We start from the raw sequence: 184,753 nt of genomic DNA, 5'->3' as shown, positions 1-184,753 counted from the left end.
GGGCACCAGCAGCGCGGCCAGGCCGACCACGGCGAACACCAGGACGCGGCGGCGGACGTGGACGCGGGAGGCGGTGGTCGTCCGCACGGACACGGCGGTGGTCATCGGGCCGCCTTCCGGGCCAGCAGCGCCAGCAGCGGCGCGCCGAGGAACGCGGTCACGATGCCGACCTCCAGTTCCGAGGGGCGCACTACGAGTCGGCCGAGCACGTCGGCCGTGAGCAGCAGCAGGGGACCGGCGAGCAGGCAGCCGGGCACCAGCAGCCGGTGGTCACCGCCCAGGAGGGGACGTACGAGATGGGGCGCGGCCAGTCCGATGAAGGCGACCGGCCCGGCGACGGCGACCGCCGACCCGGCGAGCAGCACGACCGCGATCCCGCCGGCCAACCGGATCCGGCCGACCGGCACGCCCAGTGCCTGGGCCGAATCATCGCCCAGGGCAAGGGCGTTGAGGGATGGTGCCACGGCCAGCGCGACCACCAGCCCGAGCACCAGGGTCGGCAGCACGGGCCACAGGACGTCGAGGGGGCGGTCGGCGAGCGATCCGGCGAGCCAGAAGCGCGCCTCGTCGAGGGTGCGCTGGTTCAGCAGCATCACCGCCGACGTCCAGGACAGCAGTACGAGTTGGAGCACGGTGCCGCCCAGCGCGAGCCGGACGGGGTCGATGTCCCCGGCGCGGCGGGCCAGGGCCTGGGCGAACAGGGCGGCGCCCGCCGCTCCGGCGAAGGCGAACCACACGTATTCGGCGGGGCTGGTGAGCCCCAGCGCGTAGATCGCGACGACCAGGGCGAAGCCGGCGCCCGCGTTGATGCCGAGGGTGGTGGGCGACGCGAGCGGGTTGCGGGTGATGCCCTGGGCCACGGCCCCGGCCGCACCCAGGGCGGCACCCACCGCGAGACCGATGACCGTACGCGGCAGACGCAAACCCGTCACCACGAGCGCCTCCCGCCCGTGGGCGTGCCCGAACAGCGCCTGAGCCACGGTGGACAGGGGCACGGAGCGCGCACCGAGGGCGAGGCTCAGTGCCGTGCACAGCACCAGGGCTGCCAGGCCGGCCAGGAACAGAGGTATGTGCCGGTGGGCGCGGAAGGGCACACGTGGGGGTGCGCCCTGTGGAGTCACAGTCACGAGCCGTGAGCTTAGGTTAGGCTTGGTTTAGTTTTCAACCGGCTGTGCGGTGGCCATGAGGTGCGAGTCTCATGATCACGGATGAGTGCCCCGCTGGTCACCTTGTTCCTCGACCGGCGTCTAAGGTAAGCCTTACCTATTCGACGCCCGTCGAATCCTCGCCCGTTGAATCCTTCGTGTTCGGGAGTGCCGATGTCCCTGGCCTTGCAGACTCCGCCGACCGGTGCCGTGGCGCGGGTGCTGGGCGCTGCGTACCGGCGACTGGCCGAGACCTGCGAGCCGCTCGCCGTACGCGTGGACGATCCGGACGCCGGAATGGGACAACTGGGCGTCACGGCAAGGGACATGACCTCCGATCAGAACGTCCTCGATGCCTTCGTGGCGGCCGAGGCGCGCCGGATCCAGGACCGCTACGGGGTCGCCCCGCGCCGCCACGTGGCCGCGTCGCGTGCCCTGCACGACTACACCTGGTCCATCGGGCTGCTGATGAGCGGAGCCTGGTACCTCGAACGGAGGGTGCCCCGGATCAGGCCCGAGGACGTGCGCCTCGACCTCGACGCCGGCGCCTACGGCATCGCACCCGGCGACGACGTGCGGTGCCTGCCCGGCGACCCGCTCGCAGCGTCCCCGGGAACCGTGACGGTCCCTCACGAGGAGGCGCTGCGAGCCGAGTTGCGCACCGCGGTCGCGGATCACATGCGGCCGGTCCTGGACGCCGTCGGCCCGGCCGTGCGCCGTGGACCGCGCGCCCTGTGGGGCATGGTTGCCGACGACCTCGTCTCCGGCATCTGGTACCTGGGCAGGACCCTCGGCCGGGAGGAACACGCCGTCCAGGCCGCCACCGAACTGCTCCCGGCGCCGGTGCCTCCCTACCCCGCTGGTGCCGCCTTCCGGTACCTGACCGACGCCGGCGGCGGGCGATGCCCGACGCGCACACGGGCCGGCTGCTGTCTCTACTACACGATCCGTCCCGACGAGGCTTGTCTGACCTGCCCTCGCACGAGCGATGCCGAGCGTGTGCGGCGGTCGGGGCCTGAGTAGCGTTCCCGAGGCCGCTCGGGCATGACGGCGTGCCGGTCCCGCATGCGGATCAGCTGGGCACCCGTCAGGCGAGGCACGTCAGCGGGCGACCGCCGTTGTAGGTGACCATGTCGCTGAGGGCGGCCGCGGCGTCGATGCCCCGGCCGAGCGGGCCGTCCTCGAGTTCCGCGTAGGCGCGGTGGAGATTGCCGACGATGCGCTCGCAGTCCAGCAGGTCGGCGTAGGCGCCCAGGTCCGTTTCACGGGCGGTCTCCAGAGGCGTGAGCCCGGCGGCGCGGCCCGCTCGGGCGGTGGCCTGGACGAACCGCAGGTAGCCGAGCACGTCGTCGATGAGTTCGGGACCGGCGACGGCGCCGTGCCCCGGGACGATGGTCGTCGCCCCCAGAGGCTTGATCACTTCCTCCAGGACCTGGACGGCACCGGCTACGGATCCCTGGAGGAGGAAGGGGGTACCACCGTTGAACAGCAGGTCGCCGCTGAAGAGGACCTTGCGTTCGGGCAGCCAGACGACGGAGTCGTTGGTCGTGTGGGCGGGTGCGCCGACGTGGCGTACGTCGGCACGCAGGTCGTCGGCCCACACGGTGACCCCGTCGGCGTAGGTGAGGAAGGGCGGTTCGACCACGACGTCGCCCCACTCGACCTCGGTCCAGAACCCCGCCGCGGCACCCGGCCCGCCCCACTGGATGATGCTCGACCGGGTGGCCTCGTGCCCGACGATGGTGGCGCCGCCGAAGAGGTGGTTGCCGAAGGTGTGGTCACCGTGGTGGTGCGTGTTGATCAGCGTCCGCACCGGCTGCGGCGTGACGGCCGCGATCGCGTCCAGATACGCCTGCGTCCGCCGCACCGTCGAGCATGCGTCCACGCTGATCACGCCCCGCCGTCCGACGAGGAAGCCGGTGTTGTTGATCCACCAGCTGCCGTCGGGCTGTATGTAGGCGAAGACGTCCTCGCTGACCTCCTCCACCCTGGGCGGAGGAAGGAGGCCGACGTCGTGGTGGACACTGCTCACTGCGAACTCCTGTCGTGATGAACGGGATCTCTCGGAGGGTCGCGGCGCTGCCACGCCTCGGCGGGTTCGTCGAACGCCGCAGGGATCATCGCATCGGTGATGTGCCGGCCGGTAGCAGCCCGGACCCGTTGCTCAGTCGGCCGTGCGCAGCAGCAGCTTGCCCGTCGACGTGCGCCCGCCCATCAGCCGGTGGGCCTCGGCCGCGTCCGACAGCGGGAACTCGGCGGTGACCGGAAGGCTTACGGTGCCGTCGGTGACCGTGCGGAACGCACGCTCGGCGAGCGAGCGCAGCGCCTCGGGCGCCGACTGCGCGAGAGACAGGATGGAAAGGCCCGCGACGCTTCGGCCCTGCGCGTAGAGCTCGGGCTGCCCGACGTGCCACGGCTCTGCCCCGCCGGCGTTGCCGAAGGACACCAGGCGTCCGAAGACGGCCAGCGTGTCGAGGCCGCGGCGAAGGGTGTCGCCGCCCACCGGGTCGAGCACCAGGTCGACGCCCCTGCCGTTGGTGGCGCGGCGGACGTCGTCGGAGAAGGTGTCGGCGGTGAACACCTCGTCGTAGCCGTGCTTGAGCGCGTGCTCGGCCTTGTCGAGGGAGGAGACCACGCCGTACACGGCGCCGGCGCCCGCCGCCCGGGCCAGCTGTCCGGCCGCCGTGCCGACGCCTCCCGCCGCGCCGTGCACCAGGACGCTCTCACCGGCGCGCAGCCGCCCCACCTCGTGGATCAGGGCGTGCGCCGTCGGCAGTACGGTGGGCAGCGCGGCCGCGGTCCGCAGGTCCAGGCCCTCGGGGAGCGGGAAGACGGTGTTGGTCTCGGCGACCACCACCTCCGCGTAGGCCCCGCTGTCGACGAACGCGACGACGTCCTGCCCCGGACGCAGCCCCTCGACGCCGTGGCCGACGGCCCGGATCCGTCCGGAGACCTCCAGGCCCGGGCGGAAGGGCAGCGACTCCACCCGGTACCCCTCGGCACGCGCCTTGAGGTCCGCGAAGTTCACGCCCGTGTAGGCGGCGTCGATGGTGACCTGGCCCGGCCCGGGCTCGGGGGTTTCGGCCTGCACGAGCTTCAGTACCTCGGGGCCGCCGTACTCCTGGAACTCGACTGCACGCATCAGTGGAACGCACCCTTCGAGAAAGTGTTCAATGGAAAGCGAACACTCGCAATGTACGATGCTCATCGAACACTAAGCAAGCGAGTGCGACACTTTGCGAGATGTCCCGGCGGGGACGCGCAGGGCGAGGAGAGGGGCATGCCGAAGCAGGCCGCGGGCTGCAGTCACCGTGCGGCGCCGGTGCACACGGATCCGGGCGAGGTCTCCGTCCTGACCGCGCTGTCCGCGGTCGCCGACCCCGTGCGCATCCAGCTGATCCGCGAGCTGGCGGGCTCCGCCGACTGGACGCGCAGCTGCGGCAGCTTCGACGTCCCGGTCGGCAAAGCCGCACTCAGCCACCACTTCTCGGTCCTGCGCGGCGCCGGTCTGGTCGAACAGCGCGACGAGGGGCCGAGGCGGGTCAACCGGTTGCGCCGGGAGGAGTTCGACGCGCGCTTTCCCGGGTTGCTCGACCTGCTCCTGCGGACAGATGACACCGACTCCGAGTAGCCGGCCCAGGTGCCCACTTCGCCGAGACGCGCGCCGGTGCCCGGGCCGGGGGGTCACCAGGCCACGGGCAGGGGCCGTACGCCGTGGATCGAGGACGTCGACACGCCCAGGTCCTCCGGTCGTGCCGTGAGGCGCAGGTGCGGGAGGCGGGCGAAGAGGGCGGGCAGGCCGATCTGGAGTTCGGCGCGGGCGAGGGACTGACCCACGCACTGGTGCAGCCCGTGCCCGAAGGCCAGGTGACCGGCGGCGTCCCGCCCGATGTCCAGGGTGTCGGGGTCGGTGAAGACGGACGGGTCCCGGTTGGCGGCCTGGAGTGCGACCACCACCCCCTCCCCGGCCCGGATCCGCACACCGCCCACCTCGACGTCCTCGGTCGCGATGCGACGCATGCCCGCGTGCGCCACCGAGAGGTACCGCAGCAGTACCTCGACCGCCTCCGGCCACCGCTCGGGCCGTTCCCGTAGGGCGGCCAACTGCTCGGGACGGCGCAGCAGGGCGAGCACCGCCGGCGAGAACATGTGGGCGGTCGTCTCGTGGCCGGCGACGAGCAGCAGGGCCGCGACGCCCACCGCCTCCGCGGCGGTGGCCTCGCCAGCCGGAGCTGCGGGTGATCCCCGGCGACCACACCGAGCGGTCCGGCATCGACGCCGGCCGCCTGCTGGTGGCGGAGCGCGAGAGCGGGCAGCCCCTGCCGACGGCCGTCCTCGCGGGCAACGACCGGTGCGCGATGGGCCTGTTGATGTCCCTGGTGCGGGCGGGCGTCGAGGTCCCCCGGGACATGTCCGTCGTCGGCTAGGACGACAGCCGCCTCTCCCCTCTGATGCCGATCGGCTTGACGACCGTCCGCCAGGACGCGCCGCTCATGGCGGAGTACGCGGTGCGCTTCGCCGTGGAACGGCTGGAGGACCCGGAGCGGGAGCCGAGGGAGGCGGTGCTGGACCCCAAGCTGTGGTGCGAGGGACCAGGGGGTCGCCGCCCCGGGAACTGGTCTGACAGTTCGCTGCGGCGGGGACGGTAATCAGGCCGCCCGGGAGCCGGTCGTCACAGCTCAGGACCGGGGCGGTGCCGCCGCCGCTGACGTTGGACATGTACTGCCACAGGGAGTCGACGGCGAGGTAGCCCTGCAGTTACGGCTGCTGCGAGCCACGGTCATCCGGGGAGAGCTCGCCTTGCCTGCCGAGGCCTCGGCGCCGCGGTCCTCGGACTTCTTGCCCCCGGAGCTGCAGCCGCGCACCACGCCCGGTGAGGACCGTCGTTATCCGGCTGTCCCCGCACAGGGCGGTGCGTCCGGCAGGTGCTTCTTCGCCCACTCGCCGAGCTCCCTGAGTGAGGGCTCCAGCGCGGCTCCCGACCCGGTCAGTCGGTACGAGACCCGCAGTGGCGGTCCTTCGTCGACCTCGCGCACCACGAGTCCCGCGGCACCGAGCTCGGCGAGCCGGTCGGAGAGCATGCGCTCGCTGATGCCGGGGATGGCCCGGCGCAGGTCGGCGAAGTGTGTCGGCTGGCCCATCAGGACGGCCAGGATCGGGCCGTTCCAGCGCTTTCCGAGTACGTGGAAGACGCGCGTGATGCCGTCGTCCACGCGCCTGCACTCTGCCGTGCCATGGGTCTGCTCCGCCGCCATGGGATCAGGGTACTACCCCGCCGTATGGGGGTGAAAAAAAGTAAGCCCCTATGATAGATATAGCTAAATACGAAACCGCAGCCCGGCGTCTCGCTCCGGGCTCGTTCTTCTGGAGACACTCATGGCCACCCTGCTCCACATCGACTCATCCCTCTCCCCGGCCGAGGCGTCCGCCTCCCGTGCCGTCACGGACGCCTTTCGCAAGGCCTGGCAGGAGCAGCACCCCAGCGGCACGGTGATCTACCGCGACCTGGCGGCGGACCCCGTGCCGCACATCACCGCGGCCGCCCACACGGCCGGCTTCGCCGACCCCGCCACGCACACGCCCGAGCAGGCGGCCGACTTCGCCGGCCGGGTGAAGCTGATCGAGGAACTGGAGCAGGCGGACGCGGTCCTCATCGGCGCGCCGATGTACAACTACGCGATCCCCTCGACCCTCAAGGCGTGGCTGGACAACGTGATCCTGATCGGCCGTACGGCGGGCGAGACCCCTTCCGCCAAGGGCACTCCGGTCACCGTCGTGGCCAGCCGCGGCGGCTCCTACGCGCCGGGCACCCCGCGCGAGTCCTACGAGTACGTGCAGAACTACCTGACCGCGGTCCTCGCCGATGCCCTCGCCCTCGACCTCGACTTCATCGTGCCGGAGCTGACCATGGCCCCGCACAACCCGGCCATGGCCGAGTTGGTGCCGCTGTTCGAGGCCTCCCGTGACCGTGCCCTCCAGGAGGCGGCCACCAAGGCGAAGGCCCTGGCGGAACGCCTCGCTGCGTAAGAACGGCGGGACGGGGAAGCCGCCGGGTCACGTGAGGTTCCCTGCCCTGCCCTGCATGACCGCGAGGCAGGGCAAGGATCGCTTCTCGAAGCCGAGTCGCCTGGTGTCAGGGGCGGACGAGGACCTTGAGGGCTTCGCGTCGGTCCATCGCGCGGTAGCCGTCGGGGACCTCGTCGAGGCCGATGGTGCGAGTGAAGACGCGGCCGGGGTCGACCGTTCCGTCCAGGACGCCGGGGAGGAGTTCCTCGATGTGGGCGCGGACCGGTGCGGGGCCGCCGGTGAGGGTGATGTTCGGGCCGAACAGGCTGGTGAAGCCGACCGGCGCCTCCTCGTACTGCGGTACGCCGACCCGGCTGATGACCCCGCCGGGACGCACCACGCCGACCGCCATCTCATAGGCGCTCATGTAGCCGACGCACTCCAGGACGGTGTGGGTGCCGTCCCCGCCGGTCAGTTCGCGGACGCGCTCGATGCCTTCTGCGCCGCGCTCGGGAACGACATCGGTGGCCCCGAACTCACGGCCGAGGTCGGTGCGGTCCTGGTGCCGGCCCATGAGGATGATCCGCTCGGCGCCGAGCTGCCTGGCGGACAGCACCGCCAGCAGGCCGACCGAGCCGTCACCGATGACGGTGACCGTGGTGCGCGGGTTCACGCGCGCCTGCCCGGCGGCGTGGTAGCCGGTGCCGTACACGTCGGACAGGGTCAGCAGCGAGGGCAGCAGTTCGGAGTCCTCGGCCACCGGCAGCTTGACCAGGGTGCCCTGGGCCTGCGGGACGCGGACCGCCTCCGCCTGGCCGTCGCCGACGCCGCCCGCGGACCAGAACCCGCCGTTGCGGCAGGACGTGTGCAGGCCCTCCCGGCAGAACGCACAGGTGTTGTCGGAATACGCGAAGGGGGCCACGACCAGGTCGCCGCGCTTCAGCCCGGAGACCTCGGAGCCGAGTTCCTCGACCACGCCGATGAACTCGTAGCCCATCGGGGTGCGTTGGCCGGAGGCCGGCAGGGTGTGGTACGGGTGCAGGTCGCTGCCGCAGATGCAGGACCGGACGATGCGTACGACCGCGTCGGTGGGCTGCTGGAGGACCGGGTCGGGCGCGTTCTCCACGCGCACGTCGCCGGCGCCGTACAGGAAAGTTGCCCGCATGGGTGATACCTCAGGTGTCCGGATCGGGGGCGGTGTCAGGAGCGGGTGCGCGGGCGGGCGTCCTGCTCGTCGGTGACGTGCTCGGCCCGGACCGTCTCGGGAGTGCCGTCGCCCGTGCCCTCCCACATCGCCAGGTGCTCCATGAAGTGGTCGGGGGTGGCGCCGTGCCAGTGCTCCTCGTCGGGCGGGCACGAGACGGTCTCGCCGGGACGGGCCTCGAAGACCGTGCCGTCGCGGGTGCCGATCAGGGCGATGCCGGAGACGACGCGCAAGGTCTGCCCCAGGGTGTGGCGGTGCCAGGCGGTGCGGGCCTCGGGTGCGAAGCGGACCAGGTCCACCCGCATGCGAGCCCTCCCGCGGCGAACTCACCCTCGACCGGGACACCCTCACCGCCGGCACCGACCCCGACCGGCAACTGGTCGTCCGGACCGCCGAGGCCGGCACACCCTCCCACGACGGACTGCGCCTGCTCGCCTCCTGGGCGGCCGAGCAGCGGCAGTCCGCCGTTCCCGGGGCGCGTGATCATCCCCTGCCGCACGGGGATGCTCCTAGGGTCTCGGCCGGTGCTCCGGTGCCGGTGATGTGGGCTTGGCTCTCCGGGATGTGGCGCTCATCCGTTCGGAGTCGAGTATGTGGTCGCCGTACAGATCTTGCAGCCAGTTGGTCTGGTAGATGGTGTCGAGGTAGCGCTCGCCGAGATCGGGCGCGATGGCCACCGCGGTGATGCCCCGTGTGTCGTGCCGGGCCAGCCAGTCCGTCGCGCCGCTGACCACCGTCCCCGTGGAGCCGCCGAACAGGAAGCCGCATCTGGCCATGCGGTGACAGGTGCGGATGGTGTCCGCCTCCTCCACCCGGATCACCTCGTCCACGAAGGACTCGTCGAGCAGCGGGGGCACCATGCTCATGCCCAGGCCGGGGATCATCCGGCGGCCCGGCTTGCCGCCGAAGGCCACCGAGCCCACGCTGTCCACGGCGACGACCCGCACCGGCCGGTGCCATTGCCGGAAGTAGCGCGCGCAGCCCATCAGGGTCCCGGCGGTGCCCGCCCCGACGAACAGCACGTCCAGGCGCGGGAAGTGGTGGGCGATCTCCGGCCCCGTCGTGCGGTAGTGCGCACGCCAGTTGCCCGCGTTGGTGTACTGACTGAGCCACACATAGCGGTTGTCGGACGCACACAGCGCACGGACGTATTCGATCCGTGTGCCCAGGAAGCCGCCGTTCGCGTCCAGGTCGGCCACGATGTGCACCTGGCTGCCGAGCGCCTCCATCAGCAGTCTGGTGGACAGGTTGCAACGGGAGTCCGTCACACACAGAAACCGGTAGCCCTTGCTCGCGGCGATCATGCTGAGCGCCACGCCCAGGTTCCCGGAAGAGGACTCGACCAGGATGGAGTCCGGCGTCAGGACTCCGTCCCGCTCGGCGCTCTCCACCATCTCGTTCGCGGCCTTCAGCTTGATGGAGCCGGCGAAATTGAAACCCTCGCACTTCAGGTAGAGGGGGCATTCGAAGATCGACTCCAGGTCGACGAAGAGACCGCCTTCGTTGAAGTCATGGGGAGCGGATATGACGGGCACGGTGGGCCTCCTGATACCAGGGCTGAGGACGTGGGCCTCAGCCGTACCGGCGCAGGTCGTGGAAGAAGTCTTCGATGAGGCGGAGATTGCCCGCCCCGGCTGCTTCGTCGTAGACGTACTTGCCGACGGCGAGATCGAGGACGCCGAGTCCGAAGGGCGAGAAGATCACCGGACGGTCGTGCGGCGGGGCGGCCCTTCCGAGCATCACGTCGTTGAGGGTGCCGTTCAGGAAGTCGCGGTTGCCGGTGCGCTGCTCGACCAGATGCGGGGACGTGTCGGCCTTCAGGCAGTGCTCGACGTCGTCGACGAAGTTGGCCGAGGCCAGCAGGATCTCGGGCGCGAGGTCGCGCAGCGAGATGTGCAGGACCAGGGGGTTGTGGGTGAACCAGGCCGGGTCGGTGACGTGGGGTTGGCCGGCGACGGTGGCGAAGACCACGAGGTCGCTGGAGCGGATGAGGTCCTCGGCGCTGTCATGGACGGTGACCTGCGCGGAGGTGCCGGCCTGGTGCAGGTAGCCGCAGAAGCCCGCGGTGCTGTCGGCGGACACGTCGTACACGCCGATCGTGTCGAACGACCAGCCGGTGCCGGCCAGGAAGGTGTGGATGTAGCGGGCGATCAGACCCGTACCGAAGAATCCGACCCGGGTGGGGCGGGGCCGGGGGCGGCTGAGCCAGTCGGCGGCCAGCGCGGCGGAGGCCGCGGTTCTGGTCGCGCTGATGATGGAGCTCTCCAGGCAGGCGAACGGGTACCCCGTGCCGGGGTCGTTGAGGATGAGGACCGCGGAGGCGCGGGGCAGCCCGGCACTCACGTTGTCCGGGAAGCTGGAGATCCACTTGAGGCCGTCCACGGCGACCGGGCCGCCGACGGAGGCCGGCAGCGCGATGATCCGCGCGGTGGGGCGGTCGGGGAAGCGCAGGAAGTAGGACGGTGGGTTGACCGAGTCCCCGGCGCCGTGCAGCCGGTAGGTGGCCTCGATCAGCTCCACGATCTGTTTCTCGCGTCCGCTGAGTGCTTGTTGCACCTGTGTACCGGTGATCACCGCGAACGTCGGCGCCGACGGTCGGTCCGGCGCGGCCGGCTGGGTGGCGGTGGACAACATACGGGTCATCGCTGGCTCGCCTCCGGGGTCGGGCAGCAGTCGGCCAGGCGGCGGGGCTCGGCCATGCCGACCAGTACCTGCCGCTCTCCGGTGAAGGCCTCTCTGCTGTGTGCGGTACGGATGTTGTCGACGAGCATCAGGTCACCGGCCTGCCAGGGCTCGCGTCGGGTGTGCTCCTCGTAGGTGGTGTTGAGCAGCTGGACGACGTCCTCGCCGATCGGGGTGCCGTCCCCGTAGCGGGTGTTGAACGGCAGTCCGTCCTCGCCGTAGACGTCCACCAGGTACTCGCGCACCTCCTCGGCCAGCGTCCACTCGTTGAGGAACGCGATCTGGTTGAACCAGCAGCGCCTGCCCGTGAGCGGATGCCGCACCACGGCGCTGCGCCGCTGCTCGGTGCGCAGCGAGCCGTCGGGCTGCCAGGTGAAGCCGATGGCGTGGGCCCGGCAGTAGCGCTCGATCTCGATGCGGTCGTCGGTGCCGAACGACTCCTTCAGGGACGCTCCGATCTCGTCGTTGTAGGTGCGGGTCAGCAGCCAGCCCTCGCGCTCGAAGCGTTCCGTCAGCCCGGTGGGCAGCGCCTCCAGGACCTGTTCCGCGTCGGCCACCGCGGTCGCCCCGCCCGCGCCCGGCGCGGTCAGGCACGCGAACAGCATCAGGCCGGGAACCTCCAGCAGGTAGCTCAGTTCGTGGTGCATGCACATCGGCTGGTTGGCCGGCCAGGCCGTGGAGGAGTACAGCCCGGGGCCGTACGCCTCACGCGGGGCGAAGGCCTCTCGCTCCGGCATGAGCCGGCCGGCGAGCCCCGTGAAGACGGCACCGGCCCGGGACGCCTCGCGCAGGTCCAGGCCACGGACGACCAGCGCTCCGTGCTCGGTGACCTGCGCCCGCAGCGACTCGCGGTGCTGGGCCGCCCAACTCGGTGCGTCACCTGGGGAGTCGACGTGCAGGATCGCGGGTCTGTCCGGCCGTAGCTCCACATCGAGAGGTGCTGCCAGGGGTGAGGACGACATCTCGGTTTCCCTTCGGTTGCCCGTCTGGAGGCTCTACGGGGTTCAGGAGGAGGCCAGTGGTGCTACGACGCCCAGGACGGCCTGTGCCGCCTGGGCCGGACGGGTGCGCGGGAAGTAGTGGCCGCCGTCGGCCAGCTCGTGCAGATCCACGTGCTCGGCCAGGAGCAGCCAGTCCCGGTGGCGCTGGGCATGGCCTGCGGTGTGCGGATCGTCGGCGGCGACGACCACCGAGACCGGCGCGGCCAGCTTCGCGAGTGCCGGGGATTCCAGGGCTGCGCAGAAATAGCGGTGCGCGGACACGCAGTCGTGCCGGTAGGCGGCACCGATGTGCTCGGCGTGCTGCGCGTTCAGTTCCGCGAGTTCGCTGTAGCCGCTGTCCGCGGTCAGCCGCGCGGCGATCTCCGCGTTGCTCCGGCTCGTCAGTTCGCCGATGGCGGCGCGCCGGTCGGCGGCGGTGCCGAGCAGCTGCGCACCGAGGAACACCCGCGGCACGTCCACACCGTGCGCCTGAAGCCTCCGGGCGGTCTCGACGGCCGGCGCGGCGCCCGACGAGTGGCCCCACAGCAGGACCCGGGTCAGGCCGCGCGCGGTGATCTCGGCGGTGACCCGCTCCGCCACCTGCGTGATCGAGGCGAACGGCTCCGGGTGGGAAGCCAGGTCGTGACCGGGCAGGTCCACCGCGAGGACCGCGATGCCGGTGCCCGCCAACGCGCTCGCCATCGGCTGGTAGTTGACCGCGTTGCCGCCCGCGTAGGGGAAGCACACCAGTGCGCACTGCGGCGCGCTGCCCGCTTCCGACAGCGGCTGGAGCAGCTCTGTGCGCTGGCGCGCCGTGCCGTCGAGGAGGGCGGCCAGGTCGGCGAGTACCGGGTGCCGGGTGATGTCCTTGAGGGACACAGCCCGGTCGAGCGCGATGGTGAGTCTGACCGCCGTCAGCGAGGTGGCCCCGGAGTCGAAGAAGTGGTCCTTCCGGCCGATGTGGTGCTCGGGGACGCCCAGCAGACCGGCCCAGGCGGCCGCCAGCTTCCGCTCGGTCGGGGTGAGCGGGACGCGCTCGTCCTTGCTGTGAACGGCTGGTTCCGTCGCTCCCGTCGCTCCCGTCGCTCCCGTCGCTCCCGTCGCTCCCGTCGCTTCCGCGAGAGCGGTGAGCACCTTCCTGTCGATCTTGCCGTTGGCGGTCAGGGGCAGACCGGGCTGCCAGTGGAAGGCCGAGGGGACCATGTAGCCGGGCAGGACGGCACCCAGCGCCTCGCGCAGCCCGTGCGTCTGCAGGTGCCGGCCCGTGTAGAAGGCGATCAGGTGCTTGTTCTGCCCGGCCCGGTCGGCGACCACCACCGCACCGTCCCGCACCCCGGCCACCCGCAGCAGGGCGTTCTCGATCTCGCCGATCTCGATGCGGAAGCCGCGGATCTTGACCTGGTTGTCCCGGCGGCCGAGGAACTCCAGCTTGCCGCCGGGGTGCCAGCGCCCCCAGTCACCTCCGAGGTAGAGCCGCTGACCCGGCCGGTACGGGTCCTGCCGGTAGGCCTCTCGGGTCCGCTCGGGGTCGTTGACGTACCCACGGCCCACGCAGACACCCGAGAACGCGATCAGTCCCGGAGCGCCAAGCGGCACCAACGACAGCTGCTCGTCCACGACGTAGACGTGCACGTTGTTGACCGCACGCCCCAGCAGAACGCGCTCGGGCACCGCGTCCATCACCTCGTGGTTGGTGTCGTCCGACGTCTCGGTCAGTCCGTAGGCGTTGACCAGCTTGATCTCCGGCTGGATCGCGAACCAGCGCTGGACCAGCTCCCGTTTCAGCGCCTCACCGGTCACCGACACGCACCGCAGGTCCGGCACGGCGCGGGGGTGCTGCTCCAGATACGAGACCACGACCTCCAGATAGGAGGGCACGACCTGCGCCACCGCCACCCGGCCGCGGACGAGCGTGTCGACGAACCGCTCCACGTCCACGATCACGTCCTGCCCGACCAGCAGCGTCCGCCCGCCCACCAGCAGCGAGGACACCAGCTGCCACAGCGAGATGTCGAAGCACTGCGGGGCGGTCTGCGCCACCACGCATCCCTCGCCGATCCCCAGGTCGTCGATCTTGGCGAAGAGATGGTTGAGCAGACCCGCGTGCTCGCACATCGCGCCCTTCGGCTCGCCGGTGGAGCCGGACGTGAAGTAGATGTAGGCCAGCTGATCGGCGTCGACCCGCACCCCGAGATCCCCGTCGGTGTGCGGCTCCGTGTACGCCGTCTCGATCAGCAGCCTCTCGGTTCCCGGCTCGGCGGCGAGCGCCCGGTCGAGGGTCCGGGTGCTGCCGGACTCGGTCAGGACCAGTCGGCACCCCGCGCGTGACAACGTTGCCGCGATGCGGTCGGCCGGGAAGTGCGGCTCGATGGGGAGGTAGGCGCCGCCCGCCTTGAACACCGCCAGCGTGGCGGCCAGCCAGTCGAGACTGCGTTCGGTGACCACGGCGACCACGTCTTCCCGGCCCAGCCCGCGTGCCAGCAGCGCCCGCGCCAACCGGTTCGCCCGCGCGTTCAGCTCTGCGTACGTCCACTCCTGCTCGCCGTGCACCGCCGCCACCGCGTCCGGATGCGCCCGTACCCGCTGCTCGAACAGTTCGTGCGCCCGCGCGTCCGGCAGCGAACGGCGGGGCCCGGCCAGCCCTTCCAACTGCTCGCGCACCTCGTCGGCCGACAGCAGACTCTGCCGGGCGTGCTCGGCGTCCACGTCGGCCGTCATCAGCCGAAGCGCCGTCACGTGGTAGCCGCCGATCCGGGCCGCGCCCGCGGCGTCCAGCACGTCCGTGCGGTAGCGCAGCCGCAGCCACAGCCGTCCGTCCCGGTCGGACCACCGCACGTGCAGAACGCCGTCATCAGCGAGGGTGTCCTCGCCCGCCCGGGGACCGAACACGACTTCGTACGACGGCTCCGCCGCGCCCAGCTCCCGCCGCAGTTCGTCCACCGGGAACTCCCGGTGCGCCAGCACCTGTGCCTCGGCGTGCTGAGCGGTCGACACCAGTGCGCGCCAGGAGCCCGGGGGAACGGCCAGGCGGCACGGCAGCGGCTCGCCTCGCACACCGGCGGCGTAACCCGTCACGACCTCGTGCTCACCGGACAACGCGGCCAACACCCTGGCATGCGCCGCCAGCAGGAACGCGCTGACCGGTACTCCCCACTCCCGTACCAGCCCACGTACCGCCTCGGCCACGTCGTCCGGCACCGCTGCCTCGTGCTCGGCCGCTCCGGGAACCGGCTGCCGGACCCAGCGTGGCACCGCGGTGGTACCACCTTCGGCCAGCACACGGCTCCAGAACTCCCGGTCCGCTTCCACACACGCTCCCATCGAATGGCCTTCCTCAACTCAGGGTCGCCGCAGTGGCGTTGGCCGATGACGGTGACATTGCCCGGCCGCCTGCGCAGGACTGGTCGGCGGCATCCGGCATGTCCACGGCGGGGTTGCCGCCCCACCGTGCGTACGGGGGGACCTCCTCGCCCTTCATGAGGAAGGAATCGGGCGCCAGCACCGCGCCGTCGCCCATCGTCACGCCGTAATGCACATGGGCGGCGATGCCCAGCGTGCAGCCGGCACCGAGCGTGGTGCCGTCGGACTTGAAGGTGCCGTCCTCCTGCGAGTGGCACTGGATCTTGCTCCCGGCGTTGAGGGTGCACTCGTCGCCGATGGTGGCGAGTGACCGCTCCGTCAGATAGCAGCCGTCGTCGAAGACCCTGCCGCCGATGCGCACGCCCAGCAGTCGCCAGACCAGGGTCTTGAAGGGCGTTCCGTTGAAGATGTCGAGGTAATGGTCCGGCACCTTCCACAGGCGCTCGTGCCACCAGAAGTAGGGGTCGTAGATGGAGCACAGCCGGGGCCGCAGCGCACGGAACGACGTGATGCACCGCTCCACCAGGACGAAGTAGAGGGTGCTGAACGCGAGAGTGATGGCCAGGTATCCGGCGATCACCAGGTGTCCGGCCGCTCCGTACAGATCCACGGACGCGAGTCCGAACAGCGTGAGCGCAAAGGCGTGCAGCCACCGCACGAGCAGCATGAGGACCATCGAGCGCAGGTTGTAGCGGTTCTTCGCGGCGAGACGACGGTGGAGTACGTCGCCGGTCCTGAGGCCGTCGAACCGTGAGTCACGCTCCACCGACCGGGGAATCTCGAAGCACGGCGAACCGAGGAGCCCTACGTTTTCCCGGACCTCACCGTCGAGGGGAACCATCACCTTCGTGGCGAGCAGGCAGTTGGCACCTGTTCTGGCGCCTGCGGGATAGGCGATGTTGTTGCCGAGGAAGTTGTGCGGCCCGATCGACGCACGGGACAGCCGGAAGGACGTACTGGAAAAGTCCGCGTTGATGATGGACAGTCCGTCGGCCACCATCGTTCCGCTGCCGACAGAGACCAGAAACGGGGTCTCGTGCTGCACTTCGGTACCGAAGTTCGACCCGGTCTGCTCGACCCGTGACAAGTCGTATCCGAGTCCTTGGAGATAGTGCACGATGTAGGAGCTGTCACCGAACAGCCAGGCGAAGAACTTGATGTTCGTCATGCGAGCCGTCGCCCGGTGTACCGCGTAGTGGAATCCGTAGAGCGGATAGACCCGGTCCGGCTTGACGGCCAGCCTCAGCAGCCGCGGAACGGTGCACAGGGCGACGAGGCCCACGACGACGAAGCCGAAGAACAGGACGAGCGAGAGTTCCAGCGCGTCGGGGATCAATTCCGACCGCTTCACTGCGGCCATCTGCGGGTCGAGGCGCTTTCCGATCGCCGGTACCTCGGTGAACAGCATGTACACCCCGCCGACGGCCAGCGGAAGGTACAGGAAGAACAGCTGAAGCAGCGTGACGAGTCCGAACCAGGCCCGGCGCCCGGTGCCGCACCTGGCCGGCGCGACCCGCACGTAGTCGATCTCGGTGGCCTGTGCCGGGGTTCCGTGCCAGTGCTCGCCGTCCGGGACCGCCTGGCCGCGGTGCAGGGCGGACGAGTGACCGAGCTGGGCGCCGTCGCCCATCGTCGTGTCGATGTCCAGGACGGTCTTCTCGCCGATGAACACATCGCGGCCGAGAGTGATCCGGCCGGTCTGGATACGCCCCGAGTGGGCCCGGTAGCCGAGGAAGAACGAGTCCTTGCGGATGACCGTGCCGGCGCCGATCGTGAGCAGGTCGGTGCAGACCGGGACGGACGGGGAGAGGATCGTGACTCCCTTGCCGATCCGTGCGCCGAGCGCTCGGAGATACAGCACGTACAGCGGATTGCCGACGAAGAGGATCATCGGATTCGCGTGGAGCAGTACCTTGACGAGCCAGAAGCGCAGATATGTCAGACCCCAGACGGGGAACTCTCCCGGTTTCCAGCGGCCTATGAGAATCCATTTGGCGACGACCGGGAACGTGCACAGAGCGATGAACCCGATGCCTCCGACCAGCAGCGACCGCAGATAGATGTCGGCCAGTCCTGAGCCGGTGGCGATCCAGCCGTATCCGCCGTCGGCGGCAAAACCGGCGACCAGGGAGTACCCGAGGAATACCAGTAACTGGAATGTTCCACAGAGCACATGGTTCAACTTGCCCGTGCCTGTCACCGGAGCCGGCGGGTTCATGGGCGCCGCCGGTGAGGCGGGGACCGATGAACCGACGGGAGGGGGAGCGGCCTCGGCGAAAGCCGCCGCCAGACTTCGGATCGTGGGGTGCCGGTAGATGTCCTTCATGGACGGGGACGGCAGGTCTGCTCTCTTCCTCACCCGCGCGCAGAACTGGGCCATGACCAGGGAGTTGGCGCCGAGGTCGGTAAAGAAGTGCCTGTCGACCGGAACGCGCTCGGCGCATACGACGTCAGCCAGCGCTTTCGCGAGTTCCCGCTCGGTATCCGTCGCAGGGCCGGCGCCGCTCAGCCTGGTGACGGCGCCTTCGTCCGGCCCGGACAGAGGGACCTCGGAGGACTGCTCCACCATTCGATCTCCTGGAAGACGTCTGGATCGCCGTCGGCCGCCGGTGGCGGGGTCGGGTCCCTCGGGCATTGAAGAAAGGCCCGCCGAACCATCGGAAGCTCAAGGCGCGTGCTCTTTCCTGATCACGAACCGTCGGCTTCAGTTTCGGTCCGCCACCGGCAGGCTGCCACTTCGAATCGACCACTGTGCGAGCGAGGAATGCCCGAAGGGCCCGTGTTCCTTGGATCCCCGCAGAACCTGGGCGCGTTGCCGATCACCCGAATGGCCGCCCCTTCGGCAGGCTCGCTGTGACTTCCCCCACCTGCTCTTGCCCTGGCGGGTAAGGCGTACCTACGTTCGATCCCATGTCCTCCCATGGCCCCACCCTTCCTGACGAACCGGACGAATCCGCCGCTGCGAGCGGGCCCGCACCGGTCGACTTCGCCTTCGACCTGAGCTCCCACGAAATGCTCCGGCGGACGCACACCCTGGCCGCGCTGGGGCCCGACTGGGACCCCGTCGCCGCACTGCGCGGTGAGGAGGAGGCGTATGACCTGCTGTACTCCGGCCTCAGCGCGGAGCAGCAGCGCGTGTACGAGGAACTGGTCGCGGCCGGTGTGCTCCCGGCCCGCGGGGGCGGCGATGCTGCCGCTTGACCCGCAGGCCGACATCGGCCGCCGCGCCTGGGTGGCCTGTCCGAACTGCGACGACCACCGCACCTGCGTCACCTGCCGGCAGGGGCGTACGTGCCACGGACACTGGCGCTACCTGCTCTCCAACACCGGCAGCCTGCTCCACCTGCAGTGCCCGTCCTGCACCCACGTCTGGACCCACGAGACCCATTTCGGCGCCACCCGCTCAGGCCCGTCGTCGTGAAGCAGCCGTGAGCCGGCTCAGGGCGCGGTGAACAGGGCCGGGAAGCGCGGTGCCAGCCACGGTTTGGGGCCCCAGGCGAGGACCTGCCCCTGGGCGATGGCACGCCAGGGGTTGCGCCGGCCCAGTGCGATGAGCAGGAAGGTGACGGGCTCGATGAGGATGGTGCAGTCCGCACGGCCGGGCGGCGGCCCCGGCGTCACCTGCACGGCGCCGTCGGCCAGGGACACGCCGAACGCCTCGCCGCCGCGGAGCCGGACCCGGTAGCGGGCCGTGAGACCGGCCGTGGCCCCGGTGTCGGCGACACGTGGCATGACCGAGAGCATGAACGGCATGCAGAGGCTCACCCGCGCGCGGTCGACCATGTGCGGACGCCTCAGGGCGCGAGCGAGGTCGTATCCGTGGCCCAGCATGTGCGTGAGCAGGTATGACGCGAGGACGGACGGGTGCATGGGGCCCAGGGGCGTGGCCGGTGCCGGGCCGTCGGCGGCCCCGCCGGCCGCGGTCCGTGTCATGGCGTCCAGGAACGCCTCGGCCTGGTCCGTGATCATCGTCGCCAGTGGTTCCGCACGGCGCTCCCCGAAGGCGGCGAGGGACCGGGCGTTGGCCGCGGCCAGGCTCTGGGGTGTGCCGTCTCCGTAGGGGCGCTCACGCCCGGACGCCAGATCGGCCATCAGCTCATTGGCCAGGGCCAGATGGGCGGCCGCCTCGCCGAGGGTCCATTCCGATCCCGGCACGGGAAGTGCCGTGCCGGGCGCGCTCCGCAGCAGTGCGGCTATCTCCTCTGCGGTCCCTCGTATCGCTTGCCCCAGCCCTTCGGGCAACGTCCCTGAGCCGTCCTGTCGTACCGTCGAGTGCACGCCGTCCGCTCCCCTCCCGCCCGGCACGGCCCGCGCACCTGTGGCGCCGGTACCCAACCAGACTCGGGGGCGCGCGGCAAGTCTCCGCGCGCCCCGGTCTTGGTCCACGTACTCAGCGGCTGCCCGTCCAGTTGTGGGCCACGTCGACGACCAGCCGGTCGGACAGCTGGATCACCCGGAACGGCAGCCGGGCGCGGACGCCGAGACCGATCTGTGTCTCCCCCTCGAAGCTGCCGGCGTACCGGGTGTCCTTGAAGGTGCGGTACCCGCTGAGGTTCACGCCGGGAAGGGGCCGTCCCACCTTGCCCGGGTACGTCACCGCGCCGGTCACCGGGTCGTAGCTCGGCGCGCCGACGTGGACGTCGAGCACGGCCCCGCCGCCGACCGGGATGTACCGGCCGCTCGCGGACTGGTGGAGCCGGTTGACGTATCTGACGGAATACCCGATGTGGCTGCCGCCTCCGGGTACGGCGAACACCATGCGGTCGAAGCAGTCATGCCGACCGGTCTTGATGTCCTTCAGCGGCACGGATCCGACGGCTGTGCCGCCCTTGGCGCCGCTGCCCCAGCCCGTCGGGCAGGCCGTGGCCCGTGCGGTCGCCGCCGGTGCGGCGTCCGCGGCGGTGGTCGCCGCTCCCCAGCCGGCCCCCGCGAGAAGAAGTGCCGCCACCGCGGCTCCGATTCGTCGCATGATGTCCCCCTTGGTCGAGTCATCCTTTTATGGGGTGAGACATCCGGGTGCGGTGAATGGTTGCATGCCGGGACGCGTGAGTTCTGCCGGACCTCCGCAGGGGACCTCAGGTTAGCCGAGGCTCGTCGGGAGCGGCGGCAGCGCGAGGTGTGCGAGATCATCCGGCGGCGGTGTGGTCACCGGCCACAGCGGGGCGGCGGTCCCGTCGGCGAGCGCGGCCGGAGCGTCGGTGAGGTTCATGCGCTCCCGCAGTCGGCCGTAGAAGTCCATGGGGCCCAGCCGGACCGCCTTGAGCCGGCGGGGAGCGGCGTACACGCCGATCCAGTCCCCGGGATTGAGCACACCTCGCAGCTGGCCGTCGATACTGACGGCGGCCTGGCCCGAGCGTTCGAGCACGCGTAGTGCGACGGGCTCGTCGGGGGCGGCCACGACCGAGCGGTTGAACGCCATGTGCGGGGCGACCGGTGTGAAGACGAGGCCCTCCGCGCGCGGCGAGACGACCGGACCGCCGGCGGCGAAGCTGTACGCGGTGGAGCCCGTGGGCGTGGCCACCAGCAGCGCGTCGGCCGAGTAGGACGCGAGGAGCCGGCCGGCCAGATAGACGCCGACCGACACCTGCCGGTCCCGGGCCAGCTTCTCCACGACGATGTCGTTCAGTGCGGTGACGTTCAGGGCGACACCCCAGTCGTCACCGATCTCGCACTCCGAGCGCACCCGGGGCGGGGGCAGCAGCGGCCCACGGCCGTATTGCATCAGCGCCTCCATGTGCTGCGGCACCTCCAGCCGGCACGACGCCCGCATGGTCAGGAGCATCCGGCTCTCGACGGTGATCCGCTCCTCCCGTACGGCATCCAGCGCCGTGCGCACCGCCGTGGCGGGGACTTCCGTCAGGAACCCCACCCGTCCGAGGTCGACGCCGAGGACCATGACGTCGCCCTCGGCCGCCAGCCGGGCACCCCGCAGGAAGGTCCCGTCGCCGCCCAGGGTGACGATGAGGTCCGGATCGCCCGCGGCATCGAGCTCTTCCCGGGCGCTGTGCCGCTCGCCGTCCTGCCACACGTCGATGTCGGCACACCCCACGGCATGCTCGGCGCACCACCCGCGCACGGCCCTCGCCGCGGCCACGGCCTCCGCCCGTCCGCCGTGAACGACCAGGCCGATCCGGTTCACCGTCATACCCGCCTCCCAGCCGGCTCGCCCAGGAAGCCATCCTCGCCGCGAACCGAGCCGGCGCCTCATCCGCCACGCCGCCGGGCCCGGACCCCGGCCCCCGCCGGGCGTCCGTGCCGATCCAGCCCGGTTTCCGTCACCGCCGTGTCACAGGTGATCCACAGGGGAACCCCTGGTCCGGCGGCTCTGTCTCCGACGGTGTGCACCGGCCCGGAGGCCGGTCGACCTGTGTACTTCGGAAATCGGGGGGACCCCATGCAGTACCGAAACACCGTCCGCGTCACCGCGTCGGCGACGGCCGTGATCGCGGCTGCACTGTCGTTGTCGGCGTGCCAGTCGGGTGGCGGCGATCCGGCTGCCGAGAAGACCTCCCAGGCCCCCACCACCGCGTCGTCTTCCTCCACGGCCTCCTCCCCGACGAGCCCGGGTACCGCGACCTCGCGGCCCGCCGGCGGCGCCACGCCGACCGCTTCGGGTGCCCCTGCCTCTCCCGCGTCCGCCACGTCGGCCGCCTCGGTGCCGGCGTGTGGGGCGGCGGCCGTGGAGGCGAGTGCGTACCAGGCCGCGGTCCGTCCGGATGGCACGGGCACCGGAGCGGCGGTCGTGCAGTTCACCAACGTCTCCGGGCGGCCCTGCGTCCTGAGCGGCTACCCGACGGTGGCCGGGGCGGGCAACGGCTCGCCCGAGCACAACAGCCCGCTGTCGGTGACCCGTACGGGCGCCGCGTCGGCGATACGGGTCGCGCCGGGCGGCAAGGCATGGGTGAAGCTGACCTTCGTGCAGGTACAGGGAGAGGCTGACGGCTACTGCGTGTCCGGCGCCAAGCCCGTCGTGTACCCGACGCTGGTGGTCGGCCTGCCCGGGGCGGGGGCTCATCAAGTCGCCCTGTCCGACGGTGAGTTCGCCGAGTGCGACAACAAGGTCACGGTGACCGCGGTCTCGGCGGCGAAGCCTTCCTGAAGGCGCCCTGAGCGCTGAGCACGCCGCCCCCGGCCGAACGCCGGGGGCGGCGTGCCGTCAGTGGGCGGTCGTCGTGGAGACGGCGGTACGGGCCGCCCGTTCCACCAGGGCGATGCCGTCCTTCATCGACGTGTTGCCGTCCGAGAGCACCGCGACGAGGTAGTGGTGCCCGCCGGCCGTGATCCGGCCGACGCTGTTGACGTCCCACAGTCCGGTCGTGTTGCGCTGCAGCCAGCCGTTCTTCAGGGCCCACCCGGACCCGGCGGCCGCCGAGACACCCCAGGCCTGATCGGCGGCGACACCGCTCATCAGCGTGCGGATGTAGGCGCGGGACGCGTCGTCGAGCGCCGGCCCGGTCCCGGCCTTCATGGCCGCGCCGGTGTCGAAGACCCCGCGCAGCAGGCGTATCTGGTCGCTCGCCGTGGTCCGGGTCAGCCCCCACTTGACGCCGGGGCCGCCTGCGGTGGAGGTCAGCCCCAGCCGCTTGTTCGCCGCCTTGAGGCCCGGAGCGAGTCCGACCCGCCGCCAGAGGGCGTCCGCCGCCGTGTTGTCGCTGTGCTCAATCATCTTCTCCGCCTGGGCGCGCTCCTGCGTGGTCAGGCCGTGCCCGGAGTCCTGCGCCTGGAGCAGCCTCGCCGCGAGGATGTCGACCTTGATGATGCTCGCCGTGTCGTAGGGGGTGTCGGCGCCGTACAGCGCGGGTTCCCGGCCTGTGCCGTCCAGGTCGAGCACCGCCGCCGTCACACGGGCCTTCCCCTGTGCCTGCACCGAGGCGGGAAAGCCGGCCGCGGTGGAGCCGGACGGCGCCGACGCCGCGGCCGCCGGTGCCGGGGCGAGCGCACCGGCCGCGAGCAGCGCCGCCGGCACGGCCGCGAGTACGCCGGAGATCGCTGTGCGCCTTCCCGGGATCCGCGGGCGCGACAGGGGACGGGAGCGGTACGGCATGGTGAGCGGCCTCGGCAGGTCGGAGGGAAGGAACACAGCACAGCGAACGTAAACAAAACGCCCGCTCGGCGAAGTGACCGCTGCCACGGCGAGGGCCCTTTGCCTGCCTTTTGTGAGGAGGGCAACACGGTGACCGGACCTCGCACGGCGTGACGGGCCGGGTTCCGATGCCACCGGACGACGCCGCCCCGGTGTCCGCCGCATTCCAGCGGGGGAACAATGTGACCGGAGGGGCGGACCGGCCTCGGGAGGCGGCATGAGCACATCAGCGGAGCCGAGGGTGTCCGGCCTCGAGGTCCGGTCGATCGACTACGTCCCCCTTGACGAGCGGCACGGCAAGCTCTGGCATCTGGGCCCCTTGTGGTTCATGTCCAACGCCCAGATCGCGACCCTGGCGGTGGGGCTGATCAGCATCACCGAGGGCGGCAACCTCATCTGGTCGCTGCTGGCCATCGTCGCCGGTACCGTCATCGGCACCTTCTTCATGGCCTTCCACTCGGCCCAGGGCCCCCAGCTGGGGCTGCCGCAGATGATCCAGTCGCGGCCCCAGTTCGGCTACGTCGGCGCCCTCCTGGTGTGGCTCTTCGCCTATGTGCAGTACGCGGGATTCAACGTCTTCAACAGCATCCTCGCCGCCGACGCCCTCCACACCACGGTGCACGGCGGCGTCAAGCTGTGGGTGGTCGTGGTCACCGCGGTCGCGCTGGTCATCGCGCTGGTGGGCTACGACATCATCCACAAGGCCGAGCGGTTCCTGACGTACACCTTCCTCGTCGTCTTCGGGATCTTCACCGTCGGCGTCCTGGTCACCCTGCACTACCCGGCGGGCTCCTTCGACCTCGGCGCCTTCAAGGCGACGCCGTTCCTCGCCCAGTTCGGCGTGGTCGCCGGCTACCAGATCAGCTGGGCCATCTACGTCTCGGACTACTCGCGCTACCTCCCGCCGGACGTGACGGTCAGGAAGACCTTCTACTGGACGTACTTCGGCTCCGCGCTCGGCGGCATCTGGCTGATGGCGCTCGGGGCGATGCTGGCCGCGTGGGCCGGCAAGGACTTCGAGACGATCGCGTCGATCAACGCCGCGGGCGACAAGGTGTTCGACGGCTTCGGTGCGATCGTGCTGCTCTTCGCCACCCTGGGCCTGGTCTCCGTCACCGCACTGAACATGTACGGCGGTTCACTGACCCTCATCAGCGCCATCGACTCGTTCAAGCGGGTCCGGCCGACGCTGGGCGTGCGTCTGCTGACCCTCGGGCTGACCGCGGCGCTCTCCCTGGTCGGCGCGCTGGCCGCGACCTCCAACTTCCTTGAGAACTTCAACAACTTCCTGCTGCTGGTGCTGTACCTGTTCATCCCGTGGACCGCGGTGAACCTGATGGACTACTACGTCGTGCGCCGCGGGCACTACGCCGTCGCCGAGATCTTCAACCCGCACGGCATCTACGGGCGTTGGGGCTGGCACGGCATCATCTCGTACCTGGTCGGCTTCGCCCTCATGGTCCCGTTCTTCTCCGTCGGGACCCTGTACGTCGGCCCCGTCGCCAAGGCGCTCGGCGGAGCCGACATCTCCCTGTTCATCGGGCTGCCGGTCTCCGCTGCGCTGTACTGGTGGCTGACGCGCTCGATCGACGTGACGGCCGAGACCCGGGTGGCCGAGGCGGAGGCGGCGGCGCTGGAGCAGGCGGCGCACGAACACCGCGAGCCCTGACCGGGGTACGCGACGGGGCGAGCCGGCGGTTCAACGCCCTCGGGCGACTGCTTGCCGTAGGTGTAGTCCCCGGCGATCACCACACGCACGGCAGCCGCACCTCCATCACGGTCGGGCCTCCGGCGGGGCTGGACACCTGCATGCTGCCGTCGAGCGCGGCGACCCGGCGGCGGATGCCAAGCAGGCCGGTACCGCCGTTCTCGTCGGCCCCGCCCGTGCCGTCGTCCCGGACGACGGCACGCAGCCCGGTGCGCAGCCGTTCCAGCCGGACGGCCGCCCGCCCGCCGCTGCTGTGCCTGGCGGCGTTGGTCAGCGCCTCGGCGACCGCGAAGTACGCGGCGGCCTCGACGGCGGCCGGCGGCCGCGGACCCTCGTCGAGACCGCCCTCCACCTCCACGGTCACCGCCAGACCACTGCTCGCGCCCAGTGCCCGTACGGCACCGACGAGGCCGCGGTCGGTGAGGATCGGCGGATGGATGCCGCGCACCACCTGCCGCAGTTCGGTGAGCGCCTCCTCGGCCTGGTCCTGAGCCTCGGCCAGCAGCCTGCGCGCCGTCTCCGGATCACGGTCGTAGGCGCGCTGCGCCAGCCCGATCCGCATGGACAGCGCCACCAGACGGGCCTGGGCGCCGTCGTGCAGATCGCGTTCGATACGGCGCAGTTCGGCCTCGTGCGCGGCGATCGCGTCGGCGCGGGTCGCGGCCAGCTGTTCGACCCGGGCGGCCAGCAGCGCCTTGGGCGAGGGCCTGAGCAGAGCCGTCGACCAGCGGGCTTCCAGATCGGCGATCCGGGTGATCAGCGGCAGTACGACCGGTGCCCGGCGCAGCAGTGCGCACCACACCCCGTCGACGACCAGCCCCAGCGGCCCCAGCGGCAGCGGCAGGAAGACCAGAGCGCCGTACACGTACGAGGCCGTCATCCAGCGCAGGTCGATGAGGGTTCCGGAGTCGCGGACCGCGGTGCGCAGGCGTACGCGCAGCGGTCCGGTCAGGGACTGGTACGCCTCCGGGATCTCCCGGCCCGTCCATGCGGCGGTCATGCGCCGCTTGGCACCGGCGATCCGCCGGATCAGCAGCACGGTCTCGGGCAGCATCCACGCCCCGATCACCGCGATCGTTCCCACGGCCGTGATCAGCAGCACGGTGATGAAGAGGTACAACCCGAAGGCCATGACCGCGGCCAGAGCCAGGTGAACCGTGGCACGCCCGGCCTGCCGCAACGCTTTGCCCATACGGCCACGCTAGGCGATCAGGCGCGGACGGCCGGTGGAGCGGGCTGCACCATCGCGGTGCAGCCCGCTCCACCATCGCTCCGGGACACCTTCCGGGGAGTGATCCACCTCGCAGCAAATTGTCTGCGCGACGCAGGGGAGGTGGGATATTCTCCTTCGTGACGCAGCCAATGCGCGGTGCAGATGCATCGGCATCGCTCGTCACGCCCCATCCCGAACTCTCCCTTCAGGAGCCCCCATGCTCACCATCGCCGTCACCGGCGCGACCGGCGCCCAGGGCGGTGCCACGGCCCGTGCCCTGCTGGCCGCCGGCCACCGGGTCCGCGCCCTCACCCGCACCCCCGCCGCACCGGCGGCCGAGGCTCTGCGCCGGCTCGGCGCGGACGTCCGCCACGCCGACTTCGACGACCGTTCCTCCCTCGACGCAGCCCTCGCGGGCGCCGATTCCCTCTTCGCCGTGACGACCCCGTTCGGCACGGACACCGCGACCGAGGTCCGCCAGGGCAAGACCCTGCTGGATGCGGCGGCGGCCGCCCGGACCGGCCACATCGTGTTCACCTCGGCCGCGCACGCCGACCGCGGCACGGGCATTCCGCACTACGACAGCAAGGACGAGATCGAGCGCCACCTGCGGGCGACGGGCGTCCCCTGGACCGTCATCGCCCCGGCGGCCTTCATGGACAACTTCGCCTCCGGCTGGACCCTGGAGGGCCTGCGCGAGAACAGCTTCGCCTGGCCCATGCCGGCCGACCGCCCCCTGACCCTCATCCCCGCCGACGACATCGGCGCCTTCGCGGCCCTGGTCCTGCAGCGCCGGGCCGCCTTCACCGGCCGCCGCATCGACATCGCCTCCGACGAACTCACCGCCACCCAGATCGCCGCGGTCCTCGCGGCCGCCACCGGCCGCCCCGTCACCCACCGCGAGGTGCCGCTGTCCTACGTCCGCACCCACTCGCACGACCTCGCCGCGATGTTCGCCTACTTCACCGCCACCGGCCTCGACGTCGACGTCACCGGCCTGCGCCGCGCCCACCCCGAGGTGCGCTGGCACACCTTCGCCGACTGGGTCGCCGCCCAGGACTGGCCCGCTCTTCTCGCCCCGAACCCGAAGGAACCCGCTCTGTCATGAAGCCCATCGGCTACTGGCTCAACCGCACCGACCAGGCCCTCACCCGGCAGATGGACGCCATGTTGGCGGAGTACGGCCTCACCCGGCTGACCTGGCAGGTCCTCAACGTCGTACGCTCCGCGCCCGCAGCCACCGACACCGAGGTCCGCGCCGCCCTGGCCGCCAACGCCGACGCCACCGCCCTGACCGGCGCCCTCGAGGCCGTCGTCGCCGACGGATGGGCGCGGCGCCCCGCCCCGGGACTCCTCGCCCTCACCCCGGACGGCGACGCCCGCCTGGGCGCCGTCACCGAACGGGTCGCCATCTTCCGGGAGACGGTCATCGCCGGCATTTCGCTGGAGGAGTACGGCACCGCCGTACGCGTCCTGGAACGCATGACACACAACCTCGAAGCGACGTCGGGCACGGCCGCCATCGGCTGAGGGGACGCTCACTCCTCGTGGGACGGCATCCAGTGGTGTTCACAGAACCAACGCCCGAACAGCGCGCCCCCGTACACCACGAACCCGACGCCGATCAGCCACGACTCCACCACCAGCACGGTCCCGACCGCGCCGTAGCTCAGCGCGTTGGTGACGATGAGCGGGGTGAAGACGAGGGAGGAGAAGGCCCTCAGGCCGGCCAGGCCGCCGACGGTGGCGAGCGCGCCCGGCAGTAGGGCACGCCAGTGGACCTGGCCCCCCAGCAGGAAGCGCTGGCCCCACCAGAAGAACAGCACCGCGCTCAGCACGGACAGCGTGACCCGCTGCATCCCGTGCAGCGCCGTCCGTGTCTGGACCTCCTGGTAGAGGTACGCGGTCAGCGCCACCAGCCAGGTCACCTGCCGCCAGACCCGGTGCCAGGGACCGGACGCGAGGCCCCAGACCCGCTCGTAGCCGTTCTGCACGCTGCCCGCGAAGGACACGCCGAACACCGCGAGCAGGACCAGGCTCAGCACACTGGTGGTGCCGATGACCTTGCGCGGCGGACTGATGATGCCGGTGAGCGCGTCGGCGGACCGCCCGGACAGCCCCATGCCGTCGGTGAGCCACGACGCGAAGCCGCCCCGTACCAGCGGGTCGGCCGCGGCGACCACGATCAGCAGCGGAGCAAGCGTCACCAGGGCCAGCGTGGCGAACCCCATGGCCCGGTGCATCAGCTCCAGCTCGCGGCCCTGTCGGAGCAGGGCCTGCAGACGGAGCCACTCCCAAGCGCGGTGGAGGCCGCGCCGCCACTGCCTCACGGGTCCCTCCCGTGCTCGCCACGCCGTGCTCGTCGCCGACCGTCGCGCGCCGCCGACATCGCGCGGGCGGCCCTCGACGAGTCTCTGCTGACATGATCGGACGAAAGACGCCGGCTCGCCCGGCCGGACCTGCCGGAGAACAGGGCGAAGCCGCGCATCGCCGGACTCAGGGACCCGACTTGATCGTCTGGGCCAGCCTGTCCGGCGCGCTGATCCACGGCGGCTCGGGAAGACGTACAGCACTGGATGTCGACGCCCGGTGAGACAGCCGGTCAGGGCACGACCGACCGGCGTCATCACCGGGTCGTTTCGTCACCCGCTGGTGCGGGAGTGCGACCGTCAGACCGTCCCGCTCGCGGCGATCGTGACCTTGGCGCTGGTCGCACCGTTCCGGCTGCCGACGCCCTCGATGCGCTTGACCAGCTCCTGGCCCTCGACGACCTCGCCGAAGACGACGTGCTTGCCGTCGAGCCAGTCCGTGACGATCGTGGTGATGAAGAACTGCGAGCCGTTCGTGTGCGGACCCGCGTTCGCCATGCTCAGCAGGTACGGGCGGTCGTGCTTGAGGGTGAAGTTCTCGTCGGCGAACTTCTCGCCGTAGATGCTCTTGCCGCCGGTGCCGTTGCCCGCGGTGAAGTCGCCACCCTGCAGCATGAACTGCGGGATGACACGGTGGAAGGAGGAACCGGCGTAACCGAAGCCGTGCTCGCCGGTGGCCAGCTCGCGGAAGTTCTTGGTGGTCTTGGGAACCACGTCGTCGAAGAGCTTGAAGACGATCCGGCCGGCCGGCTCGTCGTTGATGGTGATGTCGAAGTACACGTTGTCACTCATGGCGATCAACTTACCGTTGACCAGTACCGCGACGTGCAGAAGGGTCGCCTTGGGCGTCTGGTGTCGTGTCGCGGGCTCGCCGAGGCCGGCGCGCCAAGGCCGCCGACGGGACGGCGGCTGGAAAGACGCGGTGGATGCGGATCCGTGCCGAGGACGGGGCGCGGAGTGCTGCCGCACGGGACACCCGGCGCCGACGACGCCCTGCCCGCCCTGCTCGCCCAACACTCCGTTCCGGACGGGGCGTTCTCGGCCGACGACCTCATGGCCGAGAGCCGCTCCACGGCGGCCGCGAACCGCTCGGTCCCTCTGTCAGCTGGTCTTGCGGGCCACGCCTCCGTAGAAGCCGATCTCGCGGGACCTCGGCGGGGGCGTGGTGTCCGGGCGCCAGAACGGGACCTGGGCCAGGCCGGGCTCGACCAGTTCGAAGCCGGCGAAGAACCGCTCGACCTCGGTGCGGGAGCGCAGGTTCAGGGTGGCGGTCGCGTTGTTGTAGACGGCCTGGGCCGCGCTGCGGTCGGCGAAGTCGCCCGTGGCGTGCGAGAGCACCAGGAAGCTGCCGGCCGGCAGTGCGTCGCGCAGCGCGGCGACGGCCTGCTCCGGCTGCTCCGCGTCGGTCAGGAAGTGCAGGACGGCGACGAGGAGCAGGGCGACCGGCTCGTCGAAGTCGATGGTGCGACGGACGTCGGGGTGGTCCACGACGGCCTGCGGGTCACGCAGGTCGCCGAGCACGACGCTGGTCGCCCCGGAACTGCTGAGCAGCGCGTTGGCGTGGGCGGCCACGATCGGGTCGTTGTCGACGTACGCGACCCGCACGTCCGGCGCCGCTTCCTGGGCGATCTCGTGCACGTTGGGCGAGGTGGGCAGCCCGGTACCGATGTCGAGGATCTGGCGTACACCGCTGCCGACGACGTACCGGACGGCACGCTGCAGGAAGGCGCGGTTGGCCTGCAGACCGATGCGTACCTCGGGCGCGGCGGCGGCGAGTTCGTCACCGGCCCGCTGGTCCACCTCGTAGTTGTCCTTGCCGCCCAGCAGGTAGTCGTAGATCCGCGCAGGGTGCGGCCTGGTGGTGTCGATCTCCGCGACCCGAAAGCCGTCCTGTCCCACGCTGTGCTCCTCTCGACGGCCGCTGCGGCCCCGCCCGCGACCGGCGGACGACAGCTTCTCACATCAACTCCGATGCTTTGGCCAGAAGTTGACCGATGCCGGGCCGTGCCTCCCCGAGGTGCCGGGCGGCAGTGGTGCTCCAGTCCGTGACCGTCCATGCGCCGGCCGTCGTCACTGATGCGGAACGGGCCCACCGGCGCTCCGCGACCCTGCCTTGGCAATGATCCACGCCGGGCATATTGTCCCGGTATGACCGCATCTGAGTCGCTCGGTCGATTCACCGGCGACGGAGGGTCACTGGACGACGCCCTAGGGGCAGCCCTGACAGACGTCGTGGGCGACACCGGGGCGTCGATCGGCGGTCTGTACCTGATCGAGGAACCGGGGCCGGTGCTGCGCCTGGTGGCCCTGTGCGGTCTGCCCGTCGAATTCACCGCGCCGTGGCAACGGCTGCCGCTCGCCGCTCCCGTTCCGGTCGCCGACGCGATCCGGGAGCACCGCCTGGTGTGGATCGGAAGCCATGACGAGATGGCGCGCCGCTACCCGCGCACCGCGGCCGTCCTGCCCTACCGGTTCGCTCTCGCCGCGATCGCGGTGACCGGCGTGAGCCGGTGCTGGGGCGGCATCGTGCTGATGTGGCCCGCCGACCACCCGCAGGAGGCATCCGCGCGCGAAAGCGGGCACCTCACCACTGGCGCCCGTCGGCTGGCGCGGCTGCTGGACGAGGCGCCAGGGCCGCCCGGCCTGCCCGAGCAGCCCCGCATCTTCCGCGTCGGCACCGTACGTCACCCCGTCCCAACCGGTGTGGCCGCCGTCGACTACCTCGAACGCCTGCCCGAAGGTGCGGTCGCTCTTGATCTGGAGGGCCGCGTCACCTTCGTCAGCAGCGCCGCCGCCCGGCTGCTCGGGCGCGAGCCGGAGCGGCTGATCGGCACGCGGCCCTGGCAGGCGCTGCCGTGGCTGGACGACCCCGTGTACGAGGACCAGTACCGCACGGTGGTCGTCAGCCGGGCACCCGCTTCCTTCGACGCCCTCCGCCCGCCGGATCGGTGGCTGACCTTCCGGCTCTACCCGGACAGCAGCGGCATCAGCGTCCGCATCACCCCACGGGGAGAGCAGCCCGCCCACTCGGCGGCGCCCGCCGCACACCGAGCCTCGCCGGCCCCGACGGGGCGCCTCTACCAGTTGGTCCACCTGGCGGCCGCGCTCACGGAAACGGTGACCGTGCGTGACCTCGTCGCGCTCATCGCCGACCACGTTCTGCCCGCCTTCGGCGCCCAGGGCCTGGTCCTCTCGGCCGTCGAGGCCGGCCGGCTGAAGATCACCGGACACCACGGCTATCCCGCCGACGTCATGGAGGGCCTGGACGCGCTGCCGTTCGACACCTCCCTCACCCCGGCCGGCGACGTCCTGGCCCGTGGTACCCCCGCCTTCTTCGCCAGCCCGGCCGAACTCGCCGACAGCTATCCCCAAGCGCCGCGGATGAGCGGCAAACAGGCCTGGGCCTTCCTGCCGTTGGTCATTTCGGGCCGTCCGGTCGGCTGTTGTGTCCTGTCGTACGAGAGCCCGCACGCCTTCACTGCCGACGAGCGTGCCATCCTCACCTCGCTGGCGGGCCTCGTGGCCCAGGCGCTGGACCGCGCCCGCCTGTACGACACCCAGCATCGCCTCGTCCACGAACTCCAACAGGCGCTCCTGCCACGCACCCTGCCCACCCTGCCGGGCCTGGAAGTCACCGCGCGCTGCCTGCCGGCCGGGCACGGTGTCGACGTGGGCGGAGACTTCTACGACCTGCTGCGCCTGGACGACAGCACCGCGGCCGCCGTCATCGGCGACGTGGAGGGCCACAGCGTCGCCTCGGCCGCACTCATGGGACAGGTCCGCACCGCCATCCACGCCCACACGAACGCCGGGGCGACACCGGATCTGGTCCTGGCCCGCACCAATCAGCTCCTGGTGGACCTGGACACCGAACTGCTCGTCGCCTGCCTCTACGTACAAGTCGACCTGATCGGGCACCGGGTGACCCTCGCCAGTGCCGGTCACGTACCGCCGTTGCTGCGGGTGGCTCCCCACCACGCGCACATTCTGGACGTCGAACCGGGTCCGCTGCTGGGCATCGGGGCAGCCGTTCGCTACCCCGTCACCGCCACCACGCTCCCGGACCAGGCCATCCTCGCCCTCCACACCGACGGGCTGGTGGAACTGCCCGGAACCGACGTGGCCCGTGCCACGTCCGCACTGGTCAAGCACCTCGCAGACGCGGACGACCACGACCTCGGGCAGCTCGCGGACAGCCTCGTCCAGCACGCCTGGCCCACCGGCCAGCGCACCGACGACGTCACCGTCCTGCTGCTGCGCGCCTTGCGACGGCGGACGTAGCAACCCCCAAGCCCCTGCCGCGCCTTCAAGGCAGTGTGCGGCACAGCAGTGCATCGGGCCCCGGACGGCTGCCCACCCGGGTGGTGAAGGCGATCCCGGTGGCGTACTCGTTCGCCGCGCACTGGCCCTTGTAGGCGCCGTAGGCGAAGTCGCCGCCTGCCGCGTCGACGGGACGGTTGTCGGACCGGTCGAACCACACGGTGCGCCCGACGCCCGACAGCGGGATGCGACCGGGAACGCACAAGGCCGCCGACAGACGCTCTCCGCGCACGCTGTAGCCGATCAGGAAACCACCAGGAGGGCACTGGAGTTTGGTGTATCCGGACGCCCAGTCGCCCCCTGCCGGGACATAGTGCTCGTCGACGACGACCGTCTGACCCGCGCCGGAGGCCCGCAGGTCCGGCGCGCCGCCGTCGGTGCACAGGCCGCGACCGGTGGTGTGGCTCAGCCCGGTCAGGCGCAACCCGTCGGGGCACGCGGCCTTGTAGGCCCCGGGATCCCAGTCTCCGGTGTCCCGCACGCGCAGCGACTCCACCGCGTCACCGTGGTCGGTGGTCAGCATGCGCCAGGTGGGAACGGCCGTCACCGGACCGGCGTCGCTCGGCGCGGTCATGAGGTGCTGCCATGCCGCACCGCGCCAGTCCCCGGAGTCGAGGATGCCGGTGCGATGCCCTGCGCCGTCGTAGCGCAGCAGCGCCCAGTCGTCGTGGCCGTCGAAGCCGACGAGCGGCCAGTAGGCGAAGTCGGCGTCATGGTCGGCGAAGTAGTCGGTGATGCTGCCGAACCAGGCCCGGGCTGCCGCGTTCGTCTCACTGCTCCCGATGCCGAACTCGCTGACCCAGACGGGTGCGGTGTAGTGCCGGCCGGTCTTCTCGACGAAGAACGCCTCGTCCTCCAGAGCCGCGGCCAGCTGCTCACGCGTCAGATCCTGGTAGCGGGGATCGTGCGTCTCGCCGACGCCGGTGGCGCCGCTGTGGTGCGGACCGGTGTAGCCGTAGAAGTGGGCGGAGTACACCAGCTTGTGGGCATCGACGAGGGTGTGCGAGAGCGTGCGGGCGGGGGTGAGCATCGGCCGGCCGTGCGGGAGCCCGTCGACGGGCACACCGGTCCAGTTGATGCCTTCGACGACGATGAGCAGACGGGGGTTGGCCTCGGTGAGGATCCGGTCGGCGGCGAACTGGGCAGCCGCGTACCAGTCGTGGTTGTCGCCCAGGCCCCAGTTGGGGTCGTCCAGGACGTCGCGACGCACCTCGTTGTACAGGTCGGCCCCGATCACACGAGGGACAGCGGCATAGCGGCGGGCCATGAAGACCCAGTCGTCGGCCCACTGCTGTGTGGACTGCCCGCTGTTCCACCGCTCGTTGCCGTCGACGCCACAGCACCAACGCGACGTACGGGTGTGGTTGTTGAGGATGACGGCGAACCTGCTCCGGCTGAGCGCGTCGACCACGGCGTCGAAGATCTGGAGGGGCGTCCGGCCCCGCAGCTGGGGGTTGGCCCCCACCGCGATGTCGGGGACAGGGGTCGTACTGTGGATCATCGCGTTGGAGAACGGCAGCCGGATGGTGTTGATCCCCAGTTGACGGAAGTCGGCGAGCAGCCCGTCCAGCGGTACGCGGTCCAGGCCGAGAGGTATGCCGTAGGAGTTCTGGCCGGCGTGATGACTGGCGGGGTCGGTGACACTGCCGCTGCCCGTCCACGATCCCTGTGCTCCGTCCCAGTTGGCCGCCTTCAACCGGAAGCGGTTGCCCTGGCCGTCGACTATGAAGCGACCTCGCGTGGACAAAGGCGGATACCAGGTGGCCGGGCCCGGGGCCGGGGCCTGAGCTGTGGCTTGGGCGGCGGGTGACGGGGGTGGCGGGGCGGCGGACGCTGTTGTGGTCTGCGCGGCCAGGAGCAGGAGGCCCAGGGCCGTTCCGGTCAGACGCAGGACAGCTGGTGCAAGTGGCATGTGGGCAGCCCTTGGTCGGTGGGGGAGTTCAGGTGACGAGGGAGAGGAGCCGCCACGGGCGGGCGGTGTCTCTCCGGGCTTGTACCGTGCACGGTGGGGCTCAGAAGGTCCAGGTCGCCGACGAGACCCGGTCTTCACTGCTGCACCCACCCACCCTCCGATCCAAGGGAGTTGCCTCGTCCACGTCCTCCGCACGCCCCTCGCGTCGTCATCTGCTCACCCAAAGCGCCGGTCTGGCACTGGCGGCATCTGCCGGGGCATGGGTTTCCGCGCCCGGCAGCCGCTGCCGAACCGGCGACCACCCAGCTCTACTTCAGCTCAAGCCGCCCCGCTTGCTGGAGGCCGAGACGCTGGTGGAGTACCTGCGGCTGCGTGCCGACCAGTGGGACCACAACCGGTACAACGTCGAACAGGCCGGCGGGGAGAACCTCGGCAGAACCCAGGCGACCTGGGGACGACCGGGTCACCCGGAGGAGTTCGAGAACCTCTCCCAGTGCGCTTCCTTCATGACGACGCTGCTGGAGCGCTCCTACGGCGCCGACACTGCTTACGGCTGGGCCACCTCGGCGTACTTCAACCAGTACTTCCCGCCGAAGGACGGCTCGACCCGCACCACCTCCTACCCCCAACGCCGAGGATCTGCAGGCCGGGTTCCTCAACGCCTCGAACGTGCCGCACTTCGATCCGGTGACCAAGCCGGTGAACCTGCGCCCCGGCGACATCGTCGCCTGGGACTATGACCCCGCCGTCAAGAGCACCCCCTATACGGGGCACACGGTGATGATCCGCGCCTACCTGGGCACGCTGGCCTCCACCGTCGACAGCAAGCTGGGCATCTCCGGGGTGGTCCCGCACCTCTTCCAGATCGTCGACTGTACCAACAGCCCCCATGGAGGCCCCGACCTGAGCAGCCCGTCCAGCATCGACCGCTACCGCGCCCACCCCGACACGAGGGCGGAGATCGCTGACGACAACAGCACCTACACCGAGCACAGCGGTGTGGGCTACGGCCACGTCATCTTCTACGCCGACCCCGACACGTCGCTCTTCGTCGGATACCGCTGGAGCGTCAACTCCTCCTCGCCGCAGGCCGCGGTCGCACAGCCCGTCACGGGCAAGAAGCAGATCGCCGCGGGCCGGGTCAACGCCTTCCTGGTGTAGCCGGCCGGCCCGCCTGTGGTTCTGGCTTCCTGCCGGGCCGGAGTTCTGCGCCTTGCGGAGTCCCGCAGTCTGGTCTCTGCCTGAGAACGCGTCAGCGTGCGCCCCTCAGGGGACGACTCAGGCCTGGGTGGGGGATGATCCCGATAGCGCGGGCGGGATCATGGCTTGCAGCATGGGGGCATGACGAAGGCACAGCCGAGCGAGAGCCGAGCCCGGCGGAAGCGCGGCCTGCGGGCCGTGGCCGTCTGTGCGGCCCTGCTCACGAACTTACTGATCACCGTTCTTCCCGCACAGGCCGCGCCATCCCGTGTGCCGGCCGCGCATCCGGCCCGGATGCGGCTGCCGGTCCCGACGGGCAGGTTCCACGTCGGCGAGGTGACGCTGCACCTTGCCGACACCTCCCGCCGCGATCCTTGGCATCCGGGCAAGGACGACCGCGAGTTGATGGTCAGCGTGTACTACCCCACGACACGCACGGCCGACCGGCCGGCCGCGCCCTACATGCTGCCCAGAGCTGCAGCTCACTTCGACTCGGTGACCGCCAACGACTACCTCGGGATGGACCTGCCGACCGGGCGGGCCGACTGGGCGGCCACCGTCACCCACGCCGCACAGGGTGCCCCGGTCGCCCACGGTGACCGCAAGCGGCCGGTGCTGCTCTACTCCCCGGGGCTGGGCGAACCGCGGACCTGGGGCACCACGTCGGCAGCGGACCTCGCAAGCCGCGGTTACGTCGTGGTCACCATCGACAACACCTACGAATCCCCCGAAGTGCAGTTCCCCGACGGTTCGTTGGCCACCATGGTCACTCCGGACGATCCCGATGCGTTCATCAGGAAGGCCCTCACCGTCCGGGACGCCGACACCAGCTTCGTGCTGGACCAATTGGGCTGGGTGAACTCCGGGCGGAATCCGGACGTGGACGGCCGGTCACTGCCCCACGGTCTCGCCGGAGCGCTCGATCTGTCCAGGGTCGGCATGTTCGGCCACTCGCTGGGCGGCACAGCCACGGCCACGGCCATGGACGCTGACCCACGGATCAGAGCCGGTATCAACATGGACGGCAACCTGACCCACTACGACGGCACGCTGATGCCCGTCGCCGAGCGCGGGCTCGCCCGGCCGCTCCTGCTGATGGGCAAGGACGGAGCCACGGACACAGGCCCCGGCTGGGCCGCATTCCGGGCCCATACGCCCGGCTGGACTCGCCAGCTCAGACTGCGCGGTGCCGAGCACGCGTCCTTCACGGATGCGGAGGCCCTGCTCCCGCAGTTGGACCTGCCACCAGGCACCCTGACACGCGACATCGGAACGATCGCTCCGGCCACTGCTGTGCGCACCAACGAGGCTTATGTGTCCGCGTTCTTCGACCATTGGTTGCGCGGGACCCACGACCACCTGCTGGACGGCCCCTCACCTAGGTACCCGGCCATGGAGTTCGTCGAGTGATCCGGGTGGCTCACCTGGACGCACCTCACTTGAAATAGACGAGGATGCGCCCGGTGTTGCCGGAGTCGACCTCCCGGCGGACGTACAGCTTCTGGATGTGCTTCTGGTCGAGGAACGCGAGGACGCGAGCCTTGAGACGCCCTGACCCCTTGCCCGGAATGATCTCCGCCACCGGCTCGCCCGAGTTGTTGGCCCGGAAGAGGAACTGGCGGAGTGTCAGCTCGATGTCGCGGTTGTTGCGGAAGATCGGATGGAGATCGAGCGACATCATGCGGCGCCTCCTCGTGGTGCGCTCCGCGCCTGCTTCTGGCGGGCGCGGTACGCGGCCGCCTTGATCTTGTTCCCGCAGGATTCCATGCCGCACCACTGTCGGCGCATACCGCGGGAGCGGTCGATGTAGATGCGCGTGCATTCGGGGTTGCCGCACTCCTTGAGCAGCGGCGCGTCCGGTCCGCTCAGCAGCTCCACGGCGTGCCGGACGACGCTCGACAGGGCGGCCTGAGGGGTCGCGACGGTCCATCGTCCGGTCGGGGTGAGCTGGGGCGTCGCGGCGGGCCTGCGGGCCGCACCGTTGAGCGTGGCCAGGGCTTCGTCGTCGTACGCCTCGCCGAGGCGGCGGGCGGTGATCAGACGGTACAGGGCCTCGCGTACGGCGATGGCCTGTTCGACGTCGCTGTCCTGGCTGGGGGAGATGGCGTCGACGATGCCGGACTCCACGTACCAGGCGTCCAGGCGCTCGGGTGACACGAACATCTCGAAGCCCACGGTGCGACGCGCACGGAGGGTCGCGGCGAAGTCCAGGGCCGGGTTCCCGCAGACGAAGACATGCTCCAGGTTCACATCACCATCCTGACAGGTGACGACCAGGTCTCGCAAGATCCGTCAGGGGTGGTCCGCGTCGACGACGGCCTGGGTGAAGGTCACAGGTGCCTCCTGCGGCACGTTGTGGCCGATGCCCGCCAGGGCGGCCGTGGGGCAAGCCGCTCCTCGATACCGTCGAAGCGTGGCTCGCCGTCGGCGAGGCGTACTCGGCCCTGGGTGCCAGCGGGTGTGTCTCTCGGTGCCGACCTGCGTGCAGCAGGACATGGCGGCCGTCCGACCGTTCGCGGTCTACCGCGGTGTGCGTGCCTGATGACTGTCCCAGCACGATGCGTCACCGGTCAAGCAGGCGACGCATCTGTCTTTGGTGTTCGGCGCCGGTCGAGTCCCTCCCGGAGCGGTCCCGGGAGCGTCGTACCGTAGGCCCGTGTCCACTGGATCCCTCCGCCCACAGTCCCTGGTGCTCACCTTCCTCGGCGAGCACGTCCTGGACCAGGACGTCTGTGTCTACTCCGGCAGCCTGATCGACGTATTCGGACGCGTCGGGGTCGGGGAGCAGGCCACCCGGTCCACGCTCAGCCGCATGGTGAACCGCGGGCTGCTGCGCAGGCAGCGCGAGGGGCGGTGCACCTACTTCGGGCTCACCGACCGTTCGGAGGCGATCCTGCGGGACGGGCAGCGACGGATCTGGCAGACGGGTGCGGTCAACAGCGAGTGGGACGGCACTTGGACCCTGCTCGGCTTCTCGCTGCCGGACTCCTGGCAGCGCCAGCGCCACGATCTGCGCTCGCAGTTGACCTGGAGCGGTTTCGGCCCGCTGTTCAGCGGGCTGTGGATCGCGCCGGGCGAGATCGACGTGTCCGGGATCGTCGCCGAACTCGGCCTGGCCGCACACGTGAAGGTGTTCCGGGCGCGCGCCGAGACCGGGACGGACATCGCCGAGATGATCCACGAGACCTGGGACCTGGACGAACTGGCCGCCCGCTACCGGGAATTCGACGCCGACTGGTGCCCGCTCGCACAGGACGCGGGCGACCGGCCGGCGCAGGACGCCCTGGCGTTGCGGCTGCGGATGGCGTGCGAGTGGCTGCAGGTGATCCGGCGCGACCCGCGTCTGCCCGTCCGCCACCTGCCCGACGACTGGCCGGCGACCGGCGCCGAGAAGACCTTCCGCGCCGTCCACGCCCTCCTGGAGCCGGCGGCGCGCGACGCCGTCCGGCGGACCATCGACATGATTCCAGCCGCTTCGTAGCGCGCGGGGGTGCGAGGGCGGGGCCCTTCGCGCCTCCGATGTTGTGCATTCCATTGACGGCCGCAAGAAAACAGCCCTACATTCCCTGGCGTTCCCCTTACGTTCAGTGCACTGAGCATCGGTTACGACACGCCCTCGCCCCCGACCAGGAGCCACCGCCATGCGTACCCGTCTCCGCCTCTCCCTCGTCGCCCTGGCCACGGCCGCGGTGACCGCGCTCACCGCCGGCCCCGTCCCGGCCGCGCAGGCCCGTACGGCAGGCACCGGTCACCTGACCGGCACCCTCACCGACGGAGCCACCTGGATCGCTGACGTCCCCGCCGACTGGAACGGCACCCTGCTGCTGTTCAGCCACGGCTTCGGCCCGCTCGTCGCCCGCGACGCGCCATCCGACGCCGTACGCGACGAACTGCTGGGCAAGGGGTACGCGCTGGCCGGTTCGTCCTACGACCCGAACGGCTCGATGTGGGCCCTGGACAGCGCGGAGCGGGACCAGTTCGCCACGCTCGGCACCGTCATCGCGCGCATCGGCGTCCCGCGCCGCACCCTCTCCGTCGGAAGCTCCATGGGCGGGCTGGTCAACGCCCGGATCGCCCGCGACGGCGCCGGCCGTATCGACGGTGCGCTGGGCCTGTGCGGACTCGTGGCAGGCGGCACCGACCTGGACAACTACCAGCTCGACGCCGAATACACCCTCGCCCGGCTCCTCCTGCCGGAACAGGAGGTCAAGCTGGTCCGCTTCGCCTCGGCCGACGAGGCCGCCGACACCGCACACAAACTCACCGCGGCCGTCACCGCGGCCCAGTCCACCCCGCAGGGCCGCGCCCGCATCGCACTGGCCGCCGCCTTCCTCAACCTGCCCGCGTGGGCTCCGGGCCGCACCGCTCCCGCGCCGACCGACTGGGCCGGACAGCAGGAGCAGCAGTACACCTGGTTCGCAAACGGCATCCTCTCCTTCGTCGAAGGCGGCCGCTACGCCGTCGAGCAGTCCGTCGGCGGCAACAACTCCTGGAACCGGGGCGTCGACTACGCCCGCCTGCTCGCCGGATCGGCCCACGCCCCGCAGGTCCGCGCCCTGTACCGGGCTGCCGGGCTCGACCTGACCGCCGACCTCGACGCCCTCACCGCGGGCGCGTCCCTCACCGCCGACCCGGCCGCCGTACGCACCGCCGCACGCACCTCATCGGCCGACCCCGGGCCTGCCGTGCCGCTGCTGGACGTGCACACCACCGCCGACAACCTCGTACCGGTCGAGCAGGAACGCCGGTTCGCCGACCGGGTCCACGCCGCCGGCCGCGCAACCCTGCTGCGCCAGGCCTACGTCGAGCGCCAGGGCCACTGCACCTTCACCACCGCCGAGACGGTCGCCGCCCTCCACGCCCTCGAACACCGCATCAGCACCGGCAGCTGGGCCGCCACCACCGCCGCCGCCCTGCAACGGTCGGCAACGGCACTGGGCCTGGACGGAGCTGCCTACGTGCCGTATCGCCCCGCGCGCCTGACGGTGGGCCGCGAGCACCCGGACCACACCTGACACACCTGCGCGGCCGGCCACCGGCCCACACCGACGAAGACCTCGCGGCCTGCGGGCCCGCCGCATCCGCCCGCCCTCGCCTCACGCACCGAGGACCTCGCGATTCCCCGCCGGACCGCCCCCACCGGCCCACCCGCACACCGCCTCCCTCACGTTGGGACCTCCCATGCCTCGAACCCCCGCCCAGGCCTCCACCCGCGCCTCCCTCCCCATCGGCACGCTCATCGCCGGGTGTCTAGCCGTCTGTCTGGCGCAGATCGGTCTCGCGATGCCGGCCACCCTCAACGGCCTGTTCCAGGAACACCTGCACCCCGTCGGCTCCCAACTCACATGGATTTCCGACGCGTTCCTGCTCCCGGTTGCGGTGCTGGAGCTGACCTTCGGTGTGCTGGGCGACCTCTTCGGCCGCCGACGGCTGCTGATCGGCGGCGCGTTGCTGCTGTGCGCGGGTGAGGTCGTCGCCGCCACCGCCTCCGGCGTCCATCAGCTGTGGACGGGTCAGGCGCTGGCCGGGCTGGGCGCCGCGGCACTGTTCCCGACCTCGCTAGCCATGATCGCGGCCGGGACGCACTCCGCCGCCCAGCGTGCCCGGGCCATCGCCGTCTGGGCGTCCAGCCTGTCCGGAGGCGGCTTCCTCGCCCCGCTGCTCGGCGGGATCACCGGTACCTACGGCTCCTGGCGGTCGGCGTTCGTCGTGGTCGCCGTACTGGCCGCAGTGAGCGCGCTCGTCAGCCTGCTGTGCGCCGCCGACTCCCGGGCGCCGGAAGGGCGTTCACTGGACATCGGCGGTCAGGTCACGATCGGCATCGGCCTGTTCGCCCTCCTCTACGCCGTCATCCAGGGACCGACGGACGGCTGGGGATCCACCCCGGTGGTCGTCGCCTTCACACTCGCGGCCGTCTTCCTCGCCCTGTTCGTCGCCGCCGAACTGCGCGCCCGCTCACCGCTGTTGCGCCTGGATCTCTTCCGCAACCGGTCCTTCGCCATCGCCGCCGTCGTCGCCGTCGTAGGCATGTTCAGCTTCCTGGGCACCGCCTACGCGGCCAGCATCCGACTCGGCCCCATCCAGCACCAGAGCCCGATGCGTACGGCGTTCGCCTTCCTGCTGCTCAACGGGCTCACCCCGTTCCTCACCCCGCTCACGTCCAGGCTGCTGCACCGCCTGCACGCGCGCGTGCCGCTCACCACCGGCCTGGCGCTGATCGCCGCGGGCGACTTCCTCGCCGCCGGCCTGAACGTCGACGACCGGGCGCTCGCCTCCCTGATCCTGCCGCTGGGCCTGGTCGGCGTCGGGTTCGCCCTCACGGTGTCCTCGATCACCGCGACCGCCGTCAACGCGGTTCCGGTCCACCTCGCGGGCATGGCCAGCGGTGCCACGAACCTGCTGCGCGACTTCGGGTTCACGCTCGGCCCGGCCGTCATCGGTGCTGTGGCGCTCGGTCAGGCCGCCACCCGGGTGTCGGCCTCCCTGGCCACGACGCCCGGCCTGAGCACGGAGTCGCGGGGCGCGGCGCACGAGGTGCTGAAGGAGGGCGGCCCGCTTGCCCTGAACTCCGTACCAGCCGAATCCGCACCGGGAGCGGCCCGCACCTACGCCCTTGATGCCCTCGGCCACGGCTACGCCATCGGATTCGTCGTCTGTGGCTGTGCCGCCCTGGTCTCCGCGCTGCTGGTCCTCACCGCGCTGAGAGGAGAAGGCGCGGAGAAGACCGCGTCGCAGGCGGCGGACGAGCAAGAAGCGCGCCGCGCGACGGTGACCGGCTGACAGCGGCGAGGGCCACTGCCTCGCCTTCCGGCGCTGTGCCGCCATGGGGCCTCGAACTCCACGCCCGCTTGGAGCAGCGTCCAGGGCTTTGCAAGAACGGTGGCATGGCGGCGCGTCCGCCGCAGCGCCCGTTGTCTGCAGGCGCCGGAACAGCGGCGAGCCAGCCGACCGCTGCGGGAACACCCCCGCGGAGCGCACGTGCCGGCGGATGTCCGGTGCCTATGGTGGAGTGTGATCAGCAGCGACACCGGGCCTCGGCGGCGGGACCGGCGACGGCCGGGGTACAAGGCCGCAGCGGGCGTCTTCGCCATCGGGATGATGGGGACCACTCTGCCCACTCCGCTGTACGGGTTGTACCGGCAGCAGATCGGGTTCTCCGAACTGATCGTGACAGTCGTCTTCGCCGTCTACGCGGTGGGTGTCATCGCCGCCCTGCTGGTCGCCGGTGGGTTCTCCGACGTGCTGGGGCGGCGACCGGTGCTGATGGCCGCGCTCGGCCTGGCCGCGCTCAGTGCGCTGTGCTTCCTGGCCGAGAGCGGCCTGCCGCTGCTGTACACGGGCCGGGTGCTGTCGGGCTTCTCGGCCGGTCTGCTGAGCGGCACGGGCACCGCTGCCGTCCTCGAACTGGCACCACCCGGACGACGAGGCCGTGCCGGACTGGCGGCGACCGCGGCCAACATGGGCGGACTGGGCCTCGGCCCGCTCGTCTCCGGCATCCTGGCCGAGTACGCCCCCTGGCCGCTCAAGCTGCCCTTCATCGTCCATCTGGCGCTCTTGGCGGCCGCCCTGGCGGTCGTCTGCCTGCTGGCCGAGACCGTGCCCCGCTCCGACCCGCGACCGCCGCTGCGGCCGCAGGGCATGAAGGTTCCGCCACAGGTGCGCGGAGTGTTCGGACCTTGCGCCCTCGCCGCCTTCGCGGGCTTCTCCATGCTCGGCCTGTTCACGGCCGTGGCCCCCGCCTTCCTCACACAGACTCTGGGGGAGCACAACCTGGCGGTCGCCGGTGCCGTCGCCTTCTGCGTGTTCTGCGCCTCGACCTGTGGGCAGCTGCTCATGGGACGGGTCGGTGCGCGCCGAGCCCTGCCCCTGGGCTGTGCGGTGCTCGTCGTCGGGCTCGTCCTCATCGGAGCCTCGCTGCTCCTCGAGTCCTTTCCGCTGCTGCTGGCCGGCGCGCTGACCGGTGGCACGGGGCAGGGAATGGCGTTTCGCGCGGGGCTGACCGAGGTGAGCGACGCAGCGCCCGGCGCGCACCGGGGTGCCACCATCTCGGCGTTCTTCGTCGTCGCGTACGTGGGGATCTCCTTGCCAGTCGTCGGGGTGGGGGCCATGACGGTGGCGCTGGGCCTGCGCACCGCGGGCGTGGTGTTCACGGTGTGTGCGGTCCTGCTGGTGACGGCGGTGGGCGTGCAGGTGAGACGGAGCCTGCCCGAGGCCGCTGTCCGGTCGTGAGCGACGAGGACCGCCCACATCCGGCTCCGCGAACGTCCGGCCGCGCTCCGGCGTCACAGGACAGACAGACAGACAGACAGACAGCCGGCGAAGGCGACAGGCCCGCACATGACATCCGTACGACCCGTTCCGCGATCCCCGCTGCCACGCATCGCACTGCTTGCAGGGCTTGTGTGGGTGGCCGCCGCCTGCGGAGCAGAGTCCGGGTCCGGCAAAGCTGCGCAGGCGGGCAGCAGCGCCTGGAAGGAGCCGTCGGCGTACACGTACACCCTGAACTCGACCGGGGGAGAGCGGCCCTTGACCGGCACCTTCCGGGTGACCGTGCGGGACGGGAAGGTGGAGCACGCGGTGGGGCTGGACGAACAGAGCCGCAGGGTGGTTCAGCGGTCGCCCGGGATCGTGCCGACCATCCGCGGACTGGTGAAGGAACTGGAGCAGGCGCGGCGCGACGGCGCGGACACGGCGGAGGCGGAGTACGCGAACGCCGGGTATCCGCTGCGGATCACGCTGGACCCGGACGCGAACGCCGTTGACGACGAAGCCCGGTATGTGATCAGCGACTACACGCCCGGCCGTGCCCAGCACTGCGGAGAGGGCAGGATTTGAACCTGCGTGGGCCTTGTGGGGCCCGACCTTGAGGCGTGCTCGCTGGTCCCCGATAAGCCACTCCGGGCACCTCTCCCTGTTCCCGGCCTTCGGTTTCCCGTGCCGTTCACATGCAGAAGAGTGACAGCCGCTGCTGACACGGGCCTGACACGCCGAGGTGACGTGGACCGGGACAATCATCGCCATGACCGATGACATGGACGACGCCGAGAGCCGCTTGGCCAGGATCGAGCGGCTGCTGGAGAGCGGGGAGCGTGAGCTCGTCCCGGCGTGGCAGCGGGCGACGCGCGGTGAGCCGCGCTGGGCGGTGACCGCCGTGATCCTGGTGGCGGTAGCCCTCCAGCTGATGCTGCCGCACCGGCTCTCGCTCCCGCCGTACTGGGCGCTGCCGGCGCTGGAGTTGGTGCTGCTGGCCGGCCTGACCGCCGCGAACCCGCGACGGGTCGAGCCGCGGTCGCGTCGGCTGCGGTGGCTGGGCCTGGGTCTGATCTGTGTCATCAGCCTGGCCAACGGCCTGGCGGCGGTCCGGCTGGTGGCGGACCTGGTGAACGGCAGCGCGGGGGCTGACGCGGTGCCGCTGTTGCTGACCGGCGGCGGCATCTGGCTGACGAACGTCATCGTGTTCGCCCTGTGGTACTGGGAGTGGGATCGCGGCGGCCCGATGGCGCGGGCGCTCGGCCGGCGGCAGTTCGCCGACTTCCTCTTCGTGCAGATGCAGAGCCCGGAGGTCGCACCGGCGGACTGGGAGCCCGCGTTCCTGGACTACCTGTACCTGTCGTTCACCAACTCCACCGCCTTCAGCCCGACCGACGTCATACCACTGTCGCGGTGGGCCAAAATGCTGATGATGCTGCAGTCCTCGGTATCCCTGGTGACCGTGGTCCTGGTGGTCGCCCGGGCCGTCAACATCCTGAAGTAGCAGGCCGAGCCGGGGGAGCGGACCGGCCGAGAGCGCTAGAGAGCGATCAGACCGGCTGTCGTCTCCTTGAAGCCGCAGGCATCGAAGTAGAACGCACGCAGGTGATCCTCGAAGTCGACATGAAGCCACTCGCACTCCGCGGCACGGGCCTGTTGGGCCGCGGTGGCCACCAGAGCGGCGCCGACTCCCCTCGCCCGGCAGTGCCGGGCCACCACGGTGTCCAGGACGAAGGCATGGGCTCCGCCGTCCCAGACGACGTTGACGAAGCCGATCAGCGAGCCGTCTTCCCACGCGCACACCCAGCCGAGGCTGTGGCGCCGCAGTCGTGCCTGCCAGTCGGTCTCGGCTACCGGATGGCCGAAGCCGTCGGCGTGCAGCGCGTTGAGGGCCGCATTGTCGAAGTCGCCCCGCCACTCGTACGTGATCGTCATGCCCTGATCCTAGTGTCCGTGCATTTGGAACGTCTTCACTTCTTGTGATGCCCTGTGGAATGATGACGGGTGTGGAGATGGACGGGCAATCGTACCCCGGGACAGGATGGAAATGACCGTAATTTTCGATCCGCGAGATCCGTCAGTACGCACAGACCCCTACCCGATCTATCGACGCCTGCGTGAAGCGGATCCGATCCATCAATCGGACTTCGGTTACTGGGTTCTTTCGCGCTATGCCGATGTCGATGCCGTACTGCGGGCCCCCGAAGCTTCGAGCGAGTTCTATCGGAACACCACCTGGGCCAACCGCCGTGGCGGTCCGGAGAGCCCGCTCGTCCGGAGCGTGCAGAATTGGATGCTCATGCTCGACGGGCCCGCCCATCGGCGGATCCGCAGTGTGATCAGCAAGGTCTTCACCCGCGCCTCCGTGGAGCGATTAAGGCCGCGTATAGCCGCTGAGACGGGCCGGCTGCTCGACGCCGTGGGCGAAGGGGAGACCGATCTGATCCAGAGTCTCGCTCTCCCCCTTCCCGTGACCGTGACCTGCGAACTTCTCGGTCTTCCCACCGATGACCGCGACCAGTGCCGTCGCTGGACGGAGCACATCAGCCGTGTCATCGACCCCTCGATAACCGTCCAGGACACGGCCGACATGAATGCGGCGGAAGTGGAGTTCCGGGCCTACGTATCCGGTCACATCGAAGAGCGCAGGGCCACGCCGCGAGACGATATCCTGTCCCTCCTCGTGCACGCCGAGGTCGATGGCGACCGGTTGTCCGAGGAAGAGATCATCGCCAATATTCAATTCCTGTTCGTCGCGGGCCACGAGACAACGGTCAATCTGATCGGAAACGGTCTCCTGGCATTGCTCGGGCACCCCGAACAGCTGCGGATGCTGCGCGACAATCCAGAATTGATCCCCAACTCTGTCGATGAAATATCCCGATACGACCCCCCGGTGCAGATCGTCTCCAGAATTCTGACCGGAAGCGTCGGGCTCGGGGACGTCACGCTTCCCGAGGGAGCCAAGGTAATGCTTCTCTTCGGGGCGGCCGGCCGTGACCCGGAGCGTTATCCGGATCCTGACCGGCTCGACGTGACCCGCACCGGAACAAAAACGCTGGCTTTCAGCGGTGGCCCCCACTACTGCCTCGGCGCGGGACTCGGAAAAATGGAAACCTCCATCGTGCTGACGGAGTTGCTGCGCCGGTACTCGAAGATCGAACTCACCGGTGAGGACCTGGTCTGGCGGCGGAACGTCAGCTTCCGGGGCCTGCAGGAGCTGCCCCTCAGGCTGATGCACTGACCTGGACCGGCACGAGAAACGGCCGGGGTCCGTGAGCCGGGCCCCGGCCGGCATCAGCCGAAGGTGTCCCGCAACCAGTCACGCATCAGGCCCGCGGTGTACGGGGCTTCGTCCTCCATCATGGTGAAGTGGTTGCCACGGGTGACCACGGCGGTGTGGTCGAACGGCCAGACCGGTGCCCAGTCCGCAGGCCAGCCCTCCAGCGGGGACCCCGCGCGCACGAACAGCACCGGGGCCGGCAGGTCGTGGAACGGCCAGTCGAACGTGTCGTAGTGCAGCATGGCGGTGATCCAGTTGTCGTCGCCGGGTATCGCGACATTCGGGTCATCGGCCCGGTCCTGCAACTCGCCCCGCAGACCGGGGGCCAGGAAGGCGAGCCGTTCGTCGTCGCCGGGGGAGTAGCTGTCCAGCAGTATGACGCCGGCGGGTGGCCTGCCCTGGTCGTACAGGTACCGGGCGAGCATGTGGGCGATCAGCCCGCCGGAGGAGAGACCGGCGAGGACGAAGGGACGCTCTCCCAGCTCTGCCCGCAGAGCGGCGGCGTGCGTCTCCAACAGCACTTCCGGGCTGTCCGGGAGCGCTTCGCCGCTGCGGAAACCCACTTGCCGCAACACCCATACGTCTCGCTCGCCCTGGAACGGCTTTGCCAGGCGCGCGTACTGCACCGGATCCGACGTGCCCACGGCCGAGGTGACACACACCAGAGCCGGTCCCTGCGGGCCACTGGCGAGCCGGGTCGGGCGTGGGATCCTCGGCAGCTCGTCAAGCGAGGTGTAGGAGGCGCGCCGCCGCGCCCAGTCGGTGGCGGCGATCCGGACGAGCATCTGGCTGACGGTCTCGCGCTCCTCCTCCGCTGCCGGTTCGTCCTGCGGGCGGGCCAGCACCTCCGTCAGATGCCGGACCAGCAACAGCGGCGTCTGATGGTCGAAGACGACGGTCGGCCGCAGCCGCGTGTCGAGGGCCTCGTTGAGGTGGTTGCGGATGCGGACGGCGGCCAGTGAGTCCACGCCCATCTCCAGGAACCCGGCGTGCGCGCTGAGTTCGTCCGTGCCGTCATGTCCGAGAGCCAGCGCGGTCTTGCCCAGCACCAGGTCGAGCAGCGCCTCATCCCGCTCCGGTTCGCCGAGGCGGCCGAGCAGGTGACGCAGACCGGCATCCGGGGTTTCCGGCCGGCTCACCAGTTCGCGCAGCAGGGGCCTGCCCTGGTCGCGCAGGCCGATCCGGGCGGGCACCAGGACCGGGTCGTCGAGCGCGACCGCGGCGTCGAAGAGCGCCAGTGCCTCCTTCGTGGACAGGGAGTCCGCCGCCCTGTCGAGATGACGGGTCATGTCACTGCGTTCCGCCCACAGTCCCCAGGCGAGCGAGAGCGCAGGCAGCCCCCGTGCGCGCCGGTGGTGCGCCAGCGCGTCGAGTACGGCGTTGGCGGCTGCGTAGTTCGACTGGCCCGCGCTGCCCGCGGTGGCGGCAGCCGAAGAGAACAGCACGAACGACTTCAGCGGCAGGTCCTGGGTCAGCTCGTGCAGGGCGAGCGCGGCCTCCGCCTTCGGGCGCAGGACAGCGTCGATGCGGTCCTGGGTCATGGTCGTCACCACGCCGTCGTCGAGTACCCCGGCGGCGTGGACGACGATCGTCGGGCGGTGCGCGGCGAGGAGTTGGGCCAGCTCCGTCCGGTCCGCGACATCGCAGGCGGCGACGGTGACGGCAGCGCCCAGAGAGGTGAGTTCGTGCCGAAGTCCGGGTGCCTGGCCGCGGCGGCTGACCAGGACCAGGCGCCGCACCCCGTGCGCGGTGACCAGGTGGCGGGCCAGCAGCCGGCCGAGCGTGCCGGTGCCGCCGGTGATCAGTACCGTGTCCTCGGGCCCGCCGAACGTCCCGGCGCCCCGCGCAGCGGCCCGCACCAGCCGGCGGGCCAGCACCTGTCCGCCGCGCAGAGCGACCTCCGGTTCGTCCGCGGCCAGGGCGGCGGCCATCGTCTGCGGGGTGATCTCGTCGGCGTCCAGCAGGACGAACCGGCCCGGTTCCTCGGTCTGCGCCGACCGGACCAGGCCGATGACGGCTGCCCCGGCCAGGTCGGGGACGTCGTCGCCGGACCTGGCGCCCACCGCGCCCGAGGTGAGGAACACCAGCCTGGAATCGGCGAACTCCGGGCTCGCGATCCAGCGCTGGACCAGCCTCAGTGCGCGGTGCGCGGATTCCCGTACCGAACCGGCGGAGCCTGCGACGAGCACCGCGCCGGGCGCCGGCAGACCCGCGGACATCGCCTTCTCCAGGGCGCGGAAGTCGGCGAAAGCGGGGAACCGGTCGGTCTCGAATCCCACGGCCGCGATGCTGTCCGACGCGACACCGCCCGCGGGGTGCACCTCGACCCACTTGTTCCGGAACAGCGCGTCCTGCGGGGCATCCGTCCGCACGGCAGCCGGCCGCAGCACCAGTGAGTCCACGGACAACACCGGCTCGCCCTCGCCGTCGGTGACGGTCAGTCGTACCCCGCCGTCGAACGACCCCTGCAACCGCACCCGCAGCGTGGACGGCTCGGCCGCCCGCGCGCTCACACCGGTCCACGCGAACGGGAGCAACGGGCCGTCGGATGCCGGGGCCTCGCCACCGAATCCGAGCGCGTGCAGAGCGGAGTCCAGCAGCGCCGGATGGACCACAAAACCGCGGGCGTCCACCGGGCAGGCCACCTCGGCGAAGACCGTGTCGCCGCGCCGCCACACCGTCCGCAGCCCCTGGAACGCCGGGCCGTAGCGCAACCCTCGGTCCACGAGTGAGGGATAGAGCCCGGCGTGCGGGACCGGCTCCGCACCGGCGGGCGGCCACTCCTCGAGTTCCTCGGGCTCGGCAGGCGCCGGGCTCAGCACGCCTTGACCGTGACGCACCCAGTCCGCACCGTCCACTCGCGCATGGAGGTCCAGGCTGCGGCGCCCGGTGCGATCCGGTGCGCCGACGCGCAGCTGCACCGTCGCGGCACCGTCGTCGGGCAGGACCAGCGGCCGTTCCAGGGTCAGTTCCTCGACCGTGGCACACTGAGCCGCTGCGCCCGCGTGCAGCGCGAAGTCGAGCCAGGCGGTGCCGGGCAGGATCACCTCGTCCAGCACCCGGTGGTCGGCCAGCCACCCGGACGACGCCACCGACAGGCGTCCGGTCAGCACGAACTCGTCGCTCTCCGCCAGCTCGACAGCCGTCCCCAGAACGGGATGACCACCGCTTCTGGCCTCACCCGGCATCAGCCAGTACCGCTTGCGTTCGAACGGATACGTCGGCAGCTCGGCGAACGCGGGTGTGTCCGGCGCCGCCCACGCGGTCCATCGCGGCCCGAGACCGCGGACGTACAGCTCGGCGAGGGAGCCGAGCAGCGCCCTGCGGCCGTCCTCCTGGCGACGCAGCGATCCGACGACCACGGCCTTGTCGCCGACGGCTTCCAGCACCGCCGGGACCAGTACGGGATGCGGGCCGACCTCCACGAAGAACGAGTGCTCCGGCACCGCGAGCCCCGCGACGGCGTCGTGGAACCGCACGGGCAGGCGCAGGTTCCGGTACCAGTACCCGGCGTCCAGCTCCGGCCCGGCGAGTACGCCGCCGGTCACCGCGGAATGGAAGGGGATCTCCGTGGCCTTCGGCGAAACCGGCGCCAGCTCGGCGAGGACGCGGTCGCGGACGCGCTCCACCTCCGGCGAATGGGACGCGTAGTCCACCGCCAGCTTGCGCACCCGCACGCCGGCCTCGGCCAGGTCGGCCAGCAAGGCGTCGAGAGCGTCGACGGCTCCGGCGACCACCGTCGACCCCGGCCCGTTGACCGTCGCGATCGACAGCCGCTCGTCCAGCCGGGACCGCAGTTCGTCCGCGGGCAGCTCCACCGAAGCCATGCCGCCACGGCCGGACAGCTCCGTCAGCGCCTTCGCGCGCAGGGCGACCACCAACGCCGCATCCTCCAGGGACAGCGCGCCCGCGACATGCGCCGCCGCGATCTCTCCCTGGCTGTGGCCCACCACGGCATCCGGCTCGATACCCGAGGCGCGCCAGAGGCCGGCGAGGGAGATCATGACCGCGAACAGCGCCGGCTGCACCACGTCCACGCGCTCCAGCGAAGGCGCCCCCGGCTGCTGCCGCAGCACTGCCGGCAGGTCCCAGCCGACATGCGGGGCCAGCGCCTCGGCGCAGCGGTCGACGTGTTCCCGGAACACCGGAGACGAATCCAGCAGGTCGGCGGCCATTCCCGGCCACTGTCCGCCCTGGCCGGGGAAGACGAACACCACCTTGCCCGTCAGGTCGGCCGTGCCCGTGACGAGGCCCGGCGCGGCGCTGCCCCGGCTCAGCGCGGTCAACCCGGTCCGCGGATCGGCGTCGAGCACCACCGCACGGTGATCGAACGTGCTGCGGGAGGTGACCAGCGCGTGCGCGAGAGCCGCCGGTTCCCTGCCGTCCAGGTGCGACAGCAGCTGTCTCGACCGGGCGCGCAGCGCGGAATCGGTCCGCGCGGACAGTACCCACGGCAGCGGCTGACCCTCGACGGCCTCGGGCGCCCCGACGGACGGCGCCTCTTCGAGGATCACATGGGCGTTGGTGCCGCTGATCCCGAACGCGGACACCCCGGCGCGCCGGGGCCGGCCCGCACCGGCCGGCCAGGGGCGGCTCTCGGTGAGCAGCTCCAACGCGCCCGAGTTCCAGTCCACATGCGACGACGGGCTGTCCACGTGCAGCGTCTTCGGGAGGGTCCGGTGCCGCAGCGCCAGCACCGTCTTGAGTACTCCGGCGATGCCGGCCGCGGCCTGGGTGTGCCCGATGTTCGACTTCACCGACCCGAGGGCCAGTGGGGTTTCCCGGTCGCGGCCGTAGACGGCCTGCAACGCCGATGCCTCGATCGGGTCGCCCAGCCGGGTCCCCGTGCCATGCGCTTCCACGGCGTCCACATCCCGGCTGCGCAGCCCGGCGTCGGCCAGCGCGTCGCGGATGACGCGCTGCTGCGAGAGCCCGTTCGGCGCGGTCAGCCCGTTGGACGCGCCGTCGGAGTTGATCGCGGTGCCCCGAACGACCGCCAGCACGGGGTGACCGTGGGCAAGGGCGTCCGCCAGCCGCTCGACGAGGACGACGCCGGCGCCCTCGCCCCAGCCGACGCCGTCCGCCGCCTCCGCGAACGCTTTGCAACGGCCGTCGGCGGCCAGCCCGCCGTTGCCGTGGAACGCGGCGAACACGCCGGGCGTGGACATCACCAGGACGCCCCCGGCCAGCGCGAGATCGCACTCCCCGGAGCGCAGCGACCGAACGGCCAGGTGCAGGGCCACGAGCGAGGAGGAGCACGCGGTGTCGATCGAGACCGACGGGCCCTCCAGACCGAGCAGATAGGAGACCCGCCCGGACAGCACGCTCGCCGCGGTGGCCGTCGCCAGGTGGTCACCGTGCTCGTTGTGGTTGCTGACCTCGCCCAGCAGCCTGCGGTAGTCGTGGTCGCTGGTCCCGGTGAACACCCCGGTGCGGGAGCCGCGCAGGGACACCGGATCGATTCCGGCCCGCTCCACCGCCTCCCACGAGATCTCCAGCATCAGCCGCTGCTGCGGGTCCATCGACAGGGCCTCACGGGGACCGATCCCGAAGAAGCGGGCGTCGAACCAGGCCGGGTCGGAAAGGAACGCCGCCGCGCCGGTGAACTCCTCCGGCCACCCGCGGTCGGCGGGAAACGGCGTCACCGCGTCGCGGCCCTCGCGCAGCAGCCGCCACAGCCCGTCCGGGTCGCTCACGCCCCCGGCGTATCTGCAGCCCATGCCCACCACGGCGACGGGCTCGTGTGCGCTCGCCTCGGCCACCCGCAGCCGCTCCCGGGTCTCCCGCAGCGCGGCGGTGAGGCGCTGCAGGGTGTCGAGCACCTTGCCGTCATCAGTCATCGAGGCGGTCCTTCAGCGTCAAGGAGAGCTCTTGTTCGGCGCGGCTCAGCATGGTGTCGAGATCCGCTGTCCCGTACTCCGCCTGGGCGGTGTGCTCGGGCTCCTCGGGAGCCGGGGCGAGTGCCGCGTCCAGATACCCGGCCAGCGCGGTCGGCGTGGGATGGTCGAACAGCGCGCTCGCGGGCACCCGCAGCCCGGTCTCCGTGCTCAGCTGGTTGCGCAACTCCACGACACCCAGGGAGTTGAGCCCCTGTTCGTGGAAGGGCTTGCCCGGCCGGATCTGCGCGGCGGAGTCGTGCCCGAGCACCCGCGCTGCGTGGTGGCACACCAGGTCGCGCAGCGCGCGGGCCCGCTCGGCAGCGGACATTCCGGCAAGCCGCCGTACGAGTGAGGAGACCTCCTCGGGGGGCGCGGCAGCCTTGCTCTGCTGCACTTCGGGCAGGTTCGCGAGCAGGGGGCTGTGCCGGGTGGTGGCGAACACCGAGAGGAAGCGCGCCCAGTCCACGTCCGCGATCACCAGCCCGGACTCGTCATGTCCGAAGGCCAGGGCCAGTGCGGCGATCGCCAGCTCCGGGTCGAGTACCGTCATGCCGTTGCGGCGCAGTCGTGCACCGACGACGTCCGCGTCCGCCCCGTCCACCGCCATGCCGCCGGCTCCCCACGGCCCCCAGGCCACCGACGTGGCCGCGAGCCCGTCGGCGCGACGCTGCTCGGCCAGCGCGTCGAGGTACGTGTTCGCGGCCGCGTAGTTGGCCTGACCGGCGTTGCCCACCGCGCCGGTGGCCGAGGAGAACAGCACGAACACCGCGACGTCGCCCGCGAGTTCGTGGAGGTGCTTCGCACCCCCGGCCTTCGCGTGCAGGACCCGCTCCAACCGGTGCGGGTCCAGCGCGTCGATCACACCGTCGTCCAGGACCCCGGCCGCGTGCGCGACCGCGGCCAGCGGGCGGTCCTCGGGGATCTGGGCGAGCAGGGCCGCCACTTCGTCCCGGTCGCCCACGTCACAGGCGGCGGTGTCGACCTCGGCGCCGAGCGCGGTCAGTTCGGCCACCAGCTCGGGATCGTTCGCGTGCCTGCCCGTCAGGAGCAGCCGCTCGACTCCTGCCGCGGCGAGCCACCGGGCGACCCGCCTGCCCAGCGCGCCGAACGCTCCGGTGATGAGCGTGGTCCCGCGCAGGGGCCAGTCACGCCGGGGCGCGTCTCCTACCGGTGCGTGCAGCAGACGCCGGACGAACACCCCGGAGGCGCGCACGGCGACCTGGTCCTCCGCACCGGACAGCACCCCGGCCAGCCGCTCGGCCGCCTCCGCATCCACCGTGGGCGGGAGATCGACCAGCCCGCCCCACCGCTGGGGGTGCTCCAGTGCCGCGACCCGGCCGAGCCCCCACACCATGGCCTGCGCCGGGCTGTCGAGCCGGTCGCCGTGGCCCGTGGACACCGCTCCCTGCGTCGCGCACCACAACGGCACGTCGAGTTCGGCATCCCCCATGGCCTGGACGAGCGCCGTGGTCAGCGCGAGTCCCACGGGCAGCTCGGCCGATCCGGGACGCTCCCGCTCGTCCAGCGCCAGGAGAGACAGCACCCCGTCGACGGGTTCGGCGTTCGCGGCGAGCCGCTCGGCGATCTCCGCGCGGTCCGCGCCGATGCCGAGAGGCAGCGTCCGGACGCCGAGCGCGTCCGCGAGCAGCTCCGGTACGGGCAGGTCCGCGGAGTGGACGATCAGCCAGTTCCGCCGGCCGGCGACCTGGTCCGCCGCGGGCTGCCAGCTGATCCGGTACCGCAGCCCGTCCATCGCCGCTTCCCGGTCACGGGTACGCCACCACCGCGCCATCGCGGGCACCAGGTCGCTGAGCTTCTGCTCGGTGCTCGTGCCCAGCAGTTCGGCCAGGCGCTGGAGGTCCTGGCTCTCCACCGCCGCCCAGAACGCCGAGTCCGGCTGCCGGGACCGGCTGTCCACCGCGTCGGGCAGCAGCCAGAACCGCTTGCGCTGGAAGGCGTACGTGGGCAGGTCGACCCGGCGTGCCCCGCTCCCCGCGTACCACATCGACCAGTCCGGTCCGTGGCCACGGACCTGCAGGGCCGCGACGGCGCCCAGCACGTCGTCCTGCCGCAGGACCGGGATCACCGTCGCCTCGACGGTCTCGGTGAGGCAGTCGGCGGCCATCTCGGTGAGCGTCGTCTCCGGTCCCAGCTCCAGGAACGTCGTGACGCCCTCGTCCTGCAGCGTCCGCATCCCGTCCAGGAACCTGACCGTGCCACGCACATGGCGAACCCAGTACTCGGGGGAACACAGCTCGTCGGCAGTGGCAGGACGCCCGGTCACATCGGACACGACGGGGATCTCGGGCGGGCTGTAGACCAGACTCTCCGCGACCGCGCGGAACGCGTCGAGCAGCGGATCCATCAGGGACGAATGGAACGCGTGGCTGACCCGCAGACGCTTGGTCCGTCGTCCCTGTGCACGCAGGTGCTCCGCCAGCGCGACGACCGCCTCCTCGACCCCGGAGAGCACCACCGACCGGGGCCCGTTCACCGCCGCCAGCGACACCCCGGGCGGCAGCGGCTCGACCTCGTCCGGCGACGCCGCCACCGCGTACATCGCCCCTTCCTCGGGCAACGCCTGCATGAGCGCGCCCCGCGCCGCGACCAGCAGGCACGCGTCGGGCAGGGACAGCACCCCGGCCAGATGGGCCGCGGTCAGCCCGCCGACCGAGTGCCCCAGCAGCAGGTCCGGGCGGATGCCCCAGCTGTCGAGCAGCCGGAACAGCGCCACCTCGAGGGCGAACAGCCCGGTCTGTGCGAACTCGGTCCGGTCCAGGGCCTCCTGATCCGTACCGAACACCGTCTCTTTCACCGGCAGGCCCAGCCCGGCGCACACCTCGTCGAAAGCCTCGGCGAAGACCGGGTACGCGGCATACAGGGCGCGTCCCATGCCCACGCGCTGGCTTCCCTGTCCGGTCAGCAGGAAGGCCAGGCCGCCCTCGGCCACCGTGCCGACGGTGAGTCCGGGGTCGGTCCTGCCCGCCGCCAGCGCGGTCAGCGAACGCCGCAGCCGATCCTTGTCACCACCGGTGAGTACGGCCCGGTGGGTCAGCGCCGACCGGGTCGTGGCCAGTGAGAAGCCGAGGTCGTGCGCGGTGAGCTCGGGACGGGTGTCCCCGTGCGCGGCGAGCCGTCCGGCCTGGGCGCGCAGCGCCGCCTCCGAGCCGCCGGAGAGCGTCCACACGGGCGGGACGGTCTTCGTGGGCTCCGCCGCAGCCACCGGCTCGGCGGGCGGCTGCTGAAGGATCACGTGCGCGTTGGTGCCGCCGATCCCGAACGACGACACGCCCGCCCGCCGCAGAGGGCCCGCATCGGGCCACGGAGTCCGCTCGGTCACCAGCCGCAGCCCCGCGTCCCAGTCCACGTGCGGGCTGGGCCGGTCGACGTTGAGGGTGGCCGGGATCACCCCGTGCCGCATGGCCAGCACCATCTTCATCACACCTGCCGCGCCCGCCGCGGCCTGCGTGTGCCCCAGGTTGGACTTCACGGAGCCCACCAGCAGCGGCCGGCCCGGCGGCCGGTGCGCCCCGTACGCCTCCAGCAGCGCGCCGGCTTCGATCGGGTCGCCGAGCTTCGTGCCGGTGCCGTGCGCCTCCACGACGTCCACGTCGGACGGCCCGAGCCGGGCGTCGGCGAGCGCGGTGACCAGCAGCCGGTGCTGAGCGGCCCCGTTGGGCGCGGTGAGCCCGTTGCTCGCTCCGTCGGAGTTGACCGCGGAGCCTGCGATCAGGGCGAGCACCGGATGGCCGTTGCGGCGTGCGTCGGAGTACCGCTCCACGAGGAGCATCCCACCGCCCTCCGCCCAGACGGTGCCGTCGGCATCCTCGGCGAACGGCTTCAGCCGCGCGTCCGGCGCCAGCCCGCCCTGGCGGCTGAACTCGATGAACACCTTGGGCGAGGACAGCACGGTCACCCCGCCCGCCAGGGCCAGCGAGCACTCGCCACGGCGCAGCGCGGCGGCGGCGAGATGCAGGGCGACCAGCGACGACGAACACGCCGTGTCGATCGAGAGATTGGGCCCTTCCAGCCCCAAGGCGAACGAGATCCGGCCGGAGGCCACACTGGCCACGGTCCCGATCGCCAGATGCGGTCGTACGGCGATGTCCCCGTGCCCGGGACCGGTGCCGTAGTCACCGTGGGACAAGCCGGCGTAGACCCCGGTGTCGCTGCCGCGCAGCGTGGCCGGGTCGATCCCGGCCCGTTCACAGGCCTCCCAGGACAGTTCGAGCAGCAACCGCTGCTGCGGGTCCATGTCGAGCGCCTCGTGTCCGCCGATGCCGAAGAACGCGGGATCGAACTCCGCGGCGTCGTGCAGGAACCCGCCCTGGCGCACATAGCTGGTGCCCGGCCGTTCCCGTTCCGGGTCGTACAGGCCGGCCAGATCCCAGCCGCGGTCCTCCGGCATCGCCGAGATGGCGTCACGGTCCGAGACGATCAACCGCCACAGGTCCTCGGGCGATTGCACCCCGCCGGGGAAGCGGCAGCTCATCCCGACGATGGCGATCGGCTCGTCCGAACCGGTGCGGCGGGGGAGGGCGGGCATCGGCCGGGTTGCACGGTTCTCCAGGTGCGCGGCCAGCCGGTTCGGGGTGGGGTGGTCGAAGAGCGCGGCGGTGGCGATCTTGAGCCCGGTCCGCTTCCGCAGCCGTTTCACCAGTTCCACGGCGGCGAGGGAGTCCAGCCCGAGGTCGAAGAACGACCGGTCGGGACCGTAGCCGCCCACGATCATCGCCTCGGTCTCGGTCCGGATCACCCGGCGCAGATCTGCCGGCCGGGATACGGCGCGCGAGGGCGGCTGTGCCACGTCGGCCGGCAGATGGATGCGCCGGCCGCCCCAGCCGCGGAAGACCGCGGGCCACCGCACCGGGACGCCATGGGTGTGCAACTCGCCCAGCGTGCCGAGGACGGCGTGCAGATCCGACTGCTCGGCGCCGCCGCGCAGGGCGGCGGTGACCAGCGCGGCCGAGGCGACCGGCTCGGGCAGTGTCTCCTCGACCAGCGCGGCGAGCACACCGTTGGCGCTCATGTCCACGTAGGTGTCCACGCCCGCCGCGTCGAGACCGGTTACACAGGAGAGGAAATGCCCGGTGCCACGCACCTGCGCACCCCAGTACTCGGGCAGGCTGACCACCCCGGGATCCGAGCCGAGCCCGTTGTGGACCGGGACGAGGGGAATACCCGGCGGTTGCCGGGACAGACCGCGGGCGAACTGCTCGAAGTCGGCGGCCATCGCTGCCATGTGCGGTGAATGGAAGGCCCGGTCGACCGGCAGCTGCTTCACCTTGCGCCCGCGCTCCGACCACAGCCCGGCGATCCGCAGCACCGTGTCGCGGTCGCCCGAGATCACCACGGAGTTCGGGGCGTTCACCGCGGAGACCCCGGCCAGGTGCTCGAACCCGGTCAGCGACTCGAGCGCCTCGGCCTCCGAGACCCGCAGGGCGACCATCGCGCCGCCGACGGGTGTCTTCTCCCGGAACAGCCGGATCCGCTCGGCCAGCAACGCGCAGACGTCGGGCAGGGAGAACACCCCGGCCACCGTCGCCGCGGCCAGTTCCCCCACCGAGTGCCCCGCAACATAGTCCGGGCGCACCCCCCAGTCCTCGAACTGCCTGAAGAGCGCCACCTGGAGGGCGAACAGAGCGTCCTGCGTGTAGAGCGCCTGGTCGGCCGGTGCGACCTCGGTGTGGCCGTCGCCGAGCAGCAGCTCACGCACCGACCAGGTGGAGACCGCCTCCATGTGGGCGCACACTTCGTCGAGCGCGTCGGCGAACACGTCGAACAGGGGATACAGCTGTCGTCCCATACCCGGCCGCTGCCCACCCTCACCGGGGAAGAGGAAAGCCACCTTGCGCCCGGCGCCGGCCTCCCCGGCGCCGCCCCGGCCCGCGGCGAGTTCACCGAGCCCCTCGGTAAGCTCCGCGCGGTCGGAGGCGAGCAGCACCGCCCGGTGCGGCTGGTGCTGCCGGGCGACCGCCAGGGTGTGCGCGGTGTCGAGCAGATCCGGGCCGTCCGGCTCGGCCAGGCGGACGCGCAGGCTCTCCGCCTTGCCGCGCAGTGTCTCCTCACTGTCCGCCGACAGCACCACCGGCAGCGTCGGGACCACGGTCCTGGTCGACTGCCGTGTCCGTGCGGGCGGCTGCGACAGCACCAGCGCGCAGGCCGTACCCGCCCCGTCCACGCAGCCGAACAGGGCGGTCAGACGGCTGTCCGGGCCGAGCGCAACGCCCGGTACGGGAACGTGTCTCCGGCCGAGCAGCACGGGCAGGTCCAGCAGAGCCGTCACCGCGTCCTGCTCCTCGCCCGGCTCGGCGCCGTCGAGGAGCCCGTCCAGCGGAGCCTCGGCCGCGCGATAGCCGTGCCGCCAGACGAAGTGGATGCCGTCGGGGCCCACCCCGGAGCGCGCACAGGCCTGCCGTACGACGTCGCCCCGGCCCAGGGCGCTCCCGTCGATCACGCAATGGATCGGGTCGCCTTCGGCCACCGCGGCCGAGGCCGGCTTCAGCACCAGGAAGGCGCTGCTCCCGTCGGGTGCGAGGACCCCGGCGAGCGCGAGCGCGGACTCGCCCGCGCGGATGCTCTGGCAGGCCAGGTGGACCACCCCGGCGGGCAGGGTGTCCAGCGTCAGCACGGGCCCGAGCACGCCGAGTTCGGTGGCGATCAGGTCGGCCTGCGCCATGGCGAACACCCCGGCCGCCGTGTCCCGCAGCCGTTCCGGTACGACGCCGGCGTTCTCCAGCGCCCGCAGCGCCGCCTCGGCCGGGGCAGCCGCTGCAGAACAAGGGGATATGCCGATGACCGCGACGGACGCCGGACCGGCAGTGCTGCTCGGTTGCATAGGACCCTGTCCTGTAGTGGTTGGTCAGATCCCGCGGATCCGGTGTACGAACTCGGCCAGGTCGGCCGCCGAGGCCCTGCCGCTCGACGTGGCGAATCCGTTGACGAGCCGGACCAGCGCGTCGTACGCCTCGGTGTGGTCGTAGGACGTGGCGTCCGTGATCTTCAGTGACCACCGCCAGTATCCGTTCAGCGTGTCCGCGAGAGGCATGCGGAAGGTGGACAGCACGTCCTTGAGGTCCGGCACCGTCGCCGCGAGCCCGTGCCGTCTGATGTAGGCGTCGACGAGTTCGCTGTAGAAGGCGAAGTGCCGGGCCTCGTCCCTGGCCAGCCGGTGCAGCAGATCGCGCAGCACCGGTTCCTTCGCCACCGTTCTGAACCGCTGGTAGAACAGCTGGGTGGCCTTCTCCTGCACCAGCGTGTAGGTGAACGCCTGCACCGGGTTCTCGTACGGCAGGGCGAATTTCTTGCGGCCCTCCTCGGCCAGCTCCCGCATCAGCGTCTCGGGATCGCTGATGCCGGCCTCGACCTGGTACCTGGTCAGGACCGACGCGTGCCGTTCCTCCTCGTTCGCCCAGGAGATCAGGAACCGGAAGTACTCCCGGTTGAAACAGAACTCCTCGATCGCCAGGTCGGCGCCGGACACGGGGAAGGCGTCCAGGAAATAGGTGAGATACCCGGGGATGTGGTCCTCGACGAACGTGATGAACCGGACCACCGACCGGTCGGTGTCGGTGAGCTGCTCCGGCCGCAGCGTCGCCCAGGACAGCTCGTCGACCGACCACTGACGCGACGCGGCGCGACCGACCGCGGTCCGGGTCAGCTCGCGCATCTCCCCGGGGGCGATGGGCAGCCGTAAACGCTCCGCCTCTTCCTCGGGCAGGGTTTCGTTCACGGTGCCTCCGTCGGACCCATCCGGGATTTCAGCGCGCTCAGCGCGTAGTGCTTCGTGGTGTAGCCCCAGCCCGCGTTGGCCGTGCGGAGATACCGGATGAGCGGCTCGCTCATGCCCGGCGCGACCAGTTCGACCCGGTCGCGCGCGGCTTCGACCCGCCGTTCCCATTCCTCGATGGTGCGGTGGTAGTGCGCGGTGAGGTCCGTGAGATCGGTGAGGCTGAAGCCGGCCGATTCCACCGCCTCCACGAGCACCGAGAGCGGCACCATGTCGGCGAACCCGAAGATCCCCTCGGTGACGTGCTTGGTGCCCGGCCGCCGCGAGAACTCCTCGTAGGCCGCGTGGTCCTTGAAGCAGCTTTCCGACAGGTACATCGACCCGCCGGGCCGCAACAGCCCGTACACCTTGCGCAGCACCGCCGTGCGGTTCGGCATGTGCACGATCGAACCGAGCAGGGTGACCGCGTCGAACCGCCCGGCGACCTCGGCGTCGGTGAACGACCCGAGTTCCAGCGTGACCAGGCCGGCCACGCCCGCCTTCTCCGCCTGCGCCCGGATGTACTCGGCCTGCGGGCGTGACGGTGTGACCCCCGTGACGCGGCAGCCGTACTCCCGCGCCATGAACAGGGTCAGGCTGCCCCAGCCGCACCCGATGTCGAGCAGCCGCTCACCACCGGTGAGGCCGAGCTGCCGCGCCACGAAATGCAGCTTGTCCGTCTGCGCCTGGTCGAGGTCGGTGTGCTCGTCGGCATACAGCCCGGAGCTGTACTTGAGCCGCTGGTCGAGGTAGATGCCGAACAGTTCGGCCGGCAGCTCGTAGTGCCTGTTGGTGGCCTGATAGGCCTCTTGCGGGGTCAGGGAGGTCATGCCGTCGCCGGTTCCTCGCCGATGTACTTCTGCACCAGCGTGATCAGGTCGTCGACCGTCTCCGCGGCGAAGATGGCCTCGTCGTCGAACTCGGCGTCCCACCGCCGCTCCAGCTTGGACACCACCCTCAGAAGCTTCATCGAGTCGGCACCGGGCAATCCCTTGAGCACGTCGTGGAGATCGATGTCGGAGGGGGAGACCTCCAGCTCGGTGGCCAGACACTCGATGGTGCTCGCGGCGATCTCCTCGCGGCTTAACGGCTCGCTGGTCATGATTCTCCTGTCCCGTGGTCGAAGTAGTGCCGGACGCGGCCGAAGGCGGCATCGTCCAGTTCCATGAGGGCCTTGGCCTGCTCGGAGCGGATCGGCTGGTAGGTACCGGTGGCCATGACGTGCAACGCGTCGCCGGGCCCGGTGATCTCGGCTTCGGTGTGCAGCACCCCGTTGCCCCGGCCGCTGATCCGCGCGACGGTCAGATACGGCTCGCCCACCCGGAGCGGCAGCAGCATCTTGCTGCGCAGGGTCACGGAGAACGCGAGCAGACCGTGGACCAGCGCGAGAGTGTCGCCCATCACCTCGTCCACCAGCACGTTCACGATGCCGCCGTGCACGATCCCCGGGTAGGAGGCGTAGTTCTCCGAGAACGTCGTCTCGGCCGCGTAGTCCCCGTTCGGCAGCTGTTTCAGGCTCAGCTGGAGACCGATCGGATTGCGTGGCGAGCAGCCGAAGCAGTTGAAGGACGGCTCCGCGTGCCAGGGGAGTTCGATCGTCTCGCCGGCGGTGTCCGAAGCGGCGCTCACGCGGAGACCTTCTCCCGCGACGACTCCTCGGCGATGGCCCGCCGTACGTCGGACATCTTCGTGAGTTTGTAGCCGGTGAGCGCGGAGAAGTACTTGAACAACTGCTCGCAGCACTTGGCCCATTCACTGCCGTCTTCGTCCACCTCGGCGAAGTACGCGAACATCTCGTCGATGGTCTCGTGGTTCTGCAGCTCGGGCAGGCTCCCCTTGAACCGGCTGACCGGATGCCGGTACAGGTCGCGGGTGGTGCCCATGTAGATGTACAGGGTTTCCACCACCGACGCGCATTCCTCCGGCCGCGCCGCCAGCTGCTGCGCGGTGTAGTGCACGAACTCCCGTGCGTGCCGCGCCTCGTCGCCGCTGGCCTTCTTCAGGATCGCGGCGAGGACCGGCTCCTGCATGCTGCGGGCGACGCATTTGTACGCATGCGTGGCGAGGACCTCGCAGATGACGTTGGTGGCCAGGGTGGCGGCCCTGCTCACCCCCGGCGGGTACGCCTCGCGCATCGAGGCGATCGTGCCGTGGTCGATGCTGTGCCCGGCCAGTTGGAGCCAGGTCTGGAAGGCGATGTGGTGCTGGATCTCCTGGTAGCCCCAGATGGTCGCGAACTGCGAGAAGTCGTAGTCGTCGGAGAACTCGTTGAGCAGGCCGTGGGTCGCGGCGATGACGTTCGACTCGCCCACGATGGCGCCCTTGGCGAACACGATGTGCTCGGGCAGCACTTGATCGGCCCGGAACTCTTCCCACGGGATGTGGTGCAGCTCCCAGGTCGCATGCTGATAGCCGGCGAACACCCGGGCGCTGTGCATCCGGTCGTCCGCGAGGAGCGGGACGCCGGCCGCCGACTCCGTTTTGCTGTTCACACCCGTTCTCCCTGCTCTGAGCTTCCGGTGGTGGGGAACACCCGTGCGTCGAGATCGGTGGTGACGCGCCGCGCGGCCAGCACGCGCTGCCATTTGCCGCTCGTGGTGCGGGGGATCCAGCGGGGTTTGACCACGTAGACCTGTACCTGGGACAGATCCAGCTCGGCTGCCACCCGTCTGCGGACCTCCTGGTACACCGCGGCGGGATCGTCACCGGCCTCCACGATGACGCCGATCCGCTCGCCGCCGTCGGCATCGTTGTCAGAGAACGCGACACAGCGTCGGCGGTACACGCCCGGTACAGCGCGCGCGACCTTCTCGACGTCGTCGGGGAAGAAGTTCTGGCCGCGCACCACGATCATCTCCTTGCGCCGCCCGGTGACGTACAACTCGCCGTCGAGCAGGAAACCGAGATCGCCGGTGCGCAGCCAGCCGTTGTCGAACGCCGCCTTCGTCGCCTCGGGATCACGGAAGTACCCGGTGGTCACCGATGCGCCGGCGATCTGGATCTCCCCGAGCACACCGTCCGCGGCCACTGCCCCGTCCTCGCCGACGATCCGGAGGTCGATGCCGTGCACCGCGCGTCCGACGGAGACGACCGGTTTGGCCGCGGGCGCGCTCTCCGCCACGGCACGCGCGGTGCCGGTCCTGGCGAGTTCGTCGCGGTCCACGGCGCGGATCGTCGCGGTGTCACCAGGGCTGGGGTAACTGATCGACAGGGTCGCCTCGGCCATGCCGTACACCGGGTACATCACCGACGGGTCGACGCCGCTCGGCGCCAGCGCCTCGGTGAACCGCCGTACGGTGGCCGAGCTGACCGGTTCGGCGCCGTTGAACGCCAGCCGCCAGCTGGACAGGTCGAGCGCGGCGAGTTGCTCGGCCGGCACGTTGTCGAGCAGGTGGTCGTAGGAGAAGTTGGGTCCGGTGATCACCGTTCCGCGGTGTGCGGCGAAGTGTTCGAGCACCGCGCCCGGGCGGCGGAGGAAGGAGATCGGGGCGAAGACGTGGACGTCGGCGCCGTTGAGCCAGTGCGACTGCAGCCCGATCAGGCCCATGTCGTGGAAGGTCGGCACCCACTGGACGAACACGTCGTCCGGGCTGAAGGCACCCGACACCACGCAGGAGCGCAGGCCGGCCATGGTGGTCCGATGCGGCAGCATCACGCCCTTGGGCAGGCTGGTGCTGCCCGAGGTGAACTGGACGACGGCCAGCGAGTCGGGCTCCACGGCGGGCAGGGTCCGCAGGTCGCCGACGCCACCGGGCGAAGGGGTGGGTACGAGAGTCAAGTCGGCCCGTGCGGTGGCGAGTTCGCGGCCGAGTTCGTCGTACTCGGAGTCCAGTACGAGATGGCTCATGCCGGCGACGTCCGCGATCCGCGCAACACGGTGCGAGACCGCCCGCACATCACTGAAGCCGGCCTGGACCGGCAGCACGCTGATCGCCGCCCCGGCCCGCCAGAGCCCGAAGATCGTGGTGAAGAAACGGGCGGCGGTGGGCACCAGTACGCCCACGATGTCACCGGGCCGCACCCCGGCGCGCAGGAACTCGTGCGCGGCTGCGGCCGATGCCGAATCGAGGTCCGCCGCGGTGATGTCGTCGCCGGCGGTGGGAAATCTCGCGCGGGAATCCGGTGAGGCCTTTGCTAATCGTGCCAGGCTTTCCCCCAGGGTCTCCCCGTCCAGGAGAGCGGGTCGCATGCGGCGCTGCAAGATGATTCCCCTCGGTGGTCAGGTAAGGGCCAAGCCCTTTTCGACGGGTTATATCAAGTGGGAAGCAAAGACGCGGTGCGTATCGTGGATATCACGGATCGAATTTATTTCGCGTCGAAAGGTTTTAATAAATTAGTTACAGGCCTGGAGGCATGTCAACGGCCGCACTTGAACACCGGACACTCGCGCCGCCTGCCGTCTCCGTCACGTGGCGCACGTCACACTTGCTGCTGTCACACCCCTCCGGGCTGTTCCGTCAGAGGGGTGTAGCCAACAGCAACGGCATAGGAGTCACCATGGATGCTCGTCTGAACCTCTTCGGTAACCCGGTCGCAGGCAAGTTCCTGAAGCACCTCAACTCGGCGGCCAAGCCGATCTCGGACTCGACGTTGCCGGCCGCCACGCAGGAACTGGTGAAGATCCGCGCGAGCCAGATCAACGGCTGCGGCTTCTGTACCGACATGCACACCAAGGATGCCGCGCAGGCCGGGGAGACCTCGGTTCGCCTCAACCTGGTCGCGGCCTGGCGAGAGGCACAGGTCTTCAGTGACGCCGAGCGCGCTGCCCTGGAACTGACCGAACAGGGCACCCGCATCGCCGACGCGGCCGGCGGCGTCACGGACGAGGCGTGGGCCAATGCCGCCAAGCACTACGACGAGGACCAGCTCGCCGCCCTGGTCTCCCTCATCGCTCTCATCAACACCTACAACCGCTTGAACGTGATCGTCCAGCAGCCCGCCGGCGACTACCAGCCCGGCCAGTTCGGATAGGGGAAATCCCGCCAGGTCCCGCGTCGGTCCCGGCCGGGTCGCTCACCTGCTCACCAATAGTGACGGCGGCCGGCGACTGCGTGACCCATGGAGCCCAGGATCCAGAAGATCGCGCCGATCACCACCAGGATGACGCCGATGGTCCACAGGATGGATATGCCGGTCACGAATCCGACGATGAGCAGGATGATGCCGAGGGCGATCATGGTGCGCCTCCTGCTGAGGGAATGGTTCTTCCTTCCTGGTGCCCCGAAGTGGGACATATTCTCATTCGCTGTCCGGAAACCTTCGATGCGTTTCGGCCGCGCGGTGGCGCTTGGGGCATCGCAGGGGTGAGCCCCACGACGCGATGCCTGCTCACCGCGGTCACGGAAGCGGATGCCCGGCGTCGGCCGAGGGCACCGACTGATCAGGGGCCGGTCACAGGTGTCGTGCCGTCTCCCTCGCGGTGCGCGGGGCGCCCGTACAGCACCGCCACGGCGCCCAGCCCGAGTGCGGCCCCGATCAGCTGGGCCGCGATGAACGGGACGAGGGAGGCGGGGGCGATCCCGGCCGGGGTGTCGGTGAGGGCGCGGCCGATGGTCATCGCGGGGTTGGCGAAGGAGGTCGAGGAGGTGAACCAGTAGGCGGCTCCGATGTAGGAGGCCACGGCGATCGGCGCCAGCCGGGCACGGCCGGTGCGCTCCAGGCCGAGGACGAGCAGGATCAGCCCGGCGGTGGCGACGACCTCGCCCAGCCAGAGGTGGCCGGCAGACCGCTCGTGGGTGGAGAGCCTCACCAGCGGCCGCGCGAACATGGCGTCGGCCAGGATCGAGCCGCCGATCGCCCCGGCCACCTGCGCCGGTATGTACGCGGCGACCTCACGCAGGGTCGGTCCGGGGCCGTGGCGCCGGCCGGCGTACCAGGTGGAGAGGGTGACGGCGGGGTTGAGGTGCGCCCCGGACACCGGCCCCAGCAGCGCGATCAGCACGCCCAGACCGAACACCGCAGCGAGTGAGGCGGCCAGCAACTGCACACCGGCGTCGTGCGACAGCTGGGCGGCCTGGATCCCGGAGCCGACGGCCACCGCCACGAGCAGCCCCGTCCCGACCGCCTCGGCGGCGACGCGGCGGGCCAGGGAGCCGGTCGCACCGTGTGCAGCGCGGACGGTGCGCACAGGCCGGCCGGCGGCATCCGTGGGCGCACCCGCGTCCCGGGACCCTGGGATCAGCGGTCGCGCCACTGCTTCCGCTGCGGCGCCCGGCCCGGCGGGCGGCCCTTGATTCGTCATGACTGGCAGTCTGTGTGCGCCCCCAGCCTGAGGACAGTGGAGGAACACCCCATCTTGGCCGGGGGTTTCTCGTCGGTTGAACGGTGGTCGGCCGCCTTGATGCGAGGACGAATCGTTCAGGCCGGCCGTATCGGCTCCAGCTTGTTCGGTCCCAGTGACGATGGACGGGGCGCGGTTGCATGGCCCATCGGTGACTGATGAGGGGGTTCTCCCCCGTGTGAACGGACCGGTCAGCTGGATATCGTGCCAAGGCCATGCCAAGGATCTTCGATGCAGAGGAGCACCATGACCATCGACCGCCGCTTAGCCCTCTTGCCCGCAGCACTGAGCGTCGGTCTTTTGCTGACGGGTTGTTCCGACGCGGATGGCGGTCTGAAGAGCACCACCGCAGACACCACGGTCAAGGAGGCCGTCACTTCGATTGAGGTGACCGGCGCCCGGCGCGGCTCCATCGACATCAAGACCGGGAACGGACCGGGCGTCACCATCCACCGCACGATCCACTATCGCGACAGCGCCAGGCCCAAGCCCACCGAGCAGGTCAACGACGGGGTGCTCACCTTCACCAACGGCTGCGACAACTGCTACATCGACTACGAGCTCACAGTCCCCACCTCCGCCAAGGTCAAGCTGAGCAACAGCAGTGGCCGGATCACCGTGGCCGGCGTCGCGGCCGCCGATATCCAGACCAGCTCCGGCGACGTGCGCGCCGAGGAGATCTCCGGCCCGCTGAAGGTCGAGACGTCCTCGGGCAGCATCACCGGCTCGGGGCTCAGTGGTCCGAGCGCCGACGTCCGCTCCTCCTCGGGTACCGCCCACCTCGACTTCAGGAAGGCGCCCCGGTCGGTCACGACGGACACCGGATCCGGCAGCATGACGCTGAAGGTCCCCGGCGGCACGTACAAGGTCGCCGTGGCCACCACCTCGGGCAAGCGTGAGGTCAAGGTCCCCAACGATCCGTCCGCCACGGCCACCTTGACTGCCAAGGCATCCTCCGGAGATGTGGAAATCACCGCCGTTTAGTCAAGGCCAAGAGTCAATCTTGCGGTGGGCCTGGGTGAGCTGACGGATACGGCGTAGGGGGCGGACAGCGCCGCTGCTGCCAGATGCGCAGGGAAGGGGCGACCGTGGCGGGATCACCGGCAGGTGATCGACGGGGTGCCTGCCTGTGCGTCGGACGGCTCTGAAGCACCAGATTCCAAAGACATGCTTGGAATTGGAATCCCGTCCACCCGTACCTCAAGCATGTGCTTGGAATCGAGATCGAGGTGTCGGCCTGGACGGCGATGCAGCAGATGCTGTCCATGCCTGCCAAGTGGTTCAAGGAACCGACCGCAGAGGAGCAGCCTCCCGGGTACGCGGGGCCAACGCGTTGAACAGAACTGCGTGGTGAGCAGTGATGGCTCCTGCAAGGATGCCCCCATGACAGCCGAGACCGCGTATCACGGTGAAATGGGCAGGCAGTTCGCTCTTCAGGCCACCGGCAGTGCCTACAACGCCCACACCGACCGGCCCGCCATGCTCAGGCTTGCCGGTGACGTGAGCGGCCTACGTGTTCTGGATCTTGGATGCGGGGCCGGCCACTACGCCGCCGAACTGCTGAGTCTGAGGGCCGGGCAAGTGGTCGGCGTCGAGGGGAGCGAGACCCTGCTCCAGGCCGCGCAGGAGCGGCTCGCAGACAGAGCTGTCCTGCACCACCACGACCTGGAAGAACCGCTGGCCTTCCTGAAGGACCAGTCGTTCGACCTGGCTTTGATGGCCCTCGTCTACCACCACATCAACGCACGCGCGCAGCTACTCGCGGAGGTTCGGCGCGTTCTGCGGCCCGGCGGAACTCTCCTGGTCTCCACGACCCATCCCACCAGTGACTGGACCTACTTCGGCGGTTCCTACTTCGCCGATGAGCGTGTGGAACTTCCCTTCGGTGACGGGTTCGCCCTCAGCTACTGGCGGATGACGCTGGAAAAGTTCCTCGGCGAGCTCCTTGGTGCGGGGTTCGTGCTGGAAGAACTGGCGGAACCACGCGCCACGCAGCAGGCACGGCTGGTCGATCCCCGCCGATACGACAAGACACACAGGCAGCCCCACTTCCTGGCCGTCAAGCTCCGCCGCCCGTGACGAAACGCGGGCGTTTGGGCCTTCGGCCTCGCGCACCAGGCGACGCGGGCGGCCGATGCGCTTGGCCCGTCAGGCTGTTGCTCTTTTGCGTACCTGTTTCCGGCACTGGCATCTGAGAGGGAAACCTCGGATCGTGACGACTTCTCGGACGCTCTTACGGACTGCGGATCTTGACGACGTGGACAGGATCACTGACCTGCATACCCTGGCCCGCACGGCGTACTACCAGGCAGGTGGGCTGCCAGATGTGGAGCTCACTTCCCCCGAGGTGCGCTCCAGTCGGCGGGAGAGCTGGATGCGCGCCGTTCGATCCGACGACAGGACGCGTCACTGCGCGCGGGCGTACTGGAAGCATGGGAGCGCAACAGCCGAGGCCAAGCCTTCTACGCCCGGCACGGATGGGAGCCGGACGGACACCATCAGCCCGGTCCAGGTGGCGCGGACTACGTTCGTATGCGCCTCAGAGTGTCCGAGGGATAGCGGCGAACGCATCGGTGCCGCGGCTGCCGGTGACGAGAACGGTCATGGCGATGGTGCACCTTGGAGTCTGCTGTTACCTCTGTGTGCTGCAGGAAGTCTGAATTCTGCCGGTTCGGCCCACGAGTGGGTCTGGCCCCACCCACCCGTATGTCCAGGCCCATACCGCGCCACTCCCGCGCTTCGTAGTGTCGATAGCACGACGACACGGAAAGAAGAAGGACATGGCTACCACCAACCGCACCACGGCCGAGACGGCTTATCTCAACAACCCTGAGATCCAGGAAGCGTTCAGCAAGGTGAAGAGGCTCGCCGTGATCTACGGCGTATTCGACGCCATCGTCCTGGCCACGGTCATCGGGCTTTCGGTCGCCGGGCACAAGGAAGTCGGGTTCGTGTGGGGCCGTTCGTGCGCCGTGTTCGCGAGTGCCGTGGTGCTCTACTGGCTGACCGGCAACGCTTCACGGGGCGAGCGTTCGGCCTATGTGCGTATCCGTATCATCTCGACCGTCCTGCCGATCGCGATCGTCGGCGTCGACATGATCCCCGGTATCTGCCCGCCGTGGTTCGCCGTGATGCAGGCCGTGTGTGCCGTTCCCCTTGCCGTGGCTGGTTTCACCATCAACGGTTCCAAGCTGCGCGCTGCATTCCCCAAGAGCGCCTGAGAGATGGGTCCGGCCGGCCAAGGTGTGGTCAAGGCCGGTTGGGAGGACCTCGTTCGTGGCTGGGCCGGGCCGGATGCCAGGCCCGGCCTTTGGCGTGCCCGGTCACGAACGATGACGGATGGGCGGCTCGTCCGGCTCACCGGGTGAGTTTCCCCGCGGTACCTCAGAGGGGCACGCGGAGTTCGCGCAGTTGCAGGGGATTGGATAACCGGCGGCGACCCGTGGATTTCCTCATCGGCCGCAAACCCCACGACGTCTCGGTCAAGGAGGCCGGGGTCTGGACGGTCGTCCGGGTGGTTCTCGCCTGTCTGTTCGGACTCGGGCTGTTCTGGTACGGCGGTACGGGTCCGGCCGGCGAGTTCTTCGCCGGGTACATCACCGAGAAGTCGCTGAGCGTCGACAACCTCTTCGTCTTCGTCCTCATCATGTCCAAGTTCGCGGTGCCCTCGCAGTACCAGCAGCGGGTGCTGATGGTGGGAGTCCTCACCGCCCTCGTCCTGCGTGCCGCATTCATCGCGGCCGGTGCGGCGATCATCTCCACGTTCTCGTGGGTGTTCTACCTCTTCGGCGCCTTTCTGATCTGGACTGCCTGGAAGCTGATCGAGGATGCCCGCAAGGGGCAGCACGAGGAGGAGTACGAGGAAAGCAAGTTGCTGAAGGCCGTGGAGCGCCGCTTCGGCGTCGCGGACCGGTCATCGGCGGCCTGCTGAAGAAGCTGGTCCACCTCTCCTACGGCCTGTCGATCAGCCTCGGGTTCATCGGCGTCAAGCTGGTGCTGCACGCACTGCACGAGTCCGGTGTCCACGTCCCGGAGATCAGCATCCCCTTCTCGCTGGGGTTCATCGTCCTGGTCCTCGCGATCACCACCGTCACGAGCCTTCGCGCTTCGAAGGAACGAACGGCTGCCGCAGATTCAGTGCGGTGAACGGGTGGGCGCGCCGACCGTTGGCGTGCCCACCTGCGGGTGTCCCAGAGTGGGGAAGGGATAGCCCCCGGGCGTGATCCGACAGCGACGGCCTCGACGCCACCCGGTGCGATCTGGGTTCTCGAGCGCCGCCTGTCCGCGGTGCTGCACCACGACCTGCGCCAGGACGTGCGCCGCGCCTGCCAGACCATCATGCGGGCCGGCAAGGCACTGCCGGACGACGGTCCGCTCCTCCCTCGGCGATCCAGGCGGTCACACCGTTCTCCGCCCTCGGTCTCTACTTCGGCATGGTCCAGCGGCTGCCGACCCCCGACGGCTCCATCGCCGCCCGCAACTCCTCCCACGACCCGGCCGCCCTCATTGCCCCGGCCGCGGCGCACAGCCTGCGATGAGCCCCCAGAGGACACCCGGCCCTACAGGGATGGTTCGTCAACGTGCCGTCTACGCTTCGGGCATGAACTCGCAGGCTTACCTCTCCGAACTCTTCTCGCTGGACGGCCGTGTCGCCGTCGTGACCGGCGGCAGTTCCGGCATCGGCCGGGCCATCACCGGGGCACTGGCGCGCGCCGGGGCGCGTGTGGTGGTCGTGGCACGCAAGGAGGCGGAGCTGGCGGCCACGGTCGACGAGCTGACAGCCGAGGGCTGCCGGGCGGCCTGGGTCAGCGCCGACCTGAGCACCCGCGACGGCGTGCATGCGGCGGCCGAGGAGGCGGTCGGCTCATTCGGGGAGCCCGACATCCTCGTGAACTGCGCCGGGGTCAACCTGAGGCCGCCGATGAGCGAGTTGGGCGAGGACGTGTGGGACACCACCATGGCCCTGAACCTGGAGGCACCCTTCCTGTTGGGGCAGAGGTTCGGACCCGGCATGGCCGAGCGGGGCTTCGGCCGGATCATCCACATCACCTCCCAGCAGGCGCACCGGGCCTTTGTGCAGAGCGGTGTCTACGGCGTGTCCAAGGGGGCGCTGGAGTCGTTGGCCCGCTCCCAGGCCGAGGCATGGTCACCCCATGGCGTCACCTGCAACACCCTCGTGCCGGGCTTCGTGATGACGCCGCTCAACGCACGGCTGTCGTCCGACCCCGAGAAGGTGGCGGCGCTGGCCGCGCGCACGCTGATCGGGCGCAACGGGCTGGCCGAGGACTTCGCGGGCGCGGCCGTGTTCCTCGCCGGCCGCGCATCCGCCTACGTCACCGGACAGTCGATCTTCGTCGACGGCGGGTTCTCCGTCCACTGAGCCGCAGATGAGCGGATCGGTCAGGAATCGAGAAGCGCTGTCATCGAGCCGCCGCTAGCGTGACCGTCACGGACATGCGCCCGCCGTATTGTTCGAATCGGGTCAGACCGAGCCAGGCAATGCCGACGGAGACCGCACAGGTCTCCCGCCCGACAGATGGAGACACGATAAGCATGGCCACGAGGACGGACACGCAGTCGTCTGCGCTGCACGTTGCCGACAGCCACGATCTGATCCGCGTGCACGGCGCGCGCGAGAACAATCTCAAGGACGTCAGCATCGAGATCCCCAAGCGCAGGCTGACGGTGTTCACCGGCGTGTCCGGCTCGGGCAAGAGCTCGCTGGTGTTCGACACGATCGCCGCCGAGTCGCAGCGGCTGATCAACGAGACGTACAGCGCCTTCGTGCAGGGCTTCATGCCGACGCTGGCACGGCCCGAGGTCGACGTACTCGACGGGCTGACGACCGCGATCATCGTCGACCAGCAGCGGATGGGCGCCGACCCCCGCTCCACGGTCGGCACCGCCACCGACGCCCACGCGATGCTGCGCATCCTCTTCAGCCGGCTCGGGATGCCGCACATCGGCTCGCCTCAGGCGTTCTCCTTCAACGTCGCCTCGATCAGCGGAGCGGGTGCGGTCACCGTCGAGCGCGCCGGACAGACCGTGAAGGAGCGTCGCAGCTTCAGCATCACCGGCGGCATGTGTCCGCGCTGCGAAGGCCGGGGCACCGTCACCGATCTCGACCTCACCCAGCTCTACGACGACACCAAGTCGCTCGCCGAGGGCGCGATCACCGTCCCCGGCTACACGGGGGGTGGCTGGAACTCCCGGCTCTACAGCGAGTCCGGCTTCTTCGACCCGGACAAGCCGATCCGCAAGTTCACCAAGAAGGAGCTGCACGACTTCCTCCACCGCGAGCCGACCAGGATGAAGATCGCGGGCATCAACATGACCTACGAGGGACTGGTCCCGCGGATCCAGAAGTCGATGCTCTCCAAGGACAAGGAGGCGATGCAGCCGCACATCCGGACGTTCGTGGAGCGGGCGGTCACCTTCACCGTCTGCCCCGACTGCGACGGCACCCGGCTCAACGAGGGCGCCCGGTCGTCCAAGATCAAGGGGATCAGCATCGCCGACGCCTGTGCGATGCAGATCAGCGACCTGGCCGCCTGGGTCCGCGGCCTCGCCGAGCCGTCGGTCGCGCCGCTGCTCACCGCGCTGCAGCACACCCTCGACTCGTTCGTGGAGATCGGCCTCGGCTACCTCGCGCTCGAACGGCCGGCGGGCACGCTGTCGGGTGGCGAGGCGCAGCGCACCAAGATGATCCGCCACCTCGGCTCCTCGCTGACCGACGTCACCTACGTCTTCGACGAACCCACCATCGGCCTGCACCCCCATGACATCCAGCGGATGAACGACCTGCTGCTGCGGCTGCGCGACAAGGGCAACACGGTGCTCGTCGTGGAGCACAAGCCGGAGGTGATCGCGATCGCCGACCACGTGGTCGACCTCGGCCCCGGCGCCGGTACGGCGGGCGGCACCGTCTGCTTCGAGGGCACCGTCGAGGGGCTGCGGGCCGGCGGCACCATCACCGGCCGGCACCTCGACGACCGGGCCACTGCCAAGGAGACGGTGCGCAAGCCCACCGGCACGCTGGAGATCCGTGGCGCGACGGCGCACAACCTGCGTGACGTCGACGTCGACATCCCGCTCGGTGTGCTGACCGTCATCACCGGCGTCGCAGGCTCCGGCAAGAGCTCGCTCGTGCACGGGTCGATCCCCGCCGGCGCGGGTGTGGTGTCGGTCGACCAGGGCGCGATCCGAGGCTCGCGGCGCAGCAACCCGGCGACGTACTCCGGACTGCTCGACCCGATCCGCAAGGCGTTCGCGAAGGCCAACGGCGTGAAGCCGGCGCTGTTCAGCGCCAACTCCGAAGGCGCCTGCCCCACCTGCAACGGCGCCGGCGTCATCTACACCGACCTGGCGATGATGGCCGGCGTCGCCACGCCCTGCGAGGAGTGCGAGGGGAAGCGGTTCCAGGCATCGGTCCTCGACTACCACCTCGGTGGCCGCGACATCAGCGAGGTGCTCGCGATGCCGGTGGACGAGGCCGTGGAGTTCTTCGGCACCGGCGAGGCGCGCACGCCGGCCGCGCACAAGATCCTCGAACGCCTCGCCGACGTCGGGCTCGGCTACCTCACCCTCGGCCAGCCGCTCACCACGCTCTCCGGCGGCGAGCGGCAGCGGCTCAAGCTGGCCACCCACATGGGAGACAGGGGCGGCGTCTACGTCCTCGACGAGCCGACCACGGGCCTCCACCTCGCCGACGTCGCGCAGCTGCTCGGCCTGCTCGACCGACTCGTGGACTCCGGCAAGTCGGTCATCGTCGTAGAGCACCACCAAGCAGTCATGGCGCACGCCGACTGGATCATCGACCTCGGCCCCGGCGCCGGCCACGACGGCGGCCGGATCGTCTTCGAGGGCACACCCGCCGACCTCGTCGCCGCCCGCTCCACCCTCACCGGCGAGCACCTCGCGGCCTACGTCGGCACCTGACCGAGGCCCGCGCGGACACCGCGCGGCCGCGTGGATCCGGACCGGCGCTGACACGCCGGCCCGGCACGCTGGTCCTCGGGATTCACCAGCCGGGACAGCGTTCGGTGGAGTCGGCGACCGTCGGGGTGGGCAGACGGCACCCCATCGGGCCGCATCGGGCCCGGGGGCCTCAAATTCCGTTGCCGGCCGGAAACCGGTCGCCTACCGTCCCGATCATGCTGCCTCCGGTGGAAACGGACGAGGAGTGGGACGCGGTCGTCCCCGACGACACGGTGATGCGCCCCGGAGTGGAGGACCTCTGCACACGCCTGGGTCTCGCCGATGCCCCGCTGACTCGGTTCCCGGACGGGTCGCAGCCGGTCTACGCGGTGGGTGACGAGCACGTACTCAAGCTGTTCCCCGCAGCCGCCGCGCAGGAGGGCGTCGCCGAAGGGCGCGTCCTCGCCCACATTCAGGGGCGCCTGCCGGTACCGACACCGCAGGTGCGGGACGTCGGCGCCTACGAGAACGGCTGGCAGTACGTCCTGATGTCCCGCCTGCGTGGCGAGAACCTGGCCCGCGCCTGGGGCCGGGTGCCGCGCAGCCGTCGTGAGCGGCTCGTCACCGAAGTCGGTGAGACCCTGGCGGCGCTGCACTCCCTCAGCCCCGATCCCCTCGAAGACGTGCTCGGCCCCGGCGACTGGGGCGCCTTCCTGGACCGCCAGGGTGCCGGTGCCGTGGCACAGCAGCGCGCCCACGGACTGCCTGCCGCCTGGCTGGAGCAGATCCCGGACTTCCTCGCCTCGGCCCCGCTGCCGCGCGCCCCGCACCGTTCCCTGCTGCACACCGAGGTCATGCAGCAGCACTTCCTCGTCGACCCCGAGGGATGGCGCCTGACCGGGCTCTTCGACTTCGAACCGGCCATGATCGGCGACCGCGCGTACGATTTCGTGGGCGTCGGCCTGTTCGTCACGCGCGGCGAACCGGACCTGCTGGCCCGGCTCGCCGGGGCGTACGGCCACACCTTCGAGCCGTCCGAACTGCTCGCGTACACGTTGCTGCACGTGTACAGCAACCTCCCCTGGTACCTGAGGGAACTGGGCGTACCTGCCGAAGGAACGCTGTCTTCGCTCGCTCGGGCATGGTTCGGCACGGCCTGAGCCGCAGTTGCTCCTGTCTCGCGGTACGAGCAAGTAACCCCAGGTGAGACGTGTAATCCATAACGATCTTGGCTCAGGCCTTGTGTGATTCCTCGTCCCCTTTAGCCTCCGTCCATGGCATTTCTTTCCAGTCGCCGCAAAAGATCACGCCTTGCCCCGGAGCTCGACGACCAGGATCTGGGCAAGCTGCTGAAGTCCCTGCTGGCGACCACGAGGACGGGAACGATCGCGACGACGGACTTGTGCGTGGCGCAGATCTCCCGTCTTCTGGACCAGGACCCGGGTGACTGGGACCGCCGGGCGCACCGCATGGGCGTCCTCGCGGAATTCCTGGCCGGATCGCATCTGCCGCGCTCCTGGGCCACGCGTGAGCCGCGCAACGCGAGCGCACTCGTGCTGCACGCGTGGACGCAGCTGGCACGCGGCCGCTCCCAGGGAGGGCTGGAAGACACGGCCGACGTCGTCGACAGCTGTCTTCGGGCCGCCGAACTCGCCCCGGAAGACCCCACTGCCTGGGTGGTCGTCCTCGGGGCAGCACGCCTGGAACGCTGGGAGCAGCCGCAGGTGTTCGGCGTGTGGAACGAGGTGCTCGCGCGCGACCGCTGGAACCGCGAGGCCTACCTCAGCATGCTGGGCTATCTCACCCCCGAAGAAGCGGGGTCGCGCATCCAGGTCCTGGAGTTCGTGGACGCCCTGTGCGCTCGTATGCCCGCCAACATGCCCTGCGCGGCGACGGAACTCACCGCCCAGGTCTTCCAGTACCACTCCGTCCTCGGCCGGGGCGGCTTCGAAGCGCTGGTGGCTCGGAATCACTGGTCCCACGCGATGGCGGCCCAGGCCCTGGACCGCGTGGTCCACACCTGGGTGCAGCCGGGATTCCTCCGTCATGCCAAGGCCCTCGCCGACCTCAACGTCCTCGCCTACGCGCTGATGGCCGCCGACCGGCGCCACGAAGCCCGTTCGGTCTTCGAGGCACTCGGTGGCGTCGTCACCGCCTGGCCCTGGCAGACCGCCGGCGACCCTGTGAACGAGTTCGACCAGGCGCAGCGGAGAGCCGCCGCCGGCCAGTGATCTGCCGGCCGGCGGGCGCGGCGGTCAGTCGAGGAGGAGGGGATCGGGCAGACGGGCCGCGCGGTGCATGCGGAGCAAGGTGTGGACGACCCCTGACAGACCCGACATGAGGCTGGGGGAGAACGCCTCGCGGGCCAGCCCGCCGACCGGGCCGCGCTGCTCGAGGCTCGTGAGGATCTCACCGTCCAGGCCGCCGGGATCGCCGAAGTCCAAGGACGTGAGGAACTGCCAGAGGCCGAGGTCGCCGTGGCACAGCGTGTGACTCCAGCCGAAGCCCTCGGCCGCGCAGGCACGCGCGGCGCGGTGGGCCGTGTCGAGACGGGCGGGATCGCCGGTGCGCCGGTGGAGGTCGAGCATGCCGATGCCGATCCCCGCGCTGCCGTGGCACCAGCTGGTGAAGAAGTCCTCCTCGGCGCCGATGCGGACATCGAGCCAGTTGCCGTGCTCGGGTTGCCAGAGGGACTCCTGGTAGGCAAAGGCCAGTTCGGCCAACTGGTTCCAGTCGCGCCGTTCGGCCGCGGAACCCGCCTCGCTGAGGGCGAGCCGAGCCAGCGCCCAGCCGATGCCGGTCGTGCCATGCGCGAAGCCGCCGATGCCCTCGGGGTTGAGCCGGGTCGTCCAGCGGGCACCACGGGCATCGACCGTGGCACCCCCGGCCAGCCGGCGCCCGATGTGCGCGGCAGCGCCCAGCCAGCGGTCCTGCCCGGTCGCCGCCGCCAGATTGAGCAGCGGGACGATGCCGCCGGCCGCCCCGTTGAGGAGGTCCACCTCCACGTCGTCGTCGACCAGTGGGCCTTCGAGCAGCAGCGCCCTCCCGGCGGCCCGCTCGCGCAGCCAGTCCTCACCGAGCACCCGGTGCAGCGCCAGCCACGTCCACACCTGCGACGCGGCACCGCTGAACGCCCCGGCCGACGGCGTCGGTGTCCGGTCCTCGGTGCTGATCAGCACACGCAGCGCGCCCTCGAAGGCCTCGGCCACGCCGGGAACCTCGTCCGCCCGGCCGGCCCGCGCCTCGGCAACGTACTCGGCCAGCGTCAGCGCCACCCCGCCCTGCCCGGTGTAGAGATCGGCGGGCAGCACCCTGATCGACCACCCCGCAGGAGTGAAGACGGGGCTGATCCAGGTGACCGTACCGTCCTCGCCGCGCACCGCCCCGTCGCACAGCCGCCGCACCAGCTGCGCGGCCAGCGCGCGGCGGCGCCGCTCCCGGTCCCCGCCGTGCGGGTCGCGGGCGGCGGCCTGCACCCGCGCGGGCAGCGAACGCTCATTGAGGTACGCGCCCACCAGCGCGTCCTGGATCACCGACTCCTCCAGCGCGAAGTCGGCGGTGCGCCAGTCCTCGACCGTGTTCCGTACGGCGGTCGGGTCCACGGTGAAACCGGACATCGGTACGTCCCCGGCCAGGAGGTCCGCGATCTCGGCATCGATGGCCGCGCGGTCCGTCGGCGCGCCCGGCAGCACCTCGGCATTGCGCCGCAGGATGTCCCGGGCCCGCTCGACGGCCGCCGCCTCGTCGTGCAACGACGCGGGGTGCCACAGCATCCGGCCGATGTCGACGTATGCCTGCGTCGGCCGCAGGATCCGCCGGGCCCGGGCGCCTTCGAAGCGGGACAGCAGCCGGTACGGGTCGACGCCGGGCCGGCGCAGGTGCGCGGTCATCTCGCGGAAACCGGCCAGGATCCGGTCCCAGTACGCGCTCAGCACGGGGGTGGGGCTGGGGTGGTTGGCCGCGGTGGGCATCGTCACCAGGTCCACCTGGAAGCGGGCGGCCGCGGTGCCGCCGTCCGCGATCACCGGGCTCGGGATCAGCGGCTGCTGGCCGGGCAGTGCCCCCACACCGGAGATGTCCACCCCGCCGAGGGCGAAGCCGGTGCCGCGTACCGGCAGCAGCCCGGTGCGCAGCACCGTACGGCGGATGGCGGCTGCCGCCACGTCCACCGCGTCGCCCCGGCCGCTGGGCGGGAAGGGCGCCGGGGCGTCGAAGAGCGTCTCGGCGTCCACGATCACCGGTACCGGGCCCGTGGCGATCATGTTCTCGGCGTGCATGTCGGTGCCGCCGCAGAAGCGGAGGACGGCCAGCCAGTGCCCCATATTGCGGTAGAAGGCAGCCAGTTCGGTGTCGTCGGCGCAGTAGCGATGGTGGACGAATTCGGCCCAGCCGTAGCCCTCGCGCGCCAGTGTCCGCGGCACCCGGATGCGCTCGTCCGTCGCGGGGGCACCGGGGAAGTCCGCGAACAACTCGTCCAGCAGCGCGCCCAGAGCCACGTCGGCCTCCGACGGCCGTGGCTTGTACATGACGCGCGCGTCGGCGAAGTCGACCCGGCTGACCGTGAGACCGCCCCGATGGCTGTCACCGGCCCCGAACGCCACGGCACCCATCCGCCCCGCGGGTCCTGCGAGCAGCGGCCGCAGCAGTGCACGGTCCGCGGCGAGCCGTTCTGCGAAGGTGGTCGTCGCCGCCACCGACAACCGCGCCACCGATGCGATCCGCGCACCGACACTCGGATACCTGCCGGTCAGCTTGTCGAGATAGCCCTCCTCGCCCGCCAGCTCGATGAACGCGGCCCACGTCTGCGTGTCGGAGCCCGCCCCCGCACGCTCGGCGCCGGGCTCTGCACCCCCGGCCATGCGCAGCGCGTGCAGTTCGATCAGGAACAGGCGGGAGAGTTTGGCGTGCAGTGACCTGAGCAGCGCGGTGTGGCCGGCCTCCAGAACAGCGTCCCGTTCCTCCGGATGCAGAGCGTCGACGGCGGCCAGACGCCGGGCCAGCTCCTCCCGCCATGGACGGGCAAGGCTTCGTACCGGCCCTGCGAACCATTCCGACTCGCTCCCGCCCTCCGGCACCGAACCGCTCACCGTTCACCCTCCCGTTCGCCGCACGTTCGCGCCCTGCCGGGCGCACGGAGAAGGAGCGCGGTGGAACTGCGTGAGCAGCAGTCCACCGCGCTCAGGCCGTACGAACTTCAAGGCGCAACAGCGGATCAGCAGCACCAGCTGCCGTGCGACCCGCTCGGGCTGGAACAGAAGCCGTACAGGGAGTCGCTCGGGTCGGTGAGTGCGGCCTCGGCGGCGGTGCCGCCGACGTAGAGCGGCCCGGCGGGGTTGAGCCGGCCGTAGGCGCTCTCGGCCCCCGACAACCAGGCGTCGAGCACTGCGGTCGTGGGAGCACTGGGCTGAGACATCAGGTGCCTCCGAAGGCGGGAGTTTGGGGCGGATTGCCCAGCCCTGAGTATCGCGGCGTTCGAACGTCCGTCAGATGACTAATCTGGCCACAGTGAGATGCCCTGGTACGGGCGGCCGTCCCCGGCGGCTCAGCGACTCGACTCCTGCGCCGCCACGATCGCGTTCACGGTCTGGTCCGCCCCCGCCAGCCGTTGCACACGCTCGGCGAATCCCGGGAACTGCGACGCGATCCTGGTGAGGAACTTCAGCTCGGGCGGAGCCACGTTGATCTCGGCGACATCGCGCTCGATCGCCCGAATCACGCCCTTGACGACCCGCTCCGGCGCAACGGTGCGCACACCGCCCGGCGTCGGTGACCCCGTGTTCGCGAACATCCCCAGCTCGCGTACAAAGCCCGGCTGGACGATCGAGACACCCACGCCCGTGCCGTGCAGATCCTGGCGAAAGGCCAGCGAGAAGCCGCGCAGCCCGAACTTCGTCGCGGTGTACATGGACGACGACCTGGTGGCCGCCAGCCCCGACAGCGATCCGACGAAGCAGATGTGTCCGCGCCCGTCGGCCACCATGCCGGGAGCGAGCAACCGCGCGAGCATCGCCGGCGCGCGCAGGTTCACCGCGAGCGCCCGATCGATCTGGGCCGGCGTGTAGTCGAGCACGTCGCCGCTGGAGGGCAGGGCCGCGTTGGCGATGAGTATGTCCGTGCCGGCCGCTTCTTCGGCGAGGCGCTGCACATCGTCGGGGTCCGCGAGATCGGCCAGGATCGTGCGCGCACCGTAGCGTTCGGCGAGGGGCTCCAGTGCCTCGCGCCGTCGCCCGGTGAGGATGAGATCAGCACCGCGAGCGGACATTTCAGCAGCGATCGAGCCACCGATGCCGCCCGTGACTCCGGTAAGCAGAACAGTTGCCCCAGCAATGTGCACGACTACCCTCCAGTTCTGTTCGTTCGAACGAACAATAGGGAGGCCGGGGGGTCCTGTCCACCAGAGGCGGCGATGAACGCAATGCAGGGGCAGGGGAGTTGTGTGAGCGCGTGGATGTCACAGCATGACGTGCTTGGTCTGTGTGTAGTCGAGCAGGCCGGTGAGGGAGAGGTCGCTGCCGTAGCCGGAGTGGCGTACGCCGCCGTGCGGCATCTCCGAGACGGTCGTGCCGTGGGTGTTGACCCAGACGATGCCGGTGCGCAACGCCCGGCTCGCGCGCATGGCCCGGTCATGGTCGCGGGTCCAGACGCTCGCGGCCAACCCCTGGGGAACCGCGTTCGCCCTACCGAAGGCCTCGGACTCGTCGGTGAAGGGCTGGACGGTGACGACCGGCCCGAACACCTCGCTCTGTACGATCTCGTCCTCCTGCCGGGCTCCGGCGATCACCGTGGCCTGGTGGAAGTAGCCGGGGCGGTCCAGCGCCGTGCCTCCGGTGACGACTTCGGTGTGGTCCGGAAGGCGCACCAACAGGCCGCACACCGAGACGAGTCGGGCGGCATTGGCGAGCGGTCCGAAGTCGGCGTGAGCGTCGTCAGGGGCTCCGGGCAGCCGCCTGGCGGCCCGGTCGGCGAAGATGCCCAGGAAGGTGTCGTGGATCCGCCGGTCGACCAGGATCCTGTGGGAGCCGTGCAGTCCTGCCCCGCGTTGTAGAAGGCCAGCGACGACAACTGCTCGGCCGCGTCGCCGAGATCGGCGTCCTCGTAGACCAGAACCGGCGCGCTGCCGCCGAGTTCGAGGTGGAGCCGCTTGAGGTCGGCGGCCGCCACTGCGGCGATCTCCTGTCCGGCGCGGACACTGCCCGTGACGGCCACCAGCCGGACATACGGGTGGGCGACGAGCGAGCGCCCGGTGTCGCGGTCGCCGCACACCACGTTGAGCACGCCGGAGGGCAGGTGCTCTGCGGCCGGCCGGGCCAGCAGCGCGGCCGACGACGGCGTGGTGTCGGACGGCTTCAGGGCGACCGTGTTGCCGGCGGCGAGGCTGCTCACCTCGCTCGCCACGGCGGCACGGGCCGAGAGCTTCGTAACCGGCACCCTGGGCACGGAGGTCGTCCGGACCCGGGACCAGGCCGGGTTCGTCGTCAACGCGCTGCTCGTCCCGTATCTCCTGGCCGCGATCCGCATGGTGGAGTCGGGCAGCGCGACCGTCGAGGACGTCGACCGCGGCATGGTCCTCGGCTGTGCACACCCGCTCGGTCCGCCGGCCCTGACGGACCTGATCGGCCTGCACACCACGCGGGCCATCGCCGAGTCGCTGTACGCCGAGTCCCGGATGGTGGAGGCCGGACTGCTGGGGCGGAAGTCCGGGCGGGGCTTCCACGCGTACGACGGACCGCCGCAGGTCGCGGCGGCGGCACCGGCGAGGCCCGAGTGAGGGAAGATGGCCATCGCGTACGACCACCGGACGAGGGGAGCGGCAGGGTGTCCACCAAGGTGCGCACGGCAGACACACGCGAGCGCATCCTGACCGCGGCGTGCGAGGTCATCGCCGAGATCGGCTTCGAGAAGATCCGTATGCGCATGGTCGCCGAGCGGGCCGGCGTGTCGACGGCGCTGCTGCACTATCACTTCGACACGCGCGAGAAGCTGTTCACCGAGGCGATGACCCACTCGTTCGCCAACACCGCCGTCGACCTCGAACGCGATGCGGAGACGGCGCCGGCGGCACTCGTCCTGGTCCGCATCCTGCGCAGCCTGCTGCCGACCGGTCCCGAACTGCAGCAGGACTGGCGGCTGTGGCAGGAACTGTGGGCCCGGGCCCTGCGCGACGAGACCACCCGCGCCTTCGCCGTGGACCTGTACGCGCAACTGCACGCCTGGGTGGCCGGCGCGGTACGGCGGGGCATCGCGTCCGGCGAGTTCACGCCGACCGACGTGGACGACCTGAGCACGCTCGTCCTGTCCCTGAGCGACGGCTACGGCATCCGCCTCATGCTGCGCGATCCGACGGTCACTTTGGACTCGGCCCTCACAGCCATCTGGCGCCAGGCGTCGGCCGCGCTGGGCCTGCCGGCCGCGCTGCCGACGGAGTGAGAAAGCGCCGGGCTGCGGATCGGGCGCGAGCCAGAAGTCGGCCTCGGCGCGGTTGCACGCACGGTCGATGACGGCGGCGGCGCCGTGTCGGTGCGGCGGGCGCCGGGCGCCGCGCCCGGACACGGTGCGCGTCGGACCGGCGTCCTCGGGTACCGGATCCCGGCTCGGCCAGCGCCCCGGGCCCATCGGCAGCGCGCTCGCGGAACTCGGGCTACGGCGCCGGATCGCGGTCGTCGTAGTCAGCCGTGCGAGCGCGATGATGCTCGCCCGGGACACCGACCTCGTTGCGCCGACCTTGGCCGACCGGCTCGCCGACACCATCCCCGTGCTGGGAACAGCGACTCGAAGCCGCGGTCGTCCGGCAGGACGCCGAAGTCGCCGGGCGGGAAGGTGTCCTGGGCGGGTCACATGATGAAGCCGTGCTTCACGACGACGCCCCGTCCTCGTGCGTGACCGTGACGACGATCTTGCCGACCTGGCCGTTGGCCTCCATGTAGCGGTGGGCCTCGGCGATGTCCGCGAGGTCGAAGGTGCGGTCCACGACCGGGGTGAAGGAGCCTGAGGCGAGGCCCGCGCCCACGAACGCGACCGCGCGGCGCAGCCGCTCGGGGTTCGTGGTGATCTCGAAGAGCGTGTAGGTGCTGCTGGTCAGCGCCGGGAAGGAGCCGGCGTTGGGCAGCGGGGTGGGACGCGGGTCGAGAGCGCCGTAGACGACCAGGCTGCCGCCGGGGGTGATGGCCTGGGCGATGGTCTCGACGCCGGGGCCGGCGATCGGGTCGAAGGCCAGGCGGACGCCCTCGCCACCGGTGATCTCCTTGACGCGGGCGGGGAGGTCCTCGTCGTCGGTGACGACGACATGAGCCGCCCCGGCGTCCAGGAGCGCCTGCTTCTTGCCGGCCCCGCGCGTGGTGGCGATCGGGATCGCGCCGACGTGGCGGGCGACCTGGATGGCGGCCAGGCCGACGCTGCTGGAGGCCGCGGTGATCAGTACGTAGTCGCCCGGACGCACCTGGCCGCTCTCGGCGAGGGGGCCGTAGGCGGTGATGTAGGCCATCCACACGGCGGCGGCCTGGACGGGGTCGACATCCACGGGGCGGGGGACGACGGCCGAGGCCGGGATGACGACGTGGTCGCCGTAGGTGCCGTACTCGCTCTGCAGGAACGCCGGCACGACAGCGACCAGGTCGCCCTCGGCGAAGCCGTCCACGCCCTCGCCCACCGCCTCGATCACGCCGGCGGCCTCGTAGCCGAGCGTGGAGGGGAAGACGGGCTGGTAGAAGTAACCGCCCTGCCGGTACATGATCTCGGCCCGGTTCAGGCCGATCGCGTCGACGCGGATCCGCACCTCTCCGGCGCCCGGAGCGCCCACCTCGACGTCGCGGAGGGTCAGAACCTCGGGGCCGCCGAGCCGGTCGAACTGTACGAGTCTTGCCATGGTGCGTCCGTCCTGGGAGCAGAGATCAGGGGAGGACACCGAACCGACTCGGTGCCGGCACCCACCCTGCCCCAAGGTTCGATGACTGTCAAACTTTGAGATCCATCGAAATAGGCCCGGTGGCTGCCTCAGGCGGTGTCTGCCTGTGCCTGCGCGGTGGAGGCGGCCAGCACGGCCGACAGCAAGCCGGGAAAGCGCTCTTCCATCTCGTCCGTGCGCAGCGTGTTCATCTTCGTCGTCCCCACGTAGTACTGCCGGATCAGTCCGGCCTCGCGGAGCACGTTGAAGTGGTGCGTGAGCGTCGAAAGGGACACGGGCGCTTCGAAGGTGCCGCAGCTCTTGTCCTCGCCGGCCTGGCTCAGCTGCGACACCACCATGCGCCGCACCGGATCCACCAGCGCCTCCAGAACCTGCTGCAGAGAGACCTCCGACAGGTCTGGGTGCTCCACTGTCCGGGCGGCGGTGCGCGGGCGGGCCATGGTGACTCCTTGAGGCGACGTCGATGCGATCAGGCCATAGTACGAGCGCCATCGAAAACGGCCCGCCGTAGGCTGCCCGGGCAGGGTCGGTTCCTGGTGGGAGCGATGGGGGCAGTGGTGCGCAGACCGGTCGAGGGCGAAGTCCATGTTCACTACGGACAGATCTATGTGGAGAGCGATCCGGACAGCTTCGGCCTGGATCTTGCGGAGGCGTTCGCCGGGCAGAGTGGCGGGCTGTGCGGGGCGGCGATTCCCGGCGGGCTGTGGCTGACGACCGGACTGCACACGGGCGATGTCGGCTTCACCGTCGAGGTGCACGACCAGGCCCCGCCGCTGGAGGCGGGGTGGGAGGACGTCGTGGAGGTGTCGTTCCGCCCTGTTTCGGCCGACAGCGCGCTCGTGCAGTGGGCAGGCGAGGATTCATGGGACCTGGACCTGGACGAGACCGACTACCGGGTGCGCTACAGCGCCAAGGGCATGGACGAGGCGCACCGGCAGGACACCCGGCTGGACGAGGAGCCCCAACTGGACTGCTACCTGCTGCAGTTCTGGCCCGCCCCGCCCGCCCCGGACCGCGTTCTCGAGCAGACCTCCGCGATGGCTGCCTACTGGCACGACTACGCCCGCCGGCTGCCACCGCCCCCGACACCCGCCGAACGCGCCGAAGCCGAACGCCTCGCCCGCCTCGCGCAGGAACGAGCAAAGCAAGAACGCCAACTCGCCTACGAGCGGTGGGAGTGGGGCGGACGGCTGCCGAGTCAGGCCCTGCGTTCCGTCGACGGCAACGTACGTGGCCTGCTCGACTTCGACCCGGACCTCGTCCACGCCATCGATGCCGCCGGTCCCGACGTCCAGCGTGCGGTGGCCCTGCTGGCGGCCCGCCACGCGTGCGAAGCGGCCGGCCTCGCCGACCTCGACTGGATCGCCGCGGGACTCGCCGCCCTGGCCGAAGGGCGCCCGCTGCCCCCGCTGTTCGATGACCCGGAGCGGGTGTGGCACGCCTTGGACTCCGATCCGCGCGTCCCGGACAGAACCGTCGGCCACGCCGTCCCGCCCGAGCGGCCTCCGTTCCAGCCGTCCGCACGTGACGACGCGGACACACTGATGCCACAGATCGTGGTCCCGGTGGTTGCCGCGACACCACCGCAGACCGGCCCCGAACCGGGGACGCCCCAGCCCACCGGGGAGCGGTACACGTTGATGGTCACGGTCGGCGCGCCGGACCGCTCCCTGCCCGTGTCCCAGCCGAACATGGCCCTCCCCGCGCTGCTCGGCGCCACCGAAGCAGACCCGCTCCAGGCGGCTCTCGACGCCGTGTACGCAGCCGTGGCCACGTATGGCGAGGAGTACCCGGCCTTGCTCCAGGAGGTCTGGTCCCGGTGCCAGGGACGCCCGTAGACGTCGGCGTGGCGATCGTCCGCGCGGGCTGGGACGTGTAACTGCCTGGCATGCGTTGGGTGTTGGGGAAGGCGCCCGCGCAGGGCCCGGAAGGGCGGTCATGCCGCGGTCGAGGGGCGGATGTTCTGGTTGAGGCGGAAGAGGTTCGTGGGGTCGTAGGTGTCCTTGACCCTCACCAGCCGTTCGTGGACCGCACCGGGGTACGAGGCGCGCACCTTGTCCTCGGCGGCGTCGCCGGTGAAGTTGACGTATATGGCACCGTGGCCGTGGCGCGCGATCTCCTCGCGGGCGGTGCGGGCCCAGGCGACATACGCGTCGAAGTCTGTCGCGTCGGGGGATCGTGCGATCACGTTGCACAGCATGCCCGGATCCCGCTGGCTGAAGGCCGTCGCCTCGGCGGGCACCCGGGCGAAGGCACCGCCCAGTTGGTGCAGATGCAGTTCGCTGTAGGGGGTGGGTGTCCTCAGGTGGTGTCGCAGCACCGCGCCGAGCGCGGCGTCGGACGGCTCGATGAACGCCGACGTGAAGTAGTTGTGGGCGCCGGCCGTCCACAGCGGGTCGAGCATCGACTGCATGCCCGTGTACGGCATGGGGCCCATCAGGTCGGCGAGGGGGGTTCCCAGCGTCCGCAGCGGACCGACCGCCGCCTCGCCGGCCGCGGGGTCGCCCGCGTACATCCCGGCCAGCACCACGATGCGAGTGCCGTGCACCTCCTCCGGCAGGAACGGCAGGGGAGGGGCCGTCGTCAGGTTCACCAGCGTCGTCAGTTCGTCGGGCATGCTGCGGGTCAGCTCGCGCCAGCCCGTGACCACCTGCTGGGCCTCTTCCAGCGGATAGACGATCAGGCCGGCCAGGACCTGCGGCCCGACCGGGTGCAGCTGGTACTCGAGCGACGTCACGACACCGAAGTTCCCGCCGCCGCCCCGCAAGGCCCAGAACAGCTCGGAGTGCTCCTGCCGGTCCGCGCGGACCACGCGGCCGTCCGCGGTGACGACCTGGGCGGCCGTCAGGTTGTCGGAGGCCAGACCGTGGCGGCGCAGCAGCCAGCCCACTCCGCCGCCGAGCGTGAAGCCCGCGATACCGGTCGTGGAGACCAGGCCGCCGGTGACGGCGAGGCCGAAGGCCTGGGTCTCGTGGTCCAGATCGCCCCAGGTCAGGCCGGCCTGGGCGACCACCCGGCGCCCGTCCGGATCGACGTCGGCACCCTTCATCGGCGACAGGTCGATGACGATGCCGTCCTCGCAGGTCGAGAACCCGGCGATGCTGTGGGCTCCGCCGCGCACGGCGACGAGCAGGTCCTGACTGCGTGCGAACTCGACGGCGCGGATCACGTCCGCGGTCCCGGCGCAGCGCACGATCAGCGCCGGATGCCGGTCGTGGGCCCCGTTCCAGACGGCGCGGGCCTGGTCGTAGCCGGCATCGTCAGGGCGGACGACCCTGCCGCGCAGGCCCGCCTCCAGTTCGGCGATGGTGGCGTCCCCCAGGATGCCCTTTGCCGTGTCGATCGACATGGTCGGCTCCTCGGTATGAGTGCTTGCGCTGATGTCCAGGACCGTAGGCCGTGCCTCTTAGCACTCACTCAGCAGCCGCTTCGGCCGGCGGGTGCCCAGGGCAGCGTGCGCCGCAGGAGGACCGGGCCGCGGGCGTCGCCGAGGTGGGCGAAGAACGCACCGGCCCGGGCAGCGGCCGCTTCGGCGGCGTCGCGGTCGCCCGCCTGCCACAGCAGCCGCGCCAGCATGAGGGCGAGCCAACCGGCGGCGGAGGCCGACCCCGCGACCTGCTCCAGGCGCTGGGCGCGGGTCAGCAGCGTACGGGCGCGCGCCGAGTCGCCTGCGGTCCGGGCGACGAGCCCGAGGTGGAGCAGGCTGTTGGTGGTACCGGGGATGTCGTCCGTCTCCTCGAAGCCCGCGAGCACGCGGGCGATGGCCGCCTGCGCGCTCGCGACGTCCCCGGCGGCCAGGTGGAGCAGGCCGAGGCACCCCAGGGTAATGCCTTCCTCCCGGCGGTCGCCGACTCGGCGCCTGATCGCCAGCGCCGCGTCGAGGTACGTCCGTGCCGCTTCGTGGTCGCCCCGACTGCGGAGGATGTTGCCGAGAGCGTTCAGGGCCAGGGACTCACCGTGCGGGTCGGCGAGCGTGCGGAAGCAGTCGGCACTGCGTTCGGCCGCCGCGGTGGCGGCGCCGGTGTCGCCCTCCACGCGGGCCGCCCACGCGAGATTCGCCAGGGTGTAGCCGCGTGCCCGGGACGGGCCGACCGTGCGGCCGGCGAGCACCGTCTCCTCGTAGAACAGCGACACCTGCCCCGCCCCGTCGTCCTCGACCGCGTATCCCGGTGTCATGACCGGGAAGAACGGCCCGCCCTCGGCTTCGACGTCCTCCAGCAGGCGCAGCGTTTCCTCGTAGGCCTCGCGGGCCACCGAGCCCTCGCCGCGGCACACGGCCCAGACACCGTCGAGGTGTGCGGCGGCGGCGAGGACCGAGGGGGCGCTCGCGTCCTGGGCGAGGGCGCGGGCCCGGTCGAGGGCGATGCGGGCGCTGTCCCACGTACCGCGCATCCAGAGCAGGATCGCCTGCTGACAGTGGGCGGACGCCAGCGCTGCCGGCGCCTGCCGGTGCTGGTGGATCCCGACGATCTGCTCGGCGATGTCCTCCAGCGGGGAGCCGTCGCCGAGGCGGATGGCCAGCACGGCCCGCCCCATCAACGCGCGCGCCCGCTGCGGGGTGGGCTCCGGTGCGGCGGCCAGGATGTCGTCCAGCCAGCGCCGCCCCTCGGCGAGGCGCCCGCGCTCGGGCCAGAACGAGCGCAGGGCGACGGCCAGCCGCAGCGCGTTGTCCGGTTCGTGGCGCAGGAAGGAGCGCAGGGCGGCCCGGAGATTGCCGTAGTCGGCCTCCAGCTCCAGCGACGTGGCCCCGCAGACGCCGGTGGGCGGCTCGCGGTCCCGCGCCTCGGCGAGTGCCAGATAGAAGCGCCGGTGCCGGGCCTCGGTGACCGCCCGTTCCCCGGCGGCCCGCAGGCGCTCGGCGGCATACTGCCGGATCGTCTCCAGCAGCCGGTAGCGGACCTCGTCCTGCCGGGGCTCCACCCACACCAGGGACTTGTCGGCCAGCCGGCCGAGGAGGTCCAGCACCGAGGTGTCGTGCGTGCCGTCTGCGCACACCTCCTCGGCCGCGGCAAGGGAGAACCCGCCGGCGAAGACCGCGAGCCGGCGGAACAGGCGCCGTTCCTCGTCGTCCAGCAGCCGGTGGCTCCACTCCAGGGTGGCCAGCAGTGTCTCCTGGCGGGTCGCGCCGCGCCGGCTGCCCCGGCCGAGCAGGGCCAGGGCGTCGTCCAGCCGCTCGGCGATCTGACGCGGGGCCAGCACGTGGACCCGGGCCGCCGCGAGCTCCAGGGCCAGGGGCATTCCGTCGAGCCGGAAGCAGATCTGCGCCACGGCGTCCGCGTTCCCCGGGGTCAGCCGGAATCCCGGGGCCGCGTCGGCAGCCCGCTCCACGAACAGCCGCACGGAGGCGAAGCGGCTCAGTTCCGCCACGGACGGCAGCCGGCGCGGATCCGGCAGCCCCAGGGAGGGCACCCTGAAAGTACGTTCCCCGTAGCTGCGCAACGGCTCCCGACTGGTCGCGAGGACGAAGACGTCCGGGCAGCGGGCCATGATCTGCGAGGCCAGGGCGGCACACGCATCGATCAGGTGCTCGCAGTTGTCCAGCACCAGCAGCATCTCCCGGCCGCCGAGCTGCGTGATCAGCGCTTCCCGGGCCCCGCCGGACGGCGGGAGTTGCACTCCCAGGGCTGCGGCGACCGCCTCGGACACGAGAGGGGGTTCCGCCAGCCCGGCGAGATCCACGAACCACGCCCCGTCCCGGAAGTCCTCACGCCGACGGGCCGCCACGGCGAGCGCGAGCCGGGTCTTGCCGCAGCCTCCGGCACCGGTGAGGGTCAGCAGTCTGCTCCGCCCGAGCAGCTTCTCCACCTCGGCCATCTCGCGCTCCCGGCCGATGAGGGCCGTCGCAGGTGCCGGCAGATTGTGCCCTGGGCCCCCCGGCCGCTGCTCCCGCTGCTCGACCGAGTCGGCCAGCAGCTCGCGGTAGAGGCGGCGCGTCTGCGGGTCGGGGTCGGCGCCGGTGTCACGGCGCAGTGTGTCCCGCAGTCGCTCGTAGACGGCCAGCGCTTCACGGCGTCGCCCGGCGTAGGCCAGGACCCGCATCAGCGCCCGGTGGCCGGGCTCGTGCAGAGGGTCCTCGGCGATCAGGGCGTGCAGGACGTCGATGGCCTCGGCCGTGTGGTGATCGTGCTCGAGAGCCTCGCCGAGCCCCAGCCGAAGTGCCGTACGCCGCGTCCCCAGCGCCTCGGCTGCCTCGCTCACCCAGGGCTCGTACCGGTCCTCGGGCAGCAGCCCGGGAGCCGCCAGGGTGAGCGCGGCCCGGTAGTCGGCGGTGCTGCCACCGTCCGAGGCCCGCCGGGCGACCTCGTCGAAGGCGTCGAGATCGATCCGGACACCGCCGTCGGGGCCGAGCAGCACCAGGTCGTCGCGGAGCACGACGACGTCGCCCGGCGCGCCCGTGGAGGCCAGCGCACGCCGTACGGCGTGCAGTACCTGGTGCAGGTTGTTCGACGCAGCCGTCCGGTCGAGGTCCGGCCACAGAAGGTCGTACAGCCGCTCCCGGTGAAGCCGGTGGCCCGGTGACAGGCAGAGCAGTTTCAGCAGGCTCCGGGCCTTGCGCAGCCGCCACGCCCCGGCGACGACCGGGCGGTCCTCGACCGCCACGGCGAAACCGCCGAGGAGCCGGATGTGCACCTCATCGGCCATGGCTGCCCTCACGAGCAGGCTACCGCCACAAGCCCGCCGGGACCCGGGCCGGCCGGGGCGGCCGGAGAGGCCGTAGGACGGCCCGGCCCAGATGCATGATCATGGTCGTCGCGGAAGGATCGGCATGGGTGGTCCACGTTCTGCGACGCAGCGCAGGACGGCCGCCGACCGGTGCCTCGGCATCTTCTGTCCGAGCTGGGGGCAACGCCCGTTCCGGCGTTCTTACCGGAGCATCGACATGCATACGAAACGCATCTTGCACCGTTCTTCGAGTTCCACGGGATCACGCGCGCACGTCGCCACCGCACCGACGTCGTCCGCCGCCGACTGCGGCCTTTTGCTCATCCGGCTGACCTTCGGACTGTTCATGGCGGCGCACGGCGCTCAAAAACTGTTCGGGATCTTCGGCGGAGACGGCCTGACGGCGACCGGTCGGGTGTTCGCCGGCCTCGGCTACCGCCCGGGAAGGCTCTTCGCCGTGATCGGTGGCCTGTCCGAATTCCTCGGTGGCCTCGGCCTGGCTCTCGGACTGCTCACTCCACTGGCGGCGGCCGCCCTGATTGGCGTGATGATCAATGCCATGGCGACCGTCACCGGCGCCCATGGCTTGTGGGATGCGGACGGCGGTGTGGAGTACAGCGTCTGCATCGCCGTGGCCGCCCTGGCCGTCGCGGCCATCGGCCCGGGCCGCATCGCCGTCGACCGGTTCTTCCCCTGGGGCACGGGCGGATGGGGCGAGGCCGCATTCGCCCTCGGTCTGGGCGGAGTCGGCGCCGCGATAACGCTCAGTCTTTGAGTGCCGGGCGGGTGAGTGCGCTGAGGGCGTGGTGGAGGGCGGCCTCGCCCGGTGGGTGATCGCGCCACCGCGCGCCGATGTGCCCGTCAGGCCGGATGAGCAGCGCTCCGTGCGGGCCGAGGTCGCAGAGGTCGGTGTGCTCGTCGGGCAGGGGCTCGATGCGCAGCGGCCAGGGTGCGGTGGTGCGGGGCGCCCAGTGGGCGGGGTCCGGGGTGAGCAGGGTGAACCATGCGCCGAACGCGTCGAGCGTGGAGCGGTCCGGACTGAGCCAGAGGTGCGGCATGCGACGGCCCGGCGCCGTGGTGGGGATGTAGTCCGTGCCCGTGTCGGACGGCTCGGGTGGGGCGCTGTTGTCGGTGAGGACGGCGCCGGAGCGGTAGGTGACCCCGAGTACGAGACCGAGTTGGGCGAAGTACCGCTCCGACCAGGGAAGTTCGATGCGGGCCGACGCTGCCTGACCGGTTTGGAGCTGGTCGCGGCGCCGGTTTTGTACCTGAAGCAGGAGGCGGGCGTTGGCCACCGCCTGACGGAGAGTCTCATGGGCGACGGGTTGTCGTTCCGTCTCGTAGGTCCCCACCAGGCTCGGCTCGGCCCACCCCTGGAGGGCACCCGCCAGTTTCCAGCACAGGTTGTGCACATCGGCGAGACCGGTGTTCATGCCCAGGCCGCCGATGATGGGGACCGCGTGCGCGGCATCGCCGGCCAGCAGGATCCGGCTGTGTCGGAAGCGTTCGGCGACGAACGCGTTCATCACCCAGTGCTGCACCCGCACCACCTCGGCCTGTACGTCGGCGCCGGGGCCGAGGGCGCGCGAGACGAGCCCGGGCCAGTCGGCGCCCGCAGCATCCACGGGTGTGGGGCCGAACCAGGCCCAGCCCCCTTCGGGGTAGAGCGGGGCGAACGATCCGTGCGAGGTGAAGTAGACCCCGGCGGGCTGGCGGGCGCACCAGCGGTTGAGGTCGGCGTCGAACACGACGGTGGTGAAGTCACCCATCGCTCCGGGGCCGGTGGTGCCGATGCCCAGCAGTTGCCGGACCGTGGAGTTCGCCCCGTCGGCAGCGAGAACGTAACGGGCACGGACGCGGGTCCGGTCACCGCGTCGGTGATCGACGAGCGAGGCCAGGACGCCGTCGTTTTCCTCGGCCAGGCCGACGAGCTCGACCCCGAACCGGACGTGTGCGTCCGCTGCGGCGAGCAGCGTGGGCTCCAGCCGGTCCTGCGAGGTGACCACGCCGGTAACGGGGCTCTCGGGTACCGGTGCGTTGACCCCGATCATCGCCGCTGTGGCGAAGTCACGGTCGTGCAGGGTGTCGCGGAAGCGGACGCGGCCGTACTCGGGTGCGAACGCGTTGCCCGCGATCCCGGCAGCGAGCCCGAGCTGGCGATAGATCTCCATCGAGCGCACGTTGACCAGCCGGGACCGTGGAAAGGGTGACAGCTCACGGCGCTTCTCGACCAGCAATACCCGTACGCCCCAGCGTTCCAGCAGCGCCCGGGCGGTGAGCCCGACAGGCCCGCCTCCGACGATCAACACCTCCGCCTCGGCGTCTGCTGAGGGCATGTCGCACTCCTCCTGCTGACCTCTGACCCGTCGCGGCACTCGGTGGCTGTCGGCCGTGCCGTGAGGTCAATGAACCCCGCCCGGCGCCCGGCCGCAACGTCCGCGCATCCGAGTACACCCGAACGTGCGCCCGCACCGCTCGGATCAGGCCATGACGATGTGCCGGGCAGTAGCGTTCCTCCGGCGCGAGCGGGAGGGAGACGCTGCGGCCGTAACCGATGTCCGCCGCGACCACAGCCGGGGCCGGCCCGGGCCCGGCCGGGCACACCGGGATCGCCCGCAGCCTGTTGCACCTGGCCACCGGCCGGCCCGGGCACCGTGACCACTCCGGTTGCGGCAGGAGCGGACGTGAACACCCGGTGCACCGGCTCGCATCGCGAGACCCTGCGGACTGGGCGGCCGGCAGCGACGACGTCCCCGTCTTCGATGGTGCGACCGCCTCGGCGCCCGCGTCCCGCCCTGTGCAGGGCCGCCGAGCCGCGAGGACGCCGGCCCGCCGTCGGTGGCGCGGCGTTCAACGGCCGGGCGCCCCCGCCCGCAGGCCGTCCATGACGAAGTCGAGGAGCCGGGTGGCGCGGGGCTGCCAGTCGTCGTGCGGGGCGAGCTGCCAGAGGCCTGCGATGGTGAGGAGGAAGTCGTCCGCGGTGACTCCGGGGCGGATGGTGCCGGCCTGCTCGTTGGCGCGGAGCAGCAGTTCCGCCGCGGAGGTCACCGGTGTGTGGGCCGGTTTCGCCGGGCTTCCCGGTCCGCCGGTGGCCTGGCGTATCGCGTCGGCGAGGCCGGCCTTGGTCATGGCGAACTCGGCGAGCCGGTCCATCCAGGCGCGCAGGGCCTGCTCGGGCGCCAGCGTCTTGAGCAGATGGACCGCGCTGTCGGCGACCTGCTGCATCTCGTGGCGGTAGATCTCCAGGACGAGTGACTCGCGGTTGGGGAAGTTGCGGTAGAACGTGCCCTGCCCGACGCCGGCCTTCTTGGCTATCGCGCTCAGCGGGGCGTCCGCGCAGCACGTCAGCTCGGCGAGTGCCACTTCCAGGATGCGCTCGCGGTTGCGCTGCGCGTCCGAGCGCAGGGGTGCGTCCTTCTTCTGTGGCACTCGTCCTCCTCCAGGGTCCGTGGCTGAACCCCGCCCTTGCTAACCGGACAGCTGTCCGTTAAGTTCTCAGGTAAGCGGACAGCTGTCCGGTCACGTCCACGATAGCCGTGGTCGCGGCCCTACGGCAGTCGGCTGCTGTCATCTTCGGTCCGAGCATCCCGTACCTTCGGTCCGCTCCTGCGCATCGGCCCCTACGACGCACTCTCGGCGGCGACCGGTACCCGGGCTGCCGGACCACCCCTTCTGCCTGGAAACGCGAAAGAAGCTGCTCATGCCCTCATCGACGTCCAGTGTCATCACCTTGAAGATCAACGGCGAGAAGTACACACTGCCCGTCGACCACCGCACCACCCTGCTCGACGCCCTCCGCGAGCGCCTCGATCTGACCGGCCCGAAGAAGGGCTGTGACCAGGGTCAATGCGGTGCCTGCACCGTCCTGCTGGACGGGCGCCGGGCCGTCGCCTGTCTGCAACTGGCCGTGGCGGCCGAAGGCCGCGAGATCACCACCGTCGAGGGCCTGGCCGACGGTGAGCAGTTGCACCCCGTACAGCAGGCCTTCCTCGACCTGGACGGTTTCCAGTGCGGCTACTGCACCCCGGGACAGATCTGTTCGGCGATCGGGGTGATCCAGGAGCACGCGGCGGGCTGGCCGAGCGCCGTCACCGACGACCTCCGGCCCGAAGCGGGACCCCCACCCCTGACCGCCGACGAGATTCGTGAGCGGATGAGCGGCAACCTGTGCCGCTGCGGCGCGTATGTCTCGATCGTGGAGGCGGTGGCCCGGGCGGCGGCCGGGACCGGCACCCGCACGGACACCGCGCCCGCGGCACGCATCAGCCCTGAGGCGGGCACGAAGGAGGCCGTGGCATGAGGGAGTTCGGCTATCAGCGGGCGTCCGACGTCGCCGGCGCCGTCGCGCTGCTCGGTGCCGATCCGGACGCACGCTTTCTCGGTGGCGGCACCAACCTCGTCGACCTGATGAAGACCGGCGTGGAGCGGCCCGCCCGGCTCGTCGACGTGCGTGAACTGCCCCTGGACCGCGTCGAGATGACGGCAGTCGGTGGTCTGCGCATCGGCGCCACCGTCACCAACGGCGACCTGGCCGCCCACCCCGAAGTCCGGCGCCGCTACCCGGCGCTGGCGCAGGCGGTGCTGGCCGGCGCGTCCGGGCAACTGCGCAACATGGCCACGGTCGGCGGGAACCTGCTCCAGCGCACCCGCTGCGGCTACTTCACCGACGTCACCAAGCCCTGCAACAAGCGTGTCCCCGGCAGCGGTTGCCCCGCCGTCGCGGGCGAACACCACAACCACGCCATCCTGGGCGCGTCCGACCACTGCGTGGCCGTACACCCCTCGGACATGGCCGTCGCCCTCACCGCCTTCGACGCCGTCGTCCACTTCGAAACCGCGAACGGACCGGGCGAGTTGCCGCTCGCCGAGTTCTACCTGCCCGTCGCCGACACCCCACACCGCGAGACCGCTCTGCCGCCGGGCGCACTGGTCACCGGCATCACCCTGCCGCCCGCGCCCACGGCCGCCAACTCCCGCTACCGCAAGGTGCGCGAGCGCGCCTCGTACGCGTTCGCCATCGGCTCCGTCGCCGCCGCGCTCGACATCCGTGACGGCGTCGTCCGGGACGTGCGCCTGGCCCTCGGCGCGGTCGCCTCCCGACCGTGGCGGGCAGTCGAGGCCGAACGTGTCCTGACCGGTGCACCGGCCGACGCCGAGACCTACGCCGCCGCGGCGGACGCCGAGCTGACGGCGGCGCGGCCGCTGCCGCACAACGGATACAAGGTGACCCTGATGCGCAACCTGATGGTGGCCGTGCTGACCGAACTCGCCGAGGAGGCCGCCCGATGACCGCCGTCACCACCGGGACACCCACGCCTACGCCCTCCGTCGGCACCGCACACACCCGTGTGGAAGGCAGGGACAAGGTCACCGGAGCGGCCCGTTACGCGGGAGAGATCCCCTTCGCCGACCTCGCGCACGGCTGGCTGGTGCTGTCCACGGTCGCCCGCGGCCGCATCCGCTCCGTCGAGACCGCTCCCGTCCTCGCCATGCCGGGCGTCCTCGCCGTCCTGGACCACCGCAACGCACCGCGCGTCGAGACCGATTACACCGGCCTGATGGGATCGAAGCCCGACCCGACCTGCGCCGTCTTCCAGCACGACCGGGTGCCGCATCTCGGCTGGCCGGTGGCGCTGGTCGTCGCAGAGACGTCCGAGCAGGCCAGGGAGGCCGCCGAGGCGCTCGTGGTGCACTACGAACAGCAGCCCCACGACGTCGACTTCACGGGCGAGCACCCGGACGCCTACCCGCTGGACAGCCATATGCCGGCGGTGACGGAGAAGGGCGACCTCGACGCCGAGCTGGCCGCGTCGGCCGTCGTCGTGGATGCCGAGTACACCACCCCCGAAGAACACCACAACCCGATGGAACCGCATGCGGCGACCGCCCGCTGGGACGGCGGCCGGCTCGAGGTGATCGACTCCAACCAGGGCGCCACCTGGGTCGTCGGCGAACTCGCCAGCCTCTTCTCGCTCGACCCGGCCTCGGTGCGCGTACGCTCCGAACACGTCGGCGGCGGCTTCGGCAGCAAGGGCGTCCGCGCCCATCAGGTGGCCGCCGTGATGGCCGCGACCGTCCTGCAACGCCCCGTACGGGTCGTCCTGACCCGCCGTCAGATGTTCTCGCTGGCCGGCTACCGCAGTCCCACCACCCAGCGCGTCAGGCTCGGCGCCGACGCCGACGGACGGCTGCGCGCACTGGAGCACCGCTCGCTGAGCCTGACCTCCACCGTGCACGAGTTCATCGAACCGAGCGCCGGGGTCGCACGGGTGATGTACGACGCCGACGCCCACCACACCGCCAACCGCGTCGTACGCCTCGACGTACCGACCCCGACCTGGATGCGCGCCCCGGGCGAGGCACCGGGGTCGTTCGCGCTGGAGGCGGCGCTCGACGAACTCGCCGAGAAGTGCGGCATCGACCCGATCGACCTGCGGCTGCGCAACGAACCCGACAAGGGGCCCGTCTCCGGCCTGCCGTTCGCCGGCCGCAATCTGCCCGCCTGCTTCCGCGAAGGCGCCCGCAGGTTCGGCTGGGCGGACCGGGACCCGCGCCCCGGCCTGCGCCGGGACGGTCGCTGGCTGCTCGGCACCGGCACGGCGGCCGCCTCCTTCGGCGCGGGCGCCGCACCGTCCACGGCGACCCTGACCGCTCACCCGGACGGCACCTTCACCGTCCGGATCGCCGCGGCCGACATCGGCACCGGGGCCCGCACCGCACTCACCCTGGTCGCCGCGGACGCGCTGCGTGTGCCCCCGGAGCGGGTCCAGGTGCGCATCGGAGACAGTGACTTCGGACCGGCGATGATCGCCGGCGGTTCCATGGGCACCCGCTCCTGGGCCTGGGCGGTCACGACCGCGGCCGGCGAACTGCTCGACCGGCTGGCCCTGGGCACCGGCATCCCACCGGAGGGCATCACGGTACGGTCGGACACCACCGCGGCCATCGGCGCGCTCGCCCCCGCCGAACGCCACTCCTTCGGGGCGCAGTTCGCCGAGGTGGCCGTGGACACCGCCACCGGCGAGGTGCGCGTGCGGCGCATGCTCGGCATCTTCGCGGCGGGCCGCATCGTCAACCCGCTCACCGCACGTGGTCAGTTCCTGGGCGGCATGATCTGGGGCATCTCCATGGCCCTGCACGAGGAGGCTGTCCGGGACCGCGCCTCGGGCGGCCATGTCGGTGCCGACCTCGCGGGCTACCACGTGGCCACGCACGCCGACGTACCGCACATCGAGGCCGACTGGATCGACGACCCGGACCCGCGCGACCCGGTCGGGATCAAGGGCATCGGCGAGATCGGCATCGTCGGCGCCGCGGCCGCCATCGCCAACGCGGTCTGGCACGCCACCGGCGTACGCCACCGCAGCCTGCCGATCAGGCCGGACCGCGTCATCCTGGCGGGGGCTCCAAGTGCTTGACATCGCCGAGGAGTTGCTCCGCTGGGTCGAGGAGGGCCGGGACTTCGCCGTCGCCACCGTGCTCGCGGTGGGCGGCAGCGCGCCGCGCGGTCCCGGCGCCGCCCTGGCCGTCGACAGCGCGGGCACGGTCATCGGCTCGGTCTCCGGCGGGTGCGTGGAAGGCGCCGTGTACGACCTGTGCCGGCAAGCGCTCCGGACGGGCGAGAGCGTCACGGAGCGCTTCGGCTACAGCGACGAGGACGCCTTCGCCGTAGGACTGACCTGCGGTGGCACGATCGAGGTGCTGATCACGCCGGTGGGCGGGCTGGCGCCCGCCCGGACGGTCCTGGCATCGGCTCTGTCGGCCGCTGTCCGGGGTGAACCGGCGGCCCTCGCCCGGGTCGCCCGCGGCCCGTCCGAACTCCTCGGCCGGGCCCTGCTGGTACGAGACGACGGCACGTACGAGGGCGGTCTCGGCTCTCACCCGGAGCTGGACCGGACGGCTGCAGCCGAGGCCCGGGCTCTGCTGGAGGCCGGGCGCACCGGCACGGCGGACATCGCCGAGGACGGCTCGCACTGCCCCGGCGGCCTCACCCTGCTGGTCGAGTCGAACGTGCCGCCCCCGCGCATGATCGTCTTCGGTGCGGTGGACTTCGCGTCGGCGCTGGCGCGGGCCGGCAAGTTCCTCGGCTACCACGTCACCGTCTGCGACGCCCGGCCCGTCTTCGCCACACCGGCCCGCTTCCCCGACGCCGACGAGGTCGTCATCGACTGGCCGCACCGCTACCTGCGGCGCACCGGAACCGACACCCGCACCGTCCTGTGCGTGCTCACCCACGACGCGAAGTTCGACGTACCCCTGCTGAAAGCGGCCCTTCGGATGCCCGTGGCGTTCGTCGGCGCGATGGGTTCGCGCCGCACCCACGAGGAACGCAACCGGCGCCTGCGGGAAGAAGGCGTGAGCGAGCGCGAGCTGGCCCGGCTGCGGTCCCCGATCGGCCTCGACCTCGGCGCCCGTACGCCGGAGGAGACCGCGCTGTCGATCGTGGCGGAGATCGTCGCCGCCCGGCGGGGCGGGACGGGCGTGCCCCTGACCGGCTCGGAGACACCGATCCACCGCGACCGGGGGGAACACGACGGGGCTACGGCCGCGTGAAGGGCACTGTCAGCCGCACCGGGCTCAGGTGTGGGGGCACAGGACGAAGTCGGAGCAGGCCCGCCAGGCCGGGTCGTCGCCGAGTTCGGTGAGCGCCTCACGGATTCGGCGGAGGTGGCCGGGGGTCAGCTGGAGCGGGGGCTCGTCGGGCTGGTAGGTGGTGCGGACCGGATAGTCCACGCCCGGCTCGGCGGTCATCTCGATGTGGCAGCCGAGCACATGGGTGACCGGCCGGCGGTCGGCGAACTCGATCAGACGGTCGATGCTGCGGGCGAAGACGGGGACGTCCTGGATGTAGAGCCGGCCGGGATAGACGCTGTCACCGGTGAGCAGGAGGCCGGTGGCCGGGTCGTAGTAGGTGACGGCCGCCTCGTGGTGGCCCGGGGTGGCCAGGCACTCCAGAACCCGGCCGCCCAGGTCGACGGCGGCGACGGCGTCCGGGTCCGTGTCGAATCCGAAGCACCGCCAGGCGGTGGCGCGGTCGGCGCCCACCACCGTGGTGTCCGGGCGGTCTGCGAACTGGCCGTCGCCCGCGATGTGGTCACCGTGCCCGTGGGTGTGCAGCACGAGCAGGTGGTAGCCGTCCCGGGGATGCCGGGCGAGCCAGTCCGTGAGGAGCCCGTCGACCACTCGGCGCAGGGGGAAGAACTCGGCGGACTCGGTGGCGCCGGTGTCGATGAGCACCGCCCGTTCGTTGCCGCACAGCAGGAACAGGAACGGCGCCTCGTAGTGGACCGCCATGTTCTGCCGCAGGATGAACGTGTGCTCGTCGTACGCGTGGACCTGGATGTCCGGGTCGGTGTTGTGCTTGGCCGACGGCGAGCCGTGGATCCACCGCACGTCCAGCGGGCGCGCCCGCGCAGCGGTGTGGGTGAAGTCGATCAGGTGCGTGCCGGCGTCCACGATGTCTCCGCGCGTGCGTCGTCTTGGCGGGCCGGGTACGGCGCACATCTCGTCCGGGGCAGGCACGTCCGAGCCTCCGACGGGACGCTACCACGGTGTCCGGAGGGTGGGCCCGTGGTCGCGAAGTCGCCCCGCGCGTCGAGCTGTGTACCGGGATTCAACGGCGACTTCGGCGGCCGGCAGACCATCGGCGCGTACCGGATCAAGAACATCCCGGGGATCGGCCTGCGGCTCGTCGCCTGCACCGGCGAACGGCATGCCTCAGGACGGCGGATGACACGGAAGGCGCTTGCCGGCAGCGGCTCCGTCGACGTCATCCCGGCTCGCGGTTCTCGCCCGCAGGCGGAGCCTGTGCGGCCGGCTCGTCGGCCATCAGACAGGCCGTGAGCGCCGCGGTGTCGTCCTGCAACTGGTTGTGGCTGTAGGCCAGCAGGTCGTCGTGGAGCTGTTCCAGCAGTTCCCGGGGCGGGAGAGGGCCCCAGGAACGGAGGCGCTGGAGCAGGGGGTAGAAGGAGCCGGTGGAGTCGCGGGTCTCCGTGATGCCGTCCGTGTACAGCAGGAGCTGGTCGCCGGGGCGGAAGGCGTAGGTGTCGACCTGATACGGGTCTTCGACGAGCATGCCGAGGTTCAACGGCGGACCCGACCGCCCTCGGTCCAGCTCGCGCACCTCGTCGGGACGGATGAGGACGGGCGGTGGGTGGCCGCAGTTGACGACGCGGACGACCTGGCCGTCGGTGGGGATCTCGGCGAAGACGGCGGTCACGAACCGTTCGCACAGCTCGCTTCCGCCGAGGTGAGCCGCCCTGCGGTCCATGCTCGTCTCCACGTGGTCCGCCAGGGCGGGAAGATCCGGTTCGTCATGCGCGGCCTCGCGGAACGCGCCGAGCATGGCGGCGGCGGTCTCGACCGCGAGCAGACCCTTGCCGCGGACATCGCCGATGAGCAGACGGACCCCGTACGCGGTGGGGACCGCCTCGTAGAGGTCGCCGCCGATGCGTGCCTCCGCGGCGGCGGACAGGTAGAGGCTCTCCAGGAGAAGGTTGCCGATCCGGTGCGGAACAGGTCTGAGCAGAACGCGCTGCGCGATCTCGGCCACGAAGCGCACGTCGGCGAGCGTGCGCTCACGGCGGGTCCGATGCGCGGCCAGGATCGTACCGAGGACACCTACCAGGACGGTGCAGATGTAGGCGGCCACGTAGTGGCGGTCCCACTGGTAGCCGACGGACCGGCCCGCACAGCACGGGGTACCGGCCAGGACCCCTTCGAAGAGGACGGCGAAGACCGTGGTGCCGGCGACTACGACGAGCCCGTGGGCGAACGCGGCAACCAGCGGCAGGGCGATCAGCGCAAAGCTCACCGGCCAGTCCACGGGAGTGAGGGGTTCGATCAGCAGCAGGGCCACTACGTACAGGACCGGAAGCCAGCGCATCCACGCCGGGGGCGCGGGCAGCTCGGTCCGTACGGCCATGCCGGCCGCAGGCTCTCGGCGGGTATGTCGGCGCCTCACCCGTCGCTCCCACACGCCGTCGCAGCTGTCGGGGCGGCCCGGGCCGCGTGCCGTGCGCGCGGACGACATGCCTGACGGTTCGGCTTACGCGGCCTTCGCACTCCGGACTCCTGTCACACGACCCCGACCAGAGGTCCAGCCTCCTGTGCCGGGTCGCGGCACACCGGTGATTGCTCCACTTGGCGGCATGTTCTGCCAGGCCGTTCGCGGCTCCTGTGGCGAACACCGCCGGGGGCCCGGGGTGCGGGCGCGGCGAGGAGTACAGTATTCATCGACCGATGAATTACTGGTTTCGTGAAGGGCAGGACTGCCATGGAACGGACCACGTGCTGTGTGGTGGGAGGCGGCCCCGCGGGCATGGTGCTCGCCCTGCTGCTGGCCCGGGCCGGCGTCGCGGTGACGGTGCTGGAGAAGCACGCCGACTTCCTGCGTGACTTCCGCGGCGACACCGTCCACCCCTCAACCCTTGCGCTGCTGGACGACTTGGGCCTCGCCGAGCGCTTCGCCCGGCTGCCACAGCGCCGGGTACGCACCGTCCAGCTCCCTGTCGGAGCCGGCCGCTCGGCGGTCACGGTCGCGGACCTCACGGTCCTGCGCGGCCCCTACAACTACGTGGCGATGGTGCCCCAGTGGGACCTGCTGGACCTGCTGGCGGACGAGGCCCGGCGCGAACCGTCCTTCGACCTGCGGATGAGCACGGAAGCGACCTCCTTCCTCATCGAATCCGGGCGGGTGACCGGGGTGCGCTACCGCACCTCGGACGGCCGCACCGGCGAGTTGCGCGCCGTCCTCACCGTCGCCTGCGACGGCCGCGGATCACTGGCGCGCTCCCGGCCGGAACTGGGACTGCGCCGCTTCGCCTGCCCGATGGACGCCTGGTGGTTCCGCCTGCCGCGACACGAGGGCGACCCGCGCGGACTCGTCGGCAGTGCCGGCGACCGCTTCCTGACCGCGATGATCGACCGCGGCGACTACTGGCAGTGCGCCGGACTCATCCCCAAGGGCACCGACGCAGAGCGCCGCGCCGCCGGCCTCGACCGCTTCCTGGCCGACTTCACCGCCGCCGTCCCCTGGATCGCCGACCGCGCCCACGCCCTGCGCTCGTGGGACGAGGTCAAGCTCCTCGACGTACGCCTGGACCGCCTGCGCCGCTGGCACCGCCCCGGCCTGCTGTGCATCGGCGACGCCGCGCACGCGATGTCCCCGGTCTTCGGCATCGGGATCAACCTCGCAGTCCAGGACGCCGTGGCCGCCGCCCGCTACCTGACCGAGCCGTTGCGCCGCGGGAGCGTGCGCCTGCACGACGTACGCGGTGTGCAGCGCCGCCGCCGTCCCACCACCATCGCCACACAGGCACTCCAGCGAATCGCCCACGCCCGCGTCATCGCTCCCGTCCTGGAAGGCCGGCCACCCCTCGGCAGCGCGGAGCGGGCAGAGCGCCTCATACGCCTGCTCACCGGGTCACGATGGATACGCCGCCTCCCCGCGTACTTCATCGGATACGGCGCACGTCGAGAACGTCCACCCGAAGTAGCCGTCCGCCGGCCGAAAGGCTCCGGTTCCTGCGCGCAGCCCACCCGCGGTCCCGCCCCACCCGTGGCACGATGGTGGTGAGCATCACCCTGATGCCCCTGATGAGGGGGTGTGGAGGATGGCCGTATCGCAATCGTCGCCCACCTCGGAATCCCACCGGCCGGGACTGAGGCGCGAAATCGGCTTCGTCGGGCTCATCTGGGCATCCGAGGGCTCGATCATCGGATCCGGATGGCTGTTCGGTGCGCAGGGCGCTCTGGCCGCGGCCGGACCCGCGGCGATCATCTCCTGGGCCATCGGCGGCCTCGCGATCCTGATTCTTGCACTGGTCCACGCCGAACTCGGCGGAATGTACCCGGTCTCCGGCGGCACCGCACGCTTCCCGCACTACGCCTTCGGCGGGGCCGCGGGCGCGTCCTTCGGCTGGTTCTCCTGGCTGCAGGCGGCCACGGTGGCGCCCATCGAGGTACTGGCGATGATCACCTACGCCCAGCACTACTCCTGGGCGAGCGGCTGGGAGAAGGTCCAGGGCGGCGAACACGTCCTGACCCCACCCGGCATCGCCGTCGCGGTGGGCCTGATGGCGGTCATCACGGCCATCAACTTCCTCAGCATCCGTCTGCTGGCACGCACCAACAGCGCGGCGACCTGGTGGAAAGTCGGCGTCCCCCTGCTGACGATCTTCGTGTTCGCCGTCGCCCAGTTCCACACCAGCAACTTCACCGCTGCCGACGGATTCGACCCCTACGGAGCCAAGGGCATTCTGTCCGCCGTCTCCACCAGCGGCATCATCTTCGCTCTGCTCGGGTTCGAGCAGGCCGACCAACTCGCCGGCGAGAGCGCCAACCCCAAGAGGGACATCCCGCGCGCGGTGATCGGATCGATCGTCCTCGGCATCATCATCTACATCCTCCTCCAGGTCACCTTCCTCGCAGCCCTGCCCGCGCACCAGATCGGCAGCCACTGGGCCACCTCCGCGTTCACCGCGCTGAGCGGACCGTTCGCCCAGGTCGCCACCCTCATCAGCCTCGCCTGGCTGGCCACGGTCCTCTACCTCGACGCCGTGATCTCCCCTGCCGGGACCGGCCTGATCTACATCACCGGCTCCTCCCGCGTCTCCTACGGCCTCAGCCGCAACGGCTACGTGCCCTCCGTCTTCGAGACCACCAACCGGCGCGGTGTCCCCTGGGCGGGCCTCATCACCGCCTTCGTGATCGGCTGCATCTGCTTCCTGCCCTTCCCCAGCTGGCGCTCCCTCGTCGGGCTGATCACCAGCGCCAGCGTGCTCATGTACGCCGGTGCGCCGCTCTCCTTCGGCGTGTTCCGCAACCGGCTGCCGCACGCACATCGCCCCTACCGGCTGCCCGGAGGCAGCTGGATGTCGCCGCTGGCCTTCGCCGTCGCCAACCTGCTGATCCTGTGGTCGGGGTGGACCACCGACTGGAAACTCGGCGTCGCCATCCTCATCGGCTACGTCATCCTGGTGGCCAACCGGGTCTTCAAGATGAACCCGATCACTCCTCAACTCGACCTGCACGCCGCCCAGTGGCTGCCCGCCTACCTGGTCGGCATGGGCCTGATCGTCTACCTCAGCGACTTCGGGCCCCTCAAGCACCCGTGGTTCCCGCTGTGGTGGGACATCGGAGTCACCGCCGCCTTCAGCCTCGTCATCTACTACTGGGCCATGGCAGTCGCCCTGCCGACCGAGAAGATCCAACGCATGGTCGACCAGGTCGTCGTCCCGGAGGAGGAGGACATCCTCTGACCGCCCGGCACCGGGCCGGACTCACCCGGTCTCGCTGTCTCCTCCGTCGGGCTCCGCCAGCATTCCGAGCACCTTGCCGAGCTGCGCGCGGACCCCGTCATCGGTGATGAATCCGTCTGCGCCGACCATCTGGCGGTCCACCGGAATCCTCATGCAGGCCGACTCCACGATGTCGGCACCGGTGTAACCGAGCACGGTGCGCAGCGTGGCCTGCGCACCCTGGCCGCGGCCAGGTGCCGCCACGTTGACCCAAGCCACGGGCTTGTCGCAGATCTCGGTGCCGCCGACCGTCCAGTCCAGCAGATTCTTGAACGAACCCGGCAGTGTGCCGGCGTACTCAGGGGTGCAGATCAAGAGCGCGGCCGCCTCCGCGATGGCCGCCCGCAACTCGGCCACGGGCGTGGGCAGCGGATCGTGGTCGTCATCAGGGTTGAAATGCGGCAATGCCGCCAAGCCGTCGTAGAGGACGGTGCGCACCTGCGCGGGGGCCACAGCCTGTGCCGTACGCAGCACAGACTCGTTGGAGGAACCCGCTCGCAGACTGCCGGACAGCAAAAGGATCACAGAAGACACAGGCATCCGCTCAAGGTAGCGGACGGCTGCTCCCGGACCCTCACATGTTTTTCAACGCCGCGCGACACACGAATCGTTCCCGCTCTTCCTGTGATTCTTCCCTTGCCGGCCGCACCTGTTCCGAACTGTCCTCACCGCCGCATACTCCCTGGTCGGCGGTGGTGACGGCGCACAGGCGGTTCTGGAGACAGCACCCGTCGACGCCTTCGAGCGCCACCCGCCTGTCAGGAAAGCCGGCGATCAGACATGGAGGAATGGTGTCACCAGGCGCATCGAGCCGCGTGCCCGAAGAACCGTCTGCAGAAGGCGTGGAAGGCCGGGAACCTTGGCTCGTCGCGCGCGGCATTCTCCTTGAGCCGGGCCCGAGGCGCACACTCGCAACGGCAAGTTTCGTCAACATGCTCGGCAGCGGCGTCTTCATGCTCAGCGCCGCGGTCTTCTTCACCCGCTCCGTGGGGCTCTCGGTGGCTCAGGTCGGCCTTGGCATGGGTGTGGGCTCCGTGGTGGGACTGCTCTCCGGTGTTCCCGTCGGGCGGATCGCCGACCGTCGTGGCCCGCGCGAGGTCTACATGCTGACGCTGACCGTTCAGGCCGTAGCCATGGCCATGCTGGTCCTCGTCCACACCTTCTGGCTGTTCACGGTGGTGGTCTGCCTCACCGAACTCGCAGGCTCCGCCAGCCAGGCAGCCCGTGGGCCCATCGTGCGCGGCCTCGCCGGCCCGCGACCCGCCCATTTCCGCGCCTACCTGCGCGCCGCCGTCAACCTGGCCTCCAGCATCGGCGCTGTGCCGGCCGCGTTCGTCGTCCAACTGGACACCCATGCCGGGTACCTCTGCCTCGTGCTGGGCAACGCCCTCAGCTTCGTGGCAACCGCCGTCATCGTCAGCCGACTGCCGTCCCTGCCACCGGTCCCCGCTCCCCGAGGCAGCGGACGCCGGTCGGCGTTGAAGGACCACCGCTACCTGGTGATCACCGCGCTCGACGGCATCATGTCGATCCACGGCTCCGTGCTGGTCTTCGCCCTGCCGCTGTGGATCATCGGCCATACCCATGCTCCCCGCTGGTTCACCGGATCCAGCGTCCTCCTCAACACCGCCATGGTGATCTTCCTGCAGGTCAGGGCCAGCCGCGGCATCGACACCAACGCTGCCGCCGCACACGCCTGGCGCCGCGCGGGCTGTGCCTTTCTGGCCGGGATGACACTCATCGGCCTCGCCTCCGGGACGTCCGCATGGGGTGCCGTCCTGCTGATCCTTCTCGGGGTGGGCGTGCACACCCTCGGTGAACTCCTGCATGCGGCTGGTTCGTTCGAGTTGCGGTACAGCCTCGCCCCCGCGTACGCACAGGGCCAGTACTCGGGCGTCTTCCGCTTCGGCAGCGGTCTTGCGAGCGTCGTCGCACCGTCCGTACTGGCATGGCTCTGCCTCGACGGTGGCACGCTGGGCTGGCTGCTGATGGGGGGAATCTTCCTGAGTGTGGGCTTCGTGGCGCCACCGGTGGTCCGATGGGCCCAGCGGCCCCGCCGGAAGGAAGCAGCGAACGCCGCGCCGGTCTGAGACCACTTCTCGCCCCACTGGATCCAGTTCTCGGCGGAACGGGGACGATCGGCGAGGGGCAGGCCCTTGTGCCTGGTCGTCGGTTGACATGGAGCGCGCTCCAACAACTAGCGTCCAGAGCACACGTTTTGCACGAGCTCAGGAGGCAGCAGCATGACCGACGTCCCCACCCGGTATCTAGGCGAACTGGCGGTCTCCGCGCAGGGCCTGGGGTGCATGGGCATGAGCCACGGCTACGGTGCCACGGACGACGCGCAGTCGATCACGACGCTGCACCACGCCCTCGACCTCGGGGTGACCCTCCTGGACACCTCCGACTTCTACGGCTCCGGGCACAACGAGGAGCTGATCGGACGAGCCGTCGCCGGGCGCCGCGACGAGGTGGTGCTGGCCACGAAGTTCGGTTTCGCCAACCGCCTGGGCGAGCCCACCCTGATCCGCGGCGACGCGGCCTACGTGCGGCAGGCGTGCGAGGCCTCCCTGCGCCGCCTCGGGGTCGACCACATCGACCTCTACTACCAGCACCGGGTCGATCCGCAGGTGCCGATCGAGGAGACCGTCGGTGCCATGGCCGAGCTGGTGCAGGCCGGGAAGGTCCGCCATCTGGGGCTGTCCGAGGCCGGCGCGCAAACCATCCGGCGGGCGCACGCGGTGCACCCGATCGCCGCGCTGCAGAGCGAGTGGTCGTTGTGGACCCGCGACCTGGAGGCCGAGATCGCCCCGGTCTGCCGTGAGCTCGGGATCGGCCTGGTCCCGTTCTCCCCGCTCGGGCGCGGTTTCCTCACCGGCCGCTACAGCTCGGTCGAAGGCCTGGCGGAAAACGACGTGCGGCGCAGCCAGCCCCGGTTCGCCGACGGCAACCTCGAACGGAACCTGGCGATCGTCGCGAAGCTGAACGAGCTGGCCGCGGAGAAAGCAGTCACTGCCGGGCAGCTCGCCCTGGCCTGGGTACAGCACCGGGGCGACGACGTGGTACCCATCCCCGGGACGCGGCGGCAGCAGTACCTGGAGGAGAACCTCGCGGCCCTGAGCGTCGACCTGTCCGCCGAGGACCTCGCCGCCATCGAGGCCGCCGCCCCGTCCGAGCAGATCGCGGGCAACCGTTACGACGGGACCAGCCTCACCTTCGTCAACCGCTGAGCCCGCCTGGGCGCTCCGCTCCCGGGCCGGCTCCGGCGCTCCCGCCCAGTGAGCCGGCTCAGCCGGGGGCCGCTCGGGGCATCGAGCCGAGCAGCTCCGAAGCCACTCCGAGCACTCACTGGGGAGAGCACACAGGCCCCGGCGTGGGACCGCGACGCGAACCGCTTCTCCAGCGCCTCCCGCCGCGCCACCCGGGCCAAGTGGCCTCCCGGGCTACACCATCCGGTGGCTTATGGCCGCCGCAGCGTTATTCATGTAAGCCGATTTCCTATTCATTCCACTGTCCAGCTCTTGGTGCTGACCAACCGTCACGAAGCCCTGAACCGAGTCGAGGAGAGTGGAGTACATGACGACATCGCCGCGATGGCGATCTGTCCTGGCGCCGGCCGTTGTGGCCGCCGCGCTGGCCGGGGCCCCGCTGGCGAATGCGGGAACGGTCTACGCTCAGGACCACAGCCCCCCGCACCCGCCGTACCCGGGGAAGTCGGCCTACCCGCTGTACCCGCCGAAGCCCGACCACCCGATGAAGCCGGACCATCCGCCGAAGCCCGACCATCCGGTGAAGCCGGTGTATCCGGTGAAGCCCGACCATCCGGTGAAGCCGGTGTATCCGGTGAAGCCAGATCATCCGGTGAAGCCCGACCATCCGGTGAAGCCGGTGTATCCGGTGAAGCCAGATCATCCGGTGAAGCCCGACCATCCGGTGAAGCCGGTGTATCCGGTGAAGCCAGATCATCCGGTGAAGCCGGTGAAGCCGGTGTATCCGGAGAAGCCTGTGTATCCGGTGAAGCCGGTGAAGCCTGTGTATCCGGTGAAGCCCGACCACCCGGTTAAGCCCGCGTATCCGGTGAAGCCGGTGTATCCGGAGAAGCCTGTGTATCCGGTGAAGCCGGTGAAGCCCGCGTACCCGGAGAAGCCTGCCTATCCGGTTAAGCCCGCGTACCCGGTTAAGCCCGCGTACCCGGTGAAGCCCGCGTATCCGGTGAAGCCCGCGTACCCGGAGAAGCCTGCCTATCCGGTTAAGCCCGCGTACCCGGTTAAGCCCGCGTACCCGGTTAAGCCCGCGTATCCGGTGAAGCCCGCGTATCCGGTGAAGCCGGTGAAGCCCGCGTACCCGGTGAAGCCCGCGTACCCGGTTAAGCCCGCGTACCCAGTGAAGCCCGCGTACCCGGTTAAGCCCGCGTACCCAGTGAAGCCCGCGTACCCGGTGAAGCCGGTGTATCCGGAGAAGCCGGTGTATCCGGTGAAGCCGGTGAAGCCGGTGTACCCGGAGAAGCCTGCCTATCCGGTGAAGCCCGTGAAGCCGGTGAAGCCGGAGTATCCGGTTAAGCCCGTGAAGCCGGTGAAGCCCGAGTATCCGGTTAAGCCGGTGTATCCGGTGAAGCCGGTGAAGCCGGTGAAGCCGGAGTATCCGGAGAAGCCGGTGAAGCCCGTGAAGCCGGAGTATCCGGAGAAGCCGGTGAAGCCCGTGAAGCCGGAGTATCCGGAGAAGCCCACCCACCCGGTTAAGCCCGAACACCCGGTGAAGGCCACCCACCCGGAGCACTCGACGAAACAGCACCACGAGAAGTCGGAGCGCGGGCACGAGGACGACTAGCCACACTCGTGAACACGGGTGACAACGACAAGGAGTAGCTGATCCCGGGTGGTGTGGCCGTCGGCGGTCCCGGCGAGAACTCCGGCGGCGGCCACGTCTGATCCCAGCGCTGCACGCCCACCAGCCCGACGGCGGGCGCGCTCTCCTTCGTCCCGGCGACCACCAGCCGGGCCCGGACGCCCGGGCCCGGCTCTGGATTCCGCGAGGCCGCGTCCCGTATCACTCCCTGAAAACGTCCATCTCGCCACGATGGCCGGCGCCCGGAGTGCGCCGGCCGTAGGGATCACGACGGTCCAGGACATCGCAAACATCCAGGAAAGCCCCGCACACCGATGCAGGCGACCTGCCGCTGAGCCTCAGTACCGACGTCGAAGTCACCGTCGGTGCCGACTTCTTGACGCGGTCATGTCGTCGGCATCGAGCGTGAACTCACCGCTGCAGACGTCCTGTGTCGGCCACGCGGGAAAGGGCGGTAGCTTTGGGATTCGGTGACCGTACGGCACTTTGACGCTCGCAAAGACCGCCGCCCTGATCGACTGCCGGGACGAAGGCCAGGACCAAGTGGTCCCGGCCTTCGCTCGTGTGTGGAGGGGTGAGCCACCACCCGGTCCACTGGTCCCTGTTCGCTGGTTGGAGCCAGAGGAAGACAGGGCCTACCCGTCATGCGGACGGGTAGATGTGCGGATCGTCGCAGCCTGACGCGAGCGACAGCAAGTGCATCTGGGACAGATTTGGAGAAAGAACCGTTGCGAGCCCGGTGTCCCTCCCGGCTCCTCGCGGGGCGCTCCGGTGCAGCCTGGGCTTTCCGAGAGGGGGATCACCGCAGCGTTCAGCCATGGCCAATCATTCTGGCGCACTTGCCACTTCGCCCCGTCTCCCGCAGACGCGACAGATACGAATTTAATAACCGCGGCCAGCTTTCGAGCGGTCCGATCGCTGGCACCATGCTGTCCACCGCAGCGCAGTGGAGCCACCCGCCGCGCCGCGCGTCTCGGTTGGAGCCAGGTCCGGGTCGTCCCGTCCCGGAATGCCGTGTGGGCCGCGAAACCCCCACGCGCACGATGCGAAGAAGGGCCACTCATGCTGCACCATCCCTCGATAGCACCCGTTGGCGGAGGCGGACAGTGGCCGGCACCACCGCTCGGGTAGCCCGGTGGCGCGCACGGGGCGTCCGATGGCGCCCATTCCCAACCCGGGCAGTGCGAAGGGCAGGCTGGCCGTGGCGCTGCGGACAGCGAGAGCACGAAGGGGCCTGAGCCGCCGGGAGATCGCCCTGAGGATCGGCACGTCGATCGGGACCGTCCAGCGCGCGGAGTCCGGCCACGATCTGCCGACATTGGAGACGGCGCAGGCCTTTGCGGGCGCCTGTCACCTGGACATGGAGCGGATCGAGACGCTGTGGAGGAAGGCCGCACAGCGCGGACGCAAACAGCCCCTGACCCGGGCGCGACCGCTGCCGCAGATCGTGGACACCGCAGAACTGGGGCTGGCGCTCAGACAGGCCTGGGAACTCAACGGCTGTCCCTCCGCGGACGAGATGGAACGGCGCGCCAGAGTCCGCGCCCATGAGTTCGTCCCGCTGTCGCGGTCGACCGCCTGGCGGATCCGCGAAAGGGACCAGTCCGTCACCTCGGAGAAGCAGTTGTTCGCCTACCTCGTCGCCTGTCAGGAACCGGAGAAGCGGTTTCCTCTCTGGTCCGACACCTGGCACCGGGTACGGCAGGCGAAGTCCCGAGGTGAGGGCGCGGGCGATGCCCGCCGGCAGTGGCTGGAAGCAGCCGAAGCCGCACAGCATCTGCGCGAGGTCGGCCTCACCCCCCTGGAACGCTTTCCCGGCCACCTGGCCCCCTGGACCGTCCGGTGCCGGCGGCGAGCATGCCGCCAGGTCAGCCGCATCCGTTACGCGGACATCGTCGCCACTGCCTACGGCTGCCGGATCTGCGCCGGGATCATCGCCTGACCGATTCGGCCGCCCAAGGCAGACCGCGCTCGTGGAGAAACCCTGATCCGGGTGCCCAGGCCCCGCACGAGAACGAGGAGATCACCATGTCCACCCCAAGCCCCTGGCGCGGACGTGCGCGGCAGGTCTGGGCCTGGAGCCGCCGCCGTTCGGGCGCGATGCTCTCCAGCGCGCTGCGAGGCGCCGCCTACGCGTCCGGCGCGGGAGCCGTCGGCCTGATCTTCTGGTGGATTCGGCAGAAGCTCTAGCCGCGTGGCCCTGCCAGATCGGGATCCGGACCAGCCCCTTTGTATAAAGATGCATCTCATGGCATAGTCTTCCCATGTCTAAGGTCCTCACCTCCCTCCCCGTCGGCGAGCGCATCGGTATCGCGTTCTCGGGCGGCCTCGACACTTCGGTCGCGGTCGCGTGGATGCGCGACAAGGGCGCCGTCCCCTGCACGTACACCGCCGACATCGGCCAGTACGACGAGCCCGACATCGACTCGGTGCCCGGCCGTGCGAAGACCTACGGCGCCGAGGTCGCCCGCCTGGTCGACTGCCGTGCGGCACTGGTCGAGGAGGGTCTGGCCGCCCTCGCCTGCGGGGCCTTCCACATCCGCTCGGGCGGGCGCCCCTACTTCAACACCACGCCGCTCGGCCGCGCCGTCACCGGCACCCTCCTGGTCCGGGCGATGCTCGAGGACGATGTACAGATCTGGGGCGACGGGTCCACCTTCAAGGGCAACGACATCGAGCGGTTCTACCGGTACGGCCTGCTCGCCAACCCGCACCTGCGGATCTACAAGCCCTGGCTGGACGCGGACTTCGTGACCGAACTCGGCGGCCGCAAGGAAATGTCGGAGTGGCTCCTCGCCCACAAGCTGCCCTACCGCGACAGCACGGAGAAGGCGTACTCCACCGACGCCAACATCTGGGGCGCCACCCACGAGGCCAAGACCCTGGAACACCTGGACACCGGCATCGAGACCGTCGAGCCGATCATGGGCGTGCGGTTCTGGGACCCGGAAGTCGAGATCCTCACCGAGGACGTGACGATCGGCTTCGAGCAGGGCCGCCCGGTGACGGTCAACGGCAAGGAGTTCGTCTCCGCCGTCGACCTGGTGATGGAGGCGAACGCCATCGGCGGCCGCCACGGCCTGGGCATGTCGGACCAGATCGAGAACCGGATCATCGAGGCAAAGAGCCGCGGCATCTACGAGGCGCCGGGCATGGCCCTGCTGCACACGGCCTACGAGCGCCTGGTCAACGCGATCCACAACGAGGACACCGTCGCCCAGTACCACAACGAGGGACGGCGCCTCGGCAGGCTGCTCTACGAGGGCCGCTGGCTGGACCCGCAGGCGCTGATGGTGCGCGAGTCGTTGCAGCGCTGGGTCGGAGCGGCGATCACCGGTGAGGTGACGCTGCGGCTGCGGCGCGGCGAGGACTACTCGATCCTCGACACCACGGGCCCCGCGTTCAGCTACCACCCGGACAAGCTGTCCATGGAGCGGACCGAGGACTCGGCGTTCGGCCCGTCGGACCGGATCGGCCAGCTCACCATGCGCAACCTCGACATCGCCGACTCCCGCGCGCGGCTCGAGCAGTACGCGATTCTGGGCATGGTCGGCACCGACCACCCGACGCTGATCGGAGCCGCGCAGGCGGCCTCGACCGGTCTGATCGGCGCGATGGACAGGGGCGGCGCCGAGGCGATCGCCTCGCGCGGCGAGGCCGCGGAAGAGGAGACGATGCTGGACCGCGCCGCGATGGAGTCCGGCACGGACTGAGACCGGTCAGCGGTCAGCGGCGGGCCCCGACGGTTCTCTTCCGTCGGGGCCCGCCGCCGTACACCCGGCCCGGGAACGGGGACGGCCGCTCGCGCGTCACCGAGCACGCTCGCCCCACTGCGCACCACGCTCCGAGCTCGACTCTCAGCCTCCTACTGGCTCGTTGCTCCAGGTGAAGCCCGGTGAGAAGCGACCTCGGTGTCACACCGTCGCGCACCCGCCTCGTAGAGTCGCAGGGATGAAATCAGACGACTTCCCCGACTCCGGCCTCCCGATGCTGACTGCCGCGCAGGCCTCACATCTGCACGCACTCGCTGCCCCCTACGTCCAGGACGGCCACCACTACTCCCTGCACAACCTCGCACACTCGTGCCGCAAGGTGCCCGAGGAGCACTGGCCCGACCTGGTCGCCGCACACTTCGCCCGCCTCCAGCAGGCGAGTACGGGCGGCGAGAGCGCGGAGGAGCTGCTGCGCGGTGCCCATGCCCGGCTGCTGCCCGCCGATTCGCTCACCCCTGAACTCGCGGACGCTCTGCGCTACGCCCGTGTGGTGGCCGACGGACTCGTCTTCGCCTACGCCCTCGACGGGCCCACCAGCGTGCGGATCCTCACCGACCGCGACGTGGAGCGCGCCGGGCTCGAGGAGCTGGGGCGGGCGGCCCACGCGAACCTGATGCGCGTACCCGTCCGGCACGAAGAAGTGCCCGTCGAGGGGCGGGCGAGGCTGCACTCCCTGTACGGAGACTCCCCGTTCGTCGCCAGCAAGGCGCTGTTCCTGTCCGAAGCGGCCCGGCTGGCCGTCGGCGAGCCGCTCCCGGACGGCGGTGCTCTCGTCGCCGTGCCGACCCGGCACAACCTGGTGTACCACCCGATCGCGGACGGCTCCGTCGTAGACGCCGTCAACAGCCTTGCCGCCTACGCTCTGGGCGCTCACGAGGACGGGCCGGGTGCACTGTCACCGCGGGTCTACTGGTGGCACCGCGGCAGCCTGACCTCGCTCACGGTCATCGACCACGACACCCTCACGTTCTCCCTGCAGCCGCCGCCGCAGCTGCTCGACCTGATGAAGGGCCTGGTCCGCCTCGACCGCGCCGGCCGACTCGCCACGCGCACCGTGGACAACGCTCCCGACCTTGCCGAACTCACCCACACCACGGCCGAGTCGATAGCACACCTCAGCCAGGACCCGGCAGGACTGGGCGACGCCTTCGCCTCCGCCCTCGCACTCGCTCACGCCCGCTGCGCCACCGACCCCCGAGCGGCGCACGTCGACACGTGGGACGCATGGGCCAGCGCGGTTCAACTCGGCTCCGCATTGTTCACCGGCGCTCAGCCGCAGGAGTGTCATCTGGGCGAGAACCTCGTCAGGCAGTTGCCCGCCACGTCCGCCGAACCCCCCGCGGACGCCCGCGCCTGGCTCGATGCCCTCTACCTCGCAGTCGTGTGCCGTCAGCAGGACCGGATCAGCCGGCTGTGCCAGGTACCGCTGGAGACGCTACGACAGGACGACTCCGTCGACGAGTACGTCCTGCACTGGATCGACACGCTGCAGACCTACTTCTCCTCCCGCCCCATGGACGACGTCGTGCAGAAGCTGCTCGCCACCATGGATACCTCCATGCCCGACGCCCTGACCCACGCGCCGAAAGACTTCGTGAACCGGATCGACTACCAGCCGGTCGCCCTCTTCCACCGCCTCGTCGCGCGCGACCACGATGCCTTCGCCAAGGCACTCGCCGAGGCCCTCGCGGAACACGCCGGTTACTGGGGCGAATCGGCGGCCCCGCGTGCCCGGGTGGCACTCGGCCCCCTCGCGATGGCGAGTCTTGCCTACGACTACGAGTTCCCCATCGCCCCGGCGCAGCCGTATCTGCCCACGTATCTGCTCAACCGCGAACGGATCGAGGAAATCCCCTGACGACACCGACGCCGCTGTCCCGGATGGTCCCGACCAGCCACCGTCCGGGCCGGACGGACAGCGGCACTTCCGTGCTGTGCCTGGGCCGGTGCCGTCGGCACCGCCTACACGGCCATGGCCTCCTGGAGCCAGCGGGAGACGTGGTAGGGCAGCCACCAGGCGAGGTCGTCCGCTCGCAGGACGAGGTGTTCGGCGGTGAGCTCTTCCAGGATGTCGGTGCAGATGTCCGCGTGGTGCACGCCCCGGTCGAGTCGGGCGATGGCGGCCGGGTAGCGGGGGTCGTCGGCGGTGAACCGGCGTAGATCGCCCCAGCGCCGGTCGCGGATCTGGAGGAAGCCCGGCCCCCGACGCCAGATCAGTTTGCAGAGGTAGTGCCGGGTTCGCCAGGCGTGCAGGGCAGTGTCGGCGTCGGCGAGGCCGGCGACGGTGCGGGGCGGGTGCAGATGGGACAGCACCTTCCACAGGTGGTCGGCGCGGTCCGGGGGCAGGCGCAGGTCCCAGTCGACCTGGACGGCGCGCGCTGTCAGGTCGCGGATCAGGCAGAGCCGGTCGATCGCCGCCCGGGCGGCGGCCTGCCCGGGCGTGGCGAGGTCCACGGGGTTGTCGAGTTCGGCGCGTCGCGTGCCCATGGCCCACAGCCGTTCGGCGTCGCCGGGATCCGCGGTGAGCGGGACCCGGCCCAGGGACATGCCCGGCAGCGTCCGGGCCTGGGTGTCGTGGTCGCGCCAGGCCTGGACGGCCGGGTTCGGAGTGCTGGGTGGCATGGTCGGTCCTTGTCGGTGGCCGGAGTCGGATCGGCGGGGAAGGCGAGGTCAGGGGAGTGCGGGAGCCGCTGCGCCGTGGGCCGCCCTGACGGGTTCCCCGGCCGGTTCGGCTGTGGGGCGGGCGTACACATGACTCATGTAGTCCAGGCGCAGGAGGTCCTGGTTGACGGAGGCGGGCGCGATGTGGACGTACTGGCCCGCGTCGGTGAAGGTCACGCCCAGCGCCGTCCAGTCGTCGAGCAGGTCCTGCACATCCTCGGGAGTGCGGTCGGCGAAGGCGGGGACGCAGGTCGCCTTGCGGTGCAGGGCCGCGGGGGAGTGCGGCTGGTCCAGGAGACGGAACACCGCCACGGCGAACGGTTCGGTCAGGCGCAGGGTCTGCCAGTCGAAGGAGTGCCTCCGGCTGACCAGGACGATCTCGTCCCCCAGGTCGGTGTGGGTGAGCCTGGCGTCGGTGTGCTGCTTCTTCCACGCGGCGATGGCGTCGTTCAGCCGGGTTACCGTGTCCTTGCCGATGCCGCGTTCGGGCGCCTGGAAGACGTAGGCCAGGTCGTGCAGTTCCTCCTCGGGCAGGTCGTAGGTGAACAGGTAGTGCTCCTCGGGGCGCAGCCCGGTGAAGCCCAGTTCGGGCCGCTTGAAGTAGGGGCTGAAGCGTTCGATGGCGATGCGGGCGGACAGGTCGACCGGCGGGTTCAGGTGCTCCAGCGCGGGCAGTTGGCGGATCACGGGGTCGTAGTCCTCGGCGGTCTCACCGGGGAAGCCGTGCAGGTAGTTCCAGGACACGGACAGTCCCGTCTCGGCCGCGTCCCGGAGCATGCGCACGTTCTGGCAGCCGCTGACCCCCTTGTCCATGAGGTCGAGCACCCTGCTGTTGAGGCTCTCGATGCCCGGCTGGACGTAGATGAGGCCGGCGTCGGCGAGGACCTGTAGCTGCGGGCGGCGCATGTTCGCCTTGATCTCGATGTGCATGCGCAGGTCGTAGCCGCTGTCGATGATCCGGGGCAGCACGGTGGACAGGTATCGCATGTCGAGGATGTTGTCGACCACGTACATGTCGAGGACGCGATGGCGCTCCGCCAGGTCCATGATCTCCTGGTAGAAGGTGTCGGGGCTCTTGCTGCGGAACTCCATGAACGAGCCGTTCAGACCGCAGAACGTGCAGTGGTGCTTCTCGCCCCACCAGCAGCCGCGGGCGCCCTCGACCACCAGCTTCGGCTCCACCCAGTTGCGGGCGACGGACCCGGCGAGGCGTTCGAAGTAGCCGCTGTAGTCGGGAGGCAGGATGGCCGCCGGGGGCAGGGGACCGGTGGGCATGGGGTTGGCGGTCGAGGAGGTGCCGTCGCCGCGGTGGCACAAGCCCGGGATGCCGGCCAGCACGGCGGCCCCCGATCCGTCCCGCAGCGCTTCGAGCAGCCGCGGGAAGGCGTCCTCGCCCTCACCGCGCACCACGAAGTCGACGAAGGGGAAGTTGCGGTGCACGGCGGCGCCCTGTTCGGCGTCGCAGTTGGCGCCGCCCATGACGGTCACGACCTGCGGGGCGAGCCGCTTGATGTGCCGGGCTGCGGCCAGAGCGGCGGTGTTCTGCTGGAACGTGGACGTCAGCCCCACGACATCGGGCGCGAGGTCGGCCACCCGCTGCGCGATCTCCGTCACGAACTCGGGTGCGATCTCGTGCAGTTGGCGTGTCATGCGCATCCGTGCGGAGCGCAGCTTGCCGGTCATGGCCTCGGTGAACTCGGCGTCCTTCCAGGCCGGATCGTCGTACAGGGCACTGGAGAAGACCCAGTCGCCGCAGCCGAGGAAGTAGGACGACAGCGCGTAGTACTCGTAGTCCTCCGCGGAGAACTCGGTGCGCCGGGTGATCCAGTCGGTGAATTCCAGGTTCGCGTGCAGCACCTCGCACGTCGCCCCCGCAACGCGCTCGTCGACACTGCGTTTGATGATGCCCAGGGCCAAGGAGGGCAGGTCGATGGGCGACCAGGGCATGTTGAGCAGGAGAACGCGCACGGTCGGCTCCTTGAGGGACGGCACGGGCAGGGGGGCGGGAGGGCGGGAGGAACGGGGAGCCCGGCCGGCCCGCGTGCTGTGCGGGCCGGCCGGGCCGTTGTTCACTCCTCGTCGTCGCCGCCCTCGTCGGCGTTGCGGAACGGGATCGTGATGGTGATGCCGATGCCCGGCTTGCGGTTCTCCTCGTCGCCCGCGAGCGGGTCGTTGTGGATGATGTCCTTCTGCACGGTGTTCCTCCTTCTCCGAGTGGGATGGTGCTGTGCAAGCCCGGTCCCGCTGTTGCCTCAGCGGGACCGGGGTCCTCCCGACGGTGCCGGGGGACGTGCGGGGGCGCGGAGCGCCGGGTCGGGCAGCCGGTCGCGCAGAAAGAGCAGGGACCGGCGCAGGACGGCGACGTGCAGCGCGCCGTCGTAGCCGTCGTGCCCGCTGTCGAGCCACATGGCCTCGTGTGGTACGTCCGCGGCGGACAGCGCGGCGAGATAGGTACGGATCTGCCCGGGCGGGCATTTGGCGTCGTGGGTCGCGCCGACGACGAGCAGCGGCGCCGTGACCGCCGCCGCGCAGGTGAGGGGCGAGCTACTGGCGTAACGGTCCGGCACCTCGTCCGGAGTGCCGCCGAACAGCCGGATGTCCAGGGCTCGCAGCGCCGGTGTGGTGGCTCGGTGGGCGGCGACCCAGTCGGCGACCGGCTTGACGGCGATCCCGGCCTGCCACAGCCCAGGGCGGGTGCCGAGGGCGAGCAGCACCAGGTAGGCGCCCCAGGACACACCCCACAGGGCGCTCGCGTCACCGGCGACGAGGCCCCGGGAGACGAGGTCGGCACGGACCGCGGCCAGGTCCTCCACCTGCGTGTGGCCGACCCCGGCGGGGAACGCACGCCGCCAGCGCGGCCCGTACCCGGTGGAGCCACGGTAGTTGACGCGGACGACCGCGTAGCCGGAGGCCACCAGCGAGTGCACCGTGGCGTCGTAGGCGTCCCGGTCGTGGTCGGCCGGTCCGCCGTGGACCAGGAAGACCGCGGGCGGCGGCGCGGTGCCGGCCCGCTCCGGCAGGCTCAGCAGGGTGTGCAGGCGTCCCCATGCCGTGGACGTCCACAGGTCGGTGTGCCGGCCGGGGACGACGGCCGAGGGGCCGGGCGGGGGCAGGGCGATGCCGTCCGTGGCGTGCAGGACGGGTGGGTGGGCGGTGTCGGTCCACAGATAGTCGACCGCTCCGCCGGTGCGGGGCGCCGCGTCCAGCAGGCTGCCGGCGGGCGTGGGCACGATCGTCCGCACCCGGGAGCCGATGTCCACGCGGTACAGCAGGGAGCGGCCGTGCCGGTCCTGACGCACCAGCACCTCGCGAGTCCCCGGAAACCAGCGGGCGCTGATCTCCGTGCCGAAGGTGCACCAGCGGTGGGTCCGTAGTCCCTCCTCCGGCGTCCAGGTGGCCAGGGCGTAGCAGTCGCCGAGGTCCTGCACCAGCAGCAGCTCGCGGTGCCCGGCCCGGGGCGAGAAGCCCTGGCACCACAGCCCGGTGCCGGTCCGGCCGGGGCCGGGCAGCGTGGCGACGGTCCGGCCGTCGGGTGTGACGACCGTGACGGCTGCCGCGTCGTCGGCCGACGAGGCCAGGGCGATCAGCGTGCCGTCCGGAGTGAGGCCGCCCAGTCGGCGCGGCCCGGAGGTGCGCAGCACCTCGCGCGGGGCGCGGCCGCGCCGCCCCACGAGCACGACGGTCTCCCGCCCGTGGGCGACGGCCGCGGCGACCGCCCCGCCCGCGGTCACGGCCAGTCCGCGCGGTTGCCCGGCCGGTGCACCCGGCAGGCCCGGCAGCCGCGGGCCGCCGTCGAAGTGCTGAAACCACCAGCGGCCACGTCCCGTCGCGTCCTCCTCGAACCACCACACGTAGCCGTCGGCGTCGATCGCGCGGTGGGCCGTACCGCCAGGGCCGTCGGTGACCTGCCGGGCCCGGCGGGCTGCGGCGTCCCACGTGAAGACCTCGCAGCGGCCGCCGGAGTCCGCGGTGAACACCATGCGCCGCGGGTCCGCCGGGCACACGTCGGGGAGGGCGGCGACGAACACCTGGTATGGGCTGGTCATGGCCGGCTCCCCGGGGACGAACCGGCCGGGCGGTTGTCCTCGTGCCCGTCCCCGGGCACGGCCGGCCGCAGCACGGTGCGGGCCGTGCGCTGCGTGTGGACCGCGAGCAGGGCCAGGACGGCGGCGCAGGTCAGAGCCGGTGCCTGCGGCCCGCCCCAGGTCACCAGGGTGGCTGCGACGGCAGGCGCCACAGCGGCCGTGACGGCGGTGGCGGACCCGAGTACGGCCCCGGTCCGGGACTGCAGATCCTGAGGCACCGCGAGGACGGCAGCCCCGCCCAGGACGACGGTGACCACCGGCAGCACCAGGCACAGCGCGGAGAAACACAGCCCCCACAGCCACGGACCGTCGGCCGCCGACAGCGCGGCACACGGCAGGAGCAGCAGCCAGGTGGCCGCCGTCAGCGACCGATGGGCCCCGAACCGTCGCACCACCCGCGCCGCCACCAGCGAACCGACCAGGCCCGCCGCGCCGGAGGCCGCGAGCACGCCGCCGGTGGCGGAACTGCCCGCACCGGGGCCCAGAACGAACACCGCGGTGTAGAACAGCAGGGCCAGTACCCCGCTCGCCACTGACGACCACAGCAGCACCAGTGCCAGCACGGGGGAGTGGACCACCGCGGCGAGACCTGCCCGCAGCGCACCGGAGGAAGCGCGCCGCGGCGCACGGGTCGTGCTGTCGGCCGGGTGCGGAGCGGAGCCGGGTGAGGCTACGGGAGTGTCTGGCGTGGTCTTGGGCGTGTCCGGTGTTGCCTTGGACATGTCTGTGGACGTGTCTGACGGGGCCGTGTTCGTCACGGCCATGGGGGTGTCCGGCGAGGCCACGGCAACGGCCGGAGAGTCCAGGGGAGCACGGATGGCCCGCACCCCGAGGGCCGCCGCGGCGTAGGAGACCGCGTCGACGGCGAAGGGCAGGAAGCGGCTCACGCCGAACAGGACGCCGCCCAGCGCCGGCCCCACCACCAGTGCCGTCTGATCGCCCGCCTGGACCCCGGCCACGGCACGCGGGAGATCGTCCGGCGCCGCCAGCCGGCACAGGGCCCCGCGCGCCGCAGTCTCGTAGGCCGTCGCGCACAGCCGCTCGGTGAAAGCCAGACTCAGCAGGATCCACAGGGGCGGGTGCCGAAGGCAGCAGACGGCCAGGCCCGCCATCGCCAGTGCAGCCAACACCGCCGAGCCGGTCATGAGTTGGCGCCGGTGGCCCCGGTCGGACGGTACGGCGACGAGTGGCCCGAGGAGCACACCCGCGAGGGCGGCGGCGCTGGCACACAGGCCCGCGGTTCCAGGGCCGTGGCCCAGGTCCAGGAGCAGGAGAGGGAACACCACCCCGGACGCCTGGCTGCCGAGTCCGTCGACGGCGTTGACGCACCACAGGACGGCGACGTCACGTCGGCTGCCCGCGCGGGACCCGGCCTGCGGCGGGAGGGGAGTGGCGAGGGCCGTGGACGAATCGTCGTCGTCGGCACGCTGCGGTAATCGAAACGCGTCGATGTCCTCCACCCCCCTGGATGTGCTGGCGGTCCCCCTGTGAGGAGGCCACGCGAGTGCGCATGCGGCAGCGACTGCCCGACCGAGGCTTCCGGCCGTCATGTGTGGAAAATGTGTACGAAGTGCGAAAGTGAGCCGGAGCCTAATCACCCGGGCATGCCGGGAACAAGGGCCCGGAAGCTCCCCTGCGTCCGCTCGCCGCGCCGGATATGGCCGACAGTCGACTGGCCGGACGCGGGAGCAGAGGTCCACGGAGCCGTGCCTCAGTCGGCGCGCGCATGGGGCGCGGCGGGCCGCCCCGGCACTTCGCGATGGTGTACCCGGGGGATGGCAGGGGTCTTTCCCGCGCACCTCGGGCAGGGGCCAAGCCGGCGAGAGTCGTGAAGGCCGGTGAAGGCCGTACGCCTTCACCGGCCCGGACGGACGGTCACCCGCCTCCGGGAACGCGGAGTGCGATGGGGGGTTGCGCCGCGAAAGGGAGGCGTTCCCTGCCAGCGGCACGTGCCTTCGTATCCGCCCTGCGCCACTTCAGCGATCCACGTGGCGCCCTCGCTCGCCGACGGCCGGCCAAGGCGCGTCACATTGGCCGACAATGCCCCCCATGAGAACCCAAACAACAATCCACCATTCCGCCAGCGGGGGGTGGACTTCGGCATGTGGGTCTCCGCAGTGATCGGAGACCCAGGTGTCCATGATGATCGTCAGCAGTGGACCGCGGCTGCGTGAGCCACGCGGCCCAACGTCGATGGCGCTCCTGCGAGGAGACGTCGTGCGACGAATTCACACGCTCTGGAGCGTGTCCGGGACCGCCGTCCTGGCCGTCGGCATGGCCGCCATGCCGACCCCGGCCCAGGCCGCCACGCCCGTGCCTGCAACAGCGGCCTGCCGGCCTCGGCCATCAGCAGCGCCCCGAGCGGTGCCACCCTGGACCTGGCCCCAGGCTGCATCTACTCGCTGACCACTGCGCTGGGCGGCGACGCGGACGGGCTTCCGCCCCTCTCGAAAACCCTGACCATCAACGGCAACGGTGCCACCATCACCCGGAGTGCCACCGCCGGCGCCCACTTCCGGATCTTCGAAGTCACGAGCTCGGGCAACCTGACCCTCCGCTACCTGACGGTCAGCAGGGGCAATCCCGTCGGCGAGGGCTCGCCACACTTCGGCGCCGGAGGCGGCATCCTCGCTGAGGGCGCCCTGTCTCTCGACCACGTCTCGGTGCGCGGCAACACCGCCAGCAGTAACGGCGGCGGAGGCGTCCTGGTGGCCGGAAGCGGGACCGTATCCATCACCCGCAGCACCATCACCGGCAACACCACTTCCGGCATCGGAGGCGGCCTGGCGTCCGAAGGCCGGTCGGCAACCGTCGGCAGCAGTGTCATCACCGGAAACAGGGCCGTTGCGGGAGGAGGCATCGGCAACGCCTTCGGAACGACGACGCTCAACAGCACTCAGGTGCAGGGCAACACGGCCAGTAACTATGGGGGCGGCATCACGAGCGCCTTCGGCAGCCTGACGGCCAACGGCAGCACCATCCGCAACAACACCGTCACGGGCGCCGGCTGGGGCGACTTCACCGGTGGCGGCGGGATCTTCAACTCGAACGGCGCTGTCATGAATCTCAACAGTTCCTTCGTCAGCCACAACACGGCCGACACCTCGGGTGTCCCGACCGGCGGGATCAAGAACTACGCGACCCTCAACCTCACGAGGACGGCAGTGACCGGCAACTCCTCCGGCATGGCGCCCGGCGGCATCTACCGCTCCAACACCCCTTTCAGCAGCGTGACTCTCCATTCCAGCGTCGTGCTCTTCAACTCCCCCACCAACTGCAGCGGCAGCCCCGCCCCGGTACCCGGCTGCTTCGGCTGATCCCTTCACTGCCACGGCTGAAGAGTCCGCCGCCGAACTCGGCCCCGCGCGACTCCGGCAAGTGCCATGCGCAGACCGCGTGATCCAGCTCCTTGAGCCTCGAATCCGTACAGGTCAATGGAGGGTGGGCCGGTAGATGAGCTCTTGGATGTGACCGTCGAGCGTCCGGTTCTCGACCAGCTCCAGGTCGAAGTCGGCCGCACCCTGGAAGATCGGGTCCAACCCGGTCTGACCGGTGATGACAGGGAAGAGCGTCACCTGCAAGCGGTCGACCAGGCCGGCGGCCATCAGCGCCCGGTTCAACGACAGGCTGCCGTGCGAGCGCAACGGCACGTCGGACTCCTCCTTGAGCCGGGCGACGACCTCGACGGCGTCACCGCTCACGACGGTCGCGTTCGGCCAGTCGAGGGGGCCTTCCAGCGTCGTCGACACCACCGTTGCCGGCAGGTTCCTCATCCGGGTGACCCATGGGTCACGCACGTCGGACTCCTCGGTGCTCGAGGCCAGCATCCGCGCGAAGGCCCGATAGGTGTTGGCCCCGAAGACCATCCGCTGCTCCGTGCCGTACAAGGCAAGGCGGTGGTCGAGCAACTCGGGGCCTTGCTTACCCCAGTAGCCGGTCCAGTTGCCGCCGGCGGCGCCGTAGCCGTCGAGGCTGGAAAAGACGTCGAAGGTGTAGGTAGCGGTCATGTCGTTCTCCTCGAATGCGGTTGATCGGTGTGGGTATGGACCGGCGGTCTTCCCTGGGCGTGCTTCGGCGACCGTCACACCCATAGACCCGGCACGCTTCCGAAACTCATCGCTGTGCCGATCGGTTGCAGACCGCCGTGGGGGACAGCGGCAGGAGTCTGCTGCCGGCCTGGTGGAAAGCGTGGGCTGATCGTTGGCAGCGGGCAGCCATCCCGAAGGAAGAGGGTCGTTCCCTGCCGCCTGCGGCTGTTTTCGCGCGGGCGGCGGACCTCAACTCCTGACGGCCTCTGCGATCTGCAGGGCGGCCTGGGCGGGCGTGAGGTGCGTGGTGTCGACGACCTCGGCCTCGCCGTGCAGCCACGTGCGGGCCGCCTCGGCGTAGGGCTCGAGGTATCTGAGGCGGAATGGGGAGGGGCCGAGAAGAGTATCTCCCTCGATGCGTCCGCGGAGGGTGTCTTGGTCGGCGTGGAGGACGAAGTGCCTTACCGGGATGGCGTGTTGGGCGAGGCCCGTGCTGATCTCGCGCCAGTACTGCTCGACCAGGACAGTCATGGGCATCACCAGAGTGCCGCCGGTGTAGTCGAGTACGCGGCGGGCGGTCTCGACGACGAGCTGCCGCCACGGCGGCCAGTGCTGGAAGTTGTCAGTCCCGGGCAGCCCCGGCGTGATGTCCATGAGTGTCTCGCCGACCTTCTCGGCATCGAACACCCTTGAATCCGGGATCAGTTGCTGCACGAGTGGACTGGTCGTTGTCTTGCCTGCGCCGTGGGTGCCATTGAGCCATACGATCACGGGATCCGATGCTAGCGCCGTGCGGGCCGCGGGAACGGGCACGGCAGATGTCCGGTATGGCTTCGGCGTTTCCCAGGGTGTTGTCAACCATCAAGATCAGGTGCCGGTGGCGTAGAAAATCGAACACGTGATTGAATCTGGCCATGTGGTCGATCCCCGACGACCTCGCTCAAGCCCTGGAGGCATGGCACACCACATACGGCCGCGCGGTCGATCCTGTACACGACGCGGCCGGGAGGACGGAGCTGACCCTGTGCGTCGTCCCGCACAGGGCTGGTGGGCGTCTTGTCGCAGCTGCCACCTGACCTGCTCCGGCTCCGCATGGTCCTTGCCTACCTCGACCGGCAGATCGCTGAGAACCACACCATCGGCACCTACCTGCGGCTCCAGCGGAACGCCGTACGGGAGGCCCTCACCCGCGCGGAACACGGGCCCCCGCGGCGGCCGAGCCGTGTGGAAGAAGGTGGGGGACCACCGCCCGGCTTCACGCCGCTGCCCGCGGCAGACGTGGGCTTCGTAGTGCAGCAGAAGCGGACGTCGGCCGGGCCCGAGCCCGCTCTGATCCACACCGCCGACTGCACCATGACCGAAGGCCGTCCGCACCGGATCAGGGCCGATGAGGCACGGGCCGCGCTCACGGACCCGAATGCCGAGGCGTGCCGGCTGTGCCGACCGGACACCGAGCTGGGTATCGACCTGGTGTGAGCGACGTGACCGCCCACGGTCTTCCTGGTGGAGGTGCCGGACCTCCATGCAGACACATGGATACGTGGGCGTAAGGATATGCGGACGCATGGACGCGTCACCAGGGGCTCACCCGCCGCTACGGATCCACGGACCAGGTATGCGAGGCGCTCGACCAGGGGAAGGCCCCTCAGCCGGGTCATGCCCGTGAGTGCGCCTGGCCCGGGAGGCAGCCCCTATGAAGACGGCCCGAAACGCTGACCGGCGGCCGCAGCGGGTGGCGCTGTCGACGTGGGTTGCAGCCCCTGCCGTACGGGCGTTACCTGGAAGTACCGGCGGTGAAGCGAGCGCATGGGGGCCACGGCACAGACCGAGGGCCCGCCTTCGTGTGTGTCCCCCGGCAGCGGCTCTCTCCCTCGCCGCCGTCATCCAGCGCTCGACGCGGAGGTGATCCAGGTGAAAGCCGTCGTCTACGAGAAGCCCTTCAGCGTGACGGTGAGGGACGTCGATGATCCGCAGATCCAGCATCCGAACGATGTCATGGTACGGGTCACGTCGACCGCGATCTGCGGTTCCGACCTGCACATGTACGAGGGCCGCACGGCTGCCGAGGCGGGCATCGTCTTCGGACACGAGAACCTCGGCATCGTCGAGGAGGTCGGCACCGGTGTGACGTCCCTGTCCAAGGGAGACCGCGTCGTCATGCCGTTCAATGTCGCCTGCGGATTCTGCAAGAACTGCCTCGCCGGGAAGACCGGCTTCTGCCTGACGGTCAATCCCGGCTTCGCGGGCGGAGCTTACGGCTATGTGGCGATGGGCCCGTACAAGGGCGGCCAGGCAGAGCTGCTGCGAGTGCCTTTCGCCGACTTCAACTGCCTGAAGCTGCCGCCGGGCGACGCATTCGAAACCGACTTCGTGCTGCTCGCCGACATCTTCCCGACCGGTTACCACGGATGCGAGCTCGCTCAGGTGTCCCCCGGCGAGAGCGTGGCCGTCTTCGGCGCCGGACCTGTGGGGCTGATGGCCGCCTACTCCGCGCTGTTGCGTGGTGCGGCGAAGGTGTTCTCCGTGGACCGGGTGCCCGAGCGGCTCGCCAAGGCGGAGGAGATCGGGGCGATCCCCATCGACTTCACCAAGGGCGACCCGGCCGAGCAGATCAAGGAGCAGACGGGCGGAGAAGGAACCGACAAGGGTGTGGACGCCGTCGGGTACCAGGCTCAGGCACACGATGCCAGCCATGAGGAGCCCGCCATCGTCCTCAACGAGCTCGTCATGACGGTGCGCCCCACCGGCATGCTCGGCGTGCCGGGGCTGTACGTGCCATCGGACCCGGGCGGCCCCGATGAGCACGCCAAGCACGGCCAGCTGCTGGTCTCCATCGGCAAGATGTTCGAGAAGGGCCAGCAGATGGGCACCGGACAGTGCAACGTCAAGCGGTACAACCGCCAGCTGCGTGACATGATCATCGCAGAGCGGGCCAAGCCCAGCTTCGTGGTCTCCCACGAGCTCCCGCTGGAGCAGGCGCCGCAGGCCTATGAGAAGTTCGACAAGCGGATCGAGGGCTACACCAAGGTGGTACTGCACCCTGGCCACGCCCTTGCTGCGTGAGACACGGGTCCGGGCTGTGCACGGGGGTGCTGCCCGGACCCTTTCGCCGGGGGCGGGCGTCCGGCCGACGAGGATGACGTCCCGCGGGCCCCGTCTCGGAGTTGCGCCCCTTGTCAAGTCCCGGGATCTGAAGGTCGTTGAGACCTGATCGCTCCAGAGCCAGGGCAGTTCGTCATAGGCACAGAGCGATCACAGATCACAGATCACAGATCACAGTGCGCATCCGGACGTCACCATGCGTGCCTCCCCTGCACCCGGGGGCTGTGACGCCGACGCCGGTACGCCGTCGCCGGTACGTCCTCGCGGCCTCGGTGTGAGAGCCTGGTGGCGGGGTCCGCCTGTAGAGGGGACCAGATCATGGGCGCGTGGGGCCTGCCATACAGAGACAGCGTGGCCGATCCGTTCGACCTCGCCACCGCCGCGCTCGTGATGGTGGACGCAGCAGGGCTGATCGAATGCTGGAGCCCGGAAGCCGAGAAGTTGCTCGGCTACAGCTCGGCGGACGTACTCGGGCAGCCGGCGACGGCCGTACTGGACAGCCGGGACGGACTCGCGGCCCTGGTCGAAGGACGGCTGGTGGCCGACAGCTGGGAGGGTCCGATCTCGGGTCGCCACCACGGCGGCCACAGCGTCGAACTCGGACTACGGGTACGCGCCCTGCGGGCACCCTGCGGGCGCGGCGGCTGGCTCGCCGCCCTGTGCAGCGCCGTCGCACTGAAGCGCTGGGAACTGGGCCAGGCGGCCATGCACGGCCTGCTGACCCAGTCATCGATCGGAATCGCTGTGCTCGACACCCAGCTGCGGTGCGAATGGCGCAACGAGATGCTGGCCGTCATGGAGGGCTTGCCACCTGAGGAGAGCGGTGCCCTCCCGGGCCGGCACTCTGCAGGGCTTCAGGCCGTCGAGCGGCAGGCCGGGCTGGCGCTGGCGACAGGGGAGGTCCGGTCGTCCGTCGAACACGCGTCGTCAGTCGAACATGCGTCGTCCGTCGCACACACGGCACCCCAGCCCGGAACGACCCGTCAGGCGCGTACGGAGCACCTCAGGCTGCGCACGTCCTTCCCGCTGCGTGCCCGGACGGGCGCCACCCTGGGGGTGTGCCAGACGGCCGTCGACTTCGTCGACCGCGACCGTGACCGCGACCGGGGGCGCAGGCGGCTGGTGCTGGTGAACGAGGCGAGCGAGCGCATCGGCACGACGCTGGAGCTCGGTCGTACCGTCGAGGAACTTGCCGAGGTTCTGGTGCCCCAGTTCGCCGACTTCGTGGCGGTGGACCTGCTGGACGGCATACGGCCTCCAGAAGATCTCGCCGCACGTCCTCGGAAGGGCCAAAGCGGTCTCTACCGCGCCGCTCACCTGTCGATCCGCGCCGACCACCCCGAGGTGGTCGTTCCGATCGGCGCATCGACCCGCTATCCGGCACAGTCCCCGCAGAGCCGCTGCCTGGCCACGGGCCTGTCTGTGCGGGACGCGGTCGTTTCATCGTCAACGGGGTGGCTCGGCGGGGATCCGCTGCGCCTGGACACGTTTCTTCGTATCGGCGTGCATTCCCACATGGTCGTGCCGCTGCGCGCGCGGGGTGTGACCGCGGGCGTGGTCACGATGCTCCGCTGGGAGAATCCGGATGCCTTCGACGACGATGATCAGCTCCTCGTCGAGGAACTGTCCGGCCGGGCGGCCGTGTGTGTCGACAACGCCAGACGCTTCGCCCGTGAACACAGCGCGGCACTCGCCCTCCAGACCAGTCTGCTGCCCCCTGTGCTGCCGGACCTCAGCGCCGTCGAGGTCGCCTATCGATATTTGCCGGCCGATGCCGAGGCCGGGGTGGGGGGCGACTGGTTCGATGTCATCCCCCTTTCCGGTGCGCGCGTCGCACTGGTGGTGGGGGACGTCGTGGGCCACGGCATACACGCTGCGGCGAGTATGGGCCGGTTGCGCGCAGCCGTGCAGACGCTCGCCGACATGGACCTGCCGCCCGAGGAACTGCTGACCCATGTGGACGACCTGGTCCTGCGTCTGTCAGAGGAAGCCGAGGCGGCCTCCGACGGTGTGGTCGTCGGCGCGACCTGTGTCTACGCCGTGTACGACCCGATCGGGCGCAAGCTGTCCGTTGCTCGGGCCGGACATCCCAGTCCGGGCCTCGCGCACCTGAGTGAGCCCGTCGAAATTCTCGACGTCCCGGCCGGTCCTCCTCTCGGACTCGGTGGTTTTCCCTTCGAGTCGGCCGAGTTCGAGGTCGAGGAGGGGAGCGTCATGGCCTTGTTCACCGACGGGCTGATCGAGGCGTCCGACCGCGACGTGGATGCCGGCCTGGAGCGCCTGTGCTTCGCGCTCGCGCACCCCGACCGGCCGCTCGAGGAGATCTGCGACACGTTGGTCCGTACGCTGCTTCCCGACCGCCCACGCGACGACGTGGCGTGTCTCGTGGTGCGGACGCGCGGCCTGGACTGCGACCGAGTGGCCACCTGGGAGATCCCGTCGACCCCCTCGTCGGTTGCGGAAGCCCGCAGCGAGGTGGAGGGACAACTTGCCCGGTGGGACCTGGACGACATCGCTTTCACCACGGAACTGATCGTCAGCGAGCTGGTCACCAACGCGATGAAACACGCTCACGGTCCCATCGGCCTCCGGCTGATCCACGATCGGACCCTGATCTGTGAGGTGTCCGATGCGAGCAACACCTCCCCGCGACTGAGGCGCGCCCGGTACTCGGACGAAGGCGGCCGCGGGCTGTTCCTCGTCGCTCAGCTCGCACAGCGCTGGGGCACGCGCTACACGGCCCATGGGAAGACGATCTGGACGGAGCAGTCGCTGCCCGTCCGGGCTCAGGAAGTCACCCGGACCGCGGCGAGCGCTGGATAGACGGGATCAGCCGGCCTGCTTGACCAACGGGGCGGCCGCGACGCGGTCGGTGACGAGAGCCACGGCGCCCCGCCCCGTGATGCGCGCCGACTGGGCCTGGCGCGGTCAACGGTCGTACGCCGTAGGCGGAATGGGTGCAACGCCAAACAATCGCCGACAGATGTCGGCCAATTCACCGTGGGGCGGGCGACCTTACATATTGACGTGTGCACGACTGCTGGATACGTTGCGACTGTACTCCGAGTCGATCCACCGTCCGGCGACGGGAGTTGAAGGCAAGAGTTCGGGGTCCCGGTAGCGCTCATGAGCCGAAGACGCCCAGTCATTGAGACAACGTTGTCAAGGCGGCCCCAGGCAGACCACAACTCCGCGACGTGACCGACCTCGTGCCCCCCTCATCGGGTCGTCCTCCCTCGTCCGGCTCGGTGTGCTCCCGAACGCGTACCCCTCAGGAGGCAGTTCGATGTTTCTGCATCCGGCCGGCGGCCGCTGTCGCGGCCCGCGCAGGCGGCCTCTCCGCGGCCGCCGGATCCGTATCGCTCTGGGAGTTGGCGCAGGCGCCGCCCTCCTCGGCGCGTACGCATTACCGGCGCCCGTCGCCTGGGCGGCACACCCGGCGTCGGCAAGAGCGGCGAGACTCGTGTCCTCGCCGGCGGATCTGGTCAACCCCTTCATCGGCACATCCAACGACGCGAACGACTTCCCTGGCGCGGACGTTCCTTTCGGCATGCTGCAATGGAGTCCGGACACTTCGTCGCGTCCGCCCGGCGGGGGGTACGAGTACGAGGACTCGGCTGTCACGGGATTCAGCCTCACCCACATCGCGGGACCGGGCTGCAAAGCCGCCGGTGACGTGCCGGTGCTGCCCACGGTGGGTGCCGTCGACAACGCGGCGACAGACTCCTTCTCACACGCCAACGAGTCCGCGCAGGCCGGTTCCTACAAGGTCGCGCTCGACAACAAGGTGACCACCGAGCTCACCACCACCACGCGCACTGGCATGGCGCGCTTCACCTTCCCCGCCACCTCTCAGGCCAACCTGATCTTCAAGCTGACCAGTAGTCAGAGCGCCGGCACGTCGGCACAGTTCAACGTCGTCTCCGGCACCGAGGTCAGCGGTCAGGTCACCAGCGGGAGATTCTGCGGCGCCACGAACACCTACACCGTCTACTTCGACATGGTCTTCGACCGGCCCATCACCTCCAGCGGCAGTACGCTCGCCCGTCCGGCGAAACCATCCGAGCCTGCCACCGAACGCGCCGACAAGAACGCTCCGGAGAAGCCGAACAAGCCGCAACTTCACGGCGAGATGCCGAAGGCGCCGGCCGACTCGCCCGCGTCGGCCGCCGCATCGAACGCGCATGTCACCTTCAACACCACCGCGAACCCGGTCGTCCAGGCCAAGATCGGTATCTCCTACGTCTCCGTGGCGAACGCGACCGCCAACCGTACGGCCGAGAACGCCCGGTGGGACTTCGAAGGCGTCCGCGCCACGGCCCTCCAGGCCTGGGACAAGGCGCTCGGCAAGGTGCAGGTCGCCGGCGGCACGGCAGAGCAGCAGCGGATCTTCTACACGGCGCTCTACCACTCACTGCTGCACCCGAACGTCATCAGCGACACCAACGGCCAGTACTACGGTTTCGACGGCAGAACGCACCAGGTCGACGCCGGGCACGACGCCGCCTACGCCAACTACTCCGGCTGGGACATCTACCGTTCCCAGGCCCAGCTCGAGGCGCTGGTGAGTCCTCAGGTCGCCTCCGACACCGCCCAGTCGATGACCGACGACTACGCCCAGACCGGCATTTTCCCCAAGTGGTCGGAGAACAACGGCGAGTCCTACGTCATGGTCGGTGACCCGGCGGCGGCGATCATCGCCGACTACTACGCTTTCGGTGCCCGGAACTTCGACACGTCGAAGGCGCTGGCCGGTCTGCTGAAACAGGCGAGCACCGCGAACAACGACCGACCGGGCCTGAACTACCTGGACGGCCTGGGCTACGAGCCCTACGACGGCAGTTACGGCTGCTGCAACTTCTACGGTCCGGTGGCCACGACCCTGGAGTACGACACCGCCGACTTCGCCCTCTCCGCCTTCGCCGGTGCCCTGGGCGACACCGCGAGCCGGCAGACGTACGCCCATCGCGCGCAGGACTGGCGCAACGTGCTGAACCCGGACTCCGGCTTCGTCCAGCCCCGCAACGCCAACGGCGCCTGGACCAGCGGCTTCGGCCCCACCCGCGGTACCGGCATGGTGGAGGCCGACTCATGGATCTACTCAGGCATGGTTCCCTTCAACCTGGCCGGGCTGGCCACCGCCAAGGGCGGCAACAAGGTGATGAGCGACTATCTCGACACCGTGCTGCGCAGCTACACCGGCGCCAACGGCTACGCCTGGGTCGGCAACGAGCCGAGCATCGAACTGCCCTGGGAGTACGACTACGTCGGTGAGCCCTACAAGACGCAGGCCACCGTACGCTCGATCCAGGACGAGATCTGGTCCGACACCCCCACGGGCCTCGCCGACGGCAATGACGACCTCGGCGCGATGAGCGCCTGGTACGTGTGGTCCGCGCTGGGCATGTATCCGATGACACCCGGCACATCCGATCTTGCCCTCGGCTCGCCGGTGTTCTCCCAGGCGGTGATCACTCTGCCGTCCGGGAAGACCTTGACGATCAATGGCAACGGCGCCGGGGAAGACGCACCCTACGTCCAGTCCGCGACGTTCGACGGGTCCGCATGGAACAAGGCCTATGCGCCCACGACCGCGATCACCTCCGGAGGCACGCTGTCCTACACGCTCGGCAGCAGCCCCAACACCGGTTGGGCGGCGAACGCTTCAGCCGCCCCGCCCTCCTACCCCGGTGACACAGCAGCCCCGCCGAAGCCACGTGTGGGTCCCGTCAAAGCAGGCGTGAACTCCGCGCAGTGCATCGATGACGCCAACTCCGGCACCGACGATCACACCGCTGTCCGCCTGTGGGCCTGCAATGGCACATACGCCCAGGACTGGACCGTCGCGACCGACGGCACCCTGCGCACCCTCGGCAAGTGCCTCGACGTGTCGAACAGCGGGACGACCGACGGAACGCTCGTCCAGCTCTACACCTGCAACGGCACCGGCGCCCAGAAATGGACGGCGGGCGCCGACGGCTCGCTGACGAACCCGCAGTCCGGTCTCTGCCTCGACGATCCCAACTCCTCCACGACACAAGGCACACGGCTCCAGATCTACACGTGCAACGGGACCGCGGCGCAGAAGTGGACGCTGCCACCGGCCTGACGCCCCACGCCGAGTGCCCCCTGTCGCCTGCCACCACCGAAGAGACTCGCGGTTCCGCTCGCCGGCGGGACCGCGAGCTGCTCGGCGGGCGGACGGAAGCACCTGCTTCGACGAGCCGCAGTTCCGGGACTCCGCAGTCGTCCTTCACTGGTACATGCGGGCGAGAGCGTCACCGGGATTTGCGTTCGAGTGCACTCCAGCATCCACACTGATCGCGAAGGGATCCGGCACAGGCACAGATTGGCGGGAGCTGATGGGCATGACGAGCAGGGCGGAACATCCTCTGCCTTATGACACGTACCGGCAGGCGATCGAACGCGAGACGCTGCGCTTCGCCGAAGCGGTCACCGACGCTGACCCGGCGAGTGCGGTGCCCTCCTGCCCCGATTGGAATCTGGCCGATCTCACCCGGCACGTGGGAGCGCTGCAGCGCTGGTTCTCCACGTTGCTGACCCAGCTGGTGCAGGAGCCTCCACGCAATCGCGACGTGGAGCTGGGGCTGCCGGAGACGGAGCAGGAGTATGCCGACTGGGTGGCAGCCGGCGTGCCCCAGGTGGCGGCCGTGCTGCGGACCACGGATCCGCAGGCTGCGATGTGGGCCTGGGGCGAGGACCAGCACGCGCGCTTCTGGGCCCGCCGGATGCTGTTCGAGACGCTGTTGCACCGGGTGGACGCCGAGCGTGCCGTCGGCAGGGAGCCGGACATCGACGCCGCGCTGGCGGCGGACGGGGTGGACGAGTTCCTCGTCAACCTGCCCTATGCAGGCCTCTTCGCTCCAGCAGTGACGAAGCTGCGCGGAGACGGCGAGACCATCGCGTTCCGGTGCGCGGGCTCCGACGGCGCAACCGGCGAGGAGTGGCGGGTGCGGCTGGACTCGGACGGTTTCCGTCTGCTCCCGCGGGTCGGCAGCGACACCGCCGAGCCCGAACCGCCCACGGCCGCGGTGCGCGCACAGGCGGCCGATCTCCTGCTGCTGCTCTACGGGCGGCGGTCGTACCAGGAGCCGGCCTTCGAGGTCTCTGGAGAGGCCACGCTCCTCGACCGCTGGTTCACCCACACGGCCTTCTGATCCGATCCGGCGTGTGACGCTCAGGACGCCCCGCATGTTCCAGCGGCTGCCGAGAGCCGACTGACGCAGTCGTCGTATCGGTGACTCATCTGTGGTGTGAAGCGGATGACAGCGTTGGACTGTCACACATTCCCGGTGCGGGGTGTCTCCATGGGCACCCGAGGTGAGCGACGACGCGACGCCGGCCGAGTCGGTGTCGATGGCCATGCTGCTCGTCCTGGAGACACTGAAACCGACCGAGCGTGCGGTGTTCGTCCTGCACGAGGTGTTCGGCTGCACCCACGGCGAGATCGCCACCGCGATCGGCAAGACGGAGGTGTCTGTCCGTCAGACGGCCCACCGCGCGCGCCAGCACGTCCACGCCCGTCGCCGCCGTTTCGAGCCCGACTCCGACGCAACGCGCAAGGTCATCCAGCGATGCCTGCGCGCGACCCGGCTCGTGCCTGTCCAACTCGGGCACAGCCAACCGGAGCAGGCGCCTGACAACCCGCCGCCGGGCGGAACACACGACGGACTCGACGGTGCGATGCAGGACGTACTGGCTCAGGGCGGAGAACACGGCAGCCCCGAGCAGGAGCGCGGCCAGGACCAGTACCGGACCGATGGCCGTGCGCCCCGTGCCCAGGTTGTCGATCAACCGCTTGGCGGTCAGGGGCTGGGCCAGGCCCAGGGCGCCGCCGATCAGCCCGAGCAGCGCCCCGGCGAGGCCGGTGCGACGGTGGGGCCGTAGCGAGGCCGCCAGGGCCCGGTAGCCGGATGGGGCCCTGAGGTCGCCCGCGTGGGAGGCAGCGCCTTCGGCCCCCGGAGATCGTGGCCGACACGCCGGATCGCGCCCCGCCTCTTGAGACGGCCGACGTGGCCTGGGCCGTGGTCCCGGTGCCGGGGCGCGTGGTGGCGGGCGGCAATCCGGCCATGGGTCAGTCGACCGCGAAGAAGTGCTGGAAGGATATGCGGACGTCCGGCCTGCCGTTCACGGGTGTGGCGCGACGCATTCGTCGACCGGCAGGGGTACGGGCTGGTCTGCTTTCGCCGGCTGGGCCTCGTGCGGTCTCCTGAGTTCTTCCTCGCCCGCGCCCCGGGCATCCTGATCAGAGCCGGGGACGGGACCGGGGTCAGCCTCATGGGCGCGCATGCGTGCCCCACACCGTCCACGCGGGGCTGCCGGACCCAGCCGGTGCAGCGCGAGATGCAGGACCGGTATCAGCACGCAGGTCACCGCGGCGCTCTGCCACAGCAGCGCGTCGAGGCGGCCGGCCGCCAGGTACGCTCCGGCGGCGACCGCGGCCAGCGCGCACACACCGCGGTCGACGATGCTCTCCACCGACAGCAGCGTGGCGCGCGGCGCGTCCGCCGGGATGGCGTCGTTGACGAGCTTGCGCTGCACGGGATAGACGAACCCGGTGATCGCGGCGAACGCGCACAGCAGCGCCACCACGAGCCAGGGCCCGCCGAGGACGGTGCCCGCGAGTGCCGCGGCGAGCGCCATGCTCAGCAGGGACACCCACATGGTCGGCGACATCCGGCGGCTCAGCCACTGGGGACGGGCCGAGGCCACCGCTTCGGCCACTGTCATGGCCGCGAGCACACTGCCGTGCGTGCTCTCCCCGATCCCGTGTTCCAGGAGGACCGGCTGGAAGAGGTTGACCTGGCAGATGCGCGACAGCGTGAACACCGCCACGCCCTGCACCATGAGCAGCGGCAGCCACGGCGATGCGCGCAGTGCACGCAGAGCGGCACCGGTGTCACGCAGGAGGCTTCCGCCGCGCCGCCCGGGCGTGCCCGGCCCGGCTTCCCTACCGCGCGGCGCCAGGCGCGGCAGCGCGAGCGCACAGCCCAGGGACCCGGCCGCGCTTGCCGCGCTGAGCACGTACGGGGTCTGCGGAGCGAGCGCCATCAGCGGGCCGACGAGCGGCCAGCAGACCACCTTGGCGGCCAGGCCGAGGGACCGTGCGGTGCCTTCGGCTCTCAGGTAGTGGGCATCGGCCCCCTCGTTGCGCAGACCGTCGTAGAGGTAGGCGCTCGCCGCGCCCGACGTGAGTGAGCGTCCGGCCGCTATGGCGAGGAAGTGCACGAGGAAGCCGGTGTACGAGGGGGCCAGCACCGGCGCCATGTTCGCCGCCGTCATGACGACCGCGCCCGCGCGCAGGCAGTTGAGGGCGCCGATGCGGTCGGCGACGACACCCGTCGGTATCTCGAACAGACAGAACGCTATGTAGTAGATGCTCTGAATGCCGAAGATCTGGCTGTCGGACAGACCGGCGTCGCGCTGGTAGGCGTAGAAGACGGGCATCCACCACAGCAGGTTGAACAGCAGTTGGAACCCGTTGTTGAGACGGATGATGCGCCGGGCGACCGGGGAGGAGACCAACTGCGTACGACGGCGCCACAGGGCGGGCATATGGCGGTTCACCGGGCGTAGGGGCGGATCTGGACCAGGCGGAACGCCCCTTGGTCCGTCATCAGCCACTCGATGTCCAGCGCGTCGTCGGCGTCGTCCTCACTGAAATGGGACTGCAACAGGCGTCCGGTGAAGGCGAGCCGGGCGAGCGCCGAGCGCGTCTTTGACGGGAGGTCCTTGCCCGCGGAGCCGATGTCCACCGTACGTCCGCCGCCCTCGACGGTGTTGTACAGGTACTGCTGCGGCAGGACGGTACCGTCCACCACCCGCTCCGGCGAACCGGGCGTGCAGTTGAGGTACACGTTGCGGAAGTCCTCCCGGCGGGTCGGGTTGCAGGTCACCAGCACACCGCCGAGGCGAGCGGGTACGTACTCCTGGACGATCACTCCCATGTAGGTGTCGTCCAGGGAGATTCCGGCCTGGTGCCGCAGACGCACGCTGCGCGGCGACAGCAGTGACGCCCACACCTGCCGCACGGCGTCCAGGAGCTGTTCGGTCCCTCGCACGGTGGTCACCGAGTCGTAGATCCCCGCCGCGGAGAAGCCGGGCAGGTCCTCGGCGTTGGAGGAGGAGCGCACCACCATGCGGCGGCCGTCGGCCAGCAGCTCCGGCACTGCGCCCGTGATCGCCCGGGTCACCTCGTTCGGCATCGGCGTGCCGCGCACGAGGTGCTGAAGGGTCAGGCACAACGGGTCCACGACGTCGAACGCCTCGAGCTCCAGGGCCATCTTCAGCTTGCCGATGCCCTGTTGGAGCGCGGGGGAGGAGGTCAGGAACAGGTGGTGGAGGTGGAACGGCAGCGCCACGCCCTCGGGGGCGCGGACGGTGCCGGCCACGTACTCGGCCGCGGCGGCGCGGAGTCGCTCCGGCGAGGCTCCCTGTTCGCCGAGGCGAGCGCCGAGGTGGCCGAGGAGATGGGGGCGCGGCGCGCGCGGGCGCACGTAGAACACCGTCAGGTCGGCGGTGCGGCTGTCCAGGACATGGTGCAGTTCTCCGAGGTTGGCCGCCTTGGTGCCGTAACTGTCGCGGTCGGTGCGCCGCAGCCGGTCCAGGGGCAGGACCGGGGACTGCTGCAGCAGCGGCGTCCCGATGAGGATGCGCTGCTGGTGCCAGGCGGGCCTCTTCAGGGCCGGCGGGCCGGGCAGCGGCTCCAGCGAGACGGAGTCCTCGCGGACCCGGTAGCGCACCCAGGCACCGTCCAGGCCGTCGCGCACGACGGCGTCGAGGTCGCGGACGATCGCGTTCGGGATGCCCCAGCCCGAAGCCAGCACGTTGGTGTGGGAAAGCGGAGTGGTGGGCGCGGTGTTGACGAATCCGGCGACCCTGGGCACGTCGTCGGGGAGGCGGGGCATCGCGATGATGTCCGACCAGCCGAGGTCCGCGGCGGCTGCCTCGTACTCGGCCCTGGTGCGGAAGTGGCGCAGTCGGCCCTCGGCCTCTCCGGGGTTGAGGCAGGTGCGGGTCCGGTTGCCGAACAGTTCGTGGCTGAGGATGCGCGGTACGTCCGCCTCGCCGACCGAGGCCAGTTCGTGCTCCTGGCCGTGGTTGGCGGGCTTGAGCAGCAGCGGCAGACGTCCGTCCACCCGCTCGCGCACATAGAGATAGAACTCCTCCAGCAGGGAGCCCTGCATGGTGTCCGCCTCGGTGGTCTCCAGCACCAGGAAGGGACGCTCGGTGCCGTCCGCGTCCCCTTCGGTGTGGAGGGACAGCACCCCGAGGAGGAAGCGGCGTTCGGGGTCCATGTACACGGATGCGTTGAACGCGTCCAGATCCGCGTCGAGTTCGTCCAGGGTCATGCCCAGGACACGGGTGGCGATGTAGTTGACGTGGAAGGGATGCATCTGCGTGTCGAGCAGGTGCCAGGTGCTGTCGGCGCGGTCCACCACGATCTTCAGGTACGGGTGTCCGGCAAGCACTCCGGACAGCGTCCGGAACAGGGGCAGCGACAGGTTGGCGCCGACGACGGTGCGGTCGCCGGCAGCCCCGGGTACGCCGGCCTCGTCCAGGGCGAGGGTCATGCCCGTACCCCCTCGGCGACGTCCGTGGGCAGGATGCGCGGCAGTGCGTCCACCAGGGCGGTGAAGTCGCGGATGACGGTCTGCGGCCGGTCGGCGGACAGCAGGCACAGCCCCGCCATGGTGTTGGCGCCCGCGGCCGGATCGTAGACCGGCACGGGTGTGCCGTCCGGCAGCGAACTCTCGCGGACGACGGACAGCGTGCTGCCCGCGCCGACCGGAGCGGAGCGGATCACCGACGCGGAGTCCCACAGGTGCCGGCGCGGCCATGGGGCGCCCGCGCCGTCCACGGCGAGGACGACGAGGGACCCGGCCGCGCCGTCGGCGTCCGCGGGCGTCAACGCCCGTGACGGCCAGTCTGCCGGCCGCCCGAGCAACTGGTCGGTGAACATGGCGACCAGGTCGAGCCCGAAAACCTGCTCGATCTGGGGCACCGTCATGGCGCCGCCGAACCGCGCCGCCGTCTCGATCACCCACATGCGGCCGTCCGCCCCGAGTTTGATCTCCGTGTGGGTGCCGCAGTTCTCCAGCCCGAGCGCCTCCACGGCCCGCCGGGCCAGCTCGACGATCCGGGTCTGGGCCCCCGTACCGACCGCGGCCGGCGTGATGCCGGCCCGTTCGGTGAACGGAGCCACCGTCGGCATCCGGCCACTGAGGCAGACCGGCCGGAAGACACCGTCCACGACCACGCCCTCGACGCTGACGTAGTCACCCCAGCCCGATCCGTCGAACCACTCCTCGGCACAGCCGGTGACGATCTCCTCGACGATGAAGTCCTCACCGGCGCCGCCGACATGGAGTTCCGCGTAGCCGAGCCGCGCCGACTCGGCCATCACCGCGCGCGACCGTTCCCAGGCGTCTTGCACGTCCGCGGTCCCCTCGATGATCTGGTGCGCGGTCGAGCCGGCGCTCCAGGCCGCCTTCAGCAGCAGTGGGTGGGACAACTCAGCTTCCGCGGCCCGCAGTTGCTGTGCTGTTGCGATGGCGCGGAAGCAGGGCTGGGGGATGCCCTGGCGTTCCCAGGCCGCGCGCATCAGGCGCTTGTCGCGAGCGAGGGCCGCGGCCGGCCCGGCGCCCCGCAGCCCGAGCAGCCGGGAGGCCTCGGCGACCGCGACCACCGCGTACTCCGAGAGGGTGATGACGGCGTCCGCGCCGACCTCGCGGGCACGGGACGCGATGAGTTCGACCAGGTCGTGTTCGTCCGTGTCCCCACGTGCGACGACCGAAGCGCACAGCCCCGCCGCGTCCGCCGCCACATGGACGGGCAGGTCGCTGAGTGCCAGCAGGTGCACGGCTGACCTCGCGGCCACCCGAGGCAGCGCGTACCCCACCGGGGGACCGCCCTTGGCATGCACGTACAGCACCTTCGTCACGAAATCCCATCTCCTTATGTCACCCGACTACTTCCTGGCCCGGTGGTTCACGCGACGAGCGGAGCGGTGGCGTCGGGATGCGCCGGCTGGTCGTCCACCGTTCCGCGGTCTCGCTTCAAGCGAAGCAGCCCGGTTTCCCGTTTCCGGGCGTGCGAAGCATCGACGTCTCAGGCAAATGCCTGACTCATGACGGCGGTTGACGTCATGTGAAGGTCCGGTGATGCGTTAGCGCCCGGCCTGGGGGTGCCCGCATCGCGCCAGGGCGGGTCCCGAACCGTCCGGCATGCCGCACGCACCTACGGGACACGCATGATGTGTCACTCAAAGTAATGTCGTGGAACGTTGAAGGAGTCACATCGTGGACGAGGCCGATTTCAAGACGCTGCTCGCGCCCCTCCCGGTGTCCTGGTGGGAAGCCGACGGCGGCTCGGACCTGGTCGAGAGCGGGGGCGGCGCCTTCGCCGACGAGCGCGTGGCGCGCCGCTTCCTGCAGGCCCTGTGCGCCGATCGCCGCGGTCGGTCGCAGTTACCCGGCGACGGTCCCTACCAGGCGCGGTTCGAGGGCCGTACGTTCTCCGTCAACTGGCCGGGCCGCGGCGACGGCGCGCCCTCCGGCCGCAGCAGAGGAGTCGCGGTCGAGGTGGGCGGCCCGGTGGCCGGGACGGGGCCGTACGCATCCTTCGCCGACCTGAGCCCGGCCGCGGTGTTCGTCCGCGACGCCGACGCCCGCTATGTCTGGGCGAACCACGCCTACGCCCATCTGTACGGAACCACACGCGACACCTTGATCGGCCGGCACCTCGCCGAGATCGACGGACCCGATGACGCGGCGCGCTTCCGCGCCCTCGACGAGGAGGTCCTCACCGGCGGGCACTCCGTGCGGCACACGCTCGTCTACCGTCGTTCGGACGGTTCTTGCGGGCACGCGGCCGGTTACCGCTTCCCCGTCCGCTGGGGCACCCTGCGCTGCGTGGCGGGCATCTACGTCGACATCACCGACTACACCCGTGCGCTGGACCAGCGGCGTCAGGCCGAGGCGGACCTGCGCGCGCTGCGGGACCACAGTGGCCTGGCCTGCCTGCGCCTGTCCGCGGACGGAGTCGTCAGGGACGCAGGCACTGCCGCCGCCGAGCTGCTGCACGTCCGCCTGGGCGACCTGGTCGGATCGCCCGCCGACACCCTGCTGGCCCGGACGCCCGAACGGACGGCGCTTCACCGGATCTGGGAGGACCTCATCGCCGGCCGGCGCAGAAGCGCGCGCACCAGCGCCGTGCTCGTCGACGGTGACCGCCGGCGCCGAGCCTGGATCCATTTGAGCGCCGTACACCACGCCGCGGAACACCCGCCCGGCGTCTGGGCGGTCATTTCCCGGCTCGGCCTGAGCTACGAGGCGCACCCACCGCTGACGGCCGCCCAGGTGCGGATACTCGCCCTGCTGGCCGCCGGGCACAGCAATGCGGACATCGCCGGAACTCTGCACCTCTCGCGGCAGACCCTCGACTACCACCTGAGCCGCCTGCGGCACCTCCTGGGAGCCGCGACCCGCCCGGCACTGGTCGCCCGCGCCTACGTGCTCGGCATCCTCTCCCCGCACTCCTGGCCGCCGCGCTCCACCACGGCGGTACATCCGCTCAGCCCCGCCTGACCGGTCGGGCCCTGTCGCCCGGGACGGTGCCACGATCCCGAATGCGCGCGTACTGCCCTTGCGGCGTCAACACTTTCCCGGGCTGCTCCGATCGCTGCGATCCCCGTCGGACCATGTGGCGATGGCCTCGGCTGATCAGGAAGGTCGGCAGTCCCGGCAGGTGATGGTGCTGCTGATGTTCGTCAGGAGGGAACCGGATTTCGGTGATCTCACACCGGGTGCAGGCCGATGAAGACCATGGTCAGTCGAAGAAGTTGCGGTTCTGGCGCACGAAATCGGCAAAACCGAGGGCTGCACGGCCCGTGAGGTCGGCCACGGTTGAAGTGACGGTCTCGGCACCGCCGTCGCGATAAGCGCGGGCAACTCCTATCAGGGCATCGACGTAGAACTCCGGCATCCCGCGACCCAGCATGGCCGCGCGCGCTTCGTCGTCCGGCAGTCCCACGTAGCGCACGGGCTTGCCGAGGACGTCGGAAAACTCTTCGGCGGCTTCAGCGTAGGTCAGTGCCTTCGGCCCGGTAAGGTCATAGACGCAGCCGTCATGGCCATCAGTGGTGAGAACCCGCGCTGCGACACGGGCGATGTCGCCGCTGTCGATGAAGCTTATGGGTGCGGTGATCAAGGGGAGACTGAACTCCCTGGCCTCGCGGATGGACGGCTGGCGCAGGAAGTTCTGCAGATAGAAGTTGGGTCGCAGGATCGTCCAGGCCACATCGGACGTGACCAGCGACTGTTCGACGGGCTGATGCAGCCGGGCGATCGGTGAGAGTCCTTCGTCGGCCCGCCAGACCGACAGCTTGACCACCCGAACACCCACCGCACGGACGGCTTCCAGTATGTTGAGTTCGTGCGTCGTTTGGGCGGGGCCCGTCGCGCCGAGAAGGAATACGGCCTCGATGCCATCGAGTGCGGGACCGATCGTGTCCGGCATGGCCATATCGAGCGTCACTGCCTGACCGCCCGACTCGATCACCTGAGCCGTGGTGTGCGGATCACGGTAAGCCGCCCGCGCGGCCACGCCGTCGGCATGAAGACGAGTCAGGAGAGCCGTTCCGTTTTTCGGGGGCGTTGGCGTTGCGCCGGCGCAGGCAGGCGTGCAGTGCACGGTGTGGCTGCGGTGGCTGGAGTTGGCCAGGGTGAACTGCCGCGCGTCGCGTTCCGGGTCGGGTGGTGGCCGTCCGGATGAGGAAGTCCTCGTCGTCATCGCCTAGCAGACGGCCCCGACGTAGCCGCGCCACACCGAACCCTTGCGCCTCCTTTACCGCAACGTCGAGGCGGTCACCGTCCGCGACGGGCTGATCCACGAGGTGCAGGTGTTCTTCGGCGGCAGGGTGTGACCGCGTCAGCGTGCCGAGGGTGCTGCGGACGATGGGTCATACGCGTGGTGGTGATTCATGCGCGTGGATGCGTTTCATACATGCCCAGCGCCACGGCGAAGCCGGAGGCGGCGGTGAGGGCGGCGACGGCCCAGATGGCGGTGGTCGGGCCGTAGGCATCGGCGAGTGCTCCGGCGAGCAGGGCGCCCACGGCGAAGCCGCCGTCGCGCCACAGCCGGTAGACGCCGACGGCGCGGGCGCGCCAGGCGGGGTGGGCGACGTCGCCGATGGCGGCGAGGAGGGTGGGGTAGACCAGGGCGGTGCCGACGCCGAGGAGGATCTGCGCGCCGGCCCAGACCGGGAAGGTGGTGCCCGTCGCCACCAAGGCGATGGCGACGGCCTGGACGAGCATGCCGGCGGTGATCAGGTGCTTGCGGCCGATCCGGTCGGACCACCAGCCGGTGAACAGCTGTCCGAAGCCCCACACCGCCGGGTAGAGGGCGGCCAGGACGCCGATCCGGGCGACGGACAGGCCGTGGGCGGCGAAGAGGAGCGGGAAGATGCCCCAGGCGAGGGCGTCGTTGAGATTGTTGACCAGGCCGGCCTGGCTGGCAGCGGACAGGGCCTTGTCACGGACGCTGGTGAGCCAGGCGATCTGCCGGGTGGTCAGCTCGCCGTGGTGGTCGGGGTTGCTCGGGGCGGGGTGGAGAGCAGCCTCGGCGCGTGCGTGTTCGCGGGTCTCGAGGACGGCGAGAGTGGACAGGCCCAGGGCGAGGGCGGCGTAGGCGGCGCCGAGGAGGAAGGGGGCGGGGCGCAGGCCCCAGTGGGAGGCGATGGCGCCGGTGGCCATGGCGGTGGCCGCGAGGGCGACATAGCCGGAGGCTTCGTTGAAGCCCATGGCCAGACCGCGCCGGGCCGGGCCGACCAGGTCGATCTTCATGATGACGGTGGTGGACCAGGTCAGGCCCTGGTTGATGCCGAGCAGGACGTTGGCGAAGACGATCCAGCCCCAGGACGGTCCCCAGATCAGCAGCACCGGCACCGGCAGCGCCACCAGCCACCCCGCCACGAGGACGGGCTTACGGCCGTAACGGTCGCAGAGGGTGCCGGCGAAGAAGTTGGTGATCGCCTTGGTGGCGCCGAAGGCCACGATGTAGGTCAGTGCGGCGGTGTAGGCGGACAGGCGGAACACGTCGCGCGCCAGCAGCGGCAGCACGGTGCGCTCCTGGCCGAGCATGCCGCCCACGAGGGCGTTGACGGCGACGAGCAGGGTGAACTGGGCGAGGTTGGCGTGCAGCCCGAGCCGTATGCCGCGCTCCGGGGTGGTGGTGCCGGAGGTCACTCGCCCTCCTCGAGGGAGCGGCCGGTGGCCTTGGCCCAGTCGTCGGGGCCGCCTGCCAGCACGGCGAGGCCGTGGTGTCCGGCGCGCTGGAGAAGGCTGGCGGCGGTCATGGCGCGCTCGCCGTGCCCGCAGTGCACGACCGCGCCGGCGGGTACCTCGTCGGTGCGGGCCGACAGGTCGCCGAGCTCGATGCCGACGGCGCCCGGGATGTGCCCGGCGACGCGCTCGGCGTCCTGACGGACGTCGAGGACGGGGCGGTCGGTCATGCGGTCGGCGGTGACCAGTCCGATGGTCTGCTGCTCGCCCCCGTCGGCGAGCCAGGCACTCATCGGGAGGTGGCCCGTGAGGCGTTCATAGCCGATCTTCAGGGCCTGCCAGGTGAGTTCGGCGAGGTCCTGGCCGGGGGCGGTGACGAAGACGAGCGGGGTGTCGTCGGGCAGGAGCCAGCCGAGCCAGGTGGCGAACTGGTCGCGCAGCGGGATGGAGATCGCACCGGGAATGTGCCCCGCGGCGAAGTCGGCGGCGGGGCGGACATCGACCAACTCGCCGCCCATACCCCGAAGTCGGACCGCTTCTGTGGGTGTCAGCCGCGGCAGTCCGGGTTCGGCGTCGAGGACGGCGGGGCCGCGCCGGTTGGCCTCGGCGAGGCGGTCGAAGTACGCGGGAAAGGTGCCGAGGCTGCCCAGCAGCCGCCGTACGAAGGAGTCCTCGTCCGGGGCGGCGAGCAGTGGGTTCGTCTGCTTCTGGGCGCCGATGGTGGTGGTGCGTTCGGCGTCGGGCGGGGCCGAGCAGAAGGACCCTGCGCCGTGCGTGGGCCACACGGACACCTGGTCGGGCAGCTCCGTCAGGCGCCGGAGCGAGTGGTACTGGGCGCGGGCCAGTTCCTCGGCGCGGTCGGCGCCGAGCAGGTCGGTACGGGCGGCCGAGCCGACGATCAGGGAGCCGCCGGTGAAGACCCCCAGTTCCCGGGCGCCGTCCAGGAGGAGGAAGGACAGGTGCTCGTCGGTGTGGCCCGGGGTGGCCAGCGCGCGCAGGGTCAGTCCGCCCAGGTCGGTCTCGTCGCCGTCGCCGAGTGCGTGGTGCGGGAAGGCCCGGTGCCCGCGGGCTGAGGCGAGGACGGTCGCTGCGTCGTCGTGGGCGAGCTGGACGGCGCCGGAGAGGAAGTCGGCGTGCAGGTGGGTGTCGGCCGCGTAGGCGATCCGCAGTCCTCGCGGCTCGGCGGCGGTGCGCAGGGCGCGCAGGTCCCGGCCGGCGTCCACGGCCAGGGCGCGGCCGTCGCCCAGGTCGACGAGGTAGGCGCTGTTGCCCAGCCCGGCGTCGACGAGCGGTATCAGGTGATCGTCGCCGAAACCCATCGGATCCTCCAGATTCCACGGTAGGGACCGGGTCGCCCCAGCGCTCGTCCTTCTCTACAATATTCCATGGATTTATGGAGGATGTCATGGGAGATGCCGCGCGCAAAGCCGCGCTGTACGACGCGTTCGCCCGCACCGGCAAGGCGCTGAGCAGCGGAAAGCGCCTGGAACTGCTCGACCTGCTGGCTCAGGGCGAGCGCCCCGTCGACGCCCTCGCCAGAACGGCCGGGCTGAACCTGACGACCGCCTCGGCACACCTGCAGACCCTGAAACAGGCCGGGCTGGTGGCGACCCGCCGCGATGGTGTGCGCATCCACTACCGGCTCGCCGGGGACGACGTAGCCGCCCTCTACGTGTTGTTCCGTCAGGTCGCGCAGGCCCATCAGAGCGCGGTCGAGCCCGCCCGCGCCGCCTACCTCGGCCCGGCCGACGCGCACGAGGTGAGCCGCGAGGAACTGCTCGCCCGCTCAGCCGCCGGCGAGGTCGTGGTCCTGGACGTGCGGCCGGTCGAGGAGTACGCCGCCGGCCACATCCCGGGCGCCCTCTCCGTCCCGGTCGAGGAACTTGCCGAGCGCATCGCCGAGCTGCCGCAGGAGACCGAGGTCGTGGCCTACTGCCGGGGCGCCTACTGCGTGCTCGCCCACGACGCCGTACGCCTCCTGCACGCGCGCGGCCGCAGGGCGGTCCGGCTGACCGACGGGATGCTGGAATGGCGGCTGGCCGAGCTGCCCGTCGAGACGGAGAACGCCGCATGATCCCTCCACACCCCGCGCTGCACGGCGGCCCCGTCTACCTGGACCACAACGCCACCACCCCCGTCGACCCGCGCGTTGCGGAAGCGATGTGGCCGTATCTGACGGACTGGTTCGGCAACCCCTCCAGCGCCCACGCCTACGCGAGGGAGCCCCACGCTGCCCTGACCCGCGCCCGCGCGCAGGTGGCCGCACTGATCGGCGGGCAGTCCGGGGAGATCGTCTTCACCGGCTCCGGCTCGGAGGCCGACAACCTCGCCCTCCGGGGCGCGGTCCTGGCCGCCGAAACCGATCGGCCGCACGTGGTCACGCAGGTCACCGAGCACCCGGCCGTCCTGCAGACCTGCCGGGCGCTGGAGCGGCTGCACGGCGTGGAGGTGACCTACCTGCCGGTCGACGCGGACGGTCTGGTCGATCCCGCCGCCCTCGCCGCCGCCCTCACGCAACGGACGGTCCTCGTCTCGGTCATGGCGGCCAACAACGAGACCGGTGCTGTGCAGCCGATCGCCGAACTCGCCCGCGCAACCCGCGCGCACGGAGCGGTGTTCCACTGCGACGCCGCGCAGGCCGTGGGCAAGCTCCCCCTGAACGTGGACGAGCTGGGTGTGGACCTGCTGACCGTCGTAGGGCACAAGATGTACGCGCCCAAGGGCATCGCCGCCCTGTACGTACGCGACGGCATCACCCTCGAACCTCTCGTCTACGGCGGAGGCCAGGAGCAGGGCCTGCGTGCGGGCACGGAGAACGTCGCCCTCTCGGTCGCCCTGGGCGCCGCAGCGGAACTCGCCGCCGAAGAACTGGCCGACGACGGTCACCGCCGCATCCAGGACCTGCGTGATCGCCTGCATGCAGAGCTGAGCGATGCATTGCCGGGCCGAGTCCGTCTCAACGGGCCCGCCGAGCCGCGGCTGCCCAACACCCTCAACATCAGCATCGAAGGCATCCGTAGCCACGAACTGCTGGCCGCCGCGCCCGAGGTGGCCGCCTCGACCGGCTCGGCCTGCCACAGCGGCGACCACACGCTCTCACCGGTCCTGCACGCCATGGGCCTGGACGACAGCCGCGGCCTGTCAGCCTTCCGCCTGTCCTTGGGGCGCTGGACAACCGTCGAAGAGGTCAACCGGGCGGCATATCTGCTCATCAGGGCCGTCCGTACGACATGACGCGGTCCTGGCTTCGCCACCGAACGGCCCGCTGGTCCTCGACGGCACGGGCATGCCGCTGCACCTGCGCAGCACACGACTCCCGCCACCGGTCGTGCGCGGACCACCAGGCGGCGAACCGACCGGCACAGGCGGCCCGGCAGCAGCCCCAGCCCCGTGGGGCGGCCGAAATATCCCACGCGGCCGCGCGTCGCCAGACAGCGTGACGCCGACCCCGGTTCCTGTTGGAAGGGGGGTGGGTTCAGGGGGTGGGGATGCCGCCCGGGGTACGGGGCGGGCGTCCGAAGCGGACCGGGACTCCGGGGGAGTAGAGCACGCTGACGGGCGGCCCGACCGGTGCGGGTAGGCCCGCCGCGGCCACGAGGTTCTCGTCGCAGCGCAGCAGCTCGGCATGGTGGAGCGGCCAGCGCGGGTGCGTGTTCGGGAGGTACAGGGACCGGCCGAAGAAGGCGCTGTGCATGCCCCAGCGGGCGGTCAGGAAGTGCTCGAGTTCGGTCGGTGCCTCGACCCGTTCGCCGATCCGTATCGCGATGCTGCTGTGCGCGCCGCGAGGTCCCGGCCGGCGTCGGCTGCTGGTGTAGGTGACCGTCGTGCCCTGCCGGCTGACCTCCATCCGCGACCAGATGTACGGGAGACGGAACGCAGCCCGTCCGACGGCTACGGGGATCAGGCGGGAAGCGTCGAGGGAGCGGAAGACCACGCCGCGTCGGCCATGGGCGTCCACGGAGTACAGGCGGACGTTGGTCTCCGGGAAGGAACCGAGGTACGGGATACCGGGAAGACGGAACCATCCGACGCGGTGCATCCGGAACGAGACGAGGCCGACGTATGTGACGCCGTGCAGGGTGTCCGGCCGGGTGCCGGTCGGCAGCAGCGGGGCGACGTCCGCCGGGTCGGCGGCCCAGTGGAGGAAGGCCAGGTCGAGCCAGGACTGGGTGAGAAGCGGCCGGTCCGCGGCATGGGGCGGGTCGGCCGTTATGGGTTCGGGTTCCACGCTGAGGGGTGGCTGCGGCATCGAGCCAGTATCCCGAAGCAGCCCGCCCGGCGGAACGCGGCACAACTCATCGGCGGAACTGTGAAGTTACAGGTGACTTACTAGTAGCTACAAGCGAGGCGCGATCATGGAACGGGCCAGGCGGCTGGCGGGCGCGGATCGCCGCGAGCAGGTGCTGAAAATTGCCGCGGAGGAGTTCGCGGTGCACGGGCTGCACGGGGTGTCCGCCGAGGTGATTGCCCGCAAGGCGGGTATCACGCACGCCTACGTCTTCCGCCTCTTCGGTACGAAGAAGCAGCTGTTCCTCGAGGTCGTCCGCCGTGCTTTTGCTGCCATGGCCGGCGGCCTCGCCGAAGCCGCCGGCCCGGCCGCGGGCTTGGAGGCGCTTGCGGCGATGGGGCGGCGTGACGACGCCAGCCTGTCCGACCGCACCCTGCTGCTTCAGTTGCAGGCGTTCGCCGCGTGCGGCGACGCCGAGGTGCGCGCGGCGGTGTGCCGGTCACCGGTTCGCCTCGGCCGTCAGGTGCTCGAACAGCCCGACGTGGATGCGGGTGGTGGCCTGGGCAGCCCAGCCGCAACCGGGCCCCGGACAACGGCCGTCGGCCGTCTGCTGGTGCCTGCGCTGATGTTCATCGCCCTGGTCGTCGCGGTGGTGGGCAGCCTCGGGGCGCCGCTGATCACCTCGGTGGCGGGTGACTTCGGCGTCTCGCTGGCAGCGGCGCAGTGGACGCTCACCGCCCCGCTGCTGGTGGGCGCAATCGCCACCCCGGTTCTCTGGCGTCTTGGTACCGGGCCGCGTCGGCGCCAGGTCATCCTCGCCGCCCTCGCCGTGGTGGTCGCCGGCAGCCTGCTGACCGTGGTGCCGCCGTCGTTCGGCTGGTTGCTGGCAGTGATTGGGTAGTCGGGCGCTGAGGAGGCCGGCCAGGAGGCCGGCCTGATCGCAGAGGTCTGTCCCGTGAAGGAGGGGCGTTCATGCGTGCCATGCAGTACGAACGGTTCGGTGGGCCGGAGGTCCTGGCGCCGGCCGAGGTGCCGGATCCGGTGGCGGGGAGGGGCGAGACTGTGGTCGAGGTGGCGGCCGCGGGCGTCAACTTCGGTGACATCAAGCAGATCGCGGGCGAGCACACCGCCGGTCCGTACGCGCCGAAGGGGCCGCTGCCGCTCGTACCCGGCCTGGAGGTCGTCGGCCGGACCGCAGACGGTCGGCGGGTCCTCGGCTACGTTCGACAGGGTGGCTACGCCGAGAAGGCCGTCGTCGCCGACCGTGACCTGGTCACGGTGCCGGAGGGGGTGAGTGCGGGCGAGGCGCTGGCTCTGCTCATCCAGGGGCTGACGGCGTGGCATCTGTTGCGCTCGGCCGCCCGGATACGGCCCGGCGAGAGCGTGGTGGTGCATGCCGCCGCGGGCGGAACGGGCAGTCTCGCCGTCCAGCTGGCACGGGAGTTCGGGGCGGGCCGTGTCATCGCCATGGCGTCGTCCGAGGAGAAGCGTGCCTTCGCCCTCGAACTCGGCGCGGATGTGGCGATCGACGGCGACGCGGAGGGCTATCAGGAGCGGATCCTCTACGCCAACCACGGACAGCCGGTCGACATCGTCCTGGACGCCATCGGCGGCCCGGTTCTCGACTCCGCTCTGGACACCCTCGGCTATCTCGGGCGTCTGGTCACCTACGGCGCCTCGTCCCGGCAGGCCGCTTCCGCCGTCGCGCCCGGCCGTCTCGCGATGGAGAGCCGTACCGTCGCCGGCTTCTGGATCATCCCCCTCATCGCCCGGGACGGGGCCGGTGGTACCGCGCTCGAGGAACTGCTCCGGCTCACGGCGCGGCGACGCCTGCGTCCGCTGGTCGGCGCGGAGTACGACCTCATGCGCGCCCGCGACGCCCATGAGGACCTGCTCGCCCGCCGCACGAAGGGGAAGCTGGTTCTCCGTCCGTGAAGCCGGTCTTCGCCGGGAGGGGCCGCACCTTGGCGCGGGGCCCGGACACACCCCGAGAGGGGCACCTGACGGGCGCGAGCCCGACGGCGGTGCGGCGCGTCGGGTGACACCCCGCCCCGCGCACCTCCCGTTGCGCGGGGCGCAGTGCGTTGCACGGCCGGTCAGGGCGTTCCGGCCGGGTTGTTCACGCGGTCCACCACCCGGCGGATCGCCGCGTCGATCTGCGGTGTCGCCCGGCCGACGTCCGTGTAGTGGACGAACTCGACCGTGGCGACCGAGCCGAGACCGCGGACGAGAAAGCCGTACTCCTCCTCCCTGCCCGCCTCCAGCAGCAGCACGACAGGCTTGTCGAAGGCGCTCGCCCAGCCGATCTCGACATGGGTGCCCGGGGAGGGCGGGATGCCCGGGATGGCGACGAAGACGTCCGCCTTGCGGATCTCCAGCTGGTCCAGGGGCGTGCACTGTTCGGGTGCCAGCACCTGCGCACCCCAGGCCTCCCGGCGGTGGGCGTTGTAGACCTCCAGGCCCTGTTTCTCGAAGTGCTCGATGAGCGTGAGGAACGGAAGCTGTTCGGCGCTCGGCATGCTGTTGGTCTCCGGGTTGACCAGACCCATGAAGGGACCGGCGAGAAAGACACTGCGCACACCGTCGAGGACGGGCTTCGACGTACTGGTGATGACGGTCACGAGGTTCCCTCAGTCCTTGTAGAAGCACTGGATGTAGGCGTTGCCACGGGTGCCGTAGGTGTATTCCGTGCTCTCGTACGCCTGGTACGGATGCCGTTCCACATGGACCCGGCGGAAGTGCTCGACGTACTGCCAGCGCAGCTCGGGCTTGGTGCTGAAGAACGGGATGAAGACACCTCCGGGCCGCAGCACCCGGACCACCTCGGGCACCGTCCTCGCCCACAGCTCCTTGTCCGTCCACACCTCCATGTCGAGGGCCGGGTCGAAGAACATGCCGTCGAAGCTCTCGCTCGGCAGCTCCTTGATCCGCTGGAAGAAGTCGCCGCGTTCGATGGAGAGGCACGGCGGCAGGCCGGGGTTGGCGGCGTGGAACAACTCCTCGACCTCGTCGAAGAGTTCCAGGACGGTGTGGCTCCGGGTGGCCGGGTGGTGTGCGATCCGCAGTGCCGACAGACCGAGGCCCAGTCCGACCTCGTAGAAGTCCTGCCCGTGTCGGCACAGGAGGTCGGCGCTGGCCCACATCAGGTCGCGTTCCCACGCCTGCATGGCCTGCTCGCCGCCGATGCTCAACGTCACCTCGCCGTCCCTCTCGATCAGCTCGATCTCGGGCTTGGCGGAGTGCGCGGCGGTTGAGCCGGTGCTCTGCTCCATTGCTGTCCTCCTCGGGACGGGAAGGAGACCGACGGCTGTCAGCCTCGCCGGGGAACGACTCCGAAGTGCCGCCGGGCGGTGGAGACCGCCAGGTCCTGCACCGCGAAGACGGTGAAGTAGTAGGCCTGCGGCGCCGTTTGCCCGTCGAACCGCACCCGGAACGTCACGTCCCTGGTGGTCCGGTCCGACCCCTTGACCTTGACGATCGCCGGTTCGACGACGGTGTCCTCGCGCAGGTACGTCGGCACGAACAGGCCGAGCCGCACCGGGCCCGGACGCGCCGCGGTCAGTTCGGCACGGACCTCCAGCACCCCGCCCGCTGGAACCTCGTCCTCGGCGAAGGCGAGCAGTTCCGGCGAGTCCGGCACCCGGAAGGTCACATCGCCGCAGCGCAGACACACCACGCACACCGTGTCGAGGATGTGCGGCAGCAGACCGCGCCGGGTGAAACGCTGCGCGGGCCGGCCGCAGTGGCAGGTCACCTCGTCGACCCGTTCGTCCAGCCGGCTGCGGTCGCCGAAGTGCGCGGGATAGTTCATCAGCTCGGTCTCCGGATGGCCGGTGACCTGCTCGGCGACAGCGTGGTCGAGGGACTGCAGATCGGCCTCCAGGGAGGCCCGGATCTCGCTGTCCGACTGGTCGGCGGAATGGGTGGGACGGGCGACCCACAGGTCCACTTTGCGGGCGAGCCTGGCCAGCCGGGGACGCAGGGAGTGGTTGTGCGGCAGCAGCTCCCCGCTGAGCAGCGCGGTGAGTCGTGTGCCGGCCGTCAGGAGCAAGGCGTCGGGACGGTGGTCCGACGGCACGGGTCGGACGCCCTCCTGCCGGTCGGGCAGGCCGAAGCGCATGAAGGCGGGGTAGGGGTGCGAACCGGCCAGGCTGGCGTTGAGGGCGTCGACGGAGTCGGCTCCGGTGGCGGCCGCCCGCATCCAGGCCGCGTTCTCGGGCCGGTCGGAGTCGTGCACGGAGACGGCGGAGACGACCGTGCGGGCCGGACCGTCCAGTGCGTTGAGCAGGATCTGGTAGCGCGGGTCGTAGAGCGCGAGGTCGGACAGCGGTCCGCTGTTGCAGGCGCTGAGGACGACCTCGGCGGCCGTCACCTCGTTCAGCGCTACGAGCTTGTCCTCCGGCTTGTAGCAGGGCAGGCCGTAGGCGCAGCGCGGGCCGAGGAGCCCGGCGTCCCTGGGGGCGGTGTCGTTGAGCCCGCAGAGGGTGAACTCGCCCAGGTTGATGCTGTCGTCCTTGCCGTGGCCCTGGAAGACGACCTTGCGCCAGGGGTGGCCGAGGATCTCCGCCTGGATGTCGACGCGCTCGAAGTCCCGGTCGTCGTAGACCCGTACCCCGTCGGTGGAGGCGGGGCGGTCGGTGTCGGTGAACAGTCCCAGACGGGTGAGGGACTCCCGCGTCCGCGCGTACTGCTTGGCCGCGTTCCACAGGAGGGAGACCGGGTCGCGGCCGCTGAGGAAGGTCAGGCCGAGCCCCGCGGCCCGGTACGTGCTCTGCAGCAGGCCGCGCACCGGGTCCAGCCGAAGCCGGTCGTAGGTGCCCACCACCAGGAGGGTGCCGCGCAGGTCGTGCCCGAACCTGCGCAGGTCGTCGGGCGCCAGCCACGTGCGGGCGAGCGGCGCGACCAGGTCGGTGAGACCGTCCGGCAACTCCTCGCCGCCCAGCACCACGCCGTGGTCGAGCGGTGCGGGCCGGGCCGTACCGTCGTACAGGCGGCCCGCCAGTTCGATGGCCCGCTCCAAGTCGGCGCGGCCCTCGGTGAGGACCGGCACCGGTGTGGTCCCGGGGGCCGCGAGGAACTCCTTCACCGCGGTGCTGAGTCGGTTCGGCGGCACCGGCCGGAAGAGCGGTGGGCGCACGGACGCGCTCTGCTCGGTGGTACGCGGATCGGTGTGGGCGGACTGCATCTGGTTGACCTCTGTCCCTGGTTTCACTGGCTGGGCGTGCGAAGGTTTCACTGGCTGGCCGTGCGAACGGGCTGTGACATGGAGTGGCGGTACGGGGTGCCGGGGGCGCCGCTCTCCTCGGGCGTGCGGCCGGGTCAGCCGCCGCCCGTGCCGGCGGTGGCGGGTGCGGCCGTCGTGCGGGCGAACAGGCCGCGGCAGCCGAACGCCCCCAGTGCGGTGAGTAGCGCAGTGCCCACCGCGACCGCGAAGACGCCGTGCGGCCCGAGCGGGTCGGCCAGCAGACCGCCCGTCTGCTGGCCGACCGCCTCTCCCAGCACGGTGGACAAAGACGCCCAGGTGAACGCCTCGGTCAGCAGGCGGCCGTCGGCGAGCGTGCTGACCAGGGTCATCTCGGCGGCGGAGACGAGCGCGATGGGGGCACCGCCCACCGCCAGGGCGAGCCCGAGGGTGATCTCGGAACCGGCCAGCAGCGGCAGGGCCGTACCCGCCGCGAAGGCGAGGACCAGCCAGGGGAAGCGGCGGTGCACGGGCCGCTCTGTCTGGCTGTCCCCGAGCCACAGCGCCCCGACCGCGCTGCCGATGCCCCAGCAGGCGTAGACGAACCCGGTCCGCCCGGCCGTGCCGTGCGCGTCGACGAAGGCCGGGATGGCGAGGGTCATCAGGCCGATCGGCACGGCCGAGGCGGCCATCACCGCGAGCAGCCCGAGCAGGGCCCGGTTGCGCAGCGGGCCCAGCAGTCCGCCGGGTGGGCCGCCCGACTCCGCTGCCGCCCGGTCCGGTTCGGTCACTTCGGGCGGCAGCGGGGTGAGCGCCAGCCCGACCGCACCGATGCCGCCGAGCACGGCGACCGCGGTCAGGGCGGAGCCGACCGAGGCGGCGAACATCAGCGCCGCGAGCATGACGGGCGTGCCGATGACGAGGAGTTCGGTGAGCAGCGCCTCCCACAGGTAGGCGGTCGCCCGCTCGTCCTCTTCGAGCGGCAGGCGCGCCCACAGGCTGCGCATACAGGCGTTGGCCGGGGGCAGGGAAGCTCCGGCGAGTACCGCCAGGACGAGCTGTGCGGGGTCGGCCGGTACGGTCGCCCACACCAGGAGGATGAGAGCGGCCGGATACGTCCCGCCCGTGGCGAGCAGCACGGGCCGCCGGCCGGCGCGGTCGACCCGGCGGGCGACGAGCGGGCTGCCCAGCGCCATGCCCGCGGTGTACAGGGCGGAGACGAGGCCCGCCTGGGGGTAGCCGCCGCCCTGCTCCCGCACCACGAGGACCATGGCGAGCGACATCAGGTAGACGGGCAGCCTGGAGACCACGCTCCACCAGGCGAGCCCGGCGATGTGCGGGCGCGTCAGCAGGCGCAGGAACCTCCGTGGCATCCCTGTCATGGTGGTTCGGTCCTCCGTGGGTCGTGAACGGATGGGGGGCGCAGGCGGCGCGCCGGTCAGGGGGAAGGCGCCGGTGCGGCCTCGGCGCCCGCGGCGACCTCGATGCTGAAGACGTCCAGCACGTGTCTCATGCGCTCTTCCACCTCGGCGGCCGTCGCGCCCTCGACATGGACGTGTCCGCAGGAGCTGTGCGAGGCCCGGCGTGCGGTGACACGCTCGCCTGGAGCGGTGCGCAGGGCGGCCGCGATGACGCCGGGCATGCGCAGCAGTTCCTCCTGCGAGGTCAGCGCGGTGACCGTGCCGGTGCCGGGCAGCGGCAGCAGCAGATCGCCGACGCAGCGGCGCTCGCCGTACTCCAGGGCGGGGCGGCGACCGGCGTACACGTCGAGGGTCGCGCCGAAGACGTCGAACCCGTAGGCATGCCCGTGGTTGGCGGCGATCTCGCAGCCGGCCATCCGGAGCCCGACCTCACCGGCGTACACGCGGCCGTCGATCTCGAAGAACTCCATGTGCAGGTAACCGTGGTCCAACCCCATCCCATGGACGATGCGTCGCACCGCGCCGGTCACGTCGCAGGCCGGTCCGGGGCCGGAGGCGACGCTGATGTTCGCGTTCATGGCTCCTTCGACGATGTCGAGGGGCCGGCACGGCATGGCACTGGGCCAGACGTCGAGCACCTCACCGTCGAGGATCAGCGCACACGCCTCCCACTCGGTGCCGCCGAGGTACTGCTCCACCATCCAGCGGCGTGCGGTGAGATCGACCCGGCCGAGGTCGGCCGGTTCGCGCAGGAGGTGGGTGTCCACACAGGCGAAGGAGTCGACGGGCTTGAGGACCACCGGCCAGCCGTGGGCGGCGGCGAAGCGCGTCACGTCACCGGCGGTCCGGATATGGGCGTAGATGGCGGTGCGCAGCCCCAGCTCCCGGAACTTGTCCTTCATGTCAGCCTTGTTGCGCACCCACCGCACCTGCCAGGGTGTCAGGTGCGGCAGGCCCACCAGCCCCGCGAAGCGCTGCGCGATGTCCTGACGGGGTTCGGAGGGGTTGCAGAAGCGGGTCGGGCGGGCCTGCTGCCGGCGGATCCAGTCGAGGTAGCGCCGGGCCTCGGCCGCGAGCGGCGCGCCGCGGCGGATCCAGAAGGCCGGCAGATGGGCGGTCTCGTCCAGGTACTGCGCCGACATGTCGGCGCGCGCGTCCTCGAAGCGCAGCAGGACCAGGCCGTCGCCGCGGTTGCGTGCGGCATGGCGGGTGAAGGAGGAGGCCCGGTCGTCCGCCAGCAGAACAGTCTCCGAAGCCCCGGTCACAGCGACTCCAGCGTCTGCCGGAGCGTCTTGGCCGCCACCCGCTGCTCGGTCTCGGACAGCTCGGGGGACAGCGGCACGCACAGGGTGCGGTCGAGCAGCGAGCGGGTACGGGCGAAGCCGTCCCTGCTGATGGCGCGGGGGATCCCGTCGGCGAGGTTCCAGGGGAAGCCGTCCGCGTACAGGGAGTTGCGTGAGGTGAGGACCGGGTGTTCCGGCAGGAAATACTTGCCGAGGGTCCAGTGGGCGATGCCCCGCGCGCTGAGCCGGGCCACCGCCGCGTCCCGCAGCTCCCGGCTCTCCAGCCGCAGCCGCAGGCTGATCTTCGCGTCGCCGGCCGACCGGGGCAGCAGCGCGATGTCTTTGCGGCCCGGGAGTTCCTGCGCGGTGATGGCGTAGTGGCGCTCCAGGCCGGCCAGGATGCCGTCAAGGTGCCGGAACTGCTGCAACTGGATGGCGGCGACCTCCTCGCTGGTGACGAAGTTCTCGCCGTAGTAGGCGCCCTCGTTCCAGGTGGGGTAGCGGCCGGGCACCCGTGCCGAGCCGTGGTCGTGGTAGCAGCGCATCACCTGCCAGGCCGCGGGGTCGTTGGTGACCAGCAGTCCGCCCTCGCCCGAGGTCAGGATCTTGTTGTGGTGGAAGCTGAAGGCACCGGCGTAGCCGCGGGTGCCGGTGCGCCGGCCGTCCGGGAAGACGGCGCCGAGGGCCTGCGCCGCGTCCTCGATGACATACGGGACGTGCTCGGGCAGCGGGGCGACCGCGCCCTCCATGTGCGCGACGACGACCCGTTGCGCGTCCGGCGGCAGTAAGGAGGCGTCCAGGGAGAACGACTCGTCGACGTCGACCGGCACCGGGATCAGCCCGGTGGACAGCACCGCGCCGGCCACCGCCACGAACGTGACGGCCGGGATGTGGACGACGTCGCCGGCCCGCGGCCGGGTGGACACCAGGGCGAGGCGCAGCGCCTCGGTGCAGTTGTGTACGGCGAGCACATGGTCCGCGCCGAGCTCTTCGGCGACCCGCCGCTCCAGCCTGTCGGCCATGCTCTCCGTCTCGGTCTGGTAGCGGAACAGCACGCCTTGTTCGATGACGTGGCGCAGTTCGCTCATGTCCGACCAGTCGAGGTAGTTGGCACCGTACGGCAGGAACCGCTGTCCCAGCCTCTTGTCGAGCGTCATCGTGCCCCCTCTCCGGTTGCCGTCGTCCGGTTTTCGGTCACGTCGGGCGCGTGTCGGAAGCCGTGCGCCGCGGCGGATTCGGTGAGGGGACAGACGCTGTCGTCGACGAGCATCTCCTCGCCCCGGTAGTTGCGCAGCGCCAGCCCGTCGGGTGTTTCGCGGTGGTACGGGCGGGCGATGGGGATCTTCCCCAGGCGGGTGGTGAGGACGTACTGGGGTACGCCGAAGCCGGTGATGTGCCCCTGCAGGCCCTCCATGATCTCCCAGCCCTTCTCGATCGAGGTCATGAAGTGGGAGACACCGGTGACGTTGTCGCAGTGGTAGAGGTAGTAGGGGCGTACGCGGATCCGCAGCAGCTCGGTCATGAGCCGGCGCATGGTGTCGACTTCGTCGTTGATCCCGCGCAGCAGGACGGTCTGGTTGCCCACCGGGATGCCATGGCGCAGCAGCCGGTCCACGGCCCGTTCGGCCTCCGGGGTGATCTCCTTGGGGTGGTTGAAGTGGGTGTTCAGCCACACGGGGTGGTATCGCGCGAGCATCGCGCACAGGTCCGGGGTGATGCGCTGCGGAAGCAGGACCGGGAAGCGGCTGCCGATCCGGATGATCTCCACGCTCGGGATGGCCCGGAGGCCGGCGATGATCTCCTCCAGCTTTCCGTCCCGGTACGACAGCGGGTCGCCGCCGGTGAGCAGCACGTCCCGGATCTCCGGGTGGCCGGCGATGTAGCGCAGGTCCTCGCTGAAGTCCTCGCCCTCGCTGCGCTCGAAGTACGTGCCGTCGACGTCCGTGGTGTGGAACTTGCGGGTGCAGTGCCGGCAGTACACCGGGCACGCCTCCGTGATCAGCATGATCACCCGGTCGGGGTACTTGTGCACGACGCGGTTGGTCTTGCGGTAGTACATGTCGCCGACCGGATCGACCTCTGCGCCGCTGAACTCCAGCAGCTCGCCGAGCGCGGGCACGGCCTGCTGCCGCACCGGGCAGCCGGGGTCGTAGGGGTCCATCAGCGAGGCGTAGTACGGCGTGACGGACCAGCGGTACTTGCCCGCCGTCTCCGCGATCGCCCGCTCCTCGAGCAGTGTGGGACGGATCCATTCCCGGGCCTTGTCGAGGTTGGTGATGCGTTTGCGCATGTGCCAGCGCCAGTCGTTCCACTGCTCGTCGGGGATGTCTTCGCGACGGGTGAGGGAAGGCCTGATCCCGTCGGGTTCCGTGCTCATCTGGGACATCGCAACTCCGGTCCGGCGACTCGGGTCGGAAGAACACCTGCGTGGGTCGGGTGCACCGCCCGGCAGGCCCGGGCGCGTGCGGCTGCCCGGCGGACAGCGCGGCGGGTGAGTACGGTCAGAAAGCGATCGGGGCGAGGGCGAGTTGACGGAGCGTGCGGGCGACGCGCTGGGCGCCACGCAGGTCGTCCGGGCCGAGACCGGACCATGCCGAGCGGGCGTCGGCGTCCGCAGGGGACCACAGCGCCGGGTCGGCGGGATCGGTCACCGTCGGCACCCGCACGGCCTGGCGGGTACGACGGGCCAGGTCGTCCTGGTCGTGGTCGAGGGGTGGGAGCAGGGCGAGCGGAGCGCCGCGGGACTGCGCCAGCGTCAGGGCCGTCAGCGTCGGGGAGGCGACGAACACACGGGCCGCCGCGTGCAGGGCGTCGACGTCGACCGTGCGGGCGTCGTGCACCCGGACACCGGTGGTGTGCGCCAGAGCGGCGGCCGTGGTCTCCGCCTCGCCGTCGCACACCACGTCGCACCGCCCGGTGCGGTGCACCGCCTCCTCGGCCACGGCCCGCAGCGGTCCGTCGGCGAAGGCGGCGAGGTCACGGCCGGGCACCTGGTGGACGGAAACGAGCAGCAGGCATCCCGTCCGGGTTCTGTCGCGCACCAGCCGGGCCGGTGCGAGCAGGCCCGTGGGGCGTGCGCCGCCCGGACCCGCAACCCGGGGGCCCGGCAGCCAGGCGGGGGCATGCGCCCGCACGGCGGCCGCCGTGACGGCGGGCAGCCCCTGAGCCCGGTACCCGGAGTGCAGATACACCACCGGCACTCCGCGCGCCGTCAGCGCCTGCGCCACGGCGGGAAGGTCGCACACGAGGGCGGCGTCCGGACGGTCCGCGCCCCTCCATATCCACTCCCTCTCCTCCGACCTCCCGGTCTCCACGACCAGGTCCATCTCGCGCAGATGGGCGGCGATCCGGCGACGCGCGGTCACCGAGTCGAGCTGCCGGGGGTCGGCCACCAGCAGCAGGCGCCGGCGGGCCGGTGCCGGCCCGTGCGCCGGGAACGCTCCTTCGTCGTGGGCGGGCATCTCTCTCCTGTCGCCTTGACCGATGCGGGCCCGGCCCGGCCGGGCGGGTCAGTACTGCCACGGCCGTACGCCGCCCAGCCGGGCGACGTCGTCGCTGTACCCGGCTGCCGTCGCCGAACAGCCGTTGCACACCCGCGGCCCCTGGGTGCGGAAGAAGTCCGCATGGGTACGGAAGGCAGGGGTGTCGAGCCGGATGACCCCGTCCTCACGCAGCGGAGCACCGCCCGGTTCGTCGTCCCCCTCGCGATGCGGCAGGCAGCTGCAGGCGTACGCCCGGCCGTACTTGCCGTCGAGATAGATCACGTCGTCGACGACATGGCACAACGGTTCGCTCGCCCGCGGTGTGACGGAGGCCGAGAAGTACAGCTCCTGTTCCTCGGGGGTGTCCCCGTAGAACCGCTTGCCGAGGGGGACCAGCATCCACTCGGGGTCTGCGTCGTAGACCGGGTCGCACAGGGCCCGCACATGGTCGGGATCGGGGTAGTGGATGGCGCGTTCGAGCTTCAGAGCGGACAGTTCCCACTGCTGCACCCCGGTTTCGGTGAGGACCCTCTGCAACTGGGGCATCTCGGTGTAGTTGTGCGGTCCCACCACGCTGTTCACGCGCGGCAGTACGCCGAGCCGGGCGGCGGCGCGCAGCCCGCGCAGGCCGTGGTCGAACATGCCCGGGGAGCGGCGGTAGACGTCGTGCGTCGCGGCCGAACCGCCGTCGAGGCTGACGATGACCTGGGCGAGGCCCGCGTCGGCCAGCTGCTCGATCTGCCGGGGCAGCATCATGCCGTTGGTGATGACCGACATCTTCATGCCCGCGTCGGTGCCCCGGCGCACCAGCTCCGCCACGTCCGCGTGCATCAGCGGCTCGCCACCGGTGAAGCGGATGTAGCCGACCCCGGCCTCCACGGCCCGTGGCAGCAACTCGTCGAAGTCCTCGAGCGAGAACCGGAACGTGTCCCGGGAGAGCGCGAACTCGCACATGAAGCAGTCCGCGTTGCAGGCCTCCAGCAGGCGGATGAACAGATACCTCTCGCGGGTACTGCCGCGCCGTCCCGGGCCGCTGGGCCGCAACGCCGGTTGCTCGGTCATGGCGGAACCTTCCTGTGAGCGGGTGCTGCCGGTCTGTCGTCGTCCGCTCAACCGCGGGCTGCGATCGCAGTCCGCAGGACGAGGTCCAGGACGTGGTCGGCGACCTGGGCTGCGCCGTTGCGGCCGACGGTGTCGACGAGAGCGGTCCAGCAGGCGCCGGCACCGGCGCGGCGCAGCGCCGCGAGGACGCGGTCGCATACCTCGGCCCGGGTCTGTGCGGCGTCTTCGCCCGCCGCGCCGGCGATGCCCGCGTAGATCAGCCGGAGCGCCGCCTGCTCGGCGGTCGTGCGGTCGCGGAGAACGTCGGCCTCGGCGAAGACCCGGTCGGGCCAGGTGACTCGGACGTCCGCTCCGACCGCCCGGCTGTGGAAGCGGCCGTTGAAGATCTGGCTGAGGTTCTGCGGCGGGAGACACACGGTGGGCGTGCCCCGTGCACCGGCCTCCAGCAAGGTGGTGAGTCCCGGCGAGGTGAGCAGGACGTCGGTGTCCGCCAGCCGCTCCAGGAAGGCCTCGCGTCCGAGGGGGCCGTAGGTGACGTGCATCCGCAAGGAGTGCTCCACGTCGGCCTTGAACCTGGCCGGGAGGTTGCCCGCCACATGGACCTCCCGCACGCCGAGGGAGTCCAGCGCTCTCAGCGCGGCCGGTACGACGAGGGCCGGGTAGCAGGTCCAGTCGGTGAGGGCCGGTGAACGCAGCCCGCCGAGGCTGACCAGCGCGCGGCGCGCGGACGTGCCGCGGACGGGACCGGTCGGTGAGCCGGCGGGCTGCTCCCGGCCCGGCACCGTGATGACCGCCTCCACCCACCGCAGGTTGGTGATCGAGGCGAGCACGTCCTGGCACGCGGCGGGCAGGTCGACGCAGCGCTGGGCGCAGTACACGGACACGTCGGTCGGGAGCGAGTCCCGGTCCCCTTCGGTCCACAGGAAGGGCAAGCTGTCGACGAAGACCGTGGGCACCCCGGCGGCCTCCAACGCGACGGCCGCCGGGCCTTCCAGTACGACCAGTCCGGCGCTGACGTCCTCGCGGCGCGTCACGTCCGCGACCGCCTGCCAGTCGTCGGCACGCACGTCGTACCAGCGGTCGATCCCGTGCTCCGCGAGGAGCGCACGGCTCAGGCCGGAGGCGATGCCGACGAAGCGCAGCGGAATCGGTGACCGGTCACGGAGAGTCGCGATCAGGGCGCTGAGCTTGCCGGTGCTGCCCCAGCCGAACTCGGCTCCCGAGAGGGCGATGGTGGCGGTGTGATGAGGTGACTGCATCTGCATGGCGCCTGCGGGCCCTTCCTCGCGCACGGCCGAATGCACCGGCCACATCAAGGATTTCCGGACGACCCTCATGCTCAGCGAGGCGGGAAGCGGCACGCAAGGGAGTCATGACGACTTCGAGCCATATGCTTGTAGTTACAACAGGCATGCATTAGTGGCTCGTTCGGCCACTCTCCCGGCCCTGCTGCGGGGGTCGGTCCACAACGACTCGCTGCGACTCTGAGTGACGGAAGCCGAGTGGGTCGGCCTTGGGGTGTCGGGCCGTCACGGCCTGAGGGCCTACGCCCCGCGCGGGCCGGGGCCGACCCTGCCGAGGGCCGACGAACCTTCCCCGGACCTGATCTCCGGCCAGGAGCCGCCATCTTTGAAGAGCGAAGAAGCAGGTATGAGGTTGGCTCATATACCAGCGTCAGATTCATCGTTGTGAGTGACGCGTCCCTGAAGGCAGCAGGCTGCAGTGAACCGGCTGGGGGCGAACGGCGTCCGCCACCGGGCTGCTACCCGCCGATGATCGGTAGTGCTGGGAAGAAGTGGTCGTGCCAGATGAGGCGGGAGGTCTCCTCCGGGTAGGCGGTGACGGCCGACCGCGTGTCGAAGAGTCGTGTGAGGCGTTGCTCGGCGTCGTACGGGTCCCAGCCGGGGTCGCCGTGAGCGGCGAAAGCCGTCCACGCGGTGCGTATGCACGATGACAGCTCCTCCGCAGCAGGGGAGGGGCTTTCGCCGATCAGCGCGGCGGGCTGGCCACTTCCCAGGTTGCCGAACACGAGAGGTACGTCGAGACCGTGGCAGGCGCCGAGGACACCTCCCATTCCCGGGGCGGGCCAGGTCAGTTCGTACACATGGGCACGCCCGCCGCCGGTGATCTGCGCGCCGGCGAGGTGGAGGCTCGGCATGCGGAACAGCCAGTCCGAGTTGACCAGTTCGTACAGCTCGTCCGGGCCTGCGGCAGGGAAGCCGTCACGGTAGCGCTGTGCGCCGTCCGGGCCGGGGGCGAAGACCTGGAGAGCGGCCGCAGCCTGCTCCTCCGTCACCTGGCCGAGCAAGCCGTCGAGCGCGGTCAGCAACCGCTGCTCGTCACGGGTGTGCCCGACAAGGAGGTCGACGTCCCGGCCTGCGCCATCGGCCAGGGCCTGCCAGGGTGTGACCGGCAGGACATCGCCGTCGACGACAGGCGAGAACGGGATCGACCGGTGTGCGACGGGGCCCCAGCGCTCCGCGAACGAGACGGACTTGGCGGTGATCGCATCGCCGGCGGTGGGCAACTGGTCCGGGGCCACGGTCGACAAGTCGGCCACTGTGGGGCGCAGTCCCAGCTCAGCTGCGCAGGCGGCGGCGATGTCGGCAGCGAGCGCCGGTGAGAAGAACGTCCCTGGCACGCTCTGTGCGATCGCCCGGCGGAAGAGCCCGGCCGCGCGCGGCATCGCCAGCAGCGCGGCGACCGATCCTCCGCCCGCCGACTGGCCGAAGACCGTGACCTGGTCCGGGTCGCCCCCGAAGGCCCGGATGTTGTCGCGCACCCACTCCAACGCGGCCACCTGATCGAGCAGGCCCCGGTTGGCGGGAGCTCCGTCGATGTGTGCGAAGCCCTCCATGCCCACGCGGTAATTGAGCGTCACCACGACGACACCGCCGTCCCGCGCGAGGCGGGCCCCGTCGTACTCGGGGAGTCTGGACATACCGATGCTGTAGGCGCCGCCGGGGATCCACACCATCACCGGGAGCCCTGCTCCGGGGTGCGGCTCGGGCGACCAGACATTGACCGTCAGCCAGTCGTCGCCCGCCGAGTCCCGTGCCAGTGCGTCCATGCCGAAGTGGCCGGCCTGCGGGGGCGGCGGGCCGTACGACACGGCCATGCGCACGCCGTCCCACCCCCTGACCGGCTGTGGTGCGGCGAAACGGAGCAGGCCCACCGGTGGTTCGGCGAACGGGATGCCCCGGAAGACCGCCACGCCCTCTTCCACGGTGCCGCGCAGTTCCCCTGCTGCAGTGCGGACCTCGGGCTCGGAGCCGGTCGGCTCGGACGCGGCAGTCGTCATCACAATCCCCTCCCGGGCAGGGAGAACGCGTTCACGGAAGTCGTCGGCAGCGCGTCATCCGGCACACGCTGCAAGCAGGCGGACAGCAGCGCGCGATCAGCCCCTGCTGCCCGGGCGGTCGCACAACCGACACCAGGGATCATCCCGCCGCGTCAGCTTGAGGGCCACCTATTTACGGAGCAGGGCCATGGCAGGTACTGCAGCGCCACGCGCTGCTGATCGTTCCACGGGAATCCACAGCGCCGCGTCGGACAGGTACGAGGTCAGGGTGCCGACCAGTACGCCCAACAGCGTCACTATCTGAGTGATCATGGTCGTGACCGTACCGTCGGGGCAGCGCACTGTGCCGGGATGTTGCAGTGACCACCACCTACGGTCTGCCGCTGGCTCAGCGTCGTCTGCGGCAGAACGGTCCCTGTCGGTCAGGCGTGAGTCGTCAAGATCATGTAGGGCGCCGTCCGGGTCTCTGCCGGGGCATCCTCCGAGGGGTCGTCGGCAGGGAGCGTGGGCAGGTCCACGGTGGGGGAGGGCAGACCAGCCTCGGTCAGGAAGGACCGGTAGCGATCGAGGGATCGGTAGTGGGTGACGCTGGTCATCGTGCTGCCGTCGCGCAGGCGCAGCACCGTGGGTACCGTGTCGCCGTCGGTGTACACGGCTCCCGGTTCGCCGTGGCGCAAGGTGGAGAAGGCCACGCCGGCGGCTGCGGGGTTGAGGTCGGCGAGGAGGTACGGGGCGCCGGGGCGCAGCACGCGGTGGATTTCGCAGGTGAGGGCGGCCAGCCGGTCGTCGTCGGGGTCGGTGCAGTACACCAGGCAGCACACGGCGGCATCGACGCTGTCGTCGGCGAGCCAGGGCAGGGCGCGTCCGTCGAACAGCCGGTAGGAGATGCGAGAGTGCGGGCGGTCGGTCCGAGCGATGTCCAGCATGTCCACCGAGGGGTCCAGTGCCTGGACGGTCCACTCCCCGGTACCCGCGAGCTGCGCCGCGACCGCGCCGGTACCGCACCCGATGTCCAGCCCCAGCCGGTCGGGGCCTGGACACCGGCTGAGCCGTTGCAGCACGCCAGGGAAGATCAGCTTCTCGGCCAGCCGCATGTCACGGTCTTGGTAGGCGGCGGCCGCGGCGGAGGTGTCCCAGCCGAGGGGTTCTTCGTCGGAGATCACGGGCGGCTGCCTCCAGAGGTGTGCTCGGCGGCAGCCTTGCACACGACAAGGTCCGATTGTCCGCGGCACGTGGGGAGATTCCCCCGACGAGGCATCTGAACGGCGGATGCTCGTCGGCGAGGGCCCGCAGCGCACGGTCCAGGACGAACCCCTCGGACGACGTCCCACGCGACGTGGCTCCTCCGTCGACCACGGCCACCTTGCCGTGCGTCGACGCCCGATGCCGCCGCATCGCCTCCAGCGCCTCCCCGAGCCGGGCCATGACCCGGGCGCCGCGCTCGGGTCGCGTGCGAGCTCCGCCAACTGCTCCCGCGTCACTGCCCTGGCCGCCACGACAACCCGCGCACCGCCAGGCCCACCACACAGTCAGGATCCGCGTCCGGCGGGAAGATGCCGGGGGAGGTGCTGCTGCCGCCGCCTGTCGGAGGCCTGCCGTGAAGCCGCCTGGATCCGAATCCGATTGCCCCTTCGCGGCCGGCTGCGCATCCTGCTGGGATGCGCTTCTCCATCAACATCCCCAATTTCGGTGACTTCGCCGACCCCCGTAACGTCGCGACCGTGGCGGCTGCCGCCGAACAGGCAGGCTGGGACGGACTCTTCGTCTGGGACCATGTACTGCACCGGCAGCACCAGGGACGCCCCTTCGGAGACCCCTGGATGCTGCTGACCGCGGCCGCGCTGGCGACCTCCCGGATCCGACTGGGCACCCTGCTGACGCCGGTCCCTCGATACCGTCCGCAGCAACTCGCCCGCCAAGTGGCCACCCTGGACCACCTCAGCGACGGCCGGGTGATCTTCGCCGCCGGTCTGGGCGGTCCGATCGAGGACGAATACCGCAGCTTCGGCGACGTCGCCGAGCCACACCTCCTCGCCGAACGGCTGGACGAGGGACTGGAGCTGTTGCGGCGCTTTTGGTCAGGCGAGCCGGTGAACCACCACGGCCGGCACTACGAAGTTCGGGACGTGACGCTGCTGCCCGCCACCGTGCAGCGGCCCGGTCCGCCGGTGTGGATCGGCGGGTTCTGGCCGCGTCGTCCGCCCATGCGGCGGGCAGCGCGGTGGGACGGCGCGGTGCCGCTGTTCGAGACGGCCCGGCATGGGCAGGTGCCCGATGTGGCGGAGGTACGGGATCTTGTCGACTGTGTACGCAAGCACCGTACGGCCGGGGACGAGCACCCCTTCGAGTTCGTGCTCGGCGGTGCCACGCCCTCGGACGCGGCCAAGGCCAAAGACGTGATCGGTCCGCTGCGCGACGCCGGCGCCACCTGGTGGGACGAGCGACAGGTCCAGACCGGCCCCGACCTGGACCGCCTGGCCCCGGTACTGCGCCGCATCGAGGCGGGGCCGCCGGTGGTCTGACCAGCCGCTCGAGGGTGTGCCGGGTTTGCCGGCGGGGTTCTTCGGTCGCTTGCCGGGCTCGATCGCGGTCTTCAGGTTGCCCGGCACCAGGCGGCACGGCGGCCTCCCCCTCGGCAACCTCCTGCTCCGGAACGGCGGCCAGGCCGCGGCTTTCGAGCCGCTGAGCACACGAGGCATGGGCCTCCCCAACCCCGCTGAGCGTGCCACGGAGGCTTCGTGCGTGACGTGCGTTCGACGATCGAGGTGGTGTTGTGAAGCGGGGGCTGGTAGGGATGGGGCGTGCGATTCGAGAGTGTTCCCATGCCGGCGGGGGTCGAGGCGCGGCCTCGGGACGTTCGTGGGTATCCCGTTCCGGCGATCACCCCGTGGGAGGGGGACGAGCCGCAGTTTGCGCTGACGGACTATGAGCGCAGTGCCGAGTGCGCGCGCAAGCGGCTGTGTTCGGTGTGCAACCGAGGCATGCCGCAGGGGCCGGTATGGCGCGTGGTGGGGGCCGCGGAGAGTACGGCGATCGGGGAGGCGTTGGCTGCCGGACGGCCCTATCGCAATCTCGCGCCGACTCTGGAGGGGCCGGGGCACCGTGCGTGCATGCTGTACGCCTCGATGGTGTGCCCGTATCTCGCCCGCCCCAACGCGCGGCGCGGGCTGTCGGCGGCTCAGCCGGACGAGATGACCTCGCATGTGGTGCGGGGTGTTGCCCGGGGCTCGATGGGTGCGGTGGTGGGCTTCGGGGAGTACGAGTACGCCGTCACGAGCAGCCAGGTGCTGTTCCGGTTCCTCGACGTCGTGGAGTTCCTGCCGCACGACACGGCCGACGCGCACCTGGACGAACTGCGGGCCGAGCTCGTCCGGATGGCGGAGTGACTCGGACTCCGCCGCTCGGACTTGCCCGGCCCGGCTTGCCGGCCGACGTCAGGGGCGGTACGCCGCCAGGCCCACCGTCGTCGTGACCTTCGTCGGCCGGCCCGTACCGTTGGACGGCAGGGTCACCGTGCCGCCCGGGGTGCGGGCCGCGAGCGTCTTGCCGTCGGGGGACCAGGCCGGCTCGGTGTAGTCGGTGGTGGCGTGCGGGGTGAGGTCCTTGATGCGGTCGCCGTGGTTGAAGTCCTCGACGAGGATGTGATCGTGGCCGGCGACCGAGCGCACGAAGACGACCTCCTCCTCGTTGGGCGACAGGGCCGGCTGGGAGCCCTTGGTGAGCTTGCCGCCCTGCTGGCGGAGGTAGTCGTCGCGGATGTACACGTCACCGGTGTTGACGTTGGCGTAGACCGAGGTGCCGTATCGGCCCGCCGCGTTCGGCCAGACGTTGCCGGTCTGGGGCAGCGGCTGCTCGTCGGGTCCGGGCTCCTGGCCCAGGGACAGCGTCTTGGGCGTGCCGTGGACGGCCTTGGCGGAGATGTACTTCAGCCGGGACACGTTCTTGGCGCGGGCCGCGAAGATGAGGTTGTCCTTGGCGGGGATGCCGTTCTGGGTGTCGGCCGCGGTCACCTGCCAGGTGGGGTGGGACCAGTTCTGGTCACCGGGGTTCTTCGCGACGACGACGCGCCCGCTGCCGTCGGGGTTGGCGACGTCCAGGTTGCCTGAGCCGTCGATGAAGGCGGCCTTCGCGCCGTTCGGGGACCAGGCGAGGTCCCGGACGGGCACCCCGAAGTTCACCCGGTGGCCGTTGATCAGCACGTACTTGCTGCCGTTGCTGATGGTCAGGGTCCCGTGCGAGGCGCCGGTGGCGGCCGAGGCGGCGCCGGAGGCGCCCAGCAGTGCAGTGCCGGTGACGGCTGCGGCCACGGCGATGGCAGCAGCGGTGATGCGAGTGCGTGTGGTCATGACTGATTCCCCCGGGAACGTGGACAGGTCTGCGGTGGATCAACGCCAGAGCTGCTCGTCCGTCCCTGGGCCGACGAAGGCCACGCGACCGTCTGCTGCTCTGTTCGGAAGAAGCCTGTCAGACCACGATCTTCGAACGGTCCGTCCGGTGTCACAGGGGCGTAACACGAGGGAGGCGCCAGGGCGGGCAGACGTGGCTGCCTGGCCAATCCCGGATTCATGGTGGCGAGGGCTGTCGAGGTGTGTCTGTCCGACACCTGCCCCAAGTGGGGCGGCAGGAAGGCTGATTGACCGTGCGCGGTCGTTGACTTGTCGGACAGGTATTGGTTGGGTGGCTCATCCACTGAGCCACTGGGAGGACGGCGTGGAGGCACTGCCCCGCGAAACCATCGTCGATGTCCTGGAGAGCCGTCTGCGTGAGGACATCCTCACCGGACGCCATCCGGCGGGCAGCTACCTGCCGCCCGAACGCACGCTCGCCGACGGCTACGGCGTCACCCGCACCACCCTCAAGCACGCTTTCGGGCGTCTCATGCAGGCCGGACTGGTGGAGACCCGGCACGGCGTCGGCACTCGCGTGCGGGACTACCTGCGCCTCGGCGGCGCCGACCTGCTGCCCATGCTCGTACGGCACAGCCCCGACTGGATCGGTGAGGTCTTCGAAGTACGGCGCAGCATCGGAGCGTTGATCGCGGAGCGCGCCGCGGCCCGGGCCACCGTCGGCCAGCGAGCCGAGCTGCGCACGCTGCTGGCAGCCGTCGGGGACGCGGCAGACGCCGATGCCGTACAGCTCGCGGACATCGAGGTCCACCGGGCCCTGGCCCGCGCCACCGGCAACCGCGTCTACGTCCTGCTGACCAACACCCTCTTCAACGCCTATCTGCCGGTGCGCGCCGCGCTCAGGGGACCGTTCACGGACGCCCACGTGGCCCGCGCACGCCTGGACCCGGTGGTCGAGGCGGTGGCGGCCGGTGACGAGGCCGGCGCCCGGCGGGCCGCTGAGCAGTATCTGACGGCGACCGAACGGATCATGCTGGAGGGCCTCGCATGAGCGCGGACACGGCCTCGCGCACGGCCACGAGCAGTGGCCGGCCCGCTCGCGGCACCGTCTTCAGGGAGACGATGCTCGGCACGCTGCGACTCGACGACGAGGACCGTATCCGGAGAGTCCGCCTCGATCTGAGGGTCGGGGCGGACCGCTCGATACGGCCCCTCGGCACGACCGAGGCCCGCGCCACCGGCCGGATACGGGTCGCCGGCTGGGCGGACGACTCCTGCGCCGAGGGCGAGTTGGAGATCTCGCCGCTCGCGCGACGCCGGATCCGCTACCGCATCACGTTCACCGCCGACGGCCGCCGACTGACCGTCGACGGCTGGAAGTCCGTCACCCCGCGCAGGCCCCTGACCTCGATGACCGTGCTGCCGTACACCCTCTACGAGGCCGGCGCACGGATCGGCACCGGCACCCTTCGCTTTCCCGTCGGCACACAACTGCTCCGGTTCCTCGCGAGTTTCCGTTTTCCGCGTCCTCAGGATCCTGATGCGTTCCTCGCGCCCCGCTGGCGCGGTGAGCCGGGACGCACCGAGGTCTGGTACACCACCGTCACCGACCCGGACACCGGTTGCGGACTGTGGCTGCACCACGAACTGACCGCGCCTGCCGACGGATCCGAACCGTACGCGCACGGCTGGGCCGCGGTGTTCCCCAAGCACGGCCCCGTGCGGCACGCCCGCTTCGGCCCCGCCCGGTGGACTCCCGAAGAGTCCGGCTTCAGCGCCGACGGAGCCACGGTGCGGCCCGGACGCCTGTCCGGATCGGCCGAGGGCGGTGCCCTGCGCTGGGACCTGGCCGAACGGCCCGCGGACGAACCGCTGTTCACCTTCCCGCGGTGGTCCTGGCGCCGGCCCCTGCTGCCGGCCGCCCACATGCTCCCCGCCGCGCGGGCCTCCTACGACGGCACCTTCGCCCATGACGACGAGACCCTGACCCTCACCGCGGCCCCGGGCGCATCCGCCCGCATCTACGGTCACGGCAACGCCCGCCGCTGGGCCTGGCTCCATGCCGACCTCGGCGGCGGGGACATCCTGGAGATCGTCGCCGCCGTCTCGATGCGGCCGGGCCTGCGCAGACTTCCGCCCCTGGTCTTCCTCCGGCTGCGCCGACAAGGCCGCAACTGGCCCCGCCGCCCCGAGCGGCCCGCCCTCGGCTGGGCCGGAGCGGGGCGATTCCGCGCCGCCCTCGCCCTGCCCACGTGGACCGTCACCGGCCGCTGCGGCCTGCGCCGGATCCGGGTCGAGGTCACCCAGCCCGCGGACCGCACCCTCGTCGTGGACTACACCGACCCCGACGGCCGCCACGCGACGTGCCGCAACAGCGAGCGCGCCGACGCGCGCATCCGGCTGGAGCGGTGGTGGTGGGGCGGCTGGCGCACGGAGGCGGAGTGGAGGCTCGACGGCACGGCCCACGCAGAAGTGGGCACACGATGAGCCTCAACGGTCTTGTGGCCGCCCTCATCGCCGACGACGGCACTGCCGAGTGGCCGCAACGCGTCCCCGTCAGACTGGATACGGTCCTTGCCAAGATGCCCTTGCTCGCCCGGGTCGGCGTACGGACGGCGGCGCACGCGGTGGACGCGTACGCCATGGCGCGCACCGGGCGCACCCTGGGCCCGCTCACCGTGCCCGAACGGGAAGCCGTACTGGCCGAACTGGCCGCACGGCCCGCCCTCCTGCCCCTCCTGGACGTGCTCAAAGTGCCCGTCCTCCTGGCGGCTGGAACGGAGCGGATGCTCCAGGACGGTCCCGCACCGCGCGGCCTCACGCCCCAGGATCCGCCGCTCGACCTGACGCCCGCCCCCGCCTGGGCGGCTCGCTCCACCGCCGACGCCGTGGTCATCGGCTCGGGCGCGGGCGGGGCGATGGCCGCACGGACCCTGGCCCGAGCCGGGCTCGACGTCGTCGTCCTCGAAGAAGGACGGCACCACTCCACCGAGTCGTTCGGCCGGCGTGCGCCCCTGGACCGGTTCACCGAGCTCTACCGGGACGGCGGAGCGAGTGCCGCCGTCGGCAACCCACCGCTGCTGCTGCCGGTGGGCCGGGCCGTCGGCGGCACCACGGTCGTCAACTCCGGTACCTGCTACCGCACTCCGGGCCACGTCCTGGACCACTGGAGCAAGCACCTCGGATTCGCGCTCGCCGACGGCTTCGACCGGCAGCTGGACGAGGTCGAGCGCACCCTGCGGGTGGCCACCCAGCCCACGCCCGTCCTCGGCACCAACGGCCGTATCGCGCTCGCCGGTGCCCGGGAACTCGGCTGGCGGGCCGCGCCCCTGCGCCGCAACGCGCCCGGCTGCCAGGGTTCCTGCCAGTGCGTGGTGGGCTGCCCCACCGGCGCGAAACAGAGCGTGCAGCTCTCCGTGCTGCCCGACGCCTGCGCCGCAGGGGCCCGTATCGTCACCGATGCGCGGGTGGAGCGCATCCTCGTCGACACGGACCGGCCCGGAGGGCCACGCGCGGCAGGGGTGCGGGTACGCAGGTCGGACGGCGGGTTCGAAATCCTCGCGCCCCTGGTCGTCGTCGCGGCAGGCGCGCTGCAGTCCCCGCCGCTCCTGCGCCGATCCGGCCTCGGCCGGCACCCTCGCCTCGGCCGCAACCTCAGCGTCCACCCGGCCACGAGCGTCGCCGGACGCTTCGCCGAACCGGTCACCGCCTGGAAGGGTGTGCTGCAGAGCGTCGGAGTGGAGGAGCACCACACCCAAGGCATCCTCATCGAGGCCACCGCCACCCCGCCCGGCATGGGCTCGTTCATCCTCCCCGGACTCGGAGGCGAGCTGCGCCGCGAACTGGAGAGCGCCGACCGGCTCGCCACGCTCGGCGCGATGATCGCCGACCGTCCCTCCGGCCGCGTCCTCGGACGCGACCGCACACTGATCCGCTACGACTTGGACCACCGCGACGCAGACCGCCTCATCCGGGCCGTTCGCGCCATGGGCGAGCTGCTGTTCGCCGCGGGCGCCGAGGAAGTGCTCACCGGCATCCCCCGCACGCCCCGCGCACGCAGCCTCCCGGAACTGGACGCCGTCCTCGCCGGCACCAGCGCGCGCCGGCTCCATCTGTCGGCCTACCACCCGACCGGCACCGTAGCCGCAGGCGCAAGCCCCCAGCACTTCCCGGCCGACCCGGAGGGTCGTCTCCGCGGAGTACACGGAGTCCTGGTCACAGACGCCTCGGTACTTCCCAGCTGCCCGCAGGTGAATCCCCAGCTGAGCATCATGGCGGCAGCCCTGGCGATCGCGGACGCGTATCTCCAGGAATGAGAACCAGAACGGGGCGGCGTCCGACTCGGCGGACCGAGTGCGGACCCGATGGAGGGCGGGCAGCGCGCTAAGGGCAGGTGCGGCGGTGCGGCCGTGATCGCTGCTTCCCGGCGATCGAGGTCAGCGCCTGCCGGCGCGCGCCAGTGCCGCCTCAGCCTGGGCGGCCAGGGTGCCGACCAGATCGGCTGCGGACGGCAGGTCGTCGATGAGGTCGATGGCTTCGCCGGCCCACTGCGGCAGTGCGGGGATACGGCCTTGTGCCACGGCGTCTTGGTATGCCTGCTGGGCATGCGGAGCGGCGGCGAGTTCGTCCTCCCGGCCCCGCCATCCGTCGAGGAAAGGGTGGCCGAGGGTACGCGCGGTGTACTTCGCCGGCCACTGCGAGCCCCGGGCGATGTCCAGCACCCTGTTGCGTTCGGTGTCCTCCCCGCGTCCCTCAACGATCGCCCTGGCGGTCGCGGGGGCGAGAAGCGCCTCGGCCGTGGCCTGGAAGCGGGTGCCGAGCAGTGCTCCGGCAGCCCCCAGCGCCAGGGCGGCCGCCACGCCGCGGCCGTCGGCGATCCCGCCGGCCGCCAGCACCGGCACCGGCGCCGCCAGGTCCACCACGACGGGCACGAACGGCAGCGTGGACCGCCCGTTCCGGGCTCCGTGCCCGCCCCCTTCGGTGCCCTGCGCCACGATCACATCGGCGCCCAGATCCACCGCCCTGCGGGCCTCCTCCAGGTCGGTGACCTGAATGATCAGAGCCGTGCCCGTGCTGCGGATGCGCTCCACGAACGGACTGGGGTCGCCGAAGGACAACATCACCGCCCTCGGCCTGTGCTCCAGTGCCCGCGCGACCGCACCGACGTCGATCGCCCACGTCTGAAAGCCGATGCCCCAAGGCTTCCCGGCGCCCTCGCCGGCCAGGACAGGCAGTTCCCGGGCCAGCCAGTCCTGGTCCCCGTTCCCGCTGCCCAGCAGCCCGAGCCCGCCGCCACGCGAGACCGCCGCCGTCAGGGCGCCACCGGCCGACCCGCCCATCGGGGCCAGGGCAATCGGATGCTCCACATCGAACAGTTCCGTGAACGCTGTCGACAATCCCATAACCGCAATCCTGCCCGCCATGCCGGTGGATGGTGCCGGTTCAGAGGATGCCCAGAAGCCGTCCGAGGTTCCCTCCGAGCACTCGGTCACGCACCTCACCAGGAGGGGTGACGCGTTCGATGGTGGTACGGGCGAGCACCGGATCGCCGTAGGGGGCGTCCGAGCCGAACAACGTGCGCTCGGGAATCTCCTGGATCGCCAACCGCACAGAAAAGATGATGTTGGCCGTCGACAGTTCCAGGTACATGCTCGGTGTGTCCCGCACGAGTTCGACGGCCTCCATCCAGTTCGATCCGCCGAGCTGGCTGACGACCAGCGGAACCGCCGGGTAGCGCGCGGCGAGACGAGACAGCGTGCGCAGGTCTTCCGCGGTGGTGGGGGCGAAGCCGTGCACGACTACGGGGAGTGCGCCGTGGTCGTGTGCGGCCCGGAGCACGGGCTCGATCCGTGCGGCCTGGCCCGGCGGTGGCGTGAGTTCCCCGATACCGCGCAACCCGCGTCCGACCACCTCGCGTTCGATGACGGCGGCAACGTCCTGCTCGGGCAGATCGAGCGGCACGCTGCCGAAGCCGATGAACCGGTCCGGGTGCGCGGTCAGGGCCTCGTCCAACTCCCGCCAGGCGGTGCGGTAGCCGTCGATGCTGTTCCCACTGCCTGCCAGGGCATGGTCGAGGACCTTCATCTCGCGGCGCAGGGAGGCAAGATCGACGGCCCGTTCCGGGTGCGGGCGGGTGCCGAAGAGCACCGTACGGTCCACGCCCGCGGTGTCCAGGTCGGCGAGGTGGCGGTCCACCGGGTCGTGGACATGGCTGTGTGCATCGATGATCATCGGTTCCTCCGTGGGAGAGCGGGCCGCTGGAATGCGGTGGGCGCGCCTACTGTTGCTCCTTGACACCGTTGGAAGGTCAAGCGCGAGGTAGGGGAGCGGACGTGCTCATCGGAGAACTGGCCGAGCGGACCGGGACCAGCGAACGCCTGCTGCGCTACTACGAGCGGGTGGGGCTGCTCCGGTCCGAGCGCCGGCCCAATGGGTACAGGACGTACGACGAGACAGCCTGCGCGACGGTCCGGCGGATCCGCGCCCTCCTTGCGGCAGGGCTGCCGACTCGCGTCATCCGCCAGGTACTCCCTTGCACCGAGGCCGAGGGTGTCGTGGTGCCGTGTCCCGGCGTGCTGGACGCGCTCCGAGCCCAACTGCGTGCCCTTGACGAACGATCGGCCGAGATCGCTGCGGCCCGGGACATCCTGCAGCAGACCATCACCACCGCCGAGACCGCGGACGCCGTGGCTGCCACCGCTCCCCATGCCACGGCCACGCCCTGAGGTTGTCGTGCATGCCGTGTCTCAGCGCTTGCAGCCGTGTGGGACAGGCTTCGATCCTCGGCTCCCACCATAGGTGACAACCAACAGTTGTCGGCTGTGCCGGTTCGTTGTTGGATCGCGGGGCGGCTGTGGGGGTTGCATCCTCGGCATGCAAAGACTGATTCCCACGGGGGAGGCGGCACGTCCGGTCGCCTTCGCCGAGGTCCCCCAGCCCGTCCCGGAGCCCGGTGAGGCACTGATCAAGGTCGAGGCGTTCGCGCCGAACAGAGGCGAGACGTTCCTCCTCGAACAGCCCCGGCCGGGTTTGCTGCCCGGCAAGGACGTCGCGGGGCTCGTTGTCCAGGCGGCAGCCGACGGTTCGGGCCCCGGCACCGGCACCCGAGTGGTCGGGCATCCGGCACAGGGCGGCTGGGCCGAGTACGCCGCCGTGCCCACGCACTCTCTCGCGGTCCTCCCGGACAGCATCGACAGCGCACGGGCGGCGGCCCTGCCCCTGGCCGGCATCACCGCCCTGCGGCTGCTGCGTACGGCCGGTTCCCTGGCCGGCCGACGGGTGCTGCTGACCGGAGCCTCGGGCGGGGTCGGCCACTACGTCACCGAGCTGGCCGTTGGGGCCGGAGCCGAACTGACCGCGGTGACGGCAACGCCAGTGCGCGGCGAGCGGCTCGCGGAGCTGGGTGCGCAGGTGGTGCACGAGGTCGCGGCGGCTCAGGGACCGTTCGATGTGGTGCTGGAGTCCACGGGTGGTCCGGATCTGCCGGTCGCCCTGTCCAAGGTGCGCCCGGGCGGCACCCTCGTCTGGTTCGGCCAGGCGAGCCGCACCCCGGTGACCCTCGACTTCTTCCAGTTGCTGGGCGGGCCCGAGCGCGTCACGATCCAGCACTTCCACTACGCCGACGCCCCCTACGGCGCCGATCTCGCGGCACTGGTGCGCCTCGTGGAACAGGGGCGGCTGCACCCGGAGATCGGCCGGATCGCCGACTGGACAGATACCGCCGACACACTGGTCGACCTGCGAGAGCGCCGGATACGCGGCAAGGCCGTCCTGCTGACGGGAGGAGCACGATGAGCGCAGCCGAGTTCGCCGTAGCCCAGTGGACACGCGCCACCGGCGCGGGCGTCGACCCCCACGAGTACCGGCACGTCACCGATGGCCTCACCTCCGTCGCCGACTGGGGACCGTCCTTCCTACGCACCGGACGCGCCTATGTGGACCGCGCGGAGAACGCCGGATCGCCCGTCTCCGCCGGTGAGCACCTGCTGATGGCGGCCCGATGGTTCCACCTCGCCACGCTCGCGCCATACGCGGAGGCACATCGTGCCGCCGTCGAGGCGGACCACGCCCTGAGCAGAGCGCTCACCGTGCTGGATGCCGGTGCGCGGCACGTGAGCGGCGAGGGATTCACCGGCTGGCTGCGCGGCCCCGCCGACGCGCCCGGCACCGTGGTCGTCGTCCCCGGCCTGGACTCGGCCAAGGAGGAGTTCCTCGATCTGGTGTCCGCGCTGCTGGCCAGAGGGCTGGCCGTGTTCGCGATGGACGGCCCCGGACAGGGCGTGCTCGCGGCCACGACGACCCTCAGGCCGGACTACGAGCAGGTTGTCGGCCGGGTCGTCGACGCCCTCGGCGTCGCACGCATCGGACTCGTCGGCCTCAGCCTGGGCGGCTATTTCGCGGCCCGGACCGCGGCGCTGGAGCCGCGCGTGGCGGCGGTCGCGACCGTCAGCGGTCCCTTCCGTCTCGACTGGGAGGAACTGCCCCCACCGGTGCGGGACATCATGGTCCGTCGCACCGGAGGGGCCGACGCCGCCCGCGCGTTCGCCGGCCACGTGGACCTTTCCGCCCTGGCGCCCCGCATCGCCTCCCCGCTGCTGGTCGTGGACGGAGGCCAGGACGTCATTCCCGGCGTGACGAACGGCGAGCCGCTGGCCCGTCTGGCGCCGCACGGCACCTACCTGTCCGTCCCGCACGGTGATCACCTCCTCGGCAACGCACGGCCCGACTGGCTGCCCCACGTCAGCGACCACATCAGGCGCGCACTGACGGGAGCACAGGCATGAACTGCTTCACCGAGTAGACCGTTCGCGGCACCGGCGGCACCGGCGGCACCGGCGGCACCGGCGGCACCGGCGGCACCGGCGGCACCGGCGGCACCGGCGGCACCGGCGGCACCGGCGGCACCGGCGGCATGGGCCCGGCGACCGTGCGCCGCCTCGTCACCGAAGGCGCCGTCGTCGTCAACGGCCGCCCCCCCGCCCGGGTGGACGCCGCCGCATTCGCCCCACGAGGGGGCGCGGCGGCCGTGGCGTTCCACGTCTCCTCCGACACGGCCTACGTCAATGGCCGGGACCTCGTCATTGACGGCGGCTGGGTGGGAGCCGTAACCGCCTGACGACCGGCCTGTTCAGAGGGCATGGAGTGGCCGTGTCATGGATTGGCAGTCGGTCCTCGCCGACGTACGGGGGGCGAGGCATGCTGACCGGCAGGCCGAGACCAAGGCGTCGCCTGTCCATCTCCAGACGCAAGGTGCCCTGCGCCTGCGGGAGTGACGGCGGTGGTCACGCCGCGGTAATCGGCACGGTGCCGGGCTCCAGAGGCAGACGCAGCGCCCTCACCGCGAAGGAGATGGCGTGGTACCACCCGCAGACCATGACCAGATCGAGGGCTGCGTCGTCGCCGACGGCTGCGGTCAGGGTCGCCCAGGTCTCGTCGGAGAGATCGAAGGTCGCATGGAGTTCGTCGACCGCTTCGAGTACGGCTCGGTCGGCCGCTTCCCAGCAGTCGTCGTCCGGGCGTCCGAAGGCCAGCGAAGTGAGCTGTCCGGGGTTGAGCTCCGCCTTCTCGGCGAAGCCTGCGACGTGTACGCCCCACTCGTAGTCGGCGCCGCACAGCGCAGTCGTCCGGTCGATGACCAACTCCCGCTGACGGATGGTGAGAGCTGAACTCCTCGAGAAGTAGTAGCGCCCCCAGCCCGCGATGCCACGGGCGAGCTCGGGCCGGCGGGCCCACACCCTGAACAGCTGGATCGGTGCGTGCCCGAGGAGCTCAAGTGCTGCATCGGCATCCTCGGCGTAGGGCGGCGTGAGGGGCTCGATGCGCGGTTGCTTCGAATTGAGAGGCATGGCGGGATGGTAGTGTCGGCGCTTCGGAAAGGGAAGCAGATGAAGCAGTCAACGCCCCTCCCGGGCCGCCCGGTCCGCGGCTCACACACCGGGCGCCCGATCATGGCACTCCTCGACCTCCTGGGCCGGCGCTGGGTCCTGCGCGTCCTGTGGGAGCTGCGGGACGGTTCCGCTCCGACCTTCCGGCAGCTCCAGCAGCGATGCGGCGGCGTTTCTTCAAGTGTCCTGACGGAAAGGCTCCGTGAGCTCGGAGAGGCCGACCTCGTCGAGCACACCGGCGAGGGCTACGTACTCACCGGACAGGGCACTGCCCTCCTCGGGCGTCTTGCCCCACTCGATGCATGGGCCGCTGACTGGCACCCCAAGGCAACGAGAGACTGAGCCAGGCTGTCTCGAGCGCCCATGTGCACGACATCGCCACACCCCGGCTGCCAGGGGCACCGCGGTCGTCAGCTGTTGCACGGCGGGAGTTCACCTCAGCGGGGAATCTGCTCCCAGCTCTCGTCCGGCTTGCCGTTGCACCTGTACTGGATCAGCTGGGTGCCCTTCGTCGCGGTGGCGCCGAGGCCGAGGCACTTGCCCGAGTAGACGTTCCGCAGCGTCCTGGCGGCGCTGTCGTACCACCACTTCTCGTCGACGGGTCCCGTCGGTGGCGACGCCCTGCAACTGCCGCACCGGCGCCCTGAAGCCGCCGTCCGCGGTGGTCGTACCCACGGTGTCGCCGTTGTCGGTCTTCGGCAGGTCGGTGGCGGGGTTCAGGGGCCAGCGCGCCAGATGGGCGTCCGGGGCGCGTCCGTGGCTGTAGTACTCGCCCGACACGAGATGGGCCACGCCTCCGCTGCGGTCCAGGCTCAGGGAGCTCAGGCAGGCGCGCCCCGTCTCGTGGGGCGCGGGGCAATACCCCGGAGCGGCGGCGCGGTCGCCGATGTGGTACTCGCCCACCATGGGCAGTGCCCACTGGTGGTACTTGGCCGACGAGACGCCGTTCTCGATGCCGACCCGCTCGGAGATCTGCTGCATCTTCCAGATGTGCTGGAAGTCGTAGACCTGAAGCTGATTGCCGTTGGCGATGAACAGTTTGTTGCCGTACCAGACCGCGCCGTCGGCGTGGGTCCCCTTGACCGGCTGGAAGTTCGGGTGCTTCTCGTCCCCCGTCGGCTCGACCAGCAGGACGTGGCCGTAAGTCCACTGCGTGCCGGTGGAGTTGACGATGGAGATCCGGGCGAACTTGTTGGCGTCGTAGTGCCACGACGCCACGTACAGGTGGTGGCCGGAGTAGGTGCCGCCGGGGTCGGCGTCGTGCGACGCGGTGAGTCCCTGCGGGGTCCAGCCGCCGTCGGACGTGTCGTCGCCCTTGTCCCAGCAGAAGCCGTTGTACAGGAACGTGCCGTTGATCCCCGTGGTGTGACACAGGGGCCGTCCGGAGTGCTGGCCCGACAGGGCCACCCCGAGCGGGCCGTTCGTGGTGACGGCGCCGCTCCTCTCGACGGCCCGGATCCTGGCGCCGTAGTTGTCGTAGTCGATCGCGCGGTCGATGCCGAGCTTGTACTCGCGGTACTCCTTCGGCGGGGTGGCCGTCAGCGGACCCGCCATGGTGTCGGGCTCGGCCGCCGCCGATGGCGCCACGACGAGGGTGAACGCCATCGCGGCCAGCGAGGCGAGCGCCGCAAGAAGGGAACGAGTACATCGTGTGCTGCGGTTACGTGTTGTCACGCAAGAACACCCTACTGTGCTGGTCGTGACCGACGGGGAGGGGTCCTGGGCCCGTCAGGCCGAGGCAGACACCGGGGGACGCGACGATGGTGTCCGCCCGATCAGGTGCCGCTGATCGCCGGTTGGTGGCGGCAGGCGGCACCCCAACTGGACGTTCCGCGCGAGCCGTTCACCCAGCACGCCGCGGAGCCCGATGGATGGATCACGACTTTTGAATCGTTTGCCAACCTCCTCACCGACTGGGGAGAGGCGGTCACGGAGGCAGAGCGCCGCGGCTGGGGCATCGTCGGCCTGCGCTGCTGACCGCACCCTCGGTTCACCGTTCGTCGGCGAGCGCCTGCAGGATGACCTGGCGACGCTCCCTACGGACACGGCCGCAGATCGGGGGTGCCGGCCTCGGGTACGCCAGGGGACGTAGAAGGCCACGTACGCGACGGGGTGCCGGGCAGCGAACTCCCTCGCGCGGTGCGGACTGGACAGCGCCCGTGACCGTGCCGTCTCGCCGGGCTCGACCAGTAGTTGGACGCGTGGGGTGCTCCCGAGAGGCAGCCCATTCTGATCAGTCCGATGAGCGCGTTCGACAGATATCGGCTACGGCGCGCAGGACGGGCCCGGTACCGTGGTAGGCACCGGGCCCGGTCAGGTGTCTGCTTGCAGGATTGTGTCGTGCTAGCGCACGTAGAGACTCGGGGTGCCGGTCGTGCTGTAGCCCGTCGGGCATTCCACCCTGTTGTAGTTCAGCCGCCAGGTTGTGTAGGGCTGGCCAGGACCGCCGCTCCAGTAGGAGTGGCCGTCCGTGCAGTGGATGCCGAGGCGGACCCGGAAGCCCTCGCACTTGTAGTGCCCGCGGCCCCTGCCGCCGGCCCAGTCGGCCCAGTAGCTTCCACCGTTCGGGCAGGGGTCGGCGGTGATCATCGACGCCTGTGTCGAATGGGCGGTTTCGCCGGGAACGGCCTGGGCGGGGAGGGCCACGGTCCCGAGTGTCAGAACTGCCCCACCGAGCCCGGCGCCGAGAGCTGTACGAATACGCACGTGAGTTCTTCCCATCGCTGAGTGGTAACCGGGCAGATCCCGGTTGCCCAAGGAGGATGGTCCGTGCGAAATGACGAAGGGAAGCAAAAGGCTGTCCGGGACAGTCCGGGACATGCCAGGACCCTGTCCGGGCTGGTCATGGCGGTAGCGCGTAGGTGTGGCCGGTTGGACGGCACCTGGCGTGAGTAGTCGTGACAGCGGAATCGAGAAGGTCCCCGCAGGCGGTCTGATCGTCTCCCGGATCGCAGCGATGAGATCTCCGGCTGACGAACCGTGATCCTTTCCGCCATCAACGCGCTCAACGAGATCCTGTTCGCGGGCCGCCTCATGCTGCGGCGGGTCCTGCTCGTTAACACGGAGCAACTGTCGCAACACGTTGCCGATCGCCTGGTAACCATGCCGCCTACCAGGACGACCTCTCCGGCCCAGGCTCATATGACAAGGGAGTGCGGCCACTGGGGGCGGTCAGACAGTCCGGATCTGGAATCGCTGATCGGCCGCGCCAGTGCACCTTTCTTCGATTGCTTCAGCCCCCTCGGCGGTGTCGTTGCCGACGATGCCGATGCACTGGCTGCTGTTGGCCTGGCGAAGCCTGAATCCCCTGCGGTCAGCGGCGGTGGGCTCCAGGCGGAACAGGGTGGCCTGGGCACAGTCGTTGCGGGGTTCGAGCATGCCCTTTACTGGGCCGGTGCTCATGACTGTCAGGCATCCTTTCCCCTCCTGGGGATGATGCCATTGGATGCGGTACAGGCCCTCGCCGGCCGGTTCGAGGTAGGTGCGCGGCACAGTGGCTTGGACGCACGGAAGCTGGACGGCGATGGCATGGGCGTAGGCCCCGTCGCGGTCGCGTCCGTCGGTCAGGCACAGTTCGGGCGTACGGGCCGGGCGGATGGTGACCCAGCCGTCGGGGGGAGTCCGGGCAGCGGCGGCCGGAGCAGCCGGGGCGCCCCGATCATCGGAGCCGTCGGGGAGTAACCACCAGGCGACCAAAGCGAACAGTGGAACCATGACCATGGCTGTGACCGCGACCGCGCGCCACCTGAGTCGGCGTGGCCGCGACGCCATGGAATCCTGAGTCTGAAGTTGGGACTCGGTCTCAGGCCCGGGACCGTGCGCCGTGACAGGCACGGTAGTGACACCTGCGGCGATCCGGTCCCTGGCGTCGAGCCAGGCGGCGACCCGCTGTCCGTCCCCGCATGCTCGGACGAACGCAGTCAGCACGTCGGGGCGCGGCAGGCTCGTCCGCCGCAAGATGTCGGCCAGCGTGCTACGTGCCAGAACGTCACCGTTTCCAGCGGCCCGCTCCTGTAGCTCGCGATACGTGAGCCCCGAACGCTCTTTGAGCTGCCGCATCGATTTAATGAAGCCAGCCGCGTCACGGGCTTCGTATGGTGACAACTCCCCCCGGTTCTCCACGAGCGTCATCCTGCTGTGGCCATGGCACACAGGACAACGGCGGATTCCGCCATGCCCCGCGACCGCAGCCGACCGCGCCATGTGTGCAAAGCGTGCGCGAGGACCAGGCCGCCGACTGCGATGCCGGCGCCGGTCTGACCCTGACTGGTGGCGAGAGTGGCCCGCTGTGCTGCGGCCGCAGGCCCGCATCCATGTCGAGCCGGACTGTGAACCGCTCCGGGT

148 protein-coding genes, 9 pseudogenes and 1 riboswitch are annotated in these 184,753 nt (G+C 70.7%); of the genes and pseudogenes, 73 read left to right on the top strand and 84 right to left on the bottom strand.

The genetic code is table 11. The annotated features are described in order from the left end of the window. Nucleotides 1-101 precede the first annotated feature (101 nt). Entirely contained in the window at nt 102-1,127 is a 1,026-nt protein-coding gene (locus AQI88_RS08000) for a FecCD family ABC transporter permease (protein WP_425264554.1), read from the bottom strand. Between the two features lie 192 nt (nt 1,128-1,319). Here AQI88_RS08000 and AQI88_RS07995 point away from each other — a divergent pair, with 192 nt between their 5' ends. Continuing rightward, a complete protein-coding gene (locus AQI88_RS07995) occupies nt 1,320-2,168 on the top strand; it encodes a (2Fe-2S)-binding protein (protein ID WP_066994163.1) in 849 nt (282 codons plus the stop codon). A gap of 64 nt (nt 2,169-2,232) precedes the next feature. On the opposite strand, the gene AQI88_RS07990 is transcribed toward AQI88_RS07995, so the two are convergent. Then, nucleotides 2,233-3,177, bottom strand: coding sequence for an MBL fold metallo-hydrolase (locus AQI88_RS07990; protein ID WP_066994160.1), 945 nt, complete (start codon nt 3,175-3,177; stop codon nt 2,233-2,235). Between the two features lie 132 nt (nt 3,178-3,309). Continuing rightward, a complete protein-coding gene (locus AQI88_RS07985; protein WP_066994157.1) occupies nt 3,310-4,287 on the bottom strand; it encodes a quinone oxidoreductase family protein in 978 nt (325 codons plus the stop codon). A 138-nt stretch (nt 4,288-4,425) separates the two neighbouring features. Between AQI88_RS07985 and AQI88_RS07980 the strand changes: the two genes are divergently transcribed. Beyond that, on the top strand, nt 4,426-4,776 hold the full coding sequence (locus tag AQI88_RS07980) for an ArsR/SmtB family transcription factor (protein ID WP_066994155.1): 351 nt from the start codon (nt 4,426-4,428) through the stop codon (nt 4,774-4,776). A gap of 53 nt (nt 4,777-4,829) precedes the next feature. Here the strand turns inward: AQI88_RS07980 and AQI88_RS07975 are convergent, their stop codons facing one another. Continuing rightward, nucleotides 4,830-5,345 (bottom strand): cytochrome P450, encoded by a 516-nt coding sequence (locus AQI88_RS07975; protein WP_079057452.1) that lies wholly within the window; start codon nt 5,343-5,345, stop codon nt 4,830-4,832. Between the two features lie 38 nt (nt 5,346-5,383). Between AQI88_RS07975 and AQI88_RS49040 the strand changes: the two genes are divergently transcribed. Both AQI88_RS49040 and AQI88_RS49035 read left to right on the top strand, forming a co-directional pair. Beyond that, nucleotides 5,384-5,572, top strand: coding sequence for a substrate-binding domain-containing protein (locus AQI88_RS49040; protein ID WP_398697491.1), 189 nt, complete (start codon nt 5,384-5,386; stop codon nt 5,570-5,572). 36 nt (nt 5,573-5,608) lie between these two features. Continuing rightward, nucleotides 5,609-5,794: a hypothetical protein gene (locus AQI88_RS49035; protein WP_398697492.1), complete on the top strand. Its 186-nt coding sequence runs from the start codon at nt 5,609-5,611 to the stop codon at nt 5,792-5,794. A 237-nt stretch (nt 5,795-6,031) separates the two neighbouring features. Here AQI88_RS49035 and AQI88_RS07965 read toward each other — a convergent pair whose 3' ends face one another. Continuing rightward, a complete protein-coding gene (locus AQI88_RS07965) occupies nt 6,032-6,400 on the bottom strand; it encodes a winged helix-turn-helix transcriptional regulator (RefSeq protein WP_066994152.1) in 369 nt (122 codons plus the stop codon). Nucleotides 6,401-6,521: 121 nt separating this feature from the next. Here AQI88_RS07965 and AQI88_RS07960 point away from each other — a divergent pair, with 121 nt between their 5' ends. After that, nucleotides 6,522-7,172 carry an FMN-dependent NADH-azoreductase gene (locus tag AQI88_RS07960; protein ID WP_066994147.1) on the top strand — a complete coding sequence of 217 codons (651 nt, stop codon included), beginning with the start codon at nt 6,522-6,524 and terminating at the stop codon, nt 7,170-7,172. A gap of 106 nt (nt 7,173-7,278) precedes the next feature. On the opposite strand, the gene AQI88_RS07955 is transcribed toward AQI88_RS07960, so the two are convergent. Both AQI88_RS07955 and AQI88_RS07950 read right to left on the bottom strand, forming a co-directional pair. Further along, the gene (locus AQI88_RS07955) at nt 7,279-8,316 is read right to left on the bottom strand and encodes a zinc-dependent alcohol dehydrogenase family protein (RefSeq protein ID WP_066994143.1); all 1,038 of its coding nucleotides are present in this window, start codon (nt 8,314-8,316) and stop codon (nt 7,279-7,281) included. Nucleotides 8,317-8,351: 35 nt separating this feature from the next. Further along, nucleotides 8,352-8,660: a cupin domain-containing protein gene (locus tag AQI88_RS07950; protein WP_079057451.1), complete on the bottom strand. Its 309-nt coding sequence runs from the start codon at nt 8,658-8,660 to the stop codon at nt 8,352-8,354. A gap of 5 nt (nt 8,661-8,665) precedes the next feature. Here AQI88_RS07950 and AQI88_RS47525 point away from each other — a divergent pair. Beyond that, a pseudogene (locus AQI88_RS47525) lies at nt 8,666-8,827 on the top strand (transcriptional regulator); the annotation flags it as partial. Between the two features lie 37 nt (nt 8,828-8,864). Here AQI88_RS47525 and sbnA read toward each other — a convergent pair. From sbnA to AQI88_RS07925, 5 genes are read right to left on the bottom strand one after another with little or no spacing between them, the layout of a single operon-like run. Continuing rightward, nucleotides 8,865-9,890, bottom strand: a complete 1,026-nt coding sequence (gene sbnA, locus AQI88_RS07945) for a 2,3-diaminopropionate biosynthesis protein SbnA (RefSeq protein ID WP_066994140.1) — start codon at nt 9,888-9,890, stop codon at nt 8,865-8,867. A 37-nt stretch (nt 9,891-9,927) separates the two neighbouring features. After that, on the bottom strand, nt 9,928-10,998 hold the full coding sequence (gene sbnB / locus AQI88_RS07940) for a 2,3-diaminopropionate biosynthesis protein SbnB (RefSeq protein ID WP_066994137.1): 1,071 nt from the start codon (nt 10,996-10,998) through the stop codon (nt 9,928-9,930). Continuing rightward, on the bottom strand, nt 10,995-11,999 hold the full coding sequence (locus AQI88_RS07935; protein WP_066994134.1) for a TauD/TfdA family dioxygenase: 1,005 nt from the start codon (nt 11,997-11,999) through the stop codon (nt 10,995-10,997). Before AQI88_RS07935 ends, sbnB begins: the two co-directional genes overlap by 4 nt. Nucleotides 12,000-12,041: 42 nt before the next feature. Further along, nucleotides 12,042-15,338: a non-ribosomal peptide synthetase gene (locus AQI88_RS07930; protein WP_066994131.1), complete on the bottom strand. Its 3,297-nt coding sequence runs from the start codon at nt 15,336-15,338 to the stop codon at nt 12,042-12,044. A 13-nt stretch (nt 15,339-15,351) separates the two neighbouring features. Further along, the gene (locus tag AQI88_RS07925) at nt 15,352-17,946 is read right to left on the bottom strand and encodes a Pls/PosA family non-ribosomal peptide synthetase (RefSeq protein ID WP_066994128.1); all 2,595 of its coding nucleotides are present in this window, start codon (nt 17,944-17,946) and stop codon (nt 15,352-15,354) included. Between the two features lie 341 nt (nt 17,947-18,287). Here AQI88_RS07925 and AQI88_RS07920 point away from each other — a divergent pair, with 341 nt between their 5' ends. Continuing rightward, a complete protein-coding gene (locus AQI88_RS07920) occupies nt 18,288-18,578 on the top strand; it encodes a DUF6400 family protein (protein WP_066994125.1) in 291 nt (96 codons plus the stop codon). Next, nucleotides 18,565-18,798: a hypothetical protein gene (locus tag AQI88_RS07915; RefSeq protein ID WP_066994995.1), complete on the top strand. Its 234-nt coding sequence runs from the start codon at nt 18,565-18,567 to the stop codon at nt 18,796-18,798. Before AQI88_RS07920 ends, AQI88_RS07915 begins: the two co-directional genes overlap by 14 nt. 17 nt (nt 18,799-18,815) lie before the next feature. Here the strand turns inward: AQI88_RS07915 and AQI88_RS07910 are convergent, their stop codons facing one another. From AQI88_RS07910 to AQI88_RS07900, 3 genes are all read right to left on the bottom strand, one after another. Further along, nucleotides 18,816-19,655 (bottom strand): maleylpyruvate isomerase family mycothiol-dependent enzyme, encoded by an 840-nt coding sequence (locus AQI88_RS07910; protein WP_066994123.1) that lies wholly within the window; start codon nt 19,653-19,655, stop codon nt 18,816-18,818. Between the two features lie 112 nt (nt 19,656-19,767). Continuing rightward, entirely contained in the window at nt 19,768-20,346 is a 579-nt protein-coding gene (locus AQI88_RS07905; protein WP_066994120.1) for an AMIN-like domain-containing (lipo)protein, read from the bottom strand. A gap of 111 nt (nt 20,347-20,457) precedes the next feature. Then, complete coding sequence (locus AQI88_RS07900) at nt 20,458-21,522, bottom strand: NAD(+)/NADH kinase (RefSeq protein ID WP_066994117.1); 1,065 nt, start codon at nt 21,520-21,522, stop codon at nt 20,458-20,460. 249 nt (nt 21,523-21,771) lie between these two features. On the opposite strand from AQI88_RS07900, the gene AQI88_RS07895 reads away from it, so the two are divergent. After that, nucleotides 21,772-22,476 (top strand): DUF4232 domain-containing protein, encoded by a 705-nt coding sequence (locus AQI88_RS07895; RefSeq protein WP_066994114.1) that lies wholly within the window; start codon nt 21,772-21,774, stop codon nt 22,474-22,476. Between the two features lie 57 nt (nt 22,477-22,533). Here AQI88_RS07895 and AQI88_RS07890 read toward each other — a convergent pair whose 3' ends face one another. Then, nucleotides 22,534-23,421, bottom strand: a complete 888-nt coding sequence (locus AQI88_RS07890) for a serine hydrolase (protein WP_066994992.1) — start codon at nt 23,419-23,421, stop codon at nt 22,534-22,536. Nucleotides 23,422-23,677: 256 nt separating this feature from the next. Here AQI88_RS07890 and AQI88_RS07885 point away from each other — a divergent pair, with 256 nt between their 5' ends. Then, nucleotides 23,678-25,129 carry a purine-cytosine permease family protein gene (locus AQI88_RS07885; RefSeq protein ID WP_208615736.1) on the top strand — a complete coding sequence of 484 codons (1,452 nt, stop codon included), beginning with the start codon at nt 23,678-23,680 and terminating at the stop codon, nt 25,127-25,129. A 76-nt stretch (nt 25,130-25,205) separates the two neighbouring features. Here the strand turns inward: AQI88_RS07885 and AQI88_RS07880 are convergent, their stop codons facing one another. Further along, on the bottom strand, nt 25,206-26,360 hold the full coding sequence (locus AQI88_RS07880) for a sensor histidine kinase (protein ID WP_066994107.1): 1,155 nt from the start codon (nt 26,358-26,360) through the stop codon (nt 25,206-25,208). Between the two features lie 238 nt (nt 26,361-26,598). On the opposite strand from AQI88_RS07880, the gene AQI88_RS07875 reads away from it, so the two are divergent. Both AQI88_RS07875 and AQI88_RS07870 read left to right on the top strand, forming a co-directional pair. Beyond that, the gene (locus AQI88_RS07875; protein ID WP_066994104.1) at nt 26,599-27,489 is read left to right on the top strand and encodes an NmrA/HSCARG family protein; all 891 of its coding nucleotides are present in this window, start codon (nt 26,599-26,601) and stop codon (nt 27,487-27,489) included. Next, nucleotides 27,486-27,911, top strand: coding sequence for a MarR family winged helix-turn-helix transcriptional regulator (locus AQI88_RS07870; protein ID WP_066994101.1), 426 nt, complete (start codon nt 27,486-27,488; stop codon nt 27,909-27,911). Before AQI88_RS07875 ends, AQI88_RS07870 begins: the two co-directional genes overlap by 4 nt. An 8-nt stretch (nt 27,912-27,919) precedes the next feature. Here AQI88_RS07870 and AQI88_RS07865 read toward each other — a convergent pair whose 3' ends face one another. From AQI88_RS07865 to AQI88_RS07855, 3 genes are all read right to left on the bottom strand, one after another. Next, nucleotides 27,920-28,711, bottom strand: a complete 792-nt coding sequence (locus AQI88_RS07865; protein WP_066994098.1) for a ribonuclease BN — start codon at nt 28,709-28,711, stop codon at nt 27,920-27,922. Between the two features lie 339 nt (nt 28,712-29,050). After that, nucleotides 29,051-29,542, bottom strand: coding sequence for a peptidylprolyl isomerase (locus AQI88_RS07860; RefSeq protein ID WP_066994095.1), 492 nt, complete (start codon nt 29,540-29,542; stop codon nt 29,051-29,053). A 309-nt stretch (nt 29,543-29,851) separates the two neighbouring features. Further along, nucleotides 29,852-30,649: an SAM-dependent methyltransferase gene (locus AQI88_RS07855; RefSeq protein ID WP_066994092.1), complete on the bottom strand. Its 798-nt coding sequence runs from the start codon at nt 30,647-30,649 to the stop codon at nt 29,852-29,854. Nucleotides 30,650-30,898: 249 nt separating this feature from the next. Here AQI88_RS07855 and AQI88_RS07850 point away from each other — a divergent pair, with 249 nt between their 5' ends. Next, nucleotides 30,899-33,031 carry a SpoIIE family protein phosphatase gene (locus AQI88_RS07850; protein ID WP_066994089.1) on the top strand — a complete coding sequence of 711 codons (2,133 nt, stop codon included), beginning with the start codon at nt 30,899-30,901 and terminating at the stop codon, nt 33,029-33,031. A gap of 25 nt (nt 33,032-33,056) precedes the next feature. On the opposite strand, the gene AQI88_RS07845 is transcribed toward AQI88_RS07850, so the two are convergent. Beyond that, a complete protein-coding gene (locus AQI88_RS07845; RefSeq protein WP_066994086.1) occupies nt 33,057-34,982 on the bottom strand; it encodes a glycoside hydrolase family 5 protein in 1,926 nt (641 codons plus the stop codon). Nucleotides 34,983-35,314: 332 nt separating this feature from the next. Here AQI88_RS07845 and AQI88_RS45825 point away from each other — a divergent pair, with 332 nt between their 5' ends. The 3 genes from AQI88_RS45825 (at nt 35,315) to AQI88_RS07835 (ending at nt 37,592) form a co-directional block, all read left to right on the top strand. Beyond that, the gene (locus AQI88_RS45825) at nt 35,315-35,722 is read left to right on the top strand and encodes a hypothetical protein (protein WP_159050312.1); all 408 of its coding nucleotides are present in this window, start codon (nt 35,315-35,317) and stop codon (nt 35,720-35,722) included. Next, nucleotides 35,670-36,143 carry a hypothetical protein gene (locus tag AQI88_RS07840; protein ID WP_159050311.1) on the top strand — a complete coding sequence of 158 codons (474 nt, stop codon included), beginning with the start codon at nt 35,670-35,672 and terminating at the stop codon, nt 36,141-36,143. The genes AQI88_RS45825 and AQI88_RS07840 overlap by 53 nt, the downstream gene beginning before the upstream one ends. A 180-nt stretch (nt 36,144-36,323) precedes the next feature. Then, nucleotides 36,324-37,592, top strand: coding sequence for an alpha/beta hydrolase family protein (locus AQI88_RS07835; RefSeq protein WP_066994081.1), 1,269 nt, complete (start codon nt 36,324-36,326; stop codon nt 37,590-37,592). A gap of 25 nt (nt 37,593-37,617) precedes the next feature. On the opposite strand, the gene AQI88_RS07830 is transcribed toward AQI88_RS07835, so the two are convergent. Both AQI88_RS07830 and AQI88_RS07825 read right to left on the bottom strand, forming a co-directional pair. Then, complete coding sequence (locus tag AQI88_RS07830) at nt 37,618-37,863, bottom strand: Smr/MutS family protein (protein WP_066994078.1); 246 nt, start codon at nt 37,861-37,863, stop codon at nt 37,618-37,620. Next, nucleotides 37,860-38,432 carry a CGNR zinc finger domain-containing protein gene (locus AQI88_RS07825; RefSeq protein ID WP_066994075.1) on the bottom strand — a complete coding sequence of 191 codons (573 nt, stop codon included), beginning with the start codon at nt 38,430-38,432 and terminating at the stop codon, nt 37,860-37,862. Before AQI88_RS07825 ends, AQI88_RS07830 begins: the two co-directional genes overlap by 4 nt. A gap of 406 nt (nt 38,433-38,838) precedes the next feature. On the opposite strand from AQI88_RS07825, the gene AQI88_RS07820 reads away from it, so the two are divergent. The 5 genes from AQI88_RS07820 to AQI88_RS07800 all read left to right on the top strand — a co-directional run bounded on the left by AQI88_RS07820 (nt 38,839) and on the right by AQI88_RS07800 (nt 45,017). Continuing rightward, nucleotides 38,839-39,663 (top strand): PaaX family transcriptional regulator, encoded by an 825-nt coding sequence (locus tag AQI88_RS07820; RefSeq protein ID WP_066994072.1) that lies wholly within the window; start codon nt 38,839-38,841, stop codon nt 39,661-39,663. A gap of 160 nt (nt 39,664-39,823) precedes the next feature. Beyond that, a complete protein-coding gene (locus AQI88_RS07815) occupies nt 39,824-41,197 on the top strand; it encodes a hypothetical protein (protein WP_066994069.1) in 1,374 nt (457 codons plus the stop codon). 166 nt (nt 41,198-41,363) lie between these two features. Further along, nucleotides 41,364-42,962, top strand: a complete 1,599-nt coding sequence (locus AQI88_RS07810) for an MFS transporter (protein WP_066994065.1) — start codon at nt 41,364-41,366, stop codon at nt 42,960-42,962. Nucleotides 42,963-43,193: 231 nt separating this feature from the next. Then, nucleotides 43,194-44,411 carry an MFS transporter gene (locus AQI88_RS07805; protein ID WP_341849516.1) on the top strand — a complete coding sequence of 406 codons (1,218 nt, stop codon included), beginning with the start codon at nt 43,194-43,196 and terminating at the stop codon, nt 44,409-44,411. A gap of 108 nt (nt 44,412-44,519) precedes the next feature. Next, nucleotides 44,520-45,017 carry a DUF6174 domain-containing protein gene (locus AQI88_RS07800; RefSeq protein ID WP_066994062.1) on the top strand — a complete coding sequence of 166 codons (498 nt, stop codon included), beginning with the start codon at nt 44,520-44,522 and terminating at the stop codon, nt 45,015-45,017. On the opposite strand, the pseudogene AQI88_RS45820 reads toward AQI88_RS07800, so the two are convergent. Further along, nucleotides 44,999-45,093 (bottom strand): annotated as a pseudogene (locus tag AQI88_RS45820). The gene AQI88_RS07800 and the pseudogene AQI88_RS45820 overlap by 19 nt on opposite strands. Before the next feature lie 108 nt (nt 45,094-45,201). Here AQI88_RS45820 and AQI88_RS07795 point away from each other — a divergent pair. Next, nucleotides 45,202-45,936 carry a DUF1345 domain-containing protein gene (locus AQI88_RS07795; RefSeq protein WP_066994059.1) on the top strand — a complete coding sequence of 245 codons (735 nt, stop codon included), beginning with the start codon at nt 45,202-45,204 and terminating at the stop codon, nt 45,934-45,936. A 35-nt stretch (nt 45,937-45,971) separates the two neighbouring features. Here the strand turns inward: AQI88_RS07795 and AQI88_RS07790 are convergent, their stop codons facing one another. Beyond that, nucleotides 45,972-46,367, bottom strand: a complete 396-nt coding sequence (locus tag AQI88_RS07790) for a GNAT family N-acetyltransferase (RefSeq protein WP_066994056.1) — start codon at nt 46,365-46,367, stop codon at nt 45,972-45,974. A 112-nt stretch (nt 46,368-46,479) separates the two neighbouring features. Between AQI88_RS07790 and AQI88_RS07785 the strand changes: the two genes are divergently transcribed. After that, the gene (locus AQI88_RS07785) at nt 46,480-47,676 is read left to right on the top strand and encodes a cytochrome P450 (protein ID WP_159050310.1); all 1,197 of its coding nucleotides are present in this window, start codon (nt 46,480-46,482) and stop codon (nt 47,674-47,676) included. A 92-nt stretch (nt 47,677-47,768) separates the two neighbouring features. Here the strand turns inward: AQI88_RS07785 and AQI88_RS07780 are convergent. The 8 genes and pseudogenes from AQI88_RS07780 to AQI88_RS07745 all read right to left on the bottom strand — a co-directional run. After that, nucleotides 47,769-53,540 (bottom strand): annotated as a pseudogene (locus AQI88_RS07780) (SDR family NAD(P)-dependent oxidoreductase); the annotation flags it as partial. Nucleotides 53,541-53,547: 7 nt separating this feature from the next. Next, nucleotides 53,548-60,432: a type I polyketide synthase gene (locus tag AQI88_RS07775; RefSeq protein WP_066994048.1), complete on the bottom strand. Its 6,885-nt coding sequence runs from the start codon at nt 60,430-60,432 to the stop codon at nt 53,548-53,550. A gap of 24 nt (nt 60,433-60,456) precedes the next feature. Continuing rightward, nucleotides 60,457-61,326, bottom strand: a complete 870-nt coding sequence (locus tag AQI88_RS07770) for an acyl-ACP desaturase (protein ID WP_066994046.1) — start codon at nt 61,324-61,326, stop codon at nt 60,457-60,459. Further along, nucleotides 61,323-62,192: an SAM-dependent methyltransferase gene (locus AQI88_RS07765; protein ID WP_066994043.1), complete on the bottom strand. Its 870-nt coding sequence runs from the start codon at nt 62,190-62,192 to the stop codon at nt 61,323-61,325. Before AQI88_RS07765 ends, AQI88_RS07770 begins: the two co-directional genes overlap by 4 nt. After that, nucleotides 62,189-62,464, bottom strand: a complete 276-nt coding sequence (locus tag AQI88_RS07760) for an acyl carrier protein (protein WP_066994040.1) — start codon at nt 62,462-62,464, stop codon at nt 62,189-62,191. The genes AQI88_RS07765 and AQI88_RS07760 overlap by 4 nt, the downstream gene beginning before the upstream one ends. Then, on the bottom strand, nt 62,461-62,991 hold the full coding sequence (locus AQI88_RS07755; protein WP_066994037.1) for a PaaI family thioesterase: 531 nt from the start codon (nt 62,989-62,991) through the stop codon (nt 62,461-62,463). The genes AQI88_RS07760 and AQI88_RS07755 overlap by 4 nt, the downstream gene beginning before the upstream one ends. Beyond that, nucleotides 62,988-63,854: a ferritin-like domain-containing protein gene (locus AQI88_RS07750; RefSeq protein ID WP_079057450.1), complete on the bottom strand. Its 867-nt coding sequence runs from the start codon at nt 63,852-63,854 to the stop codon at nt 62,988-62,990. Before AQI88_RS07750 ends, AQI88_RS07755 begins: the two co-directional genes overlap by 4 nt. Next, nucleotides 63,851-65,551 carry an AMP-binding protein gene (locus AQI88_RS07745; protein ID WP_066994035.1) on the bottom strand — a complete coding sequence of 567 codons (1,701 nt, stop codon included), beginning with the start codon at nt 65,549-65,551 and terminating at the stop codon, nt 63,851-63,853. The genes AQI88_RS07750 and AQI88_RS07745 overlap by 4 nt, the downstream gene beginning before the upstream one ends. Before the next feature lie 308 nt (nt 65,552-65,859). Between AQI88_RS07745 and AQI88_RS07740 the strand changes: the two genes are divergently transcribed. Next, complete coding sequence (locus AQI88_RS07740; RefSeq protein ID WP_066994032.1) at nt 65,860-66,333, top strand: carboxymuconolactone decarboxylase family protein; 474 nt, start codon at nt 65,860-65,862, stop codon at nt 66,331-66,333. 50 nt (nt 66,334-66,383) lie between these two features. On the opposite strand, the gene AQI88_RS46555 is transcribed toward AQI88_RS07740, so the two are convergent. Continuing rightward, nucleotides 66,384-66,539: a DUF6131 family protein gene (locus AQI88_RS46555; RefSeq protein ID WP_167357449.1), complete on the bottom strand. Its 156-nt coding sequence runs from the start codon at nt 66,537-66,539 to the stop codon at nt 66,384-66,386. Between the two features lie 203 nt (nt 66,540-66,742). After that, nucleotides 66,743-67,603 (bottom strand): aquaporin, encoded by an 861-nt coding sequence (locus AQI88_RS07735; protein WP_079057449.1) that lies wholly within the window; start codon nt 67,601-67,603, stop codon nt 66,743-66,745. A gap of 270 nt (nt 67,604-67,873) precedes the next feature. Here AQI88_RS07735 and AQI88_RS07730 point away from each other — a divergent pair, with 270 nt between their 5' ends. From AQI88_RS07730 to AQI88_RS07695, 9 genes and pseudogenes are all read left to right on the top strand, one after another. Beyond that, the gene (locus AQI88_RS07730; RefSeq protein WP_066994029.1) at nt 67,874-68,626 is read left to right on the top strand and encodes a DUF4097 family beta strand repeat-containing protein; all 753 of its coding nucleotides are present in this window, start codon (nt 67,874-67,876) and stop codon (nt 68,624-68,626) included. Nucleotides 68,627-69,025: 399 nt separating this feature from the next. Further along, complete coding sequence (locus AQI88_RS07725; RefSeq protein WP_066994026.1) at nt 69,026-69,721, top strand: class I SAM-dependent methyltransferase; 696 nt, start codon at nt 69,026-69,028, stop codon at nt 69,719-69,721. Nucleotides 69,722-70,422: 701 nt separating this feature from the next. Continuing rightward, nucleotides 70,423-70,863 carry a hypothetical protein gene (locus tag AQI88_RS07720; protein WP_066994023.1) on the top strand — a complete coding sequence of 147 codons (441 nt, stop codon included), beginning with the start codon at nt 70,423-70,425 and terminating at the stop codon, nt 70,861-70,863. A 200-nt stretch (nt 70,864-71,063) separates the two neighbouring features. Beyond that, a pseudogene (locus AQI88_RS07715) lies at nt 71,064-71,788 on the top strand (TerC family protein). Between the two features lie 123 nt (nt 71,789-71,911). Then, nucleotides 71,912-72,054: pseudogene (locus AQI88_RS47520) on the top strand (LacI family transcriptional regulator); the annotation flags it as partial. 188 nt (nt 72,055-72,242) lie between these two features. After that, nucleotides 72,243-73,022, top strand: a complete 780-nt coding sequence (locus tag AQI88_RS07710; protein ID WP_066994020.1) for an SDR family NAD(P)-dependent oxidoreductase — start codon at nt 72,243-72,245, stop codon at nt 73,020-73,022. A 173-nt stretch (nt 73,023-73,195) separates the two neighbouring features. Beyond that, nucleotides 73,196-75,580, top strand: coding sequence for an ATP-binding cassette domain-containing protein (locus tag AQI88_RS07705; RefSeq protein ID WP_066994017.1), 2,385 nt, complete (start codon nt 73,196-73,198; stop codon nt 75,578-75,580). Between the two features lie 215 nt (nt 75,581-75,795). After that, nucleotides 75,796-76,719: an aminoglycoside phosphotransferase family protein gene (locus AQI88_RS07700; protein ID WP_066994014.1), complete on the top strand. Its 924-nt coding sequence runs from the start codon at nt 75,796-75,798 to the stop codon at nt 76,717-76,719. A 114-nt stretch (nt 76,720-76,833) separates the two neighbouring features. Then, nucleotides 76,834-77,790, top strand: a complete 957-nt coding sequence (locus tag AQI88_RS07695; RefSeq protein WP_066994012.1) for a hypothetical protein — start codon at nt 76,834-76,836, stop codon at nt 77,788-77,790. 24 nt (nt 77,791-77,814) lie between these two features. On the opposite strand, the gene AQI88_RS07690 is transcribed toward AQI88_RS07695, so the two are convergent. The 4 genes and pseudogenes from AQI88_RS07690 to AQI88_RS47515 all read right to left on the bottom strand — a co-directional run bounded on the left by AQI88_RS07690 (nt 77,815) and on the right by AQI88_RS47515 (nt 82,942). Further along, the gene (locus AQI88_RS07690; RefSeq protein ID WP_208615735.1) at nt 77,815-80,646 is read right to left on the bottom strand and encodes a type 2 lanthipeptide synthetase LanM family protein; all 2,832 of its coding nucleotides are present in this window, start codon (nt 80,644-80,646) and stop codon (nt 77,815-77,817) included. A gap of 125 nt (nt 80,647-80,771) precedes the next feature. Then, nucleotides 80,772-80,972, bottom strand: a complete 201-nt coding sequence (locus AQI88_RS07685) for a DUF6229 family protein (RefSeq protein WP_066994009.1) — start codon at nt 80,970-80,972, stop codon at nt 80,772-80,774. A 129-nt stretch (nt 80,973-81,101) separates the two neighbouring features. Then, on the bottom strand, nt 81,102-81,893 hold the full coding sequence (locus tag AQI88_RS07680) for an SDR family NAD(P)-dependent oxidoreductase (protein WP_066994006.1): 792 nt from the start codon (nt 81,891-81,893) through the stop codon (nt 81,102-81,104). A 117-nt stretch (nt 81,894-82,010) separates the two neighbouring features. Then, a pseudogene (locus tag AQI88_RS47515) lies at nt 82,011-82,942 on the bottom strand (aldehyde dehydrogenase family protein). Between AQI88_RS47515 and AQI88_RS47510 the strand changes: the two are divergent. Next, nucleotides 82,935-83,327: pseudogene (locus AQI88_RS47510) on the top strand (3-hydroxyacyl-CoA dehydrogenase family protein); the annotation flags it as partial. The pseudogenes AQI88_RS47515 and AQI88_RS47510 overlap by 8 nt on opposite strands. 47 nt (nt 83,328-83,374) lie before the next feature. Then, a complete protein-coding gene (locus AQI88_RS07665; protein WP_066994003.1) occupies nt 83,375-83,986 on the top strand; it encodes a TetR/AcrR family transcriptional regulator in 612 nt (203 codons plus the stop codon). Between the two features lie 424 nt (nt 83,987-84,410). Here AQI88_RS07665 and AQI88_RS07660 read toward each other — a convergent pair whose 3' ends face one another. Together AQI88_RS07660 and AQI88_RS07655 are read right to left on the bottom strand one after the other, a co-directional pair. Next, a complete protein-coding gene (locus AQI88_RS07660; RefSeq protein WP_066994000.1) occupies nt 84,411-85,421 on the bottom strand; it encodes a zinc-dependent alcohol dehydrogenase family protein in 1,011 nt (336 codons plus the stop codon). 128 nt (nt 85,422-85,549) lie between these two features. After that, nucleotides 85,550-85,900: an ArsR/SmtB family transcription factor gene (locus tag AQI88_RS07655; protein ID WP_066993997.1), complete on the bottom strand. Its 351-nt coding sequence runs from the start codon at nt 85,898-85,900 to the stop codon at nt 85,550-85,552. A 105-nt stretch (nt 85,901-86,005) separates the two neighbouring features. On the opposite strand from AQI88_RS07655, the gene AQI88_RS44855 reads away from it, so the two are divergent. Then, nucleotides 86,006-87,298 carry a hypothetical protein gene (locus AQI88_RS44855; RefSeq protein ID WP_066993994.1) on the top strand — a complete coding sequence of 431 codons (1,293 nt, stop codon included), beginning with the start codon at nt 86,006-86,008 and terminating at the stop codon, nt 87,296-87,298. Between the two features lie 98 nt (nt 87,299-87,396). On the opposite strand, the gene AQI88_RS07645 is transcribed toward AQI88_RS44855, so the two are convergent. Both AQI88_RS07645 and AQI88_RS07640 read right to left on the bottom strand, forming a co-directional pair. Then, nucleotides 87,397-88,809, bottom strand: coding sequence for an FAD-binding oxidoreductase (locus AQI88_RS07645; protein ID WP_066993991.1), 1,413 nt, complete (start codon nt 88,807-88,809; stop codon nt 87,397-87,399). Nucleotides 88,810-88,877: 68 nt separating this feature from the next. After that, a complete protein-coding gene (locus tag AQI88_RS07640) occupies nt 88,878-92,102 on the bottom strand; it encodes an ATP-binding protein (RefSeq protein WP_066993988.1) in 3,225 nt (1,074 codons plus the stop codon). A 238-nt stretch (nt 92,103-92,340) separates the two neighbouring features. On the opposite strand from AQI88_RS07640, the gene AQI88_RS07635 reads away from it, so the two are divergent. After that, nucleotides 92,341-92,898, top strand: a complete 558-nt coding sequence (locus AQI88_RS07635; protein WP_066993985.1) for a DoxX family protein — start codon at nt 92,341-92,343, stop codon at nt 92,896-92,898. On the opposite strand, the gene AQI88_RS07630 is transcribed toward AQI88_RS07635, so the two are convergent. Together AQI88_RS07630 and AQI88_RS07625 are read right to left on the bottom strand one after the other, a co-directional pair. Continuing rightward, the gene (locus AQI88_RS07630; RefSeq protein ID WP_066993982.1) at nt 92,888-94,459 is read right to left on the bottom strand and encodes an FAD-dependent monooxygenase; all 1,572 of its coding nucleotides are present in this window, start codon (nt 94,457-94,459) and stop codon (nt 92,888-92,890) included. The two genes, AQI88_RS07635 and AQI88_RS07630, sit on opposite strands and share 11 nt — an antisense overlap. A gap of 514 nt (nt 94,460-94,973) precedes the next feature. Then, nucleotides 94,974-95,552 carry a TetR/AcrR family transcriptional regulator gene (locus AQI88_RS07625; RefSeq protein ID WP_066993979.1) on the bottom strand — a complete coding sequence of 193 codons (579 nt, stop codon included), beginning with the start codon at nt 95,550-95,552 and terminating at the stop codon, nt 94,974-94,976. Between the two features lie 271 nt (nt 95,553-95,823). Here AQI88_RS07625 and AQI88_RS07620 point away from each other — a divergent pair, with 271 nt between their 5' ends. From AQI88_RS07620 to AQI88_RS07605, 4 genes are read left to right on the top strand one after another with little or no spacing between them, the layout of a single operon-like run. Next, the gene (locus AQI88_RS07620; RefSeq protein WP_066993976.1) at nt 95,824-96,423 is read left to right on the top strand and encodes a (2Fe-2S)-binding protein; all 600 of its coding nucleotides are present in this window, start codon (nt 95,824-95,826) and stop codon (nt 96,421-96,423) included. After that, entirely contained in the window at nt 96,420-97,412 is a 993-nt protein-coding gene (locus tag AQI88_RS07615; RefSeq protein WP_066993973.1) for an FAD binding domain-containing protein, read from the top strand. Before AQI88_RS07620 ends, AQI88_RS07615 begins: the two co-directional genes overlap by 4 nt. Further along, complete coding sequence (locus AQI88_RS07610; RefSeq protein WP_066993970.1) at nt 97,409-99,541, top strand: xanthine dehydrogenase family protein molybdopterin-binding subunit; 2,133 nt, start codon at nt 97,409-97,411, stop codon at nt 99,539-99,541. The genes AQI88_RS07615 and AQI88_RS07610 overlap by 4 nt, the downstream gene beginning before the upstream one ends. Beyond that, complete coding sequence (locus tag AQI88_RS07605) at nt 99,534-100,676, top strand: XdhC family protein (protein WP_066993967.1); 1,143 nt, start codon at nt 99,534-99,536, stop codon at nt 100,674-100,676. The genes AQI88_RS07610 and AQI88_RS07605 overlap by 8 nt, the downstream gene beginning before the upstream one ends. A 24-nt stretch (nt 100,677-100,700) precedes the next feature. On the opposite strand, the gene AQI88_RS07600 is transcribed toward AQI88_RS07605, so the two are convergent. Further along, a complete protein-coding gene (locus tag AQI88_RS07600; RefSeq protein WP_244184077.1) occupies nt 100,701-101,579 on the bottom strand; it encodes an MBL fold metallo-hydrolase in 879 nt (292 codons plus the stop codon). Nucleotides 101,580-101,591: 12 nt separating this feature from the next. Beyond that, a riboswitch (guanidine-III (ykkC-III) riboswitch) is annotated at nt 101,592-101,659 on the bottom strand. Nucleotides 101,660-101,892: 233 nt separating this feature from the next. Beyond that, nucleotides 101,893-103,047, bottom strand: coding sequence for a PP2C family protein-serine/threonine phosphatase (locus AQI88_RS07595; RefSeq protein WP_244184076.1), 1,155 nt, complete (start codon nt 103,045-103,047; stop codon nt 101,893-101,895). 351 nt (nt 103,048-103,398) lie between these two features. On the opposite strand from AQI88_RS07595, the gene AQI88_RS07590 reads away from it, so the two are divergent. Both AQI88_RS07590 and AQI88_RS07585 read left to right on the top strand, forming a co-directional pair. Continuing rightward, entirely contained in the window at nt 103,399-104,700 is a 1,302-nt protein-coding gene (locus tag AQI88_RS07590) for an FAD-dependent oxidoreductase (protein ID WP_066993964.1), read from the top strand. A gap of 37 nt (nt 104,701-104,737) precedes the next feature. Further along, nucleotides 104,738-106,384, top strand: coding sequence for an APC family permease (locus AQI88_RS07585; protein ID WP_066993961.1), 1,647 nt, complete (start codon nt 104,738-104,740; stop codon nt 106,382-106,384). A 21-nt stretch (nt 106,385-106,405) separates the two neighbouring features. Here AQI88_RS07585 and AQI88_RS07580 read toward each other — a convergent pair whose 3' ends face one another. Together AQI88_RS07580 and AQI88_RS47505 are read right to left on the bottom strand one after the other, a co-directional pair. After that, entirely contained in the window at nt 106,406-106,963 is a 558-nt protein-coding gene (locus tag AQI88_RS07580; RefSeq protein ID WP_066993958.1) for an NADPH-dependent FMN reductase, read from the bottom strand. Nucleotides 106,964-106,997: 34 nt separating this feature from the next. Beyond that, nucleotides 106,998-107,402 carry a hypothetical protein gene (locus AQI88_RS47505; protein ID WP_244184075.1) on the bottom strand — a complete coding sequence of 135 codons (405 nt, stop codon included), beginning with the start codon at nt 107,400-107,402 and terminating at the stop codon, nt 106,998-107,000. On the opposite strand from AQI88_RS47505, the gene AQI88_RS07575 reads away from it, so the two are divergent. From AQI88_RS07575 to AQI88_RS07550, 7 genes are all read left to right on the top strand, one after another. After that, nucleotides 107,377-108,513 (top strand): MFS transporter, encoded by a 1,137-nt coding sequence (locus AQI88_RS07575; RefSeq protein ID WP_244184074.1) that lies wholly within the window; start codon nt 107,377-107,379, stop codon nt 108,511-108,513. The two genes, AQI88_RS47505 and AQI88_RS07575, sit on opposite strands and share 26 nt — an antisense overlap. Nucleotides 108,514-108,666: 153 nt before the next feature. After that, nucleotides 108,667-109,653 carry an aldo/keto reductase gene (locus AQI88_RS07570; protein ID WP_066993957.1) on the top strand — a complete coding sequence of 329 codons (987 nt, stop codon included), beginning with the start codon at nt 108,667-108,669 and terminating at the stop codon, nt 109,651-109,653. 346 nt (nt 109,654-109,999) lie between these two features. Then, the gene (locus AQI88_RS47500) at nt 110,000-111,250 is read left to right on the top strand and encodes a hypothetical protein (protein ID WP_244184073.1); all 1,251 of its coding nucleotides are present in this window, start codon (nt 110,000-110,002) and stop codon (nt 111,248-111,250) included. A gap of 1,174 nt (nt 111,251-112,424) precedes the next feature. After that, on the top strand, nt 112,425-113,210 hold the full coding sequence (locus AQI88_RS07560) for a helix-turn-helix transcriptional regulator (RefSeq protein ID WP_066993954.1): 786 nt from the start codon (nt 112,425-112,427) through the stop codon (nt 113,208-113,210). An 86-nt stretch (nt 113,211-113,296) separates the two neighbouring features. Further along, a complete protein-coding gene (locus tag AQI88_RS46545; RefSeq protein WP_167357448.1) occupies nt 113,297-113,458 on the top strand; it encodes a hypothetical protein in 162 nt (53 codons plus the stop codon). Between the two features lie 74 nt (nt 113,459-113,532). Continuing rightward, nucleotides 113,533-114,981 (top strand): argininosuccinate synthase, encoded by a 1,449-nt coding sequence (gene argG / locus AQI88_RS07555; RefSeq protein WP_066993952.1) that lies wholly within the window; start codon nt 113,533-113,535, stop codon nt 114,979-114,981. 238 nt (nt 114,982-115,219) lie between these two features. Next, complete coding sequence (locus AQI88_RS07550) at nt 115,220-116,899, top strand: immunity 49 family protein (RefSeq protein WP_066993947.1); 1,680 nt, start codon at nt 115,220-115,222, stop codon at nt 116,897-116,899. Nucleotides 116,900-117,003: 104 nt separating this feature from the next. Here the strand turns inward: AQI88_RS07550 and AQI88_RS07545 are convergent, their stop codons facing one another. The 5 genes from AQI88_RS07545 to AQI88_RS07530 form a co-directional block, all read right to left on the bottom strand. Beyond that, nucleotides 117,004-117,663 (bottom strand): DUF5825 family protein, encoded by a 660-nt coding sequence (locus AQI88_RS07545; protein WP_066993945.1) that lies wholly within the window; start codon nt 117,661-117,663, stop codon nt 117,004-117,006. A 48-nt stretch (nt 117,664-117,711) separates the two neighbouring features. Next, a complete protein-coding gene (locus AQI88_RS07540; RefSeq protein WP_066994968.1) occupies nt 117,712-119,670 on the bottom strand; it encodes a RiPP maturation radical SAM C-methyltransferase in 1,959 nt (652 codons plus the stop codon). A gap of 101 nt (nt 119,671-119,771) precedes the next feature. Continuing rightward, nucleotides 119,772-119,897: a hypothetical protein gene (locus AQI88_RS48455; protein ID WP_257785090.1), complete on the bottom strand. Its 126-nt coding sequence runs from the start codon at nt 119,895-119,897 to the stop codon at nt 119,772-119,774. Between the two features lie 57 nt (nt 119,898-119,954). After that, entirely contained in the window at nt 119,955-121,748 is a 1,794-nt protein-coding gene (locus tag AQI88_RS07535; protein WP_066993942.1) for a S9 family peptidase, read from the bottom strand. Then, nucleotides 121,745-123,247, bottom strand: coding sequence for an MFS transporter (locus AQI88_RS07530; RefSeq protein WP_066993940.1), 1,503 nt, complete (start codon nt 123,245-123,247; stop codon nt 121,745-121,747). Before AQI88_RS07530 ends, AQI88_RS07535 begins: the two co-directional genes overlap by 4 nt. Nucleotides 123,248-124,450: 1,203 nt before the next feature. Between AQI88_RS07530 and AQI88_RS07525 the strand changes: the two genes are divergently transcribed. Continuing rightward, nucleotides 124,451-125,104 (top strand): hypothetical protein, encoded by a 654-nt coding sequence (locus AQI88_RS07525; protein ID WP_066993937.1) that lies wholly within the window; start codon nt 124,451-124,453, stop codon nt 125,102-125,104. A gap of 114 nt (nt 125,105-125,218) precedes the next feature. Here the strand turns inward: AQI88_RS07525 and AQI88_RS07520 are convergent, their stop codons facing one another. Next, nucleotides 125,219-125,794, bottom strand: coding sequence for a dihydrofolate reductase family protein (locus AQI88_RS07520; RefSeq protein ID WP_066993934.1), 576 nt, complete (start codon nt 125,792-125,794; stop codon nt 125,219-125,221). Between the two features lie 270 nt (nt 125,795-126,064). Beyond that, entirely contained in the window at nt 126,065-126,586 is a 522-nt protein-coding gene (locus AQI88_RS07515) for a P-loop nucleotide/nucleoside kinase family protein (protein WP_066993931.1), read from the bottom strand. A 276-nt stretch (nt 126,587-126,862) separates the two neighbouring features. Between AQI88_RS07515 and AQI88_RS07510 the strand changes: the two genes are divergently transcribed. The 6 genes and pseudogenes from AQI88_RS07510 to AQI88_RS49030 form a co-directional block, all read left to right on the top strand. After that, complete coding sequence (locus tag AQI88_RS07510; protein ID WP_244184072.1) at nt 126,863-127,291, top strand: DUF6233 domain-containing protein; 429 nt, start codon at nt 126,863-126,865, stop codon at nt 127,289-127,291. A gap of 435 nt (nt 127,292-127,726) precedes the next feature. Next, nucleotides 127,727-128,878, top strand: coding sequence for a glutathione-independent formaldehyde dehydrogenase (locus AQI88_RS07505; protein ID WP_066994961.1), 1,152 nt, complete (start codon nt 127,727-127,729; stop codon nt 128,876-128,878). A 324-nt stretch (nt 128,879-129,202) separates the two neighbouring features. Next, nucleotides 129,203-131,740: an ATP-binding SpoIIE family protein phosphatase gene (locus AQI88_RS07500; protein ID WP_317932892.1), complete on the top strand. Its 2,538-nt coding sequence runs from the start codon at nt 129,203-129,205 to the stop codon at nt 131,738-131,740. Nucleotides 131,741-132,380: 640 nt separating this feature from the next. Further along, nucleotides 132,381-135,026, top strand: a complete 2,646-nt coding sequence (locus tag AQI88_RS07495) for a lectin (RefSeq protein WP_244184071.1) — start codon at nt 132,381-132,383, stop codon at nt 135,024-135,026. 259 nt (nt 135,027-135,285) lie between these two features. After that, nucleotides 135,286-136,095, top strand: coding sequence for a maleylpyruvate isomerase family mycothiol-dependent enzyme (locus AQI88_RS07490; RefSeq protein ID WP_244184070.1), 810 nt, complete (start codon nt 135,286-135,288; stop codon nt 136,093-136,095). 199 nt (nt 136,096-136,294) lie between these two features. Continuing rightward, nucleotides 136,295-136,441 (top strand): annotated as a pseudogene (locus AQI88_RS49030) (sigma factor-like helix-turn-helix DNA-binding protein); the annotation flags it as partial. A 126-nt stretch (nt 136,442-136,567) separates the two neighbouring features. Here AQI88_RS49030 and AQI88_RS49025 read toward each other — a convergent pair. The 4 genes and pseudogenes from AQI88_RS49025 to AQI88_RS07470 form a co-directional block, all read right to left on the bottom strand. Continuing rightward, nucleotides 136,568-136,747: pseudogene (locus tag AQI88_RS49025) on the bottom strand (hypothetical protein); the annotation flags it as partial. 318 nt (nt 136,748-137,065) lie between these two features. Next, entirely contained in the window at nt 137,066-138,493 is a 1,428-nt protein-coding gene (locus AQI88_RS07480) for an MFS transporter (RefSeq protein WP_079057441.1), read from the bottom strand. Between the two features lie 8 nt (nt 138,494-138,501). Continuing rightward, nucleotides 138,502-140,511 carry a PEP/pyruvate-binding domain-containing protein gene (locus AQI88_RS07475; RefSeq protein ID WP_066993925.1) on the bottom strand — a complete coding sequence of 670 codons (2,010 nt, stop codon included), beginning with the start codon at nt 140,509-140,511 and terminating at the stop codon, nt 138,502-138,504. Continuing rightward, nucleotides 140,508-141,881: an ATP-grasp domain-containing protein gene (locus AQI88_RS07470; RefSeq protein ID WP_066993923.1), complete on the bottom strand. Its 1,374-nt coding sequence runs from the start codon at nt 141,879-141,881 to the stop codon at nt 140,508-140,510. Before AQI88_RS07470 ends, AQI88_RS07475 begins: the two co-directional genes overlap by 4 nt. A gap of 358 nt (nt 141,882-142,239) precedes the next feature. Between AQI88_RS07470 and AQI88_RS07465 the strand changes: the two genes are divergently transcribed. After that, the gene (locus AQI88_RS07465; RefSeq protein ID WP_066993920.1) at nt 142,240-143,526 is read left to right on the top strand and encodes a PAS domain-containing protein; all 1,287 of its coding nucleotides are present in this window, start codon (nt 142,240-142,242) and stop codon (nt 143,524-143,526) included. A 241-nt stretch (nt 143,527-143,767) separates the two neighbouring features. Here AQI88_RS07465 and AQI88_RS07460 read toward each other — a convergent pair whose 3' ends face one another. The 3 genes from AQI88_RS07460 to AQI88_RS07450 all read right to left on the bottom strand — a co-directional run bounded on the left by AQI88_RS07460 (nt 143,768) and on the right by AQI88_RS07450 (nt 147,539). Next, nucleotides 143,768-144,730, bottom strand: a complete 963-nt coding sequence (locus AQI88_RS07460; RefSeq protein ID WP_079057440.1) for an NAD(P)H-binding protein — start codon at nt 144,728-144,730, stop codon at nt 143,768-143,770. A gap of 188 nt (nt 144,731-144,918) precedes the next feature. Beyond that, entirely contained in the window at nt 144,919-146,184 is a 1,266-nt protein-coding gene (locus AQI88_RS07455; protein ID WP_066993916.1) for an MFS transporter, read from the bottom strand. Continuing rightward, nucleotides 146,181-147,539 (bottom strand): MBL fold metallo-hydrolase, encoded by a 1,359-nt coding sequence (locus tag AQI88_RS07450; RefSeq protein ID WP_066993913.1) that lies wholly within the window; start codon nt 147,537-147,539, stop codon nt 146,181-146,183. Before AQI88_RS07450 ends, AQI88_RS07455 begins: the two co-directional genes overlap by 4 nt. An 86-nt stretch (nt 147,540-147,625) precedes the next feature. On the opposite strand from AQI88_RS07450, the gene AQI88_RS07445 reads away from it, so the two are divergent. Both AQI88_RS07445 and AQI88_RS07440 read left to right on the top strand, forming a co-directional pair. After that, nucleotides 147,626-148,294 (top strand): metalloregulator ArsR/SmtB family transcription factor, encoded by a 669-nt coding sequence (locus AQI88_RS07445; RefSeq protein ID WP_066994952.1) that lies wholly within the window; start codon nt 147,626-147,628, stop codon nt 148,292-148,294. Then, nucleotides 148,291-149,454, top strand: a complete 1,164-nt coding sequence (locus tag AQI88_RS07440) for a cysteine desulfurase family protein (protein ID WP_066993910.1) — start codon at nt 148,291-148,293, stop codon at nt 149,452-149,454. Before AQI88_RS07445 ends, AQI88_RS07440 begins: the two co-directional genes overlap by 4 nt. A 241-nt stretch (nt 149,455-149,695) precedes the next feature. On the opposite strand, the gene AQI88_RS07435 is transcribed toward AQI88_RS07440, so the two are convergent. Then, a complete protein-coding gene (locus tag AQI88_RS07435) occupies nt 149,696-150,469 on the bottom strand; it encodes a YqjF family protein (RefSeq protein ID WP_066993907.1) in 774 nt (257 codons plus the stop codon). A gap of 106 nt (nt 150,470-150,575) precedes the next feature. Here AQI88_RS07435 and AQI88_RS49020 point away from each other — a divergent pair, with 106 nt between their 5' ends. After that, nucleotides 150,576-151,349 (top strand): TetR/AcrR family transcriptional regulator, encoded by a 774-nt coding sequence (locus AQI88_RS49020; protein WP_066993904.1) that lies wholly within the window; start codon nt 150,576-150,578, stop codon nt 151,347-151,349. Between the two features lie 71 nt (nt 151,350-151,420). Then, nucleotides 151,421-152,383 carry a quinone oxidoreductase family protein gene (locus AQI88_RS07425; protein ID WP_066993901.1) on the top strand — a complete coding sequence of 321 codons (963 nt, stop codon included), beginning with the start codon at nt 151,421-151,423 and terminating at the stop codon, nt 152,381-152,383. Between the two features lie 161 nt (nt 152,384-152,544). Here AQI88_RS07425 and AQI88_RS07420 read toward each other — a convergent pair whose 3' ends face one another. From AQI88_RS07420 to AQI88_RS07365, 13 genes are all read right to left on the bottom strand, one after another. After that, a complete protein-coding gene (locus AQI88_RS07420; RefSeq protein ID WP_107118494.1) occupies nt 152,545-153,069 on the bottom strand; it encodes a TIR domain-containing protein in 525 nt (174 codons plus the stop codon). 9 nt (nt 153,070-153,078) lie between these two features. Continuing rightward, on the bottom strand, nt 153,079-153,720 hold the full coding sequence (locus tag AQI88_RS07415) for a class I SAM-dependent methyltransferase (RefSeq protein ID WP_066993898.1): 642 nt from the start codon (nt 153,718-153,720) through the stop codon (nt 153,079-153,081). 38 nt (nt 153,721-153,758) lie between these two features. Continuing rightward, the gene (locus AQI88_RS07410; RefSeq protein ID WP_066993895.1) at nt 153,759-155,633 is read right to left on the bottom strand and encodes a hypothetical protein; all 1,875 of its coding nucleotides are present in this window, start codon (nt 155,631-155,633) and stop codon (nt 153,759-153,761) included. A 134-nt stretch (nt 155,634-155,767) separates the two neighbouring features. Beyond that, nucleotides 155,768-157,003 (bottom strand): MFS transporter, encoded by a 1,236-nt coding sequence (locus AQI88_RS07405; RefSeq protein WP_244184069.1) that lies wholly within the window; start codon nt 157,001-157,003, stop codon nt 155,768-155,770. A 65-nt stretch (nt 157,004-157,068) separates the two neighbouring features. Then, on the bottom strand, nt 157,069-158,316 hold the full coding sequence (locus AQI88_RS07400; RefSeq protein WP_066993889.1) for an ATP-grasp domain-containing protein: 1,248 nt from the start codon (nt 158,314-158,316) through the stop codon (nt 157,069-157,071). Further along, nucleotides 158,313-159,491 (bottom strand): DegT/DnrJ/EryC1/StrS family aminotransferase, encoded by a 1,179-nt coding sequence (locus tag AQI88_RS07395; RefSeq protein WP_066993886.1) that lies wholly within the window; start codon nt 159,489-159,491, stop codon nt 158,313-158,315. Before AQI88_RS07395 ends, AQI88_RS07400 begins: the two co-directional genes overlap by 4 nt. Next, a complete protein-coding gene (gene blsG / locus AQI88_RS07390) occupies nt 159,488-160,711 on the bottom strand; it encodes an arginine 2,3-aminomutase (protein ID WP_107118508.1) in 1,224 nt (407 codons plus the stop codon). The genes AQI88_RS07395 and blsG overlap by 4 nt, the downstream gene beginning before the upstream one ends. A gap of 124 nt (nt 160,712-160,835) precedes the next feature. Continuing rightward, nucleotides 160,836-161,795: a CGA synthase-related protein gene (gene blsF / locus AQI88_RS07385; protein WP_244184068.1), complete on the bottom strand. Its 960-nt coding sequence runs from the start codon at nt 161,793-161,795 to the stop codon at nt 160,836-160,838. A gap of 48 nt (nt 161,796-161,843) precedes the next feature. Then, nucleotides 161,844-162,878, bottom strand: coding sequence for a cytosylglucuronate decarboxylase (gene blsE, locus AQI88_RS07380; RefSeq protein ID WP_066993880.1), 1,035 nt, complete (start codon nt 162,876-162,878; stop codon nt 161,844-161,846). Nucleotides 162,879-162,925: 47 nt separating this feature from the next. Continuing rightward, nucleotides 162,926-164,137 (bottom strand): hydroxymethylcytosylglucuronate/cytosylglucuronate synthase, encoded by a 1,212-nt coding sequence (locus AQI88_RS07375; RefSeq protein ID WP_066994944.1) that lies wholly within the window; start codon nt 164,135-164,137, stop codon nt 162,926-162,928. Nucleotides 164,138-164,640: 503 nt separating this feature from the next. Then, complete coding sequence (locus AQI88_RS07370; RefSeq protein WP_066993877.1) at nt 164,641-166,179, bottom strand: carboxylesterase/lipase family protein; 1,539 nt, start codon at nt 166,177-166,179, stop codon at nt 164,641-164,643. Nucleotides 166,180-166,347: 168 nt separating this feature from the next. Continuing rightward, a complete protein-coding gene (locus tag AQI88_RS45790; RefSeq protein ID WP_159050308.1) occupies nt 166,348-166,491 on the bottom strand; it encodes a hypothetical protein in 144 nt (47 codons plus the stop codon). A 110-nt stretch (nt 166,492-166,601) separates the two neighbouring features. Then, nucleotides 166,602-167,342: a class I SAM-dependent methyltransferase gene (locus AQI88_RS07365; protein ID WP_066993874.1), complete on the bottom strand. Its 741-nt coding sequence runs from the start codon at nt 167,340-167,342 to the stop codon at nt 166,602-166,604. Between the two features lie 495 nt (nt 167,343-167,837). Between AQI88_RS07365 and AQI88_RS07360 the strand changes: the two genes are divergently transcribed. Together AQI88_RS07360 and AQI88_RS47480 are read left to right on the top strand one after the other, a co-directional pair. Continuing rightward, complete coding sequence (locus AQI88_RS07360; RefSeq protein ID WP_066993871.1) at nt 167,838-168,701, top strand: LLM class flavin-dependent oxidoreductase; 864 nt, start codon at nt 167,838-167,840, stop codon at nt 168,699-168,701. Between the two features lie 588 nt (nt 168,702-169,289). Further along, nucleotides 169,290-169,565 carry a hypothetical protein gene (locus AQI88_RS47480; RefSeq protein ID WP_244184067.1) on the top strand — a complete coding sequence of 92 codons (276 nt, stop codon included), beginning with the start codon at nt 169,290-169,292 and terminating at the stop codon, nt 169,563-169,565. A gap of 48 nt (nt 169,566-169,613) precedes the next feature. On the opposite strand, the gene AQI88_RS07350 is transcribed toward AQI88_RS47480, so the two are convergent. Next, entirely contained in the window at nt 169,614-170,525 is a 912-nt protein-coding gene (locus AQI88_RS07350; RefSeq protein ID WP_066993866.1) for a TolB family protein, read from the bottom strand. Nucleotides 170,526-170,889: 364 nt separating this feature from the next. On the opposite strand from AQI88_RS07350, the gene AQI88_RS07345 reads away from it, so the two are divergent. Genes AQI88_RS07345 through AQI88_RS07335 form a run of 3 tightly spaced genes read left to right on the top strand, consistent with a single transcriptional unit; the run spans nt 170,890 to nt 174,841 of the window. Next, on the top strand, nt 170,890-171,576 hold the full coding sequence (locus AQI88_RS07345) for a FadR/GntR family transcriptional regulator (protein ID WP_066994940.1): 687 nt from the start codon (nt 170,890-170,892) through the stop codon (nt 171,574-171,576). After that, entirely contained in the window at nt 171,573-173,012 is a 1,440-nt protein-coding gene (locus AQI88_RS07340; RefSeq protein ID WP_066993863.1) for a hypothetical protein, read from the top strand. The genes AQI88_RS07345 and AQI88_RS07340 overlap by 4 nt, the downstream gene beginning before the upstream one ends. Further along, nucleotides 173,009-174,841, top strand: a complete 1,833-nt coding sequence (locus tag AQI88_RS07335; protein ID WP_066993860.1) for a GMC family oxidoreductase — start codon at nt 173,009-173,011, stop codon at nt 174,839-174,841. The genes AQI88_RS07340 and AQI88_RS07335 overlap by 4 nt, the downstream gene beginning before the upstream one ends. Nucleotides 174,842-174,961: 120 nt before the next feature. Here AQI88_RS07335 and AQI88_RS07330 read toward each other — a convergent pair whose 3' ends face one another. Both AQI88_RS07330 and AQI88_RS07325 read right to left on the bottom strand, forming a co-directional pair. Beyond that, nucleotides 174,962-175,927, bottom strand: a complete 966-nt coding sequence (locus tag AQI88_RS07330; RefSeq protein ID WP_066993857.1) for an NAD(P)H-dependent flavin oxidoreductase — start codon at nt 175,925-175,927, stop codon at nt 174,962-174,964. A 40-nt stretch (nt 175,928-175,967) separates the two neighbouring features. Beyond that, nucleotides 175,968-176,756, bottom strand: a complete 789-nt coding sequence (locus tag AQI88_RS07325) for an amidohydrolase family protein (protein WP_066993854.1) — start codon at nt 176,754-176,756, stop codon at nt 175,968-175,970. Nucleotides 176,757-176,857: 101 nt separating this feature from the next. Between AQI88_RS07325 and AQI88_RS07320 the strand changes: the two genes are divergently transcribed. The 4 genes from AQI88_RS07320 (at nt 176,858) to AQI88_RS47475 (ending at nt 179,640) form a co-directional block, all read left to right on the top strand. Next, on the top strand, nt 176,858-177,250 hold the full coding sequence (locus AQI88_RS07320; RefSeq protein ID WP_066993851.1) for a MerR family transcriptional regulator: 393 nt from the start codon (nt 176,858-176,860) through the stop codon (nt 177,248-177,250). 148 nt (nt 177,251-177,398) lie between these two features. After that, complete coding sequence (locus AQI88_RS07315) at nt 177,399-178,319, top strand: zinc-binding dehydrogenase (RefSeq protein ID WP_066993848.1); 921 nt, start codon at nt 177,399-177,401, stop codon at nt 178,317-178,319. Beyond that, the gene (locus tag AQI88_RS07310; protein ID WP_066993845.1) at nt 178,316-179,308 is read left to right on the top strand and encodes an alpha/beta hydrolase family protein; all 993 of its coding nucleotides are present in this window, start codon (nt 178,316-178,318) and stop codon (nt 179,306-179,308) included. Before AQI88_RS07315 ends, AQI88_RS07310 begins: the two co-directional genes overlap by 4 nt. Before the next feature lie 128 nt (nt 179,309-179,436). Further along, complete coding sequence (locus AQI88_RS47475) at nt 179,437-179,640, top strand: hypothetical protein (RefSeq protein ID WP_066993842.1); 204 nt, start codon at nt 179,437-179,439, stop codon at nt 179,638-179,640. A gap of 166 nt (nt 179,641-179,806) precedes the next feature. Here AQI88_RS47475 and AQI88_RS07300 read toward each other — a convergent pair whose 3' ends face one another. Then, the gene (locus AQI88_RS07300) at nt 179,807-180,370 is read right to left on the bottom strand and encodes a carboxymuconolactone decarboxylase family protein (RefSeq protein WP_066993839.1); all 564 of its coding nucleotides are present in this window, start codon (nt 180,368-180,370) and stop codon (nt 179,807-179,809) included. A gap of 102 nt (nt 180,371-180,472) precedes the next feature. On the opposite strand from AQI88_RS07300, the gene AQI88_RS07295 reads away from it, so the two are divergent. Continuing rightward, nucleotides 180,473-180,751, top strand: a complete 279-nt coding sequence (locus AQI88_RS07295; protein WP_317932926.1) for a winged helix-turn-helix transcriptional regulator — start codon at nt 180,473-180,475, stop codon at nt 180,749-180,751. Nucleotides 180,752-180,841: 90 nt separating this feature from the next. On the opposite strand, the gene AQI88_RS07290 is transcribed toward AQI88_RS07295, so the two are convergent. Beyond that, complete coding sequence (locus AQI88_RS07290; protein ID WP_159050307.1) at nt 180,842-182,083, bottom strand: hypothetical protein; 1,242 nt, start codon at nt 182,081-182,083, stop codon at nt 180,842-180,844. A 105-nt stretch (nt 182,084-182,188) separates the two neighbouring features. Here AQI88_RS07290 and AQI88_RS07285 point away from each other — a divergent pair, with 105 nt between their 5' ends. Continuing rightward, a complete protein-coding gene (locus AQI88_RS07285; RefSeq protein WP_066993831.1) occupies nt 182,189-182,386 on the top strand; it encodes a hypothetical protein in 198 nt (65 codons plus the stop codon). A gap of 366 nt (nt 182,387-182,752) precedes the next feature. On the opposite strand, the gene AQI88_RS07280 is transcribed toward AQI88_RS07285, so the two are convergent. Both AQI88_RS07280 and AQI88_RS07275 read right to left on the bottom strand, forming a co-directional pair. Further along, complete coding sequence (locus AQI88_RS07280; protein ID WP_159050306.1) at nt 182,753-183,055, bottom strand: hypothetical protein; 303 nt, start codon at nt 183,053-183,055, stop codon at nt 182,753-182,755. 525 nt (nt 183,056-183,580) lie between these two features. After that, nucleotides 183,581-184,540, bottom strand: a complete 960-nt coding sequence (locus AQI88_RS07275) for a helix-turn-helix domain-containing protein (protein WP_066994935.1) — start codon at nt 184,538-184,540, stop codon at nt 183,581-183,583. Nucleotides 184,541-184,753 lie beyond the last annotated feature (213 nt).

It is taken from the genome of Streptomyces cellostaticus, from assembly GCF_001513965.1.
Lineage (GTDB): Bacteria > Actinomycetota > Actinomycetes > Streptomycetales > Streptomycetaceae > Streptomyces > Streptomyces cellostaticus.
This window is presented reverse-complemented; position numbering and strand designations above follow the sequence as displayed.

Coding starts and splice junctions, on each gene's coding strand:
- AQI88_RS07995 (WP_066994163.1), top strand. CDS start 1,320: ATGTCCCTGGCCTTGCAGACTCCGCCGACCGGTGCCGTGGCGCGGGTG.
- AQI88_RS07985 (WP_066994157.1), bottom strand. CDS start 4,287: ATGCGTGCAGTCGAGTTCCAGGAGTACGGCGGCCCCGAGGTACTGAAG.
- AQI88_RS07980 (WP_066994155.1), top strand. CDS start 4,426: ATGCCGAAGCAGGCCGCGGGCTGCAGTCACCGTGCGGCGCCGGTGCAC.
- AQI88_RS07965 (WP_066994152.1), bottom strand. CDS start 6,400: ATGGCGGCGGAGCAGACCCATGGCACGGCAGAGTGCAGGCGCGTGGAC.
- AQI88_RS07960 (WP_066994147.1), top strand. CDS start 6,522: ATGGCCACCCTGCTCCACATCGACTCATCCCTCTCCCCGGCCGAGGCG.
- AQI88_RS07955 (WP_066994143.1), bottom strand. CDS start 8,316: ATGCGGGCAACTTTCCTGTACGGCGCCGGCGACGTGCGCGTGGAGAAC.
- AQI88_RS07950 (WP_079057451.1), bottom strand. CDS start 8,660: ATGCGGGTGGACCTGGTCCGCTTCGCACCCGAGGCCCGCACCGCCTGG.
- sbnB (WP_066994137.1), bottom strand. CDS start 10,998: ATGACCCGTATGTTGTCCACCGCCACCCAGCCGGCCGCGCCGGACCGA.
- AQI88_RS07935 (WP_066994134.1), bottom strand. CDS start 11,999: ATGTCGTCCTCACCCCTGGCAGCACCTCTCGATGTGGAGCTACGGCCG.
- AQI88_RS07930 (WP_066994131.1), bottom strand. CDS start 15,338: ATGGGAGCGTGTGTGGAAGCGGACCGGGAGTTCTGGAGCCGTGTGCTG.
- AQI88_RS07925 (WP_066994128.1), bottom strand. CDS start 17,946: ATGGTGGAGCAGTCCTCCGAGGTCCCTCTGTCCGGGCCGGACGAAGGC.
- AQI88_RS07920 (WP_066994125.1), top strand. CDS start 18,288: ATGTCCTCCCATGGCCCCACCCTTCCTGACGAACCGGACGAATCCGCC.
- AQI88_RS07915 (WP_066994995.1), top strand. CDS start 18,565: ATGCTGCCGCTTGACCCGCAGGCCGACATCGGCCGCCGCGCCTGGGTG.
- AQI88_RS07905 (WP_066994120.1), bottom strand. CDS start 20,346: ATGCGACGAATCGGAGCCGCGGTGGCGGCACTTCTTCTCGCGGGGGCC.
- AQI88_RS07900 (WP_066994117.1), bottom strand. CDS start 21,522: ATGACGGTGAACCGGATCGGCCTGGTCGTTCACGGCGGACGGGCGGAG.
- AQI88_RS07895 (WP_066994114.1), top strand. CDS start 21,772: ATGCAGTACCGAAACACCGTCCGCGTCACCGCGTCGGCGACGGCCGTG.
- AQI88_RS07890 (WP_066994992.1), bottom strand. CDS start 23,421: ATGCCGTACCGCTCCCGTCCCCTGTCGCGCCCGCGGATCCCGGGAAGG.
- AQI88_RS07885 (WP_208615736.1), top strand. CDS start 23,678: ATGAGCACATCAGCGGAGCCGAGGGTGTCCGGCCTCGAGGTCCGGTCG.
- AQI88_RS07880 (WP_066994107.1), bottom strand. CDS start 26,360: ATGGGCAAAGCGTTGCGGCAGGCCGGGCGTGCCACGGTTCACCTGGCT.
- AQI88_RS07875 (WP_066994104.1), top strand. CDS start 26,599: ATGCTCACCATCGCCGTCACCGGCGCGACCGGCGCCCAGGGCGGTGCC.
- AQI88_RS07870 (WP_066994101.1), top strand. CDS start 27,486: ATGAAGCCCATCGGCTACTGGCTCAACCGCACCGACCAGGCCCTCACC.
- AQI88_RS07860 (WP_066994095.1), bottom strand. CDS start 29,542: ATGAGTGACAACGTGTACTTCGACATCACCATCAACGACGAGCCGGCC.
- AQI88_RS07850 (WP_066994089.1), top strand. CDS start 30,899: ATGACCGCATCTGAGTCGCTCGGTCGATTCACCGGCGACGGAGGGTCA.
- AQI88_RS07845 (WP_066994086.1), bottom strand. CDS start 34,982: ATGCCACTTGCACCAGCTGTCCTGCGTCTGACCGGAACGGCCCTGGGC.
- AQI88_RS07835 (WP_066994081.1), top strand. CDS start 36,324: ATGACGAAGGCACAGCCGAGCGAGAGCCGAGCCCGGCGGAAGCGCGGC.
- AQI88_RS07830 (WP_066994078.1), bottom strand. CDS start 37,863: ATGATGTCGCTCGATCTCCATCCGATCTTCCGCAACAACCGCGACATC.
- AQI88_RS07815 (WP_066994069.1), top strand. CDS start 39,824: ATGCGTACCCGTCTCCGCCTCTCCCTCGTCGCCCTGGCCACGGCCGCG.
- AQI88_RS07810 (WP_066994065.1), top strand. CDS start 41,364: ATGCCTCGAACCCCCGCCCAGGCCTCCACCCGCGCCTCCCTCCCCATC.
- AQI88_RS07800 (WP_066994062.1), top strand. CDS start 44,520: ATGACATCCGTACGACCCGTTCCGCGATCCCCGCTGCCACGCATCGCA.
- AQI88_RS07795 (WP_066994059.1), top strand. CDS start 45,202: ATGACCGATGACATGGACGACGCCGAGAGCCGCTTGGCCAGGATCGAG.
- AQI88_RS07790 (WP_066994056.1), bottom strand. CDS start 46,367: ATGACGATCACGTACGAGTGGCGGGGCGACTTCGACAATGCGGCCCTC.
- AQI88_RS07785 (WP_159050310.1), top strand. CDS start 46,480: ATGACCGTAATTTTCGATCCGCGAGATCCGTCAGTACGCACAGACCCC.
- AQI88_RS07775 (WP_066994048.1), bottom strand. CDS start 60,432: ATGCAACCGAGCAGCACTGCCGGTCCGGCGTCCGTCGCGGTCATCGGC.
- AQI88_RS07765 (WP_066994043.1), bottom strand. CDS start 62,192: ATGACCTCCCTGACCCCGCAAGAGGCCTATCAGGCCACCAACAGGCAC.
- AQI88_RS07760 (WP_066994040.1), bottom strand. CDS start 62,464: ATGACCAGCGAGCCGTTAAGCCGCGAGGAGATCGCCGCGAGCACCATC.
- AQI88_RS07745 (WP_066994035.1), bottom strand. CDS start 65,551: ATGCGACCCGCTCTCCTGGACGGGGAGACCCTGGGGGAAAGCCTGGCA.
- AQI88_RS07740 (WP_066994032.1), top strand. CDS start 65,860: ATGGATGCTCGTCTGAACCTCTTCGGTAACCCGGTCGCAGGCAAGTTC.
- AQI88_RS46555 (WP_167357449.1), bottom strand. CDS start 66,539: ATGATCGCCCTCGGCATCATCCTGCTCATCGTCGGATTCGTGACCGGC.
- AQI88_RS07735 (WP_079057449.1), bottom strand. CDS start 67,603: ATGACGAATCAAGGGCCGCCCGCCGGGCCGGGCGCCGCAGCGGAAGCA.
- AQI88_RS07730 (WP_066994029.1), top strand. CDS start 67,874: ATGCAGAGGAGCACCATGACCATCGACCGCCGCTTAGCCCTCTTGCCC.
- AQI88_RS07725 (WP_066994026.1), top strand. CDS start 69,026: ATGACAGCCGAGACCGCGTATCACGGTGAAATGGGCAGGCAGTTCGCT.
- AQI88_RS07720 (WP_066994023.1), top strand. CDS start 70,423: ATGGCTACCACCAACCGCACCACGGCCGAGACGGCTTATCTCAACAAC.
- AQI88_RS07710 (WP_066994020.1), top strand. CDS start 72,243: ATGAACTCGCAGGCTTACCTCTCCGAACTCTTCTCGCTGGACGGCCGT.
- AQI88_RS07705 (WP_066994017.1), top strand. CDS start 73,196: ATGGCCACGAGGACGGACACGCAGTCGTCTGCGCTGCACGTTGCCGAC.
- AQI88_RS07700 (WP_066994014.1), top strand. CDS start 75,796: ATGCTGCCTCCGGTGGAAACGGACGAGGAGTGGGACGCGGTCGTCCCC.
- AQI88_RS07695 (WP_066994012.1), top strand. CDS start 76,834: ATGGCATTTCTTTCCAGTCGCCGCAAAAGATCACGCCTTGCCCCGGAG.
- AQI88_RS07685 (WP_066994009.1), bottom strand. CDS start 80,972: ATGTCTCAGCCCAGTGCTCCCACGACCGCAGTGCTCGACGCCTGGTTG.
- AQI88_RS07660 (WP_066994000.1), bottom strand. CDS start 85,421: ATGGCAAGACTCGTACAGTTCGACCGGCTCGGCGGCCCCGAGGTTCTG.
- AQI88_RS07655 (WP_066993997.1), bottom strand. CDS start 85,900: ATGGCCCGCCCGCGCACCGCCGCCCGGACAGTGGAGCACCCAGACCTG.
- AQI88_RS44855 (WP_066993994.1), top strand. CDS start 86,006: ATGGGGGCAGTGGTGCGCAGACCGGTCGAGGGCGAAGTCCATGTTCAC.
- AQI88_RS07645 (WP_066993991.1), bottom strand. CDS start 88,809: ATGTCGATCGACACGGCAAAGGGCATCCTGGGGGACGCCACCATCGCC.
- AQI88_RS07640 (WP_066993988.1), bottom strand. CDS start 92,102: ATGGCCGATGAGGTGCACATCCGGCTCCTCGGCGGTTTCGCCGTGGCG.
- AQI88_RS07635 (WP_066993985.1), top strand. CDS start 92,341: ATGCATACGAAACGCATCTTGCACCGTTCTTCGAGTTCCACGGGATCA.
- AQI88_RS07630 (WP_066993982.1), bottom strand. CDS start 94,459: ATGCCCTCAGCAGACGCCGAGGCGGAGGTGTTGATCGTCGGAGGCGGG.
- AQI88_RS07620 (WP_066993976.1), top strand. CDS start 95,824: ATGCCCTCATCGACGTCCAGTGTCATCACCTTGAAGATCAACGGCGAG.
- AQI88_RS07615 (WP_066993973.1), top strand. CDS start 96,420: ATGAGGGAGTTCGGCTATCAGCGGGCGTCCGACGTCGCCGGCGCCGTC.
- AQI88_RS07610 (WP_066993970.1), top strand. CDS start 97,409: ATGACCGCCGTCACCACCGGGACACCCACGCCTACGCCCTCCGTCGGC.
- AQI88_RS07595 (WP_244184076.1), bottom strand. CDS start 103,047: ATGGCCGTACGGACCGAGCTGCCCGCGCCCCCGGCGTGGATGCGCTGG.
- AQI88_RS07590 (WP_066993964.1), top strand. CDS start 103,399: ATGGAACGGACCACGTGCTGTGTGGTGGGAGGCGGCCCCGCGGGCATG.
- AQI88_RS07585 (WP_066993961.1), top strand. CDS start 104,738: ATGGCCGTATCGCAATCGTCGCCCACCTCGGAATCCCACCGGCCGGGA.
- AQI88_RS07580 (WP_066993958.1), bottom strand. CDS start 106,963: ATGCCTGTGTCTTCTGTGATCCTTTTGCTGTCCGGCAGTCTGCGAGCG.
- AQI88_RS07575 (WP_244184074.1), top strand. CDS start 107,377: ATGCTCAGCGCCGCGGTCTTCTTCACCCGCTCCGTGGGGCTCTCGGTG.
- AQI88_RS07570 (WP_066993957.1), top strand. CDS start 108,667: ATGACCGACGTCCCCACCCGGTATCTAGGCGAACTGGCGGTCTCCGCG.
- AQI88_RS47500 (WP_244184073.1), top strand. CDS start 110,000: ATGACGACATCGCCGCGATGGCGATCTGTCCTGGCGCCGGCCGTTGTG.
- AQI88_RS07560 (WP_066993954.1), top strand. CDS start 112,425: ATGGCGCCCATTCCCAACCCGGGCAGTGCGAAGGGCAGGCTGGCCGTG.
- AQI88_RS46545 (WP_167357448.1), top strand. CDS start 113,297: ATGTCCACCCCAAGCCCCTGGCGCGGACGTGCGCGGCAGGTCTGGGCC.
- argG (WP_066993952.1), top strand. CDS start 113,533: ATGTCTAAGGTCCTCACCTCCCTCCCCGTCGGCGAGCGCATCGGTATC.
- AQI88_RS07550 (WP_066993947.1), top strand. CDS start 115,220: ATGAAATCAGACGACTTCCCCGACTCCGGCCTCCCGATGCTGACTGCC.
- AQI88_RS07545 (WP_066993945.1), bottom strand. CDS start 117,663: ATGCCACCCAGCACTCCGAACCCGGCCGTCCAGGCCTGGCGCGACCAC.
- AQI88_RS07535 (WP_066993942.1), bottom strand. CDS start 121,748: ATGACCAGCCCATACCAGGTGTTCGTCGCCGCCCTCCCCGACGTGTGC.
- AQI88_RS07520 (WP_066993934.1), bottom strand. CDS start 125,794: ATGACCGCTACCTACACCTTCGACGTCTTTTCCAGCCTCGACGGCTAC.
- AQI88_RS07490 (WP_244184070.1), top strand. CDS start 135,286: ATGACGAGCAGGGCGGAACATCCTCTGCCTTATGACACGTACCGGCAG.
- AQI88_RS07480 (WP_079057441.1), bottom strand. CDS start 138,493: ATGCCCGCCCTGTGGCGCCGTCGTACGCAGTTGGTCTCCTCCCCGGTC.
- AQI88_RS07475 (WP_066993925.1), bottom strand. CDS start 140,511: ATGACCCTCGCCCTGGACGAGGCCGGCGTACCCGGGGCTGCCGGCGAC.
- AQI88_RS07460 (WP_079057440.1), bottom strand. CDS start 144,730: ATGACGACGAGGACTTCCTCATCCGGACGGCCACCACCCGACCCGGAA.
- AQI88_RS07450 (WP_066993913.1), bottom strand. CDS start 147,539: ATGGGTTTCGGCGACGATCACCTGATACCGCTCGTCGACGCCGGGCTG.
- AQI88_RS07445 (WP_066994952.1), top strand. CDS start 147,626: ATGGGAGATGCCGCGCGCAAAGCCGCGCTGTACGACGCGTTCGCCCGC.
- AQI88_RS07440 (WP_066993910.1), top strand. CDS start 148,291: ATGATCCCTCCACACCCCGCGCTGCACGGCGGCCCCGTCTACCTGGAC.
- AQI88_RS07435 (WP_066993907.1), bottom strand. CDS start 150,469: ATGCCGCAGCCACCCCTCAGCGTGGAACCCGAACCCATAACGGCCGAC.
- AQI88_RS49020 (WP_066993904.1), top strand. CDS start 150,576: ATGGAACGGGCCAGGCGGCTGGCGGGCGCGGATCGCCGCGAGCAGGTG.
- AQI88_RS07425 (WP_066993901.1), top strand. CDS start 151,421: ATGCGTGCCATGCAGTACGAACGGTTCGGTGGGCCGGAGGTCCTGGCG.
- AQI88_RS07415 (WP_066993898.1), bottom strand. CDS start 153,720: ATGGAGCAGAGCACCGGCTCAACCGCCGCGCACTCCGCCAAGCCCGAG.
- AQI88_RS07410 (WP_066993895.1), bottom strand. CDS start 155,633: ATGCAGTCCGCCCACACCGATCCGCGTACCACCGAGCAGAGCGCGTCC.
- AQI88_RS07405 (WP_244184069.1), bottom strand. CDS start 157,003: ATGCCACGGAGGTTCCTGCGCCTGCTGACGCGCCCGCACATCGCCGGG.
- AQI88_RS07395 (WP_066993886.1), bottom strand. CDS start 159,491: ATGACGCTCGACAAGAGGCTGGGACAGCGGTTCCTGCCGTACGGTGCC.
- blsG (WP_107118508.1), bottom strand. CDS start 160,711: ATGAGCACGGAACCCGACGGGATCAGGCCTTCCCTCACCCGTCGCGAA.
- blsF (WP_244184068.1), bottom strand. CDS start 161,795: ATGCCCGCCCACGACGAAGGAGCGTTCCCGGCGCACGGGCCGGCACCG.
- blsE (WP_066993880.1), bottom strand. CDS start 162,878: ATGACCGAGCAACCGGCGTTGCGGCCCAGCGGCCCGGGACGGCGCGGC.
- AQI88_RS07375 (WP_066994944.1), bottom strand. CDS start 164,137: ATGCAGTCACCTCATCACACCGCCACCATCGCCCTCTCGGGAGCCGAG.
- AQI88_RS07370 (WP_066993877.1), bottom strand. CDS start 166,179: ATGACGACTGCCGCGTCCGAGCCGACCGGCTCCGAGCCCGAGGTCCGC.
- AQI88_RS45790 (WP_159050308.1), bottom strand. CDS start 166,491: ATGATCACTCAGATAGTGACGCTGTTGGGCGTACTGGTCGGCACCCTG.
- AQI88_RS07360 (WP_066993871.1), top strand. CDS start 167,838: ATGCGCTTCTCCATCAACATCCCCAATTTCGGTGACTTCGCCGACCCC.
- AQI88_RS47480 (WP_244184067.1), top strand. CDS start 169,290: ATGCTGTACGCCTCGATGGTGTGCCCGTATCTCGCCCGCCCCAACGCG.
- AQI88_RS07350 (WP_066993866.1), bottom strand. CDS start 170,525: ATGACCACACGCACTCGCATCACCGCTGCTGCCATCGCCGTGGCCGCA.
- AQI88_RS07340 (WP_066993863.1), top strand. CDS start 171,573: ATGAGCGCGGACACGGCCTCGCGCACGGCCACGAGCAGTGGCCGGCCC.
- AQI88_RS07335 (WP_066993860.1), top strand. CDS start 173,009: ATGAGCCTCAACGGTCTTGTGGCCGCCCTCATCGCCGACGACGGCACT.
- AQI88_RS07330 (WP_066993857.1), bottom strand. CDS start 175,927: ATGGGATTGTCGACAGCGTTCACGGAACTGTTCGATGTGGAGCATCCG.
- AQI88_RS07325 (WP_066993854.1), bottom strand. CDS start 176,756: ATGATCATCGATGCACACAGCCATGTCCACGACCCGGTGGACCGCCAC.
- AQI88_RS07315 (WP_066993848.1), top strand. CDS start 177,399: ATGCAAAGACTGATTCCCACGGGGGAGGCGGCACGTCCGGTCGCCTTC.
- AQI88_RS07310 (WP_066993845.1), top strand. CDS start 178,316: ATGAGCGCAGCCGAGTTCGCCGTAGCCCAGTGGACACGCGCCACCGGC.
- AQI88_RS47475 (WP_066993842.1), top strand. CDS start 179,437: ATGGGCCCGGCGACCGTGCGCCGCCTCGTCACCGAAGGCGCCGTCGTC.
- AQI88_RS07300 (WP_066993839.1), bottom strand. CDS start 180,370: ATGCCTCTCAATTCGAAGCAACCGCGCATCGAGCCCCTCACGCCGCCC.
- AQI88_RS07295 (WP_317932926.1), top strand. CDS start 180,473: ATGGCACTCCTCGACCTCCTGGGCCGGCGCTGGGTCCTGCGCGTCCTG.
- AQI88_RS07275 (WP_066994935.1), bottom strand. CDS start 184,540: ATGACGCTCGTGGAGAACCGGGGGGAGTTGTCACCATACGAAGCCCGT.